At 57.1% G+C, this 230,686-nt stretch carries 178 protein-coding genes, 3 tRNA genes and 2 pseudogenes (2 of these 183 cut by a window edge); 69 read left to right on the top strand and 114 right to left on the bottom strand.

Features of this window, described 5'->3' with window-relative positions:
• Both ccmI and AU182_RS08510 read right to left on the bottom strand, forming a co-directional pair.
• A protein-coding gene (ccmI, locus tag AU182_RS08515) for a c-type cytochrome biogenesis protein CcmI (protein WP_066963671.1) crosses the window boundary here: on the bottom strand, positions 1-1,200 show its 5' portion. The gene continues 72 nt to the left of window position 1, outside the view; 1,200 of the gene's 1,272 nt are visible here — the first part of the coding sequence; its start codon is at positions 1,198-1,200; the stop codon falls past the left edge of the window.
• Positions 1,193-1,723 (bottom strand): cytochrome c-type biogenesis protein, encoded by a 531-nt coding sequence (locus AU182_RS08510; protein ID WP_227718192.1) that lies wholly within the window; start codon positions 1,721-1,723, stop codon positions 1,193-1,195. The genes ccmI and AU182_RS08510 overlap by 8 nt, the downstream gene beginning before the upstream one ends.
• Positions 1,724-1,899: 176 nt before the next feature.
• Here AU182_RS08510 and AU182_RS08505 point away from each other — a divergent pair.
• Together AU182_RS08505 and AU182_RS08500 are read left to right on the top strand one after the other, a co-directional pair.
• Positions 1,900-1,975, top strand: a tRNA-Val gene (locus tag AU182_RS08505).
• Between the two features lie 49 nt (positions 1,976-2,024).
• Positions 2,025-2,101 (top strand) — tRNA-Asp (locus AU182_RS08500).
• 85 nt (positions 2,102-2,186) lie between these two features.
• On the opposite strand, the gene AU182_RS08495 is transcribed toward AU182_RS08500, so the two are convergent.
• From AU182_RS08495 to AU182_RS16665, 11 genes are all read right to left on the bottom strand, one after another.
• Complete coding sequence (locus AU182_RS08495; protein WP_082859313.1) at positions 2,187-2,804, bottom strand: YigZ family protein; 618 nt, start codon at positions 2,802-2,804, stop codon at positions 2,187-2,189.
• On the bottom strand, positions 2,755-3,336 hold the full coding sequence (locus AU182_RS08490; RefSeq protein WP_066963668.1) for a DsbE family thiol:disulfide interchange protein: 582 nt from the start codon (positions 3,334-3,336) through the stop codon (positions 2,755-2,757). The genes AU182_RS08495 and AU182_RS08490 overlap by 50 nt, the downstream gene beginning before the upstream one ends.
• A gap of 63 nt (positions 3,337-3,399) precedes the next feature.
• The gene (locus AU182_RS08485) at positions 3,400-5,400 is read right to left on the bottom strand and encodes a heme lyase CcmF/NrfE family subunit (protein WP_066963664.1); all 2,001 of its coding nucleotides are present in this window, start codon (positions 5,398-5,400) and stop codon (positions 3,400-3,402) included.
• Positions 5,397-5,846: a cytochrome c maturation protein CcmE gene (locus AU182_RS08480; RefSeq protein ID WP_066963661.1), complete on the bottom strand. Its 450-nt coding sequence runs from the start codon at positions 5,844-5,846 to the stop codon at positions 5,397-5,399. The genes AU182_RS08485 and AU182_RS08480 overlap by 4 nt, the downstream gene beginning before the upstream one ends.
• Before the next feature lie 47 nt (positions 5,847-5,893).
• Positions 5,894-6,121, bottom strand: coding sequence for a heme exporter protein CcmD (gene ccmD, locus AU182_RS08475; protein WP_066963658.1), 228 nt, complete (start codon positions 6,119-6,121; stop codon positions 5,894-5,896).
• Position 6,122: 1 nt separating this feature from the next.
• Entirely contained in the window at positions 6,123-6,881 is a 759-nt protein-coding gene (locus tag AU182_RS08470) for a heme ABC transporter permease (protein WP_066963656.1), read from the bottom strand.
• Positions 6,882-6,948: 67 nt separating this feature from the next.
• A complete protein-coding gene (gene ccmB / locus AU182_RS08465) occupies positions 6,949-7,668 on the bottom strand; it encodes a heme exporter protein CcmB (protein ID WP_153039272.1) in 720 nt (239 codons plus the stop codon).
• A gap of 4 nt (positions 7,669-7,672) precedes the next feature.
• Entirely contained in the window at positions 7,673-8,338 is a 666-nt protein-coding gene (gene ccmA / locus AU182_RS08460) for a cytochrome c biogenesis heme-transporting ATPase CcmA (protein ID WP_066963653.1), read from the bottom strand.
• 57 nt (positions 8,339-8,395) lie between these two features.
• On the bottom strand, positions 8,396-10,174 hold the full coding sequence (locus tag AU182_RS08455) for a fused response regulator/phosphatase (RefSeq protein WP_066963650.1): 1,779 nt from the start codon (positions 10,172-10,174) through the stop codon (positions 8,396-8,398).
• Positions 10,175-10,189: 15 nt separating this feature from the next.
• Positions 10,190-10,534 carry an STAS domain-containing protein gene (locus tag AU182_RS08450; protein ID WP_066963647.1) on the bottom strand — a complete coding sequence of 115 codons (345 nt, stop codon included), beginning with the start codon at positions 10,532-10,534 and terminating at the stop codon, positions 10,190-10,192.
• A gap of 262 nt (positions 10,535-10,796) precedes the next feature.
• On the bottom strand, positions 10,797-10,970 hold the full coding sequence (locus AU182_RS16665; protein ID WP_193754317.1) for a PA3496 family putative envelope integrity protein: 174 nt from the start codon (positions 10,968-10,970) through the stop codon (positions 10,797-10,799).
• A 466-nt stretch (positions 10,971-11,436) separates the two neighbouring features.
• Here AU182_RS16665 and AU182_RS08440 point away from each other — a divergent pair.
• Positions 11,437-11,512 (top strand) — tRNA-Arg (locus tag AU182_RS08440).
• 51 nt (positions 11,513-11,563) lie between these two features.
• Here the strand turns inward: AU182_RS08440 and AU182_RS08435 are convergent.
• Complete coding sequence (locus AU182_RS08435; RefSeq protein ID WP_066963641.1) at positions 11,564-12,595, bottom strand: isoaspartyl peptidase/L-asparaginase family protein; 1,032 nt, start codon at positions 12,593-12,595, stop codon at positions 11,564-11,566.
• 301 nt (positions 12,596-12,896) lie between these two features.
• On the opposite strand from AU182_RS08435, the gene AU182_RS08430 reads away from it, so the two are divergent.
• The 3 genes from AU182_RS08430 (at position 12,897) to AU182_RS08420 (ending at position 18,862) form a co-directional block, all read left to right on the top strand.
• Positions 12,897-14,072: an efflux RND transporter periplasmic adaptor subunit gene (locus AU182_RS08430; protein WP_066963638.1), complete on the top strand. Its 1,176-nt coding sequence runs from the start codon at positions 12,897-12,899 to the stop codon at positions 14,070-14,072.
• A gap of 12 nt (positions 14,073-14,084) precedes the next feature.
• Positions 14,085-17,243, top strand: coding sequence for an efflux RND transporter permease subunit (locus AU182_RS08425; protein ID WP_066963635.1), 3,159 nt, complete (start codon positions 14,085-14,087; stop codon positions 17,241-17,243).
• A gap of 257 nt (positions 17,244-17,500) precedes the next feature.
• Positions 17,501-18,862 (top strand): Na+/H+ antiporter NhaC family protein, encoded by a 1,362-nt coding sequence (locus AU182_RS08420; RefSeq protein WP_066963632.1) that lies wholly within the window; start codon positions 17,501-17,503, stop codon positions 18,860-18,862.
• A 301-nt stretch (positions 18,863-19,163) separates the two neighbouring features.
• On the opposite strand, the gene AU182_RS08415 is transcribed toward AU182_RS08420, so the two are convergent.
• Positions 19,164-20,018: a MurR/RpiR family transcriptional regulator gene (locus AU182_RS08415; protein ID WP_066963630.1), complete on the bottom strand. Its 855-nt coding sequence runs from the start codon at positions 20,016-20,018 to the stop codon at positions 19,164-19,166.
• 229 nt (positions 20,019-20,247) lie between these two features.
• Here AU182_RS08415 and AU182_RS08410 point away from each other — a divergent pair, with 229 nt between their 5' ends.
• The 3 genes from AU182_RS08410 to murQ all read left to right on the top strand — a co-directional run bounded on the left by AU182_RS08410 (position 20,248) and on the right by murQ (position 23,805).
• A complete protein-coding gene (locus AU182_RS08410; RefSeq protein WP_066963627.1) occupies positions 20,248-21,837 on the top strand; it encodes a sodium:solute symporter in 1,590 nt (529 codons plus the stop codon).
• 15 nt (positions 21,838-21,852) lie between these two features.
• Positions 21,853-22,740 (top strand): BadF/BadG/BcrA/BcrD ATPase family protein, encoded by an 888-nt coding sequence (locus AU182_RS08405; RefSeq protein WP_066963624.1) that lies wholly within the window; start codon positions 21,853-21,855, stop codon positions 22,738-22,740.
• Between the two features lie 78 nt (positions 22,741-22,818).
• Positions 22,819-23,805, top strand: a complete 987-nt coding sequence (gene murQ, locus AU182_RS08400) for an N-acetylmuramic acid 6-phosphate etherase (RefSeq protein ID WP_082859312.1) — start codon at positions 22,819-22,821, stop codon at positions 23,803-23,805.
• A 184-nt stretch (positions 23,806-23,989) separates the two neighbouring features.
• Here murQ and glcF read toward each other — a convergent pair whose 3' ends face one another.
• The 11 genes and pseudogenes from glcF to AU182_RS08355 all read right to left on the bottom strand — a co-directional run bounded on the left by glcF (position 23,990) and on the right by AU182_RS08355 (position 37,388).
• Entirely contained in the window at positions 23,990-25,273 is a 1,284-nt protein-coding gene (gene glcF, locus AU182_RS08395; RefSeq protein WP_066963621.1) for a glycolate oxidase subunit GlcF, read from the bottom strand.
• Positions 25,274-26,395, bottom strand: a complete 1,122-nt coding sequence (locus AU182_RS08390; RefSeq protein ID WP_066963618.1) for an FAD-binding protein — start codon at positions 26,393-26,395, stop codon at positions 25,274-25,276.
• Between the two features lies 1 nt (position 26,396).
• Positions 26,397-27,851: an FAD-linked oxidase C-terminal domain-containing protein gene (locus AU182_RS08385; RefSeq protein WP_066963615.1), complete on the bottom strand. Its 1,455-nt coding sequence runs from the start codon at positions 27,849-27,851 to the stop codon at positions 26,397-26,399.
• A 74-nt stretch (positions 27,852-27,925) separates the two neighbouring features.
• Positions 27,926-29,113: a heparan-alpha-glucosaminide N-acetyltransferase domain-containing protein gene (locus AU182_RS08380; protein ID WP_193754316.1), complete on the bottom strand. Its 1,188-nt coding sequence runs from the start codon at positions 29,111-29,113 to the stop codon at positions 27,926-27,928.
• Positions 29,114-29,115: 2 nt separating this feature from the next.
• Positions 29,116-29,589: a hypothetical protein gene (locus AU182_RS16910; RefSeq protein WP_369802082.1), complete on the bottom strand. Its 474-nt coding sequence runs from the start codon at positions 29,587-29,589 to the stop codon at positions 29,116-29,118.
• Positions 29,575-30,144, bottom strand: a pseudogene (locus AU182_RS16905) (exo-beta-N-acetylmuramidase NamZ domain-containing protein); the annotation flags it as partial. The pseudogene AU182_RS16905 and the gene AU182_RS16910, both read right to left, overlap by 15 nt.
• Positions 30,145-30,255: 111 nt before the next feature.
• Positions 30,256-30,888 (bottom strand): annotated as a pseudogene (locus AU182_RS16900) (M15 family metallopeptidase); the annotation flags it as partial.
• A 92-nt stretch (positions 30,889-30,980) separates the two neighbouring features.
• Positions 30,981-33,056 (bottom strand): aminotransferase class I/II-fold pyridoxal phosphate-dependent enzyme, encoded by a 2,076-nt coding sequence (locus AU182_RS08370; RefSeq protein WP_066963607.1) that lies wholly within the window; start codon positions 33,054-33,056, stop codon positions 30,981-30,983.
• A gap of 57 nt (positions 33,057-33,113) precedes the next feature.
• Positions 33,114-34,457 carry a Na+/H+ antiporter NhaC family protein gene (locus tag AU182_RS08365; RefSeq protein ID WP_227718190.1) on the bottom strand — a complete coding sequence of 448 codons (1,344 nt, stop codon included), beginning with the start codon at positions 34,455-34,457 and terminating at the stop codon, positions 33,114-33,116.
• 201 nt (positions 34,458-34,658) lie between these two features.
• Positions 34,659-35,744: an LD-carboxypeptidase gene (locus AU182_RS08360; protein WP_066963601.1), complete on the bottom strand. Its 1,086-nt coding sequence runs from the start codon at positions 35,742-35,744 to the stop codon at positions 34,659-34,661.
• Positions 35,745-35,798: 54 nt separating this feature from the next.
• Entirely contained in the window at positions 35,799-37,388 is a 1,590-nt protein-coding gene (locus AU182_RS08355) for a serine hydrolase (RefSeq protein ID WP_066963599.1), read from the bottom strand.
• A gap of 200 nt (positions 37,389-37,588) precedes the next feature.
• Here AU182_RS08355 and AU182_RS08350 point away from each other — a divergent pair, with 200 nt between their 5' ends.
• Positions 37,589-39,082 carry a transglutaminase-like domain-containing protein gene (locus AU182_RS08350; protein ID WP_227718189.1) on the top strand — a complete coding sequence of 498 codons (1,494 nt, stop codon included), beginning with the start codon at positions 37,589-37,591 and terminating at the stop codon, positions 39,080-39,082.
• Positions 39,083-39,191: 109 nt separating this feature from the next.
• On the opposite strand, the gene AU182_RS08345 is transcribed toward AU182_RS08350, so the two are convergent.
• The 5 genes from AU182_RS08345 to AU182_RS08325 all read right to left on the bottom strand — a co-directional run bounded on the left by AU182_RS08345 (position 39,192) and on the right by AU182_RS08325 (position 47,758).
• Positions 39,192-39,977: a MurR/RpiR family transcriptional regulator gene (locus AU182_RS08345; protein ID WP_066963596.1), complete on the bottom strand. Its 786-nt coding sequence runs from the start codon at positions 39,975-39,977 to the stop codon at positions 39,192-39,194.
• 33 nt (positions 39,978-40,010) lie between these two features.
• Positions 40,011-41,105 (bottom strand): dipeptide epimerase, encoded by a 1,095-nt coding sequence (locus AU182_RS08340; RefSeq protein WP_066963594.1) that lies wholly within the window; start codon positions 41,103-41,105, stop codon positions 40,011-40,013.
• An 11-nt stretch (positions 41,106-41,116) separates the two neighbouring features.
• A complete protein-coding gene (locus AU182_RS08335) occupies positions 41,117-42,385 on the bottom strand; it encodes an NlpC/P60 family protein (RefSeq protein WP_227718188.1) in 1,269 nt (422 codons plus the stop codon).
• 418 nt (positions 42,386-42,803) lie between these two features.
• Positions 42,804-45,719, bottom strand: a complete 2,916-nt coding sequence (locus AU182_RS08330) for a carboxypeptidase regulatory-like domain-containing protein (RefSeq protein ID WP_227718187.1) — start codon at positions 45,717-45,719, stop codon at positions 42,804-42,806.
• Positions 45,720-46,234: 515 nt separating this feature from the next.
• A complete protein-coding gene (locus AU182_RS08325) occupies positions 46,235-47,758 on the bottom strand; it encodes a tryptophan halogenase family protein (protein ID WP_153039190.1) in 1,524 nt (507 codons plus the stop codon).
• 169 nt (positions 47,759-47,927) lie between these two features.
• Here AU182_RS08325 and AU182_RS08320 point away from each other — a divergent pair, with 169 nt between their 5' ends.
• On the top strand, positions 47,928-49,520 hold the full coding sequence (locus AU182_RS08320; protein ID WP_066963584.1) for a tryptophan halogenase family protein: 1,593 nt from the start codon (positions 47,928-47,930) through the stop codon (positions 49,518-49,520).
• A gap of 61 nt (positions 49,521-49,581) precedes the next feature.
• On the opposite strand, the gene AU182_RS08315 is transcribed toward AU182_RS08320, so the two are convergent.
• The gene (locus AU182_RS08315) at positions 49,582-52,266 is read right to left on the bottom strand and encodes a TonB-dependent receptor (protein WP_066963581.1); all 2,685 of its coding nucleotides are present in this window, start codon (positions 52,264-52,266) and stop codon (positions 49,582-49,584) included.
• 432 nt (positions 52,267-52,698) lie between these two features.
• Between AU182_RS08315 and AU182_RS08310 the strand changes: the two genes are divergently transcribed.
• The 4 genes from AU182_RS08310 to AU182_RS08295 are packed head-to-tail and all read left to right on the top strand — an operon-like array spanning position 52,699 to position 57,606.
• Entirely contained in the window at positions 52,699-53,880 is a 1,182-nt protein-coding gene (locus AU182_RS08310; RefSeq protein ID WP_066967748.1) for an MFS transporter, read from the top strand.
• A 29-nt stretch (positions 53,881-53,909) separates the two neighbouring features.
• Complete coding sequence (locus AU182_RS08305) at positions 53,910-56,039, top strand: M1 family metallopeptidase (RefSeq protein ID WP_153039189.1); 2,130 nt, start codon at positions 53,910-53,912, stop codon at positions 56,037-56,039.
• Complete coding sequence (locus AU182_RS08300; RefSeq protein ID WP_227718186.1) at positions 56,036-56,635, top strand: NlpC/P60 family protein; 600 nt, start codon at positions 56,036-56,038, stop codon at positions 56,633-56,635. The genes AU182_RS08305 and AU182_RS08300 overlap by 4 nt, the downstream gene beginning before the upstream one ends.
• The gene (locus AU182_RS08295) at positions 56,623-57,606 is read left to right on the top strand and encodes an N-acetylmuramoyl-L-alanine amidase (RefSeq protein ID WP_066963564.1); all 984 of its coding nucleotides are present in this window, start codon (positions 56,623-56,625) and stop codon (positions 57,604-57,606) included. The genes AU182_RS08300 and AU182_RS08295 overlap by 13 nt, the downstream gene beginning before the upstream one ends.
• Here AU182_RS08295 and AU182_RS08290 read toward each other — a convergent pair.
• The 5 genes from AU182_RS08290 to AU182_RS08270 all read right to left on the bottom strand — a co-directional run bounded on the left by AU182_RS08290 (position 57,576) and on the right by AU182_RS08270 (position 65,389).
• A complete protein-coding gene (locus AU182_RS08290) occupies positions 57,576-58,532 on the bottom strand; it encodes a glutamate cyclase domain-containing protein (protein ID WP_066963561.1) in 957 nt (318 codons plus the stop codon). The two genes, AU182_RS08295 and AU182_RS08290, sit on opposite strands and share 31 nt — an antisense overlap.
• A gap of 22 nt (positions 58,533-58,554) precedes the next feature.
• On the bottom strand, positions 58,555-59,382 hold the full coding sequence (locus AU182_RS08285) for a putative hydro-lyase (protein WP_066963554.1): 828 nt from the start codon (positions 59,380-59,382) through the stop codon (positions 58,555-58,557).
• Positions 59,379-60,815, bottom strand: coding sequence for an amidase (locus AU182_RS08280; RefSeq protein WP_082859495.1), 1,437 nt, complete (start codon positions 60,813-60,815; stop codon positions 59,379-59,381). The genes AU182_RS08285 and AU182_RS08280 overlap by 4 nt, the downstream gene beginning before the upstream one ends.
• A gap of 123 nt (positions 60,816-60,938) precedes the next feature.
• The gene (locus AU182_RS08275) at positions 60,939-62,777 is read right to left on the bottom strand and encodes a glycoside hydrolase family 3 N-terminal domain-containing protein (RefSeq protein ID WP_193754315.1); all 1,839 of its coding nucleotides are present in this window, start codon (positions 62,775-62,777) and stop codon (positions 60,939-60,941) included.
• Positions 62,778-63,028: 251 nt separating this feature from the next.
• On the bottom strand, positions 63,029-65,389 hold the full coding sequence (locus AU182_RS08270; RefSeq protein WP_066963536.1) for a TonB-dependent receptor: 2,361 nt from the start codon (positions 65,387-65,389) through the stop codon (positions 63,029-63,031).
• Positions 65,390-66,087: 698 nt separating this feature from the next.
• Between AU182_RS08270 and AU182_RS08265 the strand changes: the two genes are divergently transcribed.
• Positions 66,088-67,011 carry a LysR family transcriptional regulator gene (locus AU182_RS08265; RefSeq protein ID WP_066963530.1) on the top strand — a complete coding sequence of 308 codons (924 nt, stop codon included), beginning with the start codon at positions 66,088-66,090 and terminating at the stop codon, positions 67,009-67,011.
• Positions 67,012-67,033: 22 nt separating this feature from the next.
• Here AU182_RS08265 and AU182_RS08260 read toward each other — a convergent pair whose 3' ends face one another.
• The 11 genes from AU182_RS08260 to AU182_RS08210 all read right to left on the bottom strand — a co-directional run bounded on the left by AU182_RS08260 (position 67,034) and on the right by AU182_RS08210 (position 81,969).
• On the bottom strand, positions 67,034-68,431 hold the full coding sequence (locus AU182_RS08260) for an aminotransferase (RefSeq protein WP_066963521.1): 1,398 nt from the start codon (positions 68,429-68,431) through the stop codon (positions 67,034-67,036).
• A 137-nt stretch (positions 68,432-68,568) separates the two neighbouring features.
• The gene (locus AU182_RS08255; RefSeq protein WP_227718185.1) at positions 68,569-69,312 is read right to left on the bottom strand and encodes a L,D-transpeptidase; all 744 of its coding nucleotides are present in this window, start codon (positions 69,310-69,312) and stop codon (positions 68,569-68,571) included.
• A 509-nt stretch (positions 69,313-69,821) separates the two neighbouring features.
• The gene (locus AU182_RS08250) at positions 69,822-71,000 is read right to left on the bottom strand and encodes a glycoside hydrolase family 10 protein (RefSeq protein ID WP_082859310.1); all 1,179 of its coding nucleotides are present in this window, start codon (positions 70,998-71,000) and stop codon (positions 69,822-69,824) included.
• Position 71,001: 1 nt separating this feature from the next.
• Positions 71,002-72,105, bottom strand: a complete 1,104-nt coding sequence (locus tag AU182_RS08245) for an ABC transporter ATP-binding protein (protein WP_066963509.1) — start codon at positions 72,103-72,105, stop codon at positions 71,002-71,004.
• A gap of 40 nt (positions 72,106-72,145) precedes the next feature.
• A complete protein-coding gene (locus AU182_RS08240) occupies positions 72,146-73,789 on the bottom strand; it encodes an FAD-dependent oxidoreductase (protein WP_066963501.1) in 1,644 nt (547 codons plus the stop codon).
• Positions 73,786-75,336 (bottom strand): DUF4127 family protein, encoded by a 1,551-nt coding sequence (locus AU182_RS08235; protein WP_066963498.1) that lies wholly within the window; start codon positions 75,334-75,336, stop codon positions 73,786-73,788. Before AU182_RS08235 ends, AU182_RS08240 begins: the two co-directional genes overlap by 4 nt.
• Positions 75,323-77,962 (bottom strand): hypothetical protein, encoded by a 2,640-nt coding sequence (locus tag AU182_RS08230; protein WP_066963495.1) that lies wholly within the window; start codon positions 77,960-77,962, stop codon positions 75,323-75,325. The genes AU182_RS08235 and AU182_RS08230 overlap by 14 nt, the downstream gene beginning before the upstream one ends.
• Before the next feature lie 16 nt (positions 77,963-77,978).
• Positions 77,979-78,806: a carbohydrate ABC transporter permease gene (locus AU182_RS08225; RefSeq protein WP_066963492.1), complete on the bottom strand. Its 828-nt coding sequence runs from the start codon at positions 78,804-78,806 to the stop codon at positions 77,979-77,981.
• The gene (locus AU182_RS08220; protein WP_082859308.1) at positions 78,803-79,765 is read right to left on the bottom strand and encodes a carbohydrate ABC transporter permease; all 963 of its coding nucleotides are present in this window, start codon (positions 79,763-79,765) and stop codon (positions 78,803-78,805) included. Before AU182_RS08220 ends, AU182_RS08225 begins: the two co-directional genes overlap by 4 nt.
• On the bottom strand, positions 79,752-80,699 hold the full coding sequence (locus tag AU182_RS08215) for an ROK family protein (RefSeq protein ID WP_082859307.1): 948 nt from the start codon (positions 80,697-80,699) through the stop codon (positions 79,752-79,754). Before AU182_RS08215 ends, AU182_RS08220 begins: the two co-directional genes overlap by 14 nt.
• Complete coding sequence (locus AU182_RS08210; RefSeq protein ID WP_066963482.1) at positions 80,692-81,969, bottom strand: sugar ABC transporter substrate-binding protein; 1,278 nt, start codon at positions 81,967-81,969, stop codon at positions 80,692-80,694. The genes AU182_RS08215 and AU182_RS08210 overlap by 8 nt, the downstream gene beginning before the upstream one ends.
• A 142-nt stretch (positions 81,970-82,111) precedes the next feature.
• On the opposite strand from AU182_RS08210, the gene AU182_RS08205 reads away from it, so the two are divergent.
• Positions 82,112-82,846, top strand: coding sequence for a GntR family transcriptional regulator (locus AU182_RS08205; RefSeq protein ID WP_066963478.1), 735 nt, complete (start codon positions 82,112-82,114; stop codon positions 82,844-82,846).
• A complete protein-coding gene (locus AU182_RS08200; RefSeq protein ID WP_066963472.1) occupies positions 82,846-83,574 on the top strand; it encodes an N-acetylmannosamine-6-phosphate 2-epimerase in 729 nt (242 codons plus the stop codon). Before AU182_RS08205 ends, AU182_RS08200 begins: the two co-directional genes overlap by 1 nt.
• A gap of 14 nt (positions 83,575-83,588) precedes the next feature.
• Here AU182_RS08200 and AU182_RS08195 read toward each other — a convergent pair whose 3' ends face one another.
• Entirely contained in the window at positions 83,589-84,515 is a 927-nt protein-coding gene (locus AU182_RS08195; RefSeq protein WP_153039188.1) for a phosphodiester glycosidase family protein, read from the bottom strand.
• 288 nt (positions 84,516-84,803) lie between these two features.
• Positions 84,804-85,052, bottom strand: coding sequence for a DUF6482 family protein (locus AU182_RS08190; protein WP_066963467.1), 249 nt, complete (start codon positions 85,050-85,052; stop codon positions 84,804-84,806).
• Between the two features lie 297 nt (positions 85,053-85,349).
• On the opposite strand from AU182_RS08190, the gene mutS reads away from it, so the two are divergent.
• Positions 85,350-87,995, top strand: coding sequence for a DNA mismatch repair protein MutS (gene mutS, locus AU182_RS08185; protein ID WP_066963465.1), 2,646 nt, complete (start codon positions 85,350-85,352; stop codon positions 87,993-87,995).
• A 141-nt stretch (positions 87,996-88,136) separates the two neighbouring features.
• On the top strand, positions 88,137-88,460 hold the full coding sequence (fdxA, locus tag AU182_RS08180; protein ID WP_066963462.1) for a ferredoxin FdxA: 324 nt from the start codon (positions 88,137-88,139) through the stop codon (positions 88,458-88,460).
• 114 nt (positions 88,461-88,574) lie between these two features.
• On the opposite strand, the gene AU182_RS08175 is transcribed toward fdxA, so the two are convergent.
• Positions 88,575-89,099 (bottom strand): carboxymuconolactone decarboxylase family protein, encoded by a 525-nt coding sequence (locus AU182_RS08175; protein ID WP_066963459.1) that lies wholly within the window; start codon positions 89,097-89,099, stop codon positions 88,575-88,577.
• Between the two features lie 88 nt (positions 89,100-89,187).
• On the opposite strand from AU182_RS08175, the gene dinB reads away from it, so the two are divergent.
• The 4 genes from dinB (at position 89,188) to AU182_RS08155 (ending at position 92,112) form a co-directional block, all read left to right on the top strand.
• Positions 89,188-90,270, top strand: coding sequence for a DNA polymerase IV (gene dinB / locus AU182_RS08170; RefSeq protein ID WP_066963456.1), 1,083 nt, complete (start codon positions 89,188-89,190; stop codon positions 90,268-90,270).
• A gap of 177 nt (positions 90,271-90,447) precedes the next feature.
• A complete protein-coding gene (locus AU182_RS16740) occupies positions 90,448-90,756 on the top strand; it encodes a DUF6116 family protein (RefSeq protein WP_066963454.1) in 309 nt (102 codons plus the stop codon).
• A gap of 184 nt (positions 90,757-90,940) precedes the next feature.
• Positions 90,941-91,648, top strand: coding sequence for an RNA polymerase sigma factor (locus AU182_RS08160; RefSeq protein ID WP_066963451.1), 708 nt, complete (start codon positions 90,941-90,943; stop codon positions 91,646-91,648).
• Positions 91,649-91,650: 2 nt separating this feature from the next.
• On the top strand, positions 91,651-92,112 hold the full coding sequence (locus tag AU182_RS08155; RefSeq protein ID WP_066963449.1) for a hypothetical protein: 462 nt from the start codon (positions 91,651-91,653) through the stop codon (positions 92,110-92,112).
• A gap of 83 nt (positions 92,113-92,195) precedes the next feature.
• Here AU182_RS08155 and AU182_RS08150 read toward each other — a convergent pair whose 3' ends face one another.
• The 5 genes from AU182_RS08150 to AU182_RS08130 all read right to left on the bottom strand — a co-directional run bounded on the left by AU182_RS08150 (position 92,196) and on the right by AU182_RS08130 (position 96,799).
• Positions 92,196-92,990 carry an SDR family NAD(P)-dependent oxidoreductase gene (locus AU182_RS08150; protein WP_066963447.1) on the bottom strand — a complete coding sequence of 265 codons (795 nt, stop codon included), beginning with the start codon at positions 92,988-92,990 and terminating at the stop codon, positions 92,196-92,198.
• A gap of 2 nt (positions 92,991-92,992) precedes the next feature.
• A complete protein-coding gene (locus AU182_RS08145; protein WP_066963445.1) occupies positions 92,993-93,769 on the bottom strand; it encodes an SDR family oxidoreductase in 777 nt (258 codons plus the stop codon).
• 71 nt (positions 93,770-93,840) lie between these two features.
• Entirely contained in the window at positions 93,841-94,890 is a 1,050-nt protein-coding gene (locus AU182_RS08140) for a phosphotransferase (RefSeq protein WP_066963442.1), read from the bottom strand.
• Complete coding sequence (locus AU182_RS08135) at positions 94,887-96,113, bottom strand: acyl-CoA dehydrogenase family protein (protein ID WP_066963440.1); 1,227 nt, start codon at positions 96,111-96,113, stop codon at positions 94,887-94,889. The genes AU182_RS08140 and AU182_RS08135 overlap by 4 nt, the downstream gene beginning before the upstream one ends.
• 14 nt (positions 96,114-96,127) lie before the next feature.
• Positions 96,128-96,799, bottom strand: coding sequence for a histidine phosphatase family protein (locus AU182_RS08130; protein ID WP_066963438.1), 672 nt, complete (start codon positions 96,797-96,799; stop codon positions 96,128-96,130).
• A 263-nt stretch (positions 96,800-97,062) separates the two neighbouring features.
• Here AU182_RS08130 and AU182_RS08125 point away from each other — a divergent pair, with 263 nt between their 5' ends.
• From AU182_RS08125 to AU182_RS08115, 3 genes are all read left to right on the top strand, one after another.
• Positions 97,063-97,959 (top strand): LysR family transcriptional regulator, encoded by an 897-nt coding sequence (locus AU182_RS08125; RefSeq protein ID WP_066963435.1) that lies wholly within the window; start codon positions 97,063-97,065, stop codon positions 97,957-97,959.
• 180 nt (positions 97,960-98,139) lie between these two features.
• Complete coding sequence (locus tag AU182_RS08120; RefSeq protein ID WP_066963433.1) at positions 98,140-100,170, top strand: NADPH-dependent 2,4-dienoyl-CoA reductase; 2,031 nt, start codon at positions 98,140-98,142, stop codon at positions 100,168-100,170.
• A gap of 278 nt (positions 100,171-100,448) precedes the next feature.
• Positions 100,449-105,263, top strand: a complete 4,815-nt coding sequence (locus AU182_RS08115) for a CapA family protein (RefSeq protein ID WP_066963430.1) — start codon at positions 100,449-100,451, stop codon at positions 105,261-105,263.
• A 45-nt stretch (positions 105,264-105,308) separates the two neighbouring features.
• On the opposite strand, the gene AU182_RS08110 is transcribed toward AU182_RS08115, so the two are convergent.
• The 8 genes from AU182_RS08110 to AU182_RS08075 form a co-directional block, all read right to left on the bottom strand.
• Positions 105,309-106,004: a TIGR02466 family protein gene (locus AU182_RS08110; RefSeq protein ID WP_066963427.1), complete on the bottom strand. Its 696-nt coding sequence runs from the start codon at positions 106,002-106,004 to the stop codon at positions 105,309-105,311.
• A gap of 100 nt (positions 106,005-106,104) precedes the next feature.
• Positions 106,105-108,198, bottom strand: a complete 2,094-nt coding sequence (locus tag AU182_RS08105; protein ID WP_082859306.1) for an acylphosphatase — start codon at positions 108,196-108,198, stop codon at positions 106,105-106,107.
• On the bottom strand, positions 108,198-109,148 hold the full coding sequence (locus tag AU182_RS08100; RefSeq protein WP_066963422.1) for a transglutaminase family protein: 951 nt from the start codon (positions 109,146-109,148) through the stop codon (positions 108,198-108,200). Before AU182_RS08100 ends, AU182_RS08105 begins: the two co-directional genes overlap by 1 nt.
• Positions 109,149-109,171: 23 nt before the next feature.
• Positions 109,172-110,482, bottom strand: coding sequence for an HlyD family efflux transporter periplasmic adaptor subunit (locus AU182_RS08095; RefSeq protein ID WP_227718184.1), 1,311 nt, complete (start codon positions 110,480-110,482; stop codon positions 109,172-109,174).
• Positions 110,482-112,749: a type I secretion system permease/ATPase gene (locus AU182_RS08090; RefSeq protein WP_066963419.1), complete on the bottom strand. Its 2,268-nt coding sequence runs from the start codon at positions 112,747-112,749 to the stop codon at positions 110,482-110,484. Before AU182_RS08090 ends, AU182_RS08095 begins: the two co-directional genes overlap by 1 nt.
• On the bottom strand, positions 112,746-114,230 hold the full coding sequence (locus AU182_RS08085; protein WP_227718183.1) for a TolC family outer membrane protein: 1,485 nt from the start codon (positions 114,228-114,230) through the stop codon (positions 112,746-112,748). The genes AU182_RS08090 and AU182_RS08085 overlap by 4 nt, the downstream gene beginning before the upstream one ends.
• A gap of 162 nt (positions 114,231-114,392) precedes the next feature.
• A complete protein-coding gene (locus AU182_RS16515) occupies positions 114,393-116,972 on the bottom strand; it encodes a BapA prefix-like domain-containing protein (RefSeq protein WP_153039187.1) in 2,580 nt (859 codons plus the stop codon).
• A 255-nt stretch (positions 116,973-117,227) separates the two neighbouring features.
• A complete protein-coding gene (locus AU182_RS08075) occupies positions 117,228-118,502 on the bottom strand; it encodes an MFS transporter (RefSeq protein ID WP_066963415.1) in 1,275 nt (424 codons plus the stop codon).
• A 438-nt stretch (positions 118,503-118,940) separates the two neighbouring features.
• Between AU182_RS08075 and AU182_RS08070 the strand changes: the two genes are divergently transcribed.
• On the top strand, positions 118,941-119,636 hold the full coding sequence (locus AU182_RS08070; protein WP_066963413.1) for a histidine phosphatase family protein: 696 nt from the start codon (positions 118,941-118,943) through the stop codon (positions 119,634-119,636).
• A gap of 73 nt (positions 119,637-119,709) precedes the next feature.
• Here AU182_RS08070 and pepN read toward each other — a convergent pair whose 3' ends face one another.
• Together pepN and ggt are read right to left on the bottom strand one after the other, a co-directional pair.
• Positions 119,710-122,352 (bottom strand): aminopeptidase N, encoded by a 2,643-nt coding sequence (gene pepN, locus AU182_RS08065; protein WP_066963411.1) that lies wholly within the window; start codon positions 122,350-122,352, stop codon positions 119,710-119,712.
• A gap of 25 nt (positions 122,353-122,377) precedes the next feature.
• Positions 122,378-124,117, bottom strand: a complete 1,740-nt coding sequence (gene ggt, locus AU182_RS08060; protein WP_227718182.1) for a gamma-glutamyltransferase — start codon at positions 124,115-124,117, stop codon at positions 122,378-122,380.
• An 89-nt stretch (positions 124,118-124,206) separates the two neighbouring features.
• On the opposite strand from ggt, the gene AU182_RS08055 reads away from it, so the two are divergent.
• The 3 genes from AU182_RS08055 (at position 124,207) to AU182_RS08050 (ending at position 128,176) form a co-directional block, all read left to right on the top strand.
• Positions 124,207-127,401 (top strand): YdbH domain-containing protein, encoded by a 3,195-nt coding sequence (locus AU182_RS08055; protein WP_066963409.1) that lies wholly within the window; start codon positions 124,207-124,209, stop codon positions 127,399-127,401.
• Between the two features lie 164 nt (positions 127,402-127,565).
• Positions 127,566-127,778 carry a YnbE family lipoprotein gene (locus AU182_RS16240; protein ID WP_227718180.1) on the top strand — a complete coding sequence of 71 codons (213 nt, stop codon included), beginning with the start codon at positions 127,566-127,568 and terminating at the stop codon, positions 127,776-127,778.
• A complete protein-coding gene (locus AU182_RS08050) occupies positions 127,778-128,176 on the top strand; it encodes a YdbL family protein (RefSeq protein WP_082859304.1) in 399 nt (132 codons plus the stop codon). The genes AU182_RS16240 and AU182_RS08050 overlap by 1 nt, the downstream gene beginning before the upstream one ends.
• Positions 128,177-128,329: 153 nt before the next feature.
• Here the strand turns inward: AU182_RS08050 and rpoS are convergent, their stop codons facing one another.
• From rpoS to AU182_RS07985, 13 genes are all read right to left on the bottom strand, one after another.
• Positions 128,330-129,406: an RNA polymerase sigma factor RpoS gene (gene rpoS, locus AU182_RS08045; RefSeq protein ID WP_066963404.1), complete on the bottom strand. Its 1,077-nt coding sequence runs from the start codon at positions 129,404-129,406 to the stop codon at positions 128,330-128,332.
• 264 nt (positions 129,407-129,670) lie between these two features.
• Positions 129,671-130,504, bottom strand: a complete 834-nt coding sequence (locus AU182_RS08040) for a peptidoglycan DD-metalloendopeptidase family protein (protein WP_227718178.1) — start codon at positions 130,502-130,504, stop codon at positions 129,671-129,673.
• Positions 130,505-130,713: 209 nt separating this feature from the next.
• Positions 130,714-131,664, bottom strand: a complete 951-nt coding sequence (locus AU182_RS08035) for a DUF368 domain-containing protein (RefSeq protein WP_066963401.1) — start codon at positions 131,662-131,664, stop codon at positions 130,714-130,716.
• Positions 131,664-132,335 carry a protein-L-isoaspartate(D-aspartate) O-methyltransferase gene (locus AU182_RS08030; protein WP_193754314.1) on the bottom strand — a complete coding sequence of 224 codons (672 nt, stop codon included), beginning with the start codon at positions 132,333-132,335 and terminating at the stop codon, positions 131,664-131,666. The genes AU182_RS08035 and AU182_RS08030 overlap by 1 nt, the downstream gene beginning before the upstream one ends.
• Positions 132,336-132,454: 119 nt before the next feature.
• Positions 132,455-133,459 carry a tRNA pseudouridine(13) synthase TruD gene (gene truD, locus AU182_RS08025; RefSeq protein WP_066963399.1) on the bottom strand — a complete coding sequence of 335 codons (1,005 nt, stop codon included), beginning with the start codon at positions 133,457-133,459 and terminating at the stop codon, positions 132,455-132,457.
• Positions 133,456-133,956: a 2-C-methyl-D-erythritol 2,4-cyclodiphosphate synthase gene (gene ispF, locus AU182_RS08020; RefSeq protein ID WP_066963398.1), complete on the bottom strand. Its 501-nt coding sequence runs from the start codon at positions 133,954-133,956 to the stop codon at positions 133,456-133,458. The genes truD and ispF overlap by 4 nt, the downstream gene beginning before the upstream one ends.
• Positions 133,953-134,702 (bottom strand): 2-C-methyl-D-erythritol 4-phosphate cytidylyltransferase, encoded by a 750-nt coding sequence (ispD, locus tag AU182_RS08015; RefSeq protein WP_066963396.1) that lies wholly within the window; start codon positions 134,700-134,702, stop codon positions 133,953-133,955. Before ispD ends, ispF begins: the two co-directional genes overlap by 4 nt.
• Positions 134,699-135,013, bottom strand: a complete 315-nt coding sequence (locus AU182_RS08010) for a septum formation initiator family protein (protein ID WP_066963393.1) — start codon at positions 135,011-135,013, stop codon at positions 134,699-134,701. The genes ispD and AU182_RS08010 overlap by 4 nt, the downstream gene beginning before the upstream one ends.
• A gap of 231 nt (positions 135,014-135,244) precedes the next feature.
• Positions 135,245-136,531 carry a phosphopyruvate hydratase gene (eno, locus tag AU182_RS08005; RefSeq protein ID WP_066963390.1) on the bottom strand — a complete coding sequence of 429 codons (1,287 nt, stop codon included), beginning with the start codon at positions 136,529-136,531 and terminating at the stop codon, positions 135,245-135,247.
• A 97-nt stretch (positions 136,532-136,628) separates the two neighbouring features.
• A complete protein-coding gene (kdsA, locus tag AU182_RS08000) occupies positions 136,629-137,474 on the bottom strand; it encodes a 3-deoxy-8-phosphooctulonate synthase (protein ID WP_369802069.1) in 846 nt (281 codons plus the stop codon).
• A 102-nt stretch (positions 137,475-137,576) separates the two neighbouring features.
• Positions 137,577-139,205, bottom strand: coding sequence for a CTP synthase (locus tag AU182_RS07995; protein ID WP_066963384.1), 1,629 nt, complete (start codon positions 139,203-139,205; stop codon positions 137,577-137,579).
• Positions 139,206-139,329: 124 nt separating this feature from the next.
• Entirely contained in the window at positions 139,330-140,712 is a 1,383-nt protein-coding gene (tilS, locus tag AU182_RS07990; protein ID WP_227718176.1) for a tRNA lysidine(34) synthetase TilS, read from the bottom strand.
• A 46-nt stretch (positions 140,713-140,758) separates the two neighbouring features.
• Positions 140,759-141,931, bottom strand: a complete 1,173-nt coding sequence (locus tag AU182_RS07985; protein ID WP_066963380.1) for a helix-turn-helix domain-containing protein — start codon at positions 141,929-141,931, stop codon at positions 140,759-140,761.
• Between the two features lie 197 nt (positions 141,932-142,128).
• On the opposite strand from AU182_RS07985, the gene AU182_RS07980 reads away from it, so the two are divergent.
• The 4 genes from AU182_RS07980 to AU182_RS07965 all read left to right on the top strand — a co-directional run bounded on the left by AU182_RS07980 (position 142,129) and on the right by AU182_RS07965 (position 151,512).
• Positions 142,129-144,270 (top strand): carbohydrate-binding protein, encoded by a 2,142-nt coding sequence (locus AU182_RS07980; RefSeq protein ID WP_066963377.1) that lies wholly within the window; start codon positions 142,129-142,131, stop codon positions 144,268-144,270.
• A 296-nt stretch (positions 144,271-144,566) separates the two neighbouring features.
• Complete coding sequence (locus AU182_RS07975) at positions 144,567-147,281, top strand: TonB-dependent receptor (protein WP_066963372.1); 2,715 nt, start codon at positions 144,567-144,569, stop codon at positions 147,279-147,281.
• Between the two features lie 183 nt (positions 147,282-147,464).
• Positions 147,465-149,786, top strand: a complete 2,322-nt coding sequence (locus AU182_RS07970; protein ID WP_227718175.1) for a glycoside hydrolase family 3 N-terminal domain-containing protein — start codon at positions 147,465-147,467, stop codon at positions 149,784-149,786.
• Between the two features lie 271 nt (positions 149,787-150,057).
• On the top strand, positions 150,058-151,512 hold the full coding sequence (locus AU182_RS07965) for a sugar porter family MFS transporter (RefSeq protein WP_082859301.1): 1,455 nt from the start codon (positions 150,058-150,060) through the stop codon (positions 151,510-151,512).
• A 188-nt stretch (positions 151,513-151,700) separates the two neighbouring features.
• Here the strand turns inward: AU182_RS07965 and AU182_RS07960 are convergent, their stop codons facing one another.
• Positions 151,701-152,933 carry an AraC family transcriptional regulator gene (locus AU182_RS07960; protein WP_066963367.1) on the bottom strand — a complete coding sequence of 411 codons (1,233 nt, stop codon included), beginning with the start codon at positions 152,931-152,933 and terminating at the stop codon, positions 151,701-151,703.
• A 245-nt stretch (positions 152,934-153,178) separates the two neighbouring features.
• On the opposite strand from AU182_RS07960, the gene AU182_RS07955 reads away from it, so the two are divergent.
• From AU182_RS07955 to AU182_RS07930, 6 genes are all read left to right on the top strand, one after another.
• Entirely contained in the window at positions 153,179-155,701 is a 2,523-nt protein-coding gene (locus tag AU182_RS07955) for a TonB-dependent receptor (protein ID WP_066963361.1), read from the top strand.
• 131 nt (positions 155,702-155,832) lie between these two features.
• A complete protein-coding gene (locus AU182_RS07950; protein ID WP_066963358.1) occupies positions 155,833-158,427 on the top strand; it encodes an exo 1,3/1,4-beta-D-glucan glucohydrolase in 2,595 nt (864 codons plus the stop codon).
• 3 nt (positions 158,428-158,430) lie between these two features.
• Positions 158,431-159,342: a DUF4380 domain-containing protein gene (locus tag AU182_RS07945; RefSeq protein WP_066963350.1), complete on the top strand. Its 912-nt coding sequence runs from the start codon at positions 158,431-158,433 to the stop codon at positions 159,340-159,342.
• Between the two features lie 298 nt (positions 159,343-159,640).
• Positions 159,641-160,531 (top strand): DegV family protein, encoded by an 891-nt coding sequence (locus AU182_RS07940; protein WP_066963349.1) that lies wholly within the window; start codon positions 159,641-159,643, stop codon positions 160,529-160,531.
• Positions 160,532-160,695: 164 nt separating this feature from the next.
• A complete protein-coding gene (locus AU182_RS07935; protein WP_066967715.1) occupies positions 160,696-161,484 on the top strand; it encodes a hypothetical protein in 789 nt (262 codons plus the stop codon).
• A gap of 59 nt (positions 161,485-161,543) precedes the next feature.
• Positions 161,544-162,827 carry an OmpP1/FadL family transporter gene (locus tag AU182_RS07930; protein WP_082859299.1) on the top strand — a complete coding sequence of 428 codons (1,284 nt, stop codon included), beginning with the start codon at positions 161,544-161,546 and terminating at the stop codon, positions 162,825-162,827.
• Between the two features lie 35 nt (positions 162,828-162,862).
• On the opposite strand, the gene AU182_RS07925 is transcribed toward AU182_RS07930, so the two are convergent.
• Positions 162,863-164,350, bottom strand: a complete 1,488-nt coding sequence (locus tag AU182_RS07925) for a phospholipase D family protein (protein ID WP_066967714.1) — start codon at positions 164,348-164,350, stop codon at positions 162,863-162,865.
• 343 nt (positions 164,351-164,693) lie between these two features.
• Between AU182_RS07925 and AU182_RS07920 the strand changes: the two genes are divergently transcribed.
• Complete coding sequence (locus AU182_RS07920) at positions 164,694-166,208, top strand: arylsulfatase (protein ID WP_082859298.1); 1,515 nt, start codon at positions 164,694-164,696, stop codon at positions 166,206-166,208.
• A gap of 72 nt (positions 166,209-166,280) precedes the next feature.
• On the opposite strand, the gene AU182_RS07915 is transcribed toward AU182_RS07920, so the two are convergent.
• Positions 166,281-168,623: a multiheme c-type cytochrome gene (locus tag AU182_RS07915; RefSeq protein ID WP_066963338.1), complete on the bottom strand. Its 2,343-nt coding sequence runs from the start codon at positions 168,621-168,623 to the stop codon at positions 166,281-166,283.
• Between the two features lie 170 nt (positions 168,624-168,793).
• On the opposite strand from AU182_RS07915, the gene AU182_RS07910 reads away from it, so the two are divergent.
• From AU182_RS07910 to AU182_RS07875, 8 genes are all read left to right on the top strand, one after another.
• Positions 168,794-169,831 (top strand): MoxR family ATPase, encoded by a 1,038-nt coding sequence (locus AU182_RS07910; protein WP_066963331.1) that lies wholly within the window; start codon positions 168,794-168,796, stop codon positions 169,829-169,831.
• Positions 169,832-169,839: 8 nt separating this feature from the next.
• Entirely contained in the window at positions 169,840-170,859 is a 1,020-nt protein-coding gene (locus tag AU182_RS07905) for a DUF58 domain-containing protein (protein ID WP_066963328.1), read from the top strand.
• On the top strand, positions 170,849-171,403 hold the full coding sequence (locus AU182_RS07900; RefSeq protein ID WP_066963324.1) for a DUF4381 domain-containing protein: 555 nt from the start codon (positions 170,849-170,851) through the stop codon (positions 171,401-171,403). The genes AU182_RS07905 and AU182_RS07900 overlap by 11 nt, the downstream gene beginning before the upstream one ends.
• Positions 171,400-172,410 carry a VWA domain-containing protein gene (locus AU182_RS07895; protein WP_227718174.1) on the top strand — a complete coding sequence of 337 codons (1,011 nt, stop codon included), beginning with the start codon at positions 171,400-171,402 and terminating at the stop codon, positions 172,408-172,410. Before AU182_RS07900 ends, AU182_RS07895 begins: the two co-directional genes overlap by 4 nt.
• Positions 172,407-174,077 (top strand): VWA domain-containing protein, encoded by a 1,671-nt coding sequence (locus tag AU182_RS07890; RefSeq protein WP_066963318.1) that lies wholly within the window; start codon positions 172,407-172,409, stop codon positions 174,075-174,077. The genes AU182_RS07895 and AU182_RS07890 overlap by 4 nt, the downstream gene beginning before the upstream one ends.
• Positions 174,074-175,381, top strand: coding sequence for a BatD family protein (locus AU182_RS07885; protein WP_066963315.1), 1,308 nt, complete (start codon positions 174,074-174,076; stop codon positions 175,379-175,381). Before AU182_RS07890 ends, AU182_RS07885 begins: the two co-directional genes overlap by 4 nt.
• A 167-nt stretch (positions 175,382-175,548) precedes the next feature.
• Positions 175,549-176,559 carry an HAD family phosphatase gene (locus tag AU182_RS07880; RefSeq protein WP_066963313.1) on the top strand — a complete coding sequence of 337 codons (1,011 nt, stop codon included), beginning with the start codon at positions 175,549-175,551 and terminating at the stop codon, positions 176,557-176,559.
• Positions 176,560-176,617: 58 nt separating this feature from the next.
• Positions 176,618-178,186, top strand: a complete 1,569-nt coding sequence (locus AU182_RS07875) for an arylsulfatase (RefSeq protein WP_066963310.1) — start codon at positions 176,618-176,620, stop codon at positions 178,184-178,186.
• Between the two features lie 76 nt (positions 178,187-178,262).
• Here the strand turns inward: AU182_RS07875 and AU182_RS07870 are convergent, their stop codons facing one another.
• On the bottom strand, positions 178,263-180,254 hold the full coding sequence (locus AU182_RS07870) for a DUF3604 domain-containing protein (RefSeq protein WP_066963307.1): 1,992 nt from the start codon (positions 180,252-180,254) through the stop codon (positions 178,263-178,265).
• Positions 180,255-180,313: 59 nt separating this feature from the next.
• On the bottom strand, positions 180,314-181,855 hold the full coding sequence (locus AU182_RS07865; protein WP_193754313.1) for an arylsulfatase: 1,542 nt from the start codon (positions 181,853-181,855) through the stop codon (positions 180,314-180,316).
• Positions 181,856-182,118: 263 nt separating this feature from the next.
• Between AU182_RS07865 and AU182_RS07860 the strand changes: the two genes are divergently transcribed.
• Positions 182,119-183,234: a cation diffusion facilitator family transporter gene (locus AU182_RS07860; protein ID WP_066963301.1), complete on the top strand. Its 1,116-nt coding sequence runs from the start codon at positions 182,119-182,121 to the stop codon at positions 183,232-183,234.
• A gap of 117 nt (positions 183,235-183,351) precedes the next feature.
• On the opposite strand, the gene AU182_RS07855 is transcribed toward AU182_RS07860, so the two are convergent.
• Entirely contained in the window at positions 183,352-183,675 is a 324-nt protein-coding gene (locus AU182_RS07855; RefSeq protein ID WP_066963298.1) for a TfoX/Sxy family protein, read from the bottom strand.
• Between the two features lie 350 nt (positions 183,676-184,025).
• Here AU182_RS07855 and AU182_RS07850 point away from each other — a divergent pair, with 350 nt between their 5' ends.
• Genes AU182_RS07850 through AU182_RS07835 form a run of 4 tightly spaced genes read left to right on the top strand, consistent with a single transcriptional unit; the run spans position 184,026 to position 188,411 of the window.
• The gene (locus tag AU182_RS07850; RefSeq protein ID WP_066963295.1) at positions 184,026-185,063 is read left to right on the top strand and encodes an XdhC family protein; all 1,038 of its coding nucleotides are present in this window, start codon (positions 184,026-184,028) and stop codon (positions 185,061-185,063) included.
• Positions 185,057-185,668, top strand: coding sequence for an NTP transferase domain-containing protein (locus tag AU182_RS07845; protein WP_066963292.1), 612 nt, complete (start codon positions 185,057-185,059; stop codon positions 185,666-185,668). Before AU182_RS07850 ends, AU182_RS07845 begins: the two co-directional genes overlap by 7 nt.
• Positions 185,659-186,153: a (2Fe-2S)-binding protein gene (locus tag AU182_RS07840; protein WP_066963289.1), complete on the top strand. Its 495-nt coding sequence runs from the start codon at positions 185,659-185,661 to the stop codon at positions 186,151-186,153. The genes AU182_RS07845 and AU182_RS07840 overlap by 10 nt, the downstream gene beginning before the upstream one ends.
• Entirely contained in the window at positions 186,150-188,411 is a 2,262-nt protein-coding gene (locus tag AU182_RS07835) for a xanthine dehydrogenase family protein molybdopterin-binding subunit (protein ID WP_066963286.1), read from the top strand. Before AU182_RS07840 ends, AU182_RS07835 begins: the two co-directional genes overlap by 4 nt.
• A gap of 106 nt (positions 188,412-188,517) precedes the next feature.
• Here the strand turns inward: AU182_RS07835 and AU182_RS07830 are convergent, their stop codons facing one another.
• The 5 genes from AU182_RS07830 to purL form a co-directional block, all read right to left on the bottom strand.
• Positions 188,518-189,258 carry a carbonic anhydrase family protein gene (locus tag AU182_RS07830; RefSeq protein WP_066963283.1) on the bottom strand — a complete coding sequence of 247 codons (741 nt, stop codon included), beginning with the start codon at positions 189,256-189,258 and terminating at the stop codon, positions 188,518-188,520.
• A gap of 206 nt (positions 189,259-189,464) precedes the next feature.
• Positions 189,465-189,896 carry a YqaA family protein gene (locus tag AU182_RS07825; RefSeq protein WP_066963280.1) on the bottom strand — a complete coding sequence of 144 codons (432 nt, stop codon included), beginning with the start codon at positions 189,894-189,896 and terminating at the stop codon, positions 189,465-189,467.
• Positions 189,893-190,558: a gamma-glutamyl-gamma-aminobutyrate hydrolase family protein gene (locus AU182_RS07820; protein ID WP_066967704.1), complete on the bottom strand. Its 666-nt coding sequence runs from the start codon at positions 190,556-190,558 to the stop codon at positions 189,893-189,895. The genes AU182_RS07825 and AU182_RS07820 overlap by 4 nt, the downstream gene beginning before the upstream one ends.
• Positions 190,531-191,517 carry an amidoligase family protein gene (locus tag AU182_RS07815; RefSeq protein WP_082859297.1) on the bottom strand — a complete coding sequence of 329 codons (987 nt, stop codon included), beginning with the start codon at positions 191,515-191,517 and terminating at the stop codon, positions 190,531-190,533. The genes AU182_RS07820 and AU182_RS07815 overlap by 28 nt, the downstream gene beginning before the upstream one ends.
• 192 nt (positions 191,518-191,709) lie before the next feature.
• On the bottom strand, positions 191,710-195,588 hold the full coding sequence (gene purL / locus AU182_RS07810) for a phosphoribosylformylglycinamidine synthase (RefSeq protein ID WP_066963277.1): 3,879 nt from the start codon (positions 195,586-195,588) through the stop codon (positions 191,710-191,712).
• A 530-nt stretch (positions 195,589-196,118) separates the two neighbouring features.
• Between purL and mltF the strand changes: the two genes are divergently transcribed.
• The 4 genes from mltF to AU182_RS07790 all read left to right on the top strand — a co-directional run bounded on the left by mltF (position 196,119) and on the right by AU182_RS07790 (position 199,343).
• Positions 196,119-197,597, top strand: a complete 1,479-nt coding sequence (gene mltF, locus AU182_RS07805) for a membrane-bound lytic murein transglycosylase MltF (RefSeq protein WP_066963274.1) — start codon at positions 196,119-196,121, stop codon at positions 197,595-197,597.
• Between the two features lie 237 nt (positions 197,598-197,834).
• The gene (locus tag AU182_RS07800) at positions 197,835-198,302 is read left to right on the top strand and encodes a hypothetical protein (RefSeq protein ID WP_066963271.1); all 468 of its coding nucleotides are present in this window, start codon (positions 197,835-197,837) and stop codon (positions 198,300-198,302) included.
• Positions 198,303-198,328: 26 nt separating this feature from the next.
• Positions 198,329-198,610 (top strand): PepSY domain-containing protein, encoded by a 282-nt coding sequence (locus AU182_RS07795; protein WP_066963268.1) that lies wholly within the window; start codon positions 198,329-198,331, stop codon positions 198,608-198,610.
• 373 nt (positions 198,611-198,983) lie between these two features.
• On the top strand, positions 198,984-199,343 hold the full coding sequence (locus AU182_RS07790; RefSeq protein WP_153039183.1) for a hypothetical protein: 360 nt from the start codon (positions 198,984-198,986) through the stop codon (positions 199,341-199,343).
• Positions 199,344-199,349: 6 nt separating this feature from the next.
• On the opposite strand, the gene AU182_RS07785 is transcribed toward AU182_RS07790, so the two are convergent.
• The gene (locus tag AU182_RS07785) at positions 199,350-200,411 is read right to left on the bottom strand and encodes a peptidase M42 (RefSeq protein ID WP_066963262.1); all 1,062 of its coding nucleotides are present in this window, start codon (positions 200,409-200,411) and stop codon (positions 199,350-199,352) included.
• A 414-nt stretch (positions 200,412-200,825) separates the two neighbouring features.
• Positions 200,826-202,313, bottom strand: a complete 1,488-nt coding sequence (nhaA, locus tag AU182_RS07780) for a Na+/H+ antiporter NhaA (protein WP_066963259.1) — start codon at positions 202,311-202,313, stop codon at positions 200,826-200,828.
• Positions 202,314-202,467: 154 nt separating this feature from the next.
• Between nhaA and AU182_RS07775 the strand changes: the two genes are divergently transcribed.
• Complete coding sequence (locus AU182_RS07775; protein WP_066963256.1) at positions 202,468-203,226, top strand: TlyA family RNA methyltransferase; 759 nt, start codon at positions 202,468-202,470, stop codon at positions 203,224-203,226.
• 23 nt (positions 203,227-203,249) lie between these two features.
• Here the strand turns inward: AU182_RS07775 and AU182_RS07770 are convergent, their stop codons facing one another.
• Together AU182_RS07770 and AU182_RS07765 are read right to left on the bottom strand one after the other, a co-directional pair.
• Positions 203,250-203,471, bottom strand: a complete 222-nt coding sequence (locus tag AU182_RS07770; RefSeq protein ID WP_227718173.1) for a DUF1272 domain-containing protein — start codon at positions 203,469-203,471, stop codon at positions 203,250-203,252.
• 138 nt (positions 203,472-203,609) lie between these two features.
• On the bottom strand, positions 203,610-203,954 hold the full coding sequence (locus AU182_RS07765; protein WP_066963253.1) for a 4a-hydroxytetrahydrobiopterin dehydratase: 345 nt from the start codon (positions 203,952-203,954) through the stop codon (positions 203,610-203,612).
• A 204-nt stretch (positions 203,955-204,158) separates the two neighbouring features.
• Here AU182_RS07765 and AU182_RS07760 point away from each other — a divergent pair, with 204 nt between their 5' ends.
• Positions 204,159-206,030, top strand: coding sequence for a DUF885 domain-containing protein (locus AU182_RS07760; RefSeq protein ID WP_082859295.1), 1,872 nt, complete (start codon positions 204,159-204,161; stop codon positions 206,028-206,030).
• Between the two features lie 127 nt (positions 206,031-206,157).
• Here AU182_RS07760 and AU182_RS07755 read toward each other — a convergent pair whose 3' ends face one another.
• Both AU182_RS07755 and AU182_RS16510 read right to left on the bottom strand, forming a co-directional pair.
• Positions 206,158-206,550 (bottom strand): hypothetical protein, encoded by a 393-nt coding sequence (locus AU182_RS07755; protein WP_066963247.1) that lies wholly within the window; start codon positions 206,548-206,550, stop codon positions 206,158-206,160.
• A 137-nt stretch (positions 206,551-206,687) separates the two neighbouring features.
• Positions 206,688-206,933 carry a hypothetical protein gene (locus AU182_RS16510; protein WP_153039182.1) on the bottom strand — a complete coding sequence of 82 codons (246 nt, stop codon included), beginning with the start codon at positions 206,931-206,933 and terminating at the stop codon, positions 206,688-206,690.
• A gap of 388 nt (positions 206,934-207,321) precedes the next feature.
• Between AU182_RS16510 and AU182_RS07750 the strand changes: the two genes are divergently transcribed.
• Entirely contained in the window at positions 207,322-208,263 is a 942-nt protein-coding gene (locus tag AU182_RS07750) for an IS110 family transposase (RefSeq protein ID WP_066967698.1), read from the top strand.
• Positions 208,264-208,291: 28 nt separating this feature from the next.
• Here the strand turns inward: AU182_RS07750 and AU182_RS16505 are convergent, their stop codons facing one another.
• Positions 208,292-208,537 (bottom strand): hypothetical protein, encoded by a 246-nt coding sequence (locus AU182_RS16505; RefSeq protein WP_153039181.1) that lies wholly within the window; start codon positions 208,535-208,537, stop codon positions 208,292-208,294.
• Between the two features lie 684 nt (positions 208,538-209,221).
• Between AU182_RS16505 and AU182_RS16660 the strand changes: the two genes are divergently transcribed.
• On the top strand, positions 209,222-209,569 hold the full coding sequence (locus AU182_RS16660; protein ID WP_193754312.1) for a transposase: 348 nt from the start codon (positions 209,222-209,224) through the stop codon (positions 209,567-209,569).
• A gap of 174 nt (positions 209,570-209,743) precedes the next feature.
• Here the strand turns inward: AU182_RS16660 and AU182_RS07735 are convergent, their stop codons facing one another.
• A complete protein-coding gene (locus tag AU182_RS07735; protein ID WP_066963238.1) occupies positions 209,744-210,148 on the bottom strand; it encodes a hypothetical protein in 405 nt (134 codons plus the stop codon).
• A 132-nt stretch (positions 210,149-210,280) separates the two neighbouring features.
• Entirely contained in the window at positions 210,281-210,538 is a 258-nt protein-coding gene (locus tag AU182_RS16655; RefSeq protein ID WP_193754311.1) for a hypothetical protein, read from the bottom strand.
• A gap of 386 nt (positions 210,539-210,924) precedes the next feature.
• On the opposite strand from AU182_RS16655, the gene AU182_RS07725 reads away from it, so the two are divergent.
• Positions 210,925-211,875, top strand: coding sequence for an IS110 family transposase (locus AU182_RS07725; protein WP_066962794.1), 951 nt, complete (start codon positions 210,925-210,927; stop codon positions 211,873-211,875).
• Between the two features lie 449 nt (positions 211,876-212,324).
• Here AU182_RS07725 and AU182_RS07720 read toward each other — a convergent pair whose 3' ends face one another.
• The 15 genes from AU182_RS07720 to AU182_RS07665 all read right to left on the bottom strand — a co-directional run bounded on the left by AU182_RS07720 (position 212,325) and on the right by AU182_RS07665 (position 222,641).
• On the bottom strand, positions 212,325-212,642 hold the full coding sequence (locus tag AU182_RS07720; protein ID WP_066963234.1) for a hypothetical protein: 318 nt from the start codon (positions 212,640-212,642) through the stop codon (positions 212,325-212,327).
• A 120-nt stretch (positions 212,643-212,762) separates the two neighbouring features.
• On the bottom strand, positions 212,763-213,167 hold the full coding sequence (locus tag AU182_RS07715; RefSeq protein ID WP_153039180.1) for a hypothetical protein: 405 nt from the start codon (positions 213,165-213,167) through the stop codon (positions 212,763-212,765).
• Positions 213,168-213,270: 103 nt separating this feature from the next.
• Entirely contained in the window at positions 213,271-213,897 is a 627-nt protein-coding gene (locus AU182_RS07710) for a hypothetical protein (RefSeq protein WP_153039179.1), read from the bottom strand.
• 38 nt (positions 213,898-213,935) lie between these two features.
• Positions 213,936-214,304, bottom strand: coding sequence for a DUF6559 family protein (locus AU182_RS16500; protein ID WP_153039178.1), 369 nt, complete (start codon positions 214,302-214,304; stop codon positions 213,936-213,938).
• A 121-nt stretch (positions 214,305-214,425) separates the two neighbouring features.
• Positions 214,426-214,914, bottom strand: coding sequence for a hypothetical protein (locus tag AU182_RS07705; protein ID WP_066963225.1), 489 nt, complete (start codon positions 214,912-214,914; stop codon positions 214,426-214,428).
• Between the two features lie 154 nt (positions 214,915-215,068).
• A complete protein-coding gene (locus AU182_RS07700) occupies positions 215,069-215,572 on the bottom strand; it encodes a DUF2846 domain-containing protein (RefSeq protein ID WP_066963221.1) in 504 nt (167 codons plus the stop codon).
• A gap of 143 nt (positions 215,573-215,715) precedes the next feature.
• Positions 215,716-216,195 carry a hypothetical protein gene (locus tag AU182_RS07695; protein ID WP_153039177.1) on the bottom strand — a complete coding sequence of 160 codons (480 nt, stop codon included), beginning with the start codon at positions 216,193-216,195 and terminating at the stop codon, positions 215,716-215,718.
• A gap of 540 nt (positions 216,196-216,735) precedes the next feature.
• Entirely contained in the window at positions 216,736-217,086 is a 351-nt protein-coding gene (locus AU182_RS16495) for a hypothetical protein (protein WP_153039176.1), read from the bottom strand.
• 129 nt (positions 217,087-217,215) lie between these two features.
• Entirely contained in the window at positions 217,216-217,611 is a 396-nt protein-coding gene (locus AU182_RS16490) for a hypothetical protein (protein ID WP_153039175.1), read from the bottom strand.
• Between the two features lie 209 nt (positions 217,612-217,820).
• Positions 217,821-218,039 carry a hypothetical protein gene (locus tag AU182_RS07685; RefSeq protein ID WP_066963212.1) on the bottom strand — a complete coding sequence of 73 codons (219 nt, stop codon included), beginning with the start codon at positions 218,037-218,039 and terminating at the stop codon, positions 217,821-217,823.
• Between the two features lie 142 nt (positions 218,040-218,181).
• A complete protein-coding gene (locus AU182_RS07680; RefSeq protein WP_066963210.1) occupies positions 218,182-218,640 on the bottom strand; it encodes a hypothetical protein in 459 nt (152 codons plus the stop codon).
• A 122-nt stretch (positions 218,641-218,762) separates the two neighbouring features.
• Entirely contained in the window at positions 218,763-219,212 is a 450-nt protein-coding gene (locus tag AU182_RS16235; RefSeq protein WP_082859293.1) for a DUF3592 domain-containing protein, read from the bottom strand.
• 144 nt (positions 219,213-219,356) lie between these two features.
• A complete protein-coding gene (locus tag AU182_RS07675; RefSeq protein ID WP_066963207.1) occupies positions 219,357-219,761 on the bottom strand; it encodes a hypothetical protein in 405 nt (134 codons plus the stop codon).
• Positions 219,762-220,165: 404 nt separating this feature from the next.
• Entirely contained in the window at positions 220,166-221,674 is a 1,509-nt protein-coding gene (locus tag AU182_RS07670; protein ID WP_066963204.1) for a fumarate hydratase, read from the bottom strand.
• 220 nt (positions 221,675-221,894) lie between these two features.
• Entirely contained in the window at positions 221,895-222,641 is a 747-nt protein-coding gene (locus AU182_RS07665) for a hypothetical protein (RefSeq protein WP_066963201.1), read from the bottom strand.
• Positions 222,642-222,961: 320 nt separating this feature from the next.
• Here AU182_RS07665 and AU182_RS07660 point away from each other — a divergent pair, with 320 nt between their 5' ends.
• From AU182_RS07660 to AU182_RS07640, 5 genes are all read left to right on the top strand, one after another.
• Positions 222,962-223,543 carry a superoxide dismutase gene (locus AU182_RS07660; RefSeq protein ID WP_066963198.1) on the top strand — a complete coding sequence of 194 codons (582 nt, stop codon included), beginning with the start codon at positions 222,962-222,964 and terminating at the stop codon, positions 223,541-223,543.
• 188 nt (positions 223,544-223,731) lie between these two features.
• Positions 223,732-225,639: a DUF885 family protein gene (locus AU182_RS07655; protein ID WP_066963195.1), complete on the top strand. Its 1,908-nt coding sequence runs from the start codon at positions 223,732-223,734 to the stop codon at positions 225,637-225,639.
• Between the two features lie 289 nt (positions 225,640-225,928).
• Entirely contained in the window at positions 225,929-228,319 is a 2,391-nt protein-coding gene (locus tag AU182_RS07650; protein WP_066963192.1) for a YadA-like family protein, read from the top strand.
• A gap of 164 nt (positions 228,320-228,483) precedes the next feature.
• Positions 228,484-230,502 (top strand): di-heme-cytochrome C peroxidase, encoded by a 2,019-nt coding sequence (locus AU182_RS07645; protein ID WP_066963189.1) that lies wholly within the window; start codon positions 228,484-228,486, stop codon positions 230,500-230,502.
• A protein-coding gene (locus AU182_RS07640) for a catalase family protein (RefSeq protein ID WP_227718172.1) crosses the window boundary here: on the top strand, positions 230,499-230,686 show its 5' portion. Its footprint extends 1,159 nt past the window's final position; the window shows 188 of its 1,347 coding nt (coding positions 1-188); the start codon lies at positions 230,499-230,501; the stop codon falls past the right edge of the window. The genes AU182_RS07645 and AU182_RS07640 overlap by 4 nt, the downstream gene beginning before the upstream one ends.

The following is a 230,686-nucleotide window of genomic DNA, read 5'->3' as shown; positions in this document are numbered from 1 at the left end:
CTGCCAGTCTCCCGGCGCGGGGCGCGCATTGCCGCCTATGGCAAGCCGAGCCACCAGCTGCACCTCATTGACGGTACTGAGGCTGCGGCCGGGCATCATTGCGCGAGACTCATCCAGCACCACCTCTGCCGGCAGCTCTCCCGCTGTCAGGCGCACTATGGCCAGCGGCATCGGGCTATCTGCGGTACGTGCGTAGACAAATACCGGCGTATCCGGGGCGGGCTGAACGGATCCTGACAACGTGACCTGCACTGCGATACGGCTGGCCTCATCGGCAACATCGTCGCCATCGCCCTGCGACGGCACATCAGAGGGCACCTCTCCAGCCGCCAGTTGCTCGCCCGCGCCCCGCAATGCCTTTTCCGCACGCGCGACCCCTGCTGCCAGGGCCTGCGCCGCATTGGAGCCCGGCGTCAACTGGTCCAGAGCGCGCTGCCAGAACGCCCTGGCACCACCGTAATCCTTGCGATCGAACGCCGCAATACCGGCCAGACCCAGCGCCGTAGTGTTATTCGGCTGCACCTCAAGCACCTGGTTCACTTCACTTAACACGTCCGGAGTCATTTTTGAGCCGCCGGCAAAAAACAGCGCCTGCGCCAACTCCGCACGAACGTTCACCGCCTCGGGCTCATGGGCCACGATATAACGGTACTGCGCCACCGCGCCTTCAATGTCGTTGCTCACCAGCAGGCGTTGCGCAAGGGCATAGCGACTGGAGAGGTCTTGAGGATGGGTGCTCGCACGCTCGCGCAGCTGCTGGGTAATACGGGCTTCCACCACCATATCGGATTGCCCCGAATGACTGGCGGCGATATCCCGGTAAAGCGCCACGTCGTCATGCGCCCCCCAGGAGAAGTACAGGCCAACAGCCGCAAACGGCAGCGCAAACGCCAGCGCGAAAAGCAGTCCTCGGCCACCGCTGCGGGCTGCTGACACCCGATAAGCAGCGCCCTCTTCGGCCAGCAGCTTGCGCGCCAACTCATTCTTGAGCGACGCATACTGCGCCTCATCTACCGAACCACTTTCGAGGGCAGCCTCCAGCTCAGCCAGATGTTCCCGATAGAGCATGGCCTGCGTACTGTGATTTGCGCTTTCCACCGGTGGCCGTGCGCCCCGCGTTTGCGAGCGCAACAGGGGCCAGGCGATACATACAGCCAACGGCAACACAAGCAGCGCCAGCACCAACCACAGATCAATCATTGTTTTTACTTCCGCCCTGTTCGCCGTTATTCAGCAATTGCGCCAGACGCGCCTGCTCTTCCGCACTCAATTCTTCAGACTCGTCTGCCTGCGAGCGTCCGCGGCCGCTGCGCGAGCGCGCCACCACCACGATCAGCGTCAACAGGCCCAGTGCAGCAAACACACCAGGGGCAACCCACAGTGCCACGGTATTGCGCTGCAGCGGCGGGCGATACAACACGAAATCGCCATAGCGCGCCACCATGTATTCGCTGATCTCCTGATCGCTGAACCCTTCTTCCAGCAGCCGACGAATCTCCCGGCGCAAATCCGTGGCCACCATGGAATCGGAACCCGCGAGATTCTGGTTCTGACATTTTGGGCAGCGCATTTCCTCGATCAGCACCAGGTAGCGCGCCTGCAGCTCGGGAGTGGACAATGGCTCAACCTCCACCGATGCGCGCACCGCGGAAAATGGCATGGCCAAAATGACCAGCAAGGCCAGTACGGTAACGGGGTGTGTTGTGTCGATGTTCTTTAGCACTGACGTTCTCCGGCGGAAACTGCGCGGATTATAGCAGCGCAACCGCACTCCTACACGCCCCGTACCGCGCGGGCTTTGCAAGCCGAATCCGGGCTTAACTCATTGAATCACAAAAATTTTTTTAAAAAGCGTTGACGCCCCAAAAAATATCATTACTATACGCAGCTCCTGACGCGGGGTGGTTAGCTCAGTTGGTAGAGCGGCGCCCTTACAAGGCGTAGGTCACAGGTTCGACCCCTGTACCACCCACCACTATCCTTTCATCTGCTTGGCAGAGTTCTTAAAGGAAAGTCAGGAATGCGGACCGGTAGTTCAGTTGGTTAGAATGCCGGCCTGTCACGCCGGAGGTCGCGGGTTCGAGTCCCGTCCGGTCCGCCATATACAGAAAAGGCTCACACGAAAGTGTGGGCCTTTTTTGTTTGTCAAAATGTCATGCCGAACAAAGAACAAGCACGAGTAGAGACTAGGTCGGCGTGAGCGCCTCACACACAATATTTTCTGCCTGCAGCTGCGCCTGCAAACGAGGCCACTGATCCATCGGCAGCTCTATCGGCATAGCCACCTGCGTGGAGTATCGAGGCTCACCGCACACCCCTTTGGCCTGGGCGACCAGAAAGCGCACCCGCGATTCCTCCGCAAAATCGCAAGTCACCTGAATCGTTAACAGTGGAATAAAGGTCGTCAGCTCAACAGTCTGCAGCGTGGCACCAACCGCACCACGATAGGCGCGCATCAGACCGCCAACCCCCAGCTTGGTACCACCAAAATATCGCGTAACGATGGCGCCAACGTTGCCTACGCCCTGCTTCAGCAATAGTTCCAGCATCGGCCGGCCGGCACTGCCTCCCGGCTCGCCGTCGTCGTCGGACTGCATTATCTGGGGGTTGGATGGATTGCCGATCACCAGAGCCGTGCAATGGTGTGAAGCGTCGGGATAACGGGCACGGATAGCGGCCAGCTCCCGCAGGAATACAGTTTTTTCGGTTACCGGCCCGAGCCAGCAGATAAAGCGGCTCTTTTTCTCTTCCGTCTCAGCGACAACGGGCGAGCAGGGAATCTGATAGCTCACCGGAAAACTCATTCCATTGCTGGGTCTGGAGGCGCTCGTAGAGGGGTTGCAGCTTGGTCTGCCACACTTTGTCGTCCACCACACCCACATGCTTGCAGCGGATGGTTCCGCCCGCATCCACCAGGAAGGTCTCCGGTGCGCCAAACACCCCCAGATCCATCGCCAGGCGCCCTTCCACATCAGAAACGGAAAACAGGTAGGGGTTATGGAATTTTTCCAGCCACTTTTGCGCGGCCTCATTGTCATCTTTCAGGTTGACACCAACGATCGGCACCCCCTTCGCAGCAAGATCATTGAGGTACGGGTGCTCCACCCGACAGGCAATACACCAGGTGGCCCACACATTCAGCAGCAGCGGCTTTTTGGGCAGATCGGAATTTTTCCGCTCGCGGTTGGACTCCACATCCAATAACGCAAACTGTGGAACCGGCTTATTCACCAGTGCCGATGGCATGTCCTGCGGGTTCAACGACAAACCCCGCCAGAATAGCAGCGCTAGCGCGGCAAAAATAATAAGCGGAAGAAACAGTTTCAACCTGGCCATCGACAGAGGTGATCCTTTTAATAAAGTCCGGCTTGGGTAATTGGCGTACCGAGATGACCGGGGTCAGGTCCCGGCCAGCGAAGCCTCACTCCGGGCAGCAGACACCGAGCGCGCACGCGTCGCACTCGCCTTGCGATAGCGCTTGTCGGCAACGGCAATCGCACCACCCAATGCCATGAGGGCCGAACCCAACCAGATCCAGACAACAAACGCCTTGTAGTGAACGCGCACAGCCCAGTCACCACTGAGGTTGTTTTTATCCATCGGATCCCCCAGCGCAACATAGAGATCACGGAACAGCCCGCTATCAATTGCGGCCTCGGTCATGATGTTGCCGCCGGAAAAATAGCTCCGTTTCTGGGGCAGCAATTCAGCCACCACTTGGCCATTGTTGCGCACCACCAGAACCCCTTCGGACGCTTGGTAGTTGGGGCCGCGAACCTGGCGCACACCTTCAAAAGTAAACTCGTAGCCGGACATTTCCTCACTCTGCCCCGGAGACATGCGCAGATCTTTTTCCACGCTGTAAACCGTGGTCAGGGCAACACCGAGCACCGATACCGCAAGACCTATATGTCCCAGATGCATACCGTAGTAGCTCGCGCGCTGCCGCTTGAGGCCCGCCCAACGCGTCTCCGCATTGCGGGATTTCGCCAGTATGTCGGCAACGCTCGAGGTGACAACCCACAGGCCCGCAAGTACACCCAGCATCGCACCCCAGTGGAAATCGCCCGCCATCACGGTGACTATCGGTGCGGCAATCACGGCAACCAGAGCCGGCAGCCCCCAGGCCTTGACCAGCCTGCGCGCTTTGGTGTCTTTCCAGTTAGCGTGAATGCCAAGCCCAAGAAGCACGCACAACACCACCATCAGGGGCACAAAGAACAGATTGAAGAACGGCGGACCCACACTGATTTTGCCCCAGTTGAGCGCATCCGCCAGCAACGGGTACAGGGTGCCGGTGATTACCACCGCCATGATCAGCATCAGTACGACATTGTTGCTCAGCAGGAAGGTCTCGCGGGATTTCGCAGAAAACACGCTGCCCGCGCTCACCGCCGGTGCACGCACCGCAAACAGCAACAGGGACAGGCCCACCACCACCGCCAGGAAAGCGAGAATGAAGCCACCGCGCAGCGGGTCTGTGGCGAAGGCGTGCACGGACGTCAGTACCCCGGAGCGCACCAAGAAGGTCCCCAGAAGACTCAGGCTGAAGGCGAATATCGACAGTAAAATGGTCCAACTGCGGAAAATTCCGCGCTTTTCGGTCACCGCAAGGGAGTGCAGCAACGCTGTGCCCACAAGCCATGGCATGAAAGAGGCGTTTTCCACCGGGTCCCAGAACCACCAGCCGCCCCAGCCCAGCTCGTAGTAGGCCCACCAGCTGCCCAGTGCAATGCCCAGAGTCAGGAACGACCAGGCCACGGCGGTCCAGGGGCGAGCCCAGCGCGCCCAGGCGCTATCCAGGCGCCCCTCCAGCAAGGCAGCCACCGCAAAGGCGAATGCCACTGCAAATCCCACATAACCCATATAGAGCAACGGCGGATGGATGATCATGCCGGGGTCTTGCAACAACGGGTTCAGGTCCGAGCCATCGGTGGGCGGAAACGGCAGAATGCGGTCGAATGGATTCGAGGTAAGCAGGATAAACAGGAAAAAACCGATCAGCAGCATGCCCATCACGGACAGCACGCGCGCCACCAGCACATCCGGCAGCTGACGGCTAAATACGGCCACCGCCGCGGTCCAGCCAGCCAGCATCAGCAGCCAAAGCAGAATGGAACCCTCGTGACCACCCCACACCGCGGTGACTTTGTACACCATTGGCAGGATGCTATTGGAGTTCTGCGCAACATACGCCACGGAGAAATCACTGTTCACAAAGGCCACGGTTAAACAAACATAAGACAGTGCAGTAAACGCCAGCACCCCCATCGACAGGGGCCGCGCGGTATCCATCCAGAGTACACGACCGGCGTAAGTACCGAGCAGTGGCACAACCGACAGGGCCACGGACAACAGCAGGCCGACGATCAGGGCAAAATGGCCCAGTTCAGGACTCATATCTTGGGATCTCCATGGCAGTCGGCCTTACCGACCATAGTCTCGGCGACTTCGGGCGGGGTGTAGGATTCATCGTGCTTGGCCAGTACCTGATCCGCGCGAACATAGCCACCCTGCTGCAACTTACCGGTCACCACCGCGGCCTCGCCCTCGGCGAACAGATCCGGCAGGATTTTATTGAATACCACTTCCAGCTCGGCCTCGCCGTCGGTCAGGGCAAAACGAACATCCAGAGACTCGCCATCGCGAACCACACTACCCGGGACCACACAGCCGCCGGCACGAATACGCTTTTCAAACGGCACCTCTCCGGCCACGAAGGCACTGGGCGCATAGAAATAGTCCATATTCGCGCGCATCGCATAGGTGACGAAACCGACGGCAACACTGGAAAGCGCCACCAGGAGGACCACCAGGATCAGGCGTTGTTTACGGGCTGGGTGCATGTTTGACCTGTTGTAAATCTATCAATAGGGTTACTGAGATGTGGGCGTCACGCTACGGACGCCGTTTGCGCCTTGCGTTGCGCGGCAGCGCGGCGGCGCGCCTCTTCCTGACGCAGTTGCTGGCGAAACTCCTGCCTGAGCTTCTTCTGGCGCAGTAACGGTGTCACCACCAGCGCAACCAGCACCAGGGTCGCGACAGCGTATGCCGCCCAAACGTAGGGGCCATGGCCGTTCATGGCGAGGAAGTCGGCGAAACTTTCAAACTGGAACTTCATACTACCCCTCCCGTTTTGCCGAGGGTTGCCCGAACAATTCGCGTACCCATTGGGTCCGCCACTCTCTCTGCAAAACCAACGTGCGGGTGTTCAAAATGAGTACCCAGGCATAAAACAGGTAGAAGCCGGCGATCATGGTAAGTAGCGGGTAGAACATACTCGGGTCAATGGTGCTGGCTTCCGTGAGCTTCAGGGTTGCCGGCTGGTGCAGGGTGAACCACCAGTCCACCGACTTGTAGATGATCGGGATATTTACCGTACCCACCAGAGCCAGCAACGCGCTCGCCTTATCGCCGGATTGCTCCCGCGCAAAGGCCCCGGACAGCGCCATCACCCCGAGATACAGGAAGAGCAGGATCAGCATGGAGGTAATGCGGGCATCCCACACCCAGTAGGTGCCCCAGGTAGGCTTGCCCCACACGGCACCGGTAAACAGCGCAAGAAACGTGAGCGCCGCACCAATGGGCGCCGCCGCACGCATCACCACGAAAGACAGCTTCATTTTCCAGATCAGGCCGATGGCCCCGGAAATGGCCATGATGTAATAGCCGGCCAGGGCGAGAAACGCCGCCGGCACATGGATATAAATGATGCGGTAACTATTGCCCTGCTTGGCGTCTTGCGGCGCGAAGCCCAGCCCCCAGACTGCGCCCACCACCAGCACCAATACGCTAGCCGCGCCCAGCCAAGGCAGCCAGGCGCTGGTCTTCTGATAAAACCAGCGCGGCGATCCCAATCTGTGAAACCATTGCCAGGACAAAATACGTACTCCTATGCCCTTCTCTCATCTATTTCCGAGCCAACCGCGTGCAATGCACGTAGCAGGGTCAGTTCTCGAGACTGATGCGGATAGCGCCTGCGGCCGCAAGCGGAGCCAGCGCCGCAGATGCCGCCAGAATTGCGCCAAGAATCGCCATTTGCGGGCCATAACTGTACCCATCCAATGCCGCCTGCACCGCTCCGGTGCCGAAGATTAACACGGGCACATAGAGCGGCATAATAATCAGGGCAAGCAGCAGCCCGGGCCGGCGCAGCGCCACCGTCAGAGCAGCCCCTACGGCGCCAATCAGACTGAGCGTCGCCGTGCCAATGGAGAGGGAGGCAAACAGCGGCCAGTACCCCGCCTCCCCCAGATTCAGCATCATGCCAAGCAGCGGCGACAATACTGCAAGTGGCAACCCGGTCACCAGCCAGTGTACCAGCACCTTGGCCAGCACCGGGAAATACAGCGGCTGCGGCTGTAAAGCGAGCTGCTCCAGGGAACCGTCCTCATAATCGCCACGAAACAGGGATTCCTGAGACAGTAACGTCGCCAGCAGCGCCATTACCCAGATCAAGCCCGCCGCCATACGCGCCAGCATATCCGGCTCCGGCCCGATGCCCAGCGGCATCATTGCCAGCACGGTGACAAAGAATAGCAGCGGATTGACGATATCTGAGCGCCGCCGCACCGCGAGGATAAACTCCGTACGCACCAGCGTGTAAAAGCCAGGGGCGCTCACCAGCGAGGTCTCGCCCGGCGCCGAACATCGGGCGGTATCCGCCATAGAATCAGCTCCCATAGCCCAGCGCCTCAAGCATCTCCGGGCGGACCTGGAAAGCCGCCAGATCAACCTTTTCCAGCGGCGCCACGGCCACTGGCTGGTGGGAAGTCAGCAGCACGCTGCCACCACGCTGCAAATGACGGGACATCTGGGCTTCCAGGCTGGCCACCCCGGCAACATCCAGGGCGGCGAGGGGTTCATCGAGAATCCAGAGCGCGGGGGCACCGGGCAGGTAGAGGCGTGCCAAGGCCACCCTCCGGTTCTGACCGGCGGAAAGCTGCTGGCATAACACCTCTTCAAAGCCATACAGGCCGACCGACTCCAGCGCCGACATTGCGTCGGCCGGTGAAGCCCCGTACCAGGCCAGATTCTCCAGCGGGCTTAATCCGCGCCGAACACCGGCGTTGTGCCCGATATACAGCAGCGATGCGCGCAGTGCGGGAAGGGCCTGAGGAAACGGGACGCCCTGCCAGAGGATATCCCCGGTGTAATCGGAGGTGGTGCCGATCAGGGTGCGAATCAGGGTGCTTTTGCCAGCACCATTGGCGCCCACGATTTGCAGCGCCATACCGGGCTCGAGACGGAACCCGAGCCCGGCAAACAGAACACGCCCGTCTCGCTCACAGGCCAGACCGCGCGCGCAAAGTGCGCGATCGCCCACTGCCTCTGTCATTGATTCCGAATGTTCAGGCACCATCACCCACCGCAGCTGATGAAAAACTAGGCGGCATTATACCGGGAGCGGCGGGTTTTGCATGGCATTCCCGCATGCATTGCCCGCATCACGACTCCCGGGCCCTTTCCCCCAATGAATGGTGGCCTCTATACGGCTGCTACCAGGCTCGAAACGGACTTCATCGCAGACCGTTTGCAGCAGTTTGAGCCCACGGCCCGCATACGTACCCGCGGCCTCCCGCACCTCGGGGAACCCGGAGCCACTATCCTCGACGACCAGGGTCAACTCCCCGCCCGCGTCACCCTCGCTACCGCTGAGCGAGATGCGCACCCAGCCCTCGTCCAGCTGACCGCGACGCTGGGCCATCAGGTCGTAATACTGCACAAAACCTTCATCTGTGGACTTGATGGCCGAATCGAGTTCCAGCACGCCGTGCTCAAGCGCATTGCGAAACAGCTCGCCAAGCGCAATGGCGAGATCTTCCTGAAACCGCACCGCACCGGGCATCTGCACCAGCACACTCAACAGATGAGGCAGTGGATCCGTCGTCCGCAACTCCTCGTGGGACAGGGTAAGCTGTATGGCCCACTCGCCTACCCGGCCGCCCTTGCGCCCCTCCCCACTGGCCAGCGTGGGAAAGTCCGCTTTCCGCAATGAGGGATGAGTGAGATCCAGCTCCACGAGAGAGAGGTCATCGTGCTGCTCTGCTGCGTGCGCATTGACGGCAACCAGAATCCGGTCAAACGACTGTACGTCACCCTCGCTGTCCTCACGCAGCAGCTTGAGAAGCCGGCTCTCACCAAAGTGCTCACCCTGAGCGTTCCGGGCTTCGTGAATACCGTCGCTCCACAGGAACAAGCGGTCACCTGGCCGCACGCGGACATTCACGATCGCCGTGTCGATCTGGTCGGAGGAAAGCACCCCCAGGGGTAAATGGCGCGACTCCAGCATGTACAGTTCTCCGCTGCTGCGCTTGAGGCAGGGGCTGGGCATGCCGGCATTGAGGAGGCGCAGGTGTTGGCGACGGGTATCCAGCTCCAGCATCGCCAGACAGCAAAACATCTGGCGAGGAAGAATACTGTACAGCTTGCGATTGATCTCCCGCAGCACCCGGCTCATGGAAAAGCCCCGGGGAATCATCGAGTAAAAAATGGAGGTCAGGGGCACCGCCCCCACCGCGGCGGCCAGCCCGTGGCCGGAAAAATCTCCCAGCATTAATACAAGCTTGCCATCTGGGGCATGGGTCGCGGCCAGCAGATCCCCGTTCAATACTGCCCGCGGTGACAGGTGGTAACGAATACCCGGCGTATCATCCAGGCAACTTTCGTTGCCAAGATTACTGAAAATCTCTCGTGCACTGGCCTGCTCCTGCAGAAAGTCCGCATGGTGGCGCCGCAAGCGATCCCGCTGCGCCATCAAAGAGCGATTGAATTCACAAAAACGCCGTATGGAGGCAAGCTTCAATTGTACCAGTGGCTGGCTATAGGGCTTGGTGAGGATGTCATCGCACAGGGTGGGAGGAGCCGGCGAAGATTCCAGGCCGGTCAGGTCCTGCACGAAAAGAATCGGTACGGGCTCGACACCACCGCTTTGTCGCAGCCGGCGGATTTCAGCGGGAACTGCCGCTGCCGCGGCCATCGGCCCCAAAATCACCAGGCTGGGCTGAACTTCGTGATAGCAATCCAGCGCCGCAGGCACCGAATGGACTGTGTGCACCGATGCAGGCGGCTTGTCGCCACTGGAACTGGTGTACTCCCAGCTCTCGATCAACTGGCGCAGTTCGACCACCTCGCAGGTATCGGACTCGACAATCAATACCCGGAAGGAAGGCATCAGGAATGGTCATCCTCAGCGAATGCTGAAAATACGATCAAAATTGGACACGGAAAGGATGTGGGACACGTGCGCGTTTGCATTCATCAACTCCACCGTGGGCTGATCACCGCCAGCCCCCAGCTCCGCGCAGTAGTCCCTGAGCAGCAACAACATGCCCAGGGCCGCGCTGTCCAGATGATCCGTCTCGGAGAGGTCCACCAGGAAACGCTCGGGCGGCGGACTCACATTGCGATAGGCACGCTGAAATTCCCGGTGCATATTGAAATCAAAATTCCCCGCAACACGGATAACCAGATCACCTCCACTGTCAGAGACGACCGAAGAAACCTTGCTTTCAAACCTGTCGGAAACCACCATCTGAAGGTCCTTTTTCCTTCCCTTTCCTGACTATTCCACCCCAATATACACCCGCGGCAGGGGCGTGCAAACCAGTAGTTTGAAGGTGGTGCGGGCTTGCCAAACTCCGTGCCCACTCAATGAAAAAGGGTGCCAGAGGCACCCTTTAGGGAGCTGCCGCGGCGTGTGAGACACAATGCTCACAAAAACCCGGCAGTGTTTCGATCAGTGTACTCGGGCATTCCCCCGATTGGTGCTAAAAGGTCTGTTGGTTCAACTCGGCTTAGAACTCGTACTGATAGTCCATCAGCTCCCGCCTGAGACGCATCTCCTCCAGCCGGTCTTCGACCATTCGGCGGGCATCCCTTGGGCTCTGAGGCGTATACAGTAGTTCCTCCACCAGAGTGGAATCACCTTCATCAAAATCCATGTCATTTTCGATAACGTTGCCGCTCATAGAAAACTCCATAATCTCGATCTGCCAGGGCAGAAACACGTTGTCTGTTTTTGTTGTGCAGCTGCAGATTAGCCAGCCCGGACTTCCCCGGTCAAGCATCTTTTGCACCGCGGAAACAAGTTTTTTCACGCGGTTACACCAGCGGTATCCGCGCCACCGGGCGACGGGAAAAGCCTCTCCCCAACACACCACGGCTGGCGCAAAAATACCTGCTTTTTATGACCAAATAGCGACAATTTTCCTCAATTTTTTCACTGGCAGAGTCACACCGCCCACGCCCCAGGCCGGTGCATTCCGGTAACCACCGACGTTGCTGCGTTACCCTTGGTTACAGGGGGCTTTGGGCCGAGCCCTGGCCCGTCATTTTTTTACGAAGTGATCGCCGAATAAGCAAAGGGCCGGGACCTCTCGATCCCGGCCCATGACACACGGGGCAACAGTCGCTAGAATGACCGCCCTTCCCGCGGCCCCCGTCGGTTAACAGGATAAACCACGGACCTCCTAAGTCCGGACTGGTGGTTCGAGTCCACCCGGGGGCGCCATCTTTTCACGCCGCGGTGCGCGCCGCAGCGCCCAGCCGCTCCAGCGCCATACTAGTCGCCAAAGATAGCGACCTCAGGCTTCTGCCCCGCCGCCCGGCTACCGCGGTACATGCCCTTGGTATTGAAGGTGAGGGCGATATTGCCTTTGGCATCCAGCACAATCACTCCGCCGGTGCCACCAATGGGCCGCAGCACCTGGTTGATGACCTCATCCGCCGCAGCCGCGACTGACTTGCCCTGATAGGCGACCCGAGTGCAGATGTCGGCCGCCACGTTGTAGCGGATAAAGTACTCACCGTGCCCGGTGGCAGAAACCGCACAAGAGGTGTTGTCTGCAAAGGTACCGGCACCGATGATCGGTGCATCGCCAATACGGCCGTAACGCTTTGCCGTCATACCACCAGTCGAAGTGGCCGCGGCCAGGTTCCCATGCTTGTCCAGAGCTACCGCACCCACCGTGCCCATACGGTAGGGCGCCGGTAGCGCGCCCACTGCGGCGCGATAATCCTTGTCCTGCTGATTTTCCTCATCGAGCTTCTTCTTTGCCCGCTCCAGCTGCTCGCGACGCTCTTCGGTGTCGAACATTTTGTTGTCGACCATGGGCACACCCCGGCTCTTGGCAAACGACTCCGCGCCCTCCCCCGCCAGCATGACAAACGGGGAATCTTCCATCACCATGCGCGCCAGATTAATCGGGTTCGCCACACGCTTCACCCCGGCCACCGCGCCGGCATCGCGATTGCGGCCATCCATAATCGATGCATCCAGCTCATGGGTCCCGTCATAGGTGTACACCGCACCCTTGCCGGCATTGAACAGCGGTGAATCTTCCATCACGTTGACCGCCGCCACCACCGCATCCAGGCTGGCACCACCCTGTTCCAGTATCCGGTACCCCGCATTCAATGCCTCTTCAAGTTTGGCGCGGTACGCGGCCTCCTTTTCAGGGGTCATGCTGGATTTTTCAATCGTGCCGGCACCGCCGTGAATCGCGATGGCGAACTTCTCCGGGCCTGTCTGTTGAGCATGCGCACCCATGCACAACAGCAGTGATCCCATGGCTATCCCGTAAAGTGACTTCATTGCTTTTCCTGTTTGTTCATTTCAGAGCACGAATACTTTAGCTCCAGCAACCGCTCAACTCCAATTCTGAAACGGGTCTCCCAACAGGCGCGAAAGCCCTCTTCTAAAAAAATTCCCCGGGTACTGCATCCGAATTGCCACGTCAGCCGGTCAGTAACAGTGTTAGCAAATGGCATTCGCCGCTGAACCCACTCGGTCTGACGCCACCCCCGTTGTCAGGCTTCGCGGTTCCGTTGTTTTATGAGCAGCACACACCAACGGGACAGTTGGCGGAAAAATCACAACAGGCAAGATGAAACCGATGAACAAAAAATATTTTAAGGCGGCGGCCCCCGTCGCTGTGCTGGTCTTGGGCTTTGGCGCAGTGCAACTGATGTCGGCGTCCAAGCCGGCCCCCGAGAAAAAGGAACACGAACAACGCCTGGTTTCACTCACTTATCGCGAGGCCAGGGAAGAGTCGGTTCACCTGACCGTCGCCACTCAGGGTGAGGTGCGCCCACATACGGAAATTGACCTTACCCCGGCCGTCTCCGGCCGTGTTGTATCCGTTTCATCCAGCTTCTCTGAAGGCGCCGGATTCGAGCCCGGGGAGACCCTGCTGCAAATCGATGACTCCGACTATCGGCTCGCGCTCACCCGCGCGGAAGCGGGCGTTGCCCGGGCTGAAGTTCTGCTGCTCCAGGCCCGCGCGGCCGCCTCGATCAAGCGCCAGCAATGGCTCGACCTCCACCCGAACAAAGAACCCACGCCACTTCAGGTCAACAAGCCCCAGGTGCTGGAAGCCGAAGCCAACCTGCGCTCGGCAAAGGCCGAGCTTGCCGATGCCAAACTCAACCTGGCACGCACCAAAATTCAATTGCCATTTCGCGGTCGCGTAGCCTCGCGCGCAATCGGTGTCGGACAGTATGTCACCCCCAGCACGGTACTCGGCCATGTATTCGCCACAGACCGGGTTGAGATCCGGTTGCCACTGACCGATGCACAACTCATGGAGCTGGACCTCCCCATGGGCTTTGTTGCCAGCGAAAAAACGCCGGGCCCGGAAGTCACCCTGTCAGCCCAGATTGGACCTGAGCGGCAATACTGGCGCGGCCGCATCGTCAGAACCCAGGCGGCCGTAGACCAGCAAACCCGGCTCATCTACGCCGTTGCCGAAGTCAAAGACCCCTATGGCAAGGGCGCGAGCAATGGCATGCCGCTGGCTGTCGGCCTGTTTGTTACCGCCGAAGCCGAAAGTACCCAGGCACGCACGGCCGTTGTGGTTCCCCGTGAAGCGCTGCGCAATGCCGACAAGGTGTATGTGGTCACTGAAAACGACGAACTGCGTATCCGCACCGTGGATGTGCTGTCCACGTCCGAGGACCGGGTAGTGATCGACGGCGGTCTCGCCGACGGTGAACGCGTGGTGATCTCGGCCGTCGCCAATGCGGTGGATGGAATGAAAGTGCAGCCCATTACCCAGCTGGCCAGAAACTAACGGAGCCCACCGATGAACAGTTTAATCGCATGGTGGGCACGCAACCCTGTGGCCGCCAACCTCGCAATGATCGGCATTTTCGTCGCCGGCATGATCGGATTCATGAGCATGGAGCGGGAAATGGACCCGCAGGTGCGCTTTCCTGGCCTGGAGATTCGGGTTTCCTGGCCCGGCGCGGCACCACAGGAAGTCGAGGAGCAGATCGTCGCCCGTATTGAAGAGGCGGTGAGCGACCTCGACAACATCGACTGGGTGCGCTCGACCTCCGCCGAGGGCGTGGGCGAGGTGTATATCCTCGCGGAAACCAGTGTGGATTTTTCCCGTTTCATGAACGATGTAAAAATTCGCATCGATGGTATTTCCTCCTTCCCCCGGGATATCGAACCACCCCAGGTTCACCAGTGGGTGAACCGTCAGGAGTTTATCCGCGTCGCCGTGCATGGTGACCTCGGGGAGCGCGAACTCAAGCGACTGGCGGAGCAGCTGCGCCGGGAAGTAGCGGCGCTGCCGGCTATTTCTGTGGTGGAACTATTCGGCACGCGCATGGAAGAGGTTTCTATTGAGGTGAGCGAAGAGGCACTGCACCGCTACGGCCTCACCTTCCAGGAGATCGCAGACGCGGTACGCAAAAGCTCGATCAACCAGTCCTCGGGTTCCGTACGCACGGAAGCAGGCACCTATCAGCTCAAGGTACGCAACCAGGCTGACACCCAGCGGGATTTTTCCAACATCATCGTGCGCCAGACCAGTGATGGCGGCACCATTCGTCTGGGCGATGTGGCCACGGTGGTCGATGGTTTTGAAGACCAGGAGATTCTCGCCACCCTCAACGGCGAGCCCGCCGTGCTGCTGCAGGTCATGACCACAGAAATCATGGACATTGTCACCGCCTCAGACAGCATCCGTAAATGGATCGGCGAGCGCACGGATTCCCTGCCCGCAGGCGCCAAGCTCACGCTCTGGACCGACAACGCCGAGGCCTTCAAGGGTCGTATGGAGACCATCAGTAAATCGGCGCTGCAAGGCCTCTTGCTGGTGTTGCTGGTTCTGGTGTTCAGTCTGCGCCCGAAGGTCGCCTTCTGGGTTGCCATCGGTATCGCGACCGCCTATGCGGGCGCCTTTGTACTGCTCCCCAGTGTCGGTGTTTCCCTGAATATGCTGTCCACATTTGCCTTCCTGCTGGTACTGGGGATCGTGGTTGACGACGCCATCGTGGTGGGGGAAAGCATTCACAGTGAATCCCACAATCCCGAGCACCAGCACCCCGGGGGCGGCCTGAATGCGGCGACACTGGGCACGCAGCTGGTGGCAAAGCCGGTCGTATTCGCTGTCGTCACTACCGTGCTCGCATTCCTGCCGTGGATTTTCATCAGCGGCTCTACCAGTGAATTCACCCGGCACATCACCTGGGTCGTCATACTCGCGCTGTTATTTTCCCTGATCGAGTCCCTGTTTATCCTGCCGGCGCACCTGAACAACTTGAAGCCGCGCACCAACCTCGGCCGTTTCGGACGCATCCAGAAAGGTATCGCTGACCGCATCGTTTACTTTGCGCAGCACCACTATCGCCGTATCGGCCAGTGGGCAGTTAATCGTCGCTACCTGATGGTAAGTATTTTCATCGCGGTACTGATGATCGGGTTTGGCATGTTCGGCAATGGCTGGGTGAAAAAAAGCTTTATGCCGGAAATCGAATCTGACCAGGTCATCGTCAATGTGGTGATGCCCGAAGGTGCCCCTTACAGCCGCGCCCTGGAAGTGCTGGCGCAACTGCAAGATGCAGAAAAGCGCCTTGAACAAGAAGTCAACCAGCGCGCCGCAGAACAGGGGCAATCCGGCCACCTGATCGAAAACTGGTATACCCGCTCCCGTCGCGACAGCGTGATGGCCATTGTTCAGCTGGCGCCGCCGGAAGAACGCGATATGTCTGCCAAGGACGCCGCGCTGCGGTTGCGCGAGTTGCTGGGTGACATTCCGGATGCCAAGGAAGTCTCGGTGCAGTATTCCTTCAATAATAATGGCCCCGGCTTCGAGCTTTCCATCCGTCACCCGGATCTGGATGTGCTGCGCGAGGCCACCGCAGAGCTGGAAACAAAGCTGCGCACCTACGAGAGCCTGTACGATGTACGCAACAATCTTGAGGGCGCATCCGAGGAAATCCGCATCGACTTGAAACCCGGTGCCGCCAAGCTCGGGCTTACCCTGGCGGACGTCAACCGCCAGGTCCGTCAGGCCTATTTCGGGGAAGAGGTACAGCGCCTGCCCCGCGCCGGGCAAGATGTGAAAGTCATGGTGCGTTATCCGCTGGAGTCTCGCCGCTCCATCGAGAGCCTGAAGGATTTCCGTGTACGTACAAACGATGGTCGTGAATTGCCACTGCTGGCGATTGCCGAGCTGGAGTACGCCCCGGGCATCAAGCGCATCCAACGCTGGAATGGCAGCCGCGCGGCACGGGTGATGGCGGACCTGAAAGAGGAAGTGCGCGGTGAGATCATGAAGGACCTGGAAGAGAACTTCTTCCCCGACTGGGAAAAACGCTACCCAGGAATCTCCCGCGGTGCCGTGGGCCAGGCCGAGGGCGAAAAGCGCTTTATTCAGGAAGTACTCGGTCTCTACACCATGGCGTTCTTCGCGATGTACAGCCTGCTGGCCATTGCCTTCCGCAGCTACTCGCAGCCGATCCTGATCCTGATCGCGATTCCCTTCGCGTTCGTGGGTGCCATTTTCGGGCACGCCGTGATGGGCATGACCATGGCCATTTTCAGCTACTTTGGTATTGCCGCGGCGGCCGGGGTGGTGGTCAATGACAACCTGGTTTTGATGGACCACTGCAATCGATTGCGCGATAGAGGCATGGAGCCCCTGAAGGCCATCGTCGAAGCCGGCGTGGCGCGCTTCCGTCCGATCCTGCTGACCACCGTCACCACTATTGTCGGCCTGGTGCCCATGATGCTGGAGCGCAGTATTCAGGCGGCCTTCCTGAAACCCATTGTGGTGGCTCTGGCATTTGGTGTATTTGTCGCCTTCTTTGTCACCCTGCTGCTGGTGCCCGCCATGTACGCCATTGGGGTAGATATCCACCAGCTGGGAGCACGCACCAAGGCCTCGGTGGCACGCCGCCTGGGCGGTAAACCTGCGCAGGAGCCGGCACTGAACCAGGTACAAAGCTAATCACTCGCCCCCTGAACCGGGGCAAGTGTTGAAAAAGCCCGGGGGCGAAAACCCCCGGGCTTTTTTTATGCCGCACAGAGCCCGTCGACAACACAGTTACCACCGGTCGGCTCAAGCGTCACCGGCCCCCATCAGGCTCCACCCGCGAATCGGTTAGCCTCTGCCCGCTATACTGTTTAGAATCCGCGCCTTTTTTCACGTTGCGCCCTATGCGGTGTCGGCACTCCCCACGGAAAAATGCGGTAACAGCGGTATCCATGACACCTCAATCATCTCAACAATCGCCCACACCAGCACCCAGCCCCTCTGCCATCGCCCTACTGCCACTGGCCCTGTTTCTTGCGCTCTTTGTTGGTGCCGGACTCTGGTTTCAGGCACAGGACGTGGACATGGCGTTCTATCAGGTTTCCGCACCGGTCGCGATCCTGCCGGCCATCGCCCTGGCAATCCTGCTTGCGCGCGGGCCACTCAGCCGCCGTATCGATACGTTCGTACACGGAGTGGGCGACCCAACCATTGTTACCATGGTGCTGATCTACCTTCTTGCGGGCGCATTCGCCAGCGTCGCCAAGGCCGCAGGTGGTGTGGATGCCACCGTGAACTTCGGCCTGAGTGTTATTCCCCCCACGCTGGTGCTGCCGGGCCTGTTTCTGATCACTGCGTTTGTGGCCACCGCCATGGGAACGTCCATGGGTACCATTGCGGCGATTGCACCCATCGCGGCAGGGCTCAGTGATGCCACCGAATTACCCATGCTGCTGACCATTGGCACGGTGGTGGGCGGTGCCATGTTTGGCGACAACCTGTCGATTATTTCCGACACCACCATCGCCGCCACCCGCACCCAGGGTGTAAAAATGCGCGATAAGTTCCGCATGAACCTGTTGATTGCCCTCCCCGCCGCCATTGTGGCCCTGATCTGGCTGTACTTTGCCGGCAGCACCGCGCAGGTATCCGCGCCCGGAGACTACGAGCTGGTCCGGGTGCTGCCCTACCTTTTGGTGCTTGTACTGGCGGTAAGCGGTGTGAACGTGCTGCTGGTACTGTTTGTGGGAATTTTGTTGGCGGGCGCGATTGGCATGGCGCTGCAACCGGATTACTCCATCATTGGATTTTCCAAAGACATTTACGCCGGCTACACCGGTATGCAGGAAATCCTCATCCTGTCACTGATGATCGGCGGTCTCGGCGCACTGATGCGCGCCGGCGGTGGCATTGCGTGGCTGGAGCAGCAGATCGATCGAATCAGCCGCCTCGGGGGCGGCGGCACCCCCGGACGCAAAACCGGGGAGCTGGGCATCAGCGCGGCGGTGGCCGTAACCAATGTCTGCACCGCCAACAATACCGTTGCGATTTTGCTTACCGGCCAGCTCGCCAGAAACATGGCCAGCCGCTACGGTGTCGACCCGCGGCGCAGCGCCAGCTTGTTAGACATCTACTCCTGTACCGTACAGGGCCTGCTGCCCTACGGTGCCCAGATACTACTGGCCTCCTCGCTGGCCAAGGTTTCGCCACTGGCTCTGGCGGGGAGTATTCACTACTGCTGGCTGCTGGGAGTCACCGCACTGATATCTATTTTCTTTGGCGTGTTTCGCCGGAAAACCACCAGCCCGGGTTAAACCGTTAGGAAACCAGAATTCGCAGGCGAATGACGGGGAAAAAAGCGGAGCCCAAATAGGGCTCCAATGCCAATTCAACAAGAGGAAATCCGAATTGGAAGTACAAGGTGAACGGCCCTGGCCACGGTAAACCGAAGTTCAATGACCAAAACCAGAGTCCGCGAGACCGGGCTCGCCACAAAAGCAACAATTCCAAATGCCAGCGGACAAAAAGAATATATTATTCCTTACCGCACAATTCAACCGGAATTTTCATCCCCGGACGCGGGACCGCCACTCAGCGCCCCACAATGACTGATCATCACTTGGAATGGTGTCTCAACACTTCAACCGCCTGCCGGCTGCGCTCAAACAGTTCATTGGCTTTTCGGTCTCTCTGTGAAATTAGAATAAACAGAAGGTCAATCACCATAAACTGTGCGGTGCGCGCAAGGATCGATGAACTGCGCGCCTCCGTTTCGTTTGCCACGCAGTAGAGGGGAAAGGTCGCCAATTCAGTCAGTGGGTTCCGGGTGAAGCGGGTCAGAGATAAAACCTCAGCACCCTGGGCAACGCCAGTCTGAGCAACCCTGACTACGTCTTGAGTGGTTCCAGACTCAGAAATCGCAAAAACCAGATCACCTTCCCCGAGCGTTGCAGCATTGGCCACCTGGACATGGGTGTCGCTTTCGATCAGCACCGATTTACCCAGTTTCATTAGCTTGTAAGCAATATCCCGAGCCACTAATGAGGACGCACCCACCCCGAACAGCAATATTCGCTTAGCCGTTCGCAAAGCCTCCGCTGAGCGGATCAACGAATCTTCCGAGTTGGCCATGACCGTTTCATTCAGGGCCATATTCTTCCGGCTAATTAGCTTTCGAGCGACCGTTGCCAGGTCATCGTCTGAAGCAATGTCACCGTGAATCGCCTGAGGCAACATTGCTGAACGGGCCACGGACTCACTGAGGGAAAGTTTGAAGTCCGAATAACCTTTATAACCCAGCTTCTGGCTGAATTTCACGACACTCGACTGTGAAACTCCCACCTGTTCCGCAAGGGCTTTTGATGAATGCGAGCGCACGATTTCCACATTATCCAGGAGAAAATCGGCTATACGACGCTCGTGATTTGACATGGAGTCGCGCATTGCGCGGATTTTGGCCAGTGATCCCATAACTACGGTCTATCTCGGTGTCGCCATGTTCAACGCGACAAATGTAACAATGCCCAAAACCCCGGGCCGCTCATCGGGTACCTCTGCTGCCAGTCAGGTTACCACTATCGGTACTACCGATGGAAAATGCTTTGCACCTCATAAGAATAAATGATACCAATTGCATAGAATAACAGGAATAAATAATTATCCCGAACGCAAATAGCCGCGGGAAAATGAGAGTCGAACGATGGAACTGCAGTTTACCGGACTGGACTGGGGAATTTTCGCGCTTTACCTGGCAATACTGGCCGCGTCCGGCTGGCACTTCAGCCAGCGCCGCACAGAAGATAGCCGCGATTACTTCCTGGCCCGAAACAGCATGCCGATGTGGATGGTCGCCATTTCTACCCTGGCCACCACGCAATCCGCCGCCACGTTTCTCGGCGGACCGGACCTGGGTTATCGCGGCGACCTCACCTACCTGTTCACCAATGTAGGCGCGGTGATTGCTGCAGTTATCGTTGCCCGCTATCTGATACCACGCTTTTACGCCAATCGCGTCACGACCGTTTATGAATTACTGCAATCCCGCTTCGGGGAGCGAGCGAAACATCGCGCCGGCGGTATTTATCTGCTCGGCCGGGTATTTGCCAGTGGCGCACGCCTGTATATGGCAGCCATCGCGGTTTCCATGATTCTGTTTAACGACATTGCCGCAAACCACGTCATTGCCGCCGTCATTCTTCTCAGTGCGGCAGGCTTGTTGCAGACGCTGATCGGGGGCGTGCGCTCGGTGATTCAGAGCGATGTACTGCAGTGCGCGGTTTACGTCAGTGCCGCGATCGCGGTAGTGGCAGTGCTGCTCTGGCAGATTCCCGCTGATCTGGGTCAAATTGTTGGGGCACTCGCCGCCCCATCCGATGGCGGGGCTTCCAAACTCACGCTGGTCGATACCCGCTGGGACCTGAGTGACCCATTTAATCTCTGGGCCACGCTAACCGGTTTTGTACTGTTAAACATTGCGGCCTTCGGCCTCGACCAGGATGTTACTCAGCGCATTCTTACCTGCAAAACGCCCCGCGATGGCGCCCGTGCAGTGCTGTATTCCGTGGTCATGGTGGTACCGGTCATGGCCGTTTTCATGGGTATCGGTTTGCTGCTGCATATTTTTTACCAGTCCCCTGAATTGATGGCCGGCGCCAGTGTGTCCGAACCCAGCGGTGGCGATGTCACCGTGTTCATGCACTACGTGTTGCATGAAATGCCCGCCGGTCTGCGCGGCCTGGTCACCATCGGTGTGATTGCCGCGGCACTGTCCACGCTCAATTCCAGTCTCAATTCCATGGCCAGCGTGCTCACGGAAGACCTGTACCGGCACTGGTTAAGTCAGCGCAAGGTACAAAAGCCGGCCGCGCATTTCGTGCGTGCCGGCCGCTGGGGTATGGCGATTGTGGCAACTACCTTGGGCGGTATGGCGATATTGTGTTTTTACTGGCAACAGATGAGCGACCTGCCGCTGATCACCTTTGCGCTGTCAGTGATGGTCTTCGCCTACTCGGGACTCCTGGGTGTATTTTTCACCGCCCTGTTTACCGGCCGCGGCAACGCCGGCAGTGTCGGCTGGGCCCTGGTTGTCGGGTTTGTGGTGACTCTGCTACAGCAACCCTGGATGATCACCCTGCTCACCGGCACGGACGATCCGTTGGTTATCGCGTTCCCCTGGCAGCTTTGCCTGGGCACGCTGGCTTCCTTTGCAGTGTGCAACCTGGGTAAGCCATCTCCCGAGCTCTCAGCGGACAACGCAATCATCCGCAATCAGACCACAGCCAATGGATAACCAACGTACGCAACCATGAACGGATATTTTCTAGGGATAGATGGTGGTGGCACCAAGACACTGGCCCGCCTTGAGGATGCGCATGGTGAGCGACTCACGCTCAAGTCCGGTGCAAGCTCACTGACCCAGGACCTGGACGGAGCGATCAACAATATTGCCGGCCTGAGCCGGCAGGTACTGGCGCGGGAGCGGGTTCACCCCAACCAGGTGCATCTGGCCTGCGGTGTCGCCGGCGCCGGCAACCCGGCTTCCGCAGAGAAGCTTCGGCAGCGCCTTTGTACACTGGGGTTTGCCAGTGTGCAGATCGCGTCGGACGCACAGACCTCGCTGCTGGGGGCCGGCGCTGGGACCCCGATTGTGATGGTCGCTATTGGTACCGGCTCGGTGGCGATGCGACTCGGGCGCAACGGTGAAATCCGCCAATACGGCGGTTGGGGATTGGCCGTTGGCGATGAAGGCAGCGGCGCAGCCATTGGCAAGAGCCTGGTACGCGCACTGTTGTGGGAGCTGGATACCCACGGCAGAGCGGTGAGCGCACTTTGCCAGCAGGTGATGACCGAGGTTGGGGAGCAGCGCGCGCAAATTCTGCCATGGTTACAGCAAGCCGGATCCCGTGAATACGCGGCGCTGGCCCCAGCCGTGTTCAGTCATCTTCCAGAATGCCCTCTGGCACGGGACATCATTGGAAAAACCGCCGCAGAAGTCGATCGCCTGATTCAGGCTGCCAGTGGGGACGAGAATTTACCACTGGCCATTCTTGGCGGTCTCGCGGACAAGCTGAGTCCGCATTTACACCCCGACCATCAACAGCGACAAATCCCACCCTTGGGAACCGCGCTGGACGGCGCCTGCATGCTGGCACGACAGAAAGCACTAGCGCACAGCATCGACCCACTTCGCTGAATCCTGGTCACCGTCATATCTCAAAAAACGTCAGATGAATGGGGCGTATACCCCTGGAGCATCAAGGAACAACCAAGCATGAATACGCAACTGATCAATGAGTTGGCTACCCTCGCCAGTGAGGCGCGCAACGCAGACACCCTGGACATCGATCTCTTGCCCAGTGAGCAGATTCTGGAAAAGATCAACGCGGCGGACCGGGAAGTACCCGCCGCGGTTCACCGCGAAATCCCCCAAATCGCCCGGGCCGTCGATGCCATCGCGGAGGCCTTTAAACGCGGTGCGCGGCTCGTTTATATCGGGGCAGGCACCAGCGGCAGGCTTGGTATTCTGGATGCGGTAGAGTGCCCGCCCACCTATGGCGTCAGTGAAGAGATGGTGGTGGCGCTGATCGCCGGTGGTGAAGAGGCCGTATATCGCGCCCAGGAAGGGGCCGAAGACAGCCTCACCCTCGCGGGTGAGGATCTCCGCAAGATTCAACTGACGGAAAATGACGTGGTTGTCGGTATCGCCGCCAGCGGTCGCACGCCCTATGTCATAGGCGGACTGCGCTACGCCCGCAGCCTGGGCTGTACCACCGTAGCACTTTCCTGTAACAAATCTGCCGCCATCGCCGCTGAAGCAGACATTGCAATCCTCCCCGAAGTCGGCCCGGAAGTGTTAACCGGCTCTACACGGATGAAAGCCGGCACGGCTCAGAAGCTGGTACTCAATATGCTGACAACCGCCAGCATGATCCGTATTGGCAAGAGCTTTTACAACCTCATGGTGGACGTAAAAGCGACCAATGAAAAGCTGGTGAGCCGCACCCGTCGAATTGTAATGGAAGCGACCGGCGTGGAGCTGGCGGAGGCAGATCGTGTACTCGAGGAATGTGAGCACAATGCCAAACTGGCCATCATGATGATATTGAGCGGCCTGAACCGTCACGATGCCGGAAGCGCCTTGGAAAAATCCGACGGTTTTCTACGCCAGGCACTGCGGCAAATCAATGCAATCAAGCAGGAACAAAAGATTGACCAGGCTCGAAATACTGGCCGAACAGTGGAAGAACCTGTGACCTGAGTTCAATCCGAAAGAAAGCCAGCGCTCACTGCACCGGCTTTCATAGCACTTCGTGCAACTGCAGTAAAATTCACAAGAGAGAAATACGCATCACAGGCGAATCACACCCTGCAGCCGGGATGTCGACCAGTTAGCTGCTATCGGTGAGGGCTATAACGCAACAGGCAAGTGCGAAACATAGTACTCAAGAGGGTTGTAGCCCGTCCGCCAGAAGTTCCAGCCAGTGACGCACCGGCGTTTCGGTTCCGGCCTGCAAATGAAGCTGGCATCCGATATTGGCGGTGATGATGGTCTCAGGATGGCTCGCCTGCAACGATTGCAGCTTTTCTTCGCGCAACCGCCTGGACATGGTGGGCTGTAAAATGGAATAGGTACCTGCGGAACCACAGCACAGGTGGGTATCGGTCACTACCGGGAGTTGTACCCCCAGTTTATGCAGCAGAGCCTCAACCCGGCCGGGCAGCGCCTGACCATGCTGCAGGGTACAGGGACAGTGGAACACGAGCTTTTGTTCACGCAGTTTTTCCAGAAACTCGGGCGTGGACTCGTCAAACACCGACTCCAGTAGCTCGACAGGATCGCGCATCAAGTCGGCCAGAACCTGGGCTTTTTCCAGGTATTCCGTGTCATCCGCGAGCACATGGGGATAATCTTTCAAATGCACACCGCAGCCAGATGCGCTCGACACAATGGCCCGCAGCGGGGCGCTTTCCGCCTGTTGCTGCTCGTAAAGGGGCCACCAGGCATCGATATTGGCCCGCGCCAGTACGCGCGCCTGGGCTTCGCCACTGGTATGAAAGCTGGCCGCACCGCAGCAGCTGACCGCCGCACTGATGCAGACGGGTACGCCACAGTGTTGCAGTATCTTTTCCAGCGCCGCATCGGTTTCCGGTCTCAGCGACGGCTGCACGCACCCACGCACGATCAGCACCGTGCCACGCTCAAGGGCCGGACGCGGTGTGTTTGCGGTGAGCACCGGGTTGGTCAGTGCCATCTTTTCTGCTTGCGGAGGAAAGTACACGCGCTTGACCGCTGCCGGCAACAGTGCCGAAAATTTCCGACCAATGTTGATTAACCCGGAAAAAAGCCCGGGGGTTACCAGCAAGTTGCGCAGTCCCCAGCGCAGTGCCTTCTGCCACGGGCTGCGGGGGGCAAGGCGTTCACTGGTGGTGCGCCCAATGGCCACCAACGTGTGATATTCCACTCCGGAGGGACAGGTGGTTTCACAACTGAGACAGGTAACACAACGGTCGAGATGGGTGCGGGTGGCATCGCTCGCAGTACCCTGCTCCAGCATTTCCTTGATCAGGTAAATGCGCCCGCGCGGGCTATCCAGCTCATTGCCCCCCTGCAGGTAGGTGGGACAGGTTGCGGTGCAGAACCCACAGTGCACACAGGCATTCAGTACCTGCTCGGCGCGTTGCTTTTCGGACTCCTGCAGAAGCCCGTCAATCAGATTGACCTGCATTTATTCGTGCCCCACTCCATCAGCCACGTGTTCGGGCGACACGTCAGTGCTGCAAAATCGTGTCTGGAACTGTACGGGATTAAACAGGCCCCTGGGGTCGAGGGCGTCGCGCAATGCGCGATGCCACTCCGGCGCATCCGCCTGTGCAGAAACCAGCGGTCCGCGCAGCACCTGTACGAAGCCGCCGAGATCGGCGGCGGCACGGGCGAGTCCGTGATGATCACCATCCCGCACCCAGACCCGCGCACCTTCCCACTCGATCAGCGCCCGCCCGGTGGTTACCGGCAATCGGGCATATCGCGGCACCTGCACACAGGCGAGTCGCTCACTGCAGAAAAACGGTAACTGAAGGTTCGTCAACGCTGTCCAGTCGAAGTCCGTGGCGTCGCCACCCAGCTGTGTGAGCAGGTCCTGTACCGCGATGGCTCGTCCACTGATGCGCAGATACAGTCGCCCTTCCAGATAGCAGGTACCCGTCAGCAGTGGGCGCAGATTCCGTGTGCGTTGCCACCACTGGCCCAGTGCATCCGGCTCGACCACAAAACTGACCGAGGTCGTATGTTCAGCGCGCGGTTGCAGTCGCAGGGTGACATCGAGAATCGCCCCCAGGGTACCCAGCGCGCCAACCTGCAGGCGCGCCAGATCATAGCCCGCCACATTTTTCATGACCTGCCCGCCGAAGTTGACGATTTCCCCGCGGCCATTGATCAACCTGCAGCCCAGCAGGCTGTCGCGCAGTGCCATGCCAAACGCACGGGAAGGTCCGTCCCATCCGCAGGCAATGGCGCCACCGAGGGTACTCTGCGGGGAAGGCTGTGGTATCTCCGCCGCAAAGCACTGGTTATTTTCTGCCAGCAACGTTTCCAATTCACTCAGCAGGGTGCCCGCACGGGCGCGCAGCGTCAGCTCCTCGGGCTGATAGTCGATAATGCCCCGGTGCGCGCCCAGCATGAGCGTGGCGTCGCCGGGCATACCCAATGCGACACGGCTACCGTTGCCTCCCACCACCAGATGCGGCCGCGAAGTCGCTCCCACTTCAAGCTCTGCATTTGCGGCATAGCATTCACGTACCTGAGCGGCGAGGTCTTCGGAACAATCCTGATTGGTATCCGGGTTTGTCATTTCAGCCACGGTCTTGCCTCAACGCGCGATACTCCTGGCACCGGGCCAGGGTAGGAATCTGCTTGTCGGGATTCAGAAGCTGGAAAGGATCCAATGCGCGTTTGATCGCGCGAAACTGTTCCAGCTCGGCATCGCTGAATTGCACCGCCATCTGGTTGATTTTTTCGATACCCACACCATGTTCGCCGGTAATGGTGCCACCCACCGCTATGCAGTATTCGAGAATGTCCGCGGCCAGTTTTTCCGTGCGCTCCAGGGCATCCGGTACGCTACCGTCGAACATAATGATCGGGTGCAGGTTCCCGTCACCCGCGTGAAAGACATTGGCTACCTGAAGCTTATAGTGCTCGGCGAATCGCGCGGTTGCTTCCAGCACCTCGCCGATCCGGTGCCGAGGCACCGTGCCATCAATACAGTAGTAATCCGGGCTCAAACGACCAATGGCTGGGAAGGCACTCTTGCGCCCTTTCCACCAGCGAGCCCGCTGTACTGTGTCTGCCGCACGCTGCACCTGCACGGCACCAGAAGCACTTAAGACCTGTTCTACCACCGCGAGCTCCGCGTCCACTTCCAGGGGGTGCCCGTCCAGGTCAATCAACAGTATCGCCGCCGCTTCCAGGTTATAGCCGGCATGGCAAAACGCTTCGGTGGCAGAGATGGCAAGCTTGTCCATCATTTCCAGGGCGGCGGGGATCACGCCCGCCCGCACGATGGCGGACACCGCATCGGCCGCGGCGCGAACACTGGCAAAATCCGCCATCAGGGTGTGTGTTTTTTCCGGTACCGGTGTCAGTTTGACGGTCACCTCGGTAATCACCCCCAGACCGCCTTCACTGCCGTGCACCAGTGCGAGTAAATCGTATCCCGGCTGGCAGAGGCAATCGCCGCCGAGGGTCAGCACCTCGCCCACACTGCCGGCAGCGGCAGATACTACCCGCACTGCAAGCACGTTCTGTACGGTGACGCCGTATTTCAGGCAATGCACACCACCGGCATTTTCCGCAACGTTGCCACCAATGGAACAGGCGATCTGGGAAGAGGGATCGGGCGCATAGTACAGCCCGTGTGGCGCCGCGGCGGCGGAAATCTGCTGATTGATGACACCGGGCTGCACCCGCGCCGTCATCGCCTGAGGATTCAGGTCGAGAATCTGGTTCATCGGTGCGGTGACCAGAAGCAAGCCCTGCGCGATGGGTTTAGCGCCGGCGGAGAGGCCGGTGCCGGCTCCGCGGGAAACCAGCGGCACGCCATATTCATGACACAACCGAACCGCTGCCACCACATCCTGCTCGCTGTGCGCGAGGGCAACCGCCAGCGGCGCCTCACAGTAGACCGGCAGCGCATCGCATTCGAAAGGTGCTGTATTTTCGCGCCCGCACAGCAAGCGCTCGCCGGGGAACACTCGGCGAAGTGCGGCGAGAAATGCCCGTGTACTGGAATCCACACCTTCGGTCACACGATTCACCTTTACCAATGAGTCCAACAATTAGTTCAACAATCAGTCCAACCAAAGCGCCAACACACAGCCACTCATACTTTCCAGATAATACGGCGACGATACATCTGCCACATCACCAGGTAGAAAAGCGCCAGGCTGGACACGGCAAATGCCAGTGAACCGCCGTAGCTGCCAAACAAGGGCTGGAACACAGTATGGAACAGCCAGCCTTTGAGTGTGGTATCCCCCACCGGCATCATGATCAGCAGCCGCCCCACCACACCCGCGAGCATAAACAGGGCGATGGCATTGACGCCGAATACCAGCAGTGGTGCCAGGGCCCGGCGGCGTTCGCGAATATCCACCAGGTAATAGAGTCCGGACAACAACAGAGCAGACACACCCGCTGTAACCAGTACAAAACTCGGCGACCAGAGCGCCTTGTTGATGGGCACCAGCGGATGCAAGAACTGCCCTACCAGCAACATTGCCGCGCCACCCAGTGCCCAGGTGCGACAGAGACGCAGTTGCGATGCACGATCCGCTGCCGAGTGCTTCCAGGCCAGGCCGGCCAGGACCCCAAGCAGACAGGTAGAAGCCGCAGCAAAGGTGGTCAGCACACCCTCGGGATCAAACGGGAAAGGCTCGGCACTGCGGTAATAAACATGTTCTGCACCGAGCAACCACTGGTCCAGCCAGGCAGAAAAATGATTGCCGAATGCCAGTTGTCCCTGAAAGGTTTCTCCAGCGGCATTCTGGTAGGGCAAAAATAGCATCATCAGCCAGGGGATCAGGCTGCAGAGCACCGCCGCGATCACCAACCCAGGCAAAGAAAGCCAGCGCACCAGATAACAGCAGAGGATGTAAACCAGCGCGATCCGCTGTAACACACCCATCCAACGAATGCCTTCAAGCCGATCCTGTACCCAGTTGTAGGTGTCGTCGCGGAAATTGTAGAAAAACACCGCCAGAAACAGCCCCAGTGCAAACAACTTGAGCGCCCTGCTCCACTGCCCCCAACCGACTGCGGGGAAAGGCCGGCTGCGACCACAGGACAGCACCATCGACAGGCCAACGACAAACAGAAACAGCGGGAAAATCACATCGGTCGGAGTCCAGCCGTGCCACTGCGCGTGGGCCATGGGCGCATACACGTAAGACCAGCTGCCGGGATTGTTAACCAGAACCATGGCCGCGATGGCCAGCCCCCGCAGCAGATCAACCGACATCAGTCGGCCGCTGGGTACCTGTTGCAAAATGTCGTTGATATGCCGCTGCACACTCATTGCTCCGGGTATAACAGATAGGGCTGCCGCTGCTCACGAAAGGCCGCGAGATCCGACTGCCAGGACGCGCGGATCTGTTCCGCAGACGCCCCGACCATAACCGCCTTGCGCAACTGATCGGTGCCGGCGAGCTTGTCAAAAAAACCGGCGCGAGAGAAAAACGCCTCGGGTGACTCGCCCGTGCGTCGAGACCAGGAGAGTAACGGCTCCAGTGAAAAGCGCACCTGCGTATCCGCATTGCGCAGATCGTCACCGCTCAGGGAAGTACCCTTGTGCTTTGGATTCTCGCTGGCACCGGCGACTGGCTGTGGGGTAAACGAAAAAGCACCCTGGGTATCGTCCGGATGCCCCAGCGCCTGGAACGGGAAATCGGTACCGCGCGCAACACTCACGGTGGTGCCCTCGAACAATCCCAGGGAAGGATACAACCGGATCGACAGATCATTCGGCAGGTTGGGCGATGGGCGCACAGGCAGGCTGTAGGCCATGCTCTTGCGGTAATTCGCTACGGGAATGACCGTCAGTGGACATTGCGCACCGCCATCCAGCCAGCCCTCACCATTGATCATTTGCGCCAGTTCTCCCACCGTCATGCCGTGTACCAGCGGAATGGGGTGCATGCCCACAAAACTTTCAAAAGATTTTTCCAGTACAGGTCCGTCGATGTAGTCACCATTCGGGTTCGGACGATCCAGTACCAGCAACGGGATCTGTTGATCGGCGCAGGCCTGCATCAGGTAGTGCAACGAGCTGATGTAGGTATAGAAGCGCACTCCCACGTCCTGGATATCAAATACCAGCCAGTCCAGCTCCGCCAGAGCTTCCGCGCTGGGTGCGTAATTACCGCCATAGAGCGAAACAATGGGCAGTCCGCTGGGCCCGTCGACACCATCTTCTACCTTGCCACCATTTTCCACATCGCCGCGCACACCGTGCTCCAGGGCGAAAATTTTCTGCAGGCCAACCTGTCGCTGGCGCAGGAAATCGATCAAATGCGATTCACCCACACGGGAAGTCTGGTTCACCACCAGACCCACCTTCTGGTCACGCAGTAACGGGAGGTAAAGTTCGGCCTGCTCCGCGCCGGTTCGCAATACCGCTACAGTGGCCTCCTTATTTGGCAGTGAAGCTAGAGAAACCGGCACATCAAAATAGGTGTCCGGATAGGGCTCGGGCTTGTAAGTGTAGTGCCACCACTCCTGCGCATAATTGACAAAACCCTCGACGGCCATGACATCCCGCAGGTGCAGTCGATTGACGCGCGCGCTGGTATCATCCAGCGGATACTCTGTGGCCGAGCGTGTATCCATAAAATCAAACCCGGTACCCATATCCAGCGCTTCACCGGTATCCAATCGGTAAAGCGTCAGATCCACGGTCGCTCCACGGCTGTGTCCAGAGCGCTCGGCAATATAGCCCCGCTCAAACATCTCGGACTTTTTTTCCCGGGGGTAGAAGTCTGCCTTAGTGCTGTGATCTTCCGGCGCAGCGGCCCAGCGCACAAAGTGGTTGACGGCCTGCTGCGGGCGGTAACAGTCAAACAGTTCCAGCCCCAGCCCCTCTTCCGCCAGCCGCACAGCAACCTTTTCCAGTGCGCGCGCGGCTGGCGCTGCCAACATGCAGAGATTATCCCGGTACCCGTCCAGCGGCTCGCCAACCAGGTTGTCCGTGGTCACATAGCGCATGGCAACCTTGATATTGCTACCACGCACCGATACAAAATCCGGCTTAACCTGATTAGCGCTACTGGCTTCTTCTGACGACGGGATTTCTCCCTGTGAATAGTGGGTGGTGAGCGCAACCCCGCCTATCACCAGTGCGCCGACGAGAGCAAATAGCGCACCCTGCTTCCATTCTTTCTTCACACGACCTCCCGCGCTGTATCAACCGTTGATACCACAGCCTTTGACACCACAAGTCCGGACGACGCCTCGGTACTTTCCTGAGTGAACAGTTCCTCGTACTCTTTCATCGCCAAAGCGGTCTCGCTTTCCGTCAATACGCGTATTGCCGGTAAGCCGCCCTCACGGCGCAAGCCGTGCATTTCCAGATCGGCACGTTCACTGGTAAAAGCGATAATGGCATCGAGAATTCTTTGGGTAATTTTCTGGCCAGGCACCAGGAGGGGAATACCCGGTGGATAGGGCACCACCTCATCACAGGCAATACGGCCAATCAGCTCAGCGCGCCCATCCCCTTCCCAGGCCAGTTTTTCGCCCCGGGCAAAGTACGCCGTGCGTGGCAGAACAACAATTGCACTCAGGTTAGGCAGGCCCTGCCCGCGCACTGGCTCTTCCTCATTGCCAGCGGCGGCAACCCGGCGTACCCGGATACGATATGCGCCGTCTGACAGCTTGCGCAGAGCCTGCTTAAGACGCAATACCTTGCTCTCGGTGGTGCCAATGGTGACCAGAAACGACAGCGTATTGTGGGTGTTCTTCTCCACCTGAATACCGAAATCGGAAAATAACAAGGCCTGTGCGTGCGGTGCGCTGACGCCCGCCTGCCCTACATCAATGGTGACTTTTGTGGGGTCGAGGCGAATGCCGTCGTTGGCCAGCGCTTGGCCACACAAGTCTTCTGCATTCAGACTGCGAAAAACCGTATTCTGATCGACAAACTGACGTATTTCCTCGGCAAATCCCAGAGTGCGATCCAGCACCTCATAACCCTCAATGCTCATCTGCTTACGCGCCACATCGAGACTCGCGATCATGCCGTACTGGGGGCTGGTAGAGGTGTGCATATTGATGTCTTCGCGGAAACCGGCCGCATCAAATGCATCGTGGGCCTCACCATCACCCGACGATTGCCACGAGAAATCGCCCACATGAATCATGCTCGCCTGCGAAAAGGCCGAGAGCATCTTATGCGTCGACTGGGTAACAAAATCCGCCCCACATTCCAGTGCAGTTGGGCGCAGGGCCGGGTGAAAGCGACCGTGGGCATACCAGGCTTCGTCGATCAGGACGTACAACCCGGCAGCGTGTGCGTAGTCGATAATTGGGCGCAGATCGTAGCGCAGACCATCATAAGTACATGACGTGAGCACCAGCAGACGAGCACCAGGATTGGCATCAATGGCACGGAAGATTTCCCGCTGCGGCACCGGGCCGTAGATGCCAAAGTGTTGGTTGACCGCAGACTCCAGATACACCGGCAGCGCACCGCTCATGATCATGGCATGGTGTACAGACTTGTGGCAGTTGCGGTCTACGATCACCCGATCGCCATGGCGCAGCAGGTGCTGCAGCACAATCTTGTTCGAGGTAGAGGTGCCATTGGTAACAAAGTAACTCTGGTGCGCACCAAATGTCTTGGCAGTGAGTTGCTGGGCCTGGCGAATCACACTGATGGGGTCCATCAAAGAGTCCAGCATTTTCACACTTACCGAGAGATCGGTATTGAAGATATGCTCGCCCATAAAGCGATAAAAGTCGGCGATCCACGGGCTGGTGCTGAGACTATCGCCACTGGAGTGTCCGGGCGTATGCCAGGAGTCGCGCGCCGCGTACACATATTCCCGCAGTGCATCGGCGAAGGGCGTTGCAATACGCTCCAACAGAATTCGCCGCAGGGTGCGGTACACCACCCCGTAATTGGACTCGCCCCGGGAGATCACGCATTCAAAACCAGTTCCCGAGGCTTCGTCGGCGCCGGTAAGCAGTACACAGTCAATCTCTGCACGCTGCGCCCGCACCCGGGCCAGGATCGTGGACACACCGTCTTCATCAAGCCCCTGATCGTCCACCACCAGAACCTGTACGGCACCCCGTGCCAGAGCAGACTCCAATCCGCCTTCGCTGGCATATGTAAATGCCAGCGCGATGGGCGCATCCGTATCGTGTTCGGCGAGCGGCGTCAGTTCTTCGATCCAGCGGCTGGCAAATACACCATCGCCAGTTAACAGCACCACTTCACAAGGGCTTTTTGTCATTTCACTTTACCCTGTTTAAAACCCCTGTCATTCATCTAAATGTCTTCCTGTACCGTGCTAGAGCATTACATAACCGAGCACAACAAAACCCACCGCACTCACGGCACCGGCGCGCAGTGCGTAGGGTATCTGTGTGCGCACATGCTCGATATGCTCGGTGCCGGCCGCCAGGGATGACACGATGGTGGTGTCGGAAATGGGCGAACTGTGATCGCCAAAGATGCCACCGGACAGTACCGCGGCGACGAATAGTGCCGGCTCCGCACCCAGTGCGCTGGCTACGGGAATGGCGATGGGCAACATGATGGAGAAGGTTCCCCAGCTAGAGCCCACAGAAAAAGCAATCACGCCAGATACGAGAAAAATAACCACCGGCAACAATGCCAGTGGAATCGTATCCCCCACTATCCCGGCAACATACTGGCCAGTGCCGAGAGTCTTGGAGATCGCACCCAGAGCGAGCGCCAACACCAGAATAATGGCCAACGGCAGCATACGCCCGGCGCCCTCCATCCAGGTGTGGCTGAGCTCGTCCAGCGACATACTGCGCTGCAACAACACCATCACCGAAACGGTGGTGAGAGCAGCCAGAGACGCCCAGAGTACGGAAGTCGACCCAGAGCCCTCGAATATTTTGCCATCGCCGGTGACCCACAGGCTGAGGGGCATCGCCATAATCAATACCAGAACGGGCAAAAACATATTAATGGCCCGCGGTTTGATATGGCTTTTCTCACCGATACTTTCGCTGATGTCGATACCATCCAGATCACCACCACTGGTGCGCGCCTGCACATCCGCCATCGGGCCCGGATTATAGTTTCGGGAAATCGTGTAGGCCGTAAGCGCGACCGCAGCAATGGCGTACAGGTTCAGCGGGATACTCGCCAGCAGTACTTTCAGCGGATCCTCCACACCGAGCCCATCCAGCAGCCCGAGGTTAAATGCACCCCAAGCGTTCAATGGAATCAACATGCATACCGGCGCTGACGTGGAATCGATGATGTACGCGAGCTTCTCCCTGGCAATCCGGAAGCGATCGAACAACGGGCGCGAAACGGTGCCCGCCACCAGCACAGTGATATTCGACTCGATAAAGATGACGATGCCCACCAGCCACGCCATCCACTGCGCGCGCTTGCCGTTGGTAACCCAGCGACTGCGTTCCAGAAATCGTACAAAACCGCTGACCGCGCCGCTGCGCTCCAGAGTAATAATGAAAGCACCGATCACCAGTGTGAACATCACTACACGCGCATCGCCGGGATTGGCCAGAACCGCCAGCACCCCATCCAGTGCCTGCGCCAGCGAAGCGAAGAAACCGTCGTGATTGAGCAGGAAAAAACCAAGCCAGATTCCGGCAAACAGGGCCAGGTAAACCTGTCGGGTGAGCAGAGCCAAGCCTATCGCAATAAAAGGCGGCAAAAGAGTAAGCCAGGAAAGTTCTGTCATAGGATGTAAAGCTATTGTTATATTTTTAAAGCCGATGTGCATTCGACCGGGGCGGCAAAATGCATACTAACATCTGGCTGCCGATGAAGACTGGTGGCAGTTATCGCTGCGGCCGATACCTGCCACCAATTTTTAGTCTGCAGCCCACGATTAGCTGACAACCGAGTCCCGCAACACCAGCGTGCCGGCATCGCCGTCCAGCTCTGCCATGGCCCCCACCGGCACCGTGGTCTGGTCTTCCACGTGCCCAATCATCAGGCCGCGCACGACTGGTACGCCAAGACTGGCGGTGCGCTCGCGTAATACGTGCTCCATGCTGAAGGTATTGCCACTGGTTTCCGCATCCGTGAACTTGCCAAAAGCGATGCCTGCGACCTGCTGTAGTTTTCCCGCGAGCCAGAGCTGGGTGAGCATACGATCCACCCGGTACGGTGCCTCGCTGACGTCTTCCAGAAACAAAATTTTGCCGCGATAATCGGGCTCGAAGGGCGTACCGACCAGACTCGTCATCAGAGACAGGTTACCGCCAATCAAGCGTCCCCGTGCGCGGCCACCGGCGAAACGGGTGATGCGATTGCGGTTTTCGACCCGGCCCGGGGCCGAGTCAAAGGGTGGCGGCGCGCCCAGGGGTATCGGCCGCTCACCGTGTACCAGTACCTTTTGATATTCGGCCAGGGTGTAATCGGTGAAATTCTGCGCAGCGATCGGACCGTGGAAGGTCATCACCCCACTTCTGTGATAGATCGCATTCAACAGCGCGGTTATGTCGCTGTAGCCGAGTAATACTTTGGGATTGTTGCGAATCAACCCGTAGTCGAGCATGGGCAGGATGCGTGGCGTACCATAGCCGCCGCGCAGGCAGAAGACGGCATCCACGTTGCTGTCGGCAAACATCTCGTTGAAATCTTCGGCACGGGCAGAGTCCGGGCCCGCAAGGTATTGGGTGCGGCGATACAGGTGCTTGCCCTCCTTCACTTCAAACCCCAATGAGCGCACCACATCGCCGGCGAAACGAATATCCTCGTCCTCCCAGGCATTACTCGCCGGCGTGACCAGCCCCACGGTCATGCCCGCCTCGAGCCGCTTGGGACGCAGTAGACCCGCACCCTTCTGGCTGGAATCGCCGCTGCTGTAGCCGGCGGACGCCAATGGGCCACTGTCTCTGGCTACACTGGCCGCGGCCGCCCCCAACAGGGGTGCTGACATCATGGACTGGATCAAGGTACGCCGCTGCATGACTACTCCTGAAAATTAAGTCGATAAATAAACTGTTTTTCTGCCCGTCGCTCGCTAGTGGCCAGCGGCCGCTTCTACCCGGCTGCCCCGCTGGACTTTTTCAAAGCGCAGATCATGAAAATCGTAACTGAAATCTGTACCGCGGGACTTCGCCTGCATGGTGAGCAACAGTGCCCCGGTTTCACTGCGATCCGCGATCATCCACGCATCCGCATTCAGACTGCGATCATCCCAGTGCAGCGCCCAGACACCTTCACTGGCGGACGTCAGGGTGCCCGTCAGTCGCGGTGACTTGAGCGCGCGCCAGCGCAATGTGCCGCTCTCCCAGAATATCCGGATATCACCAAACCAGGGATCCCGGTAGAGCCCGGTCAATTCTGTATCAGGCACCTGGGTAAAACCCACCGGGGCGGTCAGCTCTTCCGGCTCAACCGCCTCCGCCGGCGTGCCATATAAATCCTGGAAGTACGCCAGCCAATCCCGCTCCGGCGCTCCCAGATAGGGCTTGAGTAGCCCATAAATCAGCGCCTGGCGTGCCGCGCCGGCGCTGCGGTTCATCAACACCACCAGTGCAAGGTCCTCTTCCGGTACCACCGCCGCCCAGGCATACATGCCGGACAGGGAGCCGGTGTGATGGATCACTTTTTTGCCGTGCATGTCCTGCACCCGCCATCCAAGGGCATAGGCATAAAAGTGTCCGCCATCGCGTGCGGCGCGTTCGCTGGAAAAGGGCATCAGGGTTTCCGGACGCCACAAACGATCGCGGGTCTGCTCGCTGAACAGCCGTTCACCGTTAGCCAGCACGCCGCCATTCAGCAATACGCGCAGCCAGGTCAGCATGTCGCCGGCACTACAGTGCATCCCGCCGGCCGCAGCCAGCACAATGGGCTCGTGGCCCGCAAGATTGGGGGTATCCACCACCAGACCGGCGTCCTCGAGCCGGTGCGGATCGGCCAGGTTGTCGCGGGCATCACTCGGCACAGGACCCGCATAGCAATTTTGCAGCCCCATGGGTGCCAGCAGGCGTTGTTGCACAAAATCTTCGTAAGACAACCCTGAAAGTTCGGCGATCAGTTCCCCGGCGACAATGTAGAGCAGGTTGTCATAGGCGTAGTCCGCACGAAAACTGCGAGTAACCGGCAGGTGCGCCAGCCCATTCATCACATCCATGCGGGTATAGGTGTTTGGCTGGGGCCACAGCATCAGATCGCCGGCACCGGGGCCGAGACCGGAGCGGTGGGTAAGCAGGTCCACAACACGGAATTCGTTGCTGATCCACGAATCGCCAAGGCGAAAATTCGGCAGATAGTCCACCACACGCCCATCCCACTCCAGCTTGCCCTCTTCTACCAGCAAGCCCAGTGCGGCAGTGGTAAACGCCTTGGTGGTGGACGCCAACTTGAACAGGGTATCGCCGTCGACGGCTTTCGGGCTCTCCACATTGGTAACCCCGAAGCCGCGCACCAGTAGCGGCTCGCCTTGATGCCAGATCGCCACCGCGGCGCCGGGCACCTGTTCTTCCCGCAGTACGCGCTCCACGTAAGTCTTCGCATCGCTGTGGCTCAGGGGTTCCCGCTGGCACCCGGCGAGCAGGGCGAAGGCGAAAACACAAACAAAAGTAGCGGATGCGAAAAATCGGTTCATAGAGCCAGGGTCTCCGTTTAAGGGCGCGGATTACTGGAAGCGGACTTGACGCCGCGCGCGCACCAGAATAATTTATCAACCATAGAAATTTAAGTAAATAATAAATTATTCCGCGCACTTGCTTACTCCCCCAGGGGAGCTGGAGCGACAGAAGCGTGCCGATCAAACTGCCTCTCAAACTGCCTACAAAGGAGTGGACCGTGAGCCGACAATCCCCCCCTGACACAAGCGCCGGACGCCGCTCGTGCCTTTACGCCGCCATCCTCGCGACGGCCATTCTGCCTTCCTCGACACTAATTGCAGCGCCGAATGCTCTGGTGGAATTACAGGCACAAATCGACAAAGGGCACTACGAGACGGCGAAACTGGAAATCAGCGCGATGCAGCAAAAGGAACCGGATCATCCCGACAACTCGACGCTGGCCTTTGAAGCCGAGCGCATGCGCCGGATCGAAATGGAATTCACCATCCCCCCGGAGCAGCTACTCACCTCCATCCGCCGCTATATTCCCGACGCCACCGAGGAAGACCTATCGCGCTGGAATACAGCGGGCCTTCTGGAATACAAAATCATCAATGGTGAGCAACGCTACTTCAACAAGGCCGCCTACAACCTGGTGCATATCTCCGATGAAGCCGCCGCACGCACCGCGGACTACCGGCGCTTCACCGACCGGGCGCCGCTCTACCGCCTGCACCCACACCACAGCGCCGTGATCGAAGCGCACACCGGTGGCGAAGCGCCACTGCGCCAGCGACTGGCCATCACCTATTCCCTCACGGTCGATGCCGACGCGGTACCGGACGGAGAAACTGTGCGCGCCTGGATTCCCTTCCCCAAGGAACTCCCCGGAAGGCAAGAAAACATTACCCTGCTCAACAGCACCCCCGCCGAACACCAGCTGGCACCCGCAGACACTCCCCAACGCACCATTTATTTTGAGAAAACCGCGCGCGCCGGAGTGCCCACCGAGTTTTCCGTGGAGTACGCGTTTGACAGCTTGTCCCGCTATTTTTCTATTGATCCGGCCAAGACCGAGCCGATGGATGGGCAGGCTCTCAGCGCTTTTTTAGAAGAGCGCGCCCCACACATACAGTTCACCCCCGAGTTACGCGCCCTGTCCCAGCGTATCGTGGGCGACGAAACCAACCCCTACCGCATCGCGCAGAAGCTGTTTACCCATGTGGATCAGATCCCCTGGGCGGGCGCACGCGAGTACTCCACCATCCGCAATATCAGTCAGTATGCTGCTCACGCAGGCCATGCCGACTGCGGCCAGCAAACCCTGTTGCTGATCACCCTGATGCGCATGAACGGCATTCCCGCGCGCTGGCAATCCGGCTGGGAATTTTCACCGGAGTCCTTTGACACCATGCACGACTGGGGGGAGTTTTATCTGGCCCCGTACGGCTGGATGCCGATGGATGTCACCCACGGTGTACTGGAAAGCGCATCAGAGGCCGAGCGCTGGTTCTACCTGGGTGGCCTGGATAGCTACCGGCTGATCTTCAACACCGACTACAGCCGCCCTTTCACCCCGACAAAACAGCATTTCCGCTCGGAAACCGTCGACAGCCAACGCGGCGAGGTCGAGTGGCGTGGTGGCAACCTGTATTTTGATCAGTGGGATTACAAGATGCAGTGGCAGCCGGTAGCCGCAGAGAACAAAAAGTTACAGACAGCCGGCCAGTAACGGCCGTCCCTTAGCGACGACTATTCACCGCAAAAATTAAGGCCGCCGGATACTGATCCGGCGGCCTTCAAAAAAATCGAGATTCGGACGCGGGCCTGTTTGCGGTCGGTTACTTCGCCCCTTCAAGCAACCCACTGACAAGCGCTTCAATCACATGCAACTGTGCAGACCGGAACAGCAAGCGCTGTAGCGCCTCCTCGTCCTCCGAGGGCACTACGTACAGGCGAATATCGGAATGGATACTGGCGGCGTTATAGTTGTACCGGGTAAGGCTCAGCACCTTCACCCCATGCTCCCGCGCCCGGTTCGCCACCTCGACCAGAGACTCTTCACCGCCGAAATCGCACAGAATACACAGTAGATCCTCATCGCGCAGAGAGTCCGCGATGCGATTCTGCAACGGCCCACCCTCGTCAAATACCGCCCAGCAGCCGAGCTCCAGAAGCTGGTGCGTGAGATACCGCGCAACCGAAACCGAGCCGGAGCAAGCGGATATCTGAATACAGCGCGCCTCGCGGATTGCACTGATTGCAGCCGCCAACTGCTCCGATTCGTTGATACTGACCGTGTTCTCCAGTACCTCGAGTTTTTTTTGCCCCAGGGTACTGAGCACGCTATCGGACTGGGCAAAGTGCCGGGATTTTTCCTCAACTGCCGCGATACCGGCGCCCGCATAGGATTCGTAAACGGCGAGCTTCAGACTGGGATAGCCACGATACCCTAGCTTTTGCGAGAACTTGACCACGCTGGACTGACTGACCCCCACCGCATCCGCCAACTGGGATGAAGAGTAATCGCGCAGTAATTGCGTGTTTTCCAGAATAAAGTCCGCGAGCTTGCGCTCGTTCACCGACATCTGATCGCGCATGGCGCGCATTTTCAAAAGACAGGTCATGGGGTGTACTATCACTCCGCTTCACGCCGGCCCTCAGGCCAGCAGCTGCAGGCCTTCGATCTTTTCAATACCGAGGCCCGGGGTTTCGTTCAGAATGATATCCGCATCCTTGTAGGAAGCGCCACCGACTATCGGGTCGAATTTACACAGCGACGGTACATCCAGATCCAGTTTAGACACCACCGGCGCCTTCGCTGCCGCCACATGCGCCGCCGCTGAAACACCAATACTGGTTTCCAGCATACAGCCAACCATGCACTCCACGTCGTGCAGCTCTGCGATATCGGCAATCTTCAGCGCATTCGAGATACCGCCGGTTTTCATCAACTTGATGTTAATGATGTCCGCCGCGCGCTGGTCGATCACCTTCATCACCTCCTGCGGCCCGAACACGCTCTCGTCCGCCATGATCGGCGTTCGGACGCGCTCCGCGATATAGCGCATGCCCTCGAGATTATTGGCCTTCACCGGCTGCTCTACGAGCTCCAGCAGTACACCCGCCTCTTCCAGGCCACGAATGGCAAGCACCGCCTGTTTGGGACTCCAACCCTGATTCGCATCCAGGCGCAACAGCGCGCGCCCCTTTACTGCGGCGTACACTGCGCGGATGCGCTCGATATCCAGCCCGATATCCTTGCCCACCTTGAGTTTCAGGATCTCAAAACCGCGATCCACCGCACTTTCCGCGTCGGCGACCATCTTTTCGATATAGTCGACACTGATAGTGATGTCGGTGGTGAGGCTATTTTCTCCACCACCCAGAATGCGGTAGAGCGGTGTTTTATAACTCTGCGCAAACAGGTCAAACAGCGCAATCTCCACCGCGGCCTTGGCGCTGGTATTGTTGATCATCGCCCCCTGAATCTGGCGCGTAAGGCGGTTGAGGTCCGCCACATCGCGCTCCAGCAGCAGAGGCGTAAATACCGTGCGCACGGCTTCAATTACAGAGCCGTGGGTATCACCGGTAATCACGGCCGTTGCAGGAGCATTGCCATAACCTATATGCCCGGTATCGGTCTCGAGCATGACCACCACATCCTCTACCGCATCCACAGTTCTCAATGCAGTCTTGAACGGGGTTACCAGGGGAACCCGCAACATACCCAGCTTTACGTCTACGATTTTCATGGCGGCACCAATCAGATAATGGTTTTTATGGCATAGATGCCATCGACATAGCTTTTTTCTTCACTGAGCCGCATCGGACTCAACGGGGTAATGGAAACGCCGGAAAGCGTACCCCGATACATGGTTTCATCGGTCTGGTAGTAGCTCAGCCCTGTGACATCATGGATCACATAGGGCTCACCATCCACCTGGCCGATATACATCATGACGTGGCCGGGGATATAAATCAGATCCCCGACACGTAGTGCAGCAATGGCCTCGGCGCGCGCAGCATGATCCTCCGGCCCAAATCGCTTGGTCGGCGCAAAGTCACTTTTACCCTGCTGGCCCGAATTGCGCGGCATCAGGATGCCAAAGGACTTGTACACCTCGCCCACGAAGCCGGTACAGTCACGCCCGTTGTAGTCGTGACCCCACCCGTAGCGCTCGCCAAGAAATTTGAACGCCTGCTGCAGCACCAACGACGGCCGGTACTCAAGCAACCCCGGCGTAACATCCTGAGCGCGACCGATCAGCGTGGGCTCAAAAGCCAGCGCACCCTGCGCATCGCGCACCGGCAAGGCAACGATGTAACTGGCGTGCGGGTTCTGGCCATTTACGTTATGCCCCACATCCGCCGCGCTTAACAGTGGCAAAGATACCCCCATGTCCAGCACAACCTCAGAAGTGCGCGGATCCACCGGGTTGTAATTGGTTCTCACCTGGGCGCCAGTCACAGTCAAACGGGGCGACTGCTTTTGCCACCGATCAATCACACTGCGCTCACCAACGGCCACCGTTTGTTTGGGCAGCCAGGCGGCATAGTGATAGTTCACCGCAAACCACCATTCGCCATCGGCACTTTCGTGCAAAATCGCCAGGCGCTGACCAGGGAACACGCCGGTTTCCTGGAAGCGATCGAGATCCATGTCGCCCGCGCTTTTCAAAACCCGAGTATCTGTGGGATAGCTGCGCATACTTGCGCGCTCTACTACCACACCCCAGCGAACCTTGACCTGCTCAGGCACCGCGGAACGCTGGACAGCAGCATCCAGCTGCGCGTAGTCCATCTCAGTAAACAGCGAGCCATCAACGCGATAACGCGGTGAAGACGCGGGCCGGCTCACCTGATTGATCATATCAATCACGCGGTCCCCGGAAACATCGCTGGGGAACTGATCGAGGTTGTTGAGATAGGGACCGCTTCCCAGGTTTTTTGCGTTCAGGGTCTGAATTTCTTCGGCTCTCAAGCGTGCGGCATCATTAATCAGACGGCGCTGCCAGAATTCAGGCTGCAACATACGCTCCTGTAAGTGCGGAACGTCTGTCTCGAACTTGACGGAGGTAAAAGAGTGGGGAACCGATGCATTTGCTTTCTGAGGTTCCACAGAGTGTGTATCGTGCGGCTCACCACAGGCAACGAGAACCAGACCAAGCGCGCTGAACGCCCATGTACGGAAAAATAATTTCGACTTCACCGCTCCACCCAACTTGCAGATCATGTCTAGCCAGTATCCATTATTGCTCTTAAAACTTATGCCATTCTAAAGCAAAAATGGCACTGAATACGAATAAATTATTCAAAAAAAATAATCACTAATAATTTTATAGTTGCGGAGATGACACCCTCATAAAAGTACGCGCACAAAGAAAAAAGCCCCGGCAAAGCCGGGGCAAGTACGTACGATCTAGGAGAGTTTTCCGTTGAAATTCTTGTGATTAAAAGTCCACACCCAGAGACAGCTGAACACGACGTGGGCTCCAACGACTGCGGGGCTCGCCGAACAACTCACTATCCACGGAAGGCTGCGGGTTATAACCAGTCTGGCGATCGAACAGGTTGAAGATATCCGCACTGAACTTTACGGTGTAGTCAGTGAAAACGCTGAAGTCTTGCGTATAGTTCAGATCCATCTGCCAGTGGCTACCAGTACGTCGGCTGCCCGCAGGCTCTGCGTAACGCATAGTGTCAGAGCTACGCCCGTAGATGGAACCATCCCAAGCTTCCCATGGCTGACCAGACTGATAGGTCAGGAACGCACCGACATTCGCGTTCCAGTCCAGAGTGTAGTAACCAAACACCTTGAACTGATGCGGCTTGTCACCACGCATGGTGCCTTTTTTCAGATCCCAGGTGTACTGACCATAATCATCCGCATAACTGGAAGAGCCGATGAACAGGTTGAGGTCATTGGTAAAGGAGGTGTTGTCCTGGTCAATGTTACCGGTGTATTCACTGTATACATAAGACGCATTCAGGTAACTACGCTCGCCATACCACTCTGCCTCCAGGGACATTTCCCAGTACTTGGTGTAAGCACCGTCCATTTCCGCGATAACGTAAGAGGAACCGCCGATTTCATCACGATACTGCGCAAGATCCGGAATGTAGGGACCGAGAGCTTCAATTTCTGCAGGGACACAATGCTCATTGATGCCGTCACCATCGAAGTCACCGTAGCAACCCTCATCGGAGCGCGCCCAGTTCCAAACGTCTTCCCAGAAATGGGAACCCTCACGATAGCGCACATGTGCACGGGTATTGATACTGTCACCCCAGCCTTTGGTGGTACCGATGGTGAGTTCATCCACACGGCGAGGTGTCAGGTTGTCCTGGAAAATCTTACCGGATGAACCTCTGCGTCCCTGATTGCCCAGGTAATTTCCGTCTTCGTCCCACCAAACATCCAGCTGCCGAGCAGAATTACGATCCCAAGAAGCAGCGCGGGCCAGCGAGCTGGCGGCGGGGTTATACTGGGCAAAGTTCGCAAAAACCGTGTCTTCCCCGTTATACGCCCAGGTAACACCCAGTCGCGGCTGGATCATATCTTTCCAGTCAATTTCATACATCTTGTACTTGTTGCCCGGCGCGGTTTCAAAGCCCGAGTAATTATTTGAGTTTTCCTTCAGGCCCTGACCATAGTATGTATCCTGACTAAACAGGAAGCCGACATTAAAGGTGAAATCATTCCACTCGATAGAGTCATTGATCTCGAAGTTGTGGGTCACGGTACTCGATTTGATACTCGGCACAGAGGTGCCAGACTCGTCGACGAGGCTCATTTGCTCGGTGTAAGCCTGGAAATAAATCGGATCACCATCCGGAGTAGTCTCTTCACCGCCGACGTAACTGATTGCACCCCAACCATTCGACGTCCGCGACAAGTCTTCTGTACCTTCGGACCACTGATAGCCAACATGCAGCTGGTGACTGGTAGGACCAACATCAAAGTTGTGCTCCAGCGCCATTTCAAAGCCTTCACGATAGAAGGACTGATCATCAATAGAGCTGTAGCCACCAACACCGCCACCGCCAATGCGCTCACCATTATCGTCATAACCGTAACGATCAATCAGAGCCTGTGCCAGATCATTGTCGTAGCTGGCATTGTCCGGATCCAGATTAGGGACAGTAAAGTATCCCATTTGGTCCAGCTGGGCTAAATCCAGGGCAGCGCCATATCTGGCTTGGGTTGGGACGTAATAATCAGGGACGCCCAGCGTCTCCAGGGCGTAATCACTGTACTGAAAGGTAAAGGTAGTGTTGTCACTGATAATCCAGGAACCATCAAAGGTGATGATATCCTGATTGGACTTCTCACCCGAGGAAACAGAGTCCGCTTCGTTAAAACCGATTGAGAGACCCTCTCCGATACGCTCTGAGGTGCGATAGCTGGCATTCAGCAAAATATCCTCGGTTACCGCATAGGTCAGCTTACCGAAGTACTCGTCACGCTCGCTCAGATAGTCTTTGGTAGGACCATAGGCGGTTTCTTTGTTATCACGAGATACGGTGGGCCCGTAATAAGAACCGTAGAAGAACAGTGTATCTTCTACCAGCGGACCACTGAAATTTGCTGTAGTCCAGTCGTATTCGGTCTCAGATCTCACGCCGTCAACGGTCTCTGCACGCAGATTCGCAGGCTGGAACTTGTAGTTGACACTGCCTTTAAATTCGTTGGTACCAGATTTGGACTTGGTATCTACGCTCACACCACCAGCACGGTTAAAGCCGATCGCCCTGGCACCGCCACGCTCTACCGCAACCTGCTCAATGTCCTGACTGGATGGCTCTGCAGCGAGGGTACCGAACATTGGCAGAGTCACGTTTACGCCATCAAATGCGTAAGTGTTATCCTGGCCACTGCCACCCGCATTAGGACCACGGACTGCGTCTTGGGATACTTGCACTCCGGGAAGCAGCTTCATCAGGTCGCGATAGCTTTGGCCAACCGGTAGCGCATTAATAACATCCGCGCCAATCGCGTTGGAGACTGAGGCGCCCCCGCCTACAACTTCGACCTGCTGGCCGAATACAGCAACCTCTTCCATATCGCCTGCTTCCGCGTCCGGCACCATCATCACCTGGACATTGGAACGCTGATCCAGCAACACTCGGGTCTTGACCGTGCGGGTAATACCATCATCAGTAGTCAAGGTGAGCGTATAGGTACCGGGGATGAGCGCGGGCAACCTGAAATCGCCATCAGCATCGCTGGTAACGGTCCGGCTCTTCGGCATAACCGGGCTGCTGGCCGTGATCTTAACGCCCGCCGCTTCTACATTCTCGTCGAGGTACACCGTACCCTCGATACTCCCTGACTGCTGAGCAGCAACAGATACCGAAAACAGCACACCGGCAACTGCCGCCGCCGAACGTGAAAGTGTTGTTGAAGTTGCTCTCTGGAGAGAGGAACTCAATTTGGTCTTCTGGAACATGGATGGCCTCCCAGGCATTTATTGTGTTTGTCCCCACGGGGAAATGTTGAACATTGTTCTCGACTTCCCATCAGCGCCGGCGGTGTTGCTTAGTTATTGGTTCTCAATCGATAGCTCCTATCGGTCAAACCGATAAAATATATCTTTAGCACTCAACGCAAGGAATAAGATATTCCATGGCCATTCTGCGAAAAAAATTCCATCTGTGCGAGAGGAAAATCATAAAAAATTCGACGAAATTTCTTTTAATGCACTTTAAGACAGTTTAATCACAACAGAGAGGCGCCCATTTCGACGTGACAGGCATCATCCTTTGGTCGAATTGCGATCCAAATTGATTCGATAGGAATAATTCAACGGATTCTGCGGCAAGTGCCAAAAGGAAATCTACGCCAGAGCCCTCCGAGGAAGGCTCTCGTAGAAAGAAATTATTAATCGCCGGCATATTGCTCAAGAAGTGAGCGATGGGATTGAAAGCGTTGCGTATTCCCTTCACAAAAGGACTGCACGTCTCGAAGTAATTGAGTATCCGCCTCTGTCGCTGAGGAGTACGCTTGAGGAAAGCGCCCCATCCCGGCAAGGAGGCAATACCAACTAGCCGGTGAGTAAACTTTATCCCCGCCGGCTTGGTGCAAATGCTGCTCAAAGTCACCGCCTTGGTCCCAGCAAGTCACCAAATCCTGCAGCCGCTGAGGAACAACAATTTCTTCGCGGGCCGCACGCCAGTAATCGGTATCATCTCGCGAGTTGAGAAAATAGTGCCCTGCAACATAGTCCAGGACACCGCCAAACATGAGGTTGATATTCCGATTGAAGCTTGCGCGTTCGATTACAGATGATCTATCTGGGCGACGCGGATCGAATACTGCAGCGAATTGCTCAATCGTAAACTGCACAAGCATCAACGCCGTCGCCTCCAGGGGCTCGATAAACCCCTGCGAAAGCCCAACGCCAAGGCAATTCGCAGACCAATGCTGCTCCACGCGCCCTACCCGCATTTTCAAGTGCCTGCAAGGAAGATGATCCGGCGCACCGGCGCGCAAACGCAGCTCCTGCTCCGCCTGCTCCGGACTGATAAATGCATCGCTGTACACGTAGCCAAAGCCCGTGCGGCTTTGCAGAGGGATATTCCACATCCACCCACTGCTCAGTGCTTCAGAAACCGTTTCCGAATACAGAGGGCCATTGTTGCCGCCCGGCAGCTGTAAGGCGACCGCAGCATTGTTGAGCAACGTCTTGCCGTAGGAGTGAAACTGATGGTCTGGCAGCTTTGACAGCAGACCAGCGCGAAAGCCGGTGCAGTCAATAAAAAAGTCGGCGGCCAGAACTTCCCCTTCTGCGGTCAACAAGCTGCCGATGCCGGCCTCTCCCTGGGCAGACGACCTGAGCCGCACTTGCTGGATAGTTGCCTGTTGATAGCGGACACCCGCGGCTAACGCCTTGCTTTTTAGAAAGCTCCCGAGTAGTCCTGCATCAAAGTGATAGGCGTAATCCAACTCAAATGGTAATGGGCGCTTGGGAATCGGTGCCCGGCCAGCACGAGATAGATAAGGCGCATGAAAAAAGTAATCAGGCAGTGCTTCCACGGAAAGTCCCTGGCGGCGCTTATCAGCCTGGGCAAAAAACTCGGCCCCAGTCTCCCGGTCTAGCGGGGAATAGAATGGATGGTAGTAAGAGGTATACCCTGGCTTCGTCGACCAGCCAGGAAATCGGATGCCGCATTTATAGGTAGCATCACAGGCCGACATCCACTCTCTTTCCGGGATGTCGAGCGTTTTGAAAAGAGACTTGAGATAGGGGGTACTTCCCTCTCCGACACCGATAGTGGCAATTTCACTGGATTCCACCAGGGAAATATTGACCGGCAAGTCTCGCCACTTTCGCGCGAGTAAGTTTGCCGCCATCCAGCCGGCCGTTCCCCCACCAACAATCAATACAGAAAACTTCGGATCCACGGAAATCCCCAATATTCTACCTGGTATTGCAAGGCCAACTGAGTTCCACCTGAGAATATTCGGTGGCAGAATGGAACAAGCAATGACATGCGAATAACTTTAATAAATTCATTACAACACTGAATCGGCACAGCCACAATGCGGCGCTTCGCCATGGTAAGGCTTCATCATGCAATCAATAAGAAACATCGTAGTGATCGGGGGCGGCACTGCCGGGTGGCTGGCCGCAGCCAGCCTTGCTCGCCACCTATGTCCCTTGGAAAATCAAGAATACTCTGTAACCCTCGTAGAATCTCCGGATGCTCCAACGATCGGTGTGGGCGAAGGCACCTGGCCGACAATGCGCAATACACTGCGTAAACTCGGTATTGACGAATTTGAGTTTATTCGCGAGTGCGATGCATCCTTCAAGCAGGGTACGCGGTTCGTCAATTGGCATACTGCGGATGCCCGTGGTGGCGAGACCAGCTATTATCATTCCTTCGAGCTACCGCAAGGGCTATGGCCAATCGCGCCGGGCCCATACTGGCACTATCTACAGCAAGATCTGAAACTTCCTTACGCGGAGGCCATTTCACCGCAACCGGAAGCCTGCAAGCAGTTTCTTGCCCCGAAATCATTGAACACGCCGCAATATGAAGCCGTACTCAATTACGCGTATCACCTCGATGCAGGAAAATTTGCTGACTTTCTGCGACGCCATGCCACAGAAAAGCTCGGTGTGACACATCTGCAAGCGCATGTTGAGTCGGTGGTGCTGTCCGATTCAGGCTTTATCGAGTCAATAGCGACGCGAGAGAGTGACTCAATTTCAGGTGATCTTTTTATCGACTGTAGTGGTTTCTCAAGCTTGCTATTAGACAAGACTTACCAAATCCCATTTCGAAGCGTCGGCAATACGCTACTGGTCGATAAAGCCATCGCGCTACAAGTGCCCTATGCGGATGCCGAGGCGCCGATCAACAGCCCCACACTCTCTACCGCACAGTCCGCAGGCTGGATCTGGGAGATTGGTCTGCAGAGCCGGCGCGGTACCGGTTATGTATACAGCGGGAATCATGCAACGTCGGACGATGCAGAGAAAGTGCTTCGCGAATATGCCTGGAAAACAACTGGTCTCACATCAAGTACGGCACAAGCAAAGGAAAAATCGCGATTCATTGATTCGCTGGAAACCCGTCACCTCAACCTGCGCCTGGGTTACCGTGAAAAAGTGTTTTACAAGAACTGTGTAGGCATGGGCCTCTCCGCTGCATTCCTTGAGCCCCTGGAGGCGAGCGCCATATTTTTGATTGAGGCATCCTGTAACATGCTTACGGAGCTGTTTCCACGGCATACGGGGCAGCTCCCACTACTGGAGAAAAAGTTCAACGATGTCTTCTCTCAGCGCTGGCAGCGCGTCGTCGACTTTATCAAATTGCACTACTATCTCTCACGACGGACCGATGGTGACTTTTGGCATGACAACCGGGACCCGTCGACTCTGCCAGAGACCCTGAAGGAACAGCTGGAGTTCTGGAGGCATTATCCACCAAGCCGTTTTGATATGCCTAGCGCCCTGGAACCCTTTGTCCGTGAGAGTTACGAGTTCATCCTGTACGGCATGGAGTACCATGCAGACTATCAGTGGCATGCCGGTCAATTACCTCACCTTAGTAAAGCACGTGAGAATTTCGAGCGTATCGCTAAGCTTCGCGAAGAAATTCAAGATTTGCTGCCGAGCAATCGTGCGCTACTACAACAGATAAGAGGTAACCATTAGTTAAAAAGAAACCGGCCAAGGCCGGTTTCTTTTTGATCATCGCAAATCAAGCAGAGCCAAGTTAGAACTTGACTGCCGCATTTACAAACCAGCGCGTTCCTCCGTCGTTGATCAACTGGAACAGCCCATCCCAGGAATCCTGCGCATTCTTGGTGCGGTACAACTCACCGGTCAGGTTCACGCCCTGGAGGCTCAATGTTACGTTCTCTGTAACTTCTGCAGAGAATGCCACATCAACAGAGGTGTACGCTTCGGTCTCTGAGGCGGTACCAATACGGAAACCGTTGAAGAACTCACCGCGATGGTTCGCCATCAGACGAGCGCTATAACGGTCATTTTCCCAATAGGTGGTTACGTTCCACATATCTTCCGAGTTACCCGGCAGATTCAGTCCGTCTTGGCCGTTGTTGTCGACAACTTCCGCGTCGGTGAAGGTGTAGTTGGTGGTTACACCAAACCCATAACCCAGCTCCGCTTGCAGCTGAAGCTCTATACCCTGCAGGTTGGCCTCACCACCGTTTCGGGTACGCGAGATATCCAGATCGGCAGTGAAGAACTCACCGGTGTCTTCATCGATAATTTCATGCGTCTCGATCTCTGAGATTGAGAACAGGAAGGAGTCAATGTCTTTGCGGAAGTATGTCGCACTGGCAAGCGCACCCTCAGCAAAATACCACTCAATACCCAGGTCAAACTGAGTCGCCAGCCAGGGTTCAAGGAACGGGTTACCAGCAGAACCGGTGCGGGTCGTGCTGTTATAGCTGAAGGTATTACGCAGGTCCTGGTAGTTCGGCAGGGACATCACTCGCGCAGCCGCACCACGAACCAACAGGTCGTCATTGATTGCGTAGGTGACGTTCAGGCTTGGCAGGAACTCAGCATAATCGTTGTTGGTCGGTACTCGCAGCGCATCTTCCTGGTTTGCGACAGACTCAAGATCATAATCGACGTAGCGCACACCGAAGTTACCGGCGAACTTGTCGTACTCGAATTCGGCCATACCGTAAATCGCGAGCTTCTGCTCATTGATTTGATAGTAGTCAGCCAGGCTCTCACGCTGCAGGGTGTTCGACGGCGTCAGATTCGAGGAAAGAGCGCGAATGCCATCCAGATCCAGCGTCGGCAGACAGGTCAGGGTATTGCTCTTGGCTGTCTTCTCGTACTGCCCGCAACCAGTATTTACAGGCAGGTCCGCATAAGTTGCGGTGCCAGTGGCCAGTGCTGCCGGAATGTCGACGGTGAAGTTGTGCAGCGAACGCTCGTTGCTACGATCCTGGTATTTTAGGCCGGTTTTCACCGAAGTGATGATACCTGGGTTCTGCATCGGCACAGTGATGTCAAACTGCGCGTAGGTTTCCTCATCGGAATCCTGAATATGCGGGTTATTCTCGCGAATGCTCAGTGGATAATTCGCCGGATTACTTGGGTCAAACCCGTCAAATTCCACACCCAGCTTGTTACCGGTAAGATCCAGCGTGAGTTTTTCATCACCGGTAAGTCCAGCAGCCCCCATGGTTGCGGTGTTAATCATGCCGGAGTAGCCAATGACGATGATATCGCCCTCGGCTTCAGTATGACCCACCTGCATATGTGCATCGAACAGCTCGTGGCTGTAATTCACATCAATGTCGAATGCCTGGGCTTCGGGGTTGGTGTTGCGGAAGAAGGTGTCCGGACCAAACCAGTAATCATTGCCTGCTTCACCGGTCACGTCACCCAGATATGAATCATGTCGCAGCACACCTTGCCCCGCCGGGAAGTCTTCAACAGCGGTCACATTACGGATATCCGCAGTACGCCCTGGAACCACCAGATAATTGGAGTTCACGTTGTCGGCGGACAGGGAGAAATTCAGGTAGTTCGCGGTGATATCCAGTTGTTCGTTAGGCTGGTACTGCGCAGTAAGGTTATACGCGGTGCGCTCACGTTGCTGCTGGAAGATCGCATGGCCTGCACCCCAGGTCGCGTGGGTAAAGTCACCAGAGCCATCGGTGTCTTTGGCCTCAGCACCGGTGCCATAGTAGTTTTCCATGGCGTCGTAGGTGGTAAAGCGTTCCTGATGGCTAGCACTGATCAGCACACCAAACTTTTCGTCTTCGGTTTTCCAGCTGTACAGCCCAGAAAACGCCGGATCCCAGCGCTCCGCATTCTCAGAGTACTGATACTCCATGGAGCCGTGCATGGTGTTGGCATCCATCTCCAGTGGACGGCGGGTTTTGATATTCACCACACCACCGATGGAACCGTCGGGCAGATCGGCCCGCGGCGACTTGTATACCTCGAGGGAGGATACGAGCTCCGCAGCCAGCATATCGGAACGGAAGCCGCGCGTCGGACGATATCCTTCGAACCACTGCGCCGTAGAAATTGACTGCCCGTTGAGATAGGTCAGGCTCAGCGCGGGATCAAGGCCGCGAATACTCACACCATCCGCTTCGCCAAAGCGACGCTCAATACCCACACCCGGAATACGCATCAGGGCATCACCGATGTTCTTATCGGGGAACTTGCCGATATCCTCGGCATTGATGCTGTCCATCACTACGGTCGCGTAGCGTTTTACGTTGACACTTTTTTCCAGTGCAGCGCGGAAGCCAACCACCTGAATCTCCTCCAGGGATGTGGCTTTTTTCTTCTCATCCTGCTCTTCGGCCTCTTGTGCAAACGCCAGTGGCGCCGCAACACCTGCCAACGCCAGGGCAACACCACGCGCGAGCAGGTTCATACGGAAGTTATTGGATTTCATAGTATTTTCCGTTTTTCGTTTATCGGATTTATGCTTATCAGCTTCCCTTCGCCCAACCTGAACAAGGTGACATCGCTGTCATTCTTGCACCGGACAGGCACAGATACCTCACATCCAACGGCCCTCCAATCCGGAGGGCACGGCGCAAGACTACTTAGAAAATTCCAAAAAAACCACACAAATGGAATTTTTTATTTGTACAATCGACCGAAAGGCGAAGTAAGTGGCAGAGAAAGCGACCTAAAAAAACATTAATACGCCAATTTGAATGACTTATGCTGGAATTTTTCCAGGCAGGAATCGATCAATGATTGGGGCGCACCTATCGCTCAAACCGATTGACGGTGATTCGCCCTGTTGAAATAGCTCGCTATCATCGAACGTAAAAGAACAACTGCTTCCGCCGACAATCAATAACGAATAATGACCGGTATGAATACAAACATGTCTCACGGCAAGTACTTGGCCCATCTGGCCAGTTTGCTGTTCGTCGCCATGATGGGCGCGTCCATCCTGACACTCCTCCCTCTCTGGGTGGGCGCGCTGACGGATCAGGGCGCATTTACCGGGCAACAGATTGGCTGGCTGGCTTCGGCCGACGTGATTGGAATTTTTCTGAGCTCTGCTTCCGCATTTTTTTGGGTGCGCCGGCTCCCCTGGAAGCCGATAGCACTTACTGGCCTTGCTATATTTGCCCTGGCCAACCTGGCGAGCCTTGGGATTGAACAGTTCGGCGCATTGATGGCGACACGCATTATTGCCGGGCTCGGATGTGGCTCGGCGTATGCCATCGCCCTTGCCGGGCTCGGCGACCGCCGCAACCCGCAACTGGCGTTTGGACTGATGGTTACCGCCCAGGTCGCGTTTGGAACCATCGGTTTCTTCGCCGTTCCACGCATTATGGGTGAGGGGGATTTCAGTGGCTTCTTCCATTACCTGAACGCCTGGCTGTTGATCACCATTGCCTTGTGTCTATTAGCCTTTCCGCGCTCTGAGAAAATCGACGAGCAAGGCAATAGCATTTTTGCAACCTTGCTATCAGGCCGCGCAATACTGGTGTTTGCCACCACCGTGGTTTACTACTGTGGCGTATCCGCTGTCTGGGCCTATCTGGAGCGGATTGGCGTAAACCTGGGGCTAGAGAGCGCAGATGTGGGCGATCTCCTGGGTATCGGATTTGCGATTAGCGGTTTGGGGTCACTCGCGACTCCCTGGCTCAGCCACTATGTGGGGCGCATGGCCACTTTGCTCGTCGCCATGACAGCCCAGATGATTACCATGGCGCTGCTGATTGGTGAATTTACCCTCGATGCCTACCTGCTGTATGCCGCCACTTCCATTGTATTCCAGTTCTTCTGGAGCTTTTCGCTCCCCCTGCTGATGGATCAATTCAACCGGGTGGACGATACCGGGCGCTTTATTGTGCTGTGCGCAAGTGCATTCAAGGTGGGCGAGATTGCCGGCCCGCCTTTGGCGGCAGCGCTGATTGTAGAAAGGGACTTTTCTGCGGTGTTGTGGCTCGGAATCATTTGTATGGCAGTCACATTGCTGATGGGGCTGCTTACCGAGCGGCGTCGCATAGAAACAAACTCTGCACTGGTGGCGCCAGCATGAATCCCAGCTCCCTGCGGACACTTACTAGAATGCAATGGATCGGCATCACTACACTCCTCATGACAGGCATGCCGGTGCATGCAGACGACCCGTTCCGCAGGTTGACGCAGGTTGAGCTGGGCCTCGGCGCCTACCGCACTGCCAATGGCCTTCCGTCGCCAAATTACTGGCAGCAACAGGTGGACTACCGAATCTCGGCGAAGCTTGACCCAGCGGATAACCGAATCACCGCCAGCGCTGAAGTGACCTACCACAACAACTCGCCCGATCCATTACAGCAGCTGTTCTTTGCACTGGATCACAATGCCCTAAACCCGGATTCCGCCGCCGCTTACGCCCTACTCGCGCAAGAAAATGAACGCAGCCGCATACGTTCCCTGGCGCGCTCTGCAGCAACCGGTTTCGATATCCTCGCCGTAACAGACGCCGTAGGCATGCCACTGCGCTGGCGGATAAACGACACGCATCTGCAGGTATTCCTGCCTCATGAGCTGTCACCCGATTCCCGCAAGTCGCTGAAAATCGAATGGGCACTGTCTCTACACGACAAAGTGGCCACTGGTGCGCGTAGCGGATACGAACGCCTTGACGACGGTGCTCCCATTTATGTCGCTGCACAGTGGTTTCCCCGCGCGGTCGCCTACACCGATTACGCAGGCTGGCAGCTCAAACCGTTCCTGCAGCAGGGAGAGTTTTCCACCGAGTTTGGCAACTATAAAGTGAATATTTCGGTACCGGCTAATTACGTCGTGGCCGCAAGTGGATCACTGCAAAATGCATCGGCCGTCCTGACTCGAGAGCAACTAGCTCGCTGGAAGGGCATTTCACCGACCGCAACACATATTGTCAGCCACAGTCAGGCGCAACAGCAGCGTAGCGAGCACTCACAGGAATTCGTTCGGTGGGAATTTTCCGGCGATGACCTGCGCGATTTTGCGTTCAGTACCTCGCCCGCTTTCCTGTGGCAGGTAAAGCGCGACGCACGCGGACGCAGATTGCAGCAATTTTATCCCCGCGAGGCAGCACCGCTGTGGGAGCAATTTGGGCTGGCTGCCATTAATCACACGCTCACCACATTCGATGCCGCGCTGTTTCCCCTGAACGCGACCGATATCAGTATCGTCAATGCCGCTGGCTTCGGTATGGAGTACCCCGGCCTTGCAACTATTGCCACCCGACCCGAGCGATCGGCATTCAATGGGGAGCTGCCGGCCTGGGACAAACTCACCAAATACGATTTCATCGGCACAGTGATTCATGAGGTGGGCCACAACTATATTCCCATGCGTATCAATACGGATGAGCGGGAATGGGCGTGGTTGGATGAGGGGCTGGTCAGCTTTATCGAATATCGCGCGGAACATAGCTGGGAAGTCAATTTCGACGTTATTTACGGCGAACCCCGCTCGGTGGCGAAATACACCAGTGACGCCATCAGCCAGCCGGTTATGAGTAGCGCCGATTCCCTGCACCGGAAAATTGATAACGCTTACAACAAGACAGCAAGCCTTTTGAATGTCCTGCGACACCTTGTTTTGGGGGCAGACGTATTCGATCCGGCACTGGCGGATTTTGCGCACCACTGGCAAGGCAAGCGCCCGACACCCGGGGACTTTTTCCGGGCGATGGAAACGGCAGCCGGTACTGATCTCAGCTGGTTCTGGCGCAGTTGGTTTTACCAGAATCACACCATCGACCTCGGCATCCGCCAGATTAGCCTCGCTGATCAGGCGCTACCGATATCCCGCGCGGATTTGCCCGCACCCGATGCACTCGCCTATACCGTCGGCGGCATTCAAGATTTCGTCGTCGATCAGTTGCCCGAGCTCGCGGATCCCTATACCAAGAAACGCAGCTTTGCTTCTGTATCGTTACCGACAGCACACGAGCCTCATACGGGTGAAACGGTGAAGTGGTACACATTCGAGATCGTTAATCACGGGGAGGGTCTGCTACCGATTCCCTTGGCGCTTTCCTTTAAAGATGGCAGTCAGCGGATGTTGAACGTGCCGGCGCAAACCTGGATGCGGGCGCAGGATGGTCGATTGGCCCTTCAGCTGCCGTACCCTGGAACGCTCTCCGGAGCATGCATCGACCCGATGTGGATCACACCGGACACCGAGAGAAACAATAACTGTGTGGAAGTTCAGACACCATGAATAGACTTTTTCCTTTGCTTATCTTAGCGGCCTCATTCACGCTCAATGGCTGTGAACAGGCAACATCTCCGGAAGCGGGTGCAACGCCAGTAAAAAGCACAACCGCACACATCAGCCCAGCTGCTTCGGAGCCCACTGCCACCATGGCCGAAAAACTCGTGGTGGAGGCCTTGCCCTGGGAGAACCGCGAGTACCGGGTCGGCACGGCGGAGCAGTGCATGAACTGGACACGGGAAATTCTGGTGGCCGCCTGCGGTGAGCATTTTGCCACACTGGAAACACAAAACCCTTGGGACAAACATCTACTGGGACCGGACGATGAGTTGCTGCCCGAGCATGTAGACTCACTGGCTTCCGATGAATTTGGTCAAAAAATCGCTTCGATCGAAGCTCTACAGCCCGGTGACCTGGTTTTCCTGAAAAACACCTATGGCGATTGGGCCGAAGGCGTACTGACACACGTCGGTATCGCCCTGGGGGGAGGCCGCTATATCCACCGCATGACCTCCAACGACGGGCTGGTAAAAATCACCACAATCCCTGCTAAGGACTTTGACTCGGGCATTCGACTGAAGGATTCACTATGTCAAATATAATAAAACAGACACTGGGGCGAGCCGCGCTACTCGCCACCGCGGCATCCGCTTCGCTTTTCAATTTCGGTTGTGTTGGCACCAGTGCCGGCCTCAATCACCAGAGCGATGCCTATAAAATTGAAGTGGTCGAATCGCAAAACGCCAGCGAGCGCGTTCGCTTTCTGGTCATGCACTTCACGGCGATTGACTTCGATACGTCATTACGGGTTCTCACCCAACCAAGTTCCTCGCCGGTCAGTTCGCACTACCTGGTTCCTGAAAGTGACGACCCAAGCTACCCCCATGAAGATCTTCGGGTGTATCAACTGGTGGATGAGACGCGCCGGGCCTGGCACGCGGGCCCAAGTATCTGGGAAGATCGCAGTCAGCTGAACGACCACTCGATTGGTATCGAAATCGTCAACAAAAGCCACTGCCACCCGCCCGCGGAATCCACCCCGGAAGCGGAAACAGAAGCAGTCTGTTTTTTTCCCGACTTCGATCCTAAGCAGATGGAGCTGGTTATCGCGCTCTCCAAGGATATTCTGGCGCGCTACCCGGACATTACGCCGACCCGTGTCGTCGGCCACGGTGACATTATCCCACAGTGGAAAATTGATCCCGGCCCGAAGTTTCCCTGGCAACAGCTCGCAGAAGCCGGTATCGGCGCCTGGTATGATGACGCTACCGTCAAGCGTCACCTGGACTTCCTGAATGGCAATACCACCAGTGACCGCGACAGCGTACGGCTGCGCTTCGCCCAATGGCTGAACGACTACGGTTATGGTATCGACCCGGAAAATGCGACGGATGCAGAAATCACCCTGTACACCCGGGCCTTCCAGTATCACTTCCGTCCCTGGAAAGTCGACGGCGAGGTGGACAACCACAGCCGCGCTATTTTGCTTGCGTTACTGGAAAAATACTTCCCTCAAAAGCTCAGTGGCTACCCGGATATCAATCAGGCAGTTCTCGCTGCGAAGGACGTCTGAGAAATGACCGGCGTACCTCCTCTCTGAGGAATCAGGGAGGAGGACAGTGCCTGAATGCCTGCATAGATTGACTGGCTGCGCACCAGAGGCAACCCATCCTCGGTGGCGATATTACAGCCCGTCACCCCATCTACCATCCCTGCGGCCACCAGCGCCTCAAGACAATCCGTCAAGACGAATTCATCCAGCAGCGGACGTCGTATACAGACCGATGCCAGCCCGAGCAAGCCATAGGCGCCCCAGTTCGACACATCGGCAATTACAAGCTGGTCTGTGGTGGCCGTGGCGCAGGAAACTGGCAGGTTTTGCAATTGTTCCCGCAAGCGCCCCATTCCCAGCTCATTGCCACCGTCTGCAATGGCCAGCGATGGGCATTCTGCCAACGAGAGCAACTGCTCCCACGGGAGGGTAGCTCCGTCGACCGGGTCGAATCGCATATTGCGATAGTGACCATCCGCACCGGAACCAGGTACCTCAATAAAGATGATTAATGTCGGAGCGAACGTTTTTATAAAACGAGGCAACTCGTCTGAAAAGGTTTCGCGATCGAACGCAACCACGGAGTCCACAAGGGCTGCACCGTCGCTAACCGCCGACGGCAATGCTCCGGTCAGTTGCTCCGCGTATTCACGGATGCCCAGCAAGGCCACCTCTGAACCCAGTGCACGCAAACTGCGTGCCATTGCGATCGCACCCGCTGGGCCATCCGTTTCATACTGACCTGCTACAGGGAAGCCGCTGACAATGGCTACGCGCTGTCGATTCTGCAGCAGTGACTGTGCAGCGGGTAGCAAGTAACCCCGGTAGCCGCTACTGCGCACCGTTTCCATACCACGTAGATTCCCGGCAACCAGCAAACCCTCTATCTGGTTGGCGAGATGTACCGTGTCCGGACGCCGAAAAATATTCAAGGAATAGCTCGCCATAGATTGTCACTTCCGTGCTGAGTCAAACTGCGGTTTGTTTTTCGCCCCACCCCAAAACCCGAATATCCGTCACCGCTTCCAATGCATCGTTCAAGCGATCCGTAATCAACATATGTCCGGGCGCATGGGTAATAAAGAAATCCAGGCCGGCATTCCGCAGTGCTTCAATCGCAGTCACGCCGCACGCCCAGAATGCCATCACTTCTTCAGGTAAAACGGAAACAGCCTCGCCATATTCTGGTGTGGCAATATCGTTAATACCCAGTTCTGAGGGATTGCCGATATGGACCGGTGCACCGTGTACCAGTGGGTAGCGGCCTGAAATATCACTGGCCAGCGCAATAGAATCACTTGAGAAAGGCCGCATGCTCACCACCAGATTGCCGTGAAACGGCCCGGCGGCCTCGCAAGCGGCCTGTGTGCGATACATAGGTACATTGCGTCCTTCGGTGATATTGCGTACTTCAAGGCCCGCGCCGATCAACGCTTCCTCAAAGGAGAAAGAACAACCCAGCGCAAAGGTGACCAGGTCGTCTCGCCAGACATCGTTAATATCGGTAACTTCCTGAGCTTCCCTGCCCTGTTGATGTACCAGGTAGCGCGGTACATCGGTGCGAATATCGATGGCATCACCCAGTTCGGGCATGCGGTACTCGCCGGGCTCTGTGCGATGTAACAAGGCACATGCACGACTGTTCAGCGTGCAGAACTCAGTGAATGCATCGGCGTACTGCTCGGGCACCATGGCGATGTTGGCCTGCACATAGCCAGCCGCCAGACCTGAGGTCGGGCCACAGAATCGACCGGCCCGGATTTCTGAGCGAATTACACGTGCGCATTGCTTGATCATGCCTTTACTACCTGTAAATCCAGTGGCCGATTGCCCGCATGGAGGAAAACACCCAGCTCCGCTTCGATACCCAGGCCGAGCTGCAATAATCGGGTGTCGGCATAAGGGTGCCCCACCAGCTGAACTCCCGTGGGCACACCGTTGGCCGCAAACCCGCTTGGCACGGAGAGTACCGGGCAGCGGCTCAAGGTATTAAACGGATAGGTCATAAACCAGCCTTTCACCGGATCTACCGCAACACCATCGATTTCCAGTGTGTCGCGGCTGTAATCAAAATCCGCAGGGACACGGGTAGAACACACCGTCGGGCACAGCAGGAAGTCGTAGGTCTGGAAGACTTTCTCCAGTGCTTGCCACATATGCTGCGCATAGTCATTGGCTTCAAGAATACGTTGCGGTGACGCGGCAGAAGAGAGCGAGAAATAGTGCTTCACATAACTGGTCAATTGATCGTGATATTCAGCACGATCGTATTTTTTTCGCAGCATGTGCCCCATCTGCGCGCCCTGGTGGATCTGTGCGGTGCGGATACAGCGCGCATCCCAGTCGAGGGTAACTAGCTCAACGTCCGCACCGAGGCCCCGCAGCGTTTCCGCGTAAGCCAGCGTATTACTACGCACGTCGTCGTCCAGAGAGAAAAACCCAAGATCCAGCGAAAGCGCAATTTTCAGTCCACGCAGATCCAGCGGTACCGACGCCACCGGCTCTTTGGCCATCTGCGACATAAGATCCACCGGGTGCGGGCCGGAAATCAGGTTGTACAGTAAAACCATGTCCCGCACGCTGCGGGTCAACATGCCGTGGTGTACATAGGGATCCACGTTGTACGGGGGGATTTCGGGGATACGCCCATGGGAGGCTTTGAGCCCCACTACGCCGCACTGCGCCGCTGGAATACGCACGGAACCACCCATATCTGTGCCGTTCGCGATGGTACAGAGCCCCGCGGCCAGAGCCGCTGCAGAACCACCGGACGATCCGCCGGGAGTGATATCGGTATTCCAGGGGTTACGCGTTACCCCCCACAGATCAGACCAGGTATAGGAGGCTACGGAAAATTCCGGGGTGGCGGTACGGGCGTGAAAGATGGAGCCAGCAGCGAGCAGGCGCTCCGGCACCGGATCGGTGATATCTGCTACGTTGTTCTGCAGCAGGCGCGATCCGTTCGTGGTGACTTCACCGCGAATGTAAGTCTCATCTTTGATCGCAGTAATCACGCCCTCTAGTGGACGTGCTTTCTTGCGTTGATAGGCTTGTTCTGCAGCCCGGGCCTGCTGTAGGGCACGCTCAAACATACTCTGGGTAAACGGATTGACCTCTGCGCCGACCTGCTGGTAACGCTCGATGTGTGCCTGTAACACTTCAACCGGAGAAATCATTCCGCTTTTATAGTGTTTCAGCACCTCGCAGGCATCTAGGTAACACAAATCCATTTCCATGGCGCACCTGTTATTGTTTTTCTGACTTCGATACCCGCAAGTGTGAAGATTCAACCGGCCATTGCTAAATGACTAACCAGAGGCGGAACCGATAGAAGCCGCGAGCTTCTATCGATCTCAGCCCTCGTTATCAACGGATGCATCGCTGACATTCAGGTTCGCCGGAGTTATCACGGTTACCGGTAACTGACCAACAACCGCCTCTTGGCTTACCAGCGCATTGGCGATCGCACGGTAAATCGGGCCCTCCAGTGTATCGTCCGGGCCGATATAGGCTTTGTAATCAAAACTTGCCAGATGCACGTCCGCGAGTGATTCAAATTGTGCCGCTTCGTAGGGAGAGCGCATGCTGATAAACACCGTCTTCGCGCCGCGTGCATTCGCCGCACTGAGGGATTGGCGATAGATTTCATAGAGTACACCCTGGTCGGTGATCCGCTCCTGCAAAATGGGCAAGTCCTCCATCCCGCCGAGCTCTACCGCGCTTTCTGTCGGTACAATACTCGCTACGATCAATGTATCTGCACCGGAGTCTCTCACCGCAGCCTCTGCCTCTCGGGGCACTAGCAGTGAGATCTCGGCGTCACTCACCTGCTCCAGTGCGATACGAAAGGCTTCTCCAACCGCCCGATTTGGTGTCAGCACCTGAATCTGCCTGGCTTGCGGGCCGATCACCGGTAGTGCCGATGGCTGTGGGGGAAAAATATTGGTCAATGCGGCGTTGGCCAGAGTCAGCGCGAGCGTGCGATGTTCTGTGGATGCCAGTATGGCCTTTGCCCGGCTTATCACTTCAGCCTCATCACGCTGTGCCCATTGCGCATCGATATAACGCTGTTTCAGGCGCTGTACCCGTGCGACAGATGAATCCAACTCATCGACGGAAATCTCCCCCGCTTCGAGTGCCTCAACAACGCGGTCGATCAGCTTATCCAGTTGCACCAGGTCTTCTGGATAACGGATCTTGATTGGCATCAGTGCAATATCGGCACCCGCGGCGAAGGTGTTTACCACCGCTTCCTCCGGCGTAAAGTAATCGCTGATTCCCGCCATATTGAGGGAGTCGGTCACAATGACCCCGTCATACGCCATTTCCCCACGCAAAATACCAGTGAGGATTTTTCGGGAAAGTGTGGCCGGGGCAAGCATCTGCTCACCGGAGCGGGATATCAGGGTCGTAGTGTCCAGCGCTGGGTACTGGATATGCGCGGTCATGGTCAGCGCCGGCTGTGCGTTGTGGATCACCTGGCGGAAAGGCAGCAGGTCAACGGCCTGCGCTTGCTCGAGGGAACGCTCTACCCGCGGCAGCCCCGTGTGACTATCTACGCTGGTATCGCCATGCCCGGGGAAATGTTTGACCGTTGCAGCCACGCCCTGCCGCTGAAACGCAGCGACGCTGGCAGAACCGAGTTCCGCCACTACCTTGGGGTCCTCACTGTAGGAGCGTACGTTGATGACTGGATTATCGGGATTACTGTTTACATCCAGCGTGGGCGCGAAGTTCACGTTGAAACCCAGCGCACGTAGTTGATCCGCCATTACTTCAGCAGTAGCACTGGCGAAGCGATCTCCCTCGCGGGCATAGGTCGCACCGATGGCCATATTGCCGGCAAATGCCGCTGCCTCATCCCGCGGCAACCGATTGACCCGGCCGCCTTCCTGGTCAATGCCGATCAATAGCGGCAACCCGCTGGCAGACTCCGCCGCGGCCTGTTGCAACGCACGATTGAGTCTTACGATCTGCGCACTCTGCTCGAGGTTGTCCGCAAACAGAATAATACCGCCTAGATCGGAATCCCGGATCATGCCGGCCAGCTCCCGAGGGAGTTCGGTCACCGGCTGATCACAGTGCCGGTTGCCCGCTTTGCCTGCCGCTGGTCGCTGCTGGTCCGGGCAGAAATAGCGGATATCGAGCATCAGCTTTTGCGCCACCTTCTGGCGCAGACTCAATGCGTCCACTGCAGCTGACTCATGCAGCGGCACAGAATCCGTACAAGAGGCCACAATCGAGGTCAGTGCGACCACCGAGCAGGCTGCCACGACCCTTATGAGCGAGCGTCTTACCAGCATAATAAATAACCAATCTTATTCTTTAGCACCAGATGGAATAATTTATTCTTCACATTTGGCGCCGTTGTGCAATAGAAAATTCGCAAAAAGAAAAAAGGGGGCGAAGGTGCCCCCAAGTAGTCCACAAGATGTGAGCGAGATTAGAAATCGTAGGAGACGTTCAATCCAAGCGTACGAGGCATGGTCTGAATCAATCGATTCCCCACGTAATTTTCAGATTGATAGGAAACCTCGGCACGTTCATTGGTTAGGTTTCTGGCCCAAAGACCCGCACTCCACTGATCGCCACTCAGGCCAACATTGGCACTGTAAAGTGTGTAGGAATCGTATCGGTAGGGTTCCGCATCAGGAGAATCCGCGCGATCGCTTTGAACCTCACTGCTATAGGAACCACGAACGCTTGCGGAAAGGGTCAAACCATTGCTCAGATCACGGTAGAAATTCGCCACCAGATTGTGACGCCATTCTGGTGCGCCGCCCAAGAGTCCACCTTCAGACCAGGTGCGACATTCCGAGCCATCCGCGTACAGGCAGACTTCTTCAGTCTCTGCCCACTTCGCCTCAGTTGTGGCGGTCGAGTAAGTCAATGAAACATTGTCACTCACGCGAAGACGACTGGAAAACTCCCAGCCTTGAGACTCTGCGTCCGGTCCGTTTGTGGTGCCATTCAACGGGAAGCCGTTGATCGATTGGCTATAGTAGGTCTGCGTATTCTCCCAGGCAATCTGGTAAATATTTGTTTCGATGTACAGCAGGTCGTCAAGAAAAGACCCCTTCAAACCCAGTTCAAAATTATTCACCGAGTCTGGTTGGTAATTCTGCGCAGCGGCCGATACATTCTGGTCACCTTGCCCTTTGAATCCGTTTACACCACCTCGACGAAAACCTTGAGATGCTGTTGCATACATGAGCACGTCATCAGTTAGCTCATAAGAAGTATTCAGCTTATAGAATTTCTCGCCTGACGCTGAGTTTTCAACCGCGCCCTTGGTATCTACCAAACCAAACGCGTAATCGGTGATGCGCGGATCCGCCTCATCGGAGTAATTGAATACCCGTGTTCCGACGGTTACGTCCCAACGATCAGTGACGGCGTAAGTCAACTCACCAAATAGGGCCAGTTCCTTATATTCCGTATTGATATCCTCGGCATACCCCACATTCTGCTCGCCGCCAATGGCGTCTCGATCCAATCCACCAACCGCGTCCAGAGTCGGAAAATGCTCTTGAAACGCAAGGCTGCGTTCCTGCTGGGTATAGTAGATACCGCCAACCCAGCTAATCGGGCCATCCACCATGGAAACGAACCGGGTTTCATGGCTGATACCTGAATACGTGTTGTCGAATACCATATAGGGAGATTCGTCGGTTTCCTCTGGCGTGAGTGCACTCCAGCCCCAGTCACCATAGTAAACAAACCCAATCCCGTAATTTGCCCGTCCCTCGCGGGTGTCTTCAAAGTGAGAGGTGCTGGATTTCATGGCGAAGTGTTCGAAGTCCCACTCCAGGTCCAATGAGTCCAATTTAAAGGATCGATCCGCGTATTCGCGATACCGCCCCACTACGACATCCTGGCCGTATTGGAGCACATCGCCATCCTGAGTCGGGTCAAGCGTAGAGCCCCGGGAACCATTTGCCAGCTGGCTTTGCTGCGCATGTGTGAAAGTCAGTTTGGCATCGGGATTGAACTGCCATGCCAGTGCAACTTTCCCGGTGGTCACATTCTGATAATCGTCATTTTCGTAGCGTTTTTTGCCCGTCCCATCGGGATTTGTCCATGGATTCTCCGATCGAAATGATGGTGAGACGACACGATCAGTGAAACCAGCTTCATCCAGGTATGCCAGCGACGCACGTATCGCCAGATTTTCTCCAAGGGGTTGATTAATCACCACATCAGTGTCCGTACTCATGCCCCCGCCAGCCGTTTGGTAAATGCCGGAATTGAGACGGACAGTGGATTCTTCAAAATCCGGCTGGTTGGTAATATATCGGACAGTGCCACCAAGGCTGCCAGAACCATACAGCGTGCCTTGTGGTCCCAACAGGGTCTCTACACGCGCGATGTCTTTAATTCGATAGCCAATATTAGGAAGGGGCGTCTCATCGAGATAGTAAGCGAGCGTCGAGCGCACAAAGAACTCGAGGTTATTCTGATTTACCGCAGATACATTCAAACCGCGAACCGTTACAGAATCTGCGAAGCGCGCCGAATTAGCCGGTGCACTAATTGTTACTGAATCCTCAATAAGGCTTTTTAGATCGGTAATGGCGCGCTTGCGCAGCTCCGCCTCACCAATGGCCGAAATATTAATTGGAATATCCTCAACAGAGGCTTCGCGGCGTGTCGCCGTAACCACGACATTTTCCACCAGCCGACTTTGCTGCTGCGAATTTTCCGTTTCTTCTTCAGTATCGTCCTGCGCAAACACCGCCGGCGTAACGCTGAGCGCAAACGCCGAAATGAGATAAGCAATCGGCTTCTTATTGAATGGCAACATACCCTGGTTCCTTATTATTAAATTCAGACTCTGTTCGTGGGCGCGCGAACTCTTCCACCCTTAAGTCAGGATCTCGTTAGCCAGTAAGAATTGGAAAATATCAAGTATCGGTATTGGCGATAGTTTAGAGGCCCGGATCGCCAGATGGCGTGATTAGCACGGTGCCGGCCAATTGAGCTCCAAAGTTGACCACATTGTGTGGGCAAAATGGCATGCCGCCCACTTCCGGGGCACCGACAAGGGTCCAAAAATTTTGCCATCCTGTATTGAATATTCACCAATATCCGTGAATAGCTGGCCCTATGCGGAACTCAACTGAGCATGACTGGATTGATACTTGGGGGAATGCGCCGGGTAACACGTGCCCTTGCGGTTAAATTCGGACATATACCCGGTTAGATAGAGACGTGTTTGTGCTCTCTGCTTTACACGGTCGTCGGCTTTGTTAAAGTCGCTCTCATAGGTTAGACCGATACAAGGTATTGCCACGGTGGGGCCGGGAGCGAGGTACCGTAAGCCAGTCATTTCGCAACCGCAATAGACAAAGCAAACGTGAAGGACAATGGAAATTGGTCGGGAGCAAGGGATGTACCGATACCACACCTCCGGTCACAAACGACTATTGACAGCGCCACTCCCTCAAGGCACATCAGCGCTACCCTGTCAGAACAAAAGTCAGTAAAACATTCAGGCAAGTTATGGAATCGCGTTTTTTTATTGCTCCGGAACAGCTGGAAGCGTTTGAGGCGGCGGCACGCAGTGGCTCGTTTTCAGCGGCTGCACGGTCACTGGGTAAGGCGCAGTCCACGGTTTCCGGTCTGATCAGCAACCTTGAAATTGATACCGGCCTGACACTTTTCGATCGCTCAGGCCGCGAGCCTAAACTCACCGCACAGGGTCGATCCCTGCTGCACGATGCACGCTCGCTCCTGAACTCTTACTCCCGCTTCGAAGCCAAGAGCCGCAGCCTGAATGCTGGGCTGGAAGAGTCGCTGACCATCGCGATCGACGAGTCTTCGATCGATTTGAAAGCACTGACAGAAAGCCTGGAAGCCTTTTATTCGGAGTTTGGTACCGTTACCGTCACCCTCCTACATGCGTCTGGCAATAGTGCAGCAGCGCTGGTGCGCGAGGGCAAAGCCGATATCGGGATCGTTTTAAGCCAGAGCGACTACCCGGAGGACTTTGATTTTCGCGGCGTTGGCAACTGCTCGTTTGTGATGGTCGCGGGCAAAAACCACCCGCTCACCACGCTGGATACGGTGGGCGTGCAGGACTTGCACAATCACTTGCATCTACGCATCAGCGCCAGTAGCGACCCCGCCTCTATGCCGGAGAACGATCTGAGCGATCGCATCTGGTACCTGGAGAGCTACTCATTGTTCATGACCATGCTCACCGCCGGTCTGGGTTGGGCGTTTACGCCCTTGCACATCGCGCGGCCGCATATCGACCGCGGCGCGATCACCATACTGAATACCAATTTTCAGCTGACGCCTTATCCCTACTGCACGGACCTGATCTGGTCGCGCAGAAAAACCCTGGGGCCTGCGGGGCAAAAACTGATTGATGAGGTATCTCGCGTGCTTTCCACAGAGAAGAGTGTGACAGAGCCCGCGTGACGGGCTCTTGGTGTACCACAGATCAGGCGATCAGCTTCCGGGGGCTCGGCAATAGCCCTTCTCTACGCAGATCGTGGTAGGCATGCTCGATGGCCGCGCCCAGCTGTTCCACCACAAAATCCACCTCACCACGACTCATGGTGAGAGGGGGCGACATCACATTCAGATGTACGATAGGCCGGACGATCAAGCCGTTCGACTCCGCACGATCGGATATCCACTTGCCGATATTGAGCTCATCGGGCAACAGCTGCCTGGTAGACTTGTCCGCGACATTTTCCACACACATCATGAAGCGCTTACCCCGAACATCACCGACCAGGGGCAAATCCCGCAGGGTTTGCAAGCGCTTTTCGAAGTAAGCTCCCACTTCAACAACACGTTCGAGCAAGTTCTCCCGCTCGATGATCTCGATATTCTTGAGTGCCGCCGCGCAGGCAACGGGATGCCCTGAGTAAGTGTAGCCACTGGCAAAGTAGCGATCGGCATCACCCGTAGAAATGACCTCGTATATACGATCGGAAAACAAGGTCGCGCCCAGTGGCAGGTAGCCTGATGTCAGCCCTTTCGCACAGGTGATGATATCCGGCTGCACGCCAAACAGGTCTTTCGAGGCAAACCAGTGGCCCACTCTTCCAAAAGCGGTGACCACCTCATCGGCAACGAACAGAATGTCATTCTCCTGGCACAGCTCCCAGATACGGCGATTGTAGCCCTCCGGCGGTACGATCACGCCACCAGAACCAAGGATGGGCTCAGCAAAAAACGCAGCGATATTATCAGCCCCCAGATCCGCAATCTTCTGCTTGCACTCCTCTACAAGGAAATCGCAGAATTTCTCTTCGTCCATGCCGGCGGGCGCACGATAAGGGTTGGGGCAGCTCAGGTGGTGAATGGAGTCCTGGATATAGTCGAACTCCGGGATCTTGTCACCGGACTTACCGGTAATCGACATGGCCGCATAGGTACTACCGTGGTAACCACCCTTGCGCGCCAGGATGTGTTTCTTATGCGGTTTGCCTCGGCAGTTCTGGTAAAAGTGCACCAGGCGGAAGGCGGTATCGATTGCCGTGGAACCACCGCAACTGTAAAACACCCGGTTGATATCCCCGGGCGCCAGCTCCGCCAGTTTCTTCGCTAACTGTGCTGCGGGCACGTTGGAAATGTCCACGAAGGGATTGGCGTAGGCCATTTCCCGAACCTGCTCGGCGATCGTTTCCGCCATCTCCTCGCGGCCGAGGCCAATGTTGGTACACCAGAGGCCACCCACCGCATCAAAGTAGGACTTGCCCTGTTCGTCCCAGACCCGTGCTCCCTTGGCACGGGCCATCATCAGGGAGCCCTCTTCCTCAAAAGAATCGAAGTGGGTCCATGGATGCATCCAGTGGCGCTTGTCCGCCTGCCAGTTTTTGCTGCTCATCGCTATGCTCGTTTTCAACCGTAGTGAAAGACCGCCACAATTAAGCAGCGGGTATCGAGCTCAGTTTAAACAGCATGGTGTTCGGTGACAGTTTGCAACTATCGTCGGCGCCGATAGTTAGTTTTACAATGAATACTTTACAGTGCCGGCAAACGCCACTGTGACTGCAATGCCCGGTACTGTTGCCTGGGCAGCGCTACGTACACCGGTTGCTGGTCGGCCCGCAGCCACTTGAGCACTGCATCCATCTCCGGCTCCGCCATGGCGGTACATCCAGCGGTAGCGCTGCCCGCCGCTTTCCAGAGGTGCACAAATATACAGCTTCCCGCACCCGGCACATTGGCCGGGTTATGCGCTACGAAAATTCCTTTTTTGTACTGCTGATCACCGTAGTGGATGTCCCGACGCATACCTTCGGAAGAGCCCTGCACCGCCTGCTTGCCGACCAGTTCCGCATCCACCGTCTGGTTATATAGGGGGGAGGCAGACACATCGATACAGTAGTGGGAGGCCGTCATGGGCTGGTAACCGAGACCGGTATTCAGTGCACTGGGGTATCCGAATGCATCCCCCAGGCGAAAAATGCCCGCTGGGGCCTTACCGTCCCCCTCCCGCTTCTGAGGGTCCTCTTTGCCTACGATGGATTCAGGGTGCAAGCCAATTCCCCAGGCAAGCCCGGTACGACCAAGGTTGACGGGTATCGGTTCCAGTATCGGCCTCCAGCCACTCTCGGTGCGACTGAACGCATGTAGTTCACCGGTATCTGCATCCCAACTATTGCTAATCGTCACCAGTAATTGCTGGCTAGTTTCGGGAACCTGTCCATGGGCACCGGTGATACCGGTGACGATGAATAGCAGTAAAACCAATTGTTTACCCATGTTCGTCCTCCAGAGCACAATAATTTACATTCGCTGTCAGAATTTTCCCGATGGTTTGTGCAGAAACTTCCGCACAATACGGCCAAGCCCTGGTGATGCTCGATAAACCGATCAATCCACTACCTTGACAGGCCATCCTGCGCGTCGCTGATTCCCGTTTCGATACAAGTGGCAAACGCCAGTGCGATCTTGCCCTGGCTTGTGAACCTGACGAAATCCGTTTTGCCCCCTTCCGAGTGAAGCGATTCCTTGAGCAAGTACCCAAACGTATCTTCGCCCAGCATACCGGCCAAGTACGTATACCCCCCAGCTTTACCGCCGCCACGGAGGCACTTGCCAATGCCACTCCGGCAAATTTTGTGAATTGCTCGGGATAACTGGTGAAACCGCTTCTGGACATCCGCTTGGGCAACATGTCCACCAGCGCCTCACCAAAACAGACGACTTTCAAAATACTTCCCTCATTTTGTTGTTCGCTATCGCTTGTTGGTTCTGTCGTGCTTTCGGCGTTACAGCGCCTCGGGAAACCTGACAGGCTGTGAGGCATAAGACCCGCGAATTACGTCCCGGTAGTCCTCAAGCCCTTCGTAAAAGAAGAACACTTCCCCCAACAGACCCGCCTCGCGATTGGCCGCCAGCATTCCGTCCATCATTTCCTGTGATGGCATAGTTTCACCGACCTTGATCAACACACCCGGTGCGAAAGCGTCGCGCTGCGCGGCGGGGACGTAGGTGAGCGTTTCACGGAGGGTACTTCGGTAACTTTCCAGGTCATGGCGGTATACCTGGGGGATCAATAAATCCGCCGAACCCTGCGCCAGCCAACTGGGCCAGTCCTGTAGATACTGCTCGCGGGACCAGGGGAAAATCGAAGGGGAAAAGGACACAATGACATCGGGATCTTCCGCCTTCACCGCCCGGTAAAGATCCATAGCGTATTGATTCAGGCGGTTTGCACGCCACTGCAGCCATTCAGAATTTTTGCTATCCGCCGGTGGTGCTGTGCCCGTTTCAGCGAGGTAAGCGGCCGCGATCTCCGGGTTATAGCCGCCTTCGGAAGGCAGTGCTGGCAGGCGGTCATCGCCTTGAATGCCGTCGACGTCATAGTTACGCACAACCTCTAACACCAATGAAGTCATAAACGACTGGACTTCCGGATCCAGCGCATTCATCCACTCAAAACCGTTTTTGGTTACCAACTCGCCATTAACATCCAGTGCAGCCCAATGCGGCTTGCGCCGGATCAGTTCTCCTCCCCGCTCGCCATGAGACGCGGCGAAACCGAATTCAAACCACGCAAACACCTTGATATTGTGCCGGTGCGCGGCATCGATCAGCTCCTGCAGTGGATCGCGATCTGTTTGTTCCGGGTCGAGAGCCGGGTCCATAGCCATCCCGGTAAATGCGTGCATGATCTGTGAGGGATACAGGGTTTTACCCTTGTTCCAGGTCACCACAAATATGCTGTTCAGCCCAAGCTCCGCACACAGTTCAACCGCCTGCTCGATCCCCTCCCGGGTATACAGCGCGTCGCTGGCGACATTGGTCAGCCAGACACCCCTCACGGCCTCGGGTAATGGGGCATTATCACGGTTGTCGGACATGTCCGACGACTCACCCAGTGCCGTAGTGAATTGCGCCCAGATAACGAATACAGGAAGTAGCAGTACACGGATCGCGCTTCGCATATCAGGCAGCCTCACCGACCTTTTCCGTTTTTTGCGGCGATACGGTTAAGCCCTCCGCATCGAACAGATAGGCATCCGCCGTGTCGAAACTCATGCGGATCTCATCACCAATACGAGGGAGCGGCAGCGCCTGTGTCTGCACACAGACATCCTGTCCCGCCACCTGCAAATAAACAAAGCTGATGGAACCCAGTTGCTCCACCGCTCGCACCTGTCCCAGCAATGGACCAGTACTGTCAATTAGAAGATGTTCCGGGCGCAGCCCCAAGGTCATTTCGTCCTGCTCTGCTGTGAGAGGTTCACGCACCGGCACGTCAAGCTTCGCCGCGCCCACCTGCAGTGTCACCATCCCTGCGGACTGTGACACCAGGCGAGCGGTGAGAAAATTCATTTTGGGCGATCCGATAAACCCGGCTACAAACTGGTTGGCAGGATTGGTGTAGAGCGCCATAGGCGCACCCACCTGCTCAATGCGACCATTGCGCAGAACGACGATGCGATCGGCCAGGGTCATGGCTTCGGTCTGGTCGTGGGTGACATAGATCATGGTGGCATCGAGGCGACGGTGCAGATCGGCGATCTCGGTACGCATTTTTACCCGCAGCTCCGCGTCGAGGTTCGACAGCGGCTCATCGAACAGGAACACATCCGGGTCCTGCACCAGCGCGCGACCGATGGCGACACGCTGGCATTGCCCGCCGGACAGCTCGCCGGGCTTGCGCTTCAGATACGGCTCCAGCTGCAATACGGCACTGGCCCGCGCCACCTTTTGCTGTACTTCCTGCCTGGGTACGCCGCGCATACGCATGCCGAAACTCAGGTTCTGCTCCGCGGTCATGTGCGGATAGAGCGCGTAAGACTGGAACACCATGGCCACCTGGCGCTGGCTGGGCGGCAGCCCGGTGACATCGCGGCCACCAATATGTACCTGGCCAGCACTCACCGTTTCGAGGCCTGCAATCATGCGCAAGAGCGTAGACTTGCCGCAGCCGGATGGCCCTACAAAAACGACGAATTCTCCACGCTGAACTTGCAGGTCTACACCGTGGATGGTCTGGGTATTGCCAAACCGTTTCTTGACGGCGGTCAATTGTAAGTTTGCCATGGGCAACCTCTGAAATACGTTGCGTTAAATTGTTTTCGGATCAGGGCTCGTTCGCAGTCACCGGGGTTTCCGGCCAGTGCACAGGAATCCCCTGCTCCTGCGCATAAGACTGAAACTGCGCGGTGCGCGCCGCGCTCTCATAAATACCCGCTGGGGCCGCACCGGTGCGCAGACTGTACGCGGCCAACAGCCCAGCCACTTCCCCAACCAGCCACTCGATGGGGTGTACCCGCGTGGCGGCATTCACCAGATGGGTGACGCTGATATTTTTACAGGCCGGCAGCAGGTTATCGGTGTCCGCCGGAATGAATATTCCCAGCGGCAGTTCGAACGGGCGCACTCTTGCATTGCTGCCCATACCGGAGACACAGGTGGGGTGAATATCCATGTTGTACAGGCCAATGCCGACACTGTTGCCAGAAGTCGCCGGACGCCACTGATCGGCATCCTCTTCGTGCATCAGAATGTCCCGTTGGCTCAATGTCTGCAGACCGACAATCCGGCGCGACTCGCGTACGTAGACCTGTTGTGCAAAGCCATCGCTGGTGCCAAGCAGATCGTCCGCCAGTGCCAGCTCGGGAAAGCCATAGCCTTGCTCACCCAGACACTCCCGGGGCGCCTCCGTCTGCAGCCAGTGCACAAAACAGCGGGTAAGCGCTTTGGCCGCCGCGGTCACTTCTTGTTCGTTTTGTGTATCTCCGTCCAGTAACGGATGCAGCGCATAGTCATTCTGCGCCCAGTTGATCAGGCTCACGTCGCAAACCGTTTTACCCTGCCAGTTGTGTGCCGACACAACCCGGCGATACCGCCACAAATCCAGTGTCTGATCCCGGAACTCTCCGGCCATGGCGGCGGCAACGAAGAATGGCAGGCGCACTGCGCTGAAACCTTCGTGTCCGGGAATATGATCGGAGAACAGCGGATAGTTGTAGTTCGGCAAAATGTGCGCGCACCAGAAATCGTACTCCGGTGGTTTCGGTATCGGCTCTACCGGCTCGGGATGCCAGCGCATGGCGCACACAAAGGTGATCGGCTGCTGGTCCCGTGGATCCGGTTTTTCCGGAGCCTGCGGTTCATTGAATTCGCTACGGGACTCTTTACCCAATCGGTAAGGCAGATCCGCCAGCGCCAGTAGCGCGCCGGTATCTGTGCCATCGAGAAAATAGTCCGCGTGTACGTCGATACAATCGGTGTCTTCTTTTCCCTGCAAACTGACCGACGCGATAGTGCGTTCATTGCGTGCGGCGGCTACCGGTCGCACAGCTTCCAGTAACGTCAGAACACCCTTGTCGATAAACGGCTGCAATAATCCACACAGATACTGCTCGGCAACCGCAGGCTCAAAACAGAGCCGGCTCACCCAGCCGTCTCCCGGGTTACAGCCCTCGGTCATCGATGAGTTGTCGACAAAATTATCCTGCGAACGGTAATGCGCACGCATGGCCCGTCGAAACGCCATGTAACTGGCGGATGCACCAAAGGATTCAATATAGCGATGCTCATCCGGCGGTACCGCCTGACTCGTCAACTGCCCCCCAATCCAAGGGAATTCACTCGTCAAAATTGTTTTCACGCCTGCGCGACACAATTGCCATGCGGCCATCACGCCACCAAGGCTAGCGCCGATCACGGCCGCCTGAGCGTGTATTTGCGTATCAGATACGGGAAAGCGAGCGCTACTCATACCGCAGCCTCCACTGTCTCGGTGGTGGCCAGTGAGGTGCGCAATCCGATCTCGAAGCTGCGATGCCACGGGAAGTAGACGCCCTCCAGCGATACGGTATTGAATCGCTGCCGCGCAAGCCATTGCCGTGCGGTGGCGACATAGACCTGCTCCAGTGTCTGCGTATCGCCATCGGCGAGACCCTGGTCCCGCTGCTCCGCTCGCAGGGTCTGGCGCAGGCGGGACTGATACAGGTAATCGTCCAGCAGTCGGGTGGCGAGCAGGTGCTGATTGTGTGCCCCCTGCCTGCCAGCTCGTAACTCATTGGTCGCAGCGCACAACTGGGCGACCAGACTGCCGATACTATTGCTGGCGGTATTCCATCCGCTATATGCCTGCAGGGCAGCGAGTCCCGCTTCCGCTGAGTTCTCCAGTGCGGAGAGGAGCTCCGGGTCACCGCCATTGGCATAGGCGAGATCCAGCAGTGCGACTGGCCGACGTTTGTCTTTCAGATCCTGCTTGAGCTGTGCAACCCACTGTGCGTCCAGCCCAAGGTCTTCCGCCAGGGGGTACTGCATTGCCCAGTCACCCTGCTTAGCGCCACGACAGTGCACGGCAATCACGACATCGGCGGATGCTTCGTCGGCTACCAGCTCGGCACCGGCCGCATGGATCTGACAACGAATAGACTCCATGACCGGACGATCTTCGTAGCGCGCCACCATGGCGTTCAGGGCCGCGGCGTGATGCGGTCGCAGCGCAATGCGCAGCGCAGGTGCACTAACCCCATTGCGATGTTCCAAGGTTTGCAACTGGTGTACCAGCAGGGTGTAGATCACTTCGTCTGCTCCGGGGTAGATGAGCACCGACTCATTCAGTTCCCGCTCCACTACCCACTGCTGCAGTTTCCGGCGCTCCGCAATATTGAAGCCATATTCGGCGGTATCGTCCTGCGGCAGAATCAAGCGGTCGATCGTGCCGCGCTCCACCAGAGCCAGGACTTCTCGGGTAATCGCAAAGTTACGCGCGCGAGTATTCAGGTAATCCTGCTGGATTTCCGCCGGAATGCGATTCCGTGCAGTTTCTGCAAGCTCCTGATCTTGCGCATCTCCTGCACAGGCATGGCGGTCGCTGTGGTACGACCAGGCCCAGATATCTTTACCGTACTGGCTCCAGTAGCGCTTTTCCTCTTCATTTTCATTGTTGTTGGACATGCGCATGGTGGCACTGAAACCATAGAGCGGCTTGTCCGGATAACCCGCCTTTAACTCCCCGAGCAATCCGAGGCGCGCACGTAATGCATCCTGCCCGTCCTCGATAAAACGACTGGGTACCAGCCCGCCGTACACCAGCATGTCGAGGGAGAAAATAAATCCGTCTACGGCATCCACGTGCTGTGCGATCCAGTTTTTAAGCAGGTCGCGGTCTGCGGACTCCCGAAAATGACCGAGTGACGCTACGGGAGGGCAAAGCACTTCACAGCCCGCAATCCGAGCGACCATCTGCACCTGTTCACGGGTTACCGGCCTTCCATCCACCGGCAGTGCCAGGATCTTATACTTGGCCATGCTGTGTCTCCGCGGGCGGTTTACTATTCATCAGCTTGTCAAATGGGAATACGAAAGTGGCAATCTGGTGGGGTGCGACCTCTGCGGGATCACCGGCGACATCAGTTACCTGACCGGTCAGATCCACTCTTGTGAAATCTTCGCAGCTGAACCTGGCGTGCACCGGCTTTTGCGTGGGATTCCATACCCGCATCTCCAGTACGGACACGCCCTCCCTCAGCACTCTGCGCAAGCTGCTCAGCTGCAACCCGGGCGCCTTTAGCTGCAATCCAGGCAGCTGCGCCATGCCCCCGCCGCGCAACAATGTCACCGGCTTGCGCCATGCTTCCGCGCGTTGCAGCAGGGAAACCGGTTCTGGTTGCTGCAAGGTAAACGCGAACAGGAATTGATGCGGCCGCAAACACTGGGCTTCCGGCGTGGGAAGGTCGGGCCCGGCGCCCAACCCGCGGGTTTTCAGGTCGCGGCGGGATAGCCAGCCAACACTGCGGATCAATGTGATGGCGAGGCGATCTTCGTTTCCAGCTGCAATGACCCCGGCCTCCTGCAGGCCGCGGTGCACGAAGCCCACGGCGCCGGCACTTACCGCAGAGTAGCTGGGGAATACCGCAACCGGCGCTTCCTGCTGACCACTGACCTGGGTCGTATCACTATAGGTTTTTTCACGCTCGACCCAGTGAAATGCACTATCCGCCCCGGAGTGTGTCACCAGTTTGCCGAGAGACAACTGCAAGCGCAGTCGCTGATCGCGCGCATGGTTCTCCCATTCCAGCTGACCGTCGATGTAGTCATCCTCCGGCATCAGCCTTAGCTGCAGCTCACCCTCGCTCTCGACCCAAGCGGGATCGATTCCCCGGTCACTGTCGAGACCCGCGGGCTGACGCAGACGCAAACGCAGTACCAGGGTCTGCACTGCGTGATCGCTATTCACGGAACTATGTGTCTTTACTTCGCAGGAGAGAATGTCGGCGCGGTAGTACTGTTCATCCACCGGCGAGAAGTTGTAGGTATCCCCTCCGTCCAGCTCACTGACCAGCGTCAGGGCATCGTCATAGCGATGGCCGCGGCGCTTGTCCTCAATAATCAGCCGGTTGTCGTTTACCGAAAGGCGATAGCAGGCATTTTCGATGGCGTGTTGCCCCGGCACGACGCCGCTTGTAAATGCAGCGTCCTGAGTTCCGCTGTGCACCTCGCAGGTCTGCATCTGCAGGCCCGCAAGTGTCATATTTAGCGCGATCGTGTAGCGATGCCCGGCCACAAGATCCGGGAAATCATCGACGGGAGAATGGAATTCACTGGCGCTTTCCCGCGCGATCAAAATCGACGGGAGACTGTCGCCGGCCGCGTTTTTTATCACCAGGTCTTCGCACGCTTCACCGCGCAGGAAGAGCGTAAACACCTGCCAGCCTGAGCGTGGCTTGGGCGAAGGGTTAAACAGGCTGAAACGGCGGTCGTCAGCAAAGGGATCCGGGGCACGTTCATCACGATGGAAGCTGACCCGGTCATTGCACATCCCCAACGCCAACTGCGCCTGAGCCGTCAGTGCATCCAGACGCTGGTGCAGCTGGGTAAAGCGTACCTCCATTTCACGGTGCACCGCATCCACGCTGCAACCGCAGATGGAATCGTGTGCGTGCTGCTCAATCAGCAGCTGCCAGGTTTGATCCAAATAGTGGTGCGGGTAGTACTCTGCCTGCTCGAACATCGGTGCCGCCAGTGCCAGCAATGGCTCCACCAGACCGGTTAGCCGGTCCTCCAGAGACTGATTCTGGTCTTTCAGGTATTGCCTTGTGGACAGCACATCCGGGAGCACGAACGCCGTCTGATTGTTCCGCAATTCGCCGGTTACCGCAGGGAATTCGTCGTCCGAGTGTGCTGCCTGCACGCGCCGGATATACGCTTCCAGACTGCGCTGCACTAGCCGGAAATCCCCCTGCTCGGTGTTATATGATTCAATTTTTTGCTGCAGGTTTTCGATGGTCAGCAGGTGATCGCCACCCTGGGTCAGCAGCAACTCACCGCCGCCACTGCGATTGACGATTTTTCTCAGATAGCTATTCAGGGCCGTTTGCCAGTCCGCGGTATTGAAAGGATGCTGGTAATATCCCTCAGACAGAAACACCGTAAAAACGCGGCTGCCATCCGGCGCCAACCACTGAATCTCGGACTGAGGGGCATCGATACCGCGCCAGGCCACGGCATTGTCGATGCCGAAGCCGCGCAGGATTTGCGGCATCTGTGCGATGTGTCCAAAGGTATCGGGCAGGTAGCCCACTGCCTGACAGCGGCCGTGAGTGGCCGCTCGTGACATGCCCATTTCAAGATTGCGTACCAGGGACTCACCCGCACACAGGAACTCGTCGGCCATGATGTACCAGGGCCCGATCACAATGCGCCCGGCCTGAACATGGGCGCGCACCCGCTCAACCAGTGGAGGTTCCGCGTGTGTATAGAAATCCTCGATGGCGGAAACCTGCCCATCGAACAGAAAAGTTTTCAGTTCGCCGCTATCCAGCTGCTCCACAACCTGCTGCATAACCCGCAGCAGACGCGCAAGAAAAGTCTGGTGGGGGTAATACCACTCCCGATCCCAATGAGTTTGCACCACGACCGCAACATCTTTACTCATGTGATGGCTCCCACGCTTATCCTTTCACCGCGCCACGCATGGCGCCTTCAATGAAATATTTCTGGCTGAACAGAAATACCGCCAGAATTGGCAAGATTGAGAATACGGCCCCAGCCGCGACCAGGCGCCAGTCCATAGAGAATGTATTGGCCAGGCGATTTACGCCTAGCGGCAGGGTGTAGTAGGAGGGGTCATCAAGAATAATCAACGGCCACAGGAAGTCCCCCCATACCGCAATAAAACTGAATACGGCGAGCGTAGCTAGTGACGGCTTGACCAAAGGCAGCAAAACGTACCACCAGATCTGCACACGATTTAATCCCTCAAGCAACGCGGACTCCTCCAGCGCCTTGGGAATCCCCAGGAAGGCCTGGCGCATCAGGAATACACCGAACGCCGTGCAGGCGTGTGGAAGCAGCAGCCCTAGATACGAGTTTTGCAGCCCAAGAGAGATGGCAATGTTGTACACCGGAATCATCAACAGCTGGAAAGGGATCATCATGGAGCTGAGCAGCACCACGAAGATCAGGTTTTTGCCGCGAAATTCCATGCGCGCCAGCGGGTATGCGGCCAGTGACGCAAACATCAGATTCGCGGTCACCGACAACAGTGCCACCAACACACTATTTTTCAGATACAGAACGAACGGTTGCGTTTCCAGCACACGACTGAAGTTTTCCAGCGTCGGCTGCTCCGGCAGCAGCGAGGGTGGGTAGGCAAAAATGTTCTCACTACCGGACTTGAGCGCCGTGGAAAGCAACCACAGGAATGGCCCCATGGTGAGCAACGCTACACAGAGAAGCCCGACATACCGCAAGATAATCGCAAGAGGAGACGCTTTCATCGATCCTTTCTCAGCAGAAACAGGTTGACCAGGGACAACACCAGCGTCAGCAGGAAGAGCACCACCCCGGCTGCCGCCGCGTAGCCCATTTCAAACTCCTCAAACGCACTCTGATAAATGAAGTAGACCAGCGTCTTGGTGCTATCGAGCGGGCCGCCCTGGGTCATCACATAGACTTCTTCAAACACTTTCATCGCAGCGATCGACGACATCACCGCCACCACGGCAATCGATGGCTTCAATAATGGAATGGTGATAAACAAGGTCTGGCGCCACTTGGAGACGCCCTCCACCTCTGCCGCTTCATACAGGTGACGCGGAATGGACTGAAGGCCGGCCAGATAGATCACCATGTAATAGCCGAGACCGGTCCAAACCGTAACCGCGATTACAGAGAACAGTGCGTTGGCTGGATCGGTGAGAAACGCCACCGGATCATCGGTGATGCCGGTGCTCAGCAAGAAATAGTTGAGAATCCCCTGCTCCTCATACACCCACTTCCAGATCAGGCCGGTCACCACCAGGGACGTAATGACTGGCAGATAAAACACGGCGCGAAACAATTTGATGCCCGGCAGGGAACGATTGACCAGCAACGCGAGAAATATCGGGGCAATCACCAGCACCGGCACCACCACCACCAGATACAGCATCGTGTTCTTCAGACTGTTCCAGAAGAAGGGATCCTGCAGCAGCATTCTGTAGTTGTCCGCTCCGACAAATTCAGGCTCGGTAATCATGTTGTAGTCGGTCAAACTTGCCATGATCGCGTGCAGCATGGGATACAGCACAAAGGCCCCGATAATCGCGCAGGCTGGCAACAGAAAAAGGTAAGGCACCAGCGCTGAGAATCCACCGGCTGCTCTGGGCATGCGCCATTGCCGCATCCGCTGCCAGCTTGCGCCGGTCACCCGCAGGTTGCCGCCGATCTCGCCCCGACTGGTCTCATTTGCCTGCATCTGTACCCACTCCAACATTCATCATCGATTTAATCAGGGCACCCGCACCGTAGAGGCCGGCATCGTTATTCAGTTGCGCAGGTCGGATCTCTGTGGGCAGGCCTGCGTGCCTGCACTTTTCCTGCAGCCGCGGCCACCACAGCTCGCGCGCCTCTACCAGACCACCCCCAATCAGAATCGTGTCGGGGTCGAGCGCCCAGTAAAGTTGCTCCAGCGCCATCGCGAGATGGCCGCAGAAGCGATTGATCCCGAGCAGAGCCTGGGCATCCCCGGAGGTCGCCTGCTCCAGCACCGCACGGCCATTGGAGTATTCCCGGGCACCACCAATCTTACTTGCCACATTTGCCAGCCCGGTGCCGGATACCAGCGCCTCCAGCGGTAGCATTGCACCCTGCTCCCAGGGGCTGGGAACTGGCATCCGACCGAAGTGCCCGGCTACGGAGTGGGCGCCGCCGACGATTCCGCCGGCTTCCGCGATGGCACCGCCCAGTCCGGTCCCCAGTGTCAGCATGACGACACGAACAGTGGCCAGCGAGGGGCTCGCATTGAGCTCTCCCAGGAGTGCACACTTCACGTCATTTTCTACCGCCACGGGCAGGTGGAAACGCCCTTCCAGCCAGGCTAATAACTCGGTACCACGCCATCCCGGGATCGCATCGGTGGCATCTAGAATCACACCACTCTGTGCATCAACAACCCCGGCTGTGGAAATACCGATACCGGCAACTGGCACCCCAGGCGCGTGCTGGGCTAACCAGCCAAGGTTCCGATCAATTGCCTCTGAGAGCGCGCTCAGCACAGAATCCCTGCCGTCACACGCTTCGCTGGCTAACTCAGTTTTAAATAGAGGGCGCAAAGAAGCGTTGAAAACGGCAGCCCGGATCTTGGTGCCACCCAAGTCAACGGCAATTAATAAGGGGGCAGACTTAGTCATCGCCGGTTCCCGTTGCGCGCACTTTTTTATCACGCGCCTGGAGAAATAAAGTCCATGTATCACTGGTTCTCTGAAGTGCCTCTTCTGCGGTGAGATCGCCGACCATGGCAGACTGCAAATTAAACACAAAGTTGGTCTTCAATTTGCTGTATTTGGGTATTGGTGGTACCAGCACGCCACCGTTGAGCACCTGCTCGGCGGAAATGACCCGCGCCCGATCAACGACACTTGGGTTTTCCGGTAGCTGGAAAAAGGGATCCCGATAACTTTCCGCAGTAGACGGCAACAATGGGATGCGCCGCGCGAGAGCCATCTGGTTCCGGTGATTGGTGACAAAACTGGCAAACTGGAAGGCGGCATCCTTATGCGCCGACATTTTTGGTACCGCCAAATTCATGACGGCAACATTACTCTTGCTGGCGGGGCTCTTTAACTGAGGCGCCACATCCACGCTGCCGTAGAGTTCCGGCGCGTTGGTTTCGATGGTCTGCAAGAACTGCATCCCGGTAGTAATCAGGGCAACCTGACCAGACTGAAACAGATCCACCGCTTTGTGATGCCCCTCGGTCAGCACATTCTTTGGTATCAGTTCCTGCTGATAGAGATCCCGATTGAAACGGAAAAAGGCTAAACCCTGCGCATTATCGAAACCAACCGAATTGTCATCGCCCACTAAGTCAACGCCGGTCGCAGCCAGATTTTCTAACGGTCGGCTGCCATCCATCGCCGGGAAATAAGCGTATTTGCCCAGCTTTTTCTGCAGCACTTGCGCCGTTACCAGCAACTCGGAGAAATTCGCTGGAACACTTGCGCCCGCGCGCTCCAGCAGTGCGCGGTTGTAGATCGTGATAGTGGTCGAGAGGTACCAGGGAATGGCGAAGGATTCGCCCTCAAAGCGGTTCGCTTTCCAAATGTTGGGCAAGTAAGCAGCGACCTGCTGCTCGGATAGATAATGCTCGGGGTTGGCGAGAGCACCGAATTCCGCCAGCTTGGCGGCAAACTGCGGGTTCAAATTGACCACATCGGGGGCAGTTCCAGCCGCCACCGAGGCCAACATCTTCTTCTCCATTTCCTTCCAGGGCACGTCCACCCACTTCACTTGTACGTCGGGATGCAGACGCTCGAACTCATCGATCAGGCCGGTAACGTATTCATCGTGAAACGGCGACAGCTGCATGGTCCAAAACTGAACCTGGACGGCAGCGGCTGCCGCACCACTACCCAGCAACAAGAGAAGCGCAAGTACCGGCCTACAGAGCGTGATTTTCATTATTGGGCCCCCGTTAGCATTGGTACGACCTTAGCGGACAAAACTTCCAAAATCAAACCATTTGGTATACTATTGGCCGTTACTTGCGGCAAATCCGCACCAAGTGAAAGGATTGGTCGTTTATTATTGAAAGGGTCTGCTTATGGCAATGACGCGCAAACAGCAACGCCTGCACCAGCAGTTGCTCGACATCATTGATCAGTTACCACCCGGGGCAAGACTGCAGGGTGAGCGCGAGCTGGCAGAGCTCACACAAGTCTCACGCGACACGCTACGTCGCGCCCTCAAGTACCTGGAAGAGCTCAAGCGCATTGAGATTCGCCAGGGCGCAGGCATTTTCGTGCTTGCCAGACCACTGGCAAACCAACTCAAATTGATGTCGTTCAGTGAAGAAATGCAGCAGCTGGGCCTGAAACCTTCCAACAAGCTGTTATTCAATGACGTGGTCAAGGCGGATGTAAAATTAGCCAGCAAAATGAATCTGGCCCCCGGCGCAGAACTGTTTTTGATTCGCCGCTTGCGCTTGGCGGACGGCTGCCCCGTCGCCATCGAAAGAGTCTACTTGCCCAAAGCCATTTTCCCGGAACTCGCTATCCAGGAGCTTCACGCAAGCTCCCTCTACGACTTGCTTCATCGACAGTACGAGATTGTTGTAGACCAAGCCAAACAGCAGATCAGTGCTACCGTTGTCGACGAAGAAGAGGCCGACCTGCTCCAGATCCCCACCTTTAGCCCTGCCCTGCTGGCAGAGCGCACGGTTTTCGATGAGCAGGGGCGCATTATCGAGCTAGCGAAAAGTCTTTACCGCGCCGACCGCTACCGCTTTAACGTTCTGGTACAGCGCAATGGCACACGCCTTGCTACGGTGTATGAGTAATGACGGATACCGCGAATTCTTCCATGGCATTCATCGACCAGAAACTCTCTACCGGCCTGATCGTATCCTGCCAACCGGTCGACGGCGGCCCAATGGATGACGATGTCACTGTCGTACGGCTCGCCCAAGCGGCACTGGCCGGTGGTGCCGAGGGGCTGCGAATTGAAGGTGCCGCGCGCTTGGCAAAGGTGCGCCGAGCACTGCCAGATGCGATGATCATCGGAATCGTTAAACGGGATTTGAGGGACAGCCCGGTACGCATCACCCCGTTGCCGCAGGACGTTAAGGCACTGGCGGATGCCGGGGCAGACATCATTGCCATCGATGCCACAAATCGCGCACGTCCGGCAACCGTGGAGGCGCTCATCGCACAGATACGGGAACTGGGCAAAATCGCCATGGGCGACTGCAGCTGCCTGAGTGATGCAGAGAAAGCCTTCAGTGCGGGAGCTGCGATTGTCGGCACGACTCTTTCCGGCTACACCGGCGGCCCGGTACCCACGGAACCTGATTATGAATTACTGCGCAGCCTTTGCACGCGATTCCCGCGCGTAATGGCCGAAGGCAGATTCAACACGCCGTCGCACTGCGCCGAAGCCCGGCAACTGGGCGCCTGGGCCGTCACGGTAGGAACCGCCATAACACGCACAGAAGTGGTCGCAGAGTGGTTTGCCAGAGCCATGCTGCCATTCAGCACCGACACCAGGCAAAGCCCAGCGAACGCCTGAAAGAACACAGTCGATCAGTCAGCGGCACGAATCGCCAGAACAACGGGCACGGCCCGCTGCTGATCAAGTATCGCCCGCCCCTCAACGTACATGGCCGAAGAGCCTCCGCCGTCAAGGTTCATTGCATCGCGACATCCAAGCGCCCGTAATTTCCGTGGAAGGGAATCCAGACGAGCGCCCCGAGTCACGTATAGCAGCACATCAGCACTCTCGGTGATACAGATAGCGGTGCGCGGACGCACATCATCCAGCTTGACACCGGATCCCCAGAAAACCTCTTCATCGTAAGTAATAAACGACATACCGTCCTGCAACAAACGCGGCCCACCACCGACTGCCCAGAGTGGATCGATCTGCGAGCCCGAGCCATTGGCTGGCGGTATCAGAGGCTCCAACTGGTCACGTCGGTAGTGCAGGGGCTCAGCAAAGGCGAGCAGTCTGTTATCACGATCCACCCCCACCCAGTCGATCGATACACGCCCGTCTGAGTTCACCCAGAACGCGCTTCGTAACACCGGAAAGGAACGCGCGTGACGTGTCACTGCGGCTATATTGTCCGCCTGTCGCTCACCATTGATAACAACCAGGGATACCGGCTTGTCACCGTGAAAGTATCCACCATTAATTAATGCAGATAACCCAAGGGTCCCGGCCCACTGACTCATCGGCCTGGAAACAGGTTGAATTTTGGGCACCAAAAGTTTTCCGACCGCTTTGGATGCAATCTTTAAGTGGTAATCGCCATCGCCGCTTTGAGCAAAAACAACCTCCTCCGGCAGGGCTTTTTTACTTCCGTGAGATCCTTGCGTGCTGCTTTCCGAGAGCGCATCAGAACGAACAAGCTCGCTGAAGACACTTCCGATTATTACGAATAGATATAGCCAAACCCGCACAGCTATTTGAACATGCGCCATATCAAGAGCTCTGGATAATTTGTGCAATGTTTACCAAAGCTCCGCACGGTATTGCAACTGACTTGGCCGGACTGCGCGACAATTTGTGACGTCAGCTCACCTCAACTATCAATTACTGATTCGCGCAATTACTGATGCGCGGTAATCAGACCGAGCACATTCAAGTCAAGCGTACGAAACGGATGTCGCTTTCGTTCAAAGAGGCGAACTGCAACTTCTCAATGTGATACTGGCAAATCTTCCCGCCGGTTTGGTTGCCCCCTGCCAGATTAACACTCAGCTGATCGGTGAAGGCAAGTGCGTGCGGGTGCTGAGTCACTTCCAATACAACTGCACCTTGAGTGGAGACGTATCGTCCGTCAGACCACACATTTCTTCGTAAGGCGTTCTCTGTTCGAGCCACACTTCGTCAAACGCCCGTGGATTGAAATAATCACGAATTTCTTCGAGGCAATGAAACTGGCGTGGCTTGCGGTCATTGCCGATCAACAGGTGTGCCCCGTTCTCGTCGACGGTGTTGACCACATAGATATGCCCTTCCAGTGAAATGATTTGCAAGTTCATAGCGCCTCCCGCCCCCACACTAAGGGGTTTGCGGTGTGGAAGCCTTATTCAAGGTTAAGGTGGGGACATCCCGACAGGAAACATTCAGGTTGTGCGGCAGCCTCTCGGTACCTGCAGGGAACCGGCCGGTCAGTTTACCGCTGGGCTATCGCGCGACTCGCCGCGCAATGCCTGCGGGCAGATAGTGGTTTACAGCGACCTTTGGTATCCTCTGCGCCAATTCAAGCCGCACCAGCCCGCGCATCGAGCGAGACTGTCATTTCGCCCTAACCAATTGATTTAAAAGAATTTTCCCCAATGCCAGCAGCCACCAGCAAGACCGCGAAGCCCGAACATACCCCGATGATGCAGCAGTATCTGCGGATTAAGGCCGAACACCCCCAGGAGCTGGTGTTCTACCGCATGGGTGACTTCTACGAGCTGTTTCATGATGATGCCAAACGCGCGGCCGAATTGTTGGATGTGACCCTGACGGCACGGGGGAAATCCGGCGGGCAGCCGATTCCCATGGCCGGGATTCCCTACCATGCGGCGGAAGGCTATCTGGCGCGGTTGATCAAGGCCGGTGTTTCCGTCGCCATCGCCGAGCAGATTGGCGATCCGGCTACTTCCAAAGGCCCGGTAGAGCGGAAGGTGGTGCGGATTGTTACCCCCGGCACCGTCACCGATGAGGCGCTGCTGAACGAGCGCCGGGACAACCTGCTAGCCGCCACGGTGCAGCTGGGCGATCACTTCGGGCTGGCGCTGCTGGATGTGGGCACCGGCTACTTTGCGGTACAGGAAGTGGCTACGCTAGAAGGCCTGACCGAACAGATCCAGCGCTTCAGCCCCACCGAATTACTGGTGTCTGAAGATCTCGTGCTCCCGGCAGAGATCGAGCGTCGGGCGGGCCTGCGCCGGCGCGCGCCCAGGGAGTTTGACCTGGAGAGCGCACTGCGCCTGCTGAACCGCCAGTTTGGCACCCTGGACCTGGAGGCGTTCGGGTGCAGCCATATGCACGCCGCGCTCTCCGCCGCCGGCTGCCTCTTGCAATATGCCCGCGATACCCAGCGTACCGAGCTGCCCCATATCCGCACCCTGCGCACCGAGCGCAATGAGGATACCGTAGCCCTGGACCCGGCGAGCCGCCGCAACCTGGAAATCGATACCAACCTCAACGGTGGTGACGACAACACGCTGCTGTCGGTATTCGATGCCTGTAAAACCGCCATGGGCAGCCGCCTGCTGCGCCGCTGGCTCAACAACCCACTGCGCAACCTCGACACCCTGCAGCAACGCCAGCAGGCCATTGCGGCACTGATTGCCGATTACCGTTTTGAACCCCTGCGCGAAGCGCTCAAGCCCATTGGCGATATGGAGCGTATTCTCGGCCGGCTGGCCCTGCGCTCTGCGCGCCCGCGCGACCTGTCACGTCTTGGTATGTCTCTGGCGCAGTTTCCGGAACTGCAGCGCCAGCTGCGCGAAACCGACGCCCCCCTGCTCGCCCGCCTGCATCGCGAAATGGGTGAGTGGCCAGAGACCGTGGAGTTATTGACCCGCGCACTGGTGGAAAACCCACCGGTGGTGATTCGCGAAGGTGGCGTGATTGCCGATGGCTTCGATGAAGAGCTGGACGAACTGCGCGGCATCAGCGAAAACGCCGGCGATTACCTGGTGCAGCTGGAAGTGCGTGAAAAAGAGCGCACCGGCATTCCCACCCTGAAGGTGGGCTACAACCGGGTGCACGGCTACTTTATCGAGATCAGCCGCGGGCAGAGTGACAAGGCGCCCGCGGACTACATCCGCCGCCAGACCCTGAAGAATGCCGAGCGCTTTATCACCCCGGAACTGAAGGAGTTTGAAGACAAGGCGCTCTCGGCCAAGAGCCGCGCGCTCGCCCGGGAAAAATTCCTGTACGAGGAATTGCTTACCCAGCTGAACGAACACCTGGCCGCACTGCAAAATGCCGCCGCCGCGGTTTCTGAACTGGATGTACTGGCGAATATGGCCGAGCGCGCCGACCAGCTGCGACTGATCCAGCCGGTGTTGAGCGAACAGCCGGGTATTCACGTTGAGGGCGGCCGCCACCCGGTGGTGGAGCAGGTACTGGACGACCCGTTTGTGGCCAACGACATCGAGCTCAATGACAGCCGCCGCATGCTGGTCATCACCGGTCCGAACATGGGCGGTAAGTCCACCTACATGCGCCAGACCGCGCTGATCGCCCTGCTCGCCCATTGCGGCAGCTTTGTACCCGCCGACAGCGCGCGTATCGGCCTGCTGGACCGCATCTTCACCCGTATCGGCAGCGCCGATGACCTGGCCGGCGGCCGCTCTACCTTTATGGTGGAAATGACCGAGACCGCCAATATCCTGCGCAATGCCAGCGAGCACAGCCTGATCCTGATGGACGAAATTGGCCGCGGCACCAGCACCTACGACGGCCTGTCCCTGGCCTGGGCGTGCGCGCAGTTCCTGGCGAACCAGGTGCGCGCCTTCACCCTGTTTGCCACCCACTATTTCGAGCTCACCGAGCTGCCCGAGCAGTGCCCCGACGCCGCCAACATCCACCTCAATGCCACCGAACACGGGGACTCCATCGTCTTCCTGCATCGTATTCAGGAGGGGCCAGCCTCCAAAAGTTACGGTCTGCAGGTCGCCAAACTCGCCGGCATCCCGCAGCCGGTGCTGGATGAAGCCAAGGCGCGCCTGGCGGCACTGGAAGCCGGCCACACCACTCGCGACTCCGGGCCCGGTGCACCACCGGCAGCCAGTCCTGCAACAGTGCCTGTATCAGCCCCTGTAACAGCCCCAGTGAAACCGGCGAGCGCGGCACCTGCGCAGGTAGACCTGTTCGGCAGTGCACCGCACCCGGCAGTGGAAGCGCTGGAATCCCTGGACCCGGATGACCTCACCCCCCGCCAGGCACTGGAGCAGCTCTACGCCCTGCGCAAATTGTTATAAGCACCCAACCAATTCGACTCAAAAGCCACTACAATTCGCGCCAGTTATTGCTAAAATCCGCTGCTTTCAGAATCAGGCACGGTTCGCGCACGCCGGGCTGGCCGATTAGCGGCAACGACACTGCATTATCGAGGGACAAAAATGACATTCGTAATTGGGGAAAACTGCATCAAGTGCAAATACACCGACTGTGTGGAAGTTTGCCCGGTAGACTGCTTCTACGAAGGTCCCAACTTCCTGGTGATCCACCCGGACGAATGTATTGACTGCGCCCTGTGCGAGCCGGAATGTCCTGCCAACGCCATCTTCTCCGAAGACGAGGTGCCGGATGACCAGCAGGAATACATCGAGCTGAACGCGGAACTGGCGGAGGTTTGGCCGAACATCACCGAGAAGAAAGACCCGCTGCCCGATGCAGAGGAGTGGGATGGCAAGACCGGCAAGCTGGAGCTGCTTGAGCGCTGAGTGTCGAAGCCTGAAGTTCAATGAAAAGCCGTCGCCGAGACGGCTTTTTTGTATCTGTGGTTTACCGCTCCCGGCATTGACTGCACCCGGACACAACGGAAACCACAAGCGATATCAGTCGGAGGGGACCGCGAGAAACGCAGCAGTGTGGCTAAATTCTGCGGCCAATCCAGCCACTGCCAACGCTTCCAGAATTTCTTCATCACTGGCCCCCCTTTCCCGCGCCGCCTCCACTAACCGCTCCCCGTGATCGTGAGGGCTCTTGTTAGCGTGTCGTGCCACTTCCAGCAAAGCGTGATCCTTGGGCTCGTAATGCGCATGATCGGGGTCGGTGCGAATGCGCATCACTTCGTGCGGGTCCACCCCGAGTTTCTGCAGAGCCGCGCTGTGCAGGGCGATGCCATAATCACTCTGCTCATCTGCCGCCACCATCAGCGCAATACCCTCCTTTAATTTCGGCGACAGGCTGCCGGTCAGCATCACATGCTGGTACCGATTCCACAAAACCGCCAGTATGGTCGGGTTACTTCCGTTGACCCGAAAAATAGCCGGCACCATACCCAGCGTGATTCGAATATCGTCAAGCACCTCGGCCACCCGCGCGTCCGAGTGTGAATCCGTCAGCGGTAAAAGGCTCATGCTGCACCTCCTTGAGAGTGAGAAACATCTTCAATGGTTGGTTAAATTAGTCCGTGGCCGGGGACCAAATACTGTATATAATCCCAGCATGCGAAAAATCATCCACTGTGACTGTGACTGCTTCTACGCATCGGTAGAAATGCGGGACGACCCGAACTTGCGCGGTCGCCCTATTGCCGTGGGCGGATCCAGTGATCGCAGAGGTGTGATATCCACCTGCAACTATGAAGCCCGCAGTTTTGGCGTGCGCTCAGCCATGCCCACATCACAGGCCAAGAAACTCTGCCCTGAGCTGATTGTAGTGCCGGGCAACATGAAAAAATATCGGGAAGTCAGCGCACAGATCCGGGAAATATTTCTCAGTTTCACAGAAAGTATAGAACCTCTATCTTTAGATGAAGCATTTCTGGATGTTACCGACAGCCCCCATTGCAACGGCAGTGCAACCCTGATTGCACAGGAGATACGCGCACAGGTGCACCAAGCGCTGGGCATCACCATTTCCGCCGGCGTGGCTCCAAATAAATTTCTGGCAAAAATTGCCAGTGACTGGCAAAAGCCGGATGGTCTCACCGTAATCCACCCGGACGCAGTGGAAGATTTTGTCCTGCGGTTGCCGGTGAAGAAAATCCACGGTGTCGGTCGGGTCACCGCAGAAAAAATGCAACGTCAGGGGATTCATACCTGCAGTGATTTGCGGCGCTTTAGCCTGCTGGAACTGGTGGAGAAGTACGGAAAGTTTGGCAACCGCCTGTATCATCTTTGTCGTGGTATCGACGACAGACCGGTCAATGGTGACAGCGTCCGCAAGAGCGTGAGCGTGGAGCGTACGTTTAGCGAGGACCTGAAAGACTTCGAGCATTGGCAGGAGCAGATGGTGGGCCTCTACGGACGACTACAGGAGCGCCTGGAAAACCTCGGTGATCGCTACGAAATTAGCGCAGTGATCATCAAGGTAAAATATTTTGACTTCACCCAGTCCACGCAGGAGCGCACCAGCCGCGCGGCCCGTATCAGCGAGTTCAAGCAGCTGCTGCAGCAGTGTTGGGAAAAGCGCAGCGAGGCAATCCGTCTACTGGGTGTCGGTGTCAAACTCAAGGATTTGCGTGCCGAATTAGGCCCCGAGCAGCTGCTGCTACCGTTCCGCGACCGACGCCCATCGACCGCCTGAAACTGCTCACTTTTCAGTCTACTGCAGCGCCTTCGAAGGAGGTTTGGAAACACTACCGAGGCAACTTTTACGCCATACACAGCGTATTTTCGCACTTGGAACCTTTCCTCCATCGGATGGTCGCGCGGACGCGGGCTATACTCCCAACACGGTCTCGAAAGCAGTTTCAATCACTCTATGAAGCGCGTATTACCCAGTGCCCTGGTGGGATGGTTCCTCAACTATGCCCGCCGCCTGAAGCACCCCCAGTTGTTCAAATGGATGTGCGCACTGTTCCTGATTGACCTGATCATTCCCGACCTCGTTCCCTTTGTGGATGAGATTCTTCTCGGCCTCGGCACCCTTTTCCTTGCTGCCTGGAAAAAAAGCAGTCATGTCACCAGCGAAGACCCTGGCGACAACCAGCCCAGGCAAGAAAAAGTGGTTAAAGGGTCCGCAGAAAAAGTGACCGGTGCAGAAAAACCACCGGAGTCCCGGCGAAAATAAGGTTAATACTGAGTCAAGGTGTGGTATTTGCCCCCGAGCGGTTATGGGCAAAATAACGTTAACAGAACATTTACTCGATTTACGATGTACTCCTGACATGGCCAGTGAAGGCCAGAAATGATTTTCCAGGAGATGGACAGCCGGGTAAGTAGCATTGGGAAGTAGCGCCAAGGAGGCAAATCCCATGTTTACGGAGAATTTGTGCAGTCTCAGTGATGAAGATCTGGTTTCTCGGTTTTACGATGCGCGTCACCACAAGGTCTTTCAGGAAATTTACCTGCGCTATAAAGATCAGTTGTTTCGCTACTGCGCGCAGATGGCACCGGAATACTGCGTGTCGGCGATGGAATCTTTCTGGAAAAACTTTCTGGATGCACCGCCGAAGCTACATCGTCAGCGGCTGAAAAACTGGCTGTACATTCAGCTAAGCAGATCGCTGCGCTCCCCCCCTGCCACCAGAGATAATCCCCAGGCTGAAAAAGGTCGTCTGGGTGAAGCGCTGGCCAACTCCAGCGTACTGAGTGCTATTCAGACGCTGCCGCGTCAGCAGAGAAACATTTTCCTGCTGGTAACTGAGTGTGACCTCTCATTGGCAACAGCGGCAGACATCGAGCAAATCCCGCTTTTTACCTGTCGCACTCTGCTGCAACAGGGTAGAGAGCACATGGAGCATGCGTTAAATGGCAGGGCGCGCAAGCCGTGGAAGTCTGCAGCAACACTGGCCCGCGAAGCGGCAGCGCAGGCTCAACGAGCCGACGAGCAGGCTACCGAGCAGCGCGGCAACGCCATGCCGACACCCGCCAGTTCCAGCCCGGTTTTTTCCTGGAAAAAATCCCCGAATTTGTCACCCGCAAGTGCCGCTGGTGCCAATCGCTCTGTTGAGGTAGTTTGAACATGAACAGAAAATGCTGGGAATCATTCTATCACCACGATTCGGGGCAGCTTCAGGTCCCTGCGTCACTTGATGAGAAATTACTTTCGAGTGCCCGCGCCATCAAGCCTCGCAGACCCGTCAACAGTACAAGTAGCAGACTGCTGTCAAAGGCCGCTTCCGGGTTTGGTGCCATCGCCATCGCCATCGTGCTGTTGCACCCCGCTCAATACATTGGGGCAACGCCGGGGCAGATCGGCCACCAGAATAACAGCCGAGAGCTGGGCCTAGAGCGCTACCGCACCAAGCCTGGAAACCAGGCTGCGCGACAGGATACGTGGCACGCACTGCGCACCGAAGTGAAGGCCGGCAATTATATGGAACTCTGTGCCCAGTGGCGGCGACAACAACGGTCGGCAGGCGATAACACCCTGCCTGCAGATCTCGCCAGTAAGGCGCGGCAGCATTGCCGTATTCTCCCCTGACCAGAGAGCGTCTTTTCGCGAACAAACAAAAAAGGGTGTGGTGCCCGATGGCACCACGCCCTTTTCAGTGTTAGTCCAGACGATCAGAAAGCCGAAACACCGCCATCCACGGCCAAAGCCTGGCCGGTGACATAGGTGAGCGCTGGCGAACACAGCATTAACATCGCACTCACCACCTCCTCTGGCTTGCCCAGCCGCTTCATCGGGCATCCCGCGGCAAAAATAGCCTGCATCTGATCCTGGGAGGCGCCTTCCGGTACCTGCATTTCGGCCACCATCGGCGTGAGGGTATAGAAAGGGCAAATAGCATTGACGCGCACGTTATGACGCGCATACTCCACCGCGGCGGTGCGGGTCATGCCAACCACAGAATGTTTCGCAGCCGAGTATGGTGCCGCCTTTGGAGCGCCGCCGATCCCCGCCATGGAACTCACATTCAGGATTACACCGCCGCCCTGTGAGCGCATGAGTTTCAATTGGTGCTTCATACCGAAGAAGACACCCTTCACGTTGACACGGTGCTGCAGGTCGAAGGTTTCTTCCTCCACTTCCTCAAAATACTGCACCGGTGGCGCAATGCCGGCGTTGTTGATCGCGATGTCGAGCCCACCGAAGTTTTCCCGGGCCAGCGCCACCATTGCCGCACAATCCGCCTCGGATCCGACATCGCAGGCCACCGCATGCACTTCCGCCCCCATTGCTGTGAGCCTTTCCACCACCGGCGCCAGCCCCGCTTCATTGATATCCCCAAGCACAAGACGGGCACCGCGGCGGCCCAGTTCTTCAGCGACCAGGGCACCAAAGCCACTGGCGGCGCCGGTGATCAGGGCAACCTTGCCAGTAAAATCCAGAATCGGATCACGTTGAAAGTCCGCCATGATCAAATTCCCCCACACGAAGTCAGGCCACCATCGACCACCACGCACTCACCGTTGGTGTAGCTACTGGCATCGGAAACCAGATACAACACGGTGCCCGCCATCTCTTCCGGCTCCGCATGCCGATGCATGGGGATATGGCTCACCGCCGCCTTGTAGATTTCCTCATGGCTGAACAGCGCACCCGCAAATTTGGTTTTGGTCAGCCCCGGCAACAGCGCGTTTACGCGAATATTGAACTGCGCGCACTCCTTGGCAAAGGCCTTGGTCATATTCACAACCGCCGCCTTGGTGATGGAGTAAATGCCCTGCCCCACGCCCGGCTGCAAGGCATTGATGGAGGCGGTATTTACGATGCAGCCACCGCCGTTTTCCCGCATCAGCTTGCCCGCCTCAACCGACATAAAGAAATAGCCGCGAATATTGACATCAACGGTTTTATTGAAGGCACCTAGATCCGTATCGAGAATATGCCCGAAGTAGGGATTGGTTGCCGCATTGTTCACCAGGATATCGAGCTTGCCGTAATGCTTGCGAATATGGCTGAAAGCTTGCTCGATATCGTCCATATTGCCGATGTGGCAGGGCAGCGCTTCAGCCTTGCCGCCGGCATCATTAATCGCATCTGCCACCCCCTGGCAGCCCTCGATCTTGCGACTGGACACCAGTACATGCGCGCCCTGTTCCGCCAGCAATTTGGCAATGGCCTCGCCAATACCGCGGCTGGCGCCGGTCACCAGGGCAATTTTTCCGTTCAGATCAAAAAGCTTGGTCGCCATGAATTTCTCCCAACAGTCGTGTTATCCGTTTTTTGTTAATGTGTATGAGGGTCGTTCCATTAATGCCGATTTCAGGACTCGTTTGCCACGACATCCAATGCCAGGGTGGCAAGCGGGCCGACAAACGCTCCGAGTTTTACCGCATCCTTGCTGGACGCATTGCCGTCGTGCGCGCGCTTGGCAACCCCCTGGATGATCGCCGCCAGGCGGAAGAAGCTGAAGGCCAGGTAAAAGGCCCAGTTGTCGATGCGCTCAATGCCCATCCGCTCGCAGTAGCGCGCCACATATTCACGTTCAGTGGGTATACCAAGCGTGCCCCGATCCACTCCCATCAAGCCGGAAATATTGCCGCTTTCTGCGGGCATGCGCAGCTGCATGCACTGATAGGCGAGATCCGCAAACGGGTGGCCCAAGGTGGAAAGCTCCCAATCCAGAACCGCAATGGCGCGCGGCTCGGTGGCATGGAACATGATGTTGTCGAGGCGGTAATCGCCGTGCACCAGAGATACCCGGCCATCGTCTTCCGGCAGGTTTTTTTCAAGCCACAGAATCAATTGATCCATAGCGCTGATGGATTGCAGTTCCGATGCCCGGTATTGCCCCTGCCAGCGATCGAATTGCCGCTCAAAATAATTGCCCGGACGCCCGTAGTCAGCAAGTCCCACTTCTTCTGGTTTCACGCTGTGTAACGCCGCCAGCACCCGGTTCATTTCTTCGTAAAAGGCACTGCGTTCAGAGTTATCCAGTTCCGGCAGTGCGGCATCCCAGAAAATCCGCCCCTCGCAGTATTCCATCAGGTAAAACATGGAACCAATGACATCGCGGTCTTCGCACAGGTGCAGTACCTTGGGCACAGGCACCTCGCTCCCGGCCAGGGCACGCATTACCCGGAACTCGCGATCCACCGCGTGCGCCGATTTCAGTAACTTGCCCGGAGGTTGGCGGCGCAGCGCATAGTTGCCCGCGGGTGTTTCGATCTTGAATGTCGGGTTGGATTGCCCCCCGGAAAATTTTTGTGCGCGCACCGGGCCGCCGAAACCAGGGATTTTTTCGCTCAGGTAGTGTGTCAGCCGTTCCGTATCCAGCTGGCCGACCACGGAAGCGTTGGATACGGTGTTCATAAGCCCTCCTCCGCAGCCAGGGCGGCATAGGCCGCGGCAAGGTTGCGCCCCAGTTGCATCATATGCACCTGATCCGGGCCATCCGCCAGGCGAATGGTGCGTGCATAAGCATAGGCGCGGGCCAAATGGAAATCCTGCCCCAGGCCCGCCGCACCATGAATCTGGATGGCACGGTCAATCACGTTACACGCCATCTGCGGTGCCACGACCTTGATCATCGCAATCAGGTCGCGGGCCGCCTTGTTCCCGTGGCGGTCCATCTGATCCGCGGCCTTGAGGGTCAGTAAGCGCGCCTGCTCAATTTCACAGGCCGATTTCGCTATATCCTCACGTACCGAGCCCTGTTTTATCATTGGTCGACCAAACACCACACGGCGCTCTGCTCGCACCGACATCATTTCCAGCGCTCGCTGGGCCTGGCCGATCAGGCGCATGCAGTGATGGATACGCCCCGGACCCAGGCGCCCCTGAGCGATCTCAAATCCCCGCCCTTCACCGAGAATCAGGTTTTCTTTGGGCACTCGCACATTGTCAAAAATAATCTCTGCATGGCCCTCCGGTGCGTCATCATAGCCGAACACCGTCATGGGGCGAATAACCTTTACACCGGGCGTGTTCATCGGTACCAGAATCTGTGACTGCTGGCGGTAGCGGTCTTCATTGTCCGGTGCGGTTTTGCCCATCACGATCATAATTTCACAGCGGCGATTGAGGGCCCCACTGATATAAAACTTGTGACCGTTAATCACGAAGTCATCGCCATCGCGCACGATTTGGGTTTCGATATTGGTGGCGTCACTGGAAGCGACTTTCGGCTCGGTCATGGCAAATGCGGACCGAATCTCCCCGGCCAGAAGCGGTTTTAGCCAGCGCTCCTGTTGTTCCGCTGACCCATACTGGGCCAGCACTTCCATGTTGCCGGTATCCGGCGCACTGCAATTGAATACTTCCGAGGAAAACCCAACACGCCCCATTACCTCCGCGAGCGGCGCGTACTCGAGGTTAGTCAGCCCGGCTCCCCTCTCGGCATCCGGCAGAAACAGATTCCACAAGCCGGCATCTCTGGCCTTGTGTTTAAGCACTTCCATAATCGGTGGCTCGCCCCAGCGATCCTGTTCCAGCTGCTGGTAGTAGTCTGCCTCTGCGGGCATGACTTCGTCCGCCATAAATTGCTGCAAACGCTCCAGCAAGTCCTGCACCTTGGGTGAATATTCAAAGTTCATCGCGGTTTCCGTTGTTAACTATAAGTAATGAATGCGCGGCGATTGCGGTTGTCGAGATGGGGCACGTGATTGAAACTGTGCAGGCTCAAGCCATTGCGTCCGGCAAAGACGTGGCTGATTGCCGTATTTTTAATTTGCATATTCAGCTGTGTCACCGTGTGGGATGGTGCTCCCAGTATCTGGCGCACCATCATGGCAATGGCGCCACCGGAACTCACCACCAGCGTTTTACCGCCGCGCGCACCCGCCGCCAGCACCCCCAGAACATCTTCAATACGCTGCTCGAACTGCTGCCAGCTTTCCGCACCTTTAATCTCGCCGGTGGACCAGGCGTGCATGGCCTTTTTCAGAAAGCGGTAGTAGTCCGCGCGCTCGGCGCCCGCCCCGGGGGCAGCCTGGGGATTTGTTTCGCCATAAGCCTGCATTACCCGCTTGAAATCAAATTCGTTGAGTTGCGGAAGCGCCTCCACTCGATGGCGATTCGGACCCAGCCCCTCACAGATACCCTGTGCGGTCTCCCGGTGACGCTGGAGGTCGCCACTGACGATATGGTCAAACTGCTGCTCATCCTGCGCCCAGTGCTCACCCAGCCAGCGCGCCTGTTGCCAACCAAGTTCCGAGAGCTGGTCGTAGTTATCACTGCCGAACGACGCCTGCCCATGGCGCACAACAAAAATTTCCGACACGGGCTACCTCCTGTGGGGGTTGAGTAGGGGTCGTGTAATGAATGCGTTCAATCATGATTTGCCTTCCCTGGATCCACAGCGGGATCGCGCACGACCTGTTTAAGCCTGACTTACGCTAGCGGTTCCATTTGAATCATCAAAGTTTATTATGTAAATATCCCATCATTCACAACAGTGATACCAAAGAGAGCGGCGGATACAGGCTGCCCAGCGTGGTCACGACACATTCACATGACACATCGGCATTAAAAGAGGGCGGGAACATGGCCAGGCAACTGCATCAGATCGATATGAACCTGTTCCCCGTACTGGAGGCGATCTATTCCACGCGTAATCTCACACGGGCGGCAGAGCGATTGCACATCACACAGCCGGCGGTGAGCAATGCCCTGGCCCGACTGCGCCGGGCGCTGGACGACCAATTGTTCGTCCGCACCCCGAGCGGCATGAGCCCCACCCCACTCACCGAGAACATCATGCCCAGGGTGCAGCAGGCTCTGTCACTGCTGGGCAGCAGCGTGGCAGAGCACCATCGCTTTGACCCCGCCACCGCACAGAAGACTCTGCGGGTGTCCATGAACGACATGGCGGAAACTCTGGTGCTGCCGCACCTGCTGGAGCATCTTCAGCGGGCGGCACCGGGGATCAGTGTGGAATCCTTCTACGTGCCCAGGGACCAGCTGGCCAAGGAGCTGGCGGCCAACAGCCTGGACTTCGCCCTGGATGTGCCCCTGGTGTCCGCAAACCAGCTGAGCCAGCAACGCCTCGTGGCAGACCGGTACCAGTGCATGCTGCGGCCGGACCACCCGCTGGCGGGCGAATCCAGCCTCACCCTGGAGCAGTACCTGGCGCTGGAGCATATCCATGTATCCAGCCGCCGCCGTGGTCCCGGCCTTGCCGATATCGCGCTGAACAAGCTGGGGCGACGGCGCAAAATCCGCCTGCGGGTGCAACACTACCGCGTGGCGCCTTTAGTGGTACTGAAAACCGACCTGGCACTCACGGTGCCGGTCAGCCTCGCGCGCCAGTATCCCGCCCGGTGTTTCGAGCTCCCTTTCCAGATTCCGCAGATGGATTGGCACCTGTTGTGGCATCGTCACCAGGACGACGATGCCGCGCATCAGTGGCTGCGGCAGCATTTACTATCCCTGTTTGGCTAGAGAAGCACGGATCGACTACCGTATCAGGTCAGAGTTTTCGGTCGGATTGGTCACTGCCGCGCGTTCCCGAGACTTGCTATCCTTGAGCCACTCTATGCAACTTTTTGCATATAAACTGCCTTGCTGACACATGGGCAAGGCCTGCGACCTGAAACGTCGGACAGAAAGAGAACAATCACCATGACCCAAGCCTACCCGCACTTGCTTAGCCCGCTTGACCTGGGGTTCACCACCCTTAAGAACCGCGTTTTGATGGGATCCATGCACACCAACCTGGAGGAGCACCCCGGTGGTTTCGACCGTCTTGCGGCCTTCTATCGGGAGCGTGTCCGCGGTGGGGTGGGCCTGATTGTCACCGGCGGCATTGCCCCCAATGAGGAAGGTGGGGTGTTCCAGGGGTCGTCCAAAATGACCACCCCCGAAGAAGCCACCGAGCACCGTGCCATTACCCAGGCGGTGCACGCGGAAGGCGGCAAAATCTGTATGCAGATCCTGCACGCGGGCCGCTACGCGTATAACCCGAATCTGGTCGCACCCTCAGCCATTCAGGCGCCGATCAACCCGTTCACGCCCAAGGCTTTGAGCGACGAAGAAGTTGAACAGCAAATCGACGACTATGTACGCTGCGCCGTCCTGGCCAAAGAAGCGGGCTACGACGGCGTGGAAGTGATGGGCTCCGAGGGCTATTTCATCAACCAGTTCATCGTCACGCGCACCAACCACCGCGACGACCGCTGGGGCGGCAGCTTCGAAAACCGCACGCGCCTGCCCATTGAAATTGTTCGGCGGATTCGCGAAACCGTCGGCGAAGATTTCATCATCATCTATCGGCTGTCCATGCTCGACCTGGTGGAAGGCGGCAGTGATTTTGACGAAGTAGTTGCCCTCGGTCAGGCCATCGAAAAGGCCGGTGCCAGTATCATTAACACCGGCATCGGCTGGCATGAGGCGCGAGTGCCGACCATCGCCACCAGTGTGCCGCGCGCAGCGTTCGCCGACATTACCGCCAAGGTCAAGCAGCACCTGCGCGTACCGGTGATCACCAGCAACCGTATCAATATGCCCCAGGTGGGCGAAGACGTACTGGCCGCCGGCAAGGCCGACATGATTTCGATGGCCCGCCCCTTCCTGGCGGATGCGGAGTTCGTCAACAAGGCGGCGGAAAACCGTGCGGATGAAATCAATACCTGCATCGGCTGCAACCAGGCCTGCCTGGACCACACCTTCGAACTGAAGCTCACCTCGTGTCTGGTCAACCCGCGCGCCTGTCACGAAACCGAGCTGAATTACCTGCCGGTACAAACGGCAAAAACCATTGCTGTGGTTGGTGCAGGCCCCGCTGGCCTCGCCGCATCCACGGTCGCGGCAGAACGCGGTCACAAGGTCACCCTGTTTGAAGCCAGCGACAAGGTGGGCGGCCAGTTCAATATTGCCAAGCAGATTCCCGGTAAAGCCGAATTTGAAGAGACGCTGCGCTACTTCAAGCGCAAACTGGAACTCACCGGTGTCGAGGTGCGCCTGAACACCGTCGCCACGGAAGAAAACCTGAAGGGCTTCGACGAGGTCATCATCGCCACCGGTATTTCCCCGCGCACCCCACCCATTGACGGTATCGACAATGCCAAAGTACTGACCTACCTGGATGTGCTCAGAGACAAAAAACCGGTGGGCAAAACCGTGGCCATTATCGGCGCCGGCGGCATCGGCTTCGATGTGGCAGAGTACCTCACCCACAGCGAAGACCACGCCGACGAGCTGATTGCCAGCAACAAAGACGAGTTCTTCGACGAGTGGGGCGTAGATATCGCGCTGGAGCACCGCGCCGGCCTCAAGCCACAACAGCCGGTGACCAGCCCACGGCAGATCTTCCTGCTGCAACGAAAAGCCTCCAAAGTGGGTGCGGGCCTCGGCAAAACCACCGGCTGGATTCATCGCACCAGCCTCAAGCACCGCAAGGTACAAAACCTGGCCGGCGTGACCTACGAAAAAATCGACGACCGGGGTCTGCATATCCGCCTGGGGGATGAGCAAAAGCTGCTCGAGGTCGACAACGTGATTGTCTGCGCCGGCCAGGAGCCCCTGCGCAAACTGCACGACCAGCTGCAGGCACGGGGTCAATCCAGCCACCTGATCGGCGGCGCCTTCGAAGCCGCCGAACTCGACGCCAAGCGCGCCATTGATCAGGGTTCTCGCCTGGCCGCAGAACTTTAATCTCCACTTGGCCTGGTGCGGGCAACGATGTTCCGGTTGCCCGCTCGCTGTATCCCCTGACGCCGGTTTAACACCACACTCTCTCCCCTCCGCCTGCGCCGCCCCCCTTCCCTCGCCCGGCAGAACCCGATCACCAAACCTATACTGGGTGATACGGATTGATCTGCCAGGGATGCGCGCCAGTCCTCCGCGATGCGCCGCAAGATACGTTTCTTGCGCTGTGGCTAACGGCCTTCCCTGCTCGTCACAATAACGACCGACAGGAACGTATCTGCGTCATGGCCAACCCCAACTCCTTGTCTGATTTACTGTCCCGTGCGCGCCCGAAGGTAGAGCAAGAACTGCAAAACCTGCCGCCTCCCTACACACTGTTCTTTTCCATCAGTGATGGCAAACAGCGAGCCAGGGTGTGCCACGCCCGCGGCAAGGATCTCGACGCACTCTGGCGCAAGCTCGCCGCCCAGGCCCGAAAGCTGCTCGCGTCGGCAAAGATGCACGGGCGCTGGCTGCGCATCGACTGGGTGACGGACGCCGAACCCATGGACTGGCGCACCCTGCGGCAGAAGTTTGAAAACACCAAGCGCGGCTATTTCCGCTACGGGCTGGCGCTGGACAGCGACTGGAAAATTGCCTTTCTGGAGCAGGAGCTCAATGGCAACGCCATGCTGTACGGCGGCAACAAAGTGGCTTATGCCACGGTGAATGAAAGCCGTTTCCGCGCCTATACCAACCTGCGCTTTGGCCGCAAAACGCCGCTTGATTTCAATGACGACACCCCGGTCACCCGCCTGCATATGGAAGGCCTGTTCGTCGATGGCAACACCGAGCCGCAATTACTGTACGGCCCCGGCCGCAACGCCGGACGCCGGCGGATCGACACACTGGATGAGCCAACGGCCTGTCACGTGGTTGACACCAGCACCCGTTATCTCGCCTCCCAGGTATTAAAGAGTGGGCGCTTTGAATACGGCTGGCATTGTTGTTTCGACCGCCCCATTGGCACCTACAACACGTTGCGCCATGCGAGCTCTACCTATGCCATGACTGAAGGCTGGGAAGTAAACCGCGATACGCACACCAAGCGCGCCATCGACCGCGCGCTCAACTACCTCACGAACAAACTGATCAAGACCGCGCCGCTGCCGTCGGGTGAGGAAGCCGCCTTTCTGGTGGAAGCAAACGGAGAAATAAAGCTCGGTGGCAATGCGGTGTGCCTTCTGGCGCTGGTGAAATACATTGAACTCAGCGACAGCGACGCGGTGCGCGATCAATACGCCGGGTTACTGGAGAAGCTGGCACTGGGTATCCGCTTTATGCAGGACCAGGCCACCGGCAAGTTCGTGCACGTACTGCAGTACCCGGAACTTACCGTCAAGGATGAATTCCGGATCATCTACTACGATGGCGAAGCCGCTTTTGGCCTGATGCGCCTGTACGGGCTGACCAAGGATGAGCGCTGGCTGCACATTGTGGAAACGGCTTTTGAATACTTTATTGCCAACAATCACTGGCAGGCCCACGACCACTGGCTCAGCTACTGCGTCAATGAGCTGACCCTGTATCGGCCGGAAGCACGCTACTACCAGTTCGGCATACAGAATGTGGTCGGCCACCTGGACTTTATTATCGAGCGCATCACCACCTTCCCCACCCTGCTGGAACTGATGATGGCCGCCGAGCGTATGGTTACCCGGCTTCGCCACGAAAAAACATTTTCCCATCTACTGGCGCAGTTAGACCTGGACAAGTTCTACCACGCGCTGCATACCCGCGCCATGTACCTGTTGAATGGCTACTTCTGGCCCGAATACGCGATGTTTTTCAAGAATCCCGGGAAGATCGTCGGCAGTTTTTATATTCGCCACCATGCGTTCCGGGTGCGTATTGACGATGTAGAGCACTACCTCTCCGGGTTTGTGGCGTTCCGCAAATATCTCCTGAACGGCGGTTGTCCAAAAGACATTGGCCCCTATCAGCAAATGCCTCCGGTACCGACACTGCAGAACAGCCAGTTTCCCACCCTCGCCTGGGGCGGCGATGTGAATCTGGCGCGCCGCCAGCATTACCGCACCGAACAACTGGGTGAGGAACAGGTCCTCGGCCGAATTCCCGCGCTCAGCAACGCGGATCTGCGCCTGGTCAATCTGGAATGCGTCGTTGCCACCAGCGGCGAACAGGGCATCGACAAGGGCGAGAAATCACCCTACTACTACCGGGCACGTCCCGAGATGCTGAAACTTTTGTGCCGTGCCCAAGTTGACGGTGTCACCACCGCCAACAACCACAGTGGCGATTACGGTGACCAGGCTCTGCTGGAGCAGGGCTTTTGGTTAGATGCCGTGGGTATCGGCCATACGGGCAGCGGTGCCAACCTCGATGCGGCACTGCAGCCTTTGATTCGCCCCGCGGGCGACCTGAACGTCGCCATCTTTTCACTGGATGCAACGCAAACAACCTCTGCCGCCGGCACCCGCCAACCAGGGTGTGCCTTCCTGTCGCTGCGCGACCCCGAGGCCTGGGCTCATCTGTTGCAACCGCGCATCACCGCCGCGCGCCAACGTGCCCACATCGTCATCGTCGCCGTGCACTGGGGGGATAACCTGGAAACAGAACCCGGCGCCGCAGAAATCGCCGTGGGTCACCAGCTTATTGACGCCGGTGCGGATGCGGTGCTCGGCACAAGTGCACATATTCTGCAGGGCATTGAAATTTACAAGCACCGGCCAATCATCCACGATGCCGGCGACCTGCTGTTTGACTCGGTGCGCAAGACACTGAAAGACAGCGGTATTTTTCAACTCTCCCTCAGCCATCGCGGCGTCGAGAAAGTGCGCTTCTTCCCGGTGGGATCCGGGTTCAGCTTCAGCCATCAACTCACCGGGCTGGGTGCCAGCGCGGTCACCCAACGTTTCGCTAAATTGTGTGCGGCTCTGGGCACCAACCTTCAGCCCTTGCAGGATGGCAGCGGGCAAATCCTGCTGACCCCTCCCGCACGCGCGCAACGTGCCCTGCCCCCTGCACCCAGAACACAACGACATCCGGAAAAGCTGGATAACATTCAGCGCCCGCTCCACCCGCACTGGTTTACCGATCAAGTCCCACCCGACGCTCGTATTACCCCGCGGGACTTCGGCCCCCTGCGGTTGCTCGGGCTTCGCTACAGTCCCACGAAAATTGAACAACGCCAGCTGCTATTTGTGGAAACCTTCTGGACACTGAACCCCGAGCGGCAGGCACCACTCACGGAGAACCTGCGACTGGACATCCGTGCGGTGCCGATACAGGACCCGCAGGCGCCCTGTTGGGGAAAGTCCATGGACCACGACCCCTGTGACTGGCAGCTGCCCACAAGCCGCTGGCAACAAGGGGTCATCTACCGGGATTTTTATGGCCTGCGGCCACCGGCCACCAAACAACTGTGCAATGGTGGCCTCAGTCTGGAAATCGGGCTGGTTGGAGCGGAGACACAACTCCGCCCGGTACCCGTGCTCAAATCCCAGATACCGGTCAACATCGCCGGGTTACCGGAGAACCCCAATACCATCGACGGGCGAAATCCGCCGGTGTACCGCAGTGAATTCCCCCCCTGTACCTTCGAACACCCCCCCGGCCAAACCTGGAATGCACAGCAGCTGGCAGAAATTACCGGTGGCCAGTGGATCGTAAAGCCACCGCAAGGCTGGTATGTGCGCAGCGTGGTTTCTGGGCAGAGTTTTATCGCACAATCCCTGAATCCAACGCTATTTGTCGCCCACCGAAGCAGTGACCGCGCGTATCACGAACGCAGCTCGCAGAGTAAATATACCAATTGGGACCTGCACGATAAGCTGGTCGAGATCGTGCAGCAGGCCGGCGGCCGACTCGGTGCCGTGATGGTGGAAAAACCCGTGCCGGGATTGCCCCCGGAGTTACCCGTACTGCATGTCCGCGATCCGATTCAGGCGATCGTGGAACTGGGACTGGCAGCGCGGCAGCGCTACCAGGGCGATGTGATCGCCGTGACCGGCACCGCAGGAAAATCCTCCACATTGAAAATGCTCGGTACCATGCTGGGTGGCAAAGAGAAGGTTCTCACCAGTTTGGGGAACTACAACTCGCGGGTCGGAGTACCATCAATGCTCGCCAGCCTGAGCAAGGACCATCAGGCTGCGGTGATCGAGGTTGCCCAAAGCGCACTGTGGATGCGCCAGGGCCCAATCACGCGACGGATTCACCCGACCATCGCCCTGATTACCGGCATCGGCGTTTCTCAGACCACCAGCCAGGTAAAAACCACCCGGGATACCGCCAAGTGGAAGTCCCGTATATTCGATGGGTTGAGCGGCCGCGCGGTGGCGATTGTCGGTGAGCACCTGTTGCACTTCGACTACATCAAAAAGCAGGCCAGCCGCTTCGCCAAACGGGTGATCGTCTTCGGTCATAGTGAAACTGCTGAGGTGCGTATCGCACGCATTGATGCAGATGCTCTGAGTAGTCGGGTAACCCTGCAAATCGCCGGCAAACAGCTTAAATTTATCGTCCCGGCGCCGAGCCTGGGAATGGTCTACAACGCGGTGGCGTCACTGTGTGCGATGTATGCCATGGGGCAATCTGTCGAGCAGGCGGCCGAGGCCCTGCAGGACTTTGTTCTCGACGAGGGGCATCTGGATCAGGGAACACTCTACCTGCCCGATGGTGAGGTGCGTGTGATTGATGACAGCTGGAATGCGACCGTCAGTTCAATGCTGAATGCCTTTTCGGTGCTTGCGGATGCACCACTTTCCGAGAACGGAAGGAAAATCGCTGTGCTGGGACGTATTGTGCAGCTGGGAGACCAGGCCCCGGAATTGCACCGCAGCCTCGCGCAGCCTCTGATCGAAACTGGCGTAGAACTGGTGGTAACCCACGGCAGCGAAATGCAGTTTCTGCGCGATGCATTGCCCGAATCTCTACTGGGGCCACACTTCTCGACCGCGGAAGAACTGGCCCGCTATCTCGCGGGGGCGCTGCGCGCTTCCGACCTGCTCCTGATCAAGGGTTCCCGACGGGACTCCGACTTCGGCTTGGTTCCGCGGCTTCTGAAGCAGTTGATGGCCAGGGAAGAGCCCGCCTGAAGCGGCGGCTCTTACCGTGTTTTGGCTGGGCTGGCACTGATGGGGCTATGACGATGGCTCGTCCGTCTCCACCATCGCAAACTGCTGAGCCTTCTGCAGTGGCAGCATGGTCCCCGCACGACGTTTGACCGACTGGCTTTCGATTTTCACATTGAAGGCAATACAGATGCGCAGTGAATCATCTTCTACTGGATTCACGTAATGGAGTAGCCAGTTGGGGAAAATCACCAAACGGCCAGCCCGCGGCACCACACGCACACGGCTGCCGAAGCTGCTATTGGGGAGCTCCGCCTGAATGCACAGCATCCGCGGGTCGAGAAACTCGATATTGCCACTACTCACGCTTTTCTCTTTTACCAGATCGGACTTTACGTAGTACACGCCGGACCAGGTACAAGATTCATGATTGTGGATTTTGCGATAACTGTCGGCGCGCGACACGTTGGCCCAAGCGTGCGCCAGCATATCCTGCGCTTTCGGATTGTATTTCTGCTTGGTCGCCTTCAGGGTAATTTCCTTGATGCCATTGATCACCCACTTCTTGAAGATAGCGATTTCTTCATATGGCCACTCGAGAAAATCTTTCTGTGAATCCCAGCTTCCGATATTCGACCGTTTCATTCCCGGCGTGCGGGATTCCATGTCTAGGATGATCTCCATGAGCCGGTGATTGACCGGTCCGGACTCCTCCATGTCTCGCACCAGAATGGGTGTGCTGAATGCGGTTCTGATCGTATGCATAGTCTTGCCTCAACTATTCCCTGCAACCTTCCGTGCAACGTTCCTAGAAAAATCCCTGGAAAAATCCCTGAAAAACTCCCTGCAAGGTCGATGAAACCGGTTAGCCAATTATGTTAAACCGGGTTTTACCGGTACAGGGTTGTTCACTGCGTTCTACAGACTCGACCGTTGCCGAATCCGGACCCTGCCGGCACAACGTGTAGAGGCTGTCTAGAGCTGCGGGCGTGCCCTCGAGCACCGCTTCCAGTATGCCAACGCCATTCTCTTCTCGGTTACGTGCCCAGCCACTGATACGGTGCAAAAGTGCCTTGCCCTTGAGCCAGCGACGCAGACCTACTCCCTGGACGGCACCGCGCAGCACAAATCGTTCGCATACTTTCTGTACCGCCTGCTCCGTATTTAAAGCAGATCGAACCAGGGCGCCGGCAACATCGCGGCCATCGCCCTGATCCGGGAAGTGATGCCAGTAGAGCCTGGGATTACATACTGCATCGGTGACCTGCCACGGTTGCTCTCCCATGTCCCGGCTGATATCCGCCGCATACAGGTCGATGCCGACGAAGGGCGGATCGAAAATGGCCGTCAGGGTCTGATCAATAATCGGCAGCACACTCGCATGCACCAGGTCACCAACCTCGATTCGCGTATCACCCTGGCCGCGCTCCCCGGGGCGAATCAACAGGGCAGACACCAGCTTCCCGTCGATCACCAGCAGGCGAAAGCGGTTCAAGCTCTGGCGGTTGGTGGCTTTGTAACTGGCGCTGGTTGGCAAGATGTCATCCAGCCAAACGCGATTACGGGTCACCTTCCGTGAAACCATGCGTACGCCTTCCGGCATTCCACTGAGGAAAAGGCACTGGCCAGTTGGCCCGACGAGCCGAAATACACTGTTCGACAGGTGTTCAACCTGCACATTCTGTGCAAAGGCCGCCTGCTGTATCAGACTGGCCTGAGACTGTTCACCTTCGGTAAAAGCCTGCTCGTATTGGTGATTGGCATAGGGCGCCGCCAGCGCAATGGTGGGCTCGGTATGTGCGGTGACAAGGCCGTCGCCTGCTGGAGAAAAGACCTGCGTGATCAATCGGTCTGGCACGTCAATGGGACGACCGTAAGCGGGAAATACCGCATCGCATATCCCGGGATTGGAATTTACCTCGATGACATATCCACGAGGTGAGCCAGCCTTCCACACCGCGGGAGCGACATGGATCAGATCCACGCCCACCTGAACCAGACCGGGAAAACATCGCGCAGCCCGCTCGGCGATGGCCAACAGGTCCTTGTGCAGATGATCGAACACTTGCACGGTTTCACCACCGGCAGAGGTATTGGCTACACTGGTGAGCTGCACCTTTTCACCGGCCGCCGGCACCGCATCCAGCGAGATACCTTTGCGCTCCAGCAAGTCGAACCGCCGAATCAGGTCCAGACGCAGGCTAGGATTTTTCTTTCGCACCGCATTTTTCTTATCCACCAGCGTGCGAATACTGTGCTGTCCGTCGCCCACCACATGGGCCGGCTCGCGCACATAAGCGGCTTCCGCTTTCCCGGCAATCACAATGATCCGAACATCCTGGCCAACAATATTCTGTTCCACAACAACCTTGCGGCTTTCCTTGCGCGCAAAAGCAAAGGCACTGGCAAATTCCACTTCCGTGCCTACACCGCTGGTCACGCCATGCCCTGAGGAGCCGTCGATGGGCTTGACCGTAACGGGCACCCCGGCCTGCTGAAAATAATGCAATGCCGTTTCATAGTCCTGAAAGACACCGCCGGAGGGTACCGGTACACCCGCAGCCGCCATCATCTGTTTGGCAATGTGTTTCTGTCGCGCGCAAAACGTGAATACCGCCGAGTTGGCCGGCGAGTTCTGGCGAAAAATCACCCGGTGTTGCCCGTTGAACACCTCAAATATCAGTCGACGGTGGTACCGGACATCCAGCCCTTTTGCCACCGCTGCGTTGCAGAGTAACTGAATGCCAATGTCATCCTGGCTGTGCAGGAGCGGGGAAGACGAGTAATCATTTTCCGCACATGTCTGCATGATCGACGCTACCGGTAGCACCTGCTGAGCCGTGCTCCCTTCCGGGCAAGAACCCGGATCTATCACTGCGCCCTGGTCTTCGCCTGCCGCAGCACCGGGTGATCCCGATTCTGCTGTGGCAGTCTTGTGGTCGCCAGTCGTCTCGTGCATTACTCTGCTCCCTGCATTTCCAGAATACGCCACTGCATATCCACATCGACCTCCCCACGACGCTTGCTGACGCCGCGAGGGAAAAGGTTCGACCAGACCCAGACAGAATTCCGGTTCAATACGATTTTGCTGTGGCTGCCCACGCCAAAGCCGTAACCAAAACGTGGATCCAGAGCGAGATTCGCGTCCACCGGTATCCAGCGGCCATCCAGATACACCTCCGCCGCGTGGTGGTTTGGCTGGCTGAACTCGCGGTGCTCGGTAAACAGAAACTCGGAGGTCATTCGCGCGGGATACCCCATGGCCCGGGCGATCGCCACGAACAACGCCGCATACTCGGTGCAGTCGCCCTGCCGCGCCGATACCGCATACAGTGCACCGCGCGTCGATTGTCGGCGGTATTGAATCATCTGCTGAGGTGTGAGGAATGCCGCCCGCAGACGGGCTTCGGGATCGGCATAGCTGCGCTCGATATGGCGCGCGAGGCGCACAATTTCATCGGCTTCAGACTCGATGTATTTCGCAGGCTGGGTGTAGACATCGTGCGGAGATGGCTGGCGAGGCCGTCGCTCCAATGCCTGCGCGGAGGAATGAAGCTGATAGTCTTGTACCAACAGATCAAAGTAGACTTTCTTTGTCGACGTACTGCCTGCCGGAATAGTCCACTCCAGCTCCACATAATCGCCGGCGCCATGCTTGAAAGACTTACGTGTAAAGTGCTGCACTTCATCATGGCGTATGCCCAGCAACTGCTGTTGCATGTGGCCCTCAACGGGCACCGCCACGCGATGTACATAGCCCTCCATCGGTTCAGCGGTACCGTTCTCAACGGTGATTTCGGCCACCAGTGTCAGGTACTGCACCTCGTTGCGAGAATCCGCAGAAAGCCGATTTGAGGCGGCCAGCACCACAGAAATCAGGGGCAGTAAGGCAATGAATTTCCACAACATTCGGCTTCCTCCCCTGGTATTGATCAGCGTTCGCGCAACGCCTCACCGGCCTGGTTAAAAGGTTTCACCAGATAGTCAAAGACGGTCTTGGATCCAGTGCGCACATCCACCGTTGCCACCATGCCCGGGACAATCGGAAATTCCTTGCCAGCCCGATTCAGCAAGCCATCACTCTCCGTGAGAATCAATACGCGGTAGAAGTACTCACCGGGCCGGGTTTCATCCTGGATCGTGTCCGGTGAAATACTGGTCACCTTGCCATCCAGGCCACCATACACCGAGTAATCGTAGGCAGTGATCTTTACCTTGGCATCCTGTCCGGGGTGAATAAACGCGATATCCCGCGGCGATATTTTTGCTTCGATCAGGAGGCGATCATCCAGTGGAACAATTTCCATCAGACGACCATTCGGTGGTAGTACACCGCCAATGGTTGTGACTTCAATATCGTTTACGATACCGCGCACAGGGGACTTCAATGTCAACCGAGTGAGGGAATCCGAGCGCCCCTCGATCACCGAACGCAGAGCTTCTACCTCGGCACTCACCGACGCCAGCTCCTCACGGGCGCGCACCATATACTCCGAGCGCACATCCTTGATCTTCAGGTCAATTTCCGATTTCTGGCGACTCAAGCGCAGGACTTCGACGTTGCTCGCCGCACCGGAACTCACCAGCGAACGGGTGATGGATAATTCACTGTTGATCAGGTCGCGAGATTCTTCGAGGCTGCTGAGCGAGTCACGCAGGCTTTTCTGGCGGGTCTGGTAGAGCCTGCGCTCCTTGGCAATCAAGTCACTGTGCTGCTGCAAAGAATCGGGAAAGGCCAACTCGGTGCCGTTGACCTCTGCACTCAAGCGCGCTGCACTTGCGAGAGCCGCGCGATAGCGTGCTTCGCTCTCCTGCACATTGGAACGTACCTTGGTGGGATCCAGCTGCGCCAGAATCTGGCCGCGCTCGACAATATCCCCCTCGGATACATTCAAGCGCGCGAGAATCCCGCCTTCCAACGATTGGATCATCTGCGCCCGGGATGTGGGTATCACCTTCCCCGCGCCCTTGGACACCTCATCCACCCTGGCAAAATAAGACCAGGCAACAAAGCACACCAGTAACAGGAAAAAAATCCAGATTACCCGATTGGACCTGGCCAGCTGGGAATCGTCCGAATCTTCACTGTAGTGGGCACCAGCGTTGTGAAAGTCCGCTTCCAGCATCGCCACGTTCGCGGAAACCGCCGGCGTGCCGGCACGGCTACTGATGGCGGATTCATGCTCCGCCAGCCCGTTGCCTGGCGCACTCTTGGGTCCCTGCTGCGGTTTGCGTTCCGACATCAGCTTACCTGCTCGTCTTTGCGGCGCCTGCGCGCATCCACGGATGCCGATGCTTCGCCCTCATTGGTCGAGGCCGTTGTGTCTCGCGCACTGGCCTGTGCCAGTTTTTGCAGGGCGATGGCTTTGGGTTCGTCGAGAATCAAGCGGCCGTTTTCCACAACCAACACGCGGTCCGCCAATTGAAGGGTACTGCTACGGTGCGTGGCAAAAATCAGGGTCCGCCCCTCGGCCCAGCGCTGTAGTTTCGCGATAAAACGCTTTTCCGTGAGATCGTCGAGGGACGCGGTAGGTTCATCCAACAGTACGATGTGTGGATTGCGGATAAACAGCCGCGCCAGAAGCAGTGACTGACGCTGGCCACCAGACAATCCCAGACCGCCTTCCAGAACAAGGTGTTCCATCCCTTTTGGCAGTTTGCGGACAAATTCCAGCGCCCCGGACATATCCAGCGCAGCAAGGATTTCCCGATCCGTCGCACCGGGCGCGCCCAGTGTTACATTCTCCCGCAGGGTGCCGTGGAACAGGTTGGCATTCTGGGTGAGCAACCCGATGTCCCGCCGAATATCCGCCGGGTCGATATGCTCCAGGCTGACGCCGTCCAGGGTAATTTCCCCGGCACTCGCCTCCATAAAGCCGGATAGCGCCTGTAGCAGGGTTGACTTGCCTGCACCGTTACGCCCAAGAATGGCGATCTTTTCGCCCGCCTTGATCCGCAGGGAATCCACTTGCAATGCCGGTACACCATCATCCCCGGCAGAATATTTGAACGCCGCCTGTCGCAACTGGTAATTGCCGCGAATGGAGGGCAAATGTACCCGGCGACTGCCCTCCGGATGATCCACCGGCAGGTGCATGATCTGATCAAGCCCCTTGAGCGCGTACTTTGCCTGCTGCCAGCGGCTGAGCACCTGGGTAATCTGAGACATGGGCGCCATCATTCGGGACCCGAGAATGGACGCCGCCACCAGTGAGCCGGTGGTCATATCCCCGGCCATCACCATCGGCGCACCAAACAGCACAATCAGCGCGAACACCGAGGATTGCACATTGTGGGTCCAGGTCACGAGGCGGCCGATCAATCCGCGCAAGCGCAGATTGGATTCTGCGGTGACCGCATTGTAGTGATTCCACTGTTGCTGAAAACGCTGCTCCGCCTGCAACGCCTTGATGTCTTCCATACCCTGTACAGTTTCCACCAACATGGCATTGCGCAGGGAAGATTCGCGAATGGATTCGCCAGCCAGTTGTGCCAGTTTTCGCTGGGCGAGCAGGCCCGGAATAATCAGCGCAGCAAGCGCTGCGAGTGGCACCAGCGCCAGCGGGCCGGCGATGTACCACATGAAAAATAGAAACAGGAAAAAGAACGGCATATCCGCCAAGGCAAGAATGGTGGTGGACGTTACCATTTCCCGCACGCGCTCCAGTTCCCGGATCTGCGAAATAAAGGCACCGGTGGATTTTGGCCTGGCACTGTTGCGCAGGCGTACCGCGTGCCCGTAAACCAGATCGGATACACGAATATCGGCGCGCTTACCCAACAGGTCAGTTACCCGGACTCGATTGACGCGCATGACAAAGTCAAATATCACCGCAATCATCACCCCGCTGAACAATACATACAGGGTGGGGGTAGATTCCGCGGGAATGACCCGGTCGTATACCTGCTTGGAAAATAGAATACCGGCAAGCGCCAGCACATTCGCCACAGTGGTGGCGATCATGACATGACCGTAGGGCTTTAGATCCCGCAGAATAATGGAGCGGAACCAATGTTTTTCCTGCGGTTTGACGTAGTCGTCCACACGCGCGTCCGCGACATTATTCGCAGGGCGCAGTATGACGACCGCTGAAATCTGGGCGGCCAGTGCATCCGCTTTCAGTTGGGATGTCGCCCCCTGGTCTCCACTGAATACAACCGACAGCCCTCCTTTACCATCCGCGGCCTCGATGACCCCCACTTGCCCATCTCGCAGCTGAATCACCAGGGGCAACCGCCATGGACTGAGCATACTCGGGTCAAAGTCACAGAATTTGGCCACCAGGCCAGATTGCCGCGCCATGCTGCGCACCACATTTTCGACCGGTTCAGCGCTACCCCAGTGGGAGGCGATACGTACATTTTCTTCTGAGAACTCCAGCCGGTAGTGCTTCCCCACGGCCACAATCGCCGTACGCCAGGGCGCGTACTCTATGCCACCGCCTGGCACCTGTGTGCCTGCCTGTGACGATGCCCGTGTCTGTTCCGGCGAATGCTGCTTATCGTTCATGGCAGAACTTCCACCCCTTGTATGGCGCGCCCCTGAAGATCAAAAGCACTGCGAATTTCACCCACGGTGTACAGACAATCGACGTTTAACTGGTACAAGTCATACTGGGTATTGCTTTTCTCGATCCGCGCCTGCTGCACCTCCTCTTCCGAGTTCAACAGCTCCACTAATGTGCGCGTACCGAGTGCCGAATACTGCTTGCGATAGAGATCTCGCGTTTCTTCGATGGCGCGAAGCCGTGTGTCCAGAATATTCAGGCTGCGTTCCAGACCAATGCTCTGACTCTGCGCGATACGCAGGTCCCTTGCCACCGTGAGCCTGGCACTGTCTTTGGCGGCCTCCGCCGAGCGCATGGCAAAATTTGCCGCATCCCGGTTGGCATAAATGCGGCCACCCTGGTAAATCGGCATCGAAAGATTCAGGAAAATGGCACTCTCGTTATCATTGAGTGCGTTGGTATCAATATATTGCTGATCCAGATAACGGTTGACGCTGCCGTCCAATGACAGGGTCGGCCAGGATTGTGCGCGCGCTTCTTTCAGCTGTGCCACAGCCTCTGCGCGCTCGGCCTCCGCCAGCAAAACGGCCGGCGCTGTATTGGCCAACATGGGATCAATCATGCAACCACTGACCACAGGCTGTGGAACACCATTGGTCAAGGCGATCGGCTGCTCTATGCCCATCAAGTTCTGCAGCACACTGCGCCAACGATTCAACTGTGCGAGGGTCTGCTGACGGTTGGCACGGGCAGATTCGATGCGCGCCTGCGCCTGCAACACATCCGAGCGGGAACTGGCTCCGCGCTTGTTGCGCATAGACACCAAACGGGAAATGGATGACACCCCTTCCACCTGGGCATCGGCGGATTCAACCAGTGCCTGGTAGCGCATTACCTCAAGCGCTGCCTGAGCGGTATCGCGCGCAATGGTATCGATCTGTTGCAGCACCCTCGCCTGGGAAGCACGTGCGCCCGCCGTCGCCGCGTCGATACTTCCGGAGATTTTCCCAAAGTCATAAATGACCTGCGAAATATACAGCTGTACCGCATGTCCTTCGCCGTCACCGTCGTTCTCGGTATCATAGCCACCGACAACCCCAACGCTCACTTGCGGGAAATAACCCGCGCGCGCTGAGCGAATACTTTCCTGCTGACGCTGGAGTTCGCCCACCGACTGCCCCACAGCCGGATGCCACGCTACCGCCTGCTGCACCGCATCCGTCATGCCGATTGTTAAGCCGGCGCTACTGGCGGATATGCCTGGGTTCAAGGGTTGCGCGGAATACAGCGGACTGACGGTTACCTCGCCCTGAAGACGGCTCGGACTAATAGACTCGAACGCCGATTCGTTTGACGAGTCGGCAAACACCACAGACGACAGTGCGGCAATAACCGGGATCAACAACCGGGAGGCGGAATAGGTTTGGCGGCTTAACAGACGCTCAGCCATCCCTAGCTTGAGAATCGTATTTCGATGACTCACTGTTATTCACTTGTTCGTGCTGCGTACGGGCCACTTCCTGTAGATCCCACACCCAACATTTATTGATATTGGTGCCTAAAGTTTAGCCCAATAAAAAAGCACCGGGTTTTCGGCCCGGTGCTTGTGGCGCCCAAAAAATCTGGGCCAGTTCAGCGATGTGCGTTACAGATCGTGATTTCCATTTTGAGACCAGAGATCTCTCATTGGGTCATCCATATCTGGTGGCAACATCTCCGAAGTATCACTCTGCTGGAGGAATTCACCCAGGTCTTGACCGAGGGAATCACTCATTCCCAAGCCTGGCAGTGGATCACTTTCCAGGTAGTCAGCCAACAAGTCTTCCAGCGTCGGTGGTGACTCGAGCTCTCCTGCTGAGGAGGAGCCGGAGAATCCACAGTCTTCTCCGTCGTCGGCGATCTGCTCTGCCAACTCGATGATGTCGTCAAGCGCATCTTCCAATGCCTCTTGCAGAGCAGCCTCGAGCATCGCTTCAAGTTCCGGGTTGTCGTGCAGCGCACTGCTATCGACATCCAGATCTTCAGCCATGGCAGACGTCATGCTCGATTCTGCCATCGACATCTCCGCATCATCACAGAGGTCGGCCACATCGATCGAGTCAGAGACACCATCGCCTCCCACATTTCCGGAAGGGTTGGTGGGCCAACCCGCAGTCGTGACTTCATTGCCATCCGGGTCGTAATGCCCATTGCCAATGCCATCCGACCCGGCCTTGATGATGTAGGGATCTCCAGGGCCATCGACATCGACCGCTGAGCCGTACTCTTCCTCGATGCAATCGTAAAGTGACTCTGGGTACTTGGGATCCTTGATGTCAGCGAACTCGCCTTCAAAGCCCTCAACCTTAATCACCCTGCCGTCTTCCAACCGGAATGCGACGTAGGAAATACCACTGTCGAGATCCGAGTCGGCGTCAGCGTCAGCGTCGGCGTCAGCATCCGCGTCAGCATCCGCATCGGTATCGGCGTCGGCATCTGCATCTGCGTCGGCATCTGCATCTGCGTCAGCATCCGTATCCGCATCGGCATCTGCATCGGCATCGGCATCGGCATCCGTATCTGCATCCGCATCCGCATCCGCATCCGCATCCGCATCAGCGTCAGCATCCGCATCCGCATCGGCATCCGCATCGGCATCCGCATCGGCGTCGGCATCGGCGTCGGCGTCGGCGTCCGAATCTGCGTCCGCGTCACATTCGATATCAATGTCGATGTCTATATCGATGTCGATTTCACAATCGCCATCCTTGTGACTGCCAGACTTTTCAATGTCCACATCGACGTCGATATCCACTTCATAGCCGTGGAAATCAAATTCGTAGCTGAAGTTGTAGTCGGCATCGGCATCAGCGTCTGCATCTGCATCTGCATCGGCGTCTGCGTCTGCGTCTGCGTCTGCGTCTGCGTCTGAATCGGCATCAGCGTCGCACTCACAGTCGATGTCAATATCTATGTCGATGTCGATATTGATGTCGCAGTCGGCATCTGCATCTGCATCTGCATCTGCGTCAGCATCTGCGTCGGCATCCGCATCGGCGTCCGCATCGGCATCGGCATCCGCGTCAGCGTCGGCATCCGCGTCGGCATCCGCGTCAGCGTCGGCATCCGCATCGGCATCCGCATCCGCATCCGCATCCGCATCCGCATCCGCATCAGCATCAGCATCAGCATCAGCATCCGCATCGGCATCCGCGTCCGCATCCGCATCCGCATCCGCATCGGCATCCGCATCCGCATCGGCATCCGCGTCCGCATCCGCATCGGCATCGGCATCGGCATCGGCATCGGCATCCGCATCGGCATCCGCGTCAGCATCCGCATCGGCATCCGCGTCAGCATCCGCGTCAGCATCCGCGTCAGCATCCGCATCCGCATCCGCGTCCGCGTCGGCATCCGTATCGGCATCAGCATCCGCATCGGCGTCTGTATCTGCATCCGCATCCGCGTCGGCGTCGGTATCTGCATCCGCATCCGCATCGGCATCCGTATCTGCATCGGCATCCGCATCGGCATCCGTGTCTGCATCGGCATCCGCGTCCGAATCCGCGTCAGCATCTCCGTCCGGCGGTGGTGGCGGCGACGGCGGCTCTGTCTCAGGCGGCGGCGACGGCGGCTCTGTCTCAGGCGGTGGCGCGGGCGGCTCTGGTTCCGGCGGCTCGGGGTCGATAATAATGGGGGGCGGGGCCTCAACCGGAGGCTCCGGTTCAGTTTCGCCAGGCGGGGGCGCGGGCGGCGATTGTGGCGGTGGTGGAGACGGTGGAGGTGGCGGCACAAACGGCTCGAACCCGCGATCGCCAGAGTCATCATCCGCTGATGCTGCGATTGCGGCGATGCCTAGCGCCGCCAGGCCCGCCCACACCCAGGGGCAGACGTACTCCCCACCGGATGGAACCACGCCTGCCAGGTCAGCACTACTACTGACCTGGGCCATGGAAAAAATGGAGCCATCTGCACCCTGCTGAGCGAGCATCACTGCGCCCGACTGCGGATCTTCAAGAAAAAGATCACTCTGGGTACTGGTGGCATCCGCCAAATAAAAATTTGCGATCGTAACTATTTCGCCGTTGTCCAGCTGAATAATCAGATCGTCACCGGCCCTGGAGAAAGAAACAATGTCTTCTTGTGCCAGGGCAAGCTTGACGAAACCTGGTGAGTTTAAAACCACGTTGGTGGAATCAAACGAACTCAGGACGCCGCTCGACTTATCGACTACCTGGGTTTGCATCCTGCCTACCTATTCACTTCTCACCATCCACTGATGAGATACTGACCAATGTTGACGAAGCGTACCCACACCCTCAGCAAGAGTACAAACTTCACTCTAAATGTCCATTTTTTAAACAGACATATATTGGTATGGATGAGTTATTCAATTTCTTCAAGCAATCAGTCAGTAAATGAGAAAGCGAATATAAGTCTCAGGGGGCAAGCCGGGCGCCAAATCAACAATCAAGGCGACGGGTATCTGAACCCGTTCTCACTATTGTGACAGCGCCTCCGGCTTGTGCACGGGAGGCTCGCTGATGGGCTCAGCGACGCGCTTCTCCCCTTCACCCAATCGCTTGCCGTAGCGATAGAGCGCCAGGACAAGGCCGCAGAACACAAGCATGCTCCAGTAGAGAACACTGCCACCAAACCACTGAATGACATAGCCGCCAACTAGTGGTGCGCTCGACCAACCGAACGCGTAAAAAGAAGCCGCACCGAAGTAACTGCCTCTGAGATGATTGGGAGCCATTCGGTCTATCTGGATACTCATTGTGGGAAACAAAATTGCTTCGGCAACGCTCACCACAAACGTCGCCCCCAGCCAGCCGTAAAGCCAGTGTATGGGGTTCAGCGCAAACCAGGCTTGGCCCAACGCGAGAATAATCACGCCGATCATCATCCGCTGGTTTACATCCAGCCCTCCCAAGGCGCGCAACAGCGGAAACTGCAAAAGGACAATGGTCATGGCATTGACCAGGATCATCCCGGAAATCAGCCCTACTAAAGCTGGCGCCTGCATTTGCGTCAGGTACTGGACCAGGCTGGTATCGAAGTGCGCGTAAATAAACAGCGTCAGCACATTCGCCAGTACGACAACGAGAAATACTCGGTCCTGGCGCAAGACCTGTATGGTCTGTGTAAAACTGCTGGCGGTGTGCTTTTGTCGACGGGACTGCTTTCCCGCAGCGGAGTATTGGAAGCCCCATACAAGCCCGATGCACAATAACAAGTAGCTCAGCGCAGTCAGTCCGAAGGTAGATTGCTGTGCGCTGATACCAGCCCACACACCAATGATCGGGCCCAGTGCCGCGCCAACATTAATCAGGAAGTAGCGAAATTGCAGTGCCAGCTCACGGCTTCTGGCATCCGGTATCAGGTCGCCAAAAAGTGCACTCGCCGGTGGCTCCCAGATTGACCGCCCAATGGAGCAAAGGGTGATCGCAATCACAAACGCCATCAGGGTTTCTGCCTGAGACAAAATCACAAAGGCACAGGCATTGATGGCAGTGCCGAGAATCAGCACACCCCGACGGCCATAACGGTCCGAAAGCGCTCCCACATAAAAGCCGAGCAGTGCGGACGCCATGGCTGACGCGCTGAGAATCACACCAATCACTCCCGGCGTCAGCGCAAACTTTTCGTGCAGTAAAATGGCCAGAAATGGCCAGACCATAAAATAGGTGCCGCGACCAAAGAAGCTGCCCAGTAAAATAATCCATATCAGGGGCGGTAAGCCGTAAAGTGATTGCCACCATTGCCTGTCCATTGCCGTATCTCCCAATCAATCGGCACAAAAAAACCCGGAGGGCAGAACCCTCCGGGTTTTTTCCTGAAGGGCTCTCTTGAAACCCTCCAGCACAAATAAATTCGTTTACTGTCAGGTAATCATACGGCGCACACCAGTGGACACGGCCACACAGATACGCTGAGTGGACAGGTGCTTTCGCAGGGCAGCCGATAGCCAAATGCAGGAAAAACCGAGCCGCAATGAAGGCACCATTGCACGCAGACCGAGCGCAGCTAAGGAATACATTCCGCTGCGGCCGGGCAAGCACGATTGAATGGCGATCTGACTCATGAGGTTTCTCAAACTCTTTTTGACGGTTAAAACGTGACAGTGAACGGGCAATAATATCGGAGTAATTGTCGGTTGCAACCAGGATTGTGCTTTTCTTTCCTTTTCTTGTTACATCGCCATTAAGACATGATCGCCCTGAGCTGGCGCATTTCCGTTATCATCGACTCGGTGCCCACGCTCAAGGAGATCAGTCCATTGCACGAAATCGTACTTATCCGACACGGGGAAGCTGCAAAGTCAGCGACGGATCCCGACCCGGGCCTGACGGCGCTTGGGCAGCAACAGGCGCAGGCGTTGGTAGACGATGTGGGTAGCCGTTACCCTGGTGGTGAAGGCGTACGAATCATCAGCAGTCCGAAATCCCGTACTCTACAGACGGCCCTCCCCCTGGCGACACATTGGGGACACGAGATTCTGCAGGCACCAGACGTCATAGAAATCCCCTCCCCCGAGGGTATGCCCCTCGCTCAGCGTGGGGACTGGATCCGACACCTCCTGCACAGTGAGTGGGACAGCCTGTCAGCCTCCCAGGCGCACTGGCGGGAACGGCTGATCGCATTCTTGCTGTCCCTGGATTCCCATTCAGGAAAAATGGTCAGTGATTCAGGTGGCGCCTTCAGCGATAACGCGCACACCTCTCTGGTCTTCTGTCACTTCATGGTCATCAACTCGGTGGTTGCCCAGTTGCGGGGCGATCGCAAAATAACGCAGTTTTACCCGGACTACACCTCGCAGACCCACCTCAAGCTGGACAATGGAACCCTGTCACTTGTCGAACTTGGGCGAGCGCTTGTACCCCAGGGTGAACACCGCATCCAGTGAAACCGCATCTGCATCCATAAAGAAAAGGGGCCAAAGGCCCCTTCGTCTATAAATGTGTATGTATAAAAAACCGCTAGGCAAGGCTCTTGCTCACCACCTCATAAAGATCCGGCGATAACTCACCACTGTCGGCAATGCGCTTGAGTGCACCCTGTATCTGCTCCGCCTCCCGGGCACGATACTTTTTCCACCGCGTCAGGGGCGTCACCAGCCGCGAGGCTATCTGCGGGTTTAATCCGTCCAGAGTAATGACCTGATCCGCAAGGAACTCGTAACCACTACCGTCTTCACGATGGAACTGCTTGAAATTCCGCATGGCAAAACCACCGATGACCGCGCGCACTTTATTGGGGTTTTTCAATTCAAATGCCGGGTGTGACATCAACTGACGGACACGCCCTAGGGATCCAAAGCTAGCGCTGCTGCTTTGCATGCCAAACCAGCTTTCCACAACCTGGGTATCGTGCTGCCACTGCTGATAGAAGGACGCCAGTCTCTCCTCGGCCACGGCTTCTGCACCGTACTCCACCAGGGCAGCCAGTGCCGCGGAAACGTCGGTCATGTTTTCGCCGCGCTCGAACTGGGCCTGTGCGAGTGCCAGCGCGTCCTCGTCGCCGGTGGTACACAGGTACGCCAAGCAGGTATTTTTAAGGCTGCGCTGTGCGATATCTTCCGCCGTAGGCTGGTACGCCTTGCGCTCATCCAGCGCATGGTAGCGAGCCTGGAAATGCGACTTGAGTGCGCCGGCAATGGCCCTGCGGACAGATTCCCGCGCGGCAATAATCGCCTCGGCATCAATTTCATTGCCCTGCTCTGCCATCTCCTGCGCGCTGGGCAGGGTCAGCATTTTCGCCACCAGGGCGGGATCCAGCTGGGTATTTTTGAGCACCGCCGAAAAGCCATCAATAAGTGCCGCGGGAGTTTCCAGGGTCTCACCGGCCCGGTGCTGTTTTTGCAGTTGCTCCAGTGTCCTCAGTGCCAGGCGCTGGCAGGCATCCCAGCGGTTGAAGGCGTCGGTGTCATGCTGCATCAAAAACAGCAGTTGCGCGTTGCTGTAGTCAAACCGCAACTTTACCGGCGCGGAAAAGCCGCGCAGTAACGATGGCAAGGGACGCTCATTAATCCCATGCAGGGTAAACGACTGCGTTGCCTCGGTAAGGTGGAATACCGTTTCTGTGCTGCCCGACGCGTCCAGTGACAGCGCATTGCCATTCTTGTCCAGCAGGCCAACCGCTACGGGTATATGCAGGGGTAACTTCTCCGCCTGACCCGGGGTCCCCGGGGTATGCTGGTGAAAGGTAAGTGTGTAGGCCGCATTCTCTGCGTCATAGTCATCTTTCACATCCAGCACCGGCGTTCCCGCCTGGTTGTACCAGCGACGAAACTGCTTCAGATCGGCGTTGTTGGCATCTTCCATCGCCACAACGAAGTCTTCGCAGGTGACCGCGCACCCGTCGTGACGCTCAAAGTACAAGTCGCTGCCCCGGCGAAACGCTTCTTTCCCAAGGATGGTATGGATCATCCGCACCACTTCCGCGCCCTTTTCATAGATAGTCAGGGTGTAGAAATTGGATATTTCCATGTAAGAATCTGGTCGCACCGGGTGCGACATGGGACCGGCGTCCTCGGCAAACTGTGCCGTGCGCAACAAGGTGACATCTTCTATGCGCTTGACCGCGCGGGAATTCATGTCCGCAGAAAACTCCGCGTCGCGAAATACCGTAAACCCTTCCTTCAGACTCAGCTGAAACCAGTCTCTGCAGGTGACGCGGTTGCCGGACCAGTTATGGAAGTATTCGTGGGCGACGATGGCTTCAATACGCTGGAAAGCCGCGTCCGTTGCGGTTTCCGGGCTCGCCAGAACACAGGCGGAATTGAAAATATTGAGCCCCTTGTTTTCCATGGCGCCCATATTGAAGTGATCGACCGCGACGATCATAAAGATATCCAGGTCGTATTCACGACCGTACACCTCCTCGTCCCAGCGCATGGAGTGCTTCAATGAGGTCATGGCATGGGCGCACTTTCCGATATTGCGCGCCTCGGTAAACAGCTGCAATTTGACGTTACGGCCGCTGCACGTGGTAAAGGTGTCCTCAACATACTGCAGGTCCCCCGCTACCAGGGCAAACAGGTATGAGGGCTTGGCGAAGGGGTCCTCCCAGGTTACCCGCAACCGTCCGTCGTCCGTTGTGCCGCTATCCACCTTGTTGCCGTTGGAAAGCAATACCGGGTAGGTGGCCGGCGCTACGATCGTTGTGGTGAAGACAGACATCACATCCGGGCGGTCCGGATAAAAGGTAATTTTGCGAAATCCCTCTGCCTCGCACTGGGTACAGTACATACCATTGGAGAGGTACAGGCCCTCCAGCGAGGTATTGCTTTCCGGCGCGATTCTGGTCTGAATCTCCAGAACGAACTCGGGCTTGTCGACGGTTAACGACAGACCGCCGGCTTCTTCCCGGTAGCGCTGCGCGGGAAGCAAGGCTCCATCTAGTGCAATTGACAGTAGTTCCAGGTCGATCCCATCTAGCCACAGGGCGGGCAAACCGGATTCACCACCTTTCACTGCATCCGGATTGCGGCGCACCTGCAGCCGCGACTTCACCAGGGTCGCATTGGGCTCCAGGTCAAACAGTAACTCGGTGCGGTCAATCAGGTAATCCGGTGCCTGATAATCCTTGAGATAAATGGTATGGGGCTGAGCATTTTTCATTGGTTTACTTCACTTCACCTGTCGATTAATAGCCGGCGGCCTGGCCGTCTTTGCGGCTTTCCGATGCACCGTGATACACGCCGTTTTCCGCCTTCAGAATGGCCTGGTATCCGCCGTAGGGGCCACTCTCAAAGCGGACCTGATGCCCCATTTGCACAAGTTTGCGACGGGTTTCCATGGGGAAGCCATCCTCCAGGCTGAGATAGCCGCCGTCTTGCATAATTTCGTCGGTGGGCTGGCTGGAGCCGCTGTGCAGTATCCGCGGTGCATCCCCGGCTTCCTGCACGTTCATGCCGAAGTCCACCATATTGATCACGATTTGCGCGTGCATCTGTGGCTGAGTGGCACCGCCCATCACACCGAAACTGAGCCAAGGCTTGCCTTTTTTGGTAACAAAGGCCGGGATAATGGTATGGAAAGGACGCTTGCCCGGCGCGTACTGGTTGAAATGCCCCTCTTTCAGGCTGAACATTTCTCCCCGGTCCTGCAGGATAAAGCCGAGCTCCCCCGGGGTCATGCCTGAGCCCATTCCACGGTAGTTGCTCTGGATCAGAGAAACCATGTTGCCGTCTTTGTCGGCGGTGGTGAGATAGATGGTATCCCCATGGCGCAGTGCGACGTTCCCGGCGTCGTACCGCTTGGCGGCCTTGTCCGGGTTGATCAGTTTGCGTCTTTTATCTGCGTAGGATTTGGAAATCAGCTCTTTTACCGGCAGCTTGTTGAAGTCGGCGTCCGCGTAATATTTTGCCCGGTCTTCAAAGGCCAGCTTCTTTGCCTCCGCAAACAGGTGTACATACTCGGGGCTCAGGCGACCCATTTTTGTCAGGTCATACCCCTCGAGAATATTCAGAATCTGCAACGCAGCGATACCCTGGCCGTTGGGCGGCAGCTCCCAAACGTCATAACCCCGGTAATTGGTAGAGACCGGCTCCACCCAGTCAGACGTATGACTGGCGAGGTCCTCATAGGAAAGAAAACCCCCATTGGCTTTCATGTACTGATCAATTTCCCGGGCGATATCGCCTTTGTAAAACGCATCGCGACCACCATCGGCTATTTTCTGCAGGGTTTTGCCAAGACGGGGATTGCGAAACACCTCCCCCTCTTTGGGCGCACGCCCACCTGGCATATAGGTCTCGCGAAAGCCGGGAAACTTTTCCAGAATCGGCACAGAGCGATTCCAGTAGTAGGCCACCAGCTGGGTCACCGGGAAACCATCGTTGGCATAGTCGATGGCGGGTGCCAAAAGCTCACTCATCGGCAACTTGCCAAATTTCTCGTGCAACTCAAACCAACCGTCCACGGTGCCGGGTACCGAGACTGGCAGTGGCCCATGCGAGGGTATTTTTTCCAGGTTATTGTCAGCGAAATAGCGAAATGGCAGAGACTTGGGTGAGCGACCACTGGCATTCAGTCCGTGGAGCTTTTTGTCTTCCGCGCTCCACACAATGGCAAACAAATCCCCGCCAATGCCGTTGCCCGTTGGCTCCATCAATCCTTGCACCGCATTCGCCGCAATTGCGGCATCCACGGCACTGCCACCCTTCTTCAGGATATCCAGCGCCACCTGGGTGGCAAGGGGCTGACTGGTGGCAGCCATTCCCCGGGTTGCCAGTACCGGTGAGCGACTCGCGAACCCTTCACCATTTACACGGTCATAGGCACTGACACTGCCGGCCACACACAGGGTACCAACCAGCGCCACGGTAATCGCAGCAAGGAAATCCCGGCGCTTTCGGCCACCTGAGAGGAAAACTGTCATCATGTATTTCACAAGTACTGCCCCTTTCATTATTCTCAAAACAAGTTTCTCTATTTAGACGTTGCTTCTCAAGTCGGTCAACAGAGGTTTTTGTGCGCACTGCCACCCGCCGCTTTATCCTTATTGCAGGAATCCTGCTGTTGCTCCTGCTGGCGGGCGTTTCTGGCTGGCTTTCACGGCACCACTGGATCCCTCCTCTCGTCAGCGGCCAACTGGACGGCGTTACACTCACTGAGATCCGTGGCTTCACCCTGGCCCGCGAGAAGCATCAGATTAGCGCACACATCGCGTATTTGGCGCTGCACACCGATGAGGGCCTGCACATCGGTATTGAAAACCTGCAACTCACCCAGTTGCACGCTTTTCTGAGCAAACTCCGCGCAAGTGTTCCAGCGCCGACGCCCCAGAGTCAACTGCAGATCGCTCGGCTGGAGTTGCACTCTACCAGGCCCCAGGCAGGTGATACGCGCAAACCTACCGCTCCGGATCTCGGAACCCACTCTTCCAGCCAACCCGCATCGCCCAAATCGCCCAAATCACCCACGGGAGATATAGCCGCCGAGAGTGAAATCTCCATTAGCAACACGCTGCGCGCTCTGGAAAATTTCCCGCTGCGTGCGGCCAACATCCAGCGACTCTACTGGACGGAGAGATTTGATGGATATCTGGCACTGAGCCTGCTGAACAGCCAACACACCCCTGGCGCAGAATCGAGGATTACCGGCGAGGTCACAAGCTCCCAGTGCCCCGACGACTGCACCATCCTCTGGCAGTTTGAGGAGACGGAGAAGGATCGGCCGAAACTGTCGCTTTCCCTACAGTACTCCGACAGTCCTGTCGCGGAGACTGAAATCGTATTGGACCCAGCCGATACAAACCTGGCCGGAGGCCAGCGCTGGGCACTTCAAGGCCGCATCCGTATCAGCCCGCAACAGGCAGGCCCACTGACAGAACGACTGGGCCTCAACCTGACGGGCGCGCCAAACAAAAGCGCCCCCTTAGACTGGACTGCCCTAGTCCAGTCCATGACAGGCCCCGTTGAGCTGGGCCTGACCGGCGAACTCCCGGACACTATTAGAGGGAGCGCAGACCTGCACAATCTTCGCGGGGCGCTGGTTGCCTCGACATTCTCGGCAACACTGCCACGCGAAATCGCCGGCGCCCCGCTCGTAGTGGAATACTCGGCCAATGCTCCCCTGGTCCTCGGAATTGCCACCCTTTCCCCACTTGCCCTGGACACGGTGCACGGCACCTTCACCCTGCGGATTGAGGTCGAGCAGGCAGCACAGCCCGCAAAGACGGCCCTTGACACACCGCTGCTGGAGACCGAAATCGAACTCAGTACCGATCGACAAATCCCCAGCGTTGCCTTCCGCGGCCACTACAACATGGATCAACTTGCCCCGCTCATCGCCAGTACCAAGTGGCAATCCGCATTTGGTCATTATCGTGTCAGCGACGTATCGGGCCAGTATCGCTTCTCCGGGCGTACCAGCCTGCCGTCACTGGAAAGACTGGCAAACAGTCAGTCAGGCCCGAAAACCACCACAATACTCAACGATTTTTCAATGCAGGTTACCGCCGGGGAGCCCATTGCGTTTCGCCTCGCACTCCCGCCGCAGGACAACCCCCTCGAGGCACTCGGATGGAAAAGCATCGCCGTCCAAATTCAGGCACAGCAGCCCCTGACGATCGACGCCGACAAGATCCCCGGCTCCATGCGGGCGAAAATCCCGCGTCTGGAATTCGAGACCAACGCATCCGGTGCATCCCCTGAACACACCTCACTACTCGCGGGAGAGCTGGTCGACACACAGTGCACCAACCTTGCACCCCTTGATTGCACCTTTTCACTGACCGCGCAGTTGAGCAATCTCGATTTTGCCGATGCGGCTTCGGCACTGCAAAATCTCACACTGGAGACTGCGGGCGCCATCTCGCTCGCCCATACGACGGAGGGTGCGCAAGTCACCCTCACCAACCTCAACCTCACGGCAAAGTCGCTCAGCTCCGGGCCAGTGGTCATCGCAAACCCGGAAATGTTTTCACAGCAGGCTGGCTGCACACTAAAGCCGCAGTTGACGCACTGTAGTAGCCCCCAACTGGCCTTGAACATCGCGCCCCTCCGGTTAGCGGAAAACCAGATTGAGGGCGCCGTGTTCCTGCGCGATGTCGTCCTCAATAATAAGGCGGGGAAAAAGCATGGATTGAAGATTCGGGCAGACTATCAGGGAGACGACCTCAAGATTCAGGCGCTCGATCAATTCCAGACCCGTATCGGCACCAGCGGCAACATCGCCCTGTCTGACGGTCGGGTCTCGGGTAATGGCACGGTTTCCACTGGCCCACTGGAAATGACAACAACGTGGACCCACAGACTGGAAACAGGGCAAGGCAAACTGCAACTGGCTTTGCCCGAAACTGCGTTCTCACCCAACAACAGCCTCGATCGGGCAATCACCGGTTTGCCCGTGAATATTGTCGGCGGTGTGCTTTCAGGAGGAGCACAATTGATCTGGCCGGACCAGGGGCTGGGTAAAGCGCGCCTGACCATGCAGGACACCGGCCTTCAACTCAACAAGAGCTTTGCGCTGGGTGTAAACACGGAAATCACATTGCAGCAGAGCGACGGCGAATGGATTACTGCACAGCCTGCACCAGTCTCCATCGATACCGTGGATGCGGGTGTTGCGCTCAAGAACCTGCATTTTTCCCTGGCACTGCAACACGGTGGCGAGCTCGTTCTTAAAAATTTCGCTGCCGAACTGCTGGAAGGCGCCTTGACGTCCGAGGCGCTGCGCTGGAGTTTAAGTGGCGAGGAGCGTCGCTCGGAACTGCAGTTTACCGGGGTATCCATCCGCGCCCTCGCCCGGGAAATGGAATCCGAGAATTTCGCCGCCAGTGGCTTGCTCGACGCCAGGATTCCCCTGGTCACGGACCAGCAGGGCATCACGGTCGAAAACGGCACAGTTCAGTCCCGACCACCCGGGGGCCGGCTGCGTTACTACGGCGCCTTCTCCCCCGCCATGCTCGGTAGCAATCCCCAGCTCAAACTGCTGGCCGGCGCACTGGAGGATTACAACTACCGTGACATCAATGGCACCATCAACTACCCCCTGAGCGGTGACCTGCTGCTTAACCTGAAGCTAACCGGGCGCAGTGACGCGATCGACGCCAACCGGGACCTGATTATCAACCTCAACCTGGAAAACAACATTCCTACCATGCTGCGCTCATTACAGGCCAGCCGAGACCTGACCGATGTTCTCGAGCAGGGGGTGCGTTAGTACAGGAGACACTTTGCGCGGACCACCGCTATTTTCAGTACACTGTTCAGTTACGGTTAATCTCGTAGTATCTATAGTAAACATCATCCGCCGTCCGGTGCCTTCGCGATACTGGTCTGGCAGTACCAGCCTGAGCAAGGGCTCAAGTAAAACGGGAGTATTCAGTGAATCAGACAGGAATTCTCAAGCGCTCGGCGCTGTGCCTGATGTTGGCGCTTGGCTTGACGGCCACCAGCGGCTGCACGCCGACCGTCGCTGTGCAGGCACCCAGTGAGCCTATTACCGTGAACCTGAACGTGAAAATCGAACATGAAATCCGCGTCAGGGTAGACAAAGAGCTGGACGACCTGTTTGAAGATAAGGAGGGCATTTTCTGATGAACAACACTCTGACGAACAAAACTCCGATGAACACAACAAGGAAGCCGTTACCCGCCATGAAACCCCTGCTTAAAAAACTATTTTCAGGCCTCTTTGCGCTCACATTGCTGATCGCACTTCCCGCCGCCGCCATTTCCCTGAAAGAAGCCCAGAGTAAAGGCCTGGTAGGTGAGGCCAACAGTGGATATATCGCTGTGGTTCAGGGCAGTTCCCCGGAAGTCAACGCACTGGTGGCGGAAGTGAACGCTAAACGCAAGCGGGAGTACGCGGCTATCGCCAAACGCAACAACATCGACATCAGCCAGGTGGCTGCGCGCGCGGCGGAAAAGCTGGAGTCCCGCTTGGCAAAAGGCGAGTATTACCAGGACAACCTGGGGCGCTGGAAACAGAAGTAGGCCGAAACGGATTCGAATTACTCGGAAGCTGACATGACAAAGCCCGCAACCTTTCGGTGCGGGCTTTCCTTTAGCAATGAGGGTACTGCTCCCCAGCGGGCGATGCCACCGGTCTCTGGCAGAATACTACGGCCAGCAGACCGGCGCAGTCGATCAGAGGTTGGCGAACAGGGACATACCATCCAGCCCCTGGCTTTCCATCACTTCCCGCAGGCGCTTGAGCGCGTCTACCTGTATCTGACGCACGCGCTCGCGGGTCAGACCGATTTCACGCCCCACCTCTTCCAGAGTACTGGCTTCGTAACCGCGTAGTCCGAAACGACGGGAAACCACTTCACACTGCTTGTCGGGCAGTTCGCTTAACCAGCGATTGATACTGTCGAACAGATCCTTGTCCTGCAGTAGCTCCGCGGGGTCAGACTCCTGCTGGTCCGGGATAGTGTCAACCAGTGTCTTTTCCGACGATGGGCCAATTGGCGTATCCACAGAAGTCACGCGTTCATTCAGGCCGAGCATTCTCTCCACATCTTCTACCGGCTTTTCCAGCAGATTCGCGATTTCTTCGGCACTGGGCTCGTGGTCCAGTTTCTGTGCCAGTTCGCGAGATGCGCGCAGATACACATTGAGTTCTTTCACCACGTGAATTGGCAGACGGATGGTCCGCGTCTGATTCATGATGGCGCGCTCAATGGTTTGTCGAATCCACCAGGTAGCGTAGGTTGAGAAGCGGAATCCGCGCTCGGGGTCGAATTTTTCGACAGCGCGAATCAGACCGAGATTACCTTCTTCGATCAGATCCAATAAAGCCAGGCCACGGCTGACATACCGGCGGGCGATTTTTACAACCAGTCGCAGGTTGCTTTCAATCATGCGCTTACGCGCAGCCGCGTCACCTCGCAGGGCCTTGCGGGCGTAGTAGACTTCTTCCTCTGCAGTCAACAGAGGGGAAAAACCGATTTCGTTTAGATAAAGCTGGGTAGCATCGAGGTTTTTTTGCCCGTGGGCATCATCCGTTTTGCGGATGGTCGTTTTTTGCGTTGACGTTTTAGCGGTTGTTTTCGCTGAGCTTGATTTGTGGGAGATTGTTTCAGAGTTTTTTTTTGCCGTTTTACTGGGAGTACGGCTCTTCTTGGTTTTGGTTTCTGCGATGGGTTCAGCCCGATCCACTGTCTCGGGTGAAAGATCTGTTCTGGCACCGAACGCCAGTTGATCGTGTCGTTGTGCTTCCATTTCCCCAACTCCTTGTACTTTGCCTGTATCAGCCGCGTTGACAGCTCGCGATCGCTGAATCGGTCGCTGTCATTCGCGACAGCCTCCGTTCCCGGCAACTCACCTTCCAACATCGTGGTGAGCAGTGTCACTGCAGGGCAGTTGATGCCGATTCCGGTGACTACCTCAAGTGGTTATAAATAAAAGTCCATTTTTATTGCACAACAGCATTAGGCAATGGGGGAATTGTGCACCGAGTTAAGCAGACACATCCCGGGTAAACCCTTATGGGAGGTATGCCAACGGGTCCACCGGCTGACCATTCCGACGAATTTCAAAGTGGAGCATATCGCGGTCGGTACCACTCGAACCCAGTTCCGCTATCCGTTGCCCCGCCTTGACCTTCGCACCCTCACCGACAAGTAGTTTGTCGTTGTGGGCATACGCACTGAGGAACTCCTCGCTGTGCTTGATGATCAAGAGCTTGCCGTACCCTCTCAACGCACTTCCGGCGTAAATCACTGTGCCATCCGCTGCTGCCTGAACAGATTCCCCCTTTTTCCCGGCGATATCAACACCCTTGCGCAGGGGGTTGTTTGGCTGGAAGCGGGCAAGCACCCTCCCCTTCGCAGGCCACCGCCAATTTATGACAGTTTTGTTACTGACCTTTTTTGACGGTTTGCTCGCCACTTTCGGTGCACTTTTTTTAACAGCGGACGGCCGTGCGGAAGCAACCTGACGGGTCTTCGCCGGTGCAGCCGGAGGCTGCTGCACCACCGCGGGAGGAACCCGACCGGTCAGTTTCAGACGTTGCCCGGGGAAAATCCTGTAGGGCGCCGGAATCCGGTTTATATATGCTAACTCTTTGAAATCCTTACCATATCTCCAGGCAATCGAGTACAGGGTTTCGCCGCGACTGACGGTGTGATGGTGAATTCGTTGGCTGGGCGGCTGCCCGAGAGAAGACGTTGGGGCAAGATTACTGGCGCAGCCCACCATGCCAAGCGCGAACAGGGATGCGGCAATTATTTTCAACATGGTGAAAAAATAATGACGCGAAAAACGCCCCATAATTCTGGCGATGGCGGAGTTTTTTGAAGGTTTTTTGCGCCGATTCATTATTCTCTTTTTACATCAAAGGGGTGCATTTATGGAAAAAGTGTCTAAAGAAAAGTGCTGATTTACCCCTCGTCGGCGGCGAAAAAATCTGGCCACCTTTCCTCCTGGAGTGAAAAGCTTTTCTCCAGAACAGCTGTCACGTCAGACCCGTAAGTCAGGCGACAATTCCCACCGCGGTAAATCCCCCCGGGCTTGTACGCCTTTTCCCGTTATCGGTGTACGACTTTTCCGACAAAGCGCCAGTGTAACCATTCAAGCCCCAGCACTAACACCACCGCAAGCACTGCTGCGAGCACCGCCTCCACTATAAAGGATGGCTGTCCAGAACTTGCGGCAAACTGACCGGGCAGCACATTGGACATCAAGGGCGCAACTTTGTCCCCCACGCTGGCCGAGCCCTCTACTGCCAATTTCCAGGGCCAGACGATTTTCAAGCTACCCAGTAAGACCCCCACCAGAAACGTCAGTGTCACGGAAGGAAATCGGTGCATGAGCCAGGAGAGCAGACGGCTAAACAACAGCAGCCCGGCGATGGCACCAGCGGCAAACCAGGTGAGTGCACTGAACTGCAGCTCATGCACTGCCGCGATGACCTTGGGGTATATGCCGATCATCAACAGAATAAAGGACCCCGAGATTCCCGGCAGGATCATGGCGCAGATGGCCAGGGCACCCGAGAGAAAGAGGGTATAGGGGTTGGCAGGGACTTCTGTCGGGCGCATTTCACTGATCAGCACCGCCAGCGCCACGCCCAGTAACAGCGCCAGCCAACACGAAGGGTTCCAACGGGGAACACGGCGCACAATCGGCACCACAGACGCCAGTATCAGGCCAAAAAAGAAACTCCAGACGACGATGGGGTATTGATCCAGCAGATAGCCAATCAGGCGTGCGAGACTGAAAATACTGACCAGAACGCCCGAAAAAAGTGCTAGCAGAAAGGTGCCGTTGATCTGACGCCAGGCGGCGGCGAACCCTTGCCTGCGTAAAATGGTGAGCGTGTGGGGACCAATCCGGCTCAGGGAGTCCAGCAGTTCCTGATAGATGCCGGTAATAAAGGCAATGGTGCCTCCGGAGACACCCGGTACCACATCGGCCGCCCCCATGGCCAATCCCCGCGCGGCAATACCCCAATAACGATTTTTCAGTAGTCCGGCCATCAGCGCACCACGCCGCTCAGCAGCGGAACGAAACGGACAGGCTCCGCTTTCTCCACATCAAACCGACTGCCATCTTCACTGCGCGTGACAATAGTCAGGTACTGACGGTCGCTCCCGACCGGTATCACCAACACGCCCCCGGGCGCGAGTTGTTCCCGAAGCTCATCGGGAACGCTGGCCGGTGCCGCCGCGCACAGAATCGCATCGAAAGGGGCTTGCTCGGGCCAACCGAAACCGCCGTTACTCAGCCGCATTTCCACATTGAAGATACCCAGCTCCCGCATACGTTGCCGGGCCTTGATCAACAGTGGCTCTACCCGCTCTACCGAGTACAACTTGTCGACCAGGCGGGCCAGAATGGCGGTCTGGTATCCGGAACCGGCGCCTACTTCAAGGACGCGCGCGCGGGAGCGAGCACGACTCATCAGCAATTCGGTCATGCGCGCAACAATATAAGGCTGGGAAATTGTCTGTCCGTATCCGATGGGCAGTGCCGTATCCTCATAGGCACGAATGGCCAACGCCTCATCCAGAAACAGGTGACGAGGGGTCGATGCCATCACATTCAGCACTTCTTCGCTGCTGATACCTTCATCCCGCAGCCGTTGAATCAGCCGATTACGGGTGCGCTGGGAGGTCATACCCAGGCCTTCGTGTCTAAATCGATCCATAAGGACGCACAGTCTCCCTGCAAGCGGACCGCCGGTTACCGCTTCCAAAGCGGCAAATGGTTGAAATCCGGCGATTGGCCGGGGCCACGATTGTGCCACCGGTCACATTTTGTTGTCGTTTATTTTATTGTGCTGGCGGATAGATTGGCTAGTTCTGCCAATTCCCGCAATACCGCCGTCGCGAAAGTGCCCGGCGGCAGGGCAAAGTTGAGCGTGAGGTCATCCCCTTCCCAGGTGGCCTGAAATCCTTGTGGTACCAGCAGCAACGCACGTCGCTCCTGACTGAGACCGCAATGCTCCAGCCAGTCGCACCATGGTTTCCACGGCGCCATCGCCGCCTCCTCCAGAGCCAGTTGCACATCGCTGGCCAAATTGCGTCCCCGCCCCCACAGCGGCCCGGACCCTTGCGGCTCCGGCTCCCCACTGAGAGCCTCAAGCCAATTTCCCTGCCGGACACGCGATGCCAGTACCTGATTGAACAACCAGCTGCGCGCGGCGGACATGGCAAATGCCTTCTGGTTGCGGGGAACTCGGCCGCGCTTGCCGGCCTGCTGGTCGGCAACCAGACGATTGACCAGATCCAGGTTCCCCCCATGGTGACCAAAGCGCTGCTCGCCAAAATAGTTGGGCACCCCGCCTGGCATCTGTGCCAGCACCTCGTCCGCCTTTACCCGGTCCCCCTGCACATTGCGCAAACGGATCTGGAACCGGTTACCCAGGTGATCCCCGCGCCGCAGTTTGCGCAGCCCACGATAATGCTGGAGTACCGAGATTTCATCGCTGTTAACGCGCTGCCATTCAGGCTCCGGTTTTTGCGCCAGCCACACACTGAACCACTGGGTGGTAACCGCGTGCCGGTCCTTCAGGCCGTAGTAGCCCACATCCTTGCTTTGCACTCCGGCCAGCTGTGCCAGCTGCTGGGCCACAAAGCCGGTGTTGGCACCGCGCTTTTTAATCTGTATCAGGACATGCTCGCCCTCTCCGGACGCGGTGGCCCGCTCCGGTGCGGCCAGCTCATCCACCACAAAATCCTCGGGTTCGGTGCGGAAGTCAGCGCGAATGGCGGCGCCGCCGAGGGCGCGTGGCCAGTCGAGGTCCCAGGGCTGGGTATTCGGTTCCGTCACGAGGCCGTTCCTGTCACTGGGCACTGCTCTAATAGCACCACGGCCTGTGCCGCAATGCCCTCCTTGCGCCCGGTAAAGCCGAGCTTTTCACTGGTCGTCGCCTTCACGCTGATTGCACTGCTGGAGGTCTGACAGTCAGCGGCAATGTTTTCCCGCATGGCGTCGATATGAGGTGCCATCCTGGGTGCCTGCGCAATCAGGGTGGCATCGGCATTGATTAACCGGTAACCGTGCGTGTGAATCAATGCAACCACATGCCTCAGCAATGCGCGGCTGTCGGCACCGGCATAACGCGCATCGGTATCCGGAAAGTGCTTGCCGATGTCGCCCAGCGCAAGCGCCCCCAGCAGGGCATCCGCCAGGGCGTGCAGCAGTACATCACCGTCGGAGTGGGCTACCAGGCCCTGTTCATGGGGAATGGTGACACCCCCGAGGACAACGTGGGCACCGGGACCGAAGGCGTGCACATCAATGCCCTGCCCTATTCTGAAACTCATTGTTCGATTCCTGACTGTATTTGATCCAGTGTTTGCCGATGCTGCAGCAGGGCTTCCGCGAGCATGAGGTCGGCGGGATGCGTGACCTTGAAGTTGCTGCGGCAGGCTGCCACCAGTTCAGGTTCATCGCCTGCCAGCTCCAGTGCACTGGCCTCATCGGTGATGGCTTCCGGGTACTGGGCGAGCCCGGCCTGCAATGCGCTACGCAAGCGCTCAAGCGGGGCTTTCTGCGGTGTCTGCGCAAGCCAGATCTGCGCGCGCGGCAGGGTCTGGCTGACCCGGGGGCTGCCCTGATCGGCTTGCGATTGTTTGACGGTATCGCTGGCGGGCTGGGCGAGCAGCGCGATGGGGCCGGCGGACAGGAGTTTGGCGATATCGCGTTTACTGACCAGCGGGCGAGCCGCATCGTGGACCAGTACGGTGGTATCCGGTGCGGTGCGCGCGCTTAAATAATGGAGTGCGGCGAGGACGGAATCCGCCCGCTCTGCGCCACCGGTTACGGTGTGAACTTTAGGGTCCTGCGCCCCGGCGAGGGTAGCAAACTCGTGGTCGTCCGCTGCGATGGCGACAACAACGCCGGCAACGCCGGGCCAGCGGAGTATGTTGTCCAGGGTGTGGGCGATCAGGGGTTTGCCAGCCAGAGGCAGGTATTGTTTGGGCTTGTCTGCGCCCATACGCTTGCCGGATCCGGCAGCGGGGACTATGACCCAGTAGCCCGTTTCAGGTGGGGTTTCTACGGTAGTCATTCTTTTTCTCGCTGTGACTTCCCAGGGTTCTTATGCTGGTCCTGGTCGAGAAAAATAAACAGGGTTTCGCCTTCTTTAATCAGGCCGAGGTCGTAACGCGCTTTGGCTTCGACGCCGTCCGTGCCTTCCTTGAGGCTGCGCACCTCGCGTAACAACTGGCGGTTTTCCCGTGCGAGCGCGGCATTTTTTTGTTGCTGCTCATCCAGTTGACGCTCGAGTCGCGTCACTTCGGCAAAGCTGCCCTCCCCCACCCACAATCGGTATTGGGTCATCAGCAAAAGCACTGTGAGGATTGCCAGCAGCCATTTCATTTGTTTTGTTCTCTATCTGGCGTTTCGGGGTTCGCACGAATTCATTTTCGTGGCGGCCCTGCTGCCGGTGCCCCTTCCCGGGACACGCCGTGAACCCATCCATGGGGGCTCTTCCGCGACATCCCTGTCGCAGAAGGTCCCGGGAAGGGGCACCGGCAGCAGCGCCTTCGCATCGGAGTCCTCGATTCGAGTTCCGGTACGAGTTCCAGCCAGTTTACCGAGCTTACTGAATTACTTGAACTCAGCAATGCCGCGGTAAGGCGCCTTGCCTTCCAGCTCGGCCTCGATGCGCAGCAGGCGGTTGTACTTGGCTACGCGGTCGGAGCGGCAAAGAGAGCCGGTTTTGATCTGGCCAGCCGCGGTGGCAACGGCCAGGTCGGCGATGGTGGTGTCTTCGGTTTCACCGGAGCGGTGAGAAATAACCGCGGTGAAGCCAGCGTCTTTGGCCATTTTGATCGCGTCCAGGGTCTCGCTCAGGGAGCCGATTTGGTTGAACTTGATCAGGATGGAGTTGCCCACGCCCTTTTCGATACCTTCTTTCAGGATCTTGGTGTTGGTAACGAACAGGTCGTCGCCCACCAGCTGGACTTTCTTGCCGATTTTGTCGGTGAGGATTTTCCAGCCGTCCCAGTCGCTTTCGTCCATGCCGTCTTCGATGGAGATGATCGGGTAGTTTTCAGACAGTTCCTGCAGGTAGGAGGCGAAGCCTTCGCTGTCGAACTCTTTGCCTTCGCCAGACAGGTTGTACTTGCCGTCTTTGTAGAATTCGGAAGAGGCGCAGTCCAGGGCGAGGGTAATGTCGTCGCCCAGTTTGTAACCGGCCGCTTCAACGGCTTCGGCGATCACTTTCAGTGCGCCTTCGTTGGACGGCAGGTTGGGGGCGAAGCCGCCTTCGTCACCCACGGCGGTGTTCAGGCCTTGGGCAGACAATACTTTTTTCAGCGCGTGGAAGATCTCAGCACCCTGGCGCAAGGCTTCGGCGAAGGTTTTGGCTTTCACCGGCTGGATCATGAATTCCTGGATGTCGACGTTGTTGTCGGCGTGCTCACCACCGTTGATGATGTTCATCATCGGTACCGGCAGGGTGTATTCGCCGGCAGTGCCGTTGATTTCGGCAATGTGCTGATACAGGGGGATGCCCTTGGAGATGGCCGCAGCTTTAGCAGCAGCGAGGGAAACGGCCAGAATGGCGTTGGCGCCCAGCTTGGCTTTGTTCTCGGTGCCGTCGGCGTCGATCATGATCTGGTCGAGAGCGCGTTGGTCGGTGGCGTCTTTGCCGACGAGCAGGCTGGCGATTTCACCGTTGATGTTTTCAACGGCCTTCAGCACACCTTTACCCAGGTAACGGCTTTTGTCGCCGTCGCGCAGTTCGAGGGCTTCGCGGGAGCCGGTGGAAGCGCCAGAAGGTGCGCAGGCAGAACCTACCGCGCCGCACTCGAGAATCACATCGGCGTTAACGGTGGGGTTACCACGGCTATCCAATACTTCAAAAGCTTTAACAGCAACAATCTTGCTCATGTTTACAACGGGCTCCTTGTTAATCGGGAATAATGTGTCTGTGAGGTTTGGATTTGGTGGCCCACTGCTCGGAGCCACTCGTTTTAGTTATTTGTTACTACTTGGTGTCCAGCGGCTCCAGGCCTTTTACCAGATCGTCCACGGCCTTCATTTGCGCCAGGAAGGGCTCCAGTTTTTCCTGGGGCAATGCACTCGGGCCATCGCACAGGGCTTTTTCTGGATTCGGGTGCGCTTCCAGGAAAAGACCGGCGATACCGATGGCGAGGCCGGCACGGCCCAGCTCGGTGACCTGGGCGCGGCGACCGCCAGAGGCAGCACCGCCCGGATCCCGCATCTGCAGGGAGTGGGTTACGTCAAAAATCAGCGGTGCGCCGCCAGAGGCGTCGATCATGGTGCGGAAGCCGAGCATGTCGACAACCAGGTTGTCGTAACCGAAACAGGCACCGCGCTCGCACAGGATAATTTTCTCGTTGCCGCCTTCGGCAAATTTCTCCACCACGTTTTTGACCTGCGGCGGGCTCATAAACTGCGGCTTCTTCACATTGATCACCGCACCCGTAGCGGCCATCGCTGCCACCAGATCGGTCTGGCGCGCAAGGAAGGCGGGCAACTGGATCACGTCCACTACTTCGGCCACCGGAGCGGCCTGATGGGGTTCGTGCACGTCGGTAATCAGCGGGACGCCAAAGGTCTTTTTGACTTCTTCAAAGATCTTCAACCCCTCTTCCATTCCAGGGCCGCGATAGCTGTGAATCGAGGAGCGGTTCGCCTTGTCAAAGGACGCTTTGAATACGTAGGGAATACCCAGTTTGTCGGTCACATTGACATAGTGTTCGGCCACTTTCATGGCCATATCCCGGGACTCCAGAACGTTCATGCCGCCAAATAGGGTGAACGGTCTGTCGTTGGCAACCTGCAGGTTGCCTACTTCAATAAGCTTCATTTTTATCGTTTCCCAAGCCAGAGATACTCTGGGTATCGCTCAATGCATTTTGAATACACCAGGCGCGACCGCGATTGCGCGGCCGTGCCTGACGACCAACCATCAGGCCTGCTTGTGTTTCAGGGCCGCGGCAACAAAGCTTTCAAACAGCGGGTGACCGTCGCGCGGGGTCGAGGTGAACTCCGGGTGGAACTGACAGGCAACAAACCACGCGTGTTCGGGCAGTTCAACCATTTCCACCAGGGTGTCGTCCGCAGACCAGCCACCAATCTTGAGACCGGCTTTCTGCAAGCGATCAACGTAATTGTTGTTGACTTCATAGCGGTGACGGTGACGCTCGACAATCACGTCCTTGCCATAAATCTCACGGGCCTTGGAATCTTTCGCCAGTCGGCATTCCTGTCCACCCAGACGCATGGTGCCGCCAAGGTCAGACTTTTCATCGCGCTTTTCGATATTGCCTTCGCTATCGATCCACTCGGTAATCAGGCCGATTACCGGATGCGGTGACTTGGCATCAAACTCGGTGCTGTTAGCCCCTTCCAGGCCAAGTACGTTACGCGCGTACTCAATCACGACGGACTGCAGACCCAGGCAGATGCCGAGGAACGGCACATTGTTTTCGCGGGCATAGCGCACGGATTCCAACTTGCCTTCCAGGCCGCGCTCGCCGAAACCACCCGGTACCAGTACCGCGTCGGCACCTTTGATCAGGTCCAGGCCATTCTCGCCTTCAACATCTTCCGCATTAATGAAATCGATATTCACCTTGACGCGGTTTTTGATACCGGCGTGTACCAGGGATTCGATCAGGGATTTGTAAGCGTCCAGCAGCTCCATATATTTGCCGACCATGGCGATCTTGACTTCGTGCTGCGGGTTCAGCTTGCCGTCGACCACGGCGTCCCATTCGGACAGGTCCGGCGCGTCGGTGTCGAGCTGGAGTTTTTCCACCACGATTTCGTCCAGACCATATTCGTGCAGCATGCGCGGCACGCCGTAGATGGTTTTGGCGTCGGGCAGCGGTACCACCGCGCGCTCTTCCACGTTAGTGAACAGCGCGATTTTGCGGCGGGAGTCGTCGTCGATGGCGCGCTCGGAGCGGCACAGCAGGATGTCCGGCTGCAGGCCGATGGAGCGCAGCTCTTTCACCGAGTGCTGGGTAGGCTTGGTTTTGGTTTCACCGGCTGTGGCGAGGTAGGGCACATAGCTCAGGTGCATCAGCAGGGCACGATTAGTCCCCATTTCCACACGCAGCTGGCGCACGGATTCCAGGAATGGCTGGGATTCGATATCCCCCACGGTACCGCCGATCTCGACGATGGCAACGTCCACGTCGCGGCCGCCTTCAATCACCCGGCGCTTGATCTCGTCGGTGATGTGCGGGATCACCTGTACGGTGCCCCCCAGGTAGTCACCGCGGCGCTCTTTGCGCAGCACGGTTTCGTAGACCCGGCCGGTGGTGAAATTGTTGCGCTTGGACATCCGCGTGCGAATGAAGCGTTCGTAGTGGCCCAGATCCAGATCCGTCTCGGCGCCATCTTCGGTCACGTAGACCTCGCCGTGCTGGAAGGGGCTCATGGTGCCCGGATCAACGTTGATATAAGGGTCGAGCTTCAGGATAGTGACCTTCAGGCCACGGGCTTCGAGGATAGCGGCCAGAGAAGCGGAGGCGATACCTTTCCCCAATGAGGAAACCACGCCGCCAGTGACAAATATATAGCGCGTCATGCAAAACCTTGGTCAGTTGAATGCCCGACGGGTACGGGCGTGCGGGACTGGCTCGGGCGTGCAGACTGGTGCAACCCGGTGCCTTTGAGATGGGACGCCAGACTACCAGAAAGGCAGTTTCTGCTCAATCTAAAAACCGCCAAATTGGTGGCTTTGCGGGCCCATCCGCCGTGACAAACAGGTCGCCGACAGCCACCAGCTCCTGCGCCCGGTAGATCAGTGGTACACGATCCCGCAGCCACGGCGGAAGAGCATACTCCTGCAACAGCTTTTTCAGGGTCTGGGAGTGATGCCGCTCTCGCGGTTTGGCTCTTTCGCCGCCAATACGGAAGCGAACCCGATAGTCGGCCACGGGCCACTGGGCACTGGGCAAAAGCCCCCAGTGGCCCGGCAATGCCAGCTGGCTTGATCCGTCCCACCGAATCTCACCTCCATCAATAGCATCCAAAGGTTGCAATTGTGGTGTGAGATACAGGCGATCGCGATAGCGGCGCAACACCCGCTCTCCCAGGGAGACGGCCGGCACCGCATCATCATCGGCGCCAACCTGTTGCAAGGCCTGCTCCAGCTGGGCCGCCTCGGGCATACCCGCCCCGACCTGTTGCAACCAGCCACGCAGGGCGTTTTTGCGGCGCGCGCCGGAGAGTTTGGCAAACGGCGCAAGATCAACGCTCTGCCCGAATGCCTCGCGGCGACAATCGCAGGTCTGCAGATCTTGCTCCGCCAACTCACCCAACAGAGCCGCGGCGTCCCGCAGATTTTCCGTCGCCCGCGCTATCCGCGCATGCACCGGCCAGCGCTGCGCCAGCGGGGGCAACACCTGACTACGAAGATAATTCCGGTCAATCGAAAGATCGGCATTGCTCTCGTCTTCAATCCACGGCAAGCCCTGCGCGCGGGCGTAGGTTTCCAGTTCCGCTCGGCTTGCCGCCATTAATGGCCGCAGCAGGCTTTTGCCATCCCGCTCGTGCCCCAGCGGGCGCCATTCCGGCATGCCACCCAGTCCGAGCACCCCGGCGCCGCGCAACAGCCTCAGCAAAAAGGTCTCGGCCTGGTCATCGGCGTGGTGAGCGAGCAGTATCTGGTCGCCCGGCCCCATGACCCGCTCGAAAGCGCGGTAGCGGGCGTGCCTCGCCCCCTGCTCGAGACCGCCATCGGCGCGGTCCACGTCCACCGACCGGGCGACAAATGCAACGCCCAAACGATCCGCCAGCGCCGCACAGCTCGCCTGCCATGACGCCGCGCGCGCACTCAAGCCATGATTGATGTGCAGCGCGGTGAACGGAACGTCGGCCTTGGCAAGCAGATGTAACAGCACGGTGGAATCCAGGCCGCCGGAAAAACCCAGCCACCGCTGCCCCGATACCGGGTAACGCTGCAGTGCGCTCTGCAGCGCACCGGTCAATTTAGCGGCAATGTCGGACATAGGCAGGCAGTTGAGGTGGTGTATTGGCGAGACGATGTATTGGCGACACAGAGTATTGGCGACATAGAGTATACCCGCCATCCGGTGATCGCAGGTGGACAGCACCTGCCATCACGCTATCTGGCGGTCAGGCGATTTGCGGTACGGTGTCCGCACGGCGGTACTGGGACGGGGTCATGCCCGCGGCCTTCTTAAAGAAGGTATTGAACACGGATTTACTGTTAAAACCCACTTCCAAATAGATGTCGGTAATGGTCTTTCCTTCCCCATCGGCACTGCGCAGCAGGCGCATGGCCTCCTGAATACGATAACGGTTAATAAATTCGTAAAAATTCATCTTAAAGTGCCGGTTGATCACCATCGACAGGTCACGGGTGGGGATCGCCAGGCTCTCGGCCAGTAGGTCAATGGTGACATCCGGTTGCAGGTAAAGCTTCTCGGCGCGCATCTTGCGGTCAATTTCTTCCGCCAGAACGGGGTTGAACACCTGCTCGCCAGACGGCTTGCGCACTTTCTCGGGCTGGCGCAGGGATTCGAAGCTGGCGAAATAGCGCACACCAGTAAACACCAGCAAGTTCACCAGAACAAATACGGTGTAATAGCCAGTCAGGCCGATTCTTTCGAACACCCCCAAATCGTAATGCTGATACAAGCTGAACATTTTGGCGACACTCAGCACCACCTCCATCAACATCACCAGCATAAAGCCCGCGACCAGCACCTTGATCCAGGTGACATCCACCTTCTCCACATTGGAGTGGGTGGACTTCAGGCGATGGGTGTAATGGACGATCAACCACAGCGACCACAGGCAATAGGCCACGCGCAACACCTTGCACAAGAACTCCACCAGCACGTAGTGCCAGCCATACACCAGAGACTCGCTGCTGATGAGTTCAAGGCGCTGCTCCAGGGGCAAACGGAAGAAGACCGCACTCATATATACCAGTGCCAGCACAAACGGCAGCAGGTGCATCGCATCTCTCGGACGCAGGGAAAAGTCACGAAAGATGAGGGATTTCACACAAAAGAACAGCAACATGCCATCGAGGTAATAAGCAAAGCCGCCAAGAAAATAGACCTGCGGCAACCATTCACGCACCGCAAACTTGAACTCGGCGCCCCACAGCACCAACTCGTGCAGCGGAATAAACGCGTGCGCGAACAGGAAGGCCGCGAGGAAGTAAGTGCTGGCTTGCCGACTGGTATTCGTGGCCAGCAACAGCGCCGCGAAAAACAGGCACTGCATCGCTGTCATCAGCAGCACCACGTCATGGAAATTAAATAGAACCAGGTTCATTTGTAGATTTTTTTTCTAATTTTCCAGGCACAACAGGAAGTTCGAGTCCCGCGCGGCAGCCGAACGGGTTCGACTGATCACACACCCAATATTTCACGCCGTCAGAACGACGCAGCTCGCCCCTACCTCTTAGGGTGCAGTGGGCGATTCACTCGCCCAACATTCTCAACATCAAACGCATAATAAAGGAAAGCATGATGAGATTTAACTCTGCAAGCAGGCTCGGCAGCCTACTAACACTGCTGGCCCTGTTGTCTCCCCTCACCGCCATTGACAAGGCCCACGCGCAGTACGTGCACACAGACGGTACCGAGATCGTGGACGGCAATGGCAACCCCATCCACCTGAACGGCATCAACCTCGGCAACTGGCTGCTGTGGGAAGGCTACCTGATGATGGGTGACTTCAATTACCGCACCCATACCCAATTCCTCAACAGCCTCGCGGACACCTTCGGCAGCATGGCACAGGCGAAAGAGTTCGAACACCAGTGGCGCCTGAATTACGTGACCGAACGGGAAATCGCAGACTTGAAAAGCCTCGGTTTCAATACCGTGCGGGTGCCCTTCCACTACAACCTGTTCTGGGAAAACGGGCAATTGTCGGATCACGGCTTCCAGTATTTTGATCGCCTGATCGATTACTGCCGAACCCACGGGCTCTATGTGCTGCTGGATATGCACGCCGCCCCCGGCTACCAGAACCCCGGCGACCACAGTGACAACATCGACTCCAACGCGGGCCAGCCGCGGGACTCGGTAAAATTCTGGGATGGCAACAATGTACAGATCGCCAGCCAGGTGTGGCGACACATTGCCGACCGCTACAAGAATGAACCGGTAGTCTGGGGCTACGACCTGATCAACGAACCGGTGCCCCAGGCCGGGCGCGAATACGAGCTGTTGCCGTCGCTGATTGCGATGCGCGATGCCATCCGCGAAGTGGACAATAACCACGCCATCGTTGCCGAAGGCAGCTGGTGGGGTTCGGATATGCAGAAGATCGACTGGACCGATTCTGCCACCCAGACCAACACCGGTATCAGCGCCCGCTGGGACCACAACCTGGTGTACCAGACCCACCACTATGTGTTCGGCAATACCGCATGGATCCCCGATCTGTATCCCCGCGTGGACATCACCAATGCCTTAGGCGTGCCGATGATCCTGGGAGAATATGGCGAGGACAACAACGATATCATCCGCCAGCTCACCGACTGGTCAGTGAACAATATTGCCGGCCAATTCCCCTGGTCGTTCAAAAAGATGAGCCACGACCGCACCCTGTGGACCATCGCCCCCAACAGCATCTACAGCCAGGTGGTGAATTACATCAACCACGGTGGCACCCCGCCGGCCAATGCCTATGCGGGCATGATCGACTTTGCCCAAAACCACATCGGCAACGGGGCGAGCAACGTCAGCTGGCACCAGGGCTTCTACGATGCCATCAAGACCAGCGGCGGAAGCACCCCGCCTCCGGCTGGCTGTGATTCCGCCACTGCGCAGGCCGTCGGCCGCGTCGAAGCGGAGAGCTACTGCGCCATGTCCGGTATCCAGCTGGAAGACACCAGCGACAACGGCGGCGGCAAGAATGTCGGCTGGACCGACAGTGGTGACTGGCTCGATTACCGCGTCGATGTACCGCAAGATGGCGAGTACACACTGACCTATCGCGTCGCCAGCACCGCCAATACCGGGCAACTGCGATTACTGGCCAACGGTGCCCAGGCGGCCGACACCAGCCTGCCCAACACCGGCGGCTGGCAGAACTGGCAGTCCGTTTCCACCAACGTGAGCCTGAGCGCCGGTACCCAGACCCTGCGCCTGCAGGTAGCGGGCCCCGGATTCAACCTGAACTGGTTCGAGCTGGAAGCGGGCAGCGGGGAGGAAGAACCCGTGGACCCCACCCCACCGCCATCTGGCCCCCTTGCCGATGGCGAGTACCAGATCCGCAACCTGGCCAGCGGCCTGTTGCTGGGCGTTGCCAACAATGCCACCAGCAACGGCGGCAATGTGATTCAGGGTGGTAGCCAGTCCTGGCAGGTCACCACACTCAGCAACGGGAACTATCGCATCGAAAACCGCTACAGCGGACTCGCGCTCGATGTCCAGGATATCTCCTCCAGTAACGGCGCCAACATCCAGCAGTGGGAGTACGGCGGCGGCGACAACCAGCACTGGATTGTCGAACCGGTCTCGGGCAACCGCTTCCGCATTCTGTCGGCCATGAGCGGCAAGTCACTGGATGTGCAGGATGGCTCCACCAGCGCCGGCGGCAATATCCAGCAGTGGACCTACCACGGCGGCGACAACCAGCTGTGGCTGTTTGAAAACTAACCGCAACTGACGGACTCTCTCTCGCCTTGGGCCGCCGGAACCACTCCCGCGGCCCTTTTTTCAACCAAATTTTTAACCGATTTCCAGCCCGCCGCCTCCACCGACCAAAACCGCTAAGCCATTGATTTTCAACCGTTTACTCCAGGTTCGACTGCGCGTAGGATAGTCGAACGCCAAAAAAATCCTGTTTTTTGCGTTCGAGTAACCGCATTCGGACGCCGGCTCTGCAGGCATTTGGCAAATTTCCTCCGTCGCCCACATAGCGACTCAAAACAATAAACATGAGAGGAATACCGATGAAGAGACTGCACACGCCACTGGCACTCTCCATTGCGCTGGTGAACTCCGGCTGGGCATACGCACAACAGGAAACGCAGGAAGAAACACAAAGCGCTTACGCGACCACTGCACTCGAAGAGGTCACGGTCACCGCCACCAAGCGCGAAACCAATCTGATGGAAACCCCGATTTCCATCACCGCTTTTAGCCAGGAAAAACTGGACCGCGAAGGTCTGACCAACATCAAGGACATGGCACAGATGGTGCCAAACATGGAAATTTCCATGGACTCCTCGCAGACCGCGCCCGTGGTCGCTATGCGCGGTGTACGCTCCACCAATATTACCGAACTGGGCGACCCGTCTGTGGGCCTGCACCTGGACGGCATTTACTCGCCTCGTCCGCAGGGCGCCATGGCGCTGATGTTCGACGTGGAGCGGGTGGAAGCCATGCGCGGCCCCCAGGGCACCCTGTTCGGACGTAACTCCACCGTGGGTAACGTCAACATCATTTCCAAGCGCCCGGACTTCAACGAATTCGATGCGTCCATTGGTATTGAAGCGGGCCGCTGGAATCACCAGCAAACCCGCGGCATGCTCAACATCCCGGTGAGCGACACCTTCGCCCTGCGCGCGTCCTTTATGCAGGAAACCCGCGACTCGTACCTCGACGGTTATTACGATCCCAACCAGTGGGACGTGCGTTACCTGCCGGAAGAAATCCAGAATGCACCGGTCTACACCGGCGCCGATGAAGACCGCAGCCTGCGCCAGCGCGAGCGCTGGGGCAGTGGCGAGGTACAGGAACTGGTCAAAGCCGACCCGTCCGACTTCTACAACAATTCTGACCAGTACGCGTTCCGCGTGAGCGCCCTGTGGGAGCCCACCGAATCCCTGTCGTGGATGCTGGCCTACGAGCAGTTCCAGGACAACAGCGCCGGCGGAGCCGACACCCTGAACTGCGACATGGCAGACAAGCGGATCAAGAAAGACTGGGACGGCAACTATGTCGATGCCGACGGCAACATCTCTGCCACCCCGGTTACCGGCTTGCTGGGCTGTGAGAGTGTTTACGGCCCCGGTGCCGACGACTACACCGTCAACGTCAGCGTACCCGGATTCCTCGATCTCAGCATCGACTCGGTGCGCTCCAACCTGAGCTGGGACCTGTCTGACGAAATTGCCCTGGTCTACAACGCCGGCTGGGCGGAACAGGTGCGCTCGCAGCATTCCGACCAGGATCGCGGTATCACCGGCTGGGATATGTCCATCTTCTTCCGCGATGCCACCTTTGTCTCCCAGTCCCACGAGCTGCAGCTGCAGTCCACAGGCTCCGGCCCACTGCAATGGATTGCAGGTGCCTTCTACTTTGAAGAAGACAACAATATGCAGGGTGGCTGGATCAACAGTGGACCCAATGCGGATTTCTGGAACCAGCCCAACCGCACGCTCAAGTCCCAGGCCTTCTTTACCCAGGGAACCTACGCAGTCACCGACCAGCTGAATCTGACCCTGGGCCTGCGCCACACCGAAGACACCAAGCAGGATGTGGGCGGCCGCAACATGACCTGTAACGGCGACACCATCAACCCGCAAACCGGCGAGCGCTGCTTCCCCGCGTGGGATCGCGATGCGTTCAACCAGTTGCCCACCGACTACTTTGACGATCCCGGCATTTACACGGCAATCAGTGATAACCAGACCAAAGGCAGCTGGGACTTCACCAACTACCGTGTGGGCCTGGACTACATCGTCAACGACGACCTGATGGTGTTCGGCTATGTGGCCAACGGCTTCAAGTCCGGCGGTATTGGCGACGTGTTTGTGCAATTCGAGCAGGATCCCGCCACAGCGGAATATCTCCTCGACGACAATGGCGACCGCATCATCAAAGAGCGCCACCGCAATACCTACGACCCGGAAGTGGTCACCACTTACGAGCTGGGTACCAAGGGTACTTATCTGGACGGTAGCCTGAACGTGATGGCGACCCTGTTCTACAGCGACTACGAAGATATGCAGGCGGCCTCCGCCAAAGGTATCTTCCCCTACTACGTGGAAGAGCGCGCGGACGAAACCGGTGAACTGACCGGCGAAATCACCACCGAAACCCAGACCGTGTTCCAGACCGACAATATCGGCACCGCCGTTATTAAAGGCCTGGAAGTAGAGTTTGACTGGGCGCCGATCGAAAACGGTCGCTTCGACGGTTACGTCACTTGGCTGGATACCGAAATTACCAGCGACTTTATCTATCACTGGGATTTCGCCGCTACCGACCTGTTCGAAGTGGATCACGGTGCCGCCACCAATCCAGACAACGATGCCATGAAGGTCAACCTGAAAGGCAACGAACTGGCCGCGTCACCGAAGCTCAGCGCCAAGCTGAATTACACCCACACGTTCCGCTTCAATAACGGCTTTGCCATTGTTCCTCACCTGAGCTATTTCTGGCGGGACAAGTCGTACCACACTTTCCAGAACGTGGATAAGCACTACGACGCTTTTGTCACCGAAACACCAGACGCCTTTAGCGATGTACGCCCGGCATTCCACAGTGTGAACAGCACCCTCAAGCTGGAAGCGCCGGACAATAAGTGGAATGTGGAAGCCTTTGTTTACAACCTCACCGACCAGAAAGAAACCTACTGGGCTGGCGGCGGTGACCATGTAATCAAGGGTCCGATTTCCATGCCCCGCTTCTACGGCATTCGCGGTAACTACAACTTTTAATTCGTTGCCGATTTAAATCCAAAAGCGATCGTCATCTTCGCTTGTCTCCCTCGCCCCCTCTCGATGAGATGGGGGCCTTTTTCCCCGCGCCTGCCACATGCACCAAGGCGTAGAAGCGAACAGATGCCCGCAAAGCAGTATCTGAGAGACGTCCAAAAGACAAAAAGTATCAGAGTGAGCACCATGAAAAAGCACCCCCTTTATGTTGGCGTTATGGCCGGGCTTCTATCGCTCGCCGCAACCCTCCCCCTGCAGGCCGCTAACGAATCAGTTGCCGCCGCCACGCCCCAACAGCAGCAACAAGAATCCATCGAGTCACAAATCCAGAATCTGCTCGCGCAGATGTCCCTGCAGGAAAAAATCGGCCAGCTGGCCCTGCGCGACTGGGGCACCTTCGGCGCCTCCGATATGAAGGCCATAAAGCAGGCCGTGCGCGAAGGTCGAGTCGGTGGGTTTTTGAACGTCAACTTCAGCTCCGTGGACAAAAATGCATTCGAGGAGCTGCAGCGCCTCGCGGTCGAGGAAAGCCCGCTGGGCATCCCGCTGCTGTTCGGCCAGGACGTGATCCACGGCTATGAAACCATCTTCCCGATCCCCCTCGGCCAGGCCGCCAGCTGGAACCCGGAACTGATCAAAAACGGCGCGCGCATCGCCGCGCAGGAAGCCAGTGCCGACGGCATCCGCTGGACCTTCGCGCCGATGATCGATATCAGCCGTGATCCCCGCTGGGGCCGTATTGCCGAAACCCTGGGGGAAGACCCGCTGCTCACCTCGATTCTGGGTGTAGCCATGGTGGAGGGTTTCCAGACCGACAACCTCGGTGACCCCACCAGCCTTGCTGCCTGCGGCAAGCACTTTGCCGGCTACGGCGCCGCAGAAGGTGGCCGGGATTACAACAGCGCGTATATTCCCGAGCGCCTGCTGCGGGACATCTACCTGCCACCATTCAAGGCCGGTATCGACGCGGGCATGCAAAGCATCATGAGCACTTACAGCACCCTGAACGATGTACCCGGCACCGGTAGCCCCTTCCTGTTCAAGCAAATCCTGCGTGACGAATGGGGTTTCGACGGCTTTGTGGTGAGCGACTGGAACGCGGTGATGGAGATGGTGCCCCACGGTTTCGCCCGCGACGGCAAACACGCGGCGACCCTGGCCGCCAACGCCGGCATCGATATGGAGATGCACACCGATACCTACGAGCAGTTCCTGCCGCAGCTGATGGACGAGGGCAAGTTCTCAGAGGCTCAGCTGGACACCGCCGTGGCCAATATCCTGCGGGTCAAACTGCGTCTCGACCTGTGGAACCACCCCTACCCCCGCGCCCAATCCAAAGCTGAGCGCGAGCAGATTATCCGCAACGGCCAGTTCCTGAACGCGGCAAAAGAAGCCGCCAAAGAAACCTTTGTACTGCTGAAGAACGACAAGCAGCTACTGCCCCTGAAAAAAGGCCAGACCGTTGCCGTGATCGGCCCACTGGCGGAGGCACCGCACGAACAGCTCGGCACCTGGATCTACAACGGCGACAAGCAACACTCCCGCACCCTGTTGCCCGCCTTGCGGGACATGGTGGGCGATGAAGGCGAAATCCTCTACGCCGCCGGCCTGGATTACAGCCGTGACACCAGCACCCGTGGCTTCAAGGCCGCCATCAAGGCCGCGAAGAAAGCCGACGTGGTGCTGTTTGTGGGTGGTGAGGAAGCGATCCTCTCCGGCGAGGGCCACAGCCGCGGGGATATCCGCCTGCCCGGCGTCCAGGCCGAATTGGTGGCTGAGTTGGCGAAAACCGGCAAGCCACTCGCCATGGTGCTGCTGGCCGGCCGGCCGCTGCAGCTCGACGAAACCCTCGAGCAGGCAGATGCGGTAATGATGGCCTGGCACCCCGGCACCATGGCGGGTCCGGCGCTGGCCGATGTGCTCTACGGTGAAACCTCGCCGTCCGGCCGCCTGCCTCTGACCTGGCCGGTGGGCGCAGGGCAGATTCCCATCTACTACAACCACCTGGCCACCGGCCGGCCGGCAACCGAAGACAACTACACCCGCATCGAAAAGATCGGCCGCGAGGTGTTCCAGCACCAGCCGGGCAACTCGTCGAATCTGCTGGATTACGGGCACAAGCCGCTGTTCCCCTTCGGCTATGGCCTGACCTATAGCGAGTTTGAATACAGTGATCTGGAGCTCTCGGGTTCTACCCTGGATGCCAACGGTCAGCTCACGGTATCTGCCACCATTACCAACACCGGCAAGACCACCGCCACCGAAACCGCCCAGCTGTACGTGCGTGACCTGGTGGGCAGCGTGTCGCGACCGGTGCGGGAGCTGAAAGGGTTTGAGCGCATTACTCTCAACCCGGGCGAGTCCCAGCAGGTGCAGTTCACCCTGTCGCCCCGCCAGCTGGCCTTCCACAACGCGCAGATGGAGCAGGTGATCGAGCCCGGTGACTTCCGCGTGTGGGTCGCGCCGGATGCACAATCCGGCCTGGAGGGTGGCTTTACCCTGCGATAAACCCCTGATCAAACCCCCGGGGTTAAATCCGGGGCTAAACGGCGGTTTATCACCAGCGCGTCCCGGTTTCAGCGGCTTGTCGCGGAAACTGGGACGTTTTAACCGCCGGAACCGCGTCCAACTTTAGGTTTTTTCGCAAAGTAGGACGCTTTTACTCTGACCAAACGTCACCATAGAAGCTGCCTCTCTGTGCGCAATCGCACAAAGAGTCGGCATTCCCGGGCGCGATCACATAGCGCCCCGCCAACAATAAAAATGCAGGAAGTAACCTATGCAAGCGATTGAGAACTCCATCGACGGCATCCAGGGCTCGCCCCAGGCCCATCAAGACGCTCCCCCCCTTCCCTTTATCGTGCTGATCTGCGGTGTCGCCACCATCGGCGGCTTCCTGTTCGGGTTCGACAGCGGTGTAATCAACGGCACCGTGACCGGACTGCAACAGGCGTTTAATTCGAACACCGCAGGTACCGGCTTCAACGTGGCTTCCATGCTGCTCGGTTGTGCCGTGGGCGCCTTCTTTGCCGGGCGTCTAGCGGACCTGTGGGGGCGCAAGACGCTGCTGCTGATTTCGGCGGTACTGTTTATTGTCAGCGCCTGGGGTTCCGGCGTTGCCGCCAGCTCACCGGAATTTGTGTTCTACCGCATTCTCGGCGGCCTGGCAGTGGGTGCGGCGAGTGTGATGTCGCCGGCGTATATCAGCGAGATTGCCCCGGCGGCCATCCGCGGGCGCCTGATCACTATCAACCAGATCGCCATCATTTCCGGCCTGTTCGCGGCATTTGTCAGTAATTACTGGCTCGCCAACACCGCAGGTTCCGCGGTGAACGAATGGTGGATGGGCTACAACGCCTGGCGCTGGATGTTCTGGATTGAAATCGCCCCCGCCACCCTGTTCTTCCTTGCGCTGCTGTTCATTCCCGAGAGCCCACGCTACCTGGTGCTGTCCAAACAGACCTCGAAGGCCACGGAAGTACTGCGCAAACTGTACGGCGAAGCAGCGGTGGCCGGTAAGCTGGAAAGCATCCGCAACTCCGTGGCCGGCGATCACCGCCCGCGCATGGCAGACCTGCTGGAAGCCGCGGGCTCCCGCGTAGGCAAGGTGCGCAAGATTGTGTGGGTGGGCATTGGCCTCGCCACTTTCCAGCAACTGGTCGGCATCAACGTGGTGTTCTACTACGGTGCGGTACTCTGGCAGGCGGTGGGCTTCTCCGAGTCCGACGCCCTGATGATCAACATCATCTCCGGCGGCGTCAGCATCGCGGCCTGCCTGATCACCATGGCACTGATCGACAAGATCGGCCGTAAACCGCTGCTATTGGTCGGGTCCATCGGTATGGCAATCACCCTCGGCCTGGTCGCCTTTGCCTTCGCCAACTCCGCCCTGGTGGATGGCAAGCTGCAACTGTCCCAGAGCATGGGCCTGCTGGCACTGATCGCCGCCAACGCCTATGTGTTCTTCTTCAACGGCTCGTGGGGCCCGGCCATGTGGACCATGCTCGGTGAAATGTTCCCCAACCAGATCCGCGGTTCCGGACTGGCGGTCTCCGGCCTGGCGCAGTGGGTAGCCAACTTCGGTATTACCATGACCTTCCCGATCATGCTCACCGGTATCGGCCTGGCGGGAGCCTATGGTATCTATACCCTGTTTGCGCTGCTCTCCGTCGCCTTTGTGCTGTACATGGTGCACGAGACCAAGGGTATGGAACTGGAGGAAATGCGCGGTTAACCAGGGTTTAGCCGCCGCATATAGAAAGTCATCTTAAGCATACGGCCCGCCGGCTCTTTACACGACCGCCTCGAACAAAGAGTACGGCCAAATGAACAAGAGCGGCGGGCCCCCTGCCAAATTAGAGCACTCTGTCGATCCACCTACTGAATCTCACCTTGGCGAAAACGACAGGGAAGCCTTCCGGTTTACTGCACGGATGCGGTTTTTTCCGGCAAGCCATGTCCGCGGTACGCACTTTTGCGAAATTCCGTTGGTGTCATTCCCACCAATTTCTTAAAGAACGTATTAAAAGTGGCCTTAGTATTGAAGCCACAATCCAGCAGGACATCCATCACGGTGAGGTCTGCGCAATGCGGATCACTCAGGCGGCTCTTGGCCTCCTCGATGCGGTAGTGATTGACGAACTCAAAGAAGTTGCGCTCAAAGTGACGGTTGATAGTTGTCGACACATGGCGCTTGGGGACATCCAGCTTCGCCGCCAATTGCTCCAGGGTGAGTGAGGGTTCCAGATAGGGTTTTTCCGTTTGCATATAGTGGGCAATGCGCTCCGCAAGTTCGGTATCCACCGCAGGCCTCGTCTCCTGATTCGCTTCCTTGGCGCCGATCATCACCGCGTCTGCGCTGGAGGCCACCTGCTTGCGATCAATCCCCTCGAACATGGAGGCATAGGTAAGGCTGAAGAAAATCATCGCACTGATCAGGATAAACACGGTGTAGTTACTGGCGAGCCCCATCAGTCGGAAGTCCACCGCAATATCCATTTGCGCCGCGAGGGTCAGGGCAACATTGACCAACACCGCCCAGCCGCGCAACAGCACAAACCCCCAGACAAGAATCAGTAGCCATTTGAAATCAATACGCTCCACGTTGGAGTAGGTCTCGCGCATTTCTCGCCGGCAATTGCGGATTTCGATCAGGCAAAAGATACCGAACAGCAGGCGCAAGGACTCCCGACCAAAGCCAATGACCAGGTTGATTAGCGACTCGCCCTGGGGCGTATACCCCTCCAGCATGGCAATTTTCGTCGCGCTGTCGAACCGGAAGTAGGTGAAATATTCAAACAGTGCGTAGGCCGCAAAGGGAATCAGGTACAGCAAATCTGCCCGCCCGATCCGATAGTCTTTATAGATCAACGAACGGGTGTACCAGAGCAGCACCGGCCCCTCGAGCCAGTAGGCAAACCCGAACAGATAAAAGAGATTAGGGGAGGTATCGATGGCCCACTGGCGAACACCCGCGCCGTAACTGATCAGAGTGTCCATCGGGATCAACGCCTGGGTGACCAGGAACGCGGCCAGCAATAGATAGCTGTTTTTTTGTTCACTGCGCACCGCGGTCAGCAACAGGGCAAACAGCAGGCACTGATAGCTGGTCATCATCAGGACCACATCGTGGACATTGAAGATCAGGATATCCATGGGCGGGCCGCCTCTCTAAGTATTGTTATGGGCTGCAATGTCCATCAGATTACCAGAACGGCTAATTTCCAACCAGATCGGCAAAAACCGGATGTCCAAGTTCACGCCTTACCCAAAGTTGGACGTTCAACCTTGTGCAAATGCAGTTACGAAGACGACCAGAGCCTCGCCGGTGACCACAATGCGGCAGGCGCCTCAAAAAAGAGCGCTCGTTTCCAATACAAGCATAAAAAGGAGTACCAGTGATGGTGCGATACAAGAGAGACCAACTGGCCGCGGCCGTCACCGCGGTATTGACCGGATTTATCAGTAGCAACCTTTACGCCCAGTCCGACGAGACGCCGTCATCGAAAGCGGTTCTGGAAGAAGTGGTGGTCACCGTCGAGCGCCGCGAGCAAACCCTGCAAAGCTTGGCCGGTGTGGCGCAATCGTTTGATCAGGAGAGCCTCGACCGGCTGGGTGTCGGCACCAATTTTCAGAACCTGCAGAACGTGGTGGCCGGTCTGAATATTGCCGACCAGGAAGGCAATATGGAGATCTACATCCGCGGCGTCGGCTCCAGCAACAACACCGAACTCGGCGACCCGGCAGCGGCAACCCATCTGAATGGCGTGTACATCCCTCGCCCCCGTGGTGTGGGTGCGATGTTTTACGATATTGCCCGGGTTGAGGTGAAAAAAGGGCCACAGGGCACTCTGCGCGGACGCAACGCCACCGCCGGCACCCTGAACATTGTTGCCAACCGCCCGGATTTCGATGCGGCGAGTGCAGATCTGGAACTCTCTGCCGGCAACTTCAGTAATTTTGGCGCCCGCGGCGCAGTGAACCTGCCCGTCAGCGAAACCTTTGCGGTGCGCCTGGCCGGCTACACCGAGCAACACGATCCCTACTTCAGTAACGCCAGCACCAACAGCACGCTCGATGCCGCCGGCAGCGAAGATGTGCAGTCACTGCGCCTTTCCGCCCTTTGGCAGATCGGTGACGGCACCAGTCTCTACGTGGTAGCAGACCAAACGAAAGAAGGCGGTACCGGCTATCCGGGCGCGCAGATCAAGCAGGCGCTGCAGGCGGGCTACGAATTTGACGACCTGGACGACCCACGCGCGGTGCTCTACCGCGGTACCGAGGGCGATCTGGACTCCACCCACAGTGGCATCATGGCAGTACTCACCCACGACTTCGGCGGAGTCTCAGTGGAGCTTTCCAGCAGTTATCGCGACCTGGATTTCCAGCAGACCAACGCCTCCAACGACGGAGTCGACTTCCCCGGCCACAACGACGTCAACCAGCAAAACTACAGCACGCAATACTGGGACACCCAGTCCGAGTCAGTGGTCAATGAGCTGCGTCTTTTCTCCAGTGGCGACGGCTCTCTCAACTGGACCGCTGGTATCTTCCAGTTTGACGAAGACCAGCAGGCCTCCCTGATGAGCCTCACGGATGTCGCGGGTATCGAGAACTGGTACAACGCAACGGAATGGGTCATGCCCGACGTGGATGGCTCTTCACTCGCCGTGTATGCGGATATCTCCTATGACTTCACCGAAAAGCTCACCGGCTTTGCCGGCATTCGCCGCACCGAGGAAGAAAAATACCGCTATGGCACCGGTGGCAACTATGGATTCGGGTTCTGGGCCGGAGAGAACCGCCCTGAATCTGTTCGCTGGGGCAGCCCCGGATTCGCCTACGACGGACTCGCACGGCCAGAGTTCGACCTGAGCCAGATCGACGCGCTCAGCTATCTGCTTTCAGGTATTACAAGTTTTGGTGTGGACGACAACCTGGATGAGCTGGCCATTTGCCTGCAAGGTACAGCGGAATGTCCCTTTGGAGACGATTTGGCCGGCGGGTACTACGGCCCACAACAGCAGGAAGGTAGTTATGAAGAGGAGTACACCGACTTCCGTATCGGCGGTACCTATCAGCTGACCGAGAACAACATGCTGTTTGCCAGTATCGCCTCTGGCCATAAATCTGGTGGTTTCAACGACAGCCTCGTTGACCCGGATGGCAATCTCGTCGCCGTGCCCTATTCACCGGAAAAGCTGGTGATGTACGAAGTAGGCAGCAAAAACGAACTGACCCTTGGCAGCGTACCTACCCGCCTGAACGCCTCCGCCTTTTTCTACGACTACACCGATCAGGTGTTTCAGATGATCGTGGCAACGGGCGAGAATGACAGCGCGAGTTCCCTACAAAACCGCAATATCGCCGATTCGGAAATTACCGGCCTGGAGCTGGAAAGCAAATTCCTCCTGCCCGCCGACCTGATGCTGGACCTCACCGCTCTCTGGCTCAACGCGGAAATCAAGGAAGGCACCATGGCGGACACTCGCCAGGGCTGGGGCACCGATCTGCCCATCGTGGACATTGCCGGCAAGCAATTGCCGCTGTCTTCCGATTTCACCATGACCATGGCGCTATCGCAGCAACTGGACACCTCTGCCGGCACCTTTGACTGGTCCATTTCTACCATGTACCGCAGTGACTACTACCTGAGTATCTGGAACAACACCGATTACGACCTGGTCGACGGTGCAACCGTGATCGGCAGCGACCCGGATTACGCCGATAAGGTCGATGGTTATGTAAATGTGGATGCGGGTATTGGCTTTACCGACAGCTCCGGCAAATATCGCGTCGAAGTTTATGGCGCAAATTTGACCGACATAGTCGTGTCTAACAAGGGAATCATCGACCACGGCAATAATCTGCGGTTCACCAATCTGCCGCGTACTTACGGCGCGCGTTTCAAAGTGAACTTCTGATTAGACGCTCTATTAACGTGTGAACAGCACACATTTTCCATGCAGTGATTGCGGGGGCCTTGATCACCCTTTCTCTAGGCCCCCGCCTTTTTCGAACAAGCGAATTCCCGCGCAGATCTTACGGAGTACCCATGTCTTACCTGAAAACCCTGTCAGTAAGCATCATGCTGACAACGGCCCTTGCCGCCTGCAGCGAGCGTGAACAAGACGCCGAACACGTTGCCAATGCCCCTCAGGTATCCAAGGTCGCAGCCAACCAGGACGACACCTACTCCCTGGAAAACTGGCCAAAGCTGGCACCGGCCCTTCCCGCAGATGAAAAGCTGGAAGCCCGCATTGCCCATCTGCTCGCGCAAATGACTCTGGAAGAAAAAGTCGGCCAGATGATGCAGGCGGAGATCAAATCCATCACCCCAGAAGAAGTCAAAAAATACCATATCGGCTCCATCCTGAACGGTGGTGGCACCTTCCCCAACAACAACAAATTTGCCACCCCGGATGACTGGGGCCAGCTGGCGGATGCCTACTTTGCTGCCTCCATGGACACCTCCGATGGGGGCGTGGCAATTCCGATCATCTGGGGCAGTGACGCCGTGCATGGCCACAATAACGTGATCGGCGCGACCCTGTTCCCGCACAATATAGGCCTCGGCGCTGCGCACGACCCGGAACTGATCCGCCGCATCGGCGAGGCTACCGCCCGCGAAGTGGCGGTAACCGGTGTGGACTGGACCTTCGCCCCCACCATTGCCGTGGTGCGCGACGACCGCTGGGGACGCACCTTTGAAAGTTATTCGGAAGACCCGGAAATCGTCGCCGCGTATGCCCGGGAAATGATCAAGGGGATTCAGGGGAATAAAAACAGCGAAGAGTTTCTCGATGGTCGTCACCTGGTCTCCGCCGCCAAGCATTTTGTCGGCGATGGTGGCACCACGCGGGGTATCGACCGCGGCGACACCCAGGTCAGCGAAAAGAAACTGGCCGAAATTCATGCCGCCGGTTATATCACCGCGCTGGAAGCCGGTGTGCAGACGGTGATGGCTTCATTTAACAGCTGGAACGGCAAGCGCCTGCACGGCCACAAATACCTGCTGACCGATGTGCTGAAAGGTCGCCTTGGCTTCGATGGTTTCGTCGTCGGCGACTGGAACGGTCACCGTTTCGTCGATGGCTGCACCGTAGACAGTTGTGCCGCTGCGGTAAATGCTGGGCTTGATATGTTCATGATCACCGCCGAGTGGAAAGCCCTGCTGGAGAATACCATCGCCCAGGTCAAGAGCGGTGAAATTCCCATGAGCCGCATCGACGACGCCGTAAGCCGTATCCTGCGGGTGAAAATTCGCGCGGGATTATTTGAGCGCGACCGCCCGCTGGCGGGTAAAGCCGGTGTCCTCGGCAGTGCCGAGCACCGTGCCATCGCCCGCGAAGCGGTGCGAAAATCCCTGGTTCTATTGAAAAATAATGACCAGCTACTGCCGATCGATGCACGCAAAAATATTCTCGTGACCGGCGACGGCGCCGATAATATTTCAAAACAGAGCGGTGGATGGACCATCTCTTGGCAGGGTACCGGCAACACCGCGGAAGACTTTCCCGGAGCTACTTCCATCTATACCGGTATAAAACAGGCGGTGGACGCCGCTGGCGGTCAGGTAGTGCTGAGTGAGAATGGCGACCTCCCAGGAAACGCGTTTGATGGCGAAAAACCGAATGTAGCCATCGTGGTGTACGGCGAAGACCCCTACGCCGAGTGGCACGGTGACCTCGCCAGTATCGAGTTTCAATTGGGCAGCAAACACGATCAGGAGCTGCTGCAGAAACTCAAAGCCCTGGATATTCCGGTGGTCAGCGTGTTTCTTTCCGGCCGCCCGCTATGGGTCAATAAAGAATTGAATCTTTCCGATGCTTTTGTTGCCGCCTGGCTTCCGGGCTCGGAAGGTGCTGGCGTTGCCGATGTGCTCCTCACCGATGCCGGCGGTAACAAACGCTATGACTTTACCGGTCGTCTCTCTTTCAGCTGGCCAGAGCAGGTGCACCAGACGGTGATCAATCGCGGCGATGAAGATTACGCGCCGCTGTTTTCCTACGGCTACGGCCTCGATTACTCCAGCGAGGTACAACTGGCCAACAACCTGAACGAAAATGGCGAGTCCTATGTCGATGGTGCACTGGAAGACGCCTGGCTGATGGTGTCGCGCCCACAGGCGCCGTGGAAACTGTTTATTGCCGATGGCGAGCAGGAACCCGTCTGGGTCAACGGCAATCTCGCCCGCAGCGCGGATGACAATATCACCGTGGCCTCCATCGATATGCTGTCCCAGGAAGACGCCCGCGCGCTGACCTGGAAGGGCCTGCGCGCCGGCAACGTCGCATTGCAGACACAAAAACCCCAGGACCTCAGCCGCTATCTGGCCGAGGGATCTGCGCTCACTCTGGACATTCGTGTGGATCAAGCGCCGGAAGGTGAAGTACTCGCACAGATTTCCTGCGACGGTGAGAACTGCAACGGCGCCCTTCCCCTGCGAAACACGCTAGAAGCCCTGCCCCGGGGCGACTGGTCCCAGGTGACCATCGATTTGCAATGTTTTGTCGAGGCCGGTGCCGATTTCTCCAAAGTGTCGCAGGGATTGTCACTGCGCAGCGAAGGCAGACTCGCCATGGCGGTAGCGAATATCAAGTACGTGCCCGGCGGCGCTGCGCAGGCACAGATTCGCTGCGAGGGCTGACACATGTCGCTGATACATTTACGGAAGAAATCGTCGGCGGCCCTGGGCCTGTCAGCGCTGCTGGCGACCGCTAGCAGCTGGGCCGACGGCACCCCCATCCAGTTGAGCAAAGAGTCACTCAAAATCGTACTGGACCCAAGTTATGGTGGCCGCATTACCGAACTGCGATACGGGGAGCGCGACCTGTTGGCGTTGCCCCAGCCTGGAGGCAACAACTTTGGTTCCACCTTCTGGCTGAGCCCGCAATCCCTGTGGAACTGGCCGCCGGTTCCCGAACATGATACCGCCCCCTATACCGTAACCGCCCGGCAAACGGACGCCGCCGCAGTCACCAGTGCCTCCGGCGCCGGCGCCCGGGTAAGCAAGACAGTCAACCTCAGCAGCGGCCAACGGGCTACGGTGCGCTACCGCATCGACACCGAGAAAGACTTCCCGGAAATTGCCGCCTGGGAAATTACCCGGTTGCCAAACCGCGGCCTGGCGTTTGCCCCGGTGACCAGAGAAAGTGTGAGAACCGTGCGTGGACAAATGGATTACCGCCTGCAAAGCGACATCTTGTGGTTATCGATGGAGGCCGGCGCACCGCTGATGGAAGGCAAGGTCATCGCCAACGGCACCGAGGGTTGGCTGGCCTACACGGTTGATCAACTGCTGTACGTGAAGGTCTACCCGCAAGTGGACGCCAGCAAAATGGCCACCGGCGAGGGTGATATTGAACTCTACCTGAGTGGCGAACGCCCCTATCTGGAGCTGGAAGTTCAGAGCGCCGCTCACAGCCTGAAGCAGGGCGACGCACTGGACTGGAGCGTGGACTGGGTAGTTGCCCCTATTCCGGAGGGGGTGAACGTGCACATCGGCTCCCCCGCTTTACTGCAATTCGTACGTGATCAGGTTTCACTCGTCTCGGCACCCTGATCACCTTGGTGCGCGGACGCTCTCGTCTACTCAACATCCTGAGTAGCTTGTGCCGCGGTCTTCCGCGGCTTTTTTTATCCCGATCTGGCGGCTCGAGCTGGCCATTCGATCTAGCCCCCTTCCCTATCTTCACCTGCCAGCGTTACCAGTCCATAGCCGACGCACACCACGACTAGAACTAAATGGTCACAAATCGTTCGGTATTTTGTCTTCTTTGCAACTGTATGAACTTGGAGCAAAGTGCTAGATTTGGCACCAAATGCCTCCGGCAGTGAACCAGACAATAAGAGGTACTCCCATGGTTCAATTGGTCGTCGATTCCGGCTGCGATCTCCCCGACGAGTTTCTGCGCAAGTACAAGATCCCCGTTCTGCCCCACCGCGTGAGCATGGGTAAAGACGAATTTGGCGATCAGCGTAACCCCGCGCAAATGAGCCACTTTTATACCCTGAATCTGCTGGACCGATCCCGCCCGGTGAAAACCGGCCCGGCCGGTGAGACCGAGATTGAAGGCATTCTGACCAAGTTGGTGAGCCAGGGTCACGACGACATCGTGGTACAGACCATCAATGGTGCCAACAGTCCAACCTACAACAACGCCGTGAACGTCGCGGAGAAGTTATCTGGCGACAAGGCCCAGATTACCGCCGTCGACTCCCACACGGTGTTTTCCGGTCAGGGATTGCTGGCACTCTATACCCTTGCACTGATTCAGAAAGGGCTCAACGGCGCACAGATCAAGTCTCGCACCGAAGAATTCGGGCGCAAAACGGTGGGCTACGCGGCAATCAAGGACGTGTACTACCTGCGTGAGCGCGGCAGGCAAAAGAATGAAAAAAGCGTGAGCTGGCTGAAAGCCTTTATGGCGCGCTCACTGAACCTGCACCCGATCGTCTCCATGACCTACCAGGGGTCGGATGTTGCCGACACGGTGAAAACCTTCGATGGCTGCACCCGCCGCCTGTTCCAACTGGCAGAAGAAAAGATGGTGGCCGGAGAACTGTTGATGCCCGCGGTGGTGGTCAGTTTTGCGGGCCCGCTCAAAGATCTGGACAAAGTCCCAGGATTCAAAGCGTTTGAAAAAACAGCCACCGAACACAAGGTACGCGTGTATCGCTCGGTCATGAGTCTGTCCGGGGGTATTAATCTGGGCCCGGGCACCGTATCCCTGGCCATTGCCGCCAAGTAAACCCCGCCTTTCGCCGGGGCGGGGACTTCGATGACCGCCCCGGCACTCTGCTGGCCGCTGTTTCTTCAAAACAGTTGAGCCCCACGACGTAACGCCACAATTTTCACCAACGGCTTCTAGACTGAGGGAAATCGTTTCAAGAAGTCACTGCACGGGTGAAAAAGATGTTGCGCTGTTTTGCTCTACTGGTTGCCCTACTAGCGGCCAGCGTTCCGGCCCTTGCCGATCAGGACCTGGCCAAGAAACTCAGTAACCCGGTTTCGGACCTGATCAGTGTACCTTTTCAGGGCAACTGGGATAACCGCGTGGGTCCGATAGAGGGTGGACGCCGTTTTACCCTGAATATTCAGCCGGTAATTCCCATTTCCATTAGCGATGACTGGAATCTTATCAGCCGTACCATCCTGCCCGTTGTGAGCCAGGAGGCAATTTTCCCCGGTAGCGGCGACCAGACCGGGCTCGGCGACACGGTGCAAAGCGCCTTCTTTTCCCCCAAGGAACCCACCGCTGGCGGTGTGACCTGGGGTGTCGGCCCCGTCTTCCTGCTACCCACGGCGACCGAACCACTTCTGGGTACAGAAAAATGGGGCGCCGGCCCTACCGGCGTTGTGCTGAAGCAAGCGGGCCCCTGGACCATCGGCGCGCTGGCCAACCACATCTGGTCCTTCGCCGGCAGTGACAACCGCGCGGATGTCAACAATACATTTCTGCAGCCGTTTTTGGTGTACAACACACCCACCGCCTGGACCTTCGCCATAAACACTGAATCCACCTACAACTGGGAAACCGAGCAGTGGAACGTGCCGGTGCACTTCCTGGTCTCCAAGCTGTTTCAGGTGGGCAAGCAAAAGTATCAGGTCCAGGCCGGCCCACGCTACTACGCGGAAAGCCCGGCAACCGGCGCCCAGGACTGGGGCTTCCGGCTGACCTGGATCATGCTGTTTCCGAAATAGTCACCGAGTGATTCCGCACACCGAATTTGTGCCCGCCTACCATCCAGAGGGAACTGGTCATGCCGTACAACCGCGCCACACCGAAAGTTTTGCCATTGCTCGTTGCCGCTCTCTCTGCGCCCGCTGCCCACGCCGGGGGCATCATGTTGTGGCAGATCGGCACCCCGACACTGGGTACCGCCAGTGCCGGCTGGGCGGCCATGCCGGAAGATGCCGCCACCGCCTTCACCAATCCCGCAGGGACGGTATGGCGAGACGAGACGCAGGTGCGCGCAGCGGCCCAGGCGCTTTATGGCGACCTGGAGTTCAGCGAAGGTGGACTGAGCAATGTACCGGGCAATGATGGTGGCAACCCCCTCGAATGGCTCCCCGGTGCCGGCGCGTTTGCCGCGGGGAAAATCACCGACAACATCGGCTGGGGCTTTGCCATGGCCGGCAACTTCGGCCTGGGGCTCGATTACCATGACGACTGGCAGGGCCGCCGGTTTGTACAGAACGTCGACCTGCTCGGCATGAGCCTGATTCCATCACTCAGCTGGCGCGCCAACGATTGCCTGTCCATTGGCGTCGGCCTGAACGCTATGGCCGGCTATTTCAGTTTCCAGTCGGCCCCCCGCGCCGGGCTGGTGGATGACGACGCGTTTCTGCGCCTCAAGGACCTGGACATGGGGTATGGCGGCAACCTCGGTATCATCTACCGCCCGAAATCAGGCACCACCTTTGGTCTCACTTACACCTCCAAAGTGGATTTCGAATTCAAGGACCACCTGAAGCTTCGCGGCTTCGCACCACCCCTGAACGCGATTGCCGAGAACCTCGATGGCACCCGCACGGAACTGGACATTCGCGCCCCCCAGACGGTTACCGCAAGCCTTCAGCAGGCGCTGACAGACACCACCACGCTCTATGTGAATCTCAACTGGCAGGACTGGTCGGAGTATGCCGGCGTCACCCTGTTGCTCGACAATCCCATGCAGACCTCACTGCGAGTCGACCGTGGTTACCGCGACACTGCGGGCTTTGCCGTTGGTATACGCCACGAGTTTCAGCAGGGGATGTTAAATGGCTGGCGCCTGTCCACCGGACTTTCTGCAGAATCCAGCATGGCCAATACCTCTGAGATTACCGCCGATACCATTACCAATGAAAATGTGACGGTGGGCTTCGGTGCGGGCAAGGAACTGTGCCCCGGGGTAAACCTGGATGTGGGATACAACTATATGCATCTGGGTGACATTGATATCGATCAGCAGGGGCGGCCCCCGTTCAGCCCCCGGCTGCAGGGCACTTATGAGGACTCCGCCATCCACTTCGTCGGCGGCTCCGTTCAGTTCTCGTTTTAGCTGGACATTTTTCACCAGCGAGCGCTGGCGGGCTGCTAGATCTGGGACTCGACCGGCAACCACCCCAGCAACCAGGCAAGGGTGCGTTGCCACCAGTGGGTCTCCGGCTCCCGGTATTTAACCAGGGCGTCGCCGTCTTTGTCTTCTGCGCGCCACGCCAGATTGCCCGAGTCCAGCAGCTGTAGCGACCAGGCGGAATCCGGCGCAACCCATTCGGTGAATAGCGAATTCAACTGCTGGTTGATTTCGGAGTTCTCCATCAGCAATCCAATCTCCGTGTTTTGCAACAAAGATCGGCCATCGAGATTGATTGACCCCACAAATCCGAGATTGTGGTCAATCACAAAGGTTTTGGCGTGCAGCGTCGCTTTGGACTCCCCATGGAACCATTTCTTGCGCCGCTCCTCACCGGCTTGCGTGCGCAACTCCCACAGGTCAACACCCGCTGCCAGTAACCGTTTGCGGTAGCGCGCATAAGCCCCGTGAACAATGGCCACGTCATTACTGCTCAGGGAGTTGGTCAGGATACCCACCTTGACCCCCTGCTTTTCCAGCCCGGTAAACAGCTCGGTGCCAATCACACCGGGAATGAAATAGGCTGCAGTAATCTTCAGCCGCTCCGTGGCGCCGTGGAGAATTTTCTCCAGCTGAACCCCGGGATATTCATGGCGCGGGATATCGTCCTTGCCCAGTGCCTTCTCCGGCGGGTCCGCCAATAACCTGGCCTTTCCCCACTGGAACGGAATGTCGCCATCGGCGAGCGCCGCTGCCATTTTCGATTTCTTCAACGCGCGCGCAAATTCGCTGTCCTGTTCATCCGCCAGCAATTTCCGGGTGCGTTTGCGCAGTTCGTCCAGTGTGTGTGTATCGTCCTCGTCCAACAACAGCTCGGTTACCTGAACCGATACCAGGTGTTTCCAGTACTCGTCGAATACCTTGCGGGCCTGCGGTAGCGCTTCACCAATGGCCAGCACATCGACATCCAGAAACTCCACCGATGAGCGGGAAAAATATCCATCGGCAATATTGCGGCCGCCGGTGATCATCGCCAGCCCGTCAGCCAGTAATAGCTTGTTGTGCATACGATGGTTGATACGCCCGAAGTTGGCCGCCTGCTCCAGCGCACGCCGGAAGCCACTGCGCCCGCCCACCGGATTAAACACCCGGATCTGCATATTCGGGTGTCGATCCAGAGCAAGTATCCAGGGGTTGACCACGCGCGTCCCCAGGTCATCCACCAGCAGGCGCACGCGCACGCCGCGATCCGCGGCCTTCAACAGCAGACTGGTGAGCAAGTGACCGACGCTGTCGTCTTCATAGATGTAATACTTGAGATCGAGTGAAACCGTGGCTTCCTCAATGAGCACCGCCCGCGCAACAAACGCCGACAGGCCATCATCCAGCAGGTGAAAGCCAGACATCTCGTCGGATTTACTCGCCGCAACCGCGTGAATTCCTTCCGCGAGCGGAGAATCTGTGGGGGGCTCCAGGCTAATGGTGACCGGTCTTTGTTTTGCGGGCATATCACTGTCGTTGGAATTTCCGCACCCCGCAAGCAGCGCCACCAACACACTCAGGCTGAGTACCAGGGGTGCAGACTTAGATGTGGGCGTGGGTGTCATGACATTCAGGAACCTGCCGTTTGCTCGTCATCCGCGCTACCGCGCGCCGCAGCTCGGATCGCGCGCTAGGCAGTACGCTGCATAGTGCCCAGTGAGCGGAAGACGCGCGCCGGTAAAGTTTCACCACAGAGTCTAGCTGCTCGTAGCTACCAGGGGGCTTATCCATTGGCACCGGATTAACCCCAGCCTTGTAAACACTCAACTAAGCTTTCCGGGAAACTTTATGCTGGTATAAGGAGTCCCCTTGAAAGCGATACCGTTGTTAGCCTCCGCCGCGTGCCTGCTCATCGGGCTCGCCACATCCATCGGTGCACAAGCCGCCGAAAAGCCAAATGTTCTCGCCATCATGGTGGATGATGTGGCACAGGTTTCGCTGAGCGCCTATTCACACGGCATGACCTACCCCACCCCCAATATCGATCGGATCGCCAACGAGGGCGTACTTTTTACCGATCACTACGCGCAACCCAGCTGCACCGCGGGCCGCGCCGCCTTCCTGATGGGGCAGCTGCCGGTGCGCACGGGCCTGACCACCGTCGGGCAACCCGGCAACCCACTGGGTATCAAAGAGGCGGACCCAACCCTGGCAGAGTTTCTGAAGAAGCAGGGCTACATGACTGCGCAATACGGTAAAAACCACCTGGGGGATCTGGACGAACACCTGCCCACCCGACACGGGTTTGATGAGTTTTATGGCAACCTCTACCACCTGAATGTATCGGAGGAACCGGAGCAGGAGGATTATCCGAAGAACCCGGAGTTCAAGAAAAAATTTGGCCCGCGCGGTGTCATTGAATCCTACGCCGACGGCAAAATATCCGATACCGGCCCCCTGACCCGCGAGCGCATGGAAACCTTTGACGAGGATATTCTCAAACGCAGCCTGGACTTTATGGAGCGGGCAAAAAAAGCGGGCAAACCGTTCTTTATCTGGCACGCAACCAGTCGCATGCACGTCTATACCCATCTGAAGCCGGAAAGCCGTCACCTGGCCACCATGCTCAGTTCGGAAGACGACGTGTTTGGCAGCGGCCTGATCGAACACGATGGCCATGTGGGCCAATTGCTGGACAAGCTGGATGAGCTGGGCATTGCCGAAAACACCATCGTTATCTACACCACCGATAACGGCCCGGAGCAAAGCAGCTGGCCGGACTCAGGCACCACAAAATTCCGCGGTGAAAAGATGACGACCTGGGAAGGCGGCGTGCGCGTGCCGTTTCTGGTGCGCTGGCCCGGAAAGATTCCTGCGGGCCTGAAACGCAACGGCATCTCCTCCCACGAGGACGTATTTCCCACCATTGCCGCGGCACTGGGTGAATCGAACCTGCGGGAAACACTCAAGAAGTCAGACAAGGTGTATATCGACGGGGAAAATAACCTCGACTACTGGATGGGAAAAACCGAAAAATCCGCGCGCAACAAGATCTTCTATTACTACGAATCCCAGTTGACCGCGCTGCGTGTAGGACCTTGGAAAATGCATTTTGCCACCAAGCCCGGTGGCCGCTACTACGAGGATATGATTACCCACACCATGCCCAAGCTGTTCAACCTGCGCAAGGACCCAATGGAGCACTACGATGGCGTCACGGGGTTTCACCAGATTATGCGCAAAAGCTGGGTCATGCAGCCGGCCATTCAGATCCTGAATGAACACCTGGAAACCTTTAAAGAATTTCCACCCCGCCAGAAGGCGGCTTCGCTCAATATCAACAAAGCCATCGAAGCAGCCATGCAGGTCAACGAAAGCCGCTAGGCTCGTTTACCCACACTGCTTACAACAAAAAAGCGCGGCCCATTGGCCGCGCTTTTTTGTTGGTATGGATAGCTATTGCATCTGCTGCTGGTAGCGTTGTGCCGCCGCCTCGTTCCCTTGCTCACGGTGGATCGACACCAGCGCCGAAAGAATCTGCCGGTCTTCCGGGAAGCGCGCCAGGCCCCGCTCAAGCTCTGCTATCGCCTGCGCCGGTTTGCCCTGTGAATTGAGCGCTATAGCGTAGACATAAACATAACGGGCCGTTGCCGATTCGCTGTGGGCGGAGGCCTGCAACATCGCAAGCGCTTCCGACATTCTCTTCTGCCGCACCAGAGCGAGCCCCAATGTGTGCTGGATCGGCGCCTTGTCGAAGGCATTGTCCAAAGCGCTGCGCAACAGCGCCTCACTATCGGCCTCGCGACCACTGGCTCGGTACAGGTCCGCCAGGTTGATAACCCCGGGGGTAAAATACGGGGCAAGCGCAACCGCCTCTTTCAACAAACGCTCCGCCTCCACAAGATTCCCTTCACGCCCGCGCAGCGAGGCCAGGTTGACCAGGCTTTCCGGGCGATCGCTGTTGAATTCCGCCGTTGCCACATAATCCGCCAATGCCACTTCATAGCGATTGCGCACTTCTTGCGGATACTGTCCGAGTGGTGCTCCTGCCATGGCGCTGGCGGCGAGGGACGCGGTGACCCGCTCATCCTCGTACAACAGCGGAATAGCCAGCGCCGGGCGCACTTGCTGCGGCACCTGATCCAATGACTGCGCCAGGCCCAGGTGCTGGAGCGCATCATCTCCCTGGGCGATGACCTGCAGTACCTGCGCACTGGTCTGGGACAGATAACGGGGCAGCATGGATACCGCAGTGGCGCGGACGATCTCCGGCTGTTGATCGTCCATCACCAGTTTCAGCAACCGGCTCTCCGCATCTGCGGCGCCGGTACGGGCTGCGTACAGTGCCTCGCCATAATGTGGGTCCGGCTGGCCGAATTTTTTCTCCAATACTTCCGCAGCCCAGAGATTGTTCTGGTCGGTATGGCAGCCGGTACAGGCATTGGGGGAGCCAATTTTTTCCGACAGGTCCGGGCGCGGCACGCGGAAACTGTGATCCCGGCGCGCGTCCACCTGCATGTACACCTTGTCCGGCATATGGCAGCTCACGCACTGGGCCCCTGCGCTGCCCGCGGGGTGAAAGTGATGCTCGGCGGTATCGAACTTGGTGGGCAGGTGGCACTGGGCGCACACGTCGTTCCCCTGGGCGCGCAATTCCAGGCTGTGGGGGTTGTGGCAATTACTGCAGGTCACACCGGCGCTGTGCATCTTGCTCTGCAGGAATGAACCCCACACGTAGACTTCATCGTTGATCTGGCCGTCTGCATGGTAAAGCCCCTCGCTCAACAGCGCGGGGTGGAAGAAATCCAGGTAATCGTCCGCGGGCCGCACGCCGGGATGCTGGGTGCCGCGCCGGGAATGGCACTGGGCACACATCGGAATCTCCTGCTGGGTCGGCACATCGTTCTGCAGGTGGGCGATGCCGGTCACCGCATCCATGGCCCAGCGCCCCTGGCGGCGGCCATCGAAACCGATGTCAAAGCCCCGGCTCGTATCCGCCGTGCGCTGCGGTTCCGGTTTGCCCGCCCACGCCAGGTGCTTGCGGCCCGGCCCATGACAGGATTCACATCCCACATTGATTTCAGACCACTGGGTAGAAAAGGTTTGCGATGCCGGATCGTAGTTTTTGTGCAGATTGGTGGAGTGGCAGTCCGCGCACTGGAAATTCCAGTTCTGGTTGATACCGGTCCAGTGCAGCGGATCATCCGGTTTGATTTCCTCATCCGGGTACAGATGGAACCAGCGCTGCCCCCCCTCCTCCTTCGGACGGGAATCCCAGGAAACACTCAGCGCCTGCAACCGGCCACCGGGGAACTCGATCAGGTATTGTTGCAGCGGGTAGACACCGAAGGTGTAGGCAATGGGGTAGTCGTGCAGCTTTCCATCCGGTCCATCGGTGCGCACAAAATATTTGTCATCGCGCTGGTAGAACGTGGACTCGGTACCGAAGTAGTCGAAGGTTGTGTTGTCGAAATTCCCCACCACGGTTTCTGCATTCGGGGTTTTCATGGCCAGGTCGTGATGGGATTTCTGCCAGTCTTCGAAGGCCTGCTGGTGACAACTGGCACATTGTGCCGCGCCCACGTAATCCGGATGCGCTCCCGCCTGAGGCTGCTGCCCGGTCTCGCCGCGTGCAGGCTTGGGCATAGACATGGACGACGGCGATGCGGCATCCGGCGCTGTGGGCGCCGCAGGGGCAGAGCTCGCGCTACGGCTACCCTCCGCCTCACCCGAGCCCGCTTCTTTGTCACAGGCACTGACCAGCAGTGTCAACAGCAGTAAGAGTATTGGCCGACGCATCGAGACTCCAGATCTTATTCTTTATTGGCATCGAGTATAGCGACTTGCGCCATCTTCCTCAGCTTGCGATCTGCTAGCGTTAATAAGAACCGGAAATAAGAACCGGAGCATCGATGGCCGGGCGACGATCGATGGCCGGACGAATAACCATGGCCAAGGAAGGAAACGCCATGACCGCGAGGGAACAAATTGCAGCGCTTGAAGACGGCATGGGCCGTACCATTGTCGGCCAGCGGGAGGTTATCCGGCGCCTGATTATCGGTCTGCTGGCTAACGGTAACCTGCTGGTGGAAGGCCTGCCCGGTCTTGCCAAAACCCGCGCCATCAAAGCGCTGGCAAAAAACCTGGAGGCGAATTTCAGCCGCATCCAGTTCACCCCGGACCTGCTGCCGGCGGATGTTACCGGCACCGATATGCTCTACCGCGACGGGGGGAAATCCGAGTTCCGGTTTCACCCGGGCCCGATCTTCGCCAACATCGTCCTCGCCGACGAAATCAACCGCGCCCCGGCCAAAGTGCAATCCGCATTACTGGAGGCCATGGAAGAGCGCCAGGTTACCGTGGCCGGCAATACACACAGCATGCCGCCGCTGTTTATGGTGATGGCCACCCAGAACCCCATCGAGCAGGAGGGCACCTATCCCTTGCCTGAAGCGCAGATGGACCGCTTTCTGATGCACGTGCTCATTACCTACCCGCCGGTGCAGGACGAGGTACAGGTGATCGAACTTGTGCGCAGTGAGGAAATTGCCGCGGCCCAAAGCAATGGCAGTGGCAGTGGCAGTGGCAGTGGCAGTCTCGATGGCAACGCCGCGCAGGCTACAACACCCGCGCCGGCGGCAAACGTCATTCCGCAACAGGCGATCTTCGACGCGCGCCGGGAAATCGCTGACATCCATGTCTCCGCCGCCATGGCCCGCTATATGGCCGACCTGGTTGCCGCGAGCCGTCACCCCAAGGATTTTTCTCCGGAGCTGGCGCGCTGGATTGAGATCGGCGCCAGCCCGCGCGGTTCCATTGCCCTGGATAAGGCCGGGCGCACCAATGCCTGGCTGGAAGGACGGGATTATGTGGACCCGCAGGATATCCACGCGATTATTCACGACTGCCTGCGCCACCGCCTGGGTCTGAGTTTCGAGGCCCAGGGTGAGGGCATCACCGCCGACCGGGTGATTGATCAGTTGCTTGAAAACGTCGCCCTGCCCTGAGCTGCGCCATGTTCAATTTCTTGCAACGCAGCCGCAGTCATAGCCGTGCCGGGATCGCCCGGGTCACAGCCCCGCAAAAAACACCGGACCCACGGATTCACGTGGACCTCGCGCACCTGCAGGCCCTGGAGGGTCCGGCGGAAACCCTGAATTTACTGCCGCGACAGCCCGCGCGCAGTGTGCTGGCCGGACGCCACGCCTCGCGCCTGCGCGGGCGCGGCCTCAATTTCGAAGAACTGCGGGAATACTGGCCATCGGACGATGTGCGCGCCATCGATTGGAAAGTCACTGCGCGCACCGGCGAGCCCCATGTGCGTGTGTACAGCGAGGAGCGCGACCGGCCGACGCTGATTGTGGTGGATCAGCGCATGTCGATGTTCTTCGGAACCCGCTACGCGATGAAATCGGTTACCGCCGCCGAGGCAGCCACCCTCGCCGCTTTCGCGGTGCTCAACCAGGACGATCGCGTCGGCGGCATTGTGATACGCGACGACCGGCTCTACACCCAGCGTCCCAAGCGCAATCGCCGTGCACTGATCCGCTTGCTCACCGAAATTGCCCGCGCCAACGGCGCCCTGCATGCCGACGCGCCGCCCGTCACTCCCACGTCACTGGATACGGTGTTGCAGGCGGTGGCCAATATCGCACGCCGCGATCATCTGGTTCTGCTGATCAGCGACTTCGACGTGGTCGGCCCCGCCTCCGATCGTCTGCTCGCCGGCCTTGCCCGCCACAACGATGTGATTCTGGTGCCGGTAACCGACCCCACGGGTGAGGTGATGCCGAGAGGTTTTGTCAGTGCCATTTCCGATGGCAACCAGCAGGCCACTCTGGACACGGGTGACCGCGCGATCCACGACGCACTGGGCCGGTTCAATCGCGAACGCCACGAGGCGATCCAGCGCTGGCATCGCCGCTACGGTATTCCGCTGGCACCGCTGTCGGCGGGTGAAGAAACACTGCCGCAATTGCGTCGCCTGTTAGGTCTGGCTACCCCGGCAAAGGAGGCGACGGACCATGCAGGGTGACACGCCACCACCCTCGGAGACCACGCTACCGGATCTGATCGCGCAGCTGGCACCGCCACCGGTGCCAGAGCGCGTTTCCCTGTGGCCGCAAACACCGCTGGCCCAGCTGTTGCTGGGTATGGTGCTTTTAGTGTGTCTGTACGTGGCGTGGCGGGCTTACCGCCATTACCGCGCCAATGCCTACCGCCGGGCGGCCCTCAAGGCATTGCGCCATGCTGGCGACAACCCGGGGGAAATAGCTGCCCTGTTGCGCCGCACCGCGCTCGTGGCCTATCCCCGCGCGCAGGTGGCCGGACTCACCGGCGAGCGCTGGCTGGCGTTTCTGAACCGGCAATATCCGGACGATGCCTTCCGCAGCGAAACCGGTGAATCCCTGCTGCGCGGCGCCTACCACGGCTACCCGCCAAACCCCGCACTCACACAGGCGGCGCGAGACTGGATTCGTCATCATCACCGTGAAATTTTGCAGGTACACACACCGGCAAATCATCCCAAGGCATCGCCCAACCCCCAACCCTCACCCAAGCACGAGACATCGCCGTGAGCAGCCTGTTCGCCAGTGTCAGCTTCGCCGCACCCTGGGCCTGGTTGCTCCTGCCCCTGCCATTGCTGGTGTGGTGGCTGGCACCGCCCCACCGCGAGCGCGTACCGGCGATTCGCGTGCCTTTCTTCCAGCGTATCAGCGAGCGCCTGGGGTTAACCCCCAGCGCCGGCGCCACCGTGCGTGGCCATCGTCTGTGGCAGCTGGTATTCGGCGCGCTCACCTGGTTGCTCCTGGTCACTGCCCTGGCGCGCCCGGAGCTGGAGGGCGAGGCGGTGACCCTGCAGAAGCCCGCACGGGACCTGATTCTCGCGGTGGATATTTCCGGCTCCATGGAGCAAGAGGATTTTGTGGACGCCAATGGTGCGCGCCAGCAGCGCCTGGCTGGCGTCAAGCAGGTACTGGCGGAATTCCTCAAGGGGCGTGAGGGCGAGCGGGTGGCGCTGATCGTGTTTGGCTCCCGGGCATTCGTACAGGCACCACTCACCACCGACCTCGACACGGTGCTCGAGCTGCTGCAGCAGACAGAAGTCGGCATGGCCGGCCCACATACCGCCCTCGGCGATGCCATCGGCCTGGCCATTCGCCAGTTTGAAAGCAGCGAGGTAACGCAGCGGTTGCTGATTTTGTTAAGCGATGGCAGCGATACCGCAAGCCGGATGAGCCCGGTGAATGCCGCCGCCATCGCCGCGCAACGTCAGGTGAAAATACTCACCATCGGTGTCGGTGACCCACAGGGGGAATCGGAGAATAGACTGGATCAGGAAACACTCACCGCCATTGCCCAGCGCACCGGCGGCGAATTTTACTTCGCCAATGACCAGCAGGCATTGACCCGTGTCTACCAGCAGATAGACGCGCTGGTGCCGAAGAAAATCGACAGCGAAACCTACCGCCCACATCGCAGCCTTGCCTACTGGCCACTGGGCGCGGCGCTGCTGGTGTCACTGCTTGGGTTGGGCCTGCACCTGTTGATCCGCCGGCACTGGCCACCGGGGGCAACCCCATGAACACACTCAGCGGCGAACTCTCTGCGTTTGTCACCGCCTTCCATTTCCTGCGCCCCCTGTGGCTGCTGTTCGTCCCCCTGATACTCGTTGTCTGGTGGTGGTTGCGCCGCCCGGGCGACAAGGCGCTGCACACCCGGTTCGCGCATATCGCCCCGCACCTGGCGCGCGCGCTCAGCGTGGGAGAACGTCATACACGACACTGGCTCGTTTTTCTTCCCATCGACAGCCTCGCGCTTCTCCTGACAATTCTGGCCGTCGCCACCGCAGGCCCGGCGTGGACGCGGCTGCCCGATCCTTTGATGGCCCGCACTGCACCGCTGGTGGTGGTGATGCAGGTCAATCAAAGCATGACGGAAAAAGACGTCGCGCCCAGCCGTCTGGAGCGCGCCAAACAAAAAGTCTACGACCTGCTGGAGCGCCGCGACGGTGCCCCCACCGCCCTGATCGCCTATGCGGGCACGGCCCACCGGGTGGTGCCGCTCACGGAGGACCAGAACCTGTTGCGGCCGTATGTCGAGGGGTTGGCCGCCGACGTCATGCCAAGGGAAGGCAACAACGCCGCCGGCGCGCTTGAACTGGCAGAACAGGTGCTGAAAAGCGCAGAGATGCCCGGCGGCATTCTGTTCCTTACGGACGGCATTGAATCCCGCGACCTCGACGCCTTCAATCAGCGCGACCGCGACAATGGGCTGGGCTTGTTGATCCTGCTTCCAGGCAACGCGCGTATTCCCGGTGCCGGGCAAGTGAGCGCAGCAAAGGTCTCCCGCGTTACCCCGGATCGCCGCGACATCGACGGCTTCGTGCGCTACTTCGACAGCAGTTTCAAACAGACACTGGCGCGGGATGAAAACCTGCAATGGAATGATCGCGGCTGGTGGCTGGCCTGGCCGGCTGCACTGCTGGCGTTGCTGTGGTTCCGCCGCGGCTGGGCGCTGCAACTATCCAGCCAGGTACCCGCCCAGTCGCGCACCCGGTCGCGCACTGCACATCGAGCCAGCACGATCGTGTTGATTCTTTTCGCCTGCAGTATCGTGGCAGACCTCACCCTCACCCGGGCACGCGCGCAATCGCCCACGTCGGCGGTGGCCGGTAAAGAAATACCACCAGAGAACGACTTTCTTTCCCGGCTGTTTACTCCCGACCAGCTCGGCCAGTGGCTGATGGGGCGCAAGGAATATGCCCGCGCCGCCAACGCCTTCGCCGATCCCTATCGGCGCGGCTATGCCGAGTACCAGGCGGGTCATTACCAAGACGCCGCCAATACACTGGCCACACTCACCAGCCCGGAAGCTGTATTTACGCGCGCGATGGCTCAGGTAAAAAGCGGCCAGTACCAGGACGCCATCGCCGGTTTTGAGCAGGTGTTGCGTATGGATGTGACCTTTCCCGGCGCAGAGAAAAACTTGCAGCTCGCACAGGAAATTCTCGCCTACATGGAAAAATCCCGCGGTGATGAGGATGAAAAAGAACAACAGGCAGACAGTGATGACGACAGCTACGACAAACAGCAACAGAAGGAAGTCCAGTCGCCGCAAACACCGGGCAATGAAGCACCGGTGAACCCCGAGCAGTGGATGTCGACACTGGACACCAGCACCGGCGAATTCATGAAACAGCGGTTTGCGGCCGAGGTGTCTTCCGGCCAGGCCGGGGGAGACGTACCATGACCGCGTTGCCCCGGCTCCGGCGCCTGCCGTTTTCCGGCGTGGTCTGGTTACTGTTGACGGTCATCCTCTCAGTCATCTTCACACGCGCAGTCGCCGTCAGCGCCCAGACAGCCGACGCGAATCCTCCGTCGGAGCCTTCGAACAAGCCCATGGTGCAAACCAAGCTGTCGCAATCGGACGTCGTGCCCGGGCAGGCAGTCACCCTGCAGATTACCGTACTGGTGCCCACCTGGCTCACCCAGCCACTGGCGCTGCCCTCCCTCGACCGCCCCAACCTTTCGGTCACATTGCCCGAAAAATCCACGGTGTCCACCAGCCAAACCATCAATGGTGCCACCTGGTCCGGCGTTATTCGCGAGTATCAGCTGGTGCCACTGACCCCCGGCACGTTCCAGCTCCCGCCCACTACGCTGGAGGTCCACTACCGCAACCCGGATGGTAGTGGTGACCTAATGGCGCAAGTCCCGCTCAACGCCGCGGTAGTGACTGCGTCGGCGCCGAAGGGCGCAGAAACCCTGAAACCTTACATTGCCGCCCGCGAACTGACCCTGGAACAAAAGATCGAGGGCGACCCGCAGAGCCTGCGACCCGGCGACAGCTTCAGCCGCACGGTTATTGCCACCATTGAAGGCTCCACGGTCATGTTCTTGCCACAAATGCTGAACACCAATACCCCCAGCGGCCTCGCCGCCTATGCGGATACCCCCAGGGCCGAAGATGGCGGCAATGGCAACGGCGGCACCCGGGTGGAAAAAGTCACCTACGTGGCGGAATCGCCAGCGCGGGGAGAACTGCCGGCCATCACCCTGCGATGGTACGACCTCGACGACGGAAGCATTCAAATCAGCACGCTGGACGCCATAGACGTACGAGTAAAAGGCGCCCCAATCGCACGCCCGCGCTCGCGGGAGGCCTGGCTGATCACACTGGCACTGCTGGGTGGCCTGGGGTGGCTTGCGTGGCGCTACCTGCCGCCCTTCATCACGCGCATTCGAAAACGTCACACCGAACGGCAGCAGGCCGATGGCACCGCATACGTGCGGCAGCTGCAGGCGGCTATCAAGCAGCGCAACTATGCGGCGACTCTGGCAGCGGCCATGTCCCTGAGAGGCGAAGGCGACTACATCCGCTCCGAGATCCCGCCCGCCCTGCTGGCCCTGGGCCGCGCCCAGTATGGCAACACCCCGGCTTCCGCCAGCACGGCGCCGTTATGGCAACGCCTGGAGCTGGCCACGGACGCCTTCGCCGCAGGACGTCGTGCGCACAAAAACCCGCAGGCGCTGCCCCCGCTGAACCCCTCCTGAGCGGCCCCAATTACAGGCATTGCCAAAAAACCGACAAGTCATTCTCTATCCTGACGGCTTATGAAAAAAAAATATCATGCGCCAACCGCCGGAATGAAAATGGCGAGCTAAGGTTTAAGAGAAACGGTTTCACCCATGCACTTCACTCCCGTACTTTGGGAAGTTCTATGCGTTTTCTGTATTCATTTCGCCAACTGCTCTGCGCTGGCGTGCTGCTACTGTTCAGCTCTGGCCTGATCAGTACCAGCGCCCGCGCCGATCCGTTGCCCTCCTGGCAGGATGGCCCTACCAAGCAGGCCATTGTCGGCTTTGTCGACAAGGTCACCAAGAAGGGTTCCCCGGACTTCGTCCCCCCCAGCGAGCGTATCGCGACCATCGACAACGATGGCACCCTCTGGTCGGAGCAGCCCGCCTATTTCCAGCTGTTTTACGCCATCGACCGGGTCAAGGAGCTGGCGCCCCAACACCCGGAATGGAAAACCCAGGAGCCGTTTGCCTCGATTCTCAAGGGAGATATGAAAGGTGCCCTGGCGGGCGGTGAAAAAGGCCTGCTGGAAATCGTTGCCGCAACCCACGGCAACATCACCACCGAGGAATTCAACAAGAGCGTCAAGCGCTGGCTGAAGACTGCGAAACATCCCACCAAGAAACAGCCCTACACCACCCTGGTATTCCAGCCCATGCTGGAGTTGCTGGACTACCTGCGTGCGAACGATTTTAAAACCTTCATCGTATCCGGCGGCGGCATCGATTTTGTGCGGGTTTTCTCCGAAGAAGTTTACGGTATTCCCCCAGAGCAAGTGGTCGGTAGCAGCCTCAAGGCCCGTTACGAAGTGCGCGATGGGAAACCGGTATTGGTAAAACTCCCGGATATCTACCTGATCGATGACAAGGAAGGCAAGCCCGTGGGCATTCACCAGATCATCGGGCGCAAGCCAATATTTGTCGCCGGCAATTCCGACGGCGACTACCAGATGCTGGAGTGGGCCACCGCCGGTGACGGCCCGCGCTTCGGCATGATCGTGCACCACACCGATGCCGAACGCGAGTGGGCCTATGACCGCGACTCACCGATCGGCAAGCTGAACAAGGCGCTCGATGACGCCAGCGAAAAAGGCTGGACCCTGGTCGACATGAAAAATGACTGGAAAGTAGTGTTCCCCTCAGACAAGCAATGACCTTACCGGCGCACCACCGACCGGATTCACAATGAACTCAAGCCACTGGAGTATGTCCATGAAGACACTCAGTTTACGGCAGCTACTCAAGGTGCCGCTGTCCATCACCGCCGCCGCCCTGCTGTCGGTGTGTCACACCGCCGCTCAGGCCCAGGAAAAACCCAACATCCTGGTGATCTGGGGTGACGATATTGGGGTGTGGAATATCAGCCACAACAACCGTGGCATGATGGGCTACCAAACGCCAAACATTGACCGCATTGCCAAAGAAGGCCTGTCATTCACGGATTACTACGGCCAGCAATCCTGTACCGCAGGACGCGCAGCATTTATGGGCGGGAATGTACCTGTTCGCACCGGCATGACGAAGGTCGGCCTCCCCGGCGCCAAAGAGGGCTGGCAGGAGTCAGACGTTACCATCGCGGCGGTAATGAAAAGCCTTGGCTACGCCACGGGACAATTTGGTAAAAACCACTTCGGGGATCGCGACGAGCACCTGCCCACCAACCACGGCTTTGATGTATTTTTTGGCAACCTCTATCACCTGAATGCCGAGGAAGAGCCTGAACACCGCGACTACCCCAAAAATCCCGAGTTTCGTAAAAAGTTTGGCCCACGCGGTGTGGTCAGAGCCACGGCTGACGGTAAAGTCGAGGATACCGGCCCATTGACCAAAAAACGCATGGAAACTGTGGATGAGGAAACGCTCGCCGCGGCCATGGACTTTATCAAACAGCAGGTTGACGCCGGCAAGCCCTTCTTCGTGTGGTGGAATGCTACCCGTATGCACTTCCGTACCCATGTGAAAGAGGAACACAAGGGGCTCTCTGGCCCTACCGGCAACGCATATCAAGACGGCATGGTGGAGCACGATCAACACGTCGGCAAACTTCTCGACTTGTTGGATCAGCTCAAAATCGCTGATAACACCATCGTGTTCTATTCCACAGACAATGGCCCCCACTTCAATACTTGGCCCGATGCCGGCACTACGATTTTCCGTAGTGAAAAGAACTCCAACTGGGAGGGCGCCTACCGGGTTCCGGCATTTATTCGCTGGCCCGGCAAGTTTCCTGCTGGCAAAACGCTGAATGGAATCGTGTCTCATGAAGACTGGCTGCCGACCTTTGCCGCGGCGGGTGGCAACCCGGACATCAAAGAGCAGCTCATGAAAGGCACCAAGCTGATTGGCCGCAAGTACAGAAACTACATCGACGGACACAATCAGATAGATTACCTTTCCGGGAAAACGGAAGAGTCCCCCCGTCGTGAATTCATCTATGTGAATGACGACGGGCAGATTGTAGCGATGCGCTATGACGCCTGGAAGGCCGTGTTCCTGGAGAACCGTGGCAAGGCGTTCGGTGTTTGGATGGAACCTTTTGTCGAGCTGCGCGTGCCCCTGCTATTTAACCTGCGTCGCGACCCATTCGAACGTGCCCAGCACAACGCCAACAATTACTATGATTGGTTGCTGGATCATGCGTTCGTCTTTGTGCCATTGCAACAGATGGCTGGGCGATTCCTGAAAACGATGGAAGAGTATCCTCCCAGCCAAACACCCGGATCATTTAACCTGAAGAAAATCGAAGAGCAACTGAAAGCGGGCGCAGCCCACAGCAACTAATATTGCGAAACAAGCGAAAAGGCCCGCACATTTGTGCGGGCCTTTTTCATTAAGCCATTGCTCAATGTGGACGTCTTTATGGCGTATACCAGATCGGACTCGAAAAGGCGCGTTCCTGTTGCACCATAGGGACTTTCTTGTCCATCTCAATCTCGTTCCTTACCTTGTCATACAGGGTCCAGCGCGGGGTGGGAATCTGCAGCACGCGTACGTAATACACCGCCTTGTGCTGTGGATTGAATTCCTTGTCTTCGAAATAACCGATCAATTGGGAATCCCCAATATCATTGGTGTACTCGGCGGTTTTCAAGTCGACGGTGTCACCTACATGCTGGATTTGGCCCTGAGCGTCCATATTCCGGTTTCCAGACCATTTGACGTTGAACACTTTTTCATGGGTTTTTCCTTTTCCATCCACCCATCCCTTGATGATCTGGATACGATCCAGGTTCGCACCCTCCGGATCTTTCATCGCTGCCACCAAAAATTTGATGCGTTTGTTCTCTGAGCCACCTTTTAGCTTGCCGCCCATCGGAACACCCTTGACGTACCCTACTTTCGCCAGGTCGCCGTTGGTATCTTCCTCCGAGAAATCAAATCCGCCAAAAAAGCGTAGGGTCATACGTGGCCCGGTGGTGGCGAAGGTTTCCTTGCGCATCATCGCATCCCAGATGGCTTCGCGGGTATTCTCCGTAGCCCAGACCCCCATGGAACCAGAGGCGGCCATCTCCCACCCCATATAACTGTCGGTAGGCCCGGTCAGCAGCGGAAAGTCCCAGCGGGTCTTGTTGCTCGGTTCCAGCGTTTTGAACTTGCCGAAGAAATTATCGTCGTCCGGTGTCGACAGTCCCGTGTGGGCGTCGGTTGCGCCATTCGCGCCATACTGGAAGGGATTGGTGCCCAGCTCGTCTTCAAGACGCATTCCCGCATTGAGTGCCGGACGCCAGTATTCATATTGCAACGAGCCCGGTGGTTTAGGCTTCAAGATCAGATTACCTCGGTCCCACAGGTCCCAGTCCGCAAATTCGTCCTCTGGGGAAAGGCTGGGATGGGATTCACTCTGCCCCTTGATCTGGGTCACTTCATACAGCGGCTCGTAGCGGGCGCGCATTTCGGCCCACTCTTTGGTCATGGGCGAGCCGTCAAAGCGCTTTTCCTCGAACATGCGACCATTCGACATATTGCCGTTGTGGGGAATGGCCAGCACCCGGCCACCGGTTTTGTCCTCGTAGGCCTTCATCCAGCTCCAGAGTTTTTCCGGATCCTGGGTTTCAAAGGTGGTCAGCGGTAACAGGCTGCGAGTTTTACTGGCGTCATCGCGAAAAATGACATTGCGATGCAGGTTGTCGCCGCCATCGGCGTTGACCGTCCACTCGTAAGCGATAAAGGTGGTGAATTCGCCGGGTTTGTAATACTTCTCTGCCGCATCCACAGTTTTTTCCCAGGCGGACTTCATCCATTTGGGGTCCATCACGGCCTTGGGCAATCGGCCCTCAGACTGCATGACAATCAATTCGCTCTTCGCGGCAGCCGCCTTTTTCTCGTCGCCGGAATTCAGCGCTTCATTCCACTTTTTCAGGGTGGCATCCGCCATCATTTCAGGATTGCCATCGATCAGCTCATTGATCACCCCCATGCCATCGGAGTGGTCGGTGATCATGAACCAGTCGTAAGGCCGCGCGAGCTTGGCACTCATACCACTGTTGGATTTCACTTCCTCGCCGAGGGCAAAGCGGTAGGCATCCTCCGGCGTAAGAATGGCGCCATCCATACCGGCATCGGCAGACCAGCCCGTGTGCACGTGGGAGTCACCAAAGAAGGCCTGCGTAGGATAGGATCTGCTGCCACGTCCGGCGGTTTGCGCGGAGCGTGAAGCCGGCGCTGTGCCGGCGGTATCTGATGCCCGAGGATCTGCGGAGCCGTACTCTTCCTCGATCAGAACCTCGCCTTTCCCGCCGGCGGCATCAGTGGCACTTTCCTTTTGCCTTTCCCGCTCGCCGTCGCCGCCACAGGCAGACAACGCAATCGCAGTAGCCAATAACGACAGGGTCAATCCATGCTTATACATATCTACCTTCCTTGGTAATCGATTTTTTCACTCAGTTACCATGCCTTGAGACACAAAAACTAGCGCTGCTGGTGCGCAAGCGCGTTGATCAGCTTGCTGATTTCACCAACCTGAACCGACATGCTTTCCTGCACCGGTGGGTACTTCTCAAAACTCTTGACGAATTTTCCGATTTGCTCGCCTGCCGGGCCCAGGGTCCAGCTGCGGTTTTCCGCCCACTCGTCGTAGCCCCGCGCATCAATGAAGCGCTCAAACGGATCCAGCTTCAGGTTAATGATATAGGGCGTAGTCAGTGGTATCTGGGTGCCGCGAAACCATTCTTCCTGCTCCACAAAAAGAAATTTCCAGTCGCCATGTCGCATGCCGTGAAAGGTGGTTTCGGTGAAGTAATAAAACTCTTTGCGCTTGGTCTTCCCCTGATTCAGTAGTATGTCCGTCTGGTCGTAACCGTCGAGGTGTACCTTGAAGCGCTTATCGCCAATCTTGGCCCCCGAGAGGAGATTTTCTTTGAGGTCTTTATCACCAACAATGGCCATGATGGTGGGCACCCAGTCTTCCATGGCCATGAATTCGCCGGTGGACACGCCGGCGGGAATGTGCCCTTTCCATTTCACCAGCATCGGCACCCGGAAACCGCCTTCCCAGCCGCCGACACCTTTTTCCCCGTGAAATGGCTGGTTTCCACCATCCGGCCACGAATTGGAAGCGGCACCATTGTCGGTGGAAAACATGACCAGGGTATTGTCTGCCACGCCCAGCTGGTCCAGGAGGTCCAGCAGTTCGCCTACATCGTCATCCAGTTCCATCATGCCGTCGGCGTAAATACCGTACCCACTTTTTCCCTGATATTCCTTGGTCAGGTTGGTGCGATAGTGCATGCGCGTGGTGTTGTGCCATACGAAAAACGGCTTGCCGGACTTTACCGCGTCGGAAATAAAGCGCTTGGACTGTTCGAGCACCTCCTGATCCAGGTTGCGCTGACGCTCCTGCCCCCAGGTACCCAAGTCCTTGATATCCTGCTTGCCGTTGGCAAGGGCTTTCGAGTGAATGACACCGCGCATTTTCAGCCCGTATTTTTTCTGTACTTCCGGATCCTTCGGGTAATCGTACTGCTCCGGATACTCACCAGCGTTCAGGTGGTAAAGAATGCCAAAGAATTCGTCAAAACCATGATTGGTGGGCAGGTGCTCGTCCCGGTCACCCAGGTGGTTTTTGCCGAACTGGCCGGTGATGTACCCCTGTGCTTTAAGCATTGCTGCCAGGGTTGGCGTCTCCTCTTTCAGACCCTGCTCAGCACCAGGCAGCCCCACAGTACTGAGGCCGATGCGCATGGGATACTGGCCGGTAATAAAAGACGCACGACCGGCGGTGCAGGAGGCGTGCGCATAGTGATCCATAAAAATCATGCCTTCACTGGCGATACGATCGATATTCGGTGTAGAGCCACCCATCATGCCCCGGTGGTAAGCGCTGATATTCCACATACCCACATCATCGCCCCAGATGATGAGAATATTTGGTTTATTAGAATCCTGCGCCTGCGCAAGTGAAAAACACGACATCAGCACAATACACAGCGCTGTACGAACGGCATTCCTCATCGGTAACCTCGACCTAAACTTGTTGTATCCAAATGTAATTACACCTGCTAACTGGTGCAGGGAATTTGGCTTTGGAAGTATAGGCATAGAATACAAGCCGACTTTCGCGATGGCATTCAAGGCTTCACCGTGTGGTGCACCCGGAGGAATAGAGGTGTACCCGGAGGAATAAATGGCTACTGGACCACCTCGCAGGGCTAAACTCTCATTCCAATACACGCAATCCAGCTCAGCACCAAGGATCAAGCAAACAAGGCGATTTCATGGCACAGGGTTCAAAAAAGGCGGTCCTTTACGCGATTTCCGTCAACGCCATCATCACCGTGTTAAAAGGTATCGCCGCCGTGGCGACACATTCTGCCGCCATGATGAACGAAGCGGTGCACAGCCTGATGGATACACTGAACCAGGTATTCCTGCTGATGGGTATCCGGCGCGGCAGCCGTCCCGCAGATACCCAGTACGCCTTTGGCCATGGGCAGAAAAAGTATCTGTGGAATCTGTGGAGTGCGATCGGCCTGTTTTCCATCGGTTGCGGCCTGGGCCTCGCCCACGCCTGGCATGCATGGCAAAACCTCGCGCACTTTGAGCGCCCGGAGACCATCACACTGCTCGGCCTCGACATCGCGCCCATCTGGATCTCGGCTGTGGTGCTGACCATCGCTTTTGTACTGGAAGGCTACGTCTTGCTGATTGCCGGCAAAGAGTTCTTTTCGCGCATGCGCGCCGAAGGCAAGCGCAATCCCTTCCGCTACCTGGTGGATGCCGATGACCCGACCCTGATCGCGGTCTTGCTGGAGGACTCCATCGCGGTTACCGGCGTTATCCTCGCGGCCACCGGTATTGGCATGACCCAGTCAACCGGCAACCCCATGTGGGACATCGGTTTCTCGGTCGCGATTGCGGTCATGCTCGGGCTGACGGCGATTTTCCTCGGCATGATCAACATGCGCTATCTCACCAATATTCGCGACAAAGATGCCGAGCGCGCCTTCCATGAAATCGTCAAGCACCACCGGGAAATCGAGCGCTACCACGATCTGCGCTCGGTGATAGTGGATGACACCCATACGGTTGTGGTGGCGGAAGTTGAATTGCGGGAGGAGGTATTGATGCGGGATATGCGCGAGCGTATTGCTGCCCACGAACGACAGCTGCTGGACCGGGTCCCGGAGCACCGGCGCACCGGGGCGGTACTGGAATATGCGGAGACCCGTGCGATTGTTCAGGCCACCCTGGAAGCTACCGAGGAATTGATTGACGAGCTGGAAGCAGAGCTCAAGCAGCGCTGCCCCAGAGTGTTCCACCTCACCATCGAGATAGACGGTATTGCGCCGCCGTCCAAACTGGACACGCCGGAACAGTTGACTCAGCTCTAGATCTCCTCGCCTTCGGACATCAGTGCGTCAGCTCGGCCCCCGGCCGTTGTGGTCAGGTGCAACGTCGCGCGCTAGTGAAGAGTGCCTTAAGCGAGTAGGTTAAGCGAGCGAGAACAGTCACTTGGGTGGCAGGGAACCGGCGAATTCCGCACCGCGATTGACCCAGCCATCCAGATCTTCGGCGATGGCATCTTCCTCCACATACACCATGCCCTTGAGCGGACGACCGGTGTAGTCCATCGGCCGGGTATAGCGTTCGCCCAGTGCCGCCTGGTAATTGTCTGGCCCCACCCGCACCATCAACTCCTCGCCGATAACGCCGCAGGCCATGTTGCCATTCAGCATAAAGGCCAGACCGCCGAACATCTGCTTCTCCGAGAGGCCATCACTGGGGGTCAGAAGTTCGCGAACCTTTTCTGCCAGCTTTTCGTCATATGCCATTGTCCTGCTCCTTGCTTGACTATGCTCGACAACTTAAAACGCGCTTCCATCAGGCATTACTGATAAAGGCCGTTGTGATTTGTTCAGGCAGACTGGACGCATTTTCAGGGAACGACGAGCAGAGAGAATGTGCAGGTACTCCGAATTCCCCTTCAGCAAAAAGCAACATCGAGCGCTGATCTCAGAACCAGTCCGCAAATGCGCGAGATTCATTTTTTAGAATTTTTTCCGCATTTATTGTTCTAAGTGTAGCAAACATTCCGGATTTTTCCGGTCAAGGATGCAGAAACCGGAGGGCTGGGGTAGCATGTTTTGATACCCGAATAAAAAACAACGCTAACCAGGGTTCCATGGCCAATCAGATACAGACACTGCTCGACATCTGGCATACCCACCGCAACAATCGCCAGTGGGTTCTCGGCACTATCTACCAGACCTCCGGCCCCTGCTATCGCAAGGCCGGGGCCATGATGCTGTTTGACGATCTGGGGAAATATTACGGTCTGCTCAGTGGCGGCTGTCTGGAGGCGGATATCCAGCGTCATGCAAAGCAGGTGCTCAGCACGGGAAAATCCAAAACCCTGTGTTACGACGGCAGTGATGAAGACGACTTTGCCTTCAAGCTGGGAATCGGCTGCGGCGGCACCGTATTCATTCTGCTGCAGCCGGTGCTGCCGGAGAATGACCACCTCAAACTGGAGCAACTTCGCATCAGGCTGCGCGACGGCCAGCCCTGCTGCTATTTGCAGAAAATCCCCGACAATGGCGAGACCGAGACTGCCATTGCCGACGCCCGCCAGTCCGGGCTAAATGGTCGCGCCAGGTTGCTGGAAACGGCGGACGGCAACTGGTTAGAGACGCCCCTGCGCCCGGCTCCGCATATCCTGATTGTCGGAGCGGGTGTTGATGCACGCCCCATGGCGCAGTTGTGCCGCAGCCAGGGCTGGCAAGTAAGCCTGTGCGATCCCCGCACAGCCAATGCACGCCAGGCGTACTTTCCCCAGTGCCGGCTCTATCCCTGCCACCCGGAGGCTCTTCCATCGCAGCTGGCAATGCAACAGGTGGACGCCGCGATTGTCATGAGCCACAACCTCGAGCTGGACGCGGCCGCATTGCGGGTGCTGTCTGGCCTACCGCTCAAGTACCTCGGGCTGCTGGGGCCGGTCTCGCGCCGAGATCGGGTGCTGGCCCTGGCCGGCATTGAGCTCGAAGCCCTCAATCGCGCGCTGGCGGTTCCCTTGCGCGCCCCCATTGGGTTGAACCTTGGCGGCGAACTGCCAGAGAGTATTGCCCTGGCCACCTGCGCGGAGTTACACGCGGTGCTGCACCGCGCCGATGGCAAAAGCATGACCAGCCCCTCTTCCAGGAGCGAAGTGATTACATGCTGAAGGACTCTGCGCGCCCATCGATCAAACCCGTGATCCAGCCCATCATCCTTGCCGCTGGCGCATCGCGGCGCTTTGGCGGCTGTAAGCTACTGCAGAGCGCGCATGGGCAAACCCTGCTGGAGCGCTGTGTGGAGAGCCTGAGTGACACCGATCTGTCGCCCCCCATCATTGTCAGCGGCGCCTGGCATACGCAACTGCGTGATCGGCACCCGACGCTGACGTTCGTGGAGAACCCGCACTGGCAGGCGGGCATGGGCAGCTCGCTTGCCTTTGGTATACGCCAGGTGCCGGATACATGCGACGCCGCACTCATCCTGCTGGCGGACCAGCCCGCGGTCACCCGCGGGGACCTCCAAAACCTGATCACCGCGTTCACCCGGCGCGCGCGCATCACCTGCAGCGTCTACCGCGGTCACCACGGTGTACCGGCAATTTTCCCACGTCGCACTTTCCCCCTGCTACACAAGCTGCAGGGCGATCACGGTGCACGCGCCCTGCTGCGCGACCCCCAGACCCCGCTCAACCGTGTACCGCTACCCGGTGGAAGCATCGACATCGACACCCAGCAAGACTGGCAAGCTTACGGAGAACAACTATGCAGATAACCGTTAACGGCTCCACCCACCAGCTCGATGTAGACGAGGATATGCCACTACTGTGGGCATTGCGCGACGAGCTGAACATGACCGGCACAAAATTCGGCTGCGGCAAAGGGCTTTGTGGTGCCTGTACGATTCATCTCGATGGACAGGCTGTACGCTCCTGCTTAACCCCGGTCAGCGCAGCGGTGGGTAAATCGATCACCACCATTGAGGGGCTATCCAAAGATGGCAAGCACCCACTGCAAAAGGCCTGGATAGAACACGGAGTCCCCCAGTGTGGTTACTGCCAGTGCGGCCAGATCATGAGCGCCGCCGCGCTACTGGCAAGAAATGCCAGCCCGAGCGATACGGAAATTGACAATGCCATGAGCGGCAACCTGTGTCGCTGCGGCACCTATCCGCGCATCAAGATCGCAATCAAAAGCGCCGCCAGCCAGAGCGCGGCTTTTTACAATGCCGACCGCACCGCTGAGGAGGCTACGTCATGAGCCAGAAGCGCATTGAAAATGTCGATCGCCGCCGCTTCCTCAGGTTAACCGGGCTCACCGCCAGCGGCCTGGTACTCGGCGCTGCGCTGCCAAACACCCTGCCACTGTGGGCGCAGAGCAGCGCTGCACACCAGGAACTCAATCTGTTCGTGGGAATCAACCCCGACGATACCGTGTCCATTGTCTGCCACCGCTCGGAAATGGGTCAGGGCATTCGCACCGGGTTACCCCAGGTCGTGGCGGACGAGATGGAAGCCGACTGGGCCAAGGTAAAAGTCATTCAGGGCCTGGGCGACAAGCGCTACGGCAGCCAGAACACCGATGGCTCGCGCAGCATCCGCAGGTTTTACGACACCATGCGCAACATGGGTGCCAGTGCGCGCAGCATGCTCGAGTCCGCCGCCGCACAACAGTGGCAGGTACCGGCGTCGGAATGCGCCGCCAGCAACCACACCGTGGTACACACCCCCAGCGGCCGCAGACTGCGCTTTGGCGAGCTGGCCGAGCGCGCTGCCCAACAGCCGGTGCCCGACCAAAGTACGCTGCGGCTAAAGAGCAGTGATCAGTTCAACTATATCGGTAAGTCGGTCAAGAATTACGATACTCCGGACATGGTGATGGGCAAGGCCAGATACGGCCAGGATGTCCAGCTTGACGACATGCTGATTGCCAGTATCGAGCGCAGCCCGGTTCTGGGCGGCAAGATCGCGAAGCTCGATGACAGTGCTGCGCGCAAGGTAAAGGGCGTTGTCGCCATCGAACGTCTGGAGGTTGCCACCGAACCGCCCGTTTTCAACCCCCTGTCCGGGGTGGCCGTCGTTGCCCGCAACACCTGGAGCGCACTCAAGGGGCGGGAAAAACTCGCGATTCAATGGAGTGAGTCACCGCACCAGCAACACAACAGCACGAGCTATCTCGATACCCTGCGCACACGGGTGCAGAAACCCGGCAAACGGGTAACCGGTCGCGGCGACCTGGATGCCACTCTGCAAAACGCCGACAAGGTACACAAGGCGAACTACTCGGTGCCCTACCTCGCCCACGCCACCATGGAGCCGCCCAGCGCGACTGCCGTGGTCAATGGCGATGGCTGCGAAGTATGGAGTTGTGTGCAGGACCCACAGTCTGTCCAGCAGCATGTGGCCAATGCTCTGAAGATCAAGCCGGAGCAGGTGCGGGTCAATGTGTCCCTATTAGGTGGCGGCTTTGGGCGCAAGTCCAAGCCAGACTTTGTGATCGAGGCCGCACTGCTTGCGAAAAAACTGGGCAAACCGGTAAAAGTGGTGTGGAGCCGCGAGGACGATATCCGCCACGATTTTTACCACGCCATCAGTGCCGCGCACTTCGAGGCCGCGATGGACAAGCAGGGTAATGTCAGCGGCTGGCTGCAGCGCACGGCCTTCCCGTCAATTTCCGGGACTTTCAGCGCCGGCGTTGAGCACCCCTCCTCCGGCGAGCTGGATCTCGGCTTCACCGACCTGCCCTATAACATCGAGCACTACCGCACCGAAACCGCACCCGCGGAATATCACACCCGCATTGGATGGCTGCGCTCGGTGTGCAATATTCAGAATGCGTTTGGCGTGTGCAGTTTTGCCGATGAGCTGGCGCACGCCGCAGGAAAAGCACCCGATGCCTTCCTGATGCAATTGATTGGCCCGGATCGTCTGGTCGATCCCAGCGAAGGGGAATACAAATATGGAAATTATGGCGAACCACTGGAGAAGTTCCCCCTGGATACTGCGCGCCTCAAGAACGTACTCCAGCGCGCGGCAAAGAAAGCCCGGCTGACCCCGCGATCTGCACAAGCGGACAATAGCGGTGAGGCCTGGGGTATCGCGGTACACCGCAGCTTCCTGTCCTATGTCGCCGTTGCCAGCAAAGTGCGTGTGACAGGGAAAAAGTTTGAGGTGCTGGAAATGCACTGCTGTGCGGATGTGGGGCTGGCAGTGAACCCGGACCGGGTTGTGTCTCAAATGGAAGGCTCGATGATTTTCGCCCTGAGCCTCGCTTTGATGGGAGAAATCACCATGCAGGATGGGGCCGTCAGTAACAGTAACTTTGACAGTTACCCCCTGCTGCGTATCAACCAGAGCCCGAACATCACCGTGGATATCGTCGAATCCACGGCAGCGCCCGCCGGTGTTGGCGAGCCGGGCGTACCGCCGGTAGCGCCCAGCATTGCCAACGCGATCTTTGCCGCGAGTGGCCAGCGAATCCGGGATCTTCCGATCAACAAGCACCTGACTCTCGCCTGACCACTGGCGTAAAACCAATACTCGCCACAAAAAAGCCCGCCATTCTGGCGGGCTTTGCATGGAAACCATTGGGCGAGAACGCCAGGCATTGCAGGCGGTACCATCGTCAGGCGAGTATTTCCAATCGACCATCGCTCAGGTGATACATGGCACCGACCATTTTTATCTTGCCTTCTTTCTCCAGCTTCGACAGCACGGCGCTCTGGGTGCGAATTTGTTTGATCGAACGGCGCACATTGTTGGCGGCCACCAGATCCACGAATGCCTCGTTCTTGCTACTGCGGTCGCCCTCGTAGTCAGTGGCTTTTACCGCCGGCTGGATCTGATCCAGCAAGCCGGTCAGCTTGCCCAGCTTCACATTGTCGATGGCACCTTTCACCGCGCCACACGCGGTGTGCCCCATCACCAGAATCACTTTGGACCCCGCTGCGGCACAGGCAAACTCCAGGCTGCCGATAATGTCATCGTTGCAGATATTCCCGGCAACGCGGGCGTTAAAGGATTCTCCCAACCCCATATCCAGCAGGATTTCCGCCGGTGTCCGCGAGTCGATGCAACTCAGAATGGCCGCTGCGGGGTACTGCCCCGTGGCACTGGCGCGTTTTTGCGCCAGGTAATCATGCTGCTCCATCTTGCCGGAGCGAAACCGTTCATTACCTTCCTTCAGCATCGCAATCACATCGTCCGGACTCATGGCGTCGCGCTCTTTCTGGGTGAGCGCTGCCGCGAAACTCACGCCGGAAAAACTCATAAGACCGGCACCTGCAGCCAAACTGGCGGCACCGGCGGCCAACGCGGTTTTCATGGCCTGACGGCGGCTAGTACAGCAATCGGGTTTATTACTCATGGCATTATCTACCTGCTCCAGTTTAAAAGATTTACGCGGCTCCGAAACCAATCGGATGGATTTGGCGTCGTCGCATCAAGCCTGTAAATCAGTCTAGACAATCCCGGTACCGGCACTGCCACCAAATGGCGTAAGCGCACAGCATTGAGGGTAAACAGGTACGTGCTTTTTATTCAGGGAGGGAGGCGCAGATTCGGCAGGGACAACTAACTGAACACAGCGGACTGCTGCAGGAAAACCACAGACACGTAGCGCAGACCCTTGCCTATTCCCACCAGCAAAATAAACAGCCACAGGCGCACCCGCATGATACCGGCGATCAGGGTCAACGCATCGCCACCCACCGGCATCCACGCCAGCAACAGGCTCCAGAAGCCATAGCGCTGGAACCACGCCTGCGCCCTGGCAATCTGCTTGTGGGAAAAATAAAACCAGCGCCGATCCTGAAAGTGCAGCAGGTAGCGCCCCAATACCCAGTTCACCACCGCACCCAGGGTATTACCCAGTGTGGCCACCGCAACCAGAAGCACCGGATCACCACCATCGCGCAGCATTGCAAACAGCACCACTTCGGAATAAAACGGCAGAATGGTGGCCGCGAGAAAGGCGGACGCGAACAGCACCAGATAACTGATCACTTCGCCGCCTGATTTCTCAGCCAGCGAAACAGGGAGAATTGTGCCGGTAAGTAGAAAAGGTATTCAGGGTGCCATTGCACGCCGATGATGGGGCGTCCGCTATCGCTTTCCACCGCTTGGGTAAACTCGTCAAGGTCGCGCCCCACCACCCGCAGGCCTTTGCCCAGGCGCTTGATCGCCTGGTGGTGGAGACTGTTAACCCGCAGTTTGCGCCTTGTGAGCCTCGCCAGGGTGGACTCCGGCTGCACAAACACCTGCTTGGTCGGCAACAGCCCCGGGCGATTGTAGGTGCGGCGGCGCAGGTCGCGGATATCACTGTGCAGATCACCCCCAAGCACGACGTTAATCAGCTGTGCGCCTCGGCAGATACCCAGTAACGGCAGCCGCTGCTCCAGGGCATAGTTGATCCAGTGAATTTCCAGCTGGTCGCGCTCTGGGTCGGACTTCACTTTTTCCCGCAGGTCACCGTGATAGTGCTCGGGGCTGATATCGTCACCGCCTCCGATCACCAGCCCTTGCAGGGGCTTGCCCGAAGGTTTGTGTTGCACACTGATCCGCTCCGGCGTGGCGCCCGCAAGCCACAGCGCCGCAGCGGTGCACCACCAACCCGGCGACCAGCGCCGAGCGGTGCCCGTTACACCAATGCGTGGTCGTTCAGCCATTGCTCGACAAATTCCGTCCATTTGTTGCGATTGACACCCAGTAGGGGCTGGCTACGCGATAGAAACTCCTCGCCCAGCTGTGCCTGTAGCTCTGGCTGCACCGCCAGAGCTTCCACGACACACCATATATTCCAGCTACTGGCCAGCGACCAACCGGGCTTTTCTATCTGGCAGTTGGGCAGGCGGTAGTGAAATGCCGGACGCGGCTTGATGCGCGGATCATCCACCGCACGACGCACCCGCGCCTCATCGATTTCTGCCAGCAAGGGCAGTAGATCAAGAGCGCGATTGCGGGTGGCATTGTGTTGCAGGTAATCGGAGAAAATATCATCCATCGACGGCTGCTTTTGCTCACACAGCAGACGCACATAGGCTTCCGGATACAGGTCGATATAGGGGCTTGCCCGCCGGGCAATATCGACTTTGTGCGTATCGACCAACCACCATTGCAGCAATGCAAAAGCGCGCAGGTAGCCAAACAGCGTTTCCGCGTCCAGCCGCGGAATCTCGGCGTTGATGTGCACACCGTAAGCGGCGATCAATGATTCTTCGGTGCCGCGCGCACCGGCGTCACGCAGCGCAGGTACCAGCGCTTGCAACAAGGGCAGCCGATCGAGCGGCAGTGGTGGGCAGACAATTTCAATGGGAACCACCAGCGCAGCAACCTGGCCCAACAGGTCGAGCCAGCGATCACCGCCCTCTTCGGCGCCGCTCTCAGACGCGTGCCGTTTCAGAAAGTCCCAATCGATTTCGATATTGAAGTGGCCCAGCTCATGATGCAGGGACATTTCTGCCGCCGAGTCCTGCTGCAACTCGCCGCCCAGGGCTTGCGCCACCGCATTGGCGGCGGTTTTCAGGGTAAGACCGGAAAACTCCAACTCAAACCCTACTCGCCGCTGGTTGCCGGACGCGGTTTCCCGCACCGGGGGCATGTTAAACGCGGGCTCCTCTGTATTCATCGCTGCTCCCCCACACTGTGGTTGCGATCACATCTGAAGCAATACCCTAACATGTGCCACTGCCCAATGTCGCATGACCGGCACAAGCGCGAACCAACACCGAACCGCTTCAGTATCCCGCCACACAAAAAAAAGCCCCGGTAAACCGGGGCTTTTCATCATATGCGTCATCATATGCGCGAAGCCTGTCGATTAGTCGACAAACACCCGCGCATTGCGGAACAGGCGCATCCAACCGGAGTCCTCTTGCCAGTCGTCCGGGTGCCAGCTGTTGCTGACCGCGCGGGCGACGCGCTCCGGGTGCGGCATCATGATGGTGACGCGGCCGTCTTCGGAACACAGGGAGGTAATACCGTTCACCGAACCGTTCGGGTTGGCCGGGTAGGTCTCGGTAATCTGCTGCTTGTTGTTCAGGTAGCGCATGGCGATGGTGCCGGACTGTTCGCAGTCTTCCAGCTGCTGCTGGCTGGCAAACTCCACGCGACCTTCACCGTGCGCAACAGCCACCGGCATGTAGGAACCGGCCATGCCCTTGAACAGCACGGATGGGGAATCTTCCACGCCCACCAGTGCAAAGCGCGCTTCGTACTGTTCAGACAGGTTGCGCACAAAGCGCGGCCAGTGGTCGGCCCCCGGGATCAGTTCCTTGATCACGGAAAACATCTGACAACCATTACACACGCCGAGACCGAAGGTGTCCTTGCGATTGAAGAAGCCTTCAAACTGGTCGCGGGCACGGTCGTTGAACAGAATGGTCTTGGCCCAGCCTTCGCCGGCGCCCAGCACATCACCGTAGGAGAAGCCGCCGCAGCCGACCAGGCCCTTGAACTGATCCAGTTCTACGCGACCGGACAGGATATCGCTCATGTGCACGTCGACGGCGTTGAAACCGGCGCGGTGGAAGGAGTGTGCCATTTCCACCTGGCTGTTGACGCCCTGCTCGCGCAGGATGGCAATTTTCGGGCGTACACCTTTTTTGATGTAGGGTGCGGCGATGTCTTCGTTGATGTCGAAAGACAGCTTCACCGACAGGCCCGGATCTTCCTTTGCGCTCTTGGCGATTGCATCAAATTCCTGCTTGGCGCAGTCGGCGTTGTCGCGCAGGGACTGAATGCGATAGCTGGTCTCGGACCAGATCTGCTGCAACTCGGCGCGGCTGCGGCTGAAAATCTCTTTTTCTTCGCGGTGGATACGCAGCTGTTCGTCTTCGTTCAGCGCACCAATTCGGTGGGCGGGAACACCAACGGACGCAAAGCGCATCGTCAGCATATCCGCATCGGCAGCGGGCACCTGCAATACTGCACCCAGCTCTTCATTGAACAGTGCGGCGATGGGGTCGTCACCCAGGTCGAAGATTTCCACATCGACACCCACGCGCCCGGCAAAGCTCATCTCCGCCAGGGTAGCGAAGAGACCACCGTCGGAGCGATCGTGGTAAGCGATGACTTTTTCTTCTTCCAGCAATTCCTGCATTACATCGAAGAAGCCTTTGAGACGCTTGGCGTCGTCCAGGTCTGCCGGGACATCGCCGAGCTGGCTGTAAACCTGCGCCAGGCAGGAGCCGCCCATGCGGTTCTTGCCAGCACCCAGGTCCACCAGCAGCAGCTCGCTCTCGCCCTTCTTCATCTTGCGCAGCTGCGGAGTGACCACCTTGCGCACATCGCTGACCGGGCTGAACGCGGAAATCACCAGCGACATCGGTGCGGTCACCGCCTTGTCGACACCGCCATCATTCCAAGCGGTACGCATGGACATGGAGTCTTTGCCCACCGGGATGGTAATGCCCAGCTCGGGACACAGCTCCATGCCCACCGCTTCCACGGTGCGGTAGAGCTTTTCTTCTTCGCCCGGGTGGCCGGCGGCACACATCCAGTTGGCGGAGAGTTTGATATCGGACAGCTTTTTGATCGGCGCCGAAGCGATGTTAGTAATCGCCTCACCCACCGCCAGACGACCGGAAGCCGGAGCATCCAGCAGCGCCACCGGGGTGCGCTCACCCATGGACATGGCTTCACCGGCGGTGCTGTCGTAGGCCACGGTGGTTACGGCGCAGTCGGCCACTGGCACCTGCCAGGGGCCAACCATCTGATCGCGAGAAACCTGGCCGGTTACGGTGCGGTCGCCAATAGTGATCAGGAAGCTCTTGCTCGCCACGGTAGGCAGGCGCAGCACGCGCTCTGCGGCCTCGTTCAGATCGATGCCGCTGGTATCAAACGCGCTGGTCTCAGGTTCGCGCTTCTCGGCCACCCGGTGCATCTTCGGCGGCTTGCCGAACAGCACAGACATGGGCAGGTCCACCGGTTTGGCGTCGAACTGCTTGTCGTTCAGGGTCAGGTGCTTTTCATTGGTGGCTTCGCCCACCACCGCAAACGGCGCGCGCTCGCGCTCGCAGATTTTCTCGAAACGCGCCAGGTCCTCTGGCATCACTGCCAGTACGTAGCGCTCCTGGGATTCGTTACACCAGATTTCCAGGGGGCTCATGCCCGGCTCGTCCGAAGGCACGTTGCGCAGCTCGAAGTTGCCGCCGGTGCCGCCGTCTTTGACCAGCTCCGGGAACGCATTGGACAGGCCGCCGGCGCCCACGTCGTGAATAAACGCAATCGGGTTCTTATCGCCCTGCTGCCAGCACTGGTCGATGACCTCCTGGCAGCGGCGCTCGATTTCCGGGTTCTGGCGCTGTACCGAGGCAAAGTCCAGGTCTTCGGAACTGGAACCGCTGGCCATACTGGAAGCGGCACCGCCACCGAGGCCAATCAGCATCGCCGGGCCACCCAGCACAATCAGCTTGGCACCGGCCTTGAATTCGGGCTTGTCCACGTGCTCTTCGCGGATATTGCCGTAACCACCGGCGAGCATGATCGGCTTGTGGTAGCCGCGGCGCTCGCCATCAAAGTCTTCTTCGAAGGTACGGAAGTAACCGCAGATATTCGGGCGACCGAACTCGTTGTTAAACGCCGCGCCGCCAATGGGGCCTTCGATCATGATGTCCAGCGCGGTCACAATGCGCTCAGGCTTGCCGTAGTCCACTTCCCAGGGCTGCAGGGCGCCGGGAATCTGCAGGTTGGATACGGTAAAGCCGGTCAGGCCCACTTTGGGCTTGGAGCCACGGCCCACGGCGCCCTCGTCACGGATTTCACCACCGGCACCGGTACCCGCACCGGAGAATGGTGCAATGGCTGTCGGGTGGTTGTGGGTTTCCACCTTCATCAACAGGTGGATCGCCTCGTGGCTGAAGCCATATTCCTTGGTGACCGGATCCGGGTAGAAGCGACCTGCTTCGTGGCCGACCACCACCGCGGCGTTGTCCGCGTAGGCCGAGAGGACGCCTTCACCGCCCTTTTGATAGGTGTTCTTGATCATGCCAAACAGGGAGTTGGGCATGTCTTCGCCATCGATGGTCCAGCTGGCGTTGAAGATCTTGTGGCGGCAGTGCTCGGAGTTCGCCTGGGCGAACATCATCAGCTCGACATCGGTAGGATTGCGCTCCAGCTCTTCAAAGCTGGTGAGCAGGTAATCAATTTCATCGTCCGCCAGGGCCAGGCCGAGGCTCACGTTGGCCGCTTGCAGTGCACTGCGTCCGCCTTCGAGGACATCCACGCGGCCCATCTGGCGGGCTTCTTCCACCACAAACAGCTGCTCGGCCTGCTCCATCTTGGAGAAGACACTCTCAACCATGCGGTCGTGCAGCAGGGCCACCAGATCGCTCCGTTCAGCCTCGGTTAAGTTGACCCCGGTAATGTAGTAGGCAACACCCCGCTCAAGGCGGTGAATATGGGTCAGACCCGCGTTGTGCGCGATGTCGGTCGCCTTGGAAGACCAGGGGGAGATGGTGCCGGGGCGCGGTACCACGAGGATCAGCTCGCCTTCCGGCTGATGCTTCTCTTCGGTGGGACCGTACTGCAGCAGGCGCTCCAGAAGAGCCTGATCCTTGTTGCCCAGCGTGTCGCTGTCGGCAAAGTGCACAAACTCGGCGTACACATCTGCAATCGCTGGCTGCAGGGCGCGGAGTTGGGTGAGGAGTTTTTGATGGCGAAATTTCGACAGTGCGGGAGCACCACGCAGAACTAGCATCGCGGGATTTGGCCTCTTGTCTGGATTTGAGCGCCTGCGGGCGGAGGTATCAGGGTTACAAAGACGTTGCCACACAGGTACACCGGGTATCGGAGCGCGCGCATTGTACCCGAAGCACCGCCGCTCCAACACTGCCGCGCGCCATCTATTGACGGTTCTGCAACAGTAAAGTTGACCGCCGCCATGACGACCACCGTGCGTGGCCACAAGAACACAATCTCTGGCGCCTGCGGCTTCCCGAGATTGGCGCCACAGGCCTTACCCGGGGCGCCAACTACTACACTTGATAGGTCAAGACAAGCCGACTGGTCACAAAGTGAAACCGCTGTTTTACCGCCGATTGGTCAGCGCACCGTGGTTTAAGGTAAAATTGCCGCGCTTTTGGCCCAAGCCTGTGCAAATAATAGACAGCAGGCTTTGCGCGCGGGCGGCAAAGGAGCCGCCGCCCGCAGGAAACGGTGCCCAGACGCGGGGTTTCCCACGCGGCGAGCGCCCAAAATAAAGCAAGAACGGACTCAAGGGGACGACCTATGATCATGAAAAGCCGACTGTTGCGATACAGCCGCCGCCTGCTGAAGGGAGCGGCCCTGGCTTGCTGCGCCTCCCTGTTGGTGGCGAGCAAGGCCCCCAGTCTGCTGGAACAGGTCAAGGCCTCCGGCAAGCTGGTCGTTCTGTCCCAGAACGGGCCCACCACCTACTATGAAGACGCCAACGGCAACTACACCGGCTTCGAATACGGCATGCTGCGAGCGTTTGCCCGGGAACTCGGGGTAAAGCTCGAGATCCGCGATGTGCACGATCTCAGCCACCTGTTCCAGGAGCTGGGCGACCCGGAGTCGGACGCACACCTGGCGGCCGCCGGGCTGACCGTAACTCCCGAGCGCCGTGACCAGGTGCGCTTTGCCCCCTCCTACTTCGAAATCCGCCAGCAGGTCATTTACCGCTTGGGCGAATCCCGCCCTCGCAGCGTGGCCGACCTCGCAGGCAAGAACATTGCCGTGATCGCCGGTAGCGCCCATGCCGAGCAGCTGCGCAAGCTCTCCCGCCGCTACGAAGACCTGCGCTGGGAAGAAATCTCCGACGTCGATGCCATGGAGCTGGTGGAAATGGTCAACGAGGGCAAGTACCACTATGCCATCGTCGATTCCAATGCCTACGCGGTACACCGTGGCCTCTACCCGAATACCCATGTCGCCTTCAACCTGACCCAGTTCCAGCCAGTGTCCTGGGCTTTCCCGAGAAGCGACGACGACACCCTGTACCGCGCCGCACGCAACTTTATGCTGCGCGCCAATACCGGCGGCCTGGTCGCCGAGTTGCGCGAACTGTACTTCGGCCATGTGAGCAAAATGAATGTGGGCGGCGCCCAAACCTTTGCCCAGCTCACCCGCAACCGACTGCCCAAGTGGCGCGAAGAGCTGCAGAAAGCCGCGGACAAATACGATCTGGACTGGGAACTGCTGGCCGCACTCAGTTATCAGGAGTCCCACTGGAACCCTCGCGCCAAGTCGCCTACCGGTGTGCGCGGCCTGATGATGCTGACTCGCACTACCGCCCGCGAAATGGGCGTAAACCGGCTGGACCCGATCGAGAGTATCGACGGCGGTGCGCGCTACTTCCTGCAGGTGCGCGACAAGATTCCCGAGCGTATCCGCGAGCCCGACCGCACCTGGATGGCGCTCGCCGCCTACAACGTGGGCTATGGGCACCTGGAAGACGCGCGCATCCTGACCCAACAAATGGGCGGCAACGCCGACCGCTGGTCCGATGTGCGCGAACACCTGCCCCTGTTGGCCAAGCGTCAGTACTACAAGCACCTGAAGCACGGCTATGCCCGGGGCTGGGAGCCGGTTACCTACGTGCAGAACATCCGCCACTATCAGGCGCTGCTGACCTGGAGCAGCCGTATTGAAGAGCAGCGCCTGGCGGCGGCCGCAGCCAATGACGACAGCGAAGCCCTGGCAGACGCGCCGGCAGCGGAAGCCAGCGGTTCCGCCCCCGCGCTGTAAGCCCTTCGCTCCAGGCCCCACCTCTTGCTATGCAATAAAAATCCCGGTCATCCGGGATTTTTTCGTTTCGGACCACCCTACTCACTTCGCTCGCCCGCTTCACTCCCCCGGTTTCGAGCCCAGTCCGCGTGTCAACATAAGAAGAAAGTACCGCGCAAGTCGAAAAAATCCTCCTATGCTTACTTCCAGTAGCCCGATCAATTCGGCGCCACCGCAACCTTGTTACGAGGACTTTTTATGATGCGCTATCTGTTACTTGCCAGCTTGATGGCCGCGCTCGCCCTGGGTGGCTGCAGCCGCAAGTCCGAGACCCACGACCCCGACCAGGCCGCCGATCCGGCGGAAAAAACCGAAGTCATCGAGGAAAGCAAGGACACCGGAACCGGTGTGGCCGATGACACCAGCGCGCCCGAAGACAGCGCCTCCTCTTCAGCCGATGAAGCCGATACCCGCTCTGACAACCCCAACAGTGAGGGGCAGCTGATCTGTAACGCCGAATGGTTTGCCTGGGTCAATGGGGAAGTGATGCGCACACAGAGCGAAGCCATCACCGAACAGTATCCCAGCGGCCTGCCCGAAGTGGGATCGGCCGAGTGGTTCACCGCGGTGGACAAGCTCACCGGTGGTGATGGCGCTCACGGACCGGACGGCGGCAGCGACGAATGGTGTTTTATGATCCAGCAACGTCTCGGCAACCAGAACTGAGCGACGGGAAGCTTCCGGAGGAACCAATGAAAAACGTAAAGAACTCACTCCTCGCGGTCACCCTGAGCGGTATCGCGGCAGTGGCCGCATCCCAGGACAACAGCAAAGAGGAAATGCCCCCGCCGGGCGCCATGGCGTTGTCCACCATCGTTACCAAACTGGAACAGCAGGGCTATGTGCCCGTGGTTGAGGTCTCCCTCGATGGCGGCCGCTGGGAAATCGAAGCCTATAAGGAGGGCAAGCGCTGGGATCTCGAAGTGGACCCCAACAGCGGAGAAATCGTAAACGCCAGGGAAGACGGCAGCTAAACACGCTCTTTAACCCTTGCCGCCAATAAAGAACCGTAGCTGCACCGATTGCGGCTGCGGTTAAAAATCTCCCGCCATCACACAGTGGCCCGGCTTCCGCGTGAAACTGCGGGGCTGACCAGCGCTCCGGACCTGGGCCAGAAAGCGATCGTTGCAGGCGCCGTGAGTTGCCGCATCTGACCGCAAGTCGTCATTACCATTTGGGATTTCCCCTCGCCCAGCCTATCAATGGTCGGATAAAGGCAATTTGGGGAAGTCCATGCTGTATGCCGCTGTATTCCGTGACACTCGTCCGCGCAACATTAGCCCACCAAACGCTCCACCCCACCGCGCTCGGCTGTGGCGGTTCACCGCACTCGCCCTTGGCTTGCTGATGAGCGGAACCCTCGTCGCCCACGCCCAGCAGCCGGGGCCATTCACGGCCCAGGACTTCCAGTTCTCCGGACCGGCCACCGGCCCCGCAATTCCCCCGCACCTGTACGGGCCAGACCTGGATGGTGGCACGCCATCGGAGATCGACCTGAGTGCCGCTGCCGTGCGTGCGCGTTTGCAACGGCTGGGCTTTCACCGCTTTGATCGTATGCAGTACCGCAACGGTTACTGGAATGTGGTGGCCTACCACGGCAACAAAAAACGCCAGCTGACGGTGCACCCGGCAACTGGCGTTATTCGCTCGGACAAACCCTACTGCAACAACCGCTGCAATCGCTACCAGCGCAGCGACGAGTTCTGACCGCCCTTAATCGTCTGCGGCAATCGCAAACAGCAGGTCGCTGAAGGCGCTGTTTGCCGACAGGGACGCAGACTCCTCCATGGTGTGGTAACCCGTGGTGGGAATCTGCAGGGTAGTGCCCTGCACAAATCCCGAGGAAGCGCTCACGATCCGCCCCAGCTCCGTACTGCCAAAGGACTGGGGCTCTTGCCCCTCTGCGATCGCCTTCTGGTTCAACGCCTCGATATAGCTGTCTTTGTAGCTGTAGCGGATGCCCTGCGCCTCACACAACTGTGCCAGGCGCGCCGTGGTTTCCGGGTGAAACTGGGCGTTGGCGTCCCGACGGCGCAGCACAACCTGCTGCGCATCGGCACTGGCGCGATCCGGGTAAGGGCTGGTGTCCACCACCACCAGCTTGCTGGTACCACCATTGAACCGACGAAACCACTCCAGCAGGTAGCGCCAGCTACTGCCCGACTCCTCCTGGGCGGTAAAGAAGGCCGTCCCTTGAAAGCCGAGGCTGTACAGGTGCACCAGGTGCGCGGCGGTAAGTACATTATCCAGCTGTGCGCTCAAAATGCCGTCGTTGATTTCCAGCCGGTCGGTAAACGCCACCGGCGTGCCGGCCACCACATGCTCCAGGCCCGCCACCTCAAAAATCAGGTTATTGCGGTAGCCACACACATACGCGCGACGGATTTCCCCGGAGCCGAAATAGGAACCCGACCAGGGCTCGTAGGCCGTTACCGTGACCCCCTGAAAGCGGTCGACGATCTTGGTCATGAGTTTTTCGGAAACGGAATTGCCCAACAGGTCGGAGCGGCGGCCAGACACAAAGGCCGCATACTGAAACTCATTGGGGCCAGTGCAGATCAAGCCGTGGCGATCAATATGCGCCGAGAACTTGGCGCTGTTGGGGCGCTGGCCCTGAGCAACCAGCAGGCCCTCATACCAGGTAACATGTGCCCCGCGCTCTTCCAGCTCGCGCTGCAATACCCGAAAAAAAGAGTGCTCCGCGCCCACCACACTGGGGCTACGTACCAGTAACTTCAGAAGATCGACAAACTGCTCGGCCTGTTGCATTTGCATATTCCTTACCGCCGGACACCGGCTGTCTGGCGCGAGTATAACGAGCAAAATCCTTGGCAAGCGACCGTTTTTTAATACCAAATTAGCGGGAAGGGCAAAGCGTGCGCCGAAGTCGCGATTCAGCGACATACCGTCGAGGCGGGCCGCTCACCGAGAGACCGGCGCGCAATGCACGTCCAGGCACCGAAACTAGGCTGCGGGGTCGGAACTGGTGGATAGAGATCTGGTGGAGGTTAATTCGGTGGAGCGACAAGCCGGTGGAAGGAAATTGGTGGGCAACTGACCACCACCGGAGGCTGGTCTGTGGCCAGGGCACTCCGGGCAACACACCGCGCAACTGGCCGAATGGCTGCGCGGTGGTTGTCTGGCGCCGGTTACGGGTCATTCACTGGCTCCGCCAGAACGACCCGCCCATCAAGGCAGTTTGCGGGGCTCGCCCTGCCCCTTTTCGGCTTCACTGCCATCTGCAGAGGTCGCAGCTTCCGCCGCCAGAGCATCGCTATGGGCCAGCTGATCCGACTGGGTCGACTCCTCGATCGGCGCGCGGCGCAAAATCAGGAAGCCCGATACACCGGCGATGACCGACGCCAGCAATACGCCCGCCTTCGCCTGGATCAGCATCTCGTTTTCACCGGCAAATGCCAGTTCGGAAATAAAGATCGACATGGTGAAGCCAATACCACCCAGCAGCGCCACACCGATGATGTGGTGGAAGGTGGAGTGCTTGGGCAACTCGCCCCATCCCAGCTTCCAGCCGATCCAGGTCGCGCCCACAATGCCAATCAGCTTGCCGAACACCAGACCACAAATCACCCCGAGGGTGAGCGGATTGAACACCGCCTCGGTGCTGGTGAAGCTGTCGAACGGGATACCGGCGTTGGCGAGTGCGAAAATCGGCACCACGATGAACGCCACCGGGGTGTGCAATCGGGTCTCCATCCGTTGCAGCGGCGATTGCACCAGGTGAATGCCGTTGTCCAGCGCAGTTACCCGCGCACGCAACGCATCATTGGCAATAATCTTGTCACCCGGACGGAAGCAGCGATCAAAGCTGCGGATGATGTCTTTTACAAAAGTGCTAAACGCCACCGGGTCGTACTTGGGCTTGGCCGGGATAGCCATTGCCGTAATAACGCCTGCGAGCGTGGCGTGGACCCCGGTGACATAAAGGGCATACCACAAGAGGATCCCCACAAATATGTAGGCTGGCGACCGGCGCACCCCGGCAAACTTCAGCAGCCAGAGAATTCCCACCAGAATGCACGCGGCAATCAGCGCGGCCATGTTGACTTCTTCGGTGTACCAGATGGCAATCACCAGAATCGCACCCAGGTCGTCCACAATCGCCAGCGCAACCAGAAACGTCACCACGGCCCGTGGTACGCGGTTACCCAGAATTGCGATACACCCTACGGCGAACGCAATGTCCGTGGCCATGGGAATACCCCAGCCGCGCTCGGATGGCGTGCCGCCGTTGAGCGCATAAAAAATCGCCGCCGGCACAACCATGCCGCCGATCGCCGCCATTACCGGCAGCACGGCATTCCTGACCTCGGACAGCTCACCAACCAGGAATTCCCGCTTCAATTCCAGACCCACCAGCAGGAAGAAGATGGCCATCAAACCATCGTTGATCCAGTGATGAAAACTCATGGAAAGTGACCAGTCACCAAAGTTGTAACTGACCGGCAGATGCAGAATGTGCTTGTACGCCTCCTGCCAGGGCGAATTGGCGATAATCAGGGCAATCACCGCACAGATCATGAGTAGCACGCCACTGCTACTTTGGCGGTGTATGAACTCCTCAAATGGCGTAACAAGACGACCGAATGCGTTCTCCAGCGGGGCCTCGAATACCTTGCCCTTACGCACCCTAAACTTGCTCAGCACATTATTTGCCATCTAAAGCCGACTCCTGTGATGTTTACTGCCTGTGAGAAGTATGGAATTGTGCAGCGACTTCTCTGTTCGCGGCGCAGAGGGTAGCATGACAGCCAAATACACCGCTATCCCGATACTCGCCCAATACCGCCAACGAATGTGAGTCACACCCATCATGATACGCCTCGACCTGTTGCTGGTTCAGCAGCAACTCGCCAGTTCGCGCACCCACGCCCGCAAGCTGATCGATGCCGGGCGCGTTTTCCTGGCAGACGGCCATGACTGGCGCTCGGCCACCAAAGCCAGTCAATCCCTCAGCGAAGATACCCGCGTTCGGGTCGAGGCCATGCCGGAAGACCAGTACGTGTCTCGTGCGGGCCTGAAACTCGCCGGCATACTCGATCATACCGGCCTGAACCCCGCGGGCTGGCATGCTCTGGACGTGGGCTGCTCCACCGGTGGCTTCAGTGACTGTCTGCTGCAGCGGGGTGCCGAACAGGTCGTGGGCGTCGACGTGGGCCATGGCCAGCTCGCCAGGCCGCTGCTCGAAAACCCGCGTATGCACCTGTTTGAGGGCATCAACGCCCGCTATCTTACTGCCGAGCAGATAGCCCCGTTCGGGACAAAAGGCTTCGATGCCGTCGTCATGGACGTGTCGTTTATCTCACAAACCCTGATCCTGCCTCAGCTTCCTTCATTGTTGAAGGCTGGCGGTCACCTGTTGAGCCTAGTCAAGCCCCAGTTTGAGGTCGGCCCCGAGGGCATAGGGAAAGGCGGGCTGGTGCGCGATACTGCGCTGTACCAGCAGGTGCAGAACAAAATTTGTACACTTTGTGGGAAGCTGGGTCTGGACACCCAAACTTATATAGAAAGCCCGATTACGGGCGGTGATGGCAACCGGGAGTTTTTACTCTGGGCCCGTAAACATCAGTAAAGTGGGGCCCTATGCCATTCCTGTCAGGGCAGGATGGTTTCCAGCTTTGCCTTGAAACCGGATTTGGCGACAGCCGTGGGAGAACTGCGGCGGAGCGGCCGGAGCACCAGGTTTCCCTGGCAGTTAGGACACTCCCGTCTCAGCGCCTCGGTACACTCCGGGCAAAAGGTGCACTCGTAAGAGCAAATAAAGGCCTCATCGGCAAGGCCAAGTTGTGCACTGCAACGCTCGCAAGTGGCTTTCATCTTCAGCATCGTGGTCCTTCTCGTTTCCTCGTAACCCATCGAACGACTCTGGCAGGACACAGGAGAACCCGGCAGTAATTTCCACCGGGATCCCACAAGCTGAATAAGGGGGAAGGCTAATTTTTGACCGCTGGGCGCTTAATCGACATCCAGCTGTTTATCGGTCCTTGCCGCCATAATGAAATCATTTTTGTGCAGGCCGCCGGCCTCATGACTCCACCAGGTAACGGTAACCTTGCCCCATTCCGTCAGCAGTGCCGGGTGGTGCCCCACCTCCTCTGCGATCTCACCAACGCGGTTGGTAAACGCCAGCGCCTGCTTGAAGTTACGAAACTTGAAAACACGCTCTAACTGCATCACGCCGTCACGGGCAATGGGTGTCCAATCCGGGATTTCCCGCATCAGCTCGGCCAGCTCCTCGTCCGAGACCAGTGGCGCATCCGCTCGGCAGGCCTCACACGCCTGTGCTGCCAGTTCTGTCATACCAGACTCCTTTGATAATCATATGAATTTGATCGATTCGAATCGCGGCACTCCGCCACAAATTCAGGTTTTGCCACTTTAGCCGCCGCCAGAATATGACACAAGGCGACCTGGGTCACACAAAATAAATCCCACAGGAATTCATAACTACAAGTTGACTGTGCTAGTTTTTGAGCAGATTCCGTTAAAAGCTCGAGACGCACTATGAAATACCTGCTCACAGCCTTACTTCTGACGACCTTCGTATATGGATGCGGGGAGAAAGGCCCGCAACCAGTGCCATCGGAAAAAGACAGCAGCGCCAGCGAGGTGTCAGGTGCCAACCAACTAGCTTCCGGTGAAGTGGGCGCTAACCCCAAGCCCGCTGACAACACCAACGCAGCAAACACGACCACAGAGGCAGAGTTCCAGCACCTCAGCAACCAGATGGTAGAGCGCATGTGGCACCTGTTTCCCTCGTGGGCCATCAGCAATGGCTACTACGCCGTTGCTGAACGGCTGGAAGCACCCGACGAAAACTACCGACGTAAAGTGCTGGCCTTCGCCCGGGACTATCGCAACCAGTTCTCGCGATTCAAGCCCGAGTCACTGAGCGTCAATGCCCGTACCGATCTCGCCCTCATCCAAAACTTCCTCGACAAAACCGTGTGGGACCTGAAGGAGTTCAAATCTCACGAGTGGAATCCGGCGAACTACAACGTCTCACATGGCTTCGCCCTGATCCTCAACACAGACTACGCCCCGCTGGACGAACGACTGCGCGTATTCAGCAACCGTATGCAACTGGTGCCGGCTTACTATACCGCCGCCAAACAGGCGCTCACAAAACCCGCCTCCCCCCAGCTACTACTTGCCATACAACAGAATGAAGGGGCTCAGTCTGTATTTGGTGAGGAGACCGCGAAGAAACTTGCAGGAAGCGGCTTATCCGACAAAGAAAAAGAACTTTTTAACACTCGACTGACCCGGGTACGTGACGCCATAACTGACTACGTCACTTACCTCCAGACCATGCACGCCAAAATGGAAAAGGCTGATAGCTTCCGCGACTACCGGATCGGCGAAAAGCTGTATGAAGAAAAATTCTCGTACGACATACAGATTGGCATGACCGGCAAAGAACTGTACCAACGCGCCTTGCGAGAGAAAGATCGCCTGCACCTGAAAATGGATGAGTTGGCCGATAAGCTGTGGCCAAAGTATTTCAAAGGCGAACAAAAACCAGACGAGATTCTCGAAAAAATCGCCCGGGTACTGGAAAAGCTTTCTGAAAACCATGCTACCAAAGAGAACTTCAAAGCCGCTGTTGAGGCCCAGATTCCGGAACTCGAAGCATTCGTCAACGAGAAAGACCTGCTGACACTGGACCCCGACAAACCGCTAATCGTTCGCACCACACCACCCTACATGCGCGGATTCTCAGTTGCCTCTATCAACGCGCCGGGCCCCTACGATAAAGACGCCAACACTTACTATAACGTCATGCCCGTAGCAGACCTTGCGGACGATCGCGCCGAAAGCTTTCTCCGCGAGTACAACACCTACTTAATGCAGATTCTAAATATTCACGAAGCCATACCGGGGCATTACACCCAGCTGGTCTACGCCAATCAGTCGCCAAGCCTGATAAAAAACATACTCGGCAACGGCGCCATGATTGAAGGCTGGGCCGTATATACCGAGCGGATGATGCTGGAAGCGGGCTACGGCGACTTTTCGCCGGAACTATGGATGATGTACTACAAATGGAACCTGCGCACCGTAGTCAACACACTCCTCGACTATGCCATCCAGGTCAAAGGCATGACCGAACAGCAGGCCATGAATATGATGATGAAACAGGCCTTCCAGCAGAAAACCGAAGCCCAAGGCAAATGGCGGCGTGCCACCCTCAGCCAAGTTCAGCTTACCAGCTACTTTGCCGGCTATATGGATATCATGGCCCTGCGGGATGAAATCAAGGAACTTCAGGGTGACGATTTTAATCTCAAGCAGTTTCACGAAAAATTCTTGAGCTTTGGAAATTCACCGGTGCCGGTTATTCGGGAGCTTATGCTAGCGGAGATCAAGCAGTAGGTTTGACTATTTAGTGATTCTCAATCAGCCGACATGAAAACTAGCCCGCTTTTTTATAGCGCTTTAGATTAATTAGGTGCAAAAGCGGGGGAAGATCATGTCGCCCTGCCGCTGTTTGTTAGGTGGCTCACTGGGCACTGAGCTTTCGCTCCAGCGCCATATTATATTCTTTGGCATAACTGCTAAATTCATAAGACAGCTTACTATGCTCCTTACTCTCCAATGCATCTGACGTTCCCATGATATATCTAGAACCATATTTGCAGAGCAACTCCTTGTTGGATAGACCTGGATAGCCGATTCCGAAACCGCCAATTGCTATAAAGCGATAATCTTTATGCTTGATCCTCGCTTCTACATCCTTTCTAGGTGAATTTAAATTAATTGGCAATAGGTACGTCTTCAACACAGCTAGCTGAGTCGTCTCTGGAACTGTATCAGGATTCATCCAGCATGGAATCTCATTGGAAAAAGCGGATGAACTGAATAAAAAGAAAATAATTATACCCAACAGTCTCATGCTGATTTCCACCTAACGCCTGGCTCAGCGCGACATAGCGGCGCAGAGCTTTTGTGTAAAAATGTGAGCGCAGCGAACATCACAAAAGCGAAGCAAAGCTTATGGAGTCGGCTGCAGCCATTTGTTATAGGTCTGGGTCAAATACGCCACTTTCTATAGGAATCCAAAGTGAAGGCGAATGACAAGCCCAGAAACCCTAAGATACCCAGATGCGCCACCTTTGCTGAAGCCCCGCTCAGTTTGATTTCATATTTTGAGAGATATAAATCCCAACTACCAGTGGAAACAGCATGAGCAAGAATTACCGATTCACCTGCAATCAAAATCAGGGTAAATATGCTCCCGCCCAAGAAGCACTTGTAATAGAAATTTCTAGCACTCACTCAAACTTCTCAAAGACCTATAACGCCGCCGGCAGGGGCAGCTTACCTTGTGCGCATTTTGCGCGAAAATGGGAGCGCAGCGACCTGCGCAAAAGGTGCACAAGGTGCACAAGGTAAGCTGTCCCGCGGAGGGCCAGAGGCCCAGAGCACATTGCCCGGCCTTGTATGGTTGTTCTTATCATATTTTGGCGTTTTACGCCCTTCTCGCTAACGGGTAAATTGAGACCCACCTTCGGCGGCCACCGAAGGCCTTGTTTATCACAGTTCGCTGCCTGGCCGGTTCATAAAGACCGATAACAAGTATGAACGTGACAAACACTCACTAGGCATAACTCGAATAGTCATGTGGGCCTCGAGCCCGAATAGCAAGGCGGAGATAGCTTATCTTATGGAATATCAAGAGATCAATGTCGGTATCGATACCAGCAGCACCCAACTCGATATCTATGTGAGACCCACTGGCCAATTCTTTAGCGTCAAAAATGATAAAGAAGGTATCAAACAGGCAGTAGCCGATATACAGGCACTCACACCCACTAGAGTATTGATCGAGTCTACCGGGCGACTGGAGATGGAATTTGTGTGCGCCGCCGACAAGCGTGGGCTACCCATTGTTGTCTGCAATCCTTCACAAATCCGAAACTTTGCAAAGTCATCAGGACGGATCGCTAAAACCGACAAACTAGACGCCATGGACATAGCCCATTTTGGCGAAGCCATGAAACCAGCATTAACAGTCATCAAGCCGGAAAAACTACTCGAAATCAGTGACTTACTTGCTGTTCGCAGCCAATGTCTTGAAATGAGTACCATGCAGAAAAATCGCCTCAAGAGAATGCCAAAGTCGGTCCACGACCCTATTCGGCAAATCCTTACCGCGATCAAGACCGAACTACTTAAGATCGACAAGCAACTCGATAAGTTAATCAATAGCGTGACGGAGTGGAAAGAAAAGCGAGATTTGCTGCTCAGCGCGAAAGGTGTCGGCAATGTCCTGGCATATACGCTCATGAGTGAGCTGCCTGAACTGGGAAAACTTAACCGTAAGGAGATCGCTGCGCTCGTTGGTATCGCGCCGATGAACCGTGACAGTGGGCGCTTTCAAGGCAAGCGATTTATCCGGGGTGGACGTCACCGCGTCAGAACGGTTCTATTTGTCTCGATGATGTCAGCGATCCAGTGTCACCCCAAACTAAAACCAATGTATGAGCGTATGGTAGCTGCTGGGAAACCTAAGAAAGTTGCCATTGTTGCCTGCATGCGCAAGCAACTAACGATCCTAAACACGATGGTCAAGAACAACACCTACTGGGACGAAAAAATGGCCTAATCGCTTGACGAGGGACCATAGTCACTTGTTATGTTTTGGCCTCACGATTCAATAACTTTTTACCAAAATAGGCCAAAATAGCCAATGGTATTAAATATTGAACAGCTATCTGAAAACCTGTCCTGATATAGAAACGAATAGACTCTCGGATTTCCTCTTGAGTTACTTCGGGCTTAACTAGCTGGAAATCAGACCAGCCAACCCACAAACAAACGCAGAGCAAGATAAATAATATGACGTTTGTCAAAACTTGTTTGTTTGAATTACTAGACATTGCATCTCCTTATGCGACTAAAAACATAACGCCTTGCGCAGCGGCGGCTTACTTTGTGCATTTTTTGCGCGAAAACAGGAGCGTAGCGACTGCGCAAAAAATGCACAAAGTAAGGCGTCGGTCTGCCGCAACTTGTATGGTCTAATTCCCCCGAATTCGGTAAGTTGAAGCCCGTAACATCTCTCACCATGTTACCGGCTACCTAGCTCGATGCACGCCAGATCTCTAAAGATCGTTAACAAGCCTGAGCGGGTGGCCGACCCGATTTACAAACTCGAACAGTCGAATGGGCTTCAAGCCCGAATTTAGCAAGGACGAGTCATTATGACGAACCGTAAAAGTGCTGAGGCGGGAGTTAACGTGGGCGTGCATATCGGAACGGCGTATCTCGATTTCCATATTCATGAGAGAGACGTTTACTGGAGATCAGACAACACTCCTGACGGTATTAGATACTCGCTCAACTCGTATAACTTCGTATAATGTATGCTATACGAAGTTATGCACCATTATACGAAGTTATACGACAAGCTCGATGCCGCTCTGATTGCTGAATCTGCAGCGAGGATTCAGCCGAAACCGAGTAGATCACAGAGGAAAAACCTTCGTGAAATCAGAGACTTGCTAGCTCGTCGTCGCCAACTCATGAACATGAGGACACGCGAACCTAACAGGCAGTCGATCATGGGTGATGGCGTATTGGCCAGCACCTATCGAAGGCTAATCAAGCAGCTGGATAAAGAGGTTGAGTGGGTTGATCAGAAGCTAAATGCAGCTATCGAGAAGGAGTCTGCATGGGATGAAAAGAAAGCTCTTTTGGAAAGCGTTCCTGGTGTTGGCGACGTCCTGGTACATACTCTGCTGGGTGACCTTCCCGAGCTCGGCACACTGAATAACAAACAGATTGCAGCGCTCACCGGTGTAGCACCAATGAATCGAGTTAGTGGAAAGCTGCGCGGAAAAAGAAGGATCAGAGGCGGTAGATCAACTGTCCGCGTGGTTCTCTACATGGCGGCGGTTAGCGCCAACTGATGCAACCCAGCGATCAAAGCCCACTATCAAAATTTAGTAGCCCAGGGGAAGCACAAGAAAGTGGCGATCACTGCCTGCATGAGAAAAATGATCACAATTTTGAACGCGATGGTTCGCGATGGAGAACCCTGGGCTGCCTAGTTATTTTCTTGGGGTTGCAACCACAGTCGCTTGTTATGACCATTTCTCAAGGCCTAGGTACACTACAGTGGCTAGAGCACTTACTGCCAACGTTGGGTATAAAAAAAGCGTCTTTAATTCATTGTTAATGCCGCCAACTACAAGAAAACCCACTATGTTAGCTAGGCCCGAGAGAACTACTGCTACGCCGGCAGCTCCACAGAATACAGCCAGGTAGTGACTGCTACTGATCATAATTTTAATGCGATAAAATACACTGTATCCAATTGTCACCAACCCGAACGCGACGGGAAGAGAAAAGAGCACTGTTATCGACAAAAATACTATCACCTCATGAAATGTACTCCCCTGAAGAAATAAATTTATGGGAAGAGCGATAAAAATTAAAACTCCATATGAAATAAAGGCGCTCAAAAGAAATTTAGATTTATCGCTCATTTTCAGTGAACCTGAGGTCATAACGCCGTTATAACCGGCCGGAACGTAGTTGTTTAAAGTGTGCTATTAAAGCACACTTTAAACGACGCAGTGGAGGTCCAGCCAGCTTGCTGGCGGTGGTTGATAACTTTGTTATGAGTTTTTCTTTTTACTGGCACGTTTGTCTTTGAAAGTACGCCACCGGCTTGCAGCCCCAGCGACCTTACCCCTTGCCCCGCTAAAAGCCTGCCATTTTGGCATTTTAGGCTTAGTTAGAGTGAATAGAGCTTTTAGCATGGCTACGAACGCTACACATAGCCAAAACAAAGCTTCCAGCACTAGAAATGCAAAAGGCACCACAATCTCTAGTGTCGGAGTAATGAGAAAAATTATGGCCTCTACAATTGCCATAATGATTCCAATAAAAATACTCAAGATATCGTCAATGAAGGCTGGGTGCTCCTCTTAACTCATAACGCCCGCAACAGGGGCGACCAATACTGTGCACATTTTGTGCGAAACTAGTAGCGCAGCGACTCGCACAAAATGTGCATAGTGTTGGGCGTCCCACGGAGGCCCGAAGGGCCGGAGTTAACTGCTTGCGCTTGTATGGTCTAATTCCCCCGAATTCGGTAAGTTGAAGCCCGTAACATCTCTCACCATGTTACCGGCTACCTAGCTCGATGCACGCCAGATCTCTAAAGATCGTTAACAAGCCTGAGCGGGTGGCCGACCCGATTTACAAACTCGAACAGTCGAATGGGCTTCAAGCCCGAATTTAGCAAGGACGAGTCATTATGACAAACCGTAAAAGTGCTGAGGCGGGAGTTAACGTGGGCGTGGATATCGGAAAGGAGTATCTCGATTTCCATATTCATGAGAGAGACGTTTACTGGAGATCAGACAACACTCCTGACGGTATTAGATACTCGCTCAACCGAATATCTCGCTACCAAGTCGCAAGGCTGGTCATGGAGGCCACAGGCCGCTATGAGTTGCTCTTAGCAGATGCCGCATTCGAGCGGAAGATGCCGGTGGTCATCGCGAACCCCCGCGCGATCCGACGCTACGCCGGTGCTGTAGAACAACTGGCTAAAACGGACAAGCTCGATGCCGCTCTGATTGCTGAATTTGCAGCGAGGATTCAGCCGAAACCGAGTAGATCACAGAGTAAAAACCTTCGTGAAATCAGAGACTTGCTAGCTCGTCGTCGCCAACTCATGAACATGAGGACACGCGAACTTAACAGGCAGTCGATCATGGGTGATGGCGTATTGGCCAGCACCTATCGAAGGCTAATCAAGCAGCTGGATAAAGAGGTTGAGTGGGTTGATCAGAAGCTAAATGCAGCTATCGAGAAGGAGTCTGCATGGGATGAAAAGAAAGCTCTTTTGAAAAGCGTTCCTGGTGTTGGCGACGTCCTGGTACATACTCTTCTGGGTGACCTTCCCGAGCTCGGCACACTGAATAACAAACAGATTGCAGCGCTCACCGGTGTAGCACCAATGAATCGAGATAGTGGAAAGCTGCGCGGAAAAAGAAGGATCAGAGGCGGTAGATCAACTGTCCGCGTGGTTCTCTACATGGCGACGGTTAGCGCCACCTTATGCAACCCAGCGATCAAAGCCCACTATCAAAATTTAGTAGCCCAGGGGAAGCACAAGAAAGTGGCGATCACTGCCTGCATGAGAAAAATGATCACAATTTTGAACGCGATGGTTCGCGATGGAGAACCCTGGGCTGCCTAGTTATTTTCTTGGGGTTGCAACCACAGTCGCTTGTTATGAGTACATCCAGTAGGAGTAGCGCAAAGAAGAGAAAAAAGAATATGAATGATACTTCGTACTTTCTTTTCACCCGCACCTTCGACACTAATACAACCTCTGGCAGGTCTTCTCGCTCCAACTCTGCATTTCCAAAGAACAGCCCCCAATAATAGTAGGACTGATTGAATAGCGAAAAATACTTCTTATGAAGCTCTGGACGCTCACTTCTCACGACCTTTAAAAGGCGTCTGCCTGATACCGTAGCTGAGAGGAATAAGACAAATCCCGCAGCAAAACAAAGTATTCCAAAAATTAGCATATTGTCTGAACGTACTCATAACGCCCCGCACAGGGGCAGACAAATAAGCGTAGCGTTTTGGCTGTCCCAGCGACCAACGGGAGCGATTTGCTGCGGCTTGTTAGGTGGGACGCTACCATGGACGAACTCCTCTCTTGGCTGGACTAACGTTGCCAGTTTCTAGATTTACCACAAAATCTAGGCCTATCCAGTTACCAGCTATAAGCTGGCCATCTTTAATCTGAATATCCATATACGCTTTGTCTTCGCTCTGACCTCCCGCCGGGCATTCTTGAATTATCCAAGCAAGTTCACCACCTGCCTTATAAGCCTCAATATTTCTATTTAGTTTCTCACGAGGATAACTTGAAAGAGCGTCATCGGAGGGATATCGCCTGATTATCTCGAGCCCTTGTATTTCAACTCTCTGTTCAATGTTGCTGCTATCCATGAGTACACCTAACGCCCAGCGCAGGCGCAGCCAGCGCGGAGCGCATTTTGTGTTAATGTTTGAGCGCCAGCGAGTAACACAAAAGGTGCGTAGCGTTGGCTGTCGCTCTGCCGCTGTTTGTTATCTTCCATTTTCAATGAACCATTTGCCCTGCCGCATTATGGATTGGTCCCGTTGCTTTGTAATCCTGACCATATTGGATACTGCCCCATTAGCAGATCCATGATCCTTCTCTGTAAGAAACTTCTCAACCTCAGGTTTGCTGGCATGAAGAATGATATCCAAATATTCACGCTGCTTCTCTTTGGTTAGAGCTGAGCTTCCACTTTGAAACGGATGATGCAATGCTGCGTGTACAAATACAGCTCTCTCAGCATCTTTTTCAAGAATCTCAAAGTCTATTTTTTCCAATTCAACTTTTACTTCATACTCCATGTGCCCGCTAGCAATATATAGCTCCAAGAAGTACATTTCTCCGTCTTTAGAGGCAGACATGTAAAGCTCATTGAATTTTATTTCTTTCACGACTATCTCATTTAAGCCCGGAGAAGTGGTAAGGAAGATAACGCTCGGTTTAGGGGCGGCTGGAGCGTAGCGTAAGCCGTCCCAGCCGCGTATTTCGCGGCGACTACAACCGCTTGTTATCTTGTTCCTGGAATGAATCTAAAAAACTTCGAACCTGCGGGTCTAAGAATTGACTTTTTGGGCTAGTGACCGTCATTTGGTAGAAGTTATTTCCAATTGAAAACACTCTAGAAATAACCATAAATTCGCCTTCATCGATTGAAAGAGTAAACTCTCTCATTGTTATGCCGGCATGCACTTTTTCTACTTCAAGTGTAACTATTCCATCAGTTGCTTTAGACGCACCTATTTTTGCCGACTCCAAGACGGCTATTTTTTGATCTTCCTCTAAGTTATCAAGCGGCAATTCGGACACTGAAAGATTGAAATCGATAGAATTACTTTTTGAGCTAATACTTGAAACCTTAACATCGCCTAGTCCAGTTTCAACTTCCATATTTCTGAAGCTATATTCACTCGGAAACTCGATAAAATACGGCTCTTGTTCAAGAGCATATATGTTAGCCAGATCTTTTCCCCCACAGGCAGAGACCATGAGAGCAAGAACAATGGAAATACTTTTTTTAAACACGGATATTCCACTCAAAAGATAACGCTGTGCGCAGCGGCGGCTTGCTTTGTGAATTTTTTGCGCGAAAATAGGAGCGAAGCGACTGCGCAAAAAGTGCATAAAGTAAGACGTCGGTCTGCCGCACCTTGTTAAATGCATCAATCTATGCCGCCAGCATCCATACTATGGGAGCCACTACCAAAATCCGAACCAACAGATGCTACATCATTACTGCTAAAGTTCGAATTTCCATAAAAGTGAAGATTTCCCACTTCACCACGCATTACCCCGTAATCACATGCCTCGCCAATTTCATTGTGAAACTGATCAAAGTCCTTCTTTGAGCAAAAAATTGCAATTGCGTAGCAGGTGTAAATGACTGACAGCCCATTTCGCTCAATCGTAGCCCTCACCTGTTTCGGGCGATATCTTTTAGACTTCCCATAGTCCTTCGCTAGCAATCTTGGTAATTTACGTAAATACGATTTTATTGCTCTATTTCGTTTTATCTTTCGGATAAATTGCATTGCTAATTCCCTTTGGCCATTTAACGCTAAGTTAACCGGCGCACAGTGCGAAGCACGCTTTTCTGCGTCCGACGAAGGCCGCTCGCGGCCGGAGTGTAGTTGAACTCCTTGTTAAAAGGCACTAGGTACGGCCTCGCAGCTTATTAAATAGATTAAGCCAGAAGGTAGACGCGCTAACAAGCCATAAGCCAATGGCTAACTGGAACACCAAACCAGCTGGCCATAAAATGCTTGATGACGATATTTCCACTGTGTTTGGTATAAATGACAGTGAGCGAGGTAGATAAGCTAAAGCATTAACAATAAAGTATAAACCTGCTAGCTGAAACAATGCTTTTTGAGAGTCACTACTCAGTGTTGCCGCGGAGTTGGATTTGGCACTCTTTAAAACTGAGTTGGCAGCTTTGCTGATTAAGAATGCTGCGATGAGCCCGACTAGGATAAATGTCCCTATGAGGCCAACATATACCCCCATAGGTATTTCTTGCTGCTGATATTGCTCAACGCTGGCGAACAGCATTACAAGGCTTGGCAAATTCAAGATAAGCTGAATTAAAAGCCAGATTGAAAATAGCCTTAATGCGATTGCTGTGATTTGCTGCGTAATCATGTTTTGCCTTTTAACGCCCACAGCAGGGGCGGCTTACCTTGTGCGCATTTTGCGCAAAAATGGGAGCGTAGCGACCAGCGCAAAATGTGCACAAGGTAAGCTGTCCCGCGGAGGCCCGTAGGGCCGTAGCTTTACTGCCTGTGATTGTTAGAAATCAAATGGACTCTTTAAGTGGCACTAAGTCCTTTATAGCTACCTCTGTTTCCTTTTGGTAAAGCGCATGCGCGCCAGAAGAAAACACATGAGTTCGACCATCGGTTAATCCTAAGCCGATCTTTTTGATAGCAAGAGCATCATCAGTTACGTTGCCGCTAGTAAAAATGAACTCGTAAAAATACGTTTTTCCTGGCTCCGCAGTGAACTTGTATTCAATTAATCTAGGTCCCATAAAAGCATTAGTTTGAAGCACTAACTCTTGCTCTCCGGGTGACACCTCCGCACGCAGAAACCCTTGCCCCCAAAGACATCCATGCTCCGCTTCATTAAGTAAAAATTTTAGGCACGCGGTCACACCGTCATCTGAATATTTTTTGTATATATAAACAACAGATTTTGACTCTTTCGCTTCGTCTAGCCCAGAGAAGACTGGCCCTTTCGCCACTGTCCATATACAACCGCTGAGAAGCATTGCAAGTATCGCTATCGATAATTTCTTCATTTTTGTCCTCGATATTTCATTATATTTCTAACGCCGTGCGCAGCAGCGGCTTACTTTGCGTAGTTTTTGCGCGAACATAGGAGCGTAGCGACTGCGCAAAAAGTGCGCAAAGTAAGACGTCGGTCTGCCGCACCTTGTTATGTTCATTTGTGGCTCTGCGCCATAAATTTCACTGTTTTATACCACCTATCTTCGGTAGATCGAACTACCTCAAAGGCCTTTGGATGATCAATACCCATGATTAGAAGGTATGTTTCTCCAACCGTAAATTTTCCATAGACTTTGCAATCACCGGGAGCAACAAAGTTTCCTACGTATGAATTGGCCCAAAACACAACATCTTCATGCCTGGAGAAATCTATGGGGCCCGTTTCATAGAGAAACCCGTCAAGTGAAAATTTTTCTTTGCCACTTTCTCCTTTCAAAACTTCTTTTGTTTTAAAAGTAAACTTTGCCATTCCTTGAGCTTTGAAAGACGGCTTCTCTTCAATGGCTTCAGCGAGCACAATCTTGTCTATTTGATAATACAGTCTATCAATGGCTGTAAAATGTCTCTCTGGAGGAGAAAAGCATGCCTGGGCCAGACCTGGGAGGACTAGAAATATAAGAAGGAATCTATTCATGGTTCTGAACATAACGAATTAGATATGCGGCGCCGTTAAGAAAATTGGCGGCACCTTTGCGAAAGCAAAGGTGATGAAAATTTTTAGGTGACCGCATTATCGTCTTGTTATGAGCTGCTCGTGGCACGATGCCAGAATTCACTCATTAACCTGTTCTGGCTTCACCACAATTTGCTACGGAGGAAAGGACTGCCAGCGCTAGATTCGCGGCCTTGCTTCGATGCGTCTGCGGCGTCCGCATAAACTTCGTTATGCGAGCGTCGCTGAAGCTTCGAAGCCTACACGAAGGACGAATCGTTGACTACAGATTTTAACGCCAATACTGTATTTTTATACAGCACCCCTTTCCAACTCCTTTTACTCTATATGAACCCCGCACGAACTTGAGCGAGCGGCTCATAACGCCCACAGCAGGGGCGGCTTACCTTATGCGCGTTTTGCGCGAAAATGGGAGCGAAGCGACCGCGCAAAACGTGCATAAGGTAAGACGTCCCGCGGAGGCCCGAAGGGCCGGAGCTTCACTGCCTGTGATTGTTAAGTTCATTCCCCTTTACTACGAACCCACTCGGACGTAATTGACGCTCTTGTAGCGCTCCAGCCAGGAGGTAAATCTGCGATTGAATACAAAGTAGGATCAAGCGATACGATCTCGCCCATACCTACGATCATGAGATCTTCTGATTTATTAGTAGTACCACAGGTAAACGCCCATGAATCATCATCCGCGTAGTGCACCACCATTAATACTGGAAATGAGTCCTTAACGACCTGCTTTGTCGTTATCGCGGCAACATTTCTTGCTTGATCAAATGGCCAATCCATTTTTTCTACTCCACTCGCGGATAACGAACAACTAAACATCAGCAGAAATTTAATAAATTGCTTTTTCATACGTGGAACTTAACGCCCAGCGCAGGCGCAGCCAGCGCGGAGCGCGTTTTGTGTTAATGTTTGAGCGCCAGCGAGTAACACAAAAAGTGCGTAGCGTTGGCTGTCGCCCTGCCGCTGTTTGTTATGCAGTTACGAGGGAAAACACAACCCTTCGAATGCGTTTTCTTCTTTTCCCCAGCGGAGATGAAGCACTCTAAAGGCGTTATCTACAAGCCGATCCTCTTTTTTATATCTATAAAAAATATAAAGATGCCCCTGAACCTCTTTAAATGCTTTGAAGTATTCGTAATTTTTGCTATTCGGAGCATCAACAGCTTCAAGAGGCGCTGATCCGTTTGCTCCGATAATTGTTGGATTAGGAAGACTTGGGTTACTTATTTTAAAATCTAAATAATCAACCCGTCCCATGTAATTTTCGGATAGAAGCTTACACTCAAAAACACTTACATTTTCTGATTCTGCTAAAGAGCTGCCGAGCAAAAAAAATCCTGCGGCAATTCTAGGTATTATCTTGTTTTTGTACACTCCAACCCGTCCTAACATATGCAAATCTCATAATTCTATTAAACGATATTCATACCGCTGCATAACGCCGCCGGCAGGGGCAGCTTACCTTGTGCGCGTTTTGCGCAAAAATGGGAGCGCAGCGACCTGCGCAAAACGTGCGCAAGGTAAGCTGTCCCGCGGAGGGCCGAAGGCCCGGAGCGAATTGCCCGGCCTTGTTATAAACCGAATTACGCTCGGGACTCACCCTCTTTAACCAGATCGCGCTTAAACATTAAAACTACAACATAAATAAGGCCAAAAATAGGCACGATAGAAAATACCGCCCCAAGTACGGCGGCCAATACAGGCGTTTCTGTTTTTCTTCTACCAAGGTAATAGCTGATGATCGCAATAACTACTGCAAAGATGATTATGAACTGCCCGATTACTGTCAAAGGTATATTCATGATGTACTACTTTATTCTCGTTACTTGGGTTTATAACGCTGTGCGCAGCGGCGGCTTACTTTGTGTGGTTTTTGCGCGAAAATAGGAGCGTAGCGACTGCGCAAAAAGCGCGCAAAGTAAGCCGTCGGTCTGCCGCACCTTGTTATACAATTTCTTGGCACTTGAGTTCCGCGAGACTAACCAAGCCATCTCTTGACTTAACTTGAAGTGTGTCAAGCTGGGAGCCTAAGTTCGCTACATTGAAACCGTTTGAATATTGGTTACCTGGCAACCTTTTGTGTAGCGCATTGAACTTGTTGAGAAGCGGTGTCATTTCAGGTTCTCCCGGTACTTTTGCTACGACTTTACCGGTAATAACGTACAAGACGCCGCCCTTTTCTCCTTTTATCTCTCCATATTCTATTGGAGAGCTGACCTTGTAGATCGTGCTCATTTTCCTGCTTGCACTTATAACACAAGCCAAGTCACCTTCAGAAATTTCGAGCCAATCTGAATTCACCTTATTGCTGATTTGTTTTTCGGAGAGATCAAAAACTACCCCCCCTACATCAGGGAAAATTCTTTTGTAATCTCTATTATCTTTATTATTTAGTATGAACATTGTTTACCTTGTATAACGCCGCGCTCAGCCGCGGACAATTTTGGGCGCTTTATGCGCGATAATGGGAGCGCAGCGACCGCGCATAAAGTGCACAAAGTTGGCCGTCGGCCTGCAGCGCATTGTTATACGCGTGGCCGAAGCCACACGAATGTTATTAGTGCTGGTAGTACCACAGAGACTACAACAACAAAAAATGCCATGAAACTAATTCTTCTAGGCTCCAGCATTGAGCTTTGAAGGTCTGATTCTGAATGCCAGACAGTAACTTTTTTGCCTACAGGATAACTGGAGAGAACTTCGTTAACCTCAATTCCGAAACTAGACGGCATCACTCGATGTCCAGTAAGCTCTTTTCCGCCAGCCACGTAGAAATATTCAATATCCCAGTGAGCTCGCCCTCCATAACGTCCCGACGACCACGTCATTTCCGATTTAGTTATTTCACCAGGCACTGGATTGCTAAAGTCACTTTTGATCCAGCTGTAGACGCCACTAAATGCTTTTCCACCAGCTTCGCCTCCCCAAGCGAAAATCAAAAATGCTATTGCTCCAAGTAGATACCTATTGTTCATATTTGCGTATAACGCCCACAGCAGGGGCGGCTTACCTTGTGCGCATTTTGCGCGAAAATTGGAGCGTAGCGACCCGCGCAAAATGTGCACAAGGTAAGACGTCCCGCGGAGGCCCGTAGGGCCGGAGCAAACTGCCTGCGATTGTTATGTGCTTTTAGTGGCACTTGTTAGCACCTTAATACCTAAATACAGGAGGTATGTAGCTATACAAATGGTTAAAACCACCATGGCAACAAAAATTTCAGGATTATCTTCGAATGTAATGAGGCGTCCTTTATGACGACCTAGATAAAACTGTTGTTTGTATGCCACCCAAATTGACCATAAATAGAAGAACGAGGAAACTAAAAGTATAAAAATTCCTTTGCATTCGCTGCGTTCTCTTTTCTCCGCTATTCTTTCTTTCTCTTTGATCTCGGAACTGTTTCGCTCAGGTCTTCTTAGCTCTTCTACTAGCATCTGGTACCTCTCAGGAAACCGATCCCTATCAATGCTGTCTAGAGCCTCCAGTAATTCCTTCCGGCTGTAGTTTTTGTAATCGTTACTCATAGGTTCGAAAGTCTCGGCACATAACAGTTTTATTCATACGCCAAAGGCTTGTGTTCATTTGGCTTTTGTTCACCGACACTATTATCCACACAGCGCAGAATATCTATATAAATCAATAGCTTAAGCCGACAAATTTACCTCAACCTCAAAAAAAAGAAGCCTATAGCTTTTGTTCTTCTTTTTTAAATGGCTCCATTGTTCTTCCGAAGCCTTTGGAAATCAGTAACTTAGCTTATCCTGCTCCGTGCACACAAGCCATAGGCTGCTGAGCACCGGACTTTTTGTATGTAATATGCTCAATTCGATAAAGTGAGAGCAACTTTGTCTCTCTTCCGACGGATACAAAAAAGGCCAGTCTCATAATTGAGGCTGGCCTTTTTTGTATCCGTAGAGAGAAGGCGGTCTTACACCGCACCCTCTTCGATCTTGTGCTTCCAGATTACCGGGCCAGTGTTATGCACCGACTCACCATTACTGTCCACGGCGACGGTGACCGGCATGTCTTCCACCTCGAATTCGTAGATGGCTTCCATACCCAGCTCCGGGAAGGCAATGACCTTGGCATCCTTGATCGCCTGAGCCACCAGGTAAGCGGCGCCTCCGACGGCCATCAGGTAAACCGCTTTGTTATCGCGGATCGCCTCAATCGCAGTTGGGCCGCGTTCGGCTTTACCGATCATGCCCAGCAGGCCGGTTTCTTCCAGCATGGTGCGGGTGAATTTGTCCATGCGGGTAGCGGTGGTGGGGCCTGCAGGGCCAACCACTTCTTCACGCACCGGATCTACCGGACCCACGTAGTAAATAAAGCGGCCGCTTAGGTCTACCGGCAGCTTTTCGCCCTTGGCCAGAATATCCACCATCTTTTTGTGCGCGGCGTCACGACCGGTCAGCATCTTGCCGTTCAGCAACAAAGTGTCGCCGGGCTGCCAGCTGAGAACATCTTCCGCCGTCACTTCATTCAGATTGACACGGCGGGTGTTACCGCCCGCTTCACGGGTGATTTCCGGCCAATCTTCCAGCTTCGGCGGCGTCTGGCGCGCAGCGCCGGAACCGTCGAGGGTGAAGTGGGTGTGGCGGGTGGCCGCGCAGTTGGGAATAATGGCCACAGCCTTGTTGGCGGCGTGGGTGGGGAAGTCTTTGACTTTCACATCCAGCACGGTGGTGAGGCCACCCAGGCCCTGGGCGCCGATGCCCAGCTTGTTGACCTTGTCGAACAGTTCCAGGCGCAGTTCTTCGGCACGGTTGGACGCACCGCGCTCCTGCAGCTCCTGAATGTCGATCGGGTCCAGCAGGGATTCTTTCGCTAGCAGCATCGCCTTCTCGGCAGTACCGCCAACACCGATACCCAGCATACCGGGCGGGCACCAGCCGGCACCCATCTTCGGCACCATCTCCAGAACCCAGTCGACGACGGAGTCAGACGGGTTCAGCATGGCAAATTTACTTTTGGCTTCACTGCCGCCGCCTTTGGCCGCTACGTACACATCGACGTTGTCGCCGGGCACGATTTCGTAGTGAATCACCGCCGGGGTGTTGTCACCGGTATTCTTACGGGCGCCGTCTGGGTCTTCCAGGATGGACGCGCGCAGCACGTTATCCGGGTTGTTGTAAGCCCGGCGGACACCTTCATTGACCATATCGGTCACGCTCATCTCCGCGTCCCACTGCACGTTCATGCCCACCTTGAGCTTGACGGTCACGATGCCGGTGTCCTGGCAGATGGGGCGGTGGCCCTGGGCACACATACGGGAGTTGATCAGGATCTGCGCCATGGCGTCTTTCGCCGCCGGGTTGGCTTCCTTCTCATAGGCCTTGTTGAGGGCCTGGATAAAATCTTGCGGGTGGTAGTAAGAAATGAACTGCAGCGCGTCGGCCACGCTGTCGATCAGGTCGTCCTGGCGGATAATCGTCATTGCCGGCTCCGGTTGTCTCTCGTCTCGAAGGCGGCGATTTTACACGAATTGGCCGACAGTGTTGGACTGGGGTTATGGAGCGAGCGAAGGGATATAAAAGGATCTACCTGCACAGGCAGCGCAGATGAAAATGAGAACGATTGGCGAAGTTTGTTTTGCGCTTGAACAGGTTCCGGGGCCAAAGTAGCCCCGAAACCCTCCTCGAGCACCCTACCCCGTATTAGGGGGTAGATGCCGTAGTCGAGCTGGACTGCAGGCTGCGAATCGCGTCGCGCAGCTGTACCAGATCCTTGTTCACGGTGCGGCGGTAGCTATCAATAGACTGGACCGCTTCCTCGTTGGCACCCACACGGGCAGTCAGGTCTGCGCGCACGGAGGACAGCTGGCGTTCCAGGCTCGCTACCTTGTCTTTAGTTTCACGAGAGGCGCTCACCGTGGACTCTTTCAGCTTGGCGATATCACTCTCGAGCGCGGACACCTTCTTCAGGCTGCTTTCGAAGCTCTTGATCTTGCTGGAAAGCGCCGCCACGTCTTTTTTGGCCGCGTCTGCGGTCGCCTTGTTAGCGGCAATACTCTTGCGGTTAGTGTCGTAAGACACGCCCCACAGCTTGCGGATCTCAGAGGCGTTTTCCTTCACCTTGGCATTGAGCACTTCAACCGAGGCCGCGGACTCTTCGCCAGACATCTCGAATCGCTTCTCCAGCTGCACGATGCGCGCTTCCGCATCCACCAGCTGTACCCGCGTGTCCTGCCACTGGGTGTACAGGAAGCCGGCGCCGCCAACACCCGCGAGGCCGAGCAAAAGTGCCACAATCGCGAGGAAAGAAGACCCACCACCGGAGGATGACTCGGCAGCCGGCGGGGGGGGCGGGGCATGGCGTGGCCGGCCAGCCGCCGGGCTATTGGCGATCTGAGGGTCCATAGAAGATGCGCTGCTGCCATCGAATGTGGGCTCTCTGCGTTGCATGATGTCGTCCTGCGTTGGGATGCGGCCAGTTCGGGCCGGCAATCGGTAGAAATAGGCGGCAGTTATACCAAAAATTGACGAAAAAGTAAGCGGTTACTGTTATCAGAATAGGACAACGGAACTCCGGGAACATTCCGTTATTGATAATCATTCTCGAAATTAACCGCAAATCACAGCACGTTTTGCCTCTATGGGGGCGTTTCCACGCATTCCAACGGCTTAATAATGACACCAAGCGGGTGTAGAATGCCTGCCACCAATAACAGACCTACTACCGTACTTGGGTCGGTACAGGTCCCGGACAAAGGAAGGAATATTACATGGCACACGTTCTCCCCGAACTTCCCTATGCTATGGACGCGCTTCAGCCGCACATCTCTCAGGAAACTCTGGAATTCCACTACGGCAAACACCACAAGACCTACGTGGACAAGCTCAACGGTCTGCTGGACGGTACCCCGGACGCCGACAAGTCTTTGGAAGACGTCATCAAATCTTCCTCTGGTGGCGTATTCAACAATGCCGCGCAGATCTGGAACCACACCTTCTACTGGAACTGCCTGAGCCCCAACGGCGGCGGTGCTGCCACTGGCGCAGTAGCCGAAGCCATCAATGCGGCCTTCGGTTCCTTCGACAAATTCAAAGAAGAGTTCACCGCAAGCGCGGTAAACAACTTCGGCTCCGGCTGGACTTGGCTGGTGAAGAAGTCCGACGGCTCTGTAGCCATCGTGAACACCTCCAACGCCGAAACCCCACTGACCGACGACAGCGTAACCCCGCTGCTGACTTGCGACGTGTGGGAACACGCCTACTATATTGACTACCGCAATGCGCGTCCGAAGTACATGGAAGCATTCTGGGCACTGGTAAACTGGGACTTCGCGAACCAGAACTTTGCCTGATCACTGAATCGTATCAGTGAAGTCGAAAGCGGGCCCCGGTGGCCCGCTTTTTTGTGCCGGTAACCTGCTACCCGCCACTTCATTCGACCAAAAAGTGACCACTCCGCCCTAAAATTTGCAACCACTGCCGCGAATGGTTACAACACTGAACCCTCAAACCCTTTATTCACTGACGTTGAGATAACACCATGAAACTCAAGCTGACTCTGCTGGCAGCCGCCATAAGCGCGCTGGCCATCACAGGTTGTGACCGCGAACAAACGAACACGCCGGAGTCTTCGGCTGCGGACTCTGCCCAGGTCGCCGATCAGGCCAAGGGCAACAATGCCGACACCTCTGATACAACCGGCGGCGGCAACCCCGAAGTCATCGAAAAAACCAACCAGCTTTTTGAAGAACAGTTCCAGACCCATCTCAATCGCAGCCCGGAGTTTAAGACCTTCCTGGGCATGAAGGACGGTTACGACAAGTGGGACGACATTTCCCCCGCTTTTGAAAAAGAAACCCACGAGATTAAAAAGCGCCAGCTGGCGGACCTGAAAAAAATTGATCCCAAGCAGCTCGACGACGCTACCCGCCTCTCCCTGGAGCTCGCCATTCGAAACCTGGAGCAGGATATCGAAGGCTGGAAGTGGCGACTGCACACTTACCCGGTCAATCAGATGTACGCGGTGCACACCAGTGCGGCCTCCCTGCTGATCAACCAGCACCGCATCGACAGTGTTTCCGATGCAGAAGCCTATATCTCCCGCCTGAATGCCCTGCCGACGCACTTTGAGCAACTGATTGCCAACCTGAAAGAACGCGCCGACAAAGGCGTCATCGTGCCGAAATTTGTCTTCCCCTACGTGATCAGCGATGGCAACAACCTGATTACCGGCGCGCCGTTTGACGACGGCAAAGACAGCACCCTGTTTGCCGACTTCAAGGGCAAGGTCGAGAAACTGGAAATTGCTGCCGAGGAAAAATCGGCGCTGATCGAACAAGCCAAATCAGCACTACTGGACAGCGTCAAGCCTGCCTATGAAAAGCTCAATGGTTACCTGACGGAACTGGAGAAAGTAGCCACTACCGACGACGGCGCCTGGAAACTGCCCGACGGCGACAAGTACTATCAGCACCGCCTGAATGTCTACACCACCACCGACATGAGCGCCGACGAAATCCACCAGAAAGGGTTGGACGAGGTGAAGCGCATTCACGACGAAATGCGCGAGATCATGAAGACGGTGAAGTTTGATGGCTCCCTGCAGGAATTCTTCGAATTCATGCGCACCGATGAGCAGTTCTACTACCCGGAAACCGAGGAAGGCAAACAGCGCTACCTCAAAGAAGCCACGGCGATGATCGATAATATGAAGCAGCGCCTGGACGAGCTGTTTATCACCAAGCCCAAGGCGGATCTGATCGTCAAAGCGGTGGAACCCTTCCGTGAAAAATCCGCCGGCAAGGCCTTTTACCAGCGCCCTGCGCCGGATGGCTCACGCCCGGGTATTTACTACGCCAACCTGTACAAGATGAGCAGCATGCCCGTATACCAGATGGAGGCGCTCGCCTACCACGAAGGTGTGCCCGGCCACCATATGCAACTGTCCATCATGCAGGAGCTGGAAAACGTACCCAGCTTCCGCAAATTCGGTGGCTATACCGCTTACACCGAAGGCTGGGGCCTGTACTCGGAGCTGGTGCCCAAGGAAATCGGCCTGTACGAAGACCCCTACTCCGACTTTGGCCGCCTGGCGATGGAACTGTGGCGCGCCTGCCGTCTGGTGGTCGACACCGGCCTGCACAGCAAGAAATGGACCCGCGAAGAAACCATCGACTGGCTGGCAGAAAACAGCCCCAACCCCCAGGGGGATGTGGTCAAGGCCATCGAGCGCTACATCGTGATGCCGGGCCAGGCCACCGCGTACAAAATCGGCATGATGAAAATTGTCGAACTGCGTGAAAATGCCAAGCAGCAACTGGGTGACAAGTTCGATATCCGCGAATTCCACGACGTGGTGCTGGCCAATGGTGCGGTGCCACTGGATGTGCTGGAGGAACTGGTTGGCGAGTGGGTTGCTAGTAAGCAAGACACAGCCGCCGCGCAGTAAACTTGTCTACCCCGCGGGGTGACAACTCCGCAGCCGGGTAACCTCGGCGCCCGCCATTCACACGAATTGGCGGGCGCCTTTCCGCACCGTCCTTCTACCGCTCGCCCCCCGCTCGACCGCCCTCCCTTGAGCACTCGAAGCGCCATAGCCAAATACATCCACGCCACTGACACCGCTTCACCCGCCAGCCCGGTTGCAGGCAAACCAAACCCCTGCTTGACTAAAATATGACCAATTAGAGCAGTGGATGCTCAAACATCGTCCAACGCGCCACATCAGGGAAGAAGTTATGCCCCGCTCCAAGCAGCCACAGTTTCCTCGCAAGCACCTCGCCAACACCATCGCCAAACTAGTAGCGACCACCCTGTGCTACCTCACGATGGCCAATGGCGCCAACGCGCAATTTGTCTGTGAGGAGGCGGGCGCACCCAATAATACGGGCGATGGCGCCACCGCCACCGGCGGTAACTCCGTCGCCTGTGGCACCGATGCGGATGCCAGCGGTAATGCCTCTGTGGCGGTTGGTAATAATGCCGAAGCCAGCGGCAGTTCCGCTTCGGCTTTTGGCAGAAATGCCACCGCCTCGGGCGACGCGGCCTCGGCCGTTGGTGCCGGTGCCACTGCCAGTGGCACAGCCTCTACCGCCACCGGTAACAGCTCCGCCGCAACACAAACCAACGCCAGCGCGTACGGAGCAGAGTCCCGCGCGTCGGGAGAAGAAAGCACTGCCATTGGTGCGGCGAGCCTCGCCTCAGGGGAAGCCAGCACCGCTATCGGCGCCGCCAGCACCGCTTCGGGGGCCGCCTCCACCGCCCTCGGTGAAGGGAGCACGGCTGAAGCGCAAAATAGTACGGCGGTAGGTGAGGGCGCGGAAGCCTTGGCCGAAAACAGCACTGCCGTGGGTCAGGATGCGGCAGTCTCCCCCACGGCTACCAACGGGGTAGCTTTGGGGCAGGAAGCCACCGCCAGCGCAGCCTCCGCAACCGCACTGGGCGGTCAGTCCGACGCATCTGGCGAGAATAGTACCGCGGTGGGCGCCGCGTCACGGGCCCAGGCCGAAGGCGCCAGTGCCTTTGGGCAAAATGCGCAGGCCACCGCCACAAACACTACCGCTCTGGGCCTTGGCTCTTCTGCCTCGCAACTATCCGCCACCGCCGTGGGTGCCAATGCCAGCGCCTCGGGCACTGAAAGCACCGCCCTGGGCCAAGACGCACAGGCGACGGCCAACAACGCCACCGCCCTGGGTGAAACCGCCAATGCCAGCGGTGAATCCTCCCTCGCCGTGGGACAGAACTCCGCCGCCCAAGCTGCACGCGCGACCGCCGTGGGCCAGGAAGCCAGGGCCACGGCAGCGGATGCCACCGCCCTCGGCAACCTGTCCGCGGCCTCAGGAGCAACCAGCACCGCGCTTGGCGCACAGGCAGATGCGATCGGTGCCGAAAGTACCGCCGTCGGATCGAATACCTTCGCCGTTGGCGCTGGCAGCACGGCCACCGGCCATGGCGCGGTAGCCGGTGTCAGCAACGCAACGGCGCTTGGCAGTAATGCTCAGGCTACCGGAGACAACGCGGTGGCACTGGGTGCCGGTTCGCTGGCATCGGAAGCGAACACCGTGTCCGTTGGTGACAGCGGTAGTGAGCGGCGTATCGTCAATGTGGCCGAAGGGCAGAATGGCACCGACGCGGTAAATGTGGATCAGCTGGATCAACAAAACCAGGACTTGATGCAAAAAATCACCGATGGTGATACTCAGACGCTGACCGACGCCAAAACCTACACCGATGGTGAAATCACTACCCTCAACAACAGCCTGAGCCAGCAGATCACCAACGGTGACCAGCAGACCCTGCAGCAGGCCAACACCTACACCGATCAGCAAACAGCGGATACCCTGCAGCAGGCAAATCAGTACACGGACAACGCTGTTACTAATTTGGACCAAACCCTCACTCAACAGATTACCGATGGTGATCAGCAAACACTCACCAACGCCAACAACTACACCGATCAGCAGGTGACCGACTCCAGCAACCAGCTGATGCAGAAAATCACCGATGGTGACCAGCAGACCCTGCAGCAGGCCAACACCTACACCGACCAGCAGGTGACCGACTCCAGTAACCAGCTGATGCAGAAAATCACCGACGGTGACCAGCAGACCCTGCAAAAAGCCAACACCTACACCGACCAGCAGGTGACTAGCTCAAGCAATCAGTTGATGCAGAAAATCACCGATGGCAACCAGCAGACATTGAGCAAGTCCAACGCGTATACCGACCGTAGTTCTGCGCAAACGCTGCAACAGGCCAATCGCTATACCGACCAGCGCGTCGCTGAAATCGCCGGGTTCAATTTCCGGGGTTTGCAGCAATTCAACAGTCGCATGGATGACTTCGACCAGCGTCTGAACCAGACCAACACCCGCGTGGACCGCATCGGTGCCATGGGTATCGCCATGCAGCAAACCGCAATCAACGCCGGTGGCTCCAGCTGTAAGAACTGGCGGGACTGGAATGAATGTCGCGGGCGAATCTCTGTAGGGGCCGGTTGGTTGAACGGCGAAAGCGCCGTGTCGATTGGCTACGGTCGTCCACTGGGAGAGAGCGGCCGGATTAGCTTTGGTGGTGCCTTCAGTGGCAGCGAGGCCGGTGGTGGTATCGGTTTTGGCTTCGATCTGTAGCCGATCGATACACACCATAAATAGGCAGCTCCTTCCAAGAGCGCACAAGCCGGGGCAGCAATGCCCCGGCTTTTTCTTTTCCCCGTTCCCCATTTACAATGCGTCTTCGGCCGTGTTTTACATACCGGCAAGAACAATAATCAATTTTCCGGAACTGGACGCAAATGGATTTTCGTACTGGCAAGCTGGCACTGTGGCTGGCTTTTTCAAGTGGCCTGGCTCTCACCGGCTGCACCCTTGCCCAAAAATTCCTCGAACCCAACCTCGTCAAGGAACACATCCGCGAGGTGCGCTACCTGGACCAGGGGTGGTCAGAGCAAGATCGCCAGCTGTTTTACAACACACCCCAGGGCACCGAATTACAGGGCCTGCACTACGAATGGCTGAAGGCTCTGGAACTGCCGTTCTCCCGGGAAAAACTGGCCAGCCCGGAGAATCTGCGCGGCTGGGGATTTATTGTCGAGTCCGGGGATGACCCGGCACAGAATACCGGCATGCACCCGGTTGGCATGGGCCGCCATGTAAATCCTACAGACGACTCCGTGCGTCTGGACCTGGGCTGCGCGCTCTGCCATACCGGCGAGCTGCACTACAACGGTATCGCCCTGCGGGTAGACGGCGGCCAGGCGATTCACGGTATGTCCACCGGCGCGCCCGGGGAATTTACACACTCCATCGGCGCAACCGCGCTGGAGATGCGCTTTAACCCGCTGAAGTGGAACCGGTTTGCGGACGCCATTGCCGGTGAGGACCCGGCCAAGCGAGACCAGCTAAAGCAGGAATTCGCGGCATTCCGGGAGCGCTTCTTTACCTTCGCGGCGGGTCCGGGAAACCCCAAAAATTTCCCCACCACCGAGGGCCGGGGGCGTACCGACGCCGTTGGTCGAATCGGCAATGTGGTGTTCGGCTACAACCTGGGCATCGAAGAGAATTACAAGACAGCCGATGCACCGGTGAGCTACCCGTTTCTGTGGGATATCTGGCGCTTCGACTGGGTTCAGTACACCGGGTTTACCAATCAGGCCATGGCCCGCAACGTAGGGGAGAGCCTGGGCGTGATGGCTCCGGTAAAGCTGGTCGACGAGGCTGGTGCACTGCTGCCGGAGGAAGAATTCGGCCAGTCCACCATCAATGTGCAGGGCATGCAGTGTATCGAAACCACCCTGCGCAAGTTGCGTCCACCAAAATGGCCAGAGGAAGTACTGGGCAACATTGACATCGCACAGGCGCGCCGCGGCAAGGACCTGTTCGCCGATCAATGCGCCCACTGCCACGGCCCTCATCCGTCGAAGCCTTATGCGTGGCAACTGGCCGCCGGGCCCGGGGAAAACCCGGGGAGCCAGCGCAGTGTGAACTGGCAGTGGGATATGTCCGGGCAAATTTCCTACGACACAGCCAATCGCCCGGTGCGGGAAGACTGGCGGGAATCCCTGTGGGCCATTCCCTGGATTGATGTGCAGGTCATCGGCACCGACCCCACCGCCGCCGAGAACTACGTCAACCACACCTATGACCCGGGTCCGCTGGTAGCCAAGAACCCGGACGACCCCGACGATGCGCGCAATCGACAGGTCAATGCCGGCGACGGGCTGCAATTATTGCTGAACAAGCTGGTGCCCGTGCTGTACGAAAACAGCGGTGTGTCCAGTGACAACAACGGTATTGCCGACTACGACGGCCTGAATGTGCCATTTCGTATCGCCAACAAGACCGCCTATAAAGCGCGTCCCTTACACGGGGTCTGGGCCACGCCGCCCTTCCTGCACAATGGCTCTGTACCCACCATCTACGACCTGCTTTCGCCGCTGGAAGCGCGGCCGATGCAGTTCGCCGTTGGTCACCGCGAATACAATCCGCAAAAGCTGGGCTATGTCACCGACAATCGCCCGGGAACCTTTACCTTCGATACCACACAAACCGGCAACAGCAATGCCGGACACCTGTTCACCGATGCCAATGTGGCCGGGCGGATTGGACGACGGCTGCGCGAAGGCGAGCGTATGGCGCTGCTCGAATACCTGAAGGTCATGGGGAACCCGGACTTCAGCGCAGCACTGGGCGGTGACCCGCAGAACTGGGCGCAATACCCCGCGCCACCGGCGAGTGCCATCGGCGAGCAAGCCTGTAACGCGTTTCGCCATGTAACTGCCTCCGCGTCTACGGCAAAGGAGGCTGCCCTGTGAATCGGTACTCACGAGGATTTCTGCTCACCGCCTGCCTTCTAGCGACGGCCTTTTACCCGTCTGTGGGCACCGCAGAAACCGGTGTCGCCGAATCGGTGGAAGCGAGCATCGAGCAACTGGACATGCAAATCTCCGCGGCCGAGCAGGCCGCGATTGTCTCCGCCATCACATCCGCCCGTGAAAT

Origin of the sequence: Microbulbifer sp. Q7 (assembly GCF_001639145.1) — a bacterium.
GTDB lineage: Bacteria > Pseudomonadota > Gammaproteobacteria > Pseudomonadales > Cellvibrionaceae > Microbulbifer.
Note: the sequence above shows the minus strand (reverse complement) of the source record. Positions and strands in the feature narration are given on the sequence as shown.

Bases quoted from the DNA above. Each gene is read 5' to 3' on its own strand.
- AU182_RS07885 (WP_066963315.1), top strand. From the start codon at position 174,074: ATGACCGCGTTGCCCCGGCTCCGGCGCCTGCCGTTTTCCGGCGTGGTC.
- AU182_RS08230 (WP_066963495.1), bottom strand. From the start codon at position 77,962: ATGAGTAAAGATGTTGCGGTCGTGGTGCAAACTCATTGGGATCGGGAG.
- AU182_RS07985 (WP_066963380.1), bottom strand. From the start codon at position 141,931: ATGAACCTGGTTCTATTTAATTTCCATGACGTGGTGCTGCTGATGACA.
- AU182_RS07785 (WP_066963262.1), bottom strand. From the start codon at position 200,411: ATGCAAATGCAACAGGCCGAGCAGTTTGTCGATCTTCTGAAGTTACTG.
- eno (WP_066963390.1), bottom strand. From the start codon at position 136,531: ATGAGCAAGATTGTTGCTGTTAAAGCTTTTGAAGTATTGGATAGCCGT.
- AU182_RS08110 (WP_066963427.1), bottom strand. From the start codon at position 106,004: ATGCATACGATCAGAACCGCATTCAGCACACCCATTCTGGTGCGAGAC.
- AU182_RS08455 (WP_066963650.1), bottom strand. From the start codon at position 10,174: ATGCCTTCCTTCCGGGTATTGATTGTCGAGTCCGATACCTGCGAGGTG.
- mltF (WP_066963274.1), top strand. From the start codon at position 196,119: ATGATCATGAAAAGCCGACTGTTGCGATACAGCCGCCGCCTGCTGAAG.
- AU182_RS07670 (WP_066963204.1), bottom strand. From the start codon at position 221,674: ATGACGATTATCCGCCAGGACGACCTGATCGACAGCGTGGCCGACGCG.
- AU182_RS08095 (WP_227718184.1), bottom strand. From the start codon at position 110,482: ATGTCGGAACGCAAACCGCAGCAGGGACCCAAGAGTGCGCCAGGCAAC.
- AU182_RS08390 (WP_066963618.1), bottom strand. From the start codon at position 26,395: ATGACAAACCCGGATACCAATCAGGATTGTTCCGAAGACCTCGCCGCT.
- AU182_RS08140 (WP_066963442.1), bottom strand. From the start codon at position 94,890: ATGAACACCGTATCCAACGCTTCCGTGGTCGGCCAGCTGGATACGGAA.
- AU182_RS07695 (WP_153039177.1), bottom strand. From the start codon at position 216,195: ATGAATAGATTCCTTCTTATATTTCTAGTCCTCCCAGGTCTGGCCCAG.
- AU182_RS08075 (WP_066963415.1), bottom strand. From the start codon at position 118,502: ATGGACAGGCAATGGTGGCAATCACTTTACGGCTTACCGCCCCTGATA.
- AU182_RS08270 (WP_066963536.1), bottom strand. From the start codon at position 65,389: ATGTTGCCATTCAATAAGAAGCCGATTGCTTATCTCATTTCGGCGTTT.
- AU182_RS08200 (WP_066963472.1), top strand. From the start codon at position 82,846: ATGACGGATACCGCGAATTCTTCCATGGCATTCATCGACCAGAAACTC.
- AU182_RS07945 (WP_066963350.1), top strand. From the start codon at position 158,431: ATGTCGCTGATACATTTACGGAAGAAATCGTCGGCGGCCCTGGGCCTG.
- AU182_RS08155 (WP_066963449.1), top strand. From the start codon at position 91,651: ATGAACAGAAAATGCTGGGAATCATTCTATCACCACGATTCGGGGCAG.
- AU182_RS08175 (WP_066963459.1), bottom strand. From the start codon at position 89,099: ATGAGCCTTTTACCGCTGACGGATTCACACTCGGACGCGCGGGTGGCC.
- AU182_RS08035 (WP_066963401.1), bottom strand. From the start codon at position 131,664: ATGGCCGGACTACTGAAAAATCGTTATTGGGGTATTGCCGCGCGGGGA.
- ggt (WP_227718182.1), bottom strand. From the start codon at position 124,117: ATGATGACAGTTTTCCTCTCAGGTGGCCGAAAGCGCCGGGATTTCCTT.
- AU182_RS07710 (WP_153039179.1), bottom strand. From the start codon at position 213,897: ATGCACTTTTTGCGCAGTCGCTTCGCTCCTATTTTCGCGCAAAAAATT.
- AU182_RS08340 (WP_066963594.1), bottom strand. From the start codon at position 41,105: ATGAAAATCGTAGACGTAAAGCTGGGTATGTTGCGGGTTCCCCTGGTA.
- AU182_RS08040 (WP_227718178.1), bottom strand. From the start codon at position 130,504: ATGAATCGGCGCAAAAAACCTTCAAAAAACTCCGCCATCGCCAGAATT.
- AU182_RS07960 (WP_066963367.1), bottom strand. From the start codon at position 152,933: ATGGATATCCTGATCTTCAATGTCCACGATGTGGTCCTGATGATGACC.
- AU182_RS07655 (WP_066963195.1), top strand. From the start codon at position 223,732: ATGAAACTCAAGCTGACTCTGCTGGCAGCCGCCATAAGCGCGCTGGCC.
- AU182_RS08190 (WP_066963467.1), bottom strand. From the start codon at position 85,052: ATGAACTTGCAAATCATTTCACTGGAAGGGCATATCTATGTGGTCAAC.
- AU182_RS07795 (WP_066963268.1), top strand. From the start codon at position 198,329: ATGAAAAACGTAAAGAACTCACTCCTCGCGGTCACCCTGAGCGGTATC.
- AU182_RS08295 (WP_066963564.1), top strand. From the start codon at position 56,623: ATGTCAAATATAATAAAACAGACACTGGGGCGAGCCGCGCTACTCGCC.
- AU182_RS07650 (WP_066963192.1), top strand. From the start codon at position 225,929: ATGCCCCGCTCCAAGCAGCCACAGTTTCCTCGCAAGCACCTCGCCAAC.
- AU182_RS08300 (WP_227718186.1), top strand. From the start codon at position 56,036: ATGAATAGACTTTTTCCTTTGCTTATCTTAGCGGCCTCATTCACGCTC.
- AU182_RS08410 (WP_066963627.1), top strand. From the start codon at position 20,248: ATGGAACTGCAGTTTACCGGACTGGACTGGGGAATTTTCGCGCTTTAC.
- AU182_RS08265 (WP_066963530.1), top strand. From the start codon at position 66,088: ATGGAATCGCGTTTTTTTATTGCTCCGGAACAGCTGGAAGCGTTTGAG.
- AU182_RS07645 (WP_066963189.1), top strand. From the start codon at position 228,484: ATGGATTTTCGTACTGGCAAGCTGGCACTGTGGCTGGCTTTTTCAAGT.
- AU182_RS07775 (WP_066963256.1), top strand. From the start codon at position 202,468: ATGATACGCCTCGACCTGTTGCTGGTTCAGCAGCAACTCGCCAGTTCG.
- AU182_RS08160 (WP_066963451.1), top strand. From the start codon at position 90,941: ATGTTTACGGAGAATTTGTGCAGTCTCAGTGATGAAGATCTGGTTTCT.
- AU182_RS08100 (WP_066963422.1), bottom strand. From the start codon at position 109,148: ATGTTGTGGAAATTCATTGCCTTACTGCCCCTGATTTCTGTGGTGCTG.
- AU182_RS07855 (WP_066963298.1), bottom strand. From the start codon at position 183,675: ATGGCATATGACGAAAAGCTGGCAGAAAAGGTTCGCGAACTTCTGACC.
- AU182_RS07950 (WP_066963358.1), top strand. From the start codon at position 155,833: ATGTCTTACCTGAAAACCCTGTCAGTAAGCATCATGCTGACAACGGCC.
- ccmA (WP_066963653.1), bottom strand. From the start codon at position 8,338: ATGACAGAGGCAGTGGGCGATCGCGCACTTTGCGCGCGCGGTCTGGCC.
- AU182_RS16505 (WP_153039181.1), bottom strand. From the start codon at position 208,537: ATGTCTAGTAATTCAAACAAACAAGTTTTGACAAACGTCATATTATTT.
- AU182_RS07735 (WP_066963238.1), bottom strand. From the start codon at position 210,148: ATGAGCGATAAATCTAAATTTCTTTTGAGCGCCTTTATTTCATATGGA.
- AU182_RS08245 (WP_066963509.1), bottom strand. From the start codon at position 72,105: ATGGCAAACTTACAATTGACCGCCGTCAAGAAACGGTTTGGCAATACC.
- AU182_RS07905 (WP_066963328.1), top strand. From the start codon at position 169,840: ATGTTCAATTTCTTGCAACGCAGCCGCAGTCATAGCCGTGCCGGGATC.
- AU182_RS07815 (WP_082859297.1), bottom strand. From the start codon at position 191,517: ATGAATACAGAGGAGCCCGCGTTTAACATGCCCCCGGTGCGGGAAACC.
- AU182_RS08090 (WP_066963419.1), bottom strand. From the start codon at position 112,749: ATGAACGATAAGCAGCATTCGCCGGAACAGACACGGGCATCGTCACAG.
- AU182_RS07970 (WP_227718175.1), top strand. From the start codon at position 147,465: ATGAAAAAGCACCCCCTTTATGTTGGCGTTATGGCCGGGCTTCTATCG.
- AU182_RS08145 (WP_066963445.1), bottom strand. From the start codon at position 93,769: ATGGCGACCAAGCTTTTTGATCTGAACGGAAAAATTGCCCTGGTGACC.
- AU182_RS07935 (WP_066967715.1), top strand. From the start codon at position 160,696: ATGTTGCGCTGTTTTGCTCTACTGGTTGCCCTACTAGCGGCCAGCGTT.
- AU182_RS07820 (WP_066967704.1), bottom strand. From the start codon at position 190,558: ATGGCTGAACGACCACGCATTGGTGTAACGGGCACCGCTCGGCGCTGG.
- AU182_RS08310 (WP_066967748.1), top strand. From the start codon at position 52,699: ATGAATACAAACATGTCTCACGGCAAGTACTTGGCCCATCTGGCCAGT.
- AU182_RS08135 (WP_066963440.1), bottom strand. From the start codon at position 96,113: ATGAACTTTGAATATTCACCCAAGGTGCAGGACTTGCTGGAGCGTTTG.
- AU182_RS07755 (WP_066963247.1), bottom strand. From the start codon at position 206,550: ATGAGACTGTTGGGTATAATTATTTTCTTTTTATTCAGTTCATCCGCT.
- AU182_RS07850 (WP_066963295.1), top strand. From the start codon at position 184,026: ATGGCCAATCAGATACAGACACTGCTCGACATCTGGCATACCCACCGC.
- AU182_RS08370 (WP_066963607.1), bottom strand. From the start codon at position 33,056: ATGACAAAAAGCCCTTGTGAAGTGGTGCTGTTAACTGGCGATGGTGTA.
- AU182_RS16495 (WP_153039176.1), bottom strand. From the start codon at position 217,086: ATGAAAAAGCAATTTATTAAATTTCTGCTGATGTTTAGTTGTTCGTTA.
- AU182_RS07955 (WP_066963361.1), top strand. From the start codon at position 153,179: ATGGTGCGATACAAGAGAGACCAACTGGCCGCGGCCGTCACCGCGGTA.
- AU182_RS07840 (WP_066963289.1), top strand. From the start codon at position 185,659: ATGCAGATAACCGTTAACGGCTCCACCCACCAGCTCGATGTAGACGAG.
- AU182_RS07860 (WP_066963301.1), top strand. From the start codon at position 182,119: ATGGCACAGGGTTCAAAAAAGGCGGTCCTTTACGCGATTTCCGTCAAC.
- AU182_RS07830 (WP_066963283.1), bottom strand. From the start codon at position 189,258: ATGAGTAATAAACCCGATTGCTGTACTAGCCGCCGTCAGGCCATGAAA.
- AU182_RS08150 (WP_066963447.1), bottom strand. From the start codon at position 92,990: ATGGCGGACTTTCAACGTGATCCGATTCTGGATTTTACTGGCAAGGTT.
- AU182_RS07760 (WP_082859295.1), top strand. From the start codon at position 204,159: ATGAAATACCTGCTCACAGCCTTACTTCTGACGACCTTCGTATATGGA.
- AU182_RS08285 (WP_066963554.1), bottom strand. From the start codon at position 59,382: ATGATCAAGCAATGCGCACGTGTAATTCGCTCAGAAATCCGGGCCGGT.
- AU182_RS07900 (WP_066963324.1), top strand. From the start codon at position 170,849: ATGCAGGGTGACACGCCACCACCCTCGGAGACCACGCTACCGGATCTG.
- AU182_RS08430 (WP_066963638.1), top strand. From the start codon at position 12,897: ATGAACAAAAAATATTTTAAGGCGGCGGCCCCCGTCGCTGTGCTGGTC.
- AU182_RS07720 (WP_066963234.1), bottom strand. From the start codon at position 212,642: ATGGATAGCAGCAACATTGAACAGAGAGTTGAAATACAAGGGCTCGAG.
- AU182_RS07980 (WP_066963377.1), top strand. From the start codon at position 142,129: ATGAGATTTAACTCTGCAAGCAGGCTCGGCAGCCTACTAACACTGCTG.
- AU182_RS07870 (WP_066963307.1), bottom strand. From the start codon at position 180,254: ATGTATAAGCATGGATTGACCCTGTCGTTATTGGCTACTGCGATTGCG.
- AU182_RS07835 (WP_066963286.1), top strand. From the start codon at position 186,150: ATGAGCCAGAAGCGCATTGAAAATGTCGATCGCCGCCGCTTCCTCAGG.
- tilS (WP_227718176.1), bottom strand. From the start codon at position 140,712: ATGGCGGGTATACTCTATGTCGCCAATACTCTGTGTCGCCAATACATC.
- AU182_RS07790 (WP_153039183.1), top strand. From the start codon at position 198,984: ATGAGCGGAACCCTCGTCGCCCACGCCCAGCAGCCGGGGCCATTCACG.
- AU182_RS16665 (WP_193754317.1), bottom strand. From the start codon at position 10,970: ATGAGCGGCAACGTTATCGAAAATGACATGGATTTTGATGAAGGTGAT.
- AU182_RS08250 (WP_082859310.1), bottom strand. From the start codon at position 71,000: ATGCGAAGCGCGATCCGTGTACTGCTACTTCCTGTATTCGTTATCTGG.
- AU182_RS07940 (WP_066963349.1), top strand. From the start codon at position 159,641: ATGGTTCAATTGGTCGTCGATTCCGGCTGCGATCTCCCCGACGAGTTT.
- mutS (WP_066963465.1), top strand. From the start codon at position 85,350: ATGCCAGCAGCCACCAGCAAGACCGCGAAGCCCGAACATACCCCGATG.
- AU182_RS07975 (WP_066963372.1), top strand. From the start codon at position 144,567: ATGAAGAGACTGCACACGCCACTGGCACTCTCCATTGCGCTGGTGAAC.
- AU182_RS16655 (WP_193754311.1), bottom strand. From the start codon at position 210,538: ATGGCAATTGTAGAGGCCATAATTTTTCTCATTACTCCGACACTAGAG.
- AU182_RS07675 (WP_066963207.1), bottom strand. From the start codon at position 219,761: ATGAGTAACGATTACAAAAACTACAGCCGGAAGGAATTACTGGAGGCT.
- AU182_RS07925 (WP_066967714.1), bottom strand. From the start codon at position 164,350: ATGCCCGCAAAACAAAGACCGGTCACCATTAGCCTGGAGCCCCCCACA.
- AU182_RS07770 (WP_227718173.1), bottom strand. From the start codon at position 203,471: ATGAAAGCCACTTGCGAGCGTTGCAGTGCACAACTTGGCCTTGCCGAT.
- AU182_RS08225 (WP_066963492.1), bottom strand. From the start codon at position 78,806: ATGAAAGCGTCTCCTCTTGCGATTATCTTGCGGTATGTCGGGCTTCTC.
- AU182_RS08335 (WP_227718188.1), bottom strand. From the start codon at position 42,385: ATGTTGCAGCCTGAATTCTGGCAGCGCCGTCTGATTAATGATGCCGCA.
- AU182_RS07890 (WP_066963318.1), top strand. From the start codon at position 172,407: ATGAACACACTCAGCGGCGAACTCTCTGCGTTTGTCACCGCCTTCCAT.
- AU182_RS08115 (WP_066963430.1), top strand. From the start codon at position 100,449: ATGGCCAACCCCAACTCCTTGTCTGATTTACTGTCCCGTGCGCGCCCG.
- AU182_RS07700 (WP_066963221.1), bottom strand. From the start codon at position 215,572: ATGAAGAAATTATCGATAGCGATACTTGCAATGCTTCTCAGCGGTTGT.
- AU182_RS08220 (WP_082859308.1), bottom strand. From the start codon at position 79,765: ATGCAGGCAAATGAGACCAGTCGGGGCGAGATCGGCGGCAACCTGCGG.
- AU182_RS08105 (WP_082859306.1), bottom strand. From the start codon at position 108,198: ATGCACGAGACGACTGGCGACCACAAGACTGCCACAGCAGAATCGGGA.
- AU182_RS07765 (WP_066963253.1), bottom strand. From the start codon at position 203,954: ATGACAGAACTGGCAGCACAGGCGTGTGAGGCCTGCCGAGCGGATGCG.
- AU182_RS16235 (WP_082859293.1), bottom strand. From the start codon at position 219,212: ATGAACAATAGGTATCTACTTGGAGCAATAGCATTTTTGATTTTCGCT.
- pepN (WP_066963411.1), bottom strand. From the start codon at position 122,352: ATGAAAAATGCTCAGCCCCATACCATTTATCTCAAGGATTATCAGGCA.
- AU182_RS16740 (WP_066963454.1), top strand. From the start codon at position 90,448: ATGAAGCGCGTATTACCCAGTGCCCTGGTGGGATGGTTCCTCAACTAT.
- AU182_RS08355 (WP_066963599.1), bottom strand. From the start codon at position 37,388: ATGAACCGATTTTTCGCATCCGCTACTTTTGTTTGTGTTTTCGCCTTC.
- AU182_RS08125 (WP_066963435.1), top strand. From the start codon at position 97,063: ATGGCCAGGCAACTGCATCAGATCGATATGAACCTGTTCCCCGTACTG.
- AU182_RS08435 (WP_066963641.1), bottom strand. From the start codon at position 12,595: ATGAAGTCACTTTACGGGATAGCCATGGGATCACTGCTGTTGTGCATG.
- AU182_RS08255 (WP_227718185.1), bottom strand. From the start codon at position 69,312: ATGGGTAAACAATTGGTTTTACTGCTATTCATCGTCACCGGTATCACC.
- AU182_RS08360 (WP_066963601.1), bottom strand. From the start codon at position 35,744: ATGCAGCGGCGTACCTTGATCCAGTCCATGATGTCAGCACCCCTGTTG.
- ispD (WP_066963396.1), bottom strand. From the start codon at position 134,702: ATGACTACCGTAGAAACCCCACCTGAAACGGGCTACTGGGTCATAGTC.
- AU182_RS08315 (WP_066963581.1), bottom strand. From the start codon at position 52,266: ATGAAATCCAATAACTTCCGTATGAACCTGCTCGCGCGTGGTGTTGCC.
- AU182_RS07680 (WP_066963210.1), bottom strand. From the start codon at position 218,640: ATGTTCATACTAAATAATAAAGATAATAGAGATTACAAAAGAATTTTC.
- AU182_RS08010 (WP_066963393.1), bottom strand. From the start codon at position 135,013: ATGAAATGGCTGCTGGCAATCCTCACAGTGCTTTTGCTGATGACCCAA.
- AU182_RS07725 (WP_066962794.1), top strand. From the start codon at position 210,925: ATGACAAACCGTAAAAGTGCTGAGGCGGGAGTTAACGTGGGCGTGGAT.
- AU182_RS07665 (WP_066963201.1), bottom strand. From the start codon at position 222,641: ATGCAACGCAGAGAGCCCACATTCGATGGCAGCAGCGCATCTTCTATG.
- AU182_RS08205 (WP_066963478.1), top strand. From the start codon at position 82,112: ATGGCAATGACGCGCAAACAGCAACGCCTGCACCAGCAGTTGCTCGAC.
- AU182_RS08490 (WP_066963668.1), bottom strand. From the start codon at position 3,336: ATGGCCAGGTTGAAACTGTTTCTTCCGCTTATTATTTTTGCCGCGCTA.
- AU182_RS08345 (WP_066963596.1), bottom strand. From the start codon at position 39,977: ATGACCTGTCTTTTGAAAATGCGCGCCATGCGCGATCAGATGTCGGTG.
- AU182_RS08215 (WP_082859307.1), bottom strand. From the start codon at position 80,699: ATGACTAAGTCTGCCCCCTTATTAATTGCCGTTGACTTGGGTGGCACC.
- purL (WP_066963277.1), bottom strand. From the start codon at position 195,588: ATGCTAGTTCTGCGTGGTGCTCCCGCACTGTCGAAATTTCGCCATCAA.
- AU182_RS07750 (WP_066967698.1), top strand. From the start codon at position 207,322: ATGGAATATCAAGAGATCAATGTCGGTATCGATACCAGCAGCACCCAA.
- murQ (WP_082859312.1), top strand. From the start codon at position 22,819: ATGAATACGCAACTGATCAATGAGTTGGCTACCCTCGCCAGTGAGGCG.
- AU182_RS08050 (WP_082859304.1), top strand. From the start codon at position 127,778: ATGAACAACACTCTGACGAACAAAACTCCGATGAACACAACAAGGAAG.
- AU182_RS07800 (WP_066963271.1), top strand. From the start codon at position 197,835: ATGATGCGCTATCTGTTACTTGCCAGCTTGATGGCCGCGCTCGCCCTG.
- AU182_RS08495 (WP_082859313.1), bottom strand. From the start codon at position 2,804: ATGAGTTTTCCGGTGAGCTATCAGATTCCCTGCTCGCCCGTTGTCGCT.
- AU182_RS16515 (WP_153039187.1), bottom strand. From the start codon at position 116,972: ATGCAAACCCAGGTAGTCGATAAGTCGAGCGGCGTCCTGAGTTCGTTT.
- ccmD (WP_066963658.1), bottom strand. From the start codon at position 6,121: ATGAAGTTCCAGTTTGAAAGTTTCGCCGACTTCCTCGCCATGAACGGC.
- fdxA (WP_066963462.1), top strand. From the start codon at position 88,137: ATGACATTCGTAATTGGGGAAAACTGCATCAAGTGCAAATACACCGAC.
- AU182_RS16660 (WP_193754312.1), top strand. From the start codon at position 209,222: ATGGGTGATGGCGTATTGGCCAGCACCTATCGAAGGCTAATCAAGCAG.
- AU182_RS08405 (WP_066963624.1), top strand. From the start codon at position 21,853: ATGAACGGATATTTTCTAGGGATAGATGGTGGTGGCACCAAGACACTG.
- dinB (WP_066963456.1), top strand. From the start codon at position 89,188: ATGCGAAAAATCATCCACTGTGACTGTGACTGCTTCTACGCATCGGTA.
- AU182_RS07965 (WP_082859301.1), top strand. From the start codon at position 150,058: ATGCAAGCGATTGAGAACTCCATCGACGGCATCCAGGGCTCGCCCCAG.
- AU182_RS08290 (WP_066963561.1), bottom strand. From the start codon at position 58,532: ATGGCGAGCTATTCCTTGAATATTTTTCGGCGTCCGGACACGGTACAT.
- AU182_RS08260 (WP_066963521.1), bottom strand. From the start codon at position 68,431: ATGAGCAGCAAAAACTGGCAGGCGGACAAGCGCCACTGGATGCATCCA.
- AU182_RS07705 (WP_066963225.1), bottom strand. From the start codon at position 214,914: ATGATTACGCAGCAAATCACAGCAATCGCATTAAGGCTATTTTCAATC.
- rpoS (WP_066963404.1), bottom strand. From the start codon at position 129,406: ATGGAAGCACAACGACACGATCAACTGGCGTTCGGTGCCAGAACAGAT.
- AU182_RS08450 (WP_066963647.1), bottom strand. From the start codon at position 10,534: ATGGTGGTTTCCGACAGGTTTGAAAGCAAGGTTTCTTCGGTCGTCTCT.
- ccmB (WP_153039272.1), bottom strand. From the start codon at position 7,668: ATGGCGGATACCGCCCGATGTTCGGCGCCGGGCGAGACCTCGCTGGTG.
- AU182_RS07930 (WP_082859299.1), top strand. From the start codon at position 161,544: ATGCCGTACAACCGCGCCACACCGAAAGTTTTGCCATTGCTCGTTGCC.
- AU182_RS08320 (WP_066963584.1), top strand. From the start codon at position 47,928: ATGCAATCAATAAGAAACATCGTAGTGATCGGGGGCGGCACTGCCGGG.
- AU182_RS07880 (WP_066963313.1), top strand. From the start codon at position 175,549: ATGCGTTTTCTGTATTCATTTCGCCAACTGCTCTGCGCTGGCGTGCTG.
- AU182_RS07865 (WP_193754313.1), bottom strand. From the start codon at position 181,855: ATGAGGAATGCCGTTCGTACAGCGCTGTGTATTGTGCTGATGTCGTGT.
- AU182_RS07995 (WP_066963384.1), bottom strand. From the start codon at position 139,205: ATGACGCGCTATATATTTGTCACTGGCGGCGTGGTTTCCTCATTGGGG.
- AU182_RS08070 (WP_066963413.1), top strand. From the start codon at position 118,941: ATGATCGCCCTGAGCTGGCGCATTTCCGTTATCATCGACTCGGTGCCC.
- ispF (WP_066963398.1), bottom strand. From the start codon at position 133,956: ATGAGTTTCAGAATAGGGCAGGGCATTGATGTGCACGCCTTCGGTCCC.
- glcF (WP_066963621.1), bottom strand. From the start codon at position 25,273: ATGCAGGTCAATCTGATTGACGGGCTTCTGCAGGAGTCCGAAAAGCAA.
- AU182_RS08030 (WP_193754314.1), bottom strand. From the start codon at position 132,335: ATGGATCGATTTAGACACGAAGGCCTGGGTATGACCTCCCAGCGCACC.
- AU182_RS16500 (WP_153039178.1), bottom strand. From the start codon at position 214,304: ATGCAATTTATCCGAAAGATAAAACGAAATAGAGCAATAAAATCGTAT.
- AU182_RS08485 (WP_066963664.1), bottom strand. From the start codon at position 5,400: ATGAGTCCTGAACTGGGCCATTTTGCCCTGATCGTCGGCCTGCTGTTG.
- AU182_RS07845 (WP_066963292.1), top strand. From the start codon at position 185,057: ATGCTGAAGGACTCTGCGCGCCCATCGATCAAACCCGTGATCCAGCCC.
- AU182_RS07660 (WP_066963198.1), top strand. From the start codon at position 222,962: ATGGCACACGTTCTCCCCGAACTTCCCTATGCTATGGACGCGCTTCAG.
- AU182_RS08240 (WP_066963501.1), bottom strand. From the start codon at position 73,789: ATGAGTAGCGCTCGCTTTCCCGTATCTGATACGCAAATACACGCTCAG.
- AU182_RS07915 (WP_066963338.1), bottom strand. From the start codon at position 168,623: ATGCGTCGGCCAATACTCTTACTGCTGTTGACACTGCTGGTCAGTGCC.
- AU182_RS08120 (WP_066963433.1), top strand. From the start codon at position 98,140: ATGACCCAAGCCTACCCGCACTTGCTTAGCCCGCTTGACCTGGGGTTC.
- AU182_RS07875 (WP_066963310.1), top strand. From the start codon at position 176,618: ATGAAGACACTCAGTTTACGGCAGCTACTCAAGGTGCCGCTGTCCATC.
- AU182_RS08210 (WP_066963482.1), bottom strand. From the start codon at position 81,969: ATGAAAATCACGCTCTGTAGGCCGGTACTTGCGCTTCTCTTGTTGCTG.
- AU182_RS08305 (WP_153039189.1), top strand. From the start codon at position 53,910: ATGCAATGGATCGGCATCACTACACTCCTCATGACAGGCATGCCGGTG.
- AU182_RS08425 (WP_066963635.1), top strand. From the start codon at position 14,085: ATGAACAGTTTAATCGCATGGTGGGCACGCAACCCTGTGGCCGCCAAC.
- AU182_RS08480 (WP_066963661.1), bottom strand. From the start codon at position 5,846: ATGCACCCAGCCCGTAAACAACGCCTGATCCTGGTGGTCCTCCTGGTG.
- AU182_RS07685 (WP_066963212.1), bottom strand. From the start codon at position 218,039: ATGAATATACCTTTGACAGTAATCGGGCAGTTCATAATCATCTTTGCA.
- nhaA (WP_066963259.1), bottom strand. From the start codon at position 202,313: ATGGCAAATAATGTGCTGAGCAAGTTTAGGGTGCGTAAGGGCAAGGTA.
- AU182_RS07910 (WP_066963331.1), top strand. From the start codon at position 168,794: ATGACCGCGAGGGAACAAATTGCAGCGCTTGAAGACGGCATGGGCCGT.
- AU182_RS08235 (WP_066963498.1), bottom strand. From the start codon at position 75,336: ATGGCCAAGTATAAGATCCTGGCACTGCCGGTGGATGGAAGGCCGGTA.
- AU182_RS08420 (WP_066963632.1), top strand. From the start codon at position 17,501: ATGACACCTCAATCATCTCAACAATCGCCCACACCAGCACCCAGCCCC.
- AU182_RS08415 (WP_066963630.1), bottom strand. From the start codon at position 20,018: ATGGGATCACTGGCCAAAATCCGCGCAATGCGCGACTCCATGTCAAAT.
- AU182_RS08280 (WP_082859495.1), bottom strand. From the start codon at position 60,815: ATGGATTTGTGTTACCTAGATGCCTGCGAGGTGCTGAAACACTATAAA.
- kdsA (WP_369802069.1), bottom strand. From the start codon at position 137,474: ATGAAGCTTATTGAAGTAGGCAACCTGCAGGTTGCCAACGACAGACCG.